This window comes from Micromonospora sp. HB375 (assembly GCF_017872985.1).
Classification (GTDB): Bacteria; Actinomycetota; Actinomycetes; order Mycobacteriales; family Micromonosporaceae; genus Micromonospora; species Micromonospora chalcea.
In genome coordinates this window covers 6,130,344-6,356,025 of the sequence record NZ_JAGGJO010000001.1, presented here as the reverse complement: position 1 = coordinate 6,356,025, position 225,682 = coordinate 6,130,344, and the positions used below count along the sequence as shown (strand labels likewise).

General features: G+C 72.1%; 222 protein-coding genes, 4 tRNA genes, 3 pseudogenes and 1 riboswitch (2 of these 230 only partly in view). Of the genes and pseudogenes, 170 read left to right on the top strand and 59 right to left on the bottom strand.

The window, feature by feature from the left end; genetic code table 11:
- Together J3R08_RS28265 and J3R08_RS28260 are read left to right on the top strand one after the other, a co-directional pair.
- Positions 1-1,391: the 3' portion of an amino acid permease gene (locus tag J3R08_RS28265; protein WP_043328110.1), read on the top strand. 103 nt of this gene lie to the left of the window's left edge; the window shows 1,391 of its 1,494 coding nt (coding positions 104-1,494); the start codon falls outside the window, past its left edge; it ends in the stop codon at positions 1,389-1,391.
- Positions 1,392-1,546: 155 nt separating this feature from the next.
- Entirely contained in the window at positions 1,547-2,551 is a 1,005-nt protein-coding gene (locus J3R08_RS28260) for a LacI family DNA-binding transcriptional regulator (protein ID WP_209963360.1), read from the top strand.
- Positions 2,552-2,759: 208 nt separating this feature from the next.
- Here J3R08_RS28260 and J3R08_RS28255 read toward each other — a convergent pair whose 3' ends face one another.
- The 3 genes from J3R08_RS28255 to J3R08_RS28245 form a co-directional block, all read right to left on the bottom strand.
- The gene (locus J3R08_RS28255; protein WP_043328114.1) at positions 2,760-3,485 is read right to left on the bottom strand and encodes a methyltransferase domain-containing protein; all 726 of its coding nucleotides are present in this window, start codon (positions 3,483-3,485) and stop codon (positions 2,760-2,762) included.
- 559 nt (positions 3,486-4,044) lie between these two features.
- The gene (locus tag J3R08_RS28250) at positions 4,045-4,362 is read right to left on the bottom strand and encodes a hypothetical protein (RefSeq protein WP_043328117.1); all 318 of its coding nucleotides are present in this window, start codon (positions 4,360-4,362) and stop codon (positions 4,045-4,047) included.
- Positions 4,363-4,400: 38 nt separating this feature from the next.
- Entirely contained in the window at positions 4,401-6,038 is a 1,638-nt protein-coding gene (locus tag J3R08_RS28245; RefSeq protein WP_069087765.1) for an ABC-F family ATP-binding cassette domain-containing protein, read from the bottom strand.
- An 85-nt stretch (positions 6,039-6,123) separates the two neighbouring features.
- On the opposite strand from J3R08_RS28245, the gene J3R08_RS28240 reads away from it, so the two are divergent.
- The 3 genes from J3R08_RS28240 (at position 6,124) to J3R08_RS28230 (ending at position 7,660) form a co-directional block, all read left to right on the top strand.
- A complete protein-coding gene (locus tag J3R08_RS28240; protein WP_069087764.1) occupies positions 6,124-6,894 on the top strand; it encodes an ROK family protein in 771 nt (256 codons plus the stop codon).
- 89 nt (positions 6,895-6,983) lie between these two features.
- Positions 6,984-7,346, top strand: a complete 363-nt coding sequence (locus J3R08_RS28235) for a M48 family metallopeptidase (RefSeq protein ID WP_018787684.1) — start codon at positions 6,984-6,986, stop codon at positions 7,344-7,346.
- Between the two features lie 59 nt (positions 7,347-7,405).
- Positions 7,406-7,660 (top strand): Smr/MutS family protein, encoded by a 255-nt coding sequence (locus tag J3R08_RS28230; RefSeq protein WP_064446661.1) that lies wholly within the window; start codon positions 7,406-7,408, stop codon positions 7,658-7,660.
- A gap of 99 nt (positions 7,661-7,759) precedes the next feature.
- Here the strand turns inward: J3R08_RS28230 and J3R08_RS28225 are convergent, their stop codons facing one another.
- Positions 7,760-7,999, bottom strand: coding sequence for a hypothetical protein (locus J3R08_RS28225; protein ID WP_147265155.1), 240 nt, complete (start codon positions 7,997-7,999; stop codon positions 7,760-7,762).
- A gap of 553 nt (positions 8,000-8,552) precedes the next feature.
- The gene (locus J3R08_RS28220; protein ID WP_209963356.1) at positions 8,553-10,931 is read right to left on the bottom strand and encodes a M28 family peptidase; all 2,379 of its coding nucleotides are present in this window, start codon (positions 10,929-10,931) and stop codon (positions 8,553-8,555) included.
- Between the two features lie 311 nt (positions 10,932-11,242).
- Between J3R08_RS28220 and J3R08_RS28215 the strand changes: the two genes are divergently transcribed.
- From J3R08_RS28215 to J3R08_RS28185, 7 genes are all read left to right on the top strand, one after another.
- Complete coding sequence (locus J3R08_RS28215) at positions 11,243-12,436, top strand: PP2C family protein-serine/threonine phosphatase (RefSeq protein WP_064446658.1); 1,194 nt, start codon at positions 11,243-11,245, stop codon at positions 12,434-12,436.
- A 32-nt stretch (positions 12,437-12,468) separates the two neighbouring features.
- On the top strand, positions 12,469-14,196 hold the full coding sequence (locus tag J3R08_RS28210) for an ATP-binding protein (RefSeq protein WP_064446848.1): 1,728 nt from the start codon (positions 12,469-12,471) through the stop codon (positions 14,194-14,196).
- Complete coding sequence (locus J3R08_RS28205; protein WP_043328130.1) at positions 14,193-14,645, top strand: response regulator; 453 nt, start codon at positions 14,193-14,195, stop codon at positions 14,643-14,645. Before J3R08_RS28210 ends, J3R08_RS28205 begins: the two co-directional genes overlap by 4 nt.
- Positions 14,638-15,447, top strand: a complete 810-nt coding sequence (locus J3R08_RS28200; RefSeq protein ID WP_113973484.1) for an inositol monophosphatase family protein — start codon at positions 14,638-14,640, stop codon at positions 15,445-15,447. Before J3R08_RS28205 ends, J3R08_RS28200 begins: the two co-directional genes overlap by 8 nt.
- A gap of 184 nt (positions 15,448-15,631) precedes the next feature.
- Entirely contained in the window at positions 15,632-16,669 is a 1,038-nt protein-coding gene (locus tag J3R08_RS28195; protein WP_064446656.1) for a hypothetical protein, read from the top strand.
- Between the two features lie 60 nt (positions 16,670-16,729).
- Complete coding sequence (locus tag J3R08_RS28190) at positions 16,730-18,262, top strand: fused MFS/spermidine synthase (protein WP_199496069.1); 1,533 nt, start codon at positions 16,730-16,732, stop codon at positions 18,260-18,262.
- A 71-nt stretch (positions 18,263-18,333) separates the two neighbouring features.
- Positions 18,334-19,956 carry a serine/threonine-protein kinase gene (locus J3R08_RS28185; protein ID WP_064446654.1) on the top strand — a complete coding sequence of 541 codons (1,623 nt, stop codon included), beginning with the start codon at positions 18,334-18,336 and terminating at the stop codon, positions 19,954-19,956.
- A 62-nt stretch (positions 19,957-20,018) separates the two neighbouring features.
- On the opposite strand, the gene J3R08_RS28180 is transcribed toward J3R08_RS28185, so the two are convergent.
- A complete protein-coding gene (locus J3R08_RS28180; protein WP_113973482.1) occupies positions 20,019-20,687 on the bottom strand; it encodes a TrkA family potassium uptake protein in 669 nt (222 codons plus the stop codon).
- A complete protein-coding gene (locus J3R08_RS28175) occupies positions 20,677-22,011 on the bottom strand; it encodes a TrkH family potassium uptake protein (protein WP_113973481.1) in 1,335 nt (444 codons plus the stop codon). Before J3R08_RS28175 ends, J3R08_RS28180 begins: the two co-directional genes overlap by 11 nt.
- A 106-nt stretch (positions 22,012-22,117) precedes the next feature.
- Here J3R08_RS28175 and J3R08_RS28170 point away from each other — a divergent pair, with 106 nt between their 5' ends.
- Positions 22,118-23,236, top strand: coding sequence for a glycerophosphodiester phosphodiesterase (locus J3R08_RS28170; protein WP_209963353.1), 1,119 nt, complete (start codon positions 22,118-22,120; stop codon positions 23,234-23,236).
- A 264-nt stretch (positions 23,237-23,500) separates the two neighbouring features.
- Here the strand turns inward: J3R08_RS28170 and J3R08_RS28165 are convergent, their stop codons facing one another.
- Positions 23,501-23,728: a GntR family transcriptional regulator gene (locus J3R08_RS28165; protein WP_069088015.1), complete on the bottom strand. Its 228-nt coding sequence runs from the start codon at positions 23,726-23,728 to the stop codon at positions 23,501-23,503.
- A 283-nt stretch (positions 23,729-24,011) separates the two neighbouring features.
- On the opposite strand from J3R08_RS28165, the gene J3R08_RS28160 reads away from it, so the two are divergent.
- The 11 genes from J3R08_RS28160 to J3R08_RS28110 all read left to right on the top strand — a co-directional run bounded on the left by J3R08_RS28160 (position 24,012) and on the right by J3R08_RS28110 (position 33,881).
- The gene (locus J3R08_RS28160; RefSeq protein ID WP_064446650.1) at positions 24,012-24,314 is read left to right on the top strand and encodes a DivIVA domain-containing protein; all 303 of its coding nucleotides are present in this window, start codon (positions 24,012-24,014) and stop codon (positions 24,312-24,314) included.
- A complete protein-coding gene (locus J3R08_RS28155; RefSeq protein ID WP_069088016.1) occupies positions 24,311-24,556 on the top strand; it encodes a hypothetical protein in 246 nt (81 codons plus the stop codon). Before J3R08_RS28160 ends, J3R08_RS28155 begins: the two co-directional genes overlap by 4 nt.
- A gap of 214 nt (positions 24,557-24,770) precedes the next feature.
- Positions 24,771-25,976, top strand: a complete 1,206-nt coding sequence (locus tag J3R08_RS28150; RefSeq protein ID WP_166457657.1) for a substrate-binding domain-containing protein — start codon at positions 24,771-24,773, stop codon at positions 25,974-25,976.
- A 3-nt stretch (positions 25,977-25,979) separates the two neighbouring features.
- Positions 25,980-26,723, top strand: coding sequence for an ABC transporter ATP-binding protein (locus J3R08_RS28145; RefSeq protein ID WP_043328151.1), 744 nt, complete (start codon positions 25,980-25,982; stop codon positions 26,721-26,723).
- On the top strand, positions 26,723-27,457 hold the full coding sequence (locus tag J3R08_RS28140) for an ABC transporter ATP-binding protein (protein WP_069088018.1): 735 nt from the start codon (positions 26,723-26,725) through the stop codon (positions 27,455-27,457). The genes J3R08_RS28145 and J3R08_RS28140 overlap by 1 nt, the downstream gene beginning before the upstream one ends.
- Positions 27,454-28,344 carry a branched-chain amino acid ABC transporter permease gene (locus tag J3R08_RS28135; protein WP_043328154.1) on the top strand — a complete coding sequence of 297 codons (891 nt, stop codon included), beginning with the start codon at positions 27,454-27,456 and terminating at the stop codon, positions 28,342-28,344. The genes J3R08_RS28140 and J3R08_RS28135 overlap by 4 nt, the downstream gene beginning before the upstream one ends.
- On the top strand, positions 28,341-29,450 hold the full coding sequence (locus J3R08_RS28130) for a branched-chain amino acid ABC transporter permease (RefSeq protein WP_209963351.1): 1,110 nt from the start codon (positions 28,341-28,343) through the stop codon (positions 29,448-29,450). The genes J3R08_RS28135 and J3R08_RS28130 overlap by 4 nt, the downstream gene beginning before the upstream one ends.
- A 118-nt stretch (positions 29,451-29,568) precedes the next feature.
- Positions 29,569-30,318, top strand: coding sequence for an SDR family NAD(P)-dependent oxidoreductase (locus tag J3R08_RS28125; RefSeq protein WP_043328158.1), 750 nt, complete (start codon positions 29,569-29,571; stop codon positions 30,316-30,318).
- Positions 30,319-30,379: 61 nt separating this feature from the next.
- The gene (locus J3R08_RS28120) at positions 30,380-32,500 is read left to right on the top strand and encodes a RecQ family ATP-dependent DNA helicase (protein WP_209963349.1); all 2,121 of its coding nucleotides are present in this window, start codon (positions 30,380-30,382) and stop codon (positions 32,498-32,500) included.
- A gap of 123 nt (positions 32,501-32,623) precedes the next feature.
- Positions 32,624-32,854 carry a heavy-metal-associated domain-containing protein gene (locus J3R08_RS28115; protein WP_043328162.1) on the top strand — a complete coding sequence of 77 codons (231 nt, stop codon included), beginning with the start codon at positions 32,624-32,626 and terminating at the stop codon, positions 32,852-32,854.
- A complete protein-coding gene (locus J3R08_RS28110) occupies positions 32,847-33,881 on the top strand; it encodes a hypothetical protein (RefSeq protein WP_069088023.1) in 1,035 nt (344 codons plus the stop codon). Before J3R08_RS28115 ends, J3R08_RS28110 begins: the two co-directional genes overlap by 8 nt.
- Positions 33,882-33,889: 8 nt before the next feature.
- Here the strand turns inward: J3R08_RS28110 and J3R08_RS28105 are convergent, their stop codons facing one another.
- Positions 33,890-34,309: a helix-turn-helix domain-containing protein gene (locus tag J3R08_RS28105; protein WP_043328166.1), complete on the bottom strand. Its 420-nt coding sequence runs from the start codon at positions 34,307-34,309 to the stop codon at positions 33,890-33,892.
- Positions 34,310-34,501: 192 nt separating this feature from the next.
- Here J3R08_RS28105 and J3R08_RS28100 point away from each other — a divergent pair, with 192 nt between their 5' ends.
- Positions 34,502-34,930 (top strand): hypothetical protein, encoded by a 429-nt coding sequence (locus tag J3R08_RS28100; protein ID WP_069088024.1) that lies wholly within the window; start codon positions 34,502-34,504, stop codon positions 34,928-34,930.
- An 8-nt stretch (positions 34,931-34,938) separates the two neighbouring features.
- Here J3R08_RS28100 and J3R08_RS28095 read toward each other — a convergent pair whose 3' ends face one another.
- Both J3R08_RS28095 and J3R08_RS28090 read right to left on the bottom strand, forming a co-directional pair.
- The gene (locus tag J3R08_RS28095) at positions 34,939-36,087 is read right to left on the bottom strand and encodes an SAM-dependent methyltransferase (RefSeq protein WP_209963347.1); all 1,149 of its coding nucleotides are present in this window, start codon (positions 36,085-36,087) and stop codon (positions 34,939-34,941) included.
- Positions 36,088-36,266: 179 nt separating this feature from the next.
- On the bottom strand, positions 36,267-37,925 hold the full coding sequence (locus J3R08_RS28090; RefSeq protein ID WP_209963345.1) for a DEAD/DEAH box helicase: 1,659 nt from the start codon (positions 37,923-37,925) through the stop codon (positions 36,267-36,269).
- A 285-nt stretch (positions 37,926-38,210) separates the two neighbouring features.
- Between J3R08_RS28090 and J3R08_RS28085 the strand changes: the two genes are divergently transcribed.
- Positions 38,211-38,897: a ferritin-like fold-containing protein gene (locus tag J3R08_RS28085; RefSeq protein WP_043328173.1), complete on the top strand. Its 687-nt coding sequence runs from the start codon at positions 38,211-38,213 to the stop codon at positions 38,895-38,897.
- A gap of 45 nt (positions 38,898-38,942) precedes the next feature.
- Here J3R08_RS28085 and J3R08_RS28080 read toward each other — a convergent pair whose 3' ends face one another.
- Positions 38,943-39,170, bottom strand: a complete 228-nt coding sequence (locus J3R08_RS28080; RefSeq protein WP_030502928.1) for a DUF3107 domain-containing protein — start codon at positions 39,168-39,170, stop codon at positions 38,943-38,945.
- 65 nt (positions 39,171-39,235) lie between these two features.
- The gene (locus J3R08_RS28075; protein WP_030502929.1) at positions 39,236-39,874 is read right to left on the bottom strand and encodes a TetR/AcrR family transcriptional regulator; all 639 of its coding nucleotides are present in this window, start codon (positions 39,872-39,874) and stop codon (positions 39,236-39,238) included.
- A 149-nt stretch (positions 39,875-40,023) separates the two neighbouring features.
- Here J3R08_RS28075 and J3R08_RS32785 point away from each other — a divergent pair, with 149 nt between their 5' ends.
- The 6 genes and pseudogenes from J3R08_RS32785 to J3R08_RS32780 all read left to right on the top strand — a co-directional run.
- Positions 40,024-43,134: a hypothetical protein gene (locus J3R08_RS32785; RefSeq protein WP_209963343.1), complete on the top strand. Its 3,111-nt coding sequence runs from the start codon at positions 40,024-40,026 to the stop codon at positions 43,132-43,134.
- A 39-nt stretch (positions 43,135-43,173) separates the two neighbouring features.
- Positions 43,174-44,169, top strand: coding sequence for an alpha/beta fold hydrolase (locus J3R08_RS28065; RefSeq protein ID WP_209963341.1), 996 nt, complete (start codon positions 43,174-43,176; stop codon positions 44,167-44,169).
- A gap of 5 nt (positions 44,170-44,174) precedes the next feature.
- Entirely contained in the window at positions 44,175-45,032 is an 858-nt protein-coding gene (locus tag J3R08_RS28060; RefSeq protein WP_209963339.1) for a DUF3152 domain-containing protein, read from the top strand.
- A 78-nt stretch (positions 45,033-45,110) separates the two neighbouring features.
- Positions 45,111-45,956 carry a DUF3152 domain-containing protein gene (locus tag J3R08_RS28055; protein WP_043328182.1) on the top strand — a complete coding sequence of 282 codons (846 nt, stop codon included), beginning with the start codon at positions 45,111-45,113 and terminating at the stop codon, positions 45,954-45,956.
- A 41-nt stretch (positions 45,957-45,997) separates the two neighbouring features.
- Positions 45,998-47,245, top strand: coding sequence for an adenylyltransferase/sulfurtransferase MoeZ (gene moeZ / locus J3R08_RS28050; RefSeq protein WP_176722780.1), 1,248 nt, complete (start codon positions 45,998-46,000; stop codon positions 47,243-47,245).
- 130 nt (positions 47,246-47,375) lie between these two features.
- Positions 47,376-48,245 (top strand): annotated as a pseudogene (locus tag J3R08_RS32780) (hypothetical protein); the annotation flags it as partial.
- Between the two features lie 882 nt (positions 48,246-49,127).
- Here J3R08_RS32780 and J3R08_RS28040 read toward each other — a convergent pair.
- Together J3R08_RS28040 and proB are read right to left on the bottom strand one after the other, a co-directional pair.
- Complete coding sequence (locus J3R08_RS28040; RefSeq protein WP_113973469.1) at positions 49,128-50,369, bottom strand: glutamate-5-semialdehyde dehydrogenase; 1,242 nt, start codon at positions 50,367-50,369, stop codon at positions 49,128-49,130.
- 74 nt (positions 50,370-50,443) lie between these two features.
- Complete coding sequence (gene proB / locus J3R08_RS28035) at positions 50,444-51,601, bottom strand: glutamate 5-kinase (RefSeq protein WP_051611346.1); 1,158 nt, start codon at positions 51,599-51,601, stop codon at positions 50,444-50,446.
- A 13-nt stretch (positions 51,602-51,614) separates the two neighbouring features.
- Here proB and J3R08_RS28030 point away from each other — a divergent pair, with 13 nt between their 5' ends.
- Positions 51,615-51,926, top strand: a complete 312-nt coding sequence (locus J3R08_RS28030; protein ID WP_043328189.1) for an MGMT family protein — start codon at positions 51,615-51,617, stop codon at positions 51,924-51,926.
- Positions 51,927-51,984: 58 nt separating this feature from the next.
- Here the strand turns inward: J3R08_RS28030 and J3R08_RS28025 are convergent, their stop codons facing one another.
- Both J3R08_RS28025 and J3R08_RS28020 read right to left on the bottom strand, forming a co-directional pair.
- The gene (locus J3R08_RS28025; RefSeq protein WP_245254825.1) at positions 51,985-52,641 is read right to left on the bottom strand and encodes a nucleotidyl transferase AbiEii/AbiGii toxin family protein; all 657 of its coding nucleotides are present in this window, start codon (positions 52,639-52,641) and stop codon (positions 51,985-51,987) included.
- Positions 52,641-52,997: a hypothetical protein gene (locus tag J3R08_RS28020; protein ID WP_043328193.1), complete on the bottom strand. Its 357-nt coding sequence runs from the start codon at positions 52,995-52,997 to the stop codon at positions 52,641-52,643. The genes J3R08_RS28025 and J3R08_RS28020 overlap by 1 nt, the downstream gene beginning before the upstream one ends.
- Before the next feature lie 123 nt (positions 52,998-53,120).
- Between J3R08_RS28020 and J3R08_RS28015 the strand changes: the two genes are divergently transcribed.
- Together J3R08_RS28015 and J3R08_RS28010 are read left to right on the top strand one after the other, a co-directional pair.
- Positions 53,121-54,488 carry an MFS transporter gene (locus J3R08_RS28015; RefSeq protein ID WP_113973468.1) on the top strand — a complete coding sequence of 456 codons (1,368 nt, stop codon included), beginning with the start codon at positions 53,121-53,123 and terminating at the stop codon, positions 54,486-54,488.
- A gap of 28 nt (positions 54,489-54,516) precedes the next feature.
- Positions 54,517-55,995, top strand: coding sequence for an aminotransferase class V-fold PLP-dependent enzyme (locus J3R08_RS28010; protein ID WP_209963335.1), 1,479 nt, complete (start codon positions 54,517-54,519; stop codon positions 55,993-55,995).
- Between the two features lie 73 nt (positions 55,996-56,068).
- On the opposite strand, the gene J3R08_RS28005 is transcribed toward J3R08_RS28010, so the two are convergent.
- Complete coding sequence (locus J3R08_RS28005; RefSeq protein WP_209963332.1) at positions 56,069-56,998, bottom strand: hypothetical protein; 930 nt, start codon at positions 56,996-56,998, stop codon at positions 56,069-56,071.
- Positions 56,999-57,167: 169 nt separating this feature from the next.
- Between J3R08_RS28005 and J3R08_RS28000 the strand changes: the two genes are divergently transcribed.
- Both J3R08_RS28000 and J3R08_RS27995 read left to right on the top strand, forming a co-directional pair.
- Positions 57,168-57,728: an NADH-quinone oxidoreductase subunit B gene (locus J3R08_RS28000; RefSeq protein WP_043328197.1), complete on the top strand. Its 561-nt coding sequence runs from the start codon at positions 57,168-57,170 to the stop codon at positions 57,726-57,728.
- Between the two features lie 36 nt (positions 57,729-57,764).
- The gene (locus J3R08_RS27995; RefSeq protein ID WP_043328199.1) at positions 57,765-59,081 is read left to right on the top strand and encodes a DUF2252 domain-containing protein; all 1,317 of its coding nucleotides are present in this window, start codon (positions 57,765-57,767) and stop codon (positions 59,079-59,081) included.
- 31 nt (positions 59,082-59,112) lie between these two features.
- Here J3R08_RS27995 and J3R08_RS27990 read toward each other — a convergent pair whose 3' ends face one another.
- Positions 59,113-60,159 (bottom strand): glucose 1-dehydrogenase, encoded by a 1,047-nt coding sequence (locus J3R08_RS27990; protein WP_176722782.1) that lies wholly within the window; start codon positions 60,157-60,159, stop codon positions 59,113-59,115.
- Positions 60,160-60,261: 102 nt separating this feature from the next.
- On the opposite strand from J3R08_RS27990, the gene J3R08_RS32900 reads away from it, so the two are divergent.
- Together J3R08_RS32900 and nuoH are read left to right on the top strand one after the other, a co-directional pair.
- On the top strand, positions 60,262-61,143 hold the full coding sequence (locus J3R08_RS32900; protein ID WP_209963329.1) for an NADH-quinone oxidoreductase subunit C: 882 nt from the start codon (positions 60,262-60,264) through the stop codon (positions 61,141-61,143).
- The gene (nuoH, locus tag J3R08_RS27980; RefSeq protein ID WP_064446633.1) at positions 61,143-62,105 is read left to right on the top strand and encodes an NADH-quinone oxidoreductase subunit NuoH; all 963 of its coding nucleotides are present in this window, start codon (positions 61,143-61,145) and stop codon (positions 62,103-62,105) included. The genes J3R08_RS32900 and nuoH overlap by 1 nt, the downstream gene beginning before the upstream one ends.
- A 169-nt stretch (positions 62,106-62,274) precedes the next feature.
- Here the strand turns inward: nuoH and J3R08_RS27975 are convergent, their stop codons facing one another.
- Positions 62,275-63,321 (bottom strand): glutathione S-transferase family protein, encoded by a 1,047-nt coding sequence (locus J3R08_RS27975; RefSeq protein ID WP_209963327.1) that lies wholly within the window; start codon positions 63,319-63,321, stop codon positions 62,275-62,277.
- A gap of 95 nt (positions 63,322-63,416) precedes the next feature.
- Here J3R08_RS27975 and J3R08_RS27970 point away from each other — a divergent pair, with 95 nt between their 5' ends.
- The 9 genes from J3R08_RS27970 to J3R08_RS27930 all read left to right on the top strand — a co-directional run bounded on the left by J3R08_RS27970 (position 63,417) and on the right by J3R08_RS27930 (position 72,684).
- The gene (locus J3R08_RS27970) at positions 63,417-63,839 is read left to right on the top strand and encodes an ester cyclase (RefSeq protein WP_209963323.1); all 423 of its coding nucleotides are present in this window, start codon (positions 63,417-63,419) and stop codon (positions 63,837-63,839) included.
- 73 nt (positions 63,840-63,912) lie between these two features.
- Positions 63,913-64,503: an NADH-quinone oxidoreductase subunit I gene (locus J3R08_RS27965; RefSeq protein ID WP_051611348.1), complete on the top strand. Its 591-nt coding sequence runs from the start codon at positions 63,913-63,915 to the stop codon at positions 64,501-64,503.
- A complete protein-coding gene (locus tag J3R08_RS27960) occupies positions 64,500-65,024 on the top strand; it encodes an NADH-quinone oxidoreductase subunit J (protein WP_043328208.1) in 525 nt (174 codons plus the stop codon). Before J3R08_RS27965 ends, J3R08_RS27960 begins: the two co-directional genes overlap by 4 nt.
- Entirely contained in the window at positions 65,021-65,374 is a 354-nt protein-coding gene (gene nuoK, locus J3R08_RS27955; protein WP_166456991.1) for an NADH-quinone oxidoreductase subunit NuoK, read from the top strand. The genes J3R08_RS27960 and nuoK overlap by 4 nt, the downstream gene beginning before the upstream one ends.
- A complete protein-coding gene (locus tag J3R08_RS27950; RefSeq protein WP_209963320.1) occupies positions 65,371-67,293 on the top strand; it encodes an NADH-quinone oxidoreductase subunit L in 1,923 nt (640 codons plus the stop codon). Before nuoK ends, J3R08_RS27950 begins: the two co-directional genes overlap by 4 nt.
- A complete protein-coding gene (locus J3R08_RS27945; RefSeq protein ID WP_209963315.1) occupies positions 67,290-68,795 on the top strand; it encodes a NuoM family protein in 1,506 nt (501 codons plus the stop codon). The genes J3R08_RS27950 and J3R08_RS27945 overlap by 4 nt, the downstream gene beginning before the upstream one ends.
- Positions 68,792-70,258, top strand: coding sequence for an NADH-quinone oxidoreductase subunit N (locus J3R08_RS27940; protein WP_209963312.1), 1,467 nt, complete (start codon positions 68,792-68,794; stop codon positions 70,256-70,258). The genes J3R08_RS27945 and J3R08_RS27940 overlap by 4 nt, the downstream gene beginning before the upstream one ends.
- A gap of 149 nt (positions 70,259-70,407) precedes the next feature.
- Positions 70,408-71,286, top strand: a complete 879-nt coding sequence (htpX, locus tag J3R08_RS27935; protein ID WP_064446626.1) for a zinc metalloprotease HtpX — start codon at positions 70,408-70,410, stop codon at positions 71,284-71,286.
- Positions 71,287-71,424: 138 nt separating this feature from the next.
- Complete coding sequence (locus tag J3R08_RS27930) at positions 71,425-72,684, top strand: MFS transporter (protein WP_069088041.1); 1,260 nt, start codon at positions 71,425-71,427, stop codon at positions 72,682-72,684.
- Between the two features lie 65 nt (positions 72,685-72,749).
- Here J3R08_RS27930 and J3R08_RS27925 read toward each other — a convergent pair.
- A pseudogene (locus tag J3R08_RS27925) lies at positions 72,750-73,997 on the bottom strand (MFS transporter); the annotation flags it as partial.
- Between the two features lie 125 nt (positions 73,998-74,122).
- On the opposite strand from J3R08_RS27925, the gene J3R08_RS27920 reads away from it, so the two are divergent.
- On the top strand, positions 74,123-74,647 hold the full coding sequence (locus J3R08_RS27920) for an RNA polymerase sigma factor (protein WP_166456987.1): 525 nt from the start codon (positions 74,123-74,125) through the stop codon (positions 74,645-74,647).
- Positions 74,634-75,443 (top strand): hypothetical protein, encoded by an 810-nt coding sequence (locus J3R08_RS27915; RefSeq protein ID WP_209963309.1) that lies wholly within the window; start codon positions 74,634-74,636, stop codon positions 75,441-75,443. Before J3R08_RS27920 ends, J3R08_RS27915 begins: the two co-directional genes overlap by 14 nt.
- Before the next feature lie 287 nt (positions 75,444-75,730).
- On the opposite strand, the gene J3R08_RS27910 is transcribed toward J3R08_RS27915, so the two are convergent.
- Positions 75,731-76,225, bottom strand: coding sequence for a YajQ family cyclic di-GMP-binding protein (locus J3R08_RS27910; protein WP_064446624.1), 495 nt, complete (start codon positions 76,223-76,225; stop codon positions 75,731-75,733).
- A 147-nt stretch (positions 76,226-76,372) separates the two neighbouring features.
- Between J3R08_RS27910 and J3R08_RS27905 the strand changes: the two genes are divergently transcribed.
- From J3R08_RS27905 to J3R08_RS27895, 3 genes are all read left to right on the top strand, one after another.
- Positions 76,373-76,456: transfer RNA gene (locus J3R08_RS27905), tRNA-Tyr, on the top strand.
- 705 nt (positions 76,457-77,161) lie between these two features.
- On the top strand, positions 77,162-78,697 hold the full coding sequence (locus J3R08_RS27900) for a hypothetical protein (protein WP_209963307.1): 1,536 nt from the start codon (positions 77,162-77,164) through the stop codon (positions 78,695-78,697).
- Positions 78,698-78,700: 3 nt separating this feature from the next.
- Positions 78,701-79,615, top strand: coding sequence for a DNA adenine methylase (locus J3R08_RS27895; protein ID WP_209963305.1), 915 nt, complete (start codon positions 78,701-78,703; stop codon positions 79,613-79,615).
- 147 nt (positions 79,616-79,762) lie between these two features.
- Here the strand turns inward: J3R08_RS27895 and J3R08_RS27890 are convergent, their stop codons facing one another.
- Entirely contained in the window at positions 79,763-80,200 is a 438-nt protein-coding gene (locus tag J3R08_RS27890; protein WP_209963302.1) for a GntR family transcriptional regulator, read from the bottom strand.
- 534 nt (positions 80,201-80,734) lie between these two features.
- Between J3R08_RS27890 and J3R08_RS32290 the strand changes: the two genes are divergently transcribed.
- The 4 genes from J3R08_RS32290 to J3R08_RS27870 all read left to right on the top strand — a co-directional run bounded on the left by J3R08_RS32290 (position 80,735) and on the right by J3R08_RS27870 (position 83,120).
- On the top strand, positions 80,735-81,073 hold the full coding sequence (locus tag J3R08_RS32290) for a hypothetical protein (RefSeq protein WP_245254823.1): 339 nt from the start codon (positions 80,735-80,737) through the stop codon (positions 81,071-81,073).
- On the top strand, positions 81,066-81,398 hold the full coding sequence (locus tag J3R08_RS27880) for a hypothetical protein (RefSeq protein WP_245254822.1): 333 nt from the start codon (positions 81,066-81,068) through the stop codon (positions 81,396-81,398). The genes J3R08_RS32290 and J3R08_RS27880 overlap by 8 nt, the downstream gene beginning before the upstream one ends.
- Positions 81,399-81,531: 133 nt before the next feature.
- The gene (locus J3R08_RS27875) at positions 81,532-82,353 is read left to right on the top strand and encodes a GntR family transcriptional regulator (RefSeq protein ID WP_209963299.1); all 822 of its coding nucleotides are present in this window, start codon (positions 81,532-81,534) and stop codon (positions 82,351-82,353) included.
- Positions 82,341-83,120 carry a glycosyltransferase gene (locus tag J3R08_RS27870; RefSeq protein ID WP_280841819.1) on the top strand — a complete coding sequence of 260 codons (780 nt, stop codon included), beginning with the start codon at positions 82,341-82,343 and terminating at the stop codon, positions 83,118-83,120. The genes J3R08_RS27875 and J3R08_RS27870 overlap by 13 nt, the downstream gene beginning before the upstream one ends.
- On the opposite strand, the pseudogene J3R08_RS27865 reads toward J3R08_RS27870, so the two are convergent.
- Positions 83,101-83,552 (bottom strand): annotated as a pseudogene (locus tag J3R08_RS27865) (hypothetical protein). The gene J3R08_RS27870 and the pseudogene J3R08_RS27865 overlap by 20 nt on opposite strands.
- Before the next feature lie 40 nt (positions 83,553-83,592).
- The gene (locus J3R08_RS27860) at positions 83,593-84,786 is read right to left on the bottom strand and encodes a pentapeptide repeat-containing protein (RefSeq protein WP_209963294.1); all 1,194 of its coding nucleotides are present in this window, start codon (positions 84,784-84,786) and stop codon (positions 83,593-83,595) included.
- Between the two features lie 172 nt (positions 84,787-84,958).
- Between J3R08_RS27860 and J3R08_RS27855 the strand changes: the two genes are divergently transcribed.
- From J3R08_RS27855 to J3R08_RS27820, 8 genes are all read left to right on the top strand, one after another.
- The gene (locus J3R08_RS27855; protein WP_209963292.1) at positions 84,959-85,354 is read left to right on the top strand and encodes a transcriptional regulator; all 396 of its coding nucleotides are present in this window, start codon (positions 84,959-84,961) and stop codon (positions 85,352-85,354) included.
- A 180-nt stretch (positions 85,355-85,534) separates the two neighbouring features.
- Positions 85,535-87,130 (top strand): FtsK/SpoIIIE domain-containing protein, encoded by a 1,596-nt coding sequence (locus J3R08_RS27850; protein ID WP_209963288.1) that lies wholly within the window; start codon positions 85,535-85,537, stop codon positions 87,128-87,130.
- Complete coding sequence (locus J3R08_RS27845; RefSeq protein WP_091664385.1) at positions 87,127-87,381, top strand: hypothetical protein; 255 nt, start codon at positions 87,127-87,129, stop codon at positions 87,379-87,381. The genes J3R08_RS27850 and J3R08_RS27845 overlap by 4 nt, the downstream gene beginning before the upstream one ends.
- Positions 87,382-87,384: 3 nt before the next feature.
- Positions 87,385-87,573: a hypothetical protein gene (locus J3R08_RS27840; RefSeq protein ID WP_091664383.1), complete on the top strand. Its 189-nt coding sequence runs from the start codon at positions 87,385-87,387 to the stop codon at positions 87,571-87,573.
- On the top strand, positions 87,570-88,112 hold the full coding sequence (locus tag J3R08_RS27835; protein ID WP_091664380.1) for a DUF2637 domain-containing protein: 543 nt from the start codon (positions 87,570-87,572) through the stop codon (positions 88,110-88,112). Before J3R08_RS27840 ends, J3R08_RS27835 begins: the two co-directional genes overlap by 4 nt.
- Positions 88,109-89,875 carry a replication initiator gene (locus J3R08_RS27830; protein WP_209963283.1) on the top strand — a complete coding sequence of 589 codons (1,767 nt, stop codon included), beginning with the start codon at positions 88,109-88,111 and terminating at the stop codon, positions 89,873-89,875. The genes J3R08_RS27835 and J3R08_RS27830 overlap by 4 nt, the downstream gene beginning before the upstream one ends.
- Positions 89,872-90,057: an AlpA family transcriptional regulator gene (locus tag J3R08_RS27825; protein WP_018784531.1), complete on the top strand. Its 186-nt coding sequence runs from the start codon at positions 89,872-89,874 to the stop codon at positions 90,055-90,057. The genes J3R08_RS27830 and J3R08_RS27825 overlap by 4 nt, the downstream gene beginning before the upstream one ends.
- On the top strand, positions 90,054-91,490 hold the full coding sequence (locus tag J3R08_RS27820; protein WP_209963280.1) for a site-specific integrase: 1,437 nt from the start codon (positions 90,054-90,056) through the stop codon (positions 91,488-91,490). The genes J3R08_RS27825 and J3R08_RS27820 overlap by 4 nt, the downstream gene beginning before the upstream one ends.
- 8 nt (positions 91,491-91,498) lie before the next feature.
- Here J3R08_RS27820 and J3R08_RS27815 read toward each other — a convergent pair whose 3' ends face one another.
- Together J3R08_RS27815 and J3R08_RS27810 are read right to left on the bottom strand one after the other, a co-directional pair.
- Complete coding sequence (locus J3R08_RS27815; RefSeq protein WP_245254820.1) at positions 91,499-92,446, bottom strand: pentapeptide repeat-containing protein; 948 nt, start codon at positions 92,444-92,446, stop codon at positions 91,499-91,501.
- 507 nt (positions 92,447-92,953) lie between these two features.
- Positions 92,954-93,556 carry a hypothetical protein gene (locus J3R08_RS27810; RefSeq protein ID WP_124778886.1) on the bottom strand — a complete coding sequence of 201 codons (603 nt, stop codon included), beginning with the start codon at positions 93,554-93,556 and terminating at the stop codon, positions 92,954-92,956.
- 197 nt (positions 93,557-93,753) lie between these two features.
- Here J3R08_RS27810 and J3R08_RS27805 point away from each other — a divergent pair, with 197 nt between their 5' ends.
- The 59 genes from J3R08_RS27805 to truA all read left to right on the top strand — a co-directional run bounded on the left by J3R08_RS27805 (position 93,754) and on the right by truA (position 139,153).
- Positions 93,754-93,912 carry a hypothetical protein gene (locus tag J3R08_RS27805; RefSeq protein ID WP_209963278.1) on the top strand — a complete coding sequence of 53 codons (159 nt, stop codon included), beginning with the start codon at positions 93,754-93,756 and terminating at the stop codon, positions 93,910-93,912.
- A 144-nt stretch (positions 93,913-94,056) separates the two neighbouring features.
- A complete protein-coding gene (locus tag J3R08_RS27800) occupies positions 94,057-94,236 on the top strand; it encodes a hypothetical protein (protein ID WP_124778887.1) in 180 nt (59 codons plus the stop codon).
- A complete protein-coding gene (locus J3R08_RS27795; protein WP_069088045.1) occupies positions 94,233-95,477 on the top strand; it encodes a DNA methyltransferase in 1,245 nt (414 codons plus the stop codon). Before J3R08_RS27800 ends, J3R08_RS27795 begins: the two co-directional genes overlap by 4 nt.
- A 715-nt stretch (positions 95,478-96,192) precedes the next feature.
- Positions 96,193-98,721, top strand: a complete 2,529-nt coding sequence (locus J3R08_RS27790; protein ID WP_030501622.1) for a bifunctional diguanylate cyclase/phosphodiesterase — start codon at positions 96,193-96,195, stop codon at positions 98,719-98,721.
- 96 nt (positions 98,722-98,817) lie between these two features.
- Positions 98,818-98,890, top strand: a tRNA-Thr gene (locus tag J3R08_RS27785).
- Between the two features lie 25 nt (positions 98,891-98,915).
- Positions 98,916-98,988, top strand: a tRNA-Met gene (locus tag J3R08_RS27780).
- 129 nt (positions 98,989-99,117) lie between these two features.
- Positions 99,118-99,285: a 50S ribosomal protein L33 gene (rpmG, locus tag J3R08_RS27775; protein WP_013288652.1), complete on the top strand. Its 168-nt coding sequence runs from the start codon at positions 99,118-99,120 to the stop codon at positions 99,283-99,285.
- A gap of 119 nt (positions 99,286-99,404) precedes the next feature.
- Positions 99,405-99,851, top strand: coding sequence for a MaoC family dehydratase N-terminal domain-containing protein (locus J3R08_RS27770; protein ID WP_030501621.1), 447 nt, complete (start codon positions 99,405-99,407; stop codon positions 99,849-99,851).
- Between the two features lie 4 nt (positions 99,852-99,855).
- Entirely contained in the window at positions 99,856-100,248 is a 393-nt protein-coding gene (locus tag J3R08_RS27765; protein WP_030501620.1) for a MaoC family dehydratase, read from the top strand.
- A 127-nt stretch (positions 100,249-100,375) separates the two neighbouring features.
- Positions 100,376-100,448 (top strand) — tRNA-Trp (locus J3R08_RS27760).
- A gap of 214 nt (positions 100,449-100,662) precedes the next feature.
- Positions 100,663-101,070, top strand: coding sequence for a preprotein translocase subunit SecE (gene secE / locus J3R08_RS27755; protein ID WP_030501619.1), 408 nt, complete (start codon positions 100,663-100,665; stop codon positions 101,068-101,070).
- Between the two features lie 35 nt (positions 101,071-101,105).
- Positions 101,106-101,828: a transcription termination/antitermination protein NusG gene (gene nusG / locus J3R08_RS27750; RefSeq protein WP_030501618.1), complete on the top strand. Its 723-nt coding sequence runs from the start codon at positions 101,106-101,108 to the stop codon at positions 101,826-101,828.
- Positions 101,829-102,015: 187 nt separating this feature from the next.
- A complete protein-coding gene (rplK, locus tag J3R08_RS27745) occupies positions 102,016-102,447 on the top strand; it encodes a 50S ribosomal protein L11 (RefSeq protein ID WP_013288647.1) in 432 nt (143 codons plus the stop codon).
- An 88-nt stretch (positions 102,448-102,535) separates the two neighbouring features.
- Positions 102,536-103,252, top strand: coding sequence for a 50S ribosomal protein L1 (gene rplA, locus J3R08_RS27740; RefSeq protein ID WP_030501617.1), 717 nt, complete (start codon positions 102,536-102,538; stop codon positions 103,250-103,252).
- An 83-nt stretch (positions 103,253-103,335) separates the two neighbouring features.
- Positions 103,336-104,226: an ATP-binding cassette domain-containing protein gene (locus J3R08_RS27735; protein ID WP_209963275.1), complete on the top strand. Its 891-nt coding sequence runs from the start codon at positions 103,336-103,338 to the stop codon at positions 104,224-104,226.
- Positions 104,223-104,912 (top strand): hypothetical protein, encoded by a 690-nt coding sequence (locus J3R08_RS27730; protein ID WP_209963271.1) that lies wholly within the window; start codon positions 104,223-104,225, stop codon positions 104,910-104,912. The genes J3R08_RS27735 and J3R08_RS27730 overlap by 4 nt, the downstream gene beginning before the upstream one ends.
- 317 nt (positions 104,913-105,229) lie before the next feature.
- The gene (gene rplJ / locus J3R08_RS27725; RefSeq protein WP_013288643.1) at positions 105,230-105,778 is read left to right on the top strand and encodes a 50S ribosomal protein L10; all 549 of its coding nucleotides are present in this window, start codon (positions 105,230-105,232) and stop codon (positions 105,776-105,778) included.
- Positions 105,779-105,832: 54 nt separating this feature from the next.
- Positions 105,833-106,222 (top strand): 50S ribosomal protein L7/L12, encoded by a 390-nt coding sequence (rplL, locus tag J3R08_RS27720; protein WP_043328232.1) that lies wholly within the window; start codon positions 105,833-105,835, stop codon positions 106,220-106,222.
- A 572-nt stretch (positions 106,223-106,794) separates the two neighbouring features.
- Positions 106,795-110,226, top strand: a complete 3,432-nt coding sequence (locus tag J3R08_RS27715) for a DNA-directed RNA polymerase subunit beta (RefSeq protein ID WP_030501613.1) — start codon at positions 106,795-106,797, stop codon at positions 110,224-110,226.
- A gap of 120 nt (positions 110,227-110,346) precedes the next feature.
- Positions 110,347-114,234 (top strand): DNA-directed RNA polymerase subunit beta', encoded by a 3,888-nt coding sequence (locus J3R08_RS27710; protein WP_043328234.1) that lies wholly within the window; start codon positions 110,347-110,349, stop codon positions 114,232-114,234.
- A gap of 102 nt (positions 114,235-114,336) precedes the next feature.
- Positions 114,337-114,705: a hypothetical protein gene (locus J3R08_RS27705; RefSeq protein ID WP_064446843.1), complete on the top strand. Its 369-nt coding sequence runs from the start codon at positions 114,337-114,339 to the stop codon at positions 114,703-114,705.
- A 331-nt stretch (positions 114,706-115,036) separates the two neighbouring features.
- Positions 115,037-115,408, top strand: coding sequence for a hypothetical protein (locus J3R08_RS27700; protein WP_176722859.1), 372 nt, complete (start codon positions 115,037-115,039; stop codon positions 115,406-115,408).
- A gap of 502 nt (positions 115,409-115,910) precedes the next feature.
- Positions 115,911-116,285, top strand: coding sequence for a 30S ribosomal protein S12 (rpsL, locus tag J3R08_RS27695; RefSeq protein ID WP_007465318.1), 375 nt, complete (start codon positions 115,911-115,913; stop codon positions 116,283-116,285).
- A gap of 1 nt (position 116,286) precedes the next feature.
- The gene (rpsG, locus tag J3R08_RS27690; protein WP_013288637.1) at positions 116,287-116,757 is read left to right on the top strand and encodes a 30S ribosomal protein S7; all 471 of its coding nucleotides are present in this window, start codon (positions 116,287-116,289) and stop codon (positions 116,755-116,757) included.
- Positions 116,758-116,832: 75 nt separating this feature from the next.
- Positions 116,833-118,929 carry an elongation factor G gene (gene fusA / locus J3R08_RS27685; RefSeq protein WP_030501610.1) on the top strand — a complete coding sequence of 699 codons (2,097 nt, stop codon included), beginning with the start codon at positions 116,833-116,835 and terminating at the stop codon, positions 118,927-118,929.
- A 223-nt stretch (positions 118,930-119,152) separates the two neighbouring features.
- Complete coding sequence (tuf, locus tag J3R08_RS27680) at positions 119,153-120,346, top strand: elongation factor Tu (RefSeq protein ID WP_013288635.1); 1,194 nt, start codon at positions 119,153-119,155, stop codon at positions 120,344-120,346.
- Positions 120,347-120,701: 355 nt separating this feature from the next.
- A complete protein-coding gene (rpsJ, locus tag J3R08_RS27675) occupies positions 120,702-121,010 on the top strand; it encodes a 30S ribosomal protein S10 (RefSeq protein ID WP_007073037.1) in 309 nt (102 codons plus the stop codon).
- 11 nt (positions 121,011-121,021) lie between these two features.
- On the top strand, positions 121,022-121,687 hold the full coding sequence (gene rplC / locus J3R08_RS27670; RefSeq protein ID WP_030501609.1) for a 50S ribosomal protein L3: 666 nt from the start codon (positions 121,022-121,024) through the stop codon (positions 121,685-121,687).
- Positions 121,684-122,349, top strand: a complete 666-nt coding sequence (rplD, locus tag J3R08_RS27665) for a 50S ribosomal protein L4 (RefSeq protein ID WP_013288633.1) — start codon at positions 121,684-121,686, stop codon at positions 122,347-122,349. The genes rplC and rplD overlap by 4 nt, the downstream gene beginning before the upstream one ends.
- The gene (rplW, locus tag J3R08_RS27660) at positions 122,346-122,648 is read left to right on the top strand and encodes a 50S ribosomal protein L23 (protein ID WP_013288632.1); all 303 of its coding nucleotides are present in this window, start codon (positions 122,346-122,348) and stop codon (positions 122,646-122,648) included. Before rplD ends, rplW begins: the two co-directional genes overlap by 4 nt.
- A gap of 12 nt (positions 122,649-122,660) precedes the next feature.
- On the top strand, positions 122,661-123,500 hold the full coding sequence (rplB, locus tag J3R08_RS27655) for a 50S ribosomal protein L2 (protein ID WP_013288631.1): 840 nt from the start codon (positions 122,661-122,663) through the stop codon (positions 123,498-123,500).
- A 12-nt stretch (positions 123,501-123,512) separates the two neighbouring features.
- On the top strand, positions 123,513-123,794 hold the full coding sequence (gene rpsS, locus J3R08_RS27650; RefSeq protein ID WP_007073032.1) for a 30S ribosomal protein S19: 282 nt from the start codon (positions 123,513-123,515) through the stop codon (positions 123,792-123,794).
- A gap of 40 nt (positions 123,795-123,834) precedes the next feature.
- Entirely contained in the window at positions 123,835-124,284 is a 450-nt protein-coding gene (gene rplV / locus J3R08_RS27645; RefSeq protein WP_018784552.1) for a 50S ribosomal protein L22, read from the top strand.
- Complete coding sequence (gene rpsC / locus J3R08_RS27640; protein WP_013473694.1) at positions 124,284-125,171, top strand: 30S ribosomal protein S3; 888 nt, start codon at positions 124,284-124,286, stop codon at positions 125,169-125,171. The genes rplV and rpsC overlap by 1 nt, the downstream gene beginning before the upstream one ends.
- Before the next feature lie 3 nt (positions 125,172-125,174).
- Positions 125,175-125,600: a 50S ribosomal protein L16 gene (gene rplP / locus J3R08_RS27635; RefSeq protein ID WP_007465292.1), complete on the top strand. Its 426-nt coding sequence runs from the start codon at positions 125,175-125,177 to the stop codon at positions 125,598-125,600.
- The gene (rpmC, locus tag J3R08_RS27630) at positions 125,600-125,836 is read left to right on the top strand and encodes a 50S ribosomal protein L29 (protein ID WP_013288628.1); all 237 of its coding nucleotides are present in this window, start codon (positions 125,600-125,602) and stop codon (positions 125,834-125,836) included. Before rplP ends, rpmC begins: the two co-directional genes overlap by 1 nt.
- Entirely contained in the window at positions 125,833-126,108 is a 276-nt protein-coding gene (rpsQ, locus tag J3R08_RS27625) for a 30S ribosomal protein S17 (RefSeq protein WP_030501606.1), read from the top strand. The genes rpmC and rpsQ overlap by 4 nt, the downstream gene beginning before the upstream one ends.
- 98 nt (positions 126,109-126,206) lie before the next feature.
- Positions 126,207-126,575 carry a 50S ribosomal protein L14 gene (gene rplN / locus J3R08_RS27620; RefSeq protein WP_007073026.1) on the top strand — a complete coding sequence of 123 codons (369 nt, stop codon included), beginning with the start codon at positions 126,207-126,209 and terminating at the stop codon, positions 126,573-126,575.
- Positions 126,572-126,892, top strand: coding sequence for a 50S ribosomal protein L24 (gene rplX, locus J3R08_RS27615; RefSeq protein WP_013288626.1), 321 nt, complete (start codon positions 126,572-126,574; stop codon positions 126,890-126,892). Before rplN ends, rplX begins: the two co-directional genes overlap by 4 nt.
- Positions 126,892-127,461 (top strand): 50S ribosomal protein L5, encoded by a 570-nt coding sequence (gene rplE, locus J3R08_RS27610; RefSeq protein ID WP_018784556.1) that lies wholly within the window; start codon positions 126,892-126,894, stop codon positions 127,459-127,461. The genes rplX and rplE overlap by 1 nt, the downstream gene beginning before the upstream one ends.
- Position 127,462: 1 nt before the next feature.
- On the top strand, positions 127,463-127,648 hold the full coding sequence (locus J3R08_RS27605) for a type Z 30S ribosomal protein S14 (RefSeq protein WP_007073023.1): 186 nt from the start codon (positions 127,463-127,465) through the stop codon (positions 127,646-127,648).
- A 98-nt stretch (positions 127,649-127,746) separates the two neighbouring features.
- Positions 127,747-128,154 carry a 30S ribosomal protein S8 gene (rpsH, locus tag J3R08_RS27600; RefSeq protein ID WP_013288624.1) on the top strand — a complete coding sequence of 136 codons (408 nt, stop codon included), beginning with the start codon at positions 127,747-127,749 and terminating at the stop codon, positions 128,152-128,154.
- 16 nt (positions 128,155-128,170) lie between these two features.
- Entirely contained in the window at positions 128,171-128,713 is a 543-nt protein-coding gene (gene rplF / locus J3R08_RS27595; RefSeq protein ID WP_013288623.1) for a 50S ribosomal protein L6, read from the top strand.
- Positions 128,714-128,780: 67 nt separating this feature from the next.
- The gene (rplR, locus tag J3R08_RS27590) at positions 128,781-129,170 is read left to right on the top strand and encodes a 50S ribosomal protein L18 (RefSeq protein ID WP_030501605.1); all 390 of its coding nucleotides are present in this window, start codon (positions 128,781-128,783) and stop codon (positions 129,168-129,170) included.
- 33 nt (positions 129,171-129,203) lie between these two features.
- Entirely contained in the window at positions 129,204-129,818 is a 615-nt protein-coding gene (rpsE, locus tag J3R08_RS27585; RefSeq protein WP_013288621.1) for a 30S ribosomal protein S5, read from the top strand.
- Positions 129,818-130,000, top strand: coding sequence for a 50S ribosomal protein L30 (rpmD, locus tag J3R08_RS27580; RefSeq protein ID WP_013473693.1), 183 nt, complete (start codon positions 129,818-129,820; stop codon positions 129,998-130,000). The genes rpsE and rpmD overlap by 1 nt, the downstream gene beginning before the upstream one ends.
- On the top strand, positions 130,000-130,443 hold the full coding sequence (gene rplO / locus J3R08_RS27575; protein ID WP_018784561.1) for a 50S ribosomal protein L15: 444 nt from the start codon (positions 130,000-130,002) through the stop codon (positions 130,441-130,443). The genes rpmD and rplO overlap by 1 nt, the downstream gene beginning before the upstream one ends.
- 238 nt (positions 130,444-130,681) lie before the next feature.
- Positions 130,682-132,010, top strand: coding sequence for a preprotein translocase subunit SecY (secY, locus tag J3R08_RS27570; protein WP_043328244.1), 1,329 nt, complete (start codon positions 130,682-130,684; stop codon positions 132,008-132,010).
- Complete coding sequence (locus J3R08_RS27565) at positions 132,011-132,664, top strand: adenylate kinase (protein WP_030501603.1); 654 nt, start codon at positions 132,011-132,013, stop codon at positions 132,662-132,664.
- Between the two features lie 97 nt (positions 132,665-132,761).
- Positions 132,762-133,616, top strand: coding sequence for a type I methionyl aminopeptidase (map, locus tag J3R08_RS27560; protein ID WP_030501602.1), 855 nt, complete (start codon positions 132,762-132,764; stop codon positions 133,614-133,616).
- Positions 133,617-133,699: 83 nt separating this feature from the next.
- On the top strand, positions 133,700-134,218 hold the full coding sequence (locus J3R08_RS27555; RefSeq protein ID WP_113973624.1) for a DUF1707 domain-containing protein: 519 nt from the start codon (positions 133,700-133,702) through the stop codon (positions 134,216-134,218).
- A gap of 232 nt (positions 134,219-134,450) precedes the next feature.
- The gene (gene infA, locus J3R08_RS27550) at positions 134,451-134,672 is read left to right on the top strand and encodes a translation initiation factor IF-1 (RefSeq protein ID WP_007073013.1); all 222 of its coding nucleotides are present in this window, start codon (positions 134,451-134,453) and stop codon (positions 134,670-134,672) included.
- Positions 134,673-134,764: 92 nt separating this feature from the next.
- Positions 134,765-134,878, top strand: a complete 114-nt coding sequence (gene rpmJ / locus J3R08_RS27545; protein ID WP_012184307.1) for a 50S ribosomal protein L36 — start codon at positions 134,765-134,767, stop codon at positions 134,876-134,878.
- 210 nt (positions 134,879-135,088) lie between these two features.
- Complete coding sequence (rpsM, locus tag J3R08_RS27540) at positions 135,089-135,469, top strand: 30S ribosomal protein S13 (protein WP_013288614.1); 381 nt, start codon at positions 135,089-135,091, stop codon at positions 135,467-135,469.
- Between the two features lie 18 nt (positions 135,470-135,487).
- Complete coding sequence (rpsK, locus tag J3R08_RS27535) at positions 135,488-135,895, top strand: 30S ribosomal protein S11 (protein ID WP_013288613.1); 408 nt, start codon at positions 135,488-135,490, stop codon at positions 135,893-135,895.
- A 14-nt stretch (positions 135,896-135,909) separates the two neighbouring features.
- Entirely contained in the window at positions 135,910-136,536 is a 627-nt protein-coding gene (gene rpsD, locus J3R08_RS27530) for a 30S ribosomal protein S4 (RefSeq protein WP_018784565.1), read from the top strand.
- Between the two features lie 95 nt (positions 136,537-136,631).
- Positions 136,632-137,654: a DNA-directed RNA polymerase subunit alpha gene (locus tag J3R08_RS27525; protein ID WP_007073009.1), complete on the top strand. Its 1,023-nt coding sequence runs from the start codon at positions 136,632-136,634 to the stop codon at positions 137,652-137,654.
- A 34-nt stretch (positions 137,655-137,688) separates the two neighbouring features.
- Entirely contained in the window at positions 137,689-138,249 is a 561-nt protein-coding gene (rplQ, locus tag J3R08_RS27520; RefSeq protein ID WP_030501600.1) for a 50S ribosomal protein L17, read from the top strand.
- Positions 138,250-138,319: 70 nt separating this feature from the next.
- Positions 138,320-139,153 carry a tRNA pseudouridine(38-40) synthase TruA gene (truA, locus tag J3R08_RS27515; RefSeq protein ID WP_043328248.1) on the top strand — a complete coding sequence of 278 codons (834 nt, stop codon included), beginning with the start codon at positions 138,320-138,322 and terminating at the stop codon, positions 139,151-139,153.
- Between the two features lie 7 nt (positions 139,154-139,160).
- Here the strand turns inward: truA and J3R08_RS27510 are convergent, their stop codons facing one another.
- On the bottom strand, positions 139,161-140,372 hold the full coding sequence (locus J3R08_RS27510; RefSeq protein WP_233514722.1) for a hypothetical protein: 1,212 nt from the start codon (positions 140,370-140,372) through the stop codon (positions 139,161-139,163).
- A gap of 125 nt (positions 140,373-140,497) precedes the next feature.
- On the opposite strand from J3R08_RS27510, the gene J3R08_RS27505 reads away from it, so the two are divergent.
- The 3 genes from J3R08_RS27505 to J3R08_RS27495 are packed head-to-tail and all read left to right on the top strand — an operon-like array spanning position 140,498 to position 143,824.
- Positions 140,498-141,103 carry a class I SAM-dependent methyltransferase gene (locus J3R08_RS27505; protein WP_064446615.1) on the top strand — a complete coding sequence of 202 codons (606 nt, stop codon included), beginning with the start codon at positions 140,498-140,500 and terminating at the stop codon, positions 141,101-141,103.
- Between the two features lie 41 nt (positions 141,104-141,144).
- Complete coding sequence (locus tag J3R08_RS27500) at positions 141,145-142,824, top strand: ABC-F family ATP-binding cassette domain-containing protein (protein ID WP_043328251.1); 1,680 nt, start codon at positions 141,145-141,147, stop codon at positions 142,822-142,824.
- Between the two features lie 37 nt (positions 142,825-142,861).
- Complete coding sequence (locus tag J3R08_RS27495; protein ID WP_176722774.1) at positions 142,862-143,824, top strand: aldo/keto reductase; 963 nt, start codon at positions 142,862-142,864, stop codon at positions 143,822-143,824.
- A gap of 638 nt (positions 143,825-144,462) precedes the next feature.
- Here J3R08_RS27495 and J3R08_RS27490 read toward each other — a convergent pair.
- Entirely contained in the window at positions 144,463-145,374 is a 912-nt protein-coding gene (locus tag J3R08_RS27490; protein ID WP_209963267.1) for a DUF559 domain-containing protein, read from the bottom strand.
- A 118-nt stretch (positions 145,375-145,492) separates the two neighbouring features.
- A riboswitch (TPP riboswitch) is annotated at positions 145,493-145,604 on the top strand.
- Between J3R08_RS27490 and thiE the strand changes: the two genes are divergently transcribed.
- The 7 genes from thiE (at position 145,599) to thiC (ending at position 151,541) form a co-directional block, all read left to right on the top strand.
- A complete protein-coding gene (gene thiE / locus J3R08_RS27485; protein ID WP_209963264.1) occupies positions 145,599-146,225 on the top strand; it encodes a thiamine phosphate synthase in 627 nt (208 codons plus the stop codon). (Overlaps the previous riboswitch by 6 nt.)
- The gene (gene thiO / locus J3R08_RS27480) at positions 146,219-147,349 is read left to right on the top strand and encodes a glycine oxidase ThiO (RefSeq protein ID WP_209963261.1); all 1,131 of its coding nucleotides are present in this window, start codon (positions 146,219-146,221) and stop codon (positions 147,347-147,349) included. The genes thiE and thiO overlap by 7 nt, the downstream gene beginning before the upstream one ends.
- Positions 147,340-147,540, top strand: a complete 201-nt coding sequence (gene thiS / locus J3R08_RS27475) for a sulfur carrier protein ThiS (RefSeq protein ID WP_013288601.1) — start codon at positions 147,340-147,342, stop codon at positions 147,538-147,540. Before thiO ends, thiS begins: the two co-directional genes overlap by 10 nt.
- Before the next feature lie 5 nt (positions 147,541-147,545).
- Complete coding sequence (locus tag J3R08_RS27470) at positions 147,546-148,319, top strand: thiazole synthase (RefSeq protein ID WP_166456958.1); 774 nt, start codon at positions 147,546-147,548, stop codon at positions 148,317-148,319.
- Between the two features lie 62 nt (positions 148,320-148,381).
- Positions 148,382-149,155, top strand: a complete 774-nt coding sequence (locus J3R08_RS27465; RefSeq protein ID WP_209964462.1) for a thiamine phosphate synthase — start codon at positions 148,382-148,384, stop codon at positions 149,153-149,155.
- On the top strand, positions 149,152-149,940 hold the full coding sequence (thiD, locus tag J3R08_RS27460) for a bifunctional hydroxymethylpyrimidine kinase/phosphomethylpyrimidine kinase (RefSeq protein ID WP_209963258.1): 789 nt from the start codon (positions 149,152-149,154) through the stop codon (positions 149,938-149,940). Before J3R08_RS27465 ends, thiD begins: the two co-directional genes overlap by 4 nt.
- 17 nt (positions 149,941-149,957) lie before the next feature.
- Positions 149,958-151,541 (top strand): phosphomethylpyrimidine synthase ThiC, encoded by a 1,584-nt coding sequence (gene thiC / locus J3R08_RS27455; RefSeq protein ID WP_209963256.1) that lies wholly within the window; start codon positions 149,958-149,960, stop codon positions 151,539-151,541.
- A 46-nt stretch (positions 151,542-151,587) separates the two neighbouring features.
- Here thiC and J3R08_RS27450 read toward each other — a convergent pair whose 3' ends face one another.
- The 4 genes from J3R08_RS27450 to J3R08_RS27435 all read right to left on the bottom strand — a co-directional run bounded on the left by J3R08_RS27450 (position 151,588) and on the right by J3R08_RS27435 (position 156,309).
- On the bottom strand, positions 151,588-154,194 hold the full coding sequence (locus J3R08_RS27450) for a hypothetical protein (RefSeq protein ID WP_209963253.1): 2,607 nt from the start codon (positions 154,192-154,194) through the stop codon (positions 151,588-151,590).
- 74 nt (positions 154,195-154,268) lie between these two features.
- Positions 154,269-154,577 (bottom strand): cupin, encoded by a 309-nt coding sequence (locus tag J3R08_RS27445; RefSeq protein WP_069087953.1) that lies wholly within the window; start codon positions 154,575-154,577, stop codon positions 154,269-154,271.
- Positions 154,574-155,524 carry an LLM class F420-dependent oxidoreductase gene (locus J3R08_RS27440; RefSeq protein WP_113974776.1) on the bottom strand — a complete coding sequence of 317 codons (951 nt, stop codon included), beginning with the start codon at positions 155,522-155,524 and terminating at the stop codon, positions 154,574-154,576. Before J3R08_RS27440 ends, J3R08_RS27445 begins: the two co-directional genes overlap by 4 nt.
- A gap of 2 nt (positions 155,525-155,526) precedes the next feature.
- A complete protein-coding gene (locus J3R08_RS27435; RefSeq protein WP_064446604.1) occupies positions 155,527-156,309 on the bottom strand; it encodes an ABC transporter ATP-binding protein in 783 nt (260 codons plus the stop codon).
- A gap of 284 nt (positions 156,310-156,593) precedes the next feature.
- On the opposite strand from J3R08_RS27435, the gene J3R08_RS27430 reads away from it, so the two are divergent.
- Together J3R08_RS27430 and J3R08_RS27425 are read left to right on the top strand one after the other, a co-directional pair.
- Positions 156,594-157,622 carry an ABC transporter substrate-binding protein gene (locus tag J3R08_RS27430; protein ID WP_043328275.1) on the top strand — a complete coding sequence of 343 codons (1,029 nt, stop codon included), beginning with the start codon at positions 156,594-156,596 and terminating at the stop codon, positions 157,620-157,622.
- Between the two features lie 132 nt (positions 157,623-157,754).
- A complete protein-coding gene (locus J3R08_RS27425) occupies positions 157,755-158,558 on the top strand; it encodes an ABC transporter permease (RefSeq protein ID WP_280841742.1) in 804 nt (267 codons plus the stop codon).
- A gap of 158 nt (positions 158,559-158,716) precedes the next feature.
- Here J3R08_RS27425 and J3R08_RS27420 read toward each other — a convergent pair whose 3' ends face one another.
- The gene (locus J3R08_RS27420) at positions 158,717-159,898 is read right to left on the bottom strand and encodes an ABC transporter substrate-binding protein (protein WP_043328278.1); all 1,182 of its coding nucleotides are present in this window, start codon (positions 159,896-159,898) and stop codon (positions 158,717-158,719) included.
- Between the two features lie 447 nt (positions 159,899-160,345).
- Here J3R08_RS27420 and J3R08_RS27415 point away from each other — a divergent pair, with 447 nt between their 5' ends.
- From J3R08_RS27415 to J3R08_RS27400, 4 genes are read left to right on the top strand one after another with little or no spacing between them, the layout of a single operon-like run.
- A complete protein-coding gene (locus J3R08_RS27415) occupies positions 160,346-163,414 on the top strand; it encodes a nitrate- and nitrite sensing domain-containing protein (RefSeq protein WP_064446601.1) in 3,069 nt (1,022 codons plus the stop codon).
- Positions 163,411-163,818: a roadblock/LC7 domain-containing protein gene (locus J3R08_RS27410; protein WP_013288588.1), complete on the top strand. Its 408-nt coding sequence runs from the start codon at positions 163,411-163,413 to the stop codon at positions 163,816-163,818. The genes J3R08_RS27415 and J3R08_RS27410 overlap by 4 nt, the downstream gene beginning before the upstream one ends.
- Before the next feature lie 60 nt (positions 163,819-163,878).
- The gene (locus J3R08_RS27405; RefSeq protein ID WP_030501578.1) at positions 163,879-164,241 is read left to right on the top strand and encodes a DUF742 domain-containing protein; all 363 of its coding nucleotides are present in this window, start codon (positions 163,879-163,881) and stop codon (positions 164,239-164,241) included.
- Entirely contained in the window at positions 164,222-164,839 is a 618-nt protein-coding gene (locus J3R08_RS27400) for an ATP/GTP-binding protein (protein WP_030501577.1), read from the top strand. Before J3R08_RS27405 ends, J3R08_RS27400 begins: the two co-directional genes overlap by 20 nt.
- A gap of 11 nt (positions 164,840-164,850) precedes the next feature.
- On the opposite strand, the gene J3R08_RS27395 is transcribed toward J3R08_RS27400, so the two are convergent.
- The 5 genes from J3R08_RS27395 to J3R08_RS27375 are packed head-to-tail and all read right to left on the bottom strand — an operon-like array spanning position 164,851 to position 172,364.
- Positions 164,851-165,939, bottom strand: a complete 1,089-nt coding sequence (locus J3R08_RS27395; protein ID WP_064446600.1) for a uroporphyrinogen-III synthase — start codon at positions 165,937-165,939, stop codon at positions 164,851-164,853.
- On the bottom strand, positions 165,939-166,286 hold the full coding sequence (gene nirD / locus J3R08_RS27390; RefSeq protein WP_064446599.1) for a nitrite reductase small subunit NirD: 348 nt from the start codon (positions 166,284-166,286) through the stop codon (positions 165,939-165,941). Before nirD ends, J3R08_RS27395 begins: the two co-directional genes overlap by 1 nt.
- The gene (nirB, locus tag J3R08_RS27385) at positions 166,283-168,790 is read right to left on the bottom strand and encodes a nitrite reductase large subunit NirB (RefSeq protein WP_209963250.1); all 2,508 of its coding nucleotides are present in this window, start codon (positions 168,788-168,790) and stop codon (positions 166,283-166,285) included. The genes nirD and nirB overlap by 4 nt, the downstream gene beginning before the upstream one ends.
- Positions 168,787-170,259, bottom strand: a complete 1,473-nt coding sequence (locus J3R08_RS27380) for an FAD-dependent oxidoreductase (protein ID WP_209963247.1) — start codon at positions 170,257-170,259, stop codon at positions 168,787-168,789. The genes nirB and J3R08_RS27380 overlap by 4 nt, the downstream gene beginning before the upstream one ends.
- The gene (locus J3R08_RS27375; RefSeq protein WP_209963244.1) at positions 170,256-172,364 is read right to left on the bottom strand and encodes a molybdopterin oxidoreductase family protein; all 2,109 of its coding nucleotides are present in this window, start codon (positions 172,362-172,364) and stop codon (positions 170,256-170,258) included. Before J3R08_RS27375 ends, J3R08_RS27380 begins: the two co-directional genes overlap by 4 nt.
- Positions 172,365-172,511: 147 nt before the next feature.
- Here J3R08_RS27375 and J3R08_RS27370 point away from each other — a divergent pair, with 147 nt between their 5' ends.
- The 7 genes from J3R08_RS27370 (at position 172,512) to glmM (ending at position 177,918) form a co-directional block, all read left to right on the top strand.
- Positions 172,512-173,207, top strand: a complete 696-nt coding sequence (locus tag J3R08_RS27370; protein WP_104113839.1) for a class I SAM-dependent methyltransferase — start codon at positions 172,512-172,514, stop codon at positions 173,205-173,207.
- A 71-nt stretch (positions 173,208-173,278) separates the two neighbouring features.
- Positions 173,279-173,536, top strand: a complete 258-nt coding sequence (locus J3R08_RS27365) for a DUF6364 family protein (RefSeq protein ID WP_030501570.1) — start codon at positions 173,279-173,281, stop codon at positions 173,534-173,536.
- Positions 173,526-173,819 (top strand): type II toxin-antitoxin system PemK/MazF family toxin, encoded by a 294-nt coding sequence (locus J3R08_RS27360; RefSeq protein WP_043328292.1) that lies wholly within the window; start codon positions 173,526-173,528, stop codon positions 173,817-173,819. Before J3R08_RS27365 ends, J3R08_RS27360 begins: the two co-directional genes overlap by 11 nt.
- 121 nt (positions 173,820-173,940) lie before the next feature.
- The gene (locus J3R08_RS27355) at positions 173,941-175,308 is read left to right on the top strand and encodes an MFS transporter (RefSeq protein WP_209963241.1); all 1,368 of its coding nucleotides are present in this window, start codon (positions 173,941-173,943) and stop codon (positions 175,306-175,308) included.
- 209 nt (positions 175,309-175,517) lie between these two features.
- Positions 175,518-175,961: a 50S ribosomal protein L13 gene (rplM, locus tag J3R08_RS27350; protein WP_013288574.1), complete on the top strand. Its 444-nt coding sequence runs from the start codon at positions 175,518-175,520 to the stop codon at positions 175,959-175,961.
- A 20-nt stretch (positions 175,962-175,981) separates the two neighbouring features.
- Positions 175,982-176,446: a 30S ribosomal protein S9 gene (gene rpsI, locus J3R08_RS27345; RefSeq protein WP_030501567.1), complete on the top strand. Its 465-nt coding sequence runs from the start codon at positions 175,982-175,984 to the stop codon at positions 176,444-176,446.
- A 116-nt stretch (positions 176,447-176,562) separates the two neighbouring features.
- On the top strand, positions 176,563-177,918 hold the full coding sequence (gene glmM / locus J3R08_RS27340; protein WP_209963238.1) for a phosphoglucosamine mutase: 1,356 nt from the start codon (positions 176,563-176,565) through the stop codon (positions 177,916-177,918).
- Between the two features lie 43 nt (positions 177,919-177,961).
- Here the strand turns inward: glmM and J3R08_RS27335 are convergent, their stop codons facing one another.
- Both J3R08_RS27335 and J3R08_RS32545 read right to left on the bottom strand, forming a co-directional pair.
- Complete coding sequence (locus tag J3R08_RS27335) at positions 177,962-179,146, bottom strand: pyridoxal phosphate-dependent aminotransferase (protein ID WP_209963234.1); 1,185 nt, start codon at positions 179,144-179,146, stop codon at positions 177,962-177,964.
- Between the two features lie 31 nt (positions 179,147-179,177).
- Positions 179,178-180,158, bottom strand: a complete 981-nt coding sequence (locus J3R08_RS32545) for an MmpS family transport accessory protein (RefSeq protein WP_166456944.1) — start codon at positions 180,156-180,158, stop codon at positions 179,178-179,180.
- A 271-nt stretch (positions 180,159-180,429) separates the two neighbouring features.
- On the opposite strand from J3R08_RS32545, the gene glmS reads away from it, so the two are divergent.
- The gene (glmS, locus tag J3R08_RS27325) at positions 180,430-182,343 is read left to right on the top strand and encodes a glutamine--fructose-6-phosphate transaminase (isomerizing) (protein ID WP_064446591.1); all 1,914 of its coding nucleotides are present in this window, start codon (positions 180,430-180,432) and stop codon (positions 182,341-182,343) included.
- A 119-nt stretch (positions 182,344-182,462) separates the two neighbouring features.
- On the opposite strand, the gene J3R08_RS32775 is transcribed toward glmS, so the two are convergent.
- Both J3R08_RS32775 and J3R08_RS27315 read right to left on the bottom strand, forming a co-directional pair.
- A complete protein-coding gene (locus tag J3R08_RS32775; protein WP_064446590.1) occupies positions 182,463-184,115 on the bottom strand; it encodes an alpha/beta hydrolase in 1,653 nt (550 codons plus the stop codon).
- On the bottom strand, positions 184,112-184,414 hold the full coding sequence (locus J3R08_RS27315) for a type VII secretion target (RefSeq protein ID WP_069087943.1): 303 nt from the start codon (positions 184,412-184,414) through the stop codon (positions 184,112-184,114). Before J3R08_RS27315 ends, J3R08_RS32775 begins: the two co-directional genes overlap by 4 nt.
- A 220-nt stretch (positions 184,415-184,634) precedes the next feature.
- On the opposite strand from J3R08_RS27315, the gene J3R08_RS27310 reads away from it, so the two are divergent.
- The 4 genes from J3R08_RS27310 (at position 184,635) to tsaE (ending at position 188,869) form a co-directional block, all read left to right on the top strand.
- Complete coding sequence (locus J3R08_RS27310) at positions 184,635-186,104, top strand: NAD(P)H-hydrate dehydratase (RefSeq protein WP_209963232.1); 1,470 nt, start codon at positions 184,635-184,637, stop codon at positions 186,102-186,104.
- 85 nt (positions 186,105-186,189) lie between these two features.
- Positions 186,190-187,308, top strand: a complete 1,119-nt coding sequence (gene alr / locus J3R08_RS27305; protein WP_043328305.1) for an alanine racemase — start codon at positions 186,190-186,192, stop codon at positions 187,306-187,308.
- Positions 187,305-188,390, top strand: coding sequence for an alpha/beta fold hydrolase (locus tag J3R08_RS27300; RefSeq protein ID WP_043328307.1), 1,086 nt, complete (start codon positions 187,305-187,307; stop codon positions 188,388-188,390). Before alr ends, J3R08_RS27300 begins: the two co-directional genes overlap by 4 nt.
- On the top strand, positions 188,387-188,869 hold the full coding sequence (gene tsaE / locus J3R08_RS27295; RefSeq protein WP_043328309.1) for a tRNA (adenosine(37)-N6)-threonylcarbamoyltransferase complex ATPase subunit type 1 TsaE: 483 nt from the start codon (positions 188,387-188,389) through the stop codon (positions 188,867-188,869). Before J3R08_RS27300 ends, tsaE begins: the two co-directional genes overlap by 4 nt.
- A 1-nt stretch (position 188,870) precedes the next feature.
- Here tsaE and J3R08_RS27290 read toward each other — a convergent pair whose 3' ends face one another.
- Positions 188,871-190,241, bottom strand: a complete 1,371-nt coding sequence (locus tag J3R08_RS27290; protein WP_209963229.1) for a lipase family protein — start codon at positions 190,239-190,241, stop codon at positions 188,871-188,873.
- 181 nt (positions 190,242-190,422) lie between these two features.
- On the opposite strand from J3R08_RS27290, the gene ung reads away from it, so the two are divergent.
- Positions 190,423-191,121 (top strand): uracil-DNA glycosylase, encoded by a 699-nt coding sequence (gene ung, locus J3R08_RS27285; protein ID WP_043328313.1) that lies wholly within the window; start codon positions 190,423-190,425, stop codon positions 191,119-191,121.
- Here ung and J3R08_RS27280 read toward each other — a convergent pair.
- Positions 191,110-191,835, bottom strand: coding sequence for a helix-turn-helix domain-containing protein (locus J3R08_RS27280; protein ID WP_043328314.1), 726 nt, complete (start codon positions 191,833-191,835; stop codon positions 191,110-191,112). The genes ung and J3R08_RS27280 overlap by 12 nt on opposite strands.
- A gap of 171 nt (positions 191,836-192,006) precedes the next feature.
- Between J3R08_RS27280 and tsaB the strand changes: the two genes are divergently transcribed.
- The 4 genes from tsaB to J3R08_RS27260 are packed head-to-tail and all read left to right on the top strand — an operon-like array spanning position 192,007 to position 194,448.
- Positions 192,007-192,684: a tRNA (adenosine(37)-N6)-threonylcarbamoyltransferase complex dimerization subunit type 1 TsaB gene (tsaB, locus tag J3R08_RS27275; RefSeq protein ID WP_069087940.1), complete on the top strand. Its 678-nt coding sequence runs from the start codon at positions 192,007-192,009 to the stop codon at positions 192,682-192,684.
- The gene (gene rimI, locus J3R08_RS27270; RefSeq protein ID WP_064446583.1) at positions 192,681-193,124 is read left to right on the top strand and encodes a ribosomal protein S18-alanine N-acetyltransferase; all 444 of its coding nucleotides are present in this window, start codon (positions 192,681-192,683) and stop codon (positions 193,122-193,124) included. The genes tsaB and rimI overlap by 4 nt, the downstream gene beginning before the upstream one ends.
- A 5-nt stretch (positions 193,125-193,129) precedes the next feature.
- On the top strand, positions 193,130-194,176 hold the full coding sequence (gene tsaD / locus J3R08_RS27265) for a tRNA (adenosine(37)-N6)-threonylcarbamoyltransferase complex transferase subunit TsaD (protein WP_030501550.1): 1,047 nt from the start codon (positions 193,130-193,132) through the stop codon (positions 194,174-194,176).
- A gap of 17 nt (positions 194,177-194,193) precedes the next feature.
- The gene (locus tag J3R08_RS27260; protein ID WP_030501549.1) at positions 194,194-194,448 is read left to right on the top strand and encodes a hypothetical protein; all 255 of its coding nucleotides are present in this window, start codon (positions 194,194-194,196) and stop codon (positions 194,446-194,448) included.
- 13 nt (positions 194,449-194,461) lie between these two features.
- Here the strand turns inward: J3R08_RS27260 and J3R08_RS27255 are convergent, their stop codons facing one another.
- The 7 genes from J3R08_RS27255 to J3R08_RS27225 form a co-directional block, all read right to left on the bottom strand.
- A complete protein-coding gene (locus J3R08_RS27255; protein ID WP_043328319.1) occupies positions 194,462-195,199 on the bottom strand; it encodes a DUF4142 domain-containing protein in 738 nt (245 codons plus the stop codon).
- A 98-nt stretch (positions 195,200-195,297) separates the two neighbouring features.
- Entirely contained in the window at positions 195,298-196,473 is a 1,176-nt protein-coding gene (locus J3R08_RS27250) for an ROK family protein (protein ID WP_030501547.1), read from the bottom strand.
- A 31-nt stretch (positions 196,474-196,504) separates the two neighbouring features.
- A complete protein-coding gene (locus J3R08_RS27245; RefSeq protein WP_043328321.1) occupies positions 196,505-197,764 on the bottom strand; it encodes a sugar ABC transporter permease in 1,260 nt (419 codons plus the stop codon).
- On the bottom strand, positions 197,761-198,573 hold the full coding sequence (locus tag J3R08_RS27240; RefSeq protein WP_043328323.1) for an ATP-binding cassette domain-containing protein: 813 nt from the start codon (positions 198,571-198,573) through the stop codon (positions 197,761-197,763). Before J3R08_RS27240 ends, J3R08_RS27245 begins: the two co-directional genes overlap by 4 nt.
- 103 nt (positions 198,574-198,676) lie before the next feature.
- Positions 198,677-199,780: a sugar ABC transporter substrate-binding protein gene (locus J3R08_RS27235; RefSeq protein WP_043328325.1), complete on the bottom strand. Its 1,104-nt coding sequence runs from the start codon at positions 199,778-199,780 to the stop codon at positions 198,677-198,679.
- Positions 199,781-199,984: 204 nt separating this feature from the next.
- On the bottom strand, positions 199,985-200,464 hold the full coding sequence (gene ybaK, locus J3R08_RS27230; protein ID WP_043328327.1) for a Cys-tRNA(Pro) deacylase: 480 nt from the start codon (positions 200,462-200,464) through the stop codon (positions 199,985-199,987).
- Between the two features lie 54 nt (positions 200,465-200,518).
- Positions 200,519-201,751, bottom strand: a complete 1,233-nt coding sequence (locus J3R08_RS27225; RefSeq protein ID WP_166456940.1) for a methyltransferase domain-containing protein — start codon at positions 201,749-201,751, stop codon at positions 200,519-200,521.
- A gap of 256 nt (positions 201,752-202,007) precedes the next feature.
- Between J3R08_RS27225 and groES the strand changes: the two genes are divergently transcribed.
- The 3 genes from groES to J3R08_RS27210 all read left to right on the top strand — a co-directional run bounded on the left by groES (position 202,008) and on the right by J3R08_RS27210 (position 205,878).
- Positions 202,008-202,322, top strand: coding sequence for a co-chaperone GroES (gene groES / locus J3R08_RS27220; RefSeq protein ID WP_018222648.1), 315 nt, complete (start codon positions 202,008-202,010; stop codon positions 202,320-202,322).
- A gap of 70 nt (positions 202,323-202,392) precedes the next feature.
- Complete coding sequence (gene groL, locus J3R08_RS27215; RefSeq protein WP_209963226.1) at positions 202,393-204,036, top strand: chaperonin GroEL; 1,644 nt, start codon at positions 202,393-202,395, stop codon at positions 204,034-204,036.
- A 60-nt stretch (positions 204,037-204,096) separates the two neighbouring features.
- Positions 204,097-205,878 (top strand): sulfite oxidase, encoded by a 1,782-nt coding sequence (locus J3R08_RS27210; RefSeq protein ID WP_245254818.1) that lies wholly within the window; start codon positions 204,097-204,099, stop codon positions 205,876-205,878.
- Positions 205,879-206,225: 347 nt separating this feature from the next.
- Here J3R08_RS27210 and J3R08_RS27205 read toward each other — a convergent pair whose 3' ends face one another.
- A complete protein-coding gene (locus J3R08_RS27205; protein WP_013288543.1) occupies positions 206,226-206,609 on the bottom strand; it encodes a WhiB family transcriptional regulator in 384 nt (127 codons plus the stop codon).
- Between the two features lie 252 nt (positions 206,610-206,861).
- Here J3R08_RS27205 and J3R08_RS27200 point away from each other — a divergent pair, with 252 nt between their 5' ends.
- The gene (locus tag J3R08_RS27200) at positions 206,862-207,674 is read left to right on the top strand and encodes a response regulator transcription factor (RefSeq protein WP_166456937.1); all 813 of its coding nucleotides are present in this window, start codon (positions 206,862-206,864) and stop codon (positions 207,672-207,674) included.
- A gap of 12 nt (positions 207,675-207,686) precedes the next feature.
- Here the strand turns inward: J3R08_RS27200 and J3R08_RS27195 are convergent, their stop codons facing one another.
- Positions 207,687-208,091 carry a DUF5319 domain-containing protein gene (locus J3R08_RS27195; protein ID WP_043328334.1) on the bottom strand — a complete coding sequence of 135 codons (405 nt, stop codon included), beginning with the start codon at positions 208,089-208,091 and terminating at the stop codon, positions 207,687-207,689.
- 197 nt (positions 208,092-208,288) lie between these two features.
- Here J3R08_RS27195 and guaB point away from each other — a divergent pair, with 197 nt between their 5' ends.
- From guaB to J3R08_RS27175, 4 genes are all read left to right on the top strand, one after another.
- Positions 208,289-209,851: an IMP dehydrogenase gene (gene guaB / locus J3R08_RS27190; protein ID WP_064446576.1), complete on the top strand. Its 1,563-nt coding sequence runs from the start codon at positions 208,289-208,291 to the stop codon at positions 209,849-209,851.
- Between the two features lie 30 nt (positions 209,852-209,881).
- On the top strand, positions 209,882-211,000 hold the full coding sequence (locus J3R08_RS27185) for a GuaB3 family IMP dehydrogenase-related protein (protein WP_043328337.1): 1,119 nt from the start codon (positions 209,882-209,884) through the stop codon (positions 210,998-211,000).
- A 98-nt stretch (positions 211,001-211,098) separates the two neighbouring features.
- Positions 211,099-212,493, top strand: a complete 1,395-nt coding sequence (locus J3R08_RS27180; protein ID WP_209963219.1) for a M1 family metallopeptidase — start codon at positions 211,099-211,101, stop codon at positions 212,491-212,493.
- 89 nt (positions 212,494-212,582) lie between these two features.
- Positions 212,583-214,040, top strand: coding sequence for a M1 family metallopeptidase (locus J3R08_RS27175; RefSeq protein ID WP_209963217.1), 1,458 nt, complete (start codon positions 212,583-212,585; stop codon positions 214,038-214,040).
- 4 nt (positions 214,041-214,044) lie between these two features.
- Here the strand turns inward: J3R08_RS27175 and J3R08_RS27170 are convergent, their stop codons facing one another.
- The gene (locus J3R08_RS27170) at positions 214,045-215,145 is read right to left on the bottom strand and encodes an LCP family protein (RefSeq protein ID WP_209963212.1); all 1,101 of its coding nucleotides are present in this window, start codon (positions 215,143-215,145) and stop codon (positions 214,045-214,047) included.
- 140 nt (positions 215,146-215,285) lie between these two features.
- Between J3R08_RS27170 and J3R08_RS27165 the strand changes: the two genes are divergently transcribed.
- A complete protein-coding gene (locus J3R08_RS27165; RefSeq protein WP_209963209.1) occupies positions 215,286-216,968 on the top strand; it encodes an FAD-dependent oxidoreductase in 1,683 nt (560 codons plus the stop codon).
- 119 nt (positions 216,969-217,087) lie between these two features.
- The gene (guaA, locus tag J3R08_RS27160; RefSeq protein WP_064446570.1) at positions 217,088-218,644 is read left to right on the top strand and encodes a glutamine-hydrolyzing GMP synthase; all 1,557 of its coding nucleotides are present in this window, start codon (positions 217,088-217,090) and stop codon (positions 218,642-218,644) included.
- A gap of 6 nt (positions 218,645-218,650) precedes the next feature.
- Here guaA and J3R08_RS27155 read toward each other — a convergent pair whose 3' ends face one another.
- Entirely contained in the window at positions 218,651-218,962 is a 312-nt protein-coding gene (locus J3R08_RS27155; RefSeq protein ID WP_043328343.1) for a PspC domain-containing protein, read from the bottom strand.
- Positions 218,963-219,106: 144 nt separating this feature from the next.
- On the opposite strand from J3R08_RS27155, the gene J3R08_RS27150 reads away from it, so the two are divergent.
- The 3 genes from J3R08_RS27150 to J3R08_RS27140 all read left to right on the top strand — a co-directional run bounded on the left by J3R08_RS27150 (position 219,107) and on the right by J3R08_RS27140 (position 222,358).
- Entirely contained in the window at positions 219,107-220,054 is a 948-nt protein-coding gene (locus J3R08_RS27150) for an NUDIX domain-containing protein (RefSeq protein WP_043328344.1), read from the top strand.
- Between the two features lie 131 nt (positions 220,055-220,185).
- On the top strand, positions 220,186-221,097 hold the full coding sequence (locus J3R08_RS27145; protein ID WP_209963205.1) for an NUDIX hydrolase: 912 nt from the start codon (positions 220,186-220,188) through the stop codon (positions 221,095-221,097).
- 346 nt (positions 221,098-221,443) lie between these two features.
- Positions 221,444-222,358 (top strand): phosphatidylcholine/phosphatidylserine synthase, encoded by a 915-nt coding sequence (locus J3R08_RS27140; protein WP_209963202.1) that lies wholly within the window; start codon positions 221,444-221,446, stop codon positions 222,356-222,358.
- A gap of 57 nt (positions 222,359-222,415) precedes the next feature.
- Here the strand turns inward: J3R08_RS27140 and J3R08_RS27135 are convergent, their stop codons facing one another.
- From J3R08_RS27135 to J3R08_RS27125, 3 genes are all read right to left on the bottom strand, one after another.
- The gene (locus tag J3R08_RS27135; protein ID WP_043330939.1) at positions 222,416-223,663 is read right to left on the bottom strand and encodes a phosphatidylserine decarboxylase; all 1,248 of its coding nucleotides are present in this window, start codon (positions 223,661-223,663) and stop codon (positions 222,416-222,418) included.
- A 159-nt stretch (positions 223,664-223,822) separates the two neighbouring features.
- On the bottom strand, positions 223,823-224,224 hold the full coding sequence (locus J3R08_RS27130; RefSeq protein WP_043328346.1) for a hypothetical protein: 402 nt from the start codon (positions 224,222-224,224) through the stop codon (positions 223,823-223,825).
- On the bottom strand, positions 224,221-225,682 hold the 3' portion of the coding sequence (locus tag J3R08_RS27125) for a PspC domain-containing protein (protein ID WP_209963201.1). The gene runs 380 nt beyond the window's last position; the window shows 1,462 of its 1,842 coding nt (coding positions 381-1,842); its start codon lies beyond the right edge, outside the window — the gene reads right to left on this strand; its stop codon occupies positions 224,221-224,223. The genes J3R08_RS27130 and J3R08_RS27125 overlap by 4 nt, the downstream gene beginning before the upstream one ends.

Genomic DNA, 225,682 nt, shown 5'->3' with positions numbered 1-225,682 from the left:
ACCTGATGGGCTTCGGCATCGGCATCGTGATCGGCACCGGCATCTTCACGCTCACCGGTGTCGAGGCGCGCAACAGCGCCGGGCCGGGCGTGGTGATCTCGTTCGGCATCGCCGGCCTGGTCGCGCTGCTCGCCGCGCTCTGCTACGCCGAACTGGCCAGCAGCGTGCCGACCGCCGGCAGCGCCTACACCTACGCGTACGCGACGATGGGCGAGATCGTCGCCTGGATCATCGGCTGGGACCTGCTGCTGGAGTTCGCGCTCGGCGCGGCGGTGGTGGCCCGCGGCTGGTCCGGCTACCTCGCCGACCTGTTCGGCCTGCCCAGCGCCTGGTTCGCCGAGGAGGGCAGCGTCGTCAACCTCGGCGCGATCGGCATCGTGCTGGTGCTCGGCGTGGTCGCCATCGTCGGCATCCGGGAGTCCGCCCGGGTCACCAACCTGCTGGTGCTGGTCAAGGTGGCGATCTGCGCCTTCGTGATCATCGCCGGGCTGTTCTTCGTCAAGGCGGCCAACCTCAGCCCGTTCATCCCGGCCGCCGAGCCGGCCGGCGCCGGGGACGACGGCATCAAGCAGCCGGTCACCCAGGTCATCTTCGGGCTGGAGCCCTCCGTCTTCGGTTTCGTCGGGGTGCTCACCGCCGCCGCAGTGGTGTTCTTCGCGTACACCGGGTTCGAGGCCGTGGCGAACCTGGGTGAGGAGACCCGCAAGCCCAAGCGGGACCTGCCGCTGGGTCTGCTCGGCACGCTGCTCATCTCCACGGTGCTCTACATCGGCGTCTCGCTGGTCGTGGTCGGCATGGTCAAGTACACCGAGATCGACGAGGGCGCGCCGATCGCGTCCGCGTTCCGGGCGGTCGGCGCCGGCTGGGCCGCGGTGCTCGTCTCCATCGCCGCCGTCGCCGGGCTCACCAGCGTGATCCTGGTCGACCTGGTGGCCATGGGCCGGATCGGCTTCGCCATCGCCCGGGACGGGCTCATCCCGCCCGCCATCGCCAAGGTGCACCCGCGCTGGGGTACCCCGTACCGGATCGCCGGGATCATGACCGTCGCGGTGGCGCTGCTCGCCGGTTTCCTTCCGCTGTCGGCGCTGGCCGACCTGGTCAGCATCGGCGCGCTCTGCGCGTTCACGCTGGTCGCGATCGCGGTGCCGATCCTGCGCAAGCGCCGGCCCGACCTGGAGCGGCCGTTCAAGGTGCCGTTCTCGCCGGTGTTGCCGATCCTCACCGCCGTGGCGTGCCTCTACCTGAGCCTGAACCTGTCGGTGGAGACCTGGCTGCGGTTCCTCGCCTGGATGCTGATCGGCGCGGTCATCTACTTCGGGTACGGCCACCGCAAGAACCGGCTCGCCCGGCGCGAGCACTCGGACACCCCCGAGCCCGCCCCCACCCCCTGAGGCGGGCACCGCGGAGCCCTCCCGACGCGCGGGCCGGGAGGGCTCCGCCCTGATCGACCGTGAATTCTGCAACGTTGTAACTCTCCGTGTGAAGAGGTCGTCACGTCGTCGTGAGGCGGTACAGTGCGGCCAGCGTTCACCGGGAGGACAGTTCAGTGCGGCACAGGCTCAAGGACGTCGCGGAGCGGGCCGGAGTGTCGGTGAAGACCGTTTCCAACGTCGTCAACGGCTACCAGCACGTGCGCGCCGACACCCGGGCCCGGGTCGAGGAGGCCATCGCCGCGCTCAACTACCGGCCCAACCTGTCGGCCCGCAACCTGCGCAAAGGGCGTACCGGGGTGATCGCCCTGGCCGTGCCCGAGCTCGACATCCCCTACTTCGCCGAGCTGGCCCGGCACGTCGTCACCGCCGCCGCCGAGCACGACTGGACGGTGCTCATCCACCAGACCGGCGGCGGCTCCGAGCAGGAGCGCAAGGCCGCCAGCGGCATCGGCGACCACATGATCGACGGCCTGATCCTGAGCCCGCTCGCGCTCACCTCCGACGACCTCGCCGCCCTGCACGGCCTGCCCGTGGTGCTGCTCGGCGAACGGGTCGACAACGGCCCCGCCGACCACATCATGATCGACAACGTGGCCGCCGCCCGGGAGATCACCGCCCACCTGATCGGGCTCGGCCGCCGCCGGATCGCCGCGATCGGCTCCCAGCGCACCCCCGAGGGCGCCAGCGCCCGGCTCCGCCTGGCCGGCTACACCGCCGCGCTGGCCGAGGCCGGCATCGCGTACGACGACCGCCTGGTGGCGCCCGCGCCGGCCTGGCACCGCGCGGACGGCGCCGCCGCCATGCGGCACCTGCTCGCCACCGGGGTACGCCCCGACGCCGTCTTCTGCTTCAACGACACGCTCGCGCTCGGCGCGCTGCGCGCCCTGCACGAGGCGGGCCTGCGCGTGCCCGAGGACGTCGCGGTGGCCGGCTTCGACGACATCGAGGACGGCCGCTTCTCGATCCCGACGCTGACCACAGTCGCCCCCGACAAGGAACGCATCGCCCGCCTGGCGGTCGAGCTCCTGGCCGGACGTCTCGGCCCCGACCGCGACTCCCCACCCCGCGAGTTGGTAACCCCTCACCACCTAGCCCTGCGAGAGTCCGCCCCCCTCTAGCCCCGCGTCTCAGCCGCGTCTCAGCCGCGTCTCAGCCGCGTCCCAGCCGCGTCCCGGCCGCGTCTCAGCCGCGTCGATCATGAAGTTGGCGGCGATGTCGATCTCCTTGAGTGCCGCCAACTTCATGATCGACGGGGTGGGTTCGGGTCCGGGGTGGGTCCGGGTCCGGGTCCGGGGTGGGGCCGGGGTGGGTCCGGCTCGGCCGGGGTCAGTCGAAGAAGCGGGCCAGGTGGGATGCGGGTGGGGGCGGCGCGTCCGGGGGCAGGGGAGTGAGGTCGGCGAAGACCGACGCGCCGTCGCAGCCGACGTGCAGCGGATACCAGCGCGGCGTACCCGGCGGGCGCTGACCGCAGATGCCCTTGAACGTCTGCACGTCCAGCAGGCGTACGTGGGTCGGGTCGGCCACCGCGTTGACGTGCCGCCACCAGGGGCTCATCACGTGGAGCACACCGCCGGGCCGCAGCACCCGGTGGCACTCGTCGAACAGTGGCAGGAAGTCGATCAGGTGCTCGACGATGTGCACCGCGAAGAACACGTCCACCGAGGCGTCGCGCAGCGGCAGCGAGCCGGCGAGATTGGCGACCGCGTTCACCCCCGGCGCCGGATAGATGTCCAGCCCCAGGTTGCCCGGCCACTGCTTGGTCGCGCCGCAGCCCAGGTCGACCACCACCGGCGCCCGCCCGCCCACGGCGACCCGGCACCAGACCCCGAGTACGCCCGACAGCCGGCCGATCAACTCCCGTACCAGCCGCAACTGCGCCGGGTCGGCGACCGCGCCGGTCAGGTGCGCCACCCCCCGATCGAAGCGCACCTCGACGGTCGTCCCGCGTAGCCGCTCGTCGTGCCGGACCAGGTCGGCCCACGCCTCGGCGAGAAACTCGTCGGTCTGCCGGAGTCGCTCACCCGAGAGCGCGGTCTGCCCCATCGCCACCATGCACCACCTCCGGCGGCCCGTTACCCCCATTTCACCCCAATATGCCCCGACCCGTCCGCCGTCCTCCTCCACCCCGTCCCGCCGTCCGCCCCGCCCCACCCCGTTGATCAAGGAGTTTGTGTCACCAGAAGACGCCCGCGAGGACACAAACTCCTTGGTCACCGGGGCGCGCCCGAGATTTTGGAAGATTTCGGCCGTCATGGGGGCACTTTCCTTCCAAGATCTCCCGCGACTCGGGGATCAAGGAGTTCGTGCTGGCGTCGGCGTGGATGGACCCGAACTCCTCGATCGCGAGAGGCCACCCCCCACCCCGTTGATCAAGGAGTTCGTGTCCTTTTTCGAGGGCGACGTCCACACGAACTCCTTGATCACCGCCGGTTTCGGGCCGGGGTGCACGCTCCGACGGTGAGGCTTGGGGGTGGGCGCTGTCGATCGTGGAGTTGTGGCCCGGGCCAAGCTCGCAAAAGGGGCAGACGGGGGCCGCAACTGCAAGATCGACGCGCTGAGGGGCGGGGGGGGTGTGGCGGGAGGGAGGGAGAGAGGGAAGGAGGAAGGAGGGTCAGGGGGAGAGGGTTCGGCGGATGGTGCGGGAGCTGCGCATCCGCTGGCGCGGCTGGGCGGCCGCTGCCTTCGGGCGCTTGAGGTGGTAGCGGTGCAGCTCGTTGTTGCCGGGCAGCGACGGGTCCTCGCTCATCGCGACCAGTTCCCAGCCCTGGTCACCGGCCCGGTTCAGGTGGGCCAGCGCGGTGTCGCCGTACGGTGTCACGTCGATCATGGAGCCGTCCGGGCCGTACCAGATGAAGACGACCTCGAACCCGAGGTCGGTCGACGCGGGTTGACGACGACGGACCAGCAGCGCGTACTCCCACTTGAGCATGCGCTCATTGTGGACCCGCACGCGCGACTCGGCATGGATCAGTGTTCGGCGATCCGTCCGTCCGCCACGCGCAGCCGCCGGTTGACGCTCACCGCGTCGAGCATCCGCCGGTCGTGGGTCACCAGCAGCAGCGTGCCCGGGTAGCTCGCCAGCGCCGATTCGAGCTGCTCGATCGCGGCCAGGTCGAGGTGGTTGGTCGGCTCGTCGAGCACCAGCAGGTTCACGCCGCGCCCCTGCAGCAGCGCCAGCGCGGCCCGGGTCCGCTCGCCGGGGGACAGCGTCGCCGCCGGCCGCAGCACGTGGTCGGCGCGCAGCCCGAACTTCGCCAGCAGCGTCCGCACGTCCGCCGGGGCGAGATCGGGTACGGCGGCGCCGAACGCGTCGAGCAGCGGCTGGTCGCCGAGGAACAGTCCCCGGGCCTGGTCGACCTCGCCGACCACCACGCCGGGGCCGAGCGCGGCGTGCCCCTCGTCCAGTGGCAGCCGGCCGAGCAGCGCGGCGAGCAGGGTGCTCTTGCCGGAGCCGTTCGCCCCGGTGATCGCCACCCGGTCGGCCCAGTCGATCTGCAGGTCCACCGGGCCGAGCGTGAAGCCGCCACGGCGTACCACTGCTCCTCGCAGCGAGGCCACGACGGCGCCGGCGCGGGGCGCGGCGGCGATCTCCATCCGCAACTCCCACTCCTTGCGCGGCTCCTCGACCACCTCCAGCCGCTCGATCAGCCGGGCGGTCTGCTTGGCCTTCGCGGCCTGCTTCTCGGTCGACTCGGTGCGGAACTTGCGGCCGATCTTGTCGTTGTCGGTGGCCTTGCGGCGGGCGTTCTTGACGCCCTTTTCCATCCACGCCCGCTGGGTGCGGGCGCGCGCCTCCAGGCCGGCCTTCGTGTCGGCGTACTCCTCGTACTCCTCGCGGGCGTGCCGGCGCGCCACCTCCCGCTCCTCCAGATAGGCCGCGTAGCCACCGCCGAAGTGGTTGACCTGCCGCTGATGCAGGTCCAGCTCGACGATCCGGGTGACGGTGCGGGTGAGGAACTCGCGGTCGTGGCTGACCACCACGGTCCCGGCGCGCAGCCCGGTGACGAAGCGTTCCAGCCGGTCCAGCCCGGCCAGGTCGAGGTCGTTCGTGGGCTCGTCGAGCAGGAAGACGTCGTACCTGCTGAGCAGCAGCGACGCGAGCCCGGCGCGGGCGGCCTGCCCGCCGGACAGGCCGGTCATCGGGTGGTCCAGGCCGACGTCGAGACCCAGCTCCGCGGCCACCTGCGCGGCCCGCTCGTCCAGGTCCGCGCCGCCGAGGTCGAGCCAGCGTTCCAGAGCATTCGCGTACGCGTCGTCGGCGCCCGCCGCCCCGGCGGTGAGCGCCTCGGTGGCGGCGTCGAGCGCGGCCTGCGCGGCGCTGACCCCGGTGCGCCGGGCCAGGAACTCGCGGACCGTCTCGCCGGGCCGGCGCTCCGGCTCCTGCGGCAGGTAGCCGACCGTTGCCGTGGGCGGGCTGAGCGAGACCGTGCCCTGCTCGCGTGGGACCAGCCCGGCGAGGGTACGCAGCAGCGTGGACTTCCCCGCGCCGTTGACCCCGACCAGCCCCACCACGTCGCCGGGCGCGACGACCAGGTCGAGGTCTTCGAAGAGGAGGCGGTCACCGTGGCCGGCGGTGAGGTCCTTGGCGATCAACGTGGCGCTCATCAGGGCACCGAGCCTACCGGCGTGCGCATCCGGATTACCGCGACCCACGCTCGCGGCGGCACCGATCTGAGGGAGACTCACAGCCGTGGTGACCACACTGGCGATCGACTGCGGTGGCGGCGGGATCAAGGCCTCCGTGCTGGATGCCGCCGGGACCATGCGCGCCCGGCCGCTGCGCGTGCCCACGCCGTACCCGCTGCCGCCTGCCTTGTTCGTCAAGACGCTGCTGGATCTCGGCGCCCGCCTGCCCACGGCGGACCGGCTCACCGTCGGCATGCCCGGCATGATCCGGCACGGCGTCGTGGTGGCCACGCCGCACTATGTGACGCGGTCCGGGCCGCGCAGCCGCGTCGACCCGGACCTGCTGGCCGAGTGGTCCGGGTACGACGCGCGTACCGCGCTGGCCGAGGCCTTCGGCGTGCCGGCGCTGGTGTTGAACGACGCCGAGGTGCACGGCGCGGGCGTGGTCGCCGGGACCGGCTGCGAGCTGGTGCTGACGCTCGGTACCGGGCTGGGCAGCGCGTTGTTCGACGGCGGGGTGCTGGCGCCGCACCTGGAGCTGTCGCACGCGCCGGTGCGGTGGAACACCACCTATGACACGTACGTGGGGGAGCCGGAACGGCGGCGCCTCGGCGACGCGTTCTGGTCCCGGCGGATCCGGCAGGTGGTGGACGGCCTGCGGCCGGTGTTCCGCTGGGACCGGCTGTACCTCGGCGGCGGCAACTCCCGGCTCATCCGGCCCGAGCAGGTGGCCCGGATGGGCGATGACGTGGTGATCGTCCCGAACACTGCCGGAATCGTCGGCGGTGTCCGGGCCTGGGACCTGGTCGGCGGCCGGTACGACCCCACAACCTGATCTTTCGCCCCGCAGGAACACTCGCGCTCCCGCCGGTGTTGTGCCAGCGTCGGACCAAGGGCCTGGCGCGACACGAGGAGGTGGGTCGAGTGGATCTTCTGGCGGAGTACCGGCGGGCGACCATGTTCTTCGAAGCGGGTGACCCGACCGGAGCGGCCCGGCTGCTCGAACCGATCATCGAGGCCGAGCCGGACAACTCGTCGGTCCGGCAGCTGCTGGCCCGCGCCTACTTCCAGTCGGCCCAGCTCAACCGGGCCGAGGAGCAGTTGCGCGAGCTGGTCGACCGGGACCCGAGCGACCACTACGCGCACCACGTGCTCGGCCGCACGCTGGAGCGGATGAACCGGCCCGTGGACGCGCTGCGGCACCTGCGCATCGCGGCCGCGATGTACTCGACGAACACCGACTACGCCACCGCGCTGCGCCGGGTGGAGGGCAAGGTCGGCCGTTGACTGATCACGCGGAAGGGCAGCCCGCCCGGGCTGCCCTTCCGCGTACCTAGGATGGGACCGTGAAGCTCAAGCTCGACCTCCACGACATCTACAACAAGGGCCACGACATCGATCGTGCACTGCGCGGGATCATCGACGAGGCGGTGGCGAAGAAGGCCACGCTCGTGGAGATCATCCCGGGTAAGGGGTCGGGCGCGCTGAAGAAGAAGGTGCTGCGGTTCCTCGACCAGAAGGACGTGAAGCAGCTCTACCACCGGGTCGAGAAGGACTCGAAGAACTTCGGCCGTTTGTTCGTGCATTTCCGCTGGAAGTAGAACCGGCATGCCCCCTGACCTGCGTCCTGGGTCGTTCAGAGGGGGCCGAAAGCAAGATCATGCCGTTTCCGGGTGCTCCGGCACGTGCCGCCGTCCGTGTCAGAACTTGGGGTTTATGTAGCTACCCCAGGTCCAATTCTGGTCTTCATCGCTCATGCCGCGGATATCAATATCGAGCGGTTCGAGGTGGGCCGCCGGAAGGGGGTCCGAGTCTACGATAACTTGCAGGGAGCCGGTGAGAGTGTAGTATCCGGAACGCGGATCAATGCACTCTTTCCAGTTGTAGTTCGCGGCAGTAAGATAGATACTTCTTTCCTGATAGCCTTCCTGGTTGAGCATGACGTGACCCCACGAGTAGGTACCCGAGGCGAGCTGGATCTGCCTGGAGATGCACGCAGTGGCCATGCCCTCCGCCGGGATCCGCGCAAGCTTCGTCGACTTGGTCAGGTAAGCGGTTGCGGCGGCATTCGCAGGAGACGCGACTCCAACCAGACCTGCGGCTATGAGAATCGACGCAACAGCGGACCGCAATTTAATCAGACGCAAGGAATCCCCCGATAGTTGGGCCACACACCTTCCGTGAGCGGCCGGTGCCCGTTGCTCGTAGCAAGCTATCGAGGAAGATGAGCGGGCGCAAGGGCATGATGTCTGTCACGAAGCGCTACCGCTCGTAAGCATTTCCTGGTTGTTGCGCTCAGGCACTCCTGGATGGCTAATGGCGCAGTCGGGGGAGAGTGCCGTTCAACATCAGGCCGTTTACCGGCCGCCCCATCGCTGTCAGCACGATCGGGCGCGGCTTGCTCTAGTCTTGATCCACTCCAGTACGCCGAAGTGGCGGTATCCCGGCGCGGGGATACCGCCACTTCGGCGAGGTGGTGCAAGTAAGTGGCGGTCAGAGCGGGTACGTGCGCGCCACCGCCAGCATCTCCGAGCTGTGCGAGCCGACCACGCCCACACCCTCCGGCCGCTCCCGGAACCCGGGCACCCCGGAGAGCCCGTCACTGGCGTCCATCGCGCGCACCGAAACGGCCCCGGCGCCGGGCACGAGCGTCAGCGTCACCTCGACACCGTCCGGCGGCGGGGCGTGGAACACGATCCCGAACCCCCACCTGCCGTCGCCCGGCTCGACCGGCACGTCCCGCCCGGCCACCGAGGCGGACCGCACGGTGGCGGTGCTGGTGTCGACGTGCAGCGTGAGCAGGCGTACCTGCCGCTGCGGCGTCACGCGCAGGCGCAGCACGCGCTGGTCACCGGTGCGGGTGTCGGAGAGCAGGTCCAGCTTCGGGGCGGGCAGGGGCGCCGCGGCGGCCGGTCCGGCGCGCATCTCACCGTTGCCCAGCCCGGGGAAGTCGTCGGCCACCGCGATGCTCCGGTCGACGTAGCCGTCGGTCCAGGGCTGCGGCTTCTCCTCGCGCGTGAGCCAAGCCGCCTTCCCGGTGCCCGCGTCCAGCGCGTACATCAGGTGGGTCGGCACGGGATGCGCGGCGTCGAAGCGGTCCACGGCGAGGCCGACCCCGGCGAGCACCACCGCCGCCAGCGCGGCGGCCGCGGCGGGCAGCGCGCCGAGCCGGCGTGCGCGCAGCGCGAGCAGGCCGCGCTGGCCGCTGGCCCGGGGGTGCAGCAGGTCCACCACCGGGAGTACGGCGAGGCCGAGCAGCACCGCGACGAGCGCGGCTACCGCGCCCATGCCCATGCCGAGCGCCGGGAACAGCAGCACCACCGGCGGCAGCAGGATCACCACCGCCACCGCGGCGGCGAGTGTCACCGCGACCACCGGCCACGGTCCGTCGCGCCGGGTGGCGAGCGCGGCGAAACCGGCGAGCGCGCCGGCCAGGGCGGGCAGTGTCGTCAGGTACGCCCCACCGGGCACCGCCACCGCCAGCAGCACGCCGAACACGGCGAGCCAGGCCAGCCCGCCGAACGCCAGCGCGGCCGGGCCGACCCGTCGGCGCAGCAGCGCGTACCAGCAGAACAGCACCGCGGCGGAGAGCGCCACCACGGCGAGCCGATACCAGACCGGGCGGTACGGGTCGAGCAGCTCGGCGTACCCGGGGCGGATCGTGGTGATCGCGGCCCAGAGCAGCCACGCGCCGAGCGGCGCCACGACGACCGGCAGCAGGGTGAGGCCGAAGCCGGCGGCGAGCGTGCCGGCGGTGGCGCGGCCCCGGCGGCGCAGGAGCCAGCCGAGCGCGCCGACGGCGAGCAGCGCGGCGACGGCGAGCGGCAGTGTCAGCCAGCCGGGGTAGCTCACCAGGCCGCCGAGCACCGGGAAGTAGGTGTCGTCGTGGCCGGCGCGCAGGTCGCCCAGGTCGGTGCGGCCGAATTCGCGGGCCAGGCCGAGCGCGTTGTCGCCGTGCATCTGGAGGCTGCCCCGGTCCACCCGGGCCGGCACGTCCAGCGGGGTGTGGTAGATCGCGCCGCCGTCGATGTACGCCGAGTTCAGGCCCACGAATTTGCGGTCGAGGAACGCGGTGAAGTCGGTGTCGTTCGGCAGCGCGCGGTAGATCTCCACCGCGAACGAGGTGCCCACCGGGTGCGGCGCGGCCTTGCCGAACACCTCGACCAGCTTCGCGTTGTTCCGGGACGTCTCGAACATGATCACCGGGCCGGTGGAGCCGCGCGCCTCCAGGTTGAGCACCACCCCGCCCTCACGGGCGAGCGGGTGGTCGCCGGCGAACCCGGCGGCCCCGCACAGGCACGCCTCCTCCGCGTCGGTGAGCACGAAGACGATGTCGTTGCGGGGGCGCGGGCCGGTGGTGAGCGCCCGTGCCACCTCCAGGATCGTGGCGGTGCCGGCGGCGTCGTCGTTGCCGCCCGGCCCGGTCTGCACCGAGTCGTAGTGGGAGACCAGGAACACCTTCCCGGTCGGGTCGGTGCCGGGGAGCCGGGCCACCACGTTGCGGACCCGGGCCAGCGTGGCCCCGCCGGCCGCGCCGGACAGCTGCCCGGCCTCGGGCGCGACCGCGTCCTGCACCTCGGTCTGCAGGCCCAGCCCGCGCAGCGTCGCCACCAGGTGCTCGCGTACCCGGTCGTTCGCGGCGCTGCCCGCCACGTGCGGCTCGGCGGCGATCACCTCGACGTTCCGGTACGCCCGGGCGGCGCTGAATTCGCGCTCGGGCGCGTCCGCCGGGGCCGGCGCCGGGGTGGAGAGGCCGACCAGGACGCCCGCCCCGACGGCGAGCAGCGCGATCAGCGCGGCGACGGCGCTGGTCAGCCGGCGGCGGGGCTTGGTGAGCGCCCGGTCGGCGGGACGGGTGGGGGGTGCGCCCACGGGGACTCCTCGGGGTGGATCAACGGGGTGGGCATCATCCTGCACCCCCGGGGGCTGCGGCGGCAGTCCTCGGACGGTGCGCTGCGGGCGTGACAGCGCTCCCGGCGTAACATCGTCTGTCGACCGTGCCGCTGTGGAGGTGGACCGGTCACCCGCTCCGCCGCGCCGGTGTCGGCCGCGTTGTGTATGACTGTGGTCTGAGTCAGGATCAGCAGGGCATTCGGAAGGAGCCCGACATCACCAGCGAACTCCCGCGACTCGCGGCGGTTACCCGACCGCAGCGGGGTTCCGGCGCGTCGGGCGCCGTCCACGTGCCGTCGGCCGGGGCAGGGCTGCACGGCGGCGTACCGCCGGGCGAGCGGCTACGGGTGCTGCTGGTCGAGGACGACGAGGGCGACGCCTTCCTGGTCGGCGAGCTGCTCGCCGAGACCAACTCGATGATCGACCTGCTGGTGGCGACCAGTCTCAGCGAGGCCCGGCAGCGGGTGATGGGCGTGGACTGCGTCCTGCTCGACCTGGGCCTGCCGGACGCGCAGGGCCTGGACGGGCTGCGCCGGGTGCTGGAGATGGCCAGCGGCGCGGCGGTCTGCGTGCTGACCGGCCGGTCCGACGAGCACCTGGGCATCGTCGCGGTCGCCGAGGGCGCGCAGGACTACCTGGTCAAGGGCCAGGTCGACGGGGTCCTGCTGACCCGGGCGCTGCGGTACGCGGTGGAGCGCAAGCGGGCCGACGAGAACGCCCGCCGGCTGCGTGAGGTGGAGCTGCGCCAGGCCGAGTCCGCCCGCCTGGAGCGCGGCCTGCTGCCGCAGCCGTTGATGACCACCGACGAGGTGTCGGTGCACACGTTCTACCGGCCCGGCCGGCACGCCGCGCTGATCGGCGGCGACTTCTACGACGTGGTGCAGACCCGGCCGGACCGGATCGACCTGATCGTCGGCGACGTCTGCGGGCACGGTGTGGACGAGGCGGCGCTCGGCGTCGAGCTGCGCGTGGCCTGGCGGGCGCTGGTGCTGGCCGGGGTGCCGGACGACGAGGTGCTGCCCGCGCTGGAGCAGGTGCTGATGAGCGAGCGCCGCCTCCAGGAGATCTTCGCGACGGTGGCCACCACCCGGCTCGACCTGGCGTCGGCGCGGGCCACCGTACGCCTCGCGGGTCACCCGCCGCCGCTGCTGCTCAGCGGCGGCACTGTCGCGCCGGTGCCGGCCAGGGGTGGGCTGCTGCTGGGCGTACGGCCGCGCCGCCCGATCGCCTTCGACCTGGAGTTCGACACCGACGACTGGTCTCTGCTGATGTACACCGACGGCCTCATCGAGGGCCGGGTGGACGGCGGTGACGAACGGCTCGACGTGCCCGGTCTGACCGATCTGCTCGCCGACCCGGCCAACCGGGCGGTGCCGCTGTCCGAGCTGCCCGCCTGGCTGGTGGGGCGCGCCGAGCAGATAAACGGTGGCCCGCTGGCCGACGACGTGGCGATGTTGCTGGTCACGCGGGGCAGCGGCCGGTGAGCGCGAGCGCGAAGGGCGACGGGGAGGAACCGGTGAAGGCGTACCAGCAGGGGTGGACCCTGCGGCGGCGGGTGGCCGCGCTGCTCGGCGTGGTGGTGGTGCTGCTGCTCGGGTTGGCCGGCGCGGAGGCGGCGGTCGCCGCGCAGAACCGCCAGAACATCGACGCGGTGCTGCTCAAGACCGGTCCGCTGCGGGTGCAGGCGCAGGAGCTGATGAGCGCGCTGCTCGACCAGGAGACCTCGGTGCGCGGGTACGCGGTGAACGGCGACCGTACCGACCTGGAGCCGTACCAGGAGGGCGTGAAGCGCGAGCAGAGCCTGGCCGCCTCGATCCGCGATCTCTCCGCCGACTACCCGGACGTGCGCCGGTCGCTGGACGTGGTGGAGCAGAAGACCGCGCAGTGGCGGAGCCAGGTGGCCGAGCCGGTGATCAGCACGGTCGAGCGGGACGGCGCGGCGGCGGGCCAGGCGCTGATCACCGACGCGACGCGGCAGCAGTTCGACGGCATCCGTTCGTCGGTGAACACGCTCCAGGACGAGATCCTCACCGTCCGGCAGGAGACCGCCGACCGCGTCAACGCGACGAGCAACACGCTTGTCGTGCTGCTGATCATCGCCGCGCTGGTGGTCACGACGGCCGGCGTGGTCATGCTGCTCTCGCTGGACCGGATCCTGATCCGCCCGCTGGCCGCCCTGGTCGGCCAGGTGCGTGAGGTGGCCGACGGCGACTACCGGCACCGCATCGAGGGGTCCGGGCCGCCGGAGTTCCGCCGCCTCGCCGAGGACATCGACCAGATGCGGATGAAGATCGCCCGCGAGCTGGACGAGGTACGCGAGGCGCGGGAGCGCATCGAGTGGGTCAACAGCCAGTTGCAGAAGCAGGCCGAGGAGCTGACCCGCTCCAACCGTGACCTGGAGCAGTTCGCGTACGTCGCGTCGCACGACCTGCAGGAGCCGCTGCGCAAGGTGGCCAGCTTCTGCCAGCTCCTGCAGCGGCGGTACGCCGGGCAGCTCGACGAGCGCGCCGACCAGTACATCGCGTTCGCGGTGGACGGCGCGCAGCGCATGCAGCGGCTGATCAACGACCTGCTGGCGTTCTCCCGGATCGGCCGGCTGACCACCGGTTTCACCGAGGTCGACCTGAACAAGGTGATGGGCGACGTGGCGGGGCAGACCGAGGCGGCCGTGCAGTACGCCGACGCGGAGCTGACCTGGGGCGAGATGCCGACCATCCGCGGCGAGGAGCCGTTGTTGACCAACCTGCTGGTCAACCTGGTCAGCAACTCGGTGAAGTTCCGCCGCCCGGATGTGCCGCCGAAGGTGCACGTGTCGGCGCGGCTGGTCGACGGCGAGTGGGAGATCAGCTGCCGGGACAACGGCATCGGGATCGAGCCGGAGTTCGCCGACAAGATCTTCGTGATCTTCCAGCGGCTGCACTCGAAGGACGCGTACCCGGGCACCGGCATCGGGCTGGCGATCGTCAAGAAGATCGTGGAGTATCACGGCGGCCGGGTCTGGGTGGACACCGACGCCGACGAGGGCACCACGATCCGGTTCACGCTGCCCGCGCTGGAGGCCGACATCGAGGCCGCCAAGGCGGCGGAGGCGGCGGAGGTGGCCGAGGCCGGGGAGCAGGCCGAGGCCGCCGAGGGTGACCCGGCGGCCGTCGGGCGTCAGCCGGACGGCGAAGCACGCGAAGAGCCGCCCGCGGAGGCGGACGGACACGGTACAAACGGTGGCATGAAGGAGACGGTGGGATGACCGCGCCCGCGGACGGCAAGAGCCCGATCGAGGTCCTGCTCGTCGAGGACGATCCGGGCGACGTGCTGATGACCCAGGAGGCGTTCGAGGAGCACAAGCTCCGCAACCGCCTCACCGTCGTCTCCGACGGCGCCGAGGCGCTCGCGTACCTGCGCCGTGAGGGCCAGTACGCGGACGCGGTGACGCCCGACCTGATCCTGCTCGACCTGAACCTGCCCCGGCGCGACGGCCGGGAGGTGCTGGAAGAGATCAAGAAGGACGGGGAACTGCGCCGCATCCCGGTCGTGGTGCTCACCACCTCGCAGGCCGACGAGGACATCCTGCGTAGCTACCAGCTGCACGCCAACGCCTACGTGACCAAGCCGGTGGACTTCGAACGCTTCATCTCGGTGGTCCGCCAGATCGACGAGTTCTTCGTCAGCGTGGTCAAGCTGCCTCCGCGTGGCTGACCCGCTGCTGGACGACGTCGGCGCGCTGCTGCGGGAGGCGGCGGCGAAGGTCGTCGTGCCGTTGTTCCGCCGGCTCGACGAGGCAGACATCTCCGAGAAGGCGCCCGGCGAGGTGGTGACTGTCGCCGACCGGGAGGCCGAGGCGCTGATCTCCGAGGGTCTGCGTCAGTTGCTGCCCGGTTCGGTGGTGGTCGGCGAGGAGGCCGTCGCCGAGGACCCGGACCTGCTGCGGCACCTGCGCGGCAGCGGTGACGTATGGCTCGTCGACCCGGTCGACGGCACCTCCAACTTCGCCGCCGGGCGGCGGCCGTTCGCGCTGATGGCGGCGCTGCTCACGGACGGCGTACCGGTGGCTTCCTGGGTGTACGACCCGCTGGACGGCACGATGGCGGCGGGCCGGCTCGGCGCGGGCACCCGGCTGGACGGAGCGACGCTGCGGACGCCGCCGGCGGAGCCGCGGGTGGGCGCGCTGCGGGGCACCGCGGCGACGAAGTTCCTGCCGCCGGACTTCCGCCGCCGGGTGGAGGAGGGCGGGCGCCGCATCGGTGAGTTGCTGCCCGGCCAGCACTGCGCCGGCCGGGAGTACCTGGACATCCTCACCGGCGCGCAGCAGTTCGTGTTGTTCTGGCGCACCCTGCCGTGGGATCACACGCCGGGCACCCTGCTGGTGCGCGAGGCCGGCGGTGTGGCCCGCCGCTTCGACGGCGCCGACTACCACCCGGCCGACGACGGCACGGGACTGCTCGTGGCGGCCAGCCCGGACGTCTGGGACGAGGTGAGCGCCGCCCTGCTGGGTGGTTGAGCGGCGCTGCGCGACGGCCACGGCACGCTGCGTCGACGCCAGCCGCCGTACGCCGTCTCCGGCCTGGCGTGTCGCGCGTGTTCCGGTATCGTGACCGGCGGTCTCCGCCAGCAGGCCGCCGACCGGCGCCGGCGGAGACGCCGCTCGGTGTACGGGGGCCGGCGGTCGACGGAAGGACCATCACGTGCCCAGGACCAGCTCTACCGGCCGGCGCGCCCGGCGGTCGCTGCTCGCCGCGTTCGCCGCGCTGGCCGTGCTTCTCGGCTCCGGCGTGGCCGCCGGGCCGGCCGCCGCCGTACCCAGCCCGAACGCCCCGAACGAGGGCGGCAGCAAGCAGCTGCGGGCGGCGCTGGAGGCGGCGGCGAAGGGCCACATCGAGGCCCAGAACAAGCTGGAGAACTCCAAGCGCCGGCAGAAGGCGCTCGACACCCAGCTCAAGGACATCGAGGTACGCCTCGTCGGGCTCAGCGCGCAGGCCGGTGAGGTGGCCGCGCAGTCGTACCGGATGGGCCGGCTGACCGCGACGTCGATGCTGCTGGCCAGCGCCGACCCGAACGACTTCCTCAAGCGCGCCGCCGAGCTGGACGTGATGGCCCAGCGGGACAGCAAACGGCTGCGGGAGCTGGCCGACGCGAAGGCGCAGGCGGCCGAGGCGAAGCTCGCCATCGACGCCGAGGTGCGCGAGCAGGCCAAGCAGGTCGCGGTGCAGGCCCGCAAGAAGAAGGACGCCGAGGTGGCGCTGGCGAAGGTCAGCTCCGGCGCCGGGTCCGGGTTCAACGGCACCTCCTCGTCGGCGAAGCCCGCGCCGCGCAACTCGGACGGTTCGTGGCCGTCGGAGTCGTGCTCGGTGGACGACCCGACGCCCGCGTCCGGCTGCATCACGCCGCGCACGCTGCACATGCTCCAGCAGGCCAAGGCGGCCGGTTACAAGCGCTACGCCTCGTGTCACCGCAGCGGCGGCGGCGGCGAGCACCCCAAGGGCCGGGCCTGCGACTTCTCCGCCGCCAGCGGCGGGTTCGAGGACAAGACGGCCACCGGCGGCGACAAGGCGTACGGCGACAGCCTCGCCGCCTGGGCGAAGAACAACGCGAACCGGCTCGGCATCATGTACGTCATCTGGTATCGGCAGATCTGGATGCCGAACACCGGCTGGCGCGCGTACAGCGGTGGCGGCAGCCCGGCTGCGGACCACACAAACCATGTTCACATCTCGATGTATTGACGCGGCCCGCCGGCGGCGCTGCGTACCATCGCCACGGTGAGCAGCACATCGTCCGACGTCATGGCGGAACCGGCGGCCGACGCCCCGGTTCCGCCGCGGGCCCTTCCGAACGGGCTCGCCGCGTTCCTCGTCTTCTTCTCCAGCGGCGCGGTGCTGGTGCTGGAGACCGTCTCGTTGCGCCTGGTCGGCCCGTACGTCGGGGTGACGCTCCAGGTGACCAGCTCGGTCATCGGCATGGCGCTGGCCGCCATCGCCTACGGGGCGTGGTTCGGCGGGTGGCTCGCCGACCGGCGTGACCCGCGTACCCTGCTCGCCCCGGCGCTGGTGCTGGCCGGCATCGCCACCGCCGTCACGCTGCCGATCGTCAGGTACGCCGGTGAGGTGCTGCGCGGTGGCGCGGCGAGCGCGGTGCTCCTGCTGACCGCGCTCACCGTGGTGCTGCCGGCGGCGCTGCTGGCCGGGATCACCCCGCTCGTGGTGAAGCTTCAGCTCGCCGACCTGCGCCGTACCGGCCAGGTGGTGGGCAAGCTGTCCAGCATCGGCACGCTCGGCGGCATCACCGCCACGCTGGGCACCGGCTTCGTGCTGGTGGCCGCGCTGTCCAGCTCCGTCATCGTGCTGGGACTCGCTGCCGCGCTCGGGGTGACCGGGCTGGGGCTCGGCGTGTGGCTGCGACGGCAGGCCGGGGCCGGCGGGCCGTCCACGCCGGGCCGGGTCAAGGCCGCGCTGGCGTTGCTCGGTCTCGCCGCGGCGGGGCTCACCGCTGCCGCGCCGAACCCGTGCGACGTGGAGACCGCGTACCACTGCGCCCGGGTCGAGGTGGACCCGTCGTGGCCGCAGGGACGCACGCTCTACCTCAACTCGGCCGAGCACTCCTACGTCGACCTGAACGAGCCGAACCACCTGAAGTACGCGTACACGCAGTGGATCGGCCTGGTCGCGGACGTGGCACGGCCGGCGAAGCAGCCGATGGACGCGCTGCACCTGGGCGGCGGCGGCTTCACCGTGCCGAACTACCTGGCCGCGACCCGGCCCGGCACCGACAACCTGGTGTTCGAGCTGGACGGCGGGCTGGTCGAGCTGGACCGGCGGGAGCTGGGCCTGCGCACCGGCCCGAAGATGCGCGCCGAGGTGGGCGACGCGCGGGTGCTGCTGCGCGGCGAGCCGACCGACAGCCGCGACTTCATCGTCGGCGACGCGTTCGGGCACCTGGTGGTGCCGTGGCACCTGGCGACCCGGGAGATGGCCGCCGACATCCGGCGGGTGCTGCGCCCGGACGGGATCTACGTGCAGAACGTCATCGACTACCCGCCGGGCCGGTTCATCCGGGCCGAGCTGGCCACGGTGAAGGCCGAGTTCGCGCACGTCGCGCTGATCGCGCCGCCCGGCGCGATCGACGGGGAGCAGGGCGCCAACTTCGTGATCGTCGCCTCGGACGCGCCGCTGCCGCTGGCCGCGATCCCGCCCGGTCTGAAGCTGCTGCCGGAGCGGGCCGAGCTGATGGACGAGGCGGCGGTGACCGGATGGGTGGGCGACGCGATGGTGCTCACCGACGACTACGCGCCGGTGGACCAACTCCTCGCGACCGCCTGAACGGGTGACTTTCCTGACCGATTCCGACCGCTGAGGTGTACCGGGGCCCACTTCGGGCAACAGGACCGACCATGGGTGGACCGGTCAGGAACGGCGTGCAACTGCTCGGCGAGCGCTATCGGCTCGTCGAGCAGTTGGGTGCGGGCGGCATGTCGGTCGTCTGGCGCGGCTACGACGAGGTGCTGGGCCGCCAGGTGGCGGTCAAGGTGCTGGCCTCACGGCTGGCCAGCGACAAGGCGTTCCGGCACCGGATCCGGGTGGAGGCGCAGGCCGCCGCGCGGCTGTGCCACCCCAACATCACAAACGTGTACGACTACGGCGAGTCGGTCCAGGTCGGCCTGACCGTGCCGTACGTGGTCATGGAACTTGTCGACGGCGGTCCGCTCAGCGGGCGGCTCGGCCGCGACGGGCAGCTTCCCTGGCGGGAGGCGATGACCATCGGCGCGGAGGTCGCCTCGGCGCTGGCCGCCGCGCACGCCCGTGGCGTGGTGCACCGGGACGTGACCCCGGGCAACGTCATGCTGACCCCGACCGGCGTGAAGGTCGTCGACTTCGGCATCTCGGCGCTGGTGGGGGAGAGCGACAAGGGGCCGGACGGCGCGCTGCTCGGCACGCCGGCCTACCTCGCGCCGGAACGGCTGGACAACGGGCACGTCTCGCCCGCCACCGACGTGTACGCGGTCGGGCTGCTGCTCTACCGGATGCTGACCGGCCGCCTGCCGTGGCAGGCCAGCACCACCACCGAGATGCTGCGCGCGCACATGTACCGCGACCCGGACCCGATGCCGCCGGTGCCGGGCCTGCCCGAGCCGGTCGCCGCGCTGGTGCAGCGGTGCCTGGCCAAGCGCCCCGAGGACCGCCCGGCGACCGCCGAGGTGGCCCGTACGCTCGCCGAGGCCGCAGGGATCGCGGCGATCGTGCCGGTGTCACCGGCGTTCGGCCGGATGGACCCGGCGCTCGCCGAGAACGCGGGCACCACGATCCTGCCGTGGTCGGCGGAGACCGACGCGCTGCCGTTCTCGGCGGTGCGTACCCGCACGCGGCGGGCGGTGGCGCGGCGGCGCAAGGTGGAGGCCGGTGTCGCCGCCGTCGGCCTGATCGCGGTGACCGCCACGATGTGGGGACTGACGTCGCGGAGCCCGGCCAGCGGCGGTGTCGAGCCGACCGAGGCGCGGATGAGCCTGCCCGAGCCGACGCCCTGCGCCGTCGACTACTCGCTGCGCCGCGACACCGGCAAGGACTTCTCCGCCGAGTTGACGCTCACCAACACCGGTGACCGGGAACTGCGCGGCTGGACCATGAACTTCACGTTCCCCGGCAAGCAGACGGTCACCACGGCCCAGCCGCCGGCCCGGCAGGAGGGGCGTACCGTGTCGATTCCCGCGCCCACCGCGACCCCGGCGCTGGCGCCCGGCGCCTCGGCGAAGCTCACGCTGGCCGGCCGCTACACCGGGAGCAACACGCTGCCGGTGGAGTTCACCGTCGGCGGCAAGAGTTGCGGCGTGCAGGTGTCCGGGATCGCCGGGTCGGCGCCCACCACCGCGCCGCCGGTGAAGACGCCGGTCAAGTCGCCCACCAAGACCACCGCGAAGACCACCACCAAGAGCGGGCCGGCGAAGCCCAAACCGGCGAAGCCCAAGGCCGCACCGAAGCCCGGCAAGGGCAAGGAGGGCCCCAAGGGAAAAGCACAGTAGACCAGTCGAAGGGGGGTGGGCCGGGCAAGGGCAAGGTCAAGGGCCCGAAGAAGGACTGACGGTCAGGCCAGCGCGGAGAAGCGTTGCACCTGGGTGATGCCGCCCTCCACGATGAGCACGCTGTCCGCCTCCAGCACCGTGTCCGGTCCGACGTACCGGAACCGTTCCCCGGCCTGCTTCTCACCCACCACCATCACGCCGTACCGGTCCTGCGGCGCGATGTCGCGCAGCGACCGCCCGACCAGCGGCGCCGGAACCTTGACCTTGGCGATGGCGAAGTCGTCGTCGAACTCGATGAAGTCGAGCATCCGGCTGACGATCAGATGCGCCACCCGCTCACCGGTCTCCGCCTCGGGAAAGACCACGTGGTGCGCGCCGACCGAGTGCAGGATCTTGGCGTGCTTCTCCGAGGTGGCCCGCGCCCAGATCTGCTCGATCCCCAGCTCGGCCAGGGCCAGTACGGTGAGCACGCTCGCCTCCAGCGACGCCCCGATCGCGACCACCACCCGGCCGAAGTCCGCCAGCCCGAGCTGGCGCAGCACCACCTCCTCGGTGGTGTCCGCCTGCACCACCCGGTCGAGGTCGGCCGACCAGTGCTGGACCCGCGCCGGGTCGTGGTCGATCGCCAGCACCTCGTAACCGAGCCGGGACAGCGAGTCCGCGAGGCGCGAGCCGAACCGGCCCAGGCCGATCACCGCGATGCCGGTCTCCTCCGGGCGTCTAGCCGACAATGGGTTGCTCCTCCGGGTAGCGGTACAGCCGTCGACGGGTGTTCAACGCGATGGCCGAGCCGAGCGTGAGCGGCCCGACCCGGCCGATGTACATGAGCGCGATCAGCACGTACTGACCGGGTGGGGAGAGCTGCCCGGACACCCCGACGGTCAGGCCGGTGGTGCTGAACGCGGAGGTGACCTCGAACAACGCGGCCGAGAACGACACGTGCGAGGTCAAACCGATCAGGCCGACCGTCCCGCCCGCCACGAGCGCCACGCTCAGCAGCGCCACGGTCAGCGCCTGCCGCTGGCTGGCCGCCGCCACCCGGCGGCGACCGACAGTGGTGTCCGGCTCGCCCCGCAACTCGGCCCAGATGGCGAAGCCGAGCAGGAAGAACGTGGAGACCTTGATGCCGCCGGCCGTGCTGGCGCTGCCGCCGCCGATGAACATCAGGCCGATCAGCATGGGATAGCTCTCGTCGGTGAGCCGCCCGACGTTTATGACGTCGAAGCCGCCGGTACGGCTCAACGCGATCTGGGTGAACGACGCCAGCAGCTTGCCCGGCACGTCGTAGGTGCCGATCGTGAACGGGTTGCCCCACTCGGCCATCAGCAGGTATGCGACGCCGAAGACGGTCAGCACCACGCTGCCCCAGACGGTCAGCTTCGTGGCGACCGCCCAGCGCGCCGGCTGCCGCCACTCGCGTACCGCCTCGAACAGCGCCGGAAAACCGAGCCCGCCGATGATCGCGCCGATGCTGAGCGGCAGCGCCACCCAGCCGTCGCGGGAGAACGCGATCAGACCGTCCGAGTAGAGCGCGAAGCCGCCGTTGTTGAACGCCTGCACCGAGTGGAACACCGCCGACCACAGCGCCCGGCCCGGCCGGTAGTCGTACGCCAGGAACAGGCGCGCGGCGACCACCGCCGTCATCAGGGCCTCGGTGACGAAGACGGTCGCCGCGATGCGCAACAGCAGCCGGCGTACGTCGCCGAGGCCGAACTCGGCGGTCTCCGCCTGCACGAGCAGCCGGTTGCGCAGGCCGAGCTGGCGGGAGACCGCCAGGATCACCAGCGACGCCCCGGTCAGGATGCCCAGGCCGCCGAGCTGCGTCAGCACGGTGATCATCACGAGCCCGAAGCCGTTCCAGTAGTTCGGCGTGTCGGTCACCGCCATCCCGGTCACCGACACCGCCGACGTGGACGTGAACAGCGCGGTGACGAACGGGGTGTACCGCTCCTCGCTGGTGGCCCAGGGCAGCATGAGCAGACCGGTGCCGACCAGGATCACCGCCAGGAACCCCAACGGCACCAGCCGCACGGGCTTCCGGAGCAGGCGGCGCATCCCGTCATCTTCCGTCCGGAGATTCACCGGCAGGTCAGGAACCGACCAACTGGCGGTCAACCGCGCCCGGTCTGCTGTGCGTACCCATCGACGACAGGAGACGGCGTTGCGACGTACCCTTTCCGCCCTCGGCGTGGCCGGCGCGCTGCTCGCGGCGGCTGTGGTGGTGCCGGCCGTGGCCGCCCAGGCCGGCCCGGACCACCGCGCCGCCGAGCAGACCCGCGCGACCCAGCGGCCGATCGTGATCGGCCACCGCGGCGCGAGCGGCTACCGCCCGGAGCACACCCTGGAGGCCTACCGGCTCGCCATCCGGCAGGGCGCCGACTTCATCGAACCGGACCTGGTCGCGACCAGGGACGGCGTCCTGGTCGCGCGGCACGAGAACGAGATCTCCGGTACGACAGACGTGGCCGCCCGCCCCGAGTTCGCCGCTCGCAAGGCGACGAAGACCATCGACGGGGTCACAGTCACCGGCTGGTTCACCGAGGACTTCACGCTGGCCGAGCTGAAGACGCTGCGGGCCAAGGAGCGGCTGCCGCAGGTGCGGGTCGCGAACACCGCGTTCGACGGCAGGTTCGAGATCCCGACGTTCCAGGAGGTCATCGACCTGGCGCGGGCCGAGTCGAAGGCCCGCGGCCGGACCATCGGCGTCTACCCGGAGACCAAGCACCCCACCTACTTCGCCTCGATCGGCCGCCCGCTGGAGGAGCCGCTGGTGGCGGTGCTGCGCCGCAACCGGCTCACCCACCGCGCCGACCCGGTGTTCGTGCAGAGCTTCGAGACCGCCAACCTGCGCAAACTCGACAAGATGATCGACGTACGGCTGGTGCAGCTCATGGACGCCAGCGGCGCGCCCTACGACTTCGTCGCGGGCGGCGACAAGCGGACCTACGCGGACCTGGCCACGCCCGCCGGACTGGCCTGGATCTCCCGGTACGCCGACGGCGTCGGCCTGAACAAGAACCTGATCGTGCCCCGCGACTCCGCCGGACGGCTGCTCGCGCCGACCCCGGTGATCCGTGACGCGCACCGGCAGAAGCTGGTGGTGCACGCGTGGACGTTCCGGGCCGAGAACCAGTTCCTGCCGGTGGACTTCCGCATCGGTGCCGACCCGAACGCGCGTGGTGACATCACGTCCGAGTACGAGCTGTTCTTCGACCTGGGCCTGGACGGCGTGTTCAGCGACCACCCCGACACGGCGGTCGCCGCCCGAGCCGGCCGCTGACCCCTGCTCCTGTTCACGGGGTGCTCGCCGTTCCGGCGGGCACCCCGTTAGCGTGCCGGGGTCCGTCGCGCTCGCCCGCTCCCGAGATCTTGGTACGAAACGGCCCTCCGAGGGGCCATCCCGTACCAAGATCTCGGGCCGCTCCATCGATCTTGGACTTGTGGTGCCTCGCGTAAGCGGTGAACCGGGCATCTGAGGCGCCACAACTCCAAGATCGGCGGGGCGGGGCGGGGTGATGCCGCCACCTCGGCGTAGTGGAGTTGATCAGGCCGGGGGTTCGGCTACGTAGGTGCCTCGGCCGGGCTGGCCGGTGATCAGCTCGCGATCGTGCAGCAACGACATCGCCCGGTAGGCCGTGTTCATGTGGACGCCGTAGGACTCGGCCAACTCGCGGGTTGAGGGCAGCCGGTCGCCCGGCTTCAGCTCGCCACTCTTGATCTTTGCGGCGATGTCGTTGGCGATACGGCGGAACGGTGCTTCTGCTGTGGGCATGGTGGGGACTCCGGTTGGTTCGGCGAATCCGATCCTGCCCTACCTGCACAAGTAACTGCAACAAGTTGCCCAGCGCGTCGAGGGTGGAGGCTCGCGCATAACCAGATACTGGTGTAGGTTGAGTCGCGTCCGGCTCCGGTTGGTTCGGCAAACCTCGGGAGTCGGACCCGGATTGGGCTCCGGGGTCGTACCGCCGAACGGGCTGCGGTCTCGGGGTCGGCGGCCCGCCCGCGTCCCCTGTCTGCGGGCGGGCCGCCTCCACGGCTCGGTGAGGAGGATCGGCGTGCGAAACGTGCTCAACCTGTTCAAGTCGGCGCGGCGTAACCGGACCCGGAGGCCGCCGAACCAGGGCTGGTACCGCTCGGAGTCGTGCCGGCCGCTGAGCGTCGGGCAGATCCGCGAGCGGAAGTTCCGCACCGTGCGGCACGGACTCGACCCGGCGGAGGTGCACGCCTTCCTCTACCGGGTGGCCGGTGACCTGGCGCTGGCCCGGCGCGACGCGTCCCGGTACGCCGAGGAGAACACCCGCATCAAGGCGGCGCTCAAGAGCTGGCAGTCCCGGTTCACGCCGGGCGCGCAGCGGTGAGCCGGGAGCGGTTCGTCGTACACCTGCCGGTTCTCGCGGCCGACCTCGACGGCGCGCGCGGGTTCGCGCGGGCCATCTGCCGGGCGCTCGGGTTCCTGGCCGACGTGGAGCGCGCCGGGACGACCGTGTCGCGGGAGGACGATCAGTCGGTACGCCACTGGGTCTGGTGCGACCGGCCGCGTGACGGTGGCCGGCGATGCGCACGGGCGGCCGACCATGACGGGGAATGCGGCGGGCGGTGACCGGCGCGATGGCGTGGGCCGACATTCCCGGCGAGGTGCGCGTGGTGGGTGCGGCCATCCCGGGTCGGCGCGGTTACGTGCCGATGTCCGGCGTTGTAACGAGCGGCCATCCCGTCCCGGGCACTTGTGTGCGCCGACCACATAGCCCGTGGGTGACGTCACTTCTAGCGTGAGCCGACAACTGACATTCCCCCTGTCCTCACCTGGAGTCGCAATGACGATCCGGCACACGCGACGGGTGTTCCTTACCGCCGCCACCTCGGTGGCGGTCGTTCTGGCCGCCACGGCCTGTGGCAGCCCGCAGGACACCGCATCCGGCGGCGGCGACGCCGCCGCCCCGGTCAAGGTCGGTCTGGTCTACTCCCAGTCCGGGCCGCTCGCCAGCTACGGCAAGCAGTACATCGAGGGCTTCAAGGCCGGCCTCGACTTCGCCACCAAGGGCACCGGCAAGGTCGGTGACCGCACGATCGAGGTGACCGAGGCCGACGACGCGGGCGACCCGGCCAAGGCCGTGTCCGCCGCGAAGGACCTGATCGGCAAGGGTACGAAGATCATCGCCGGGTCCACCTCCTCCGGGGTGGCGCTCCAGGTCGCGCCGATCGCCGCGCAGAACAAGGTGCTGTTCATCTCCGGCCCGGCCGCCACCGACGCGGTGACCGGCGCGAACAAGTACACGTTCCGCTCCGGCCGGCAGTCGTGGCAGGACGTGGTGACCGCCCGGTCGTTCATCGGCGACGCGGGCGGCAAGAAGGTAGTGGTGTTCGCGCAGGACGGCGCGTTCGGCGACGCGAACGAGGCCGCCGTCAAGGCCGTCATCGGGGGCGCGGGCGCGAACGTGAGCAGCGTGCGGGCCCCGGCCAGCGCCACCGAGTTCACGCCGTTCGCCAGCCAGATCAAGGCCGCCAAGCCGGACCTGCTCTTCGTCGCCTGGGCCGGCACCACCGCCGGCGCCATGTGGCAGACGCTCGACCAGCAGGGCGTCCTCGCCTCCACCACCGTCGTCACCGGCCTGGACATCCGCGCCTCGTGGCCGACGTTCGGCGCGGCCGGCAGCAAGATCTCGTTCCTGTCGCACTACTTCGACGGCGCCAGCGACACCGAGGCCGCCAAGGCCGCGAAGGCGAAGGTGCCGGGCGGCACGCTCGACCTGTTCCACCCGGACGGGTTCGCCGCCGCGCAGATGGTCGTCCGGGCCGTGCAGGAAGGCGGCGACGACGTGGAGAAGATGGTCACCGCGCTGGAGGGCTGGGAGTTCGAGGGCGTCAAGGGCACCATGAAGATCCGCGCCGAGGACCACGCCCTGCTCCAGCCGATGTACCAGGCGAAGCTCTCCGGCAGCGGCACCACCTTCACGGCGACCGCGCAGAAGTCGCTCACCGGTGACGAGAGCGCGCCGCCGGTCGCGCAGATGAAGGGCTGACCGATGCTCGCCACCCGCGGTCTGACCTGGCGGATCGGTGAGGTCGCCATCGTCGACTCCGTCTACCTCGATCTGGCGCCGGGGGAGTTCCTCGGCGTGATCGGGCCCAACGGCGCCGGCAAGACCTCCCTGTTCAACCTGATCACCGGCCTGCGCCGGCCCACCGAGGGCACGGTCCTGCTGGACGGCGCGGACATCACCGCGCTTGCGCCGCACCGGCGTGCCCGGCTCGGACTGGGGCGTACCTTCCAGGCGTCCTCGGTCTTCGGCTCGCTGAGCGTGCGGGAGAACGTCCGGCTCGCCGTACAGGCACACCGGGGTGGCTCGATGAAGCTGTGGCGGCGGGCGGCGGCCGACCGGGAGGTGGCCGCCGCCGCCGACGCGGCGCTCGACCGGGTCGGCCTGCACCACAGGGGTACGGCGCTCGCCGGCACCCTGGCCCACGGCGAGAAGCGCAAGCTGGAGATCGCGCTGCTGCTCGCCGGGGAGCCCCGGGTGATGCTGCTGGACGAGCCGATGGCCGGGGTGAGCGCCGAGGACGTGCCCGAGCTGGTCAGCGTGATCAAGTCGCTGACCGGGGACAGCGGCCGGGCGGTGCTCATGGTGGAACACCACATGGACGTGATCCTGGAACTGGCCGACCGGATCGCCGTGATGCACCACGGCGCGCTGCTGGCGTGCGACACCCCGGAGACGGTGATGGCGAACGCCACAGTGCAGGAGGCGTACCTGGGGGAGGCGCTCTGATGACCGAACCTGTCCTGTCCGTGGCGGACCTGTCCGTGCGGATCGCCGGACTGCACATCCTCCAGGGCGTGTCGTTCGAGGTCGCGCCGACCGGCGTGACGGTGCTGCTCGGGCGCAACGGCGTCGGCAAGACCACCACGCTGCGCGCGATCGTCGGGCTGACGCCGCGCGGCGGCGAGGTGCGCGGCAGCGTACGCATGGGGGCGCGCAGCCTGCTCGCCCGCCCCACCCACCGGCTGGTCCGCGACGGCCTCGGCTACGTGCCGGAGGACCGCTGCGTCTTCGCCGGGCTCACCGTCGCGGAGAATCTGCGGCTCGCGGAACGGCGCGGTGTCGCGCCCGCGTACGACAAGGTCTTCTCGCTCTTCCCGGAGCTGGAGCGGCGCGGACGGCAACGGGCCGGCTCGCTGTCCGGCGGGCAGCAGCAGATGCTCGCGATCGGCCGGGTGCTGCTCAACGACAACCGGCTGCTGCTCGTCGACGAGCCGACGAAAGGGCTGGCGCCGAAGGTGGTGACCGAAGTGGCCGAGGTGCTGGAACGGGTCGCGGAATCCGTGCCGGTGCTGCTGGTCGAGCAGAACCTGGCGGTGGTACGGCGGCTGGCGACCGACGCGGTGGTGCTCTCCGCCGGCAAGGTCGCCTGGACCGGTGACGCCCAGGAGTTGCTGCTGGAGACCGCGTTGACGAAGTCGTTGCTCGGTGTGGGTTCTGGCTCCGGGGAGGTGCACGCGTGAACACCGTGGTCCTGCTGACGCTGACCGGGCTGGGCCTGGCGGCGCTCTACTTCCTCGTCGCCTCCGGCCTGTCGCTGGTGTTCGGCCTCGCCGACGTGCTCAACTTCGCGCACGGGCTGTTCCTCGGCGTGGGCGCGTACGCGACGTGGTGGGCCTCGGGCAACCTGCCCGGCGCCGGACCGGACGGGTTCGGCTTCGTGCTCGCCGTCGTCTTCGGCGTGCTGGCCGGTTCGCTCGTCGCCGTGCTGGTGGAGCTGGTGCTGATCCGGCCGCTCTACTCCCGCACCATCGAGCAGGTGCTCGTCACCGTCGGCCTGTCGCTCGCCGGGGTGGCGCTGCTCCAGGCCACCTGGGGCGCCGACCCGCGACCGTTCCCGCGCCCGGAGTGGAGCCGGAACGTGACGTCGGTGCTCGGCGCGCAGGTGCCGAACGCCGGGCTGCTGCTGATCGTCGCCGCCGCTGTGGTGCTCGGCGCGTTGCTGGCGTTCCTGCGCTGGACCCGGTACGGCCTGATCATCCGGGCCGGCGTGGAGAACCGGGAGATGGTGACGGCGCTCGGCATCGACGTGCGCAAGGCGTTCACGCTGGTCTTCGCGATCGGCGGGGCCGCCGCCGCGCTGGCCGGCGCGCTCGGCGGCGTCTACTTCGGCACCGTCTCGCCGGGGCAGGGCGGCTCGCTGCTGATCTTCGCGTTCATCGTGGTGGTGATCGGCGGGATGGGCTCGGTGGTCGGGTCCGCGTACGCGGCGGTCGCGGTGGGGCTGCTGCAACAGTTCGTCAACTACTACGGCACGTCCGGGCTGGGCGACCTGTGCGTGGTCGGTCTGCTCGCCGTGGTGCTGCTGCTGCGTCCGCAGGGCCTGGCCGGAAAGGTGGCTCACGCATGACCAACTCGGTGGTCGACGCGCCTCCGGCGCAGGTGCCCGACGAACTGACCCCCGGGCGTTCCCGCTGGCACGGCCTGCGTCCGTACCTGCCGTTGGTGGCCCTGGTGGTGGCGGCGATCCTGCCGTACTCGACGCTGAACCTGCCCGGGATCTTCGAGGGGCCGCTGAACTCGCCGGGCACGCTGCAACTGCTCGCCATCTGCCTGGTCTTCGGCGGGCTCGCGGCCGGATACGACCTGCTGTTCGGGCGTACCGGAATGCTCTCCTTCGGCCACGCCCTCTACTTCGCCGCCGGCGTGTACGGCACCGACATCCTGGTCACCAAGGCCGGGCTGCCGCTGTGGCAGGCCGCCGTGCTCACGGTGATCGGCGGAACCACGCTCGCCGCGCTGCTCGGCGCGGTGGCGCTGCGCACCGTCGGCATCGCGTTCGCCATGGTGACGCTGGCGTTCGCGCAGGTCGGGGCGATCCTGGTGGCCCGCGACTTCGGCGGCCTCACCGGCGGCGAGGAGGGCCTGCCGCTCGACGTGTCCGGGCTGCCGTCGGCGCTCGTGGGCGTCACCAACACGGTGAACCTGTACTGGCTGGCGCTGGCGTACCTGGCCATAGTGGTCCTAGTCGTGCACCGGGTCAGCGCCTCGCCGACCGGGCGGGTGCTGGCTGGTCTGCGCGACGACGAGCGGCGGATCGGCGTGCTCGGGCTCGACCCGTACCGGTTCAAGCTCGTCGCGTTCACGCTCGCCGGTGGGCTCGCGTCGGCCGGTGGGGTGGTCTACGTGCTGATCGTCGGCGGCGCCAGCCCGCACATCACCTCGTCGGAGCTGACGCTGTCGCTGCTGGTCATGGTGGTGCTCGGCGGTCCCGGTACGCGGTGGGGGCCGGTGCTGGGCGGCGTCCTCTACATGTACCTGGACCACCGGCTCACCGCGTTCGGCAGCAGCGACGCGGTGAACAGCCTGCCCGCGTTCCTCAGTCACCCGCTGAGCCAGCCCCTGTTCGTCCTGGGCACCGTGTTCATCCTGGCCGTCTACTTCTTCCCCGGCGGCCTGGCCAGCCTGCGCTCCCGCGTGACCCCCCTCCTGAAGGCCCTCCACCGCCCCCGCTGACCTCCGGCCCCCTCCCTCCACCCCGTTGATCAAGGAGTTTGTGTCCTGATTTCGCGGTTAGGATGACGCAAACTCCTTGATCAACGGGGAGAGCGGGGAGCGGGGAAGGGGAGCGGTCATGGGGGAGCGGCGGCTGGCTGTGGTCAGTGGGGGTGGGACCGGGATCGGGGCTGCCGTGGCGCGGGGGCTCGTCGGGGACGGGTTCGACGTTCTCGTGGTGGGGCGGCGGGGGGACGTGCTCGACGCCGCCGCACGCCGGATCGGTGCCGAGAGCGGGCGGGACGGGGCGGTCACGGCCGTCGTCGCCGACCTGACCGATCCGGGGCAGGTCGGCGCGGTCGTGGACGCCGTGGGTGAGCGCGCCGTGGACGCCGTCGTCAACAACGCCGGTGGATTCCTGGGCGGGTCCACCGATTCGCTCGGCGGGGTGGCGGACTGGTGGCGGGCCAACCTGGACGCCAACGTGCTCACCGCCGTACTGCTCACCGAGGCGCTGCTGCCCGCCCTGCGCCGCCCCGGCGGCCGGGTTGTCCTGCTCAGCTCGATCGCCGCGCAGCGCGGCGGCGGCGGGCCGTACTCGGCCGCGAAGGCCGCGCTGCACGGCTGGGCGTACGACCTGGCCGCCCAACTCGGCCCGGACCAGATCACCGTGAACGTGGTCAGCCCTGGCTACGTGGCCGAGACCGAGTTCTTCGGCGACCGGATGACGCCCGAGGGGCACGCCAAGCGCGTCGCCGCCACGCTCGTCGGCCGGGCCGGTGTGCCGGACGACATCGCGGCGGCGGTCAGCTACCTGGTCGGCCCGTCCGCCGGGTACGTCACCGGGCAGGTGCTCGGCGTCAACGGCGGTTCCGTCCTCGGCCGCTGACAAGAGGTCACCCGCCGCCCGGTCCGCTCCTGGTGTCTGCCACCCCTGGTAGAAATGCCGGATGAGCCAGGATCGGACGGCCGTACGGGAACGCGCCGAAGCGGTGCTGCGGCGGCTGGCGGGTGACCACGCCCGGCTGCGCGAGGACCAGTGGCGGGCCATCGAGGCCCTGGTGGTCGACCGGCGGCGGGTGCTCTGCGTGCAGCGCACCGGCTGGGGCAAGTCGGCCGTCTACTTCGTGGCGACCGCGCTGCTGCGCGAGGGCAACCGGCACGGGCCGACGGTGATCGTCTCGCCGCTGCTGGCGCTGATGCGCAACCAGGTCGAGTCGGCGGCCCGCGCCGGCATCCGGGCCCGCACCATCAACTCGGCGAACCTGGACGAGTGGGACGAGATCACCGCCGAGATCCACGCCGGGGCGGTCGACGTGCTGTTGATCAGCCCGGAGCGGCTGAACAACCCGGATTTCCGCGACGGCGTACTGCCGAAGCTCGCCGCCACCACCGGGCTGCTGGTGGTGGACGAGGCGCACTGCGTCTCCGACTGGGGGCACGACTTCCGCCCCGACTACCGGCGGCTGCGCACGTTCCTGGCCAACCTGCCCGAGCGCACGCCGGTGCTGGCCACCACCGCCACCGCCAACGCCCGGGTCACGCAGGACGTGGCCGAGCAACTCGGTGACGCGCTGGTGCTGCGGGGCACGCTCGACCGGGAGTCGCTGCGCCTGGGCGTACTCGATCTGCCGAGCCCGGCCCACCGCCTGGCCTGGCTGGCCGACCACCTGGACCGGCTCCCCGGCTCGGGGATCATTTACACGCTCACTGTCGCGGCGGCCACCGAGACGGCCGACTTCCTGCGTGGCCGGGGCTGGTCGGTCGCCTCCTACACCGGGCAGGCCGAGGACGCCGACCGGCGGGCCGCCGAACAGGACCTGCTGGACAACAAGATCAAGGCGCTGGTCGCCACCAGCGCGCTCGGCATGGGCTTCGACAAGCCCGACCTCGGCTTCGTGGTGCACCTGGGCGCGCCGCCGTCGCCGATCGCCTACTACCAGCAGGTCGGCCGCGCGGGCCGGGCCGTCGAGCACGCCGAGGTGCTGCTCCTGCCCGGCGTGGAGGACGCGGCCATCTGGCGGTACTTCGCCTCGCTCGCCTTCCCGCCCGAGGAACAGGTCCGCGCCGTGCTCGCCGCGCTGGACACCGAGCGGCCGATCTCCACCCAGGCCCTCGAACCGGTGGTCGACCTGCGCCGGGCCCGGCTGGAGCTGATGCTCAAGGTGCTCGACGTGGACGGCGCGGTCCGCCGGGTGCGCGGCGGCTGGCTCGCCACCGGCGAGCCGTGGGTCTACGACGAGGCCCGGTTGCGGCGCGTCGCCGACGCGCGCGCCGCCGAGCAGCGGGCCATGCGGGAGTACGCGTCGACGTCCGGCTGCCGCATGCGCTACCTGCGGGAAGGGCTGGACGACACCGGGGCGGCCGACTGCGGGCGGTGCGACAACTGCGCCGGCCCGCTGTTCGAGGCAGCCGTCTCCGACGAGGCGCTGACCGCCGCGCAGACGTTCCTCGGGCGCCCCGGCGTGCCGATCCCGCCGAAGAAGCTCTGGCCGACCGGGTTGGACGCGGTCGGCGTACCCCTGAAGGGCCGCATCGCCCCGGCGGAGCAGGCGCTGCCCGGCCGGGCCGTGGGACGCCTCTCCGACCTGGGGTGGGGCGGGCGGCTGCGCGGGCTGGTCGGGCCGGAGGCGCCCGACGGCCCGGTGCCCGACGACGTGGTGGCGGCCGTGGTCGAGGTGCTGAAGGCGTGGGCGCACGGCGACGACCCGTGGCCCCGGCGGCCGGTGGGCGTGGTGGCGGTCGGCTCGCGGACGCGACCGCTGCTGGTGGGCTCGCTGGCCGAGCGGATCGCCGCCGTGGGCCGGCTGCCGCTGCTCGGCCACGTCGTCCCGGCCGGTCCGACCGCCGCCGGCGGGCCGCGCGGCAACAGCGCCCAGCGGGTACGCACGCTGCACGACGCCTTCCGCCTGCCGGACGAGCTGGCCGACGCGCTGCCGGGGCTGGACGGGCCGGTGCTGCTGGTGGACGACCTGGTCGACTCGGGCTGGACCATGGCCATGGTGGCGCGGCTGCTGCGCCGGGCCGGCGCGCCGGACGTGCTGCCGCTGGCGCTCGCGGTGGCCGCCTGACCCGTCGCGTCCGCGTGACAGGTCCCGGCCGTCGAAAAGTTCCCGGCGCGGCCGGAATGCGAGCGTCGCCACCGTCGGCGGACCGTCGGCGGAGCCGCAGGTGACCGGCGGTACCGTGGGGTCATGACCGAGCAGCTACCCGTCGTCCAGACGTATGCCGTGACCGGGATGACCTGCGAACACTGCGTCCGGGCGGTGACCGAGGAGCTGTCCGCGCTGCCCGGCGTCGAGGAGGTCCGGATCGATCTGGCCGGTGGCACCGCCACCGTCACCAGTGACGCCCCGCTGGCGGTCGAGTCGGTCCGTGCCGCCGTGGACGAGGCGGGTTACGAGCTGGTCGGCGGCGGTGCCTGAGTCGTCGTCCGGCACGTCCGGCACCGGCGTCGTCCCCGACGACGCCGTGGCCGGCGCGACACCGCCCCGCGCCGGGGTGGCCGCGGGCGGCCCGGTCGCGGTGGATCGGGAGACGCTGCGGTTGGCCCTGGTGGTGGGCGGGCTCGTGCTCGCGGTGCTGCTCGGGTTCGGGCTCGGCCGGATGAACGCGCCCGCCGACCCGGCGCGGCCCGCAGCCACGGCGAGCGGGGCCACCACGGGCGACGGCGGCATGCACGCCCACGCGCCCGGCACCGGCGCGCACTCCCACGACGGCGCCACCGTCACCCAGGGCGGCGGCGACGGCGCGGCCGGGCTGTCGATCACCTCGGCCGGTTACACGCTGGTCCCGTCGAACGCCGAGCTGACCGCCGGCCGCGCCGGTGAGCTGCGCTTCCAGATCCGCGACGACAAGCGCCGCGCGGTCACCCGGTTCGCCGTGGTGCACGACAAGCCGATGCATGTGATCGTGGTGCGCCGTGACCTGAGCGGTTACCTGCACCTGCACCCCACGATGGCCGCCGACGGCACCTGGTCGGTGCCGCTCGGGCCGATCGAGGCGGGCTCCTGGCGGATGTACGCGGACTTCACCGCCGTCGCCGACGACGGTGGACAGGTCGCCGTGGTGCTCGGCGCCGACCTGGCCGCGCCCGGCGCGTACCGGCCCCGGCCGTTGCCCGCCGCCGCGACGTCGGCCACCGTCGACGGGTTCACCGCCGCGTACACGGGCACCCCGGAGGTGGGACGCTCGGTGCCGCTGCGGTTCCGGATCACCGGCGCGGACGGCGCGGCAGCGCCGCTTCAGCCGTACCTCGGCGCGTTCGGGCACCTGGTCGCGCTGCGCGAGGGCGACCTCGGTTACCTGCACGTACACCCGGAGCCGGTGCGCGACGGCGACGAGGTGACGTTCTGGCTGACCGCGCCGGGGCCGGGCAACTACCGGATGTTCCTGGACTTCCAGGTCGGCGGCGTGGTGCGGACCGCCGAGTTCACGCTGACAGTGGCCTGAGCCCTCGGTCAGCCGGCGCGGCGGACCGGGCGGCGGGCCAGGTAGCGGAGCAGATCGCGGATGTGGTGCTTCTCCTCGGCGGGCACGCTCGGGTCGGCCAGCCGGTCCAGGATCACCCGCACGTCGGCCTCCACCGGACCCTCCTCGGCACCTCGGCGGCGCGGCACCGGACCGGCGTCGGGCAGGCCCAGCGCGCGGAACGCGGCCGCCACGGGCAGGTCGAGAGCGGCGCAGAAGCCGCGCACCTTGGCGAGTTCGGGGTAGTCCTGCCAGTCGCCGGCCAGCCAGCGGAACACCGTCGAGCGGCCGACTCCGGTGTGGGTGGCCAGATCGGTGACCGTCCAGCCGCGTTCCTCGCGCGCGTCGTCGATGGCCCGGCGTACGAAGCGCGCGAAGGCCATCTGCGGCGAAACGTCTGCCGAACCCATCCCTGTCGGATCTGCCCCTCCCGCCGGTGGCCCGGCTCTGCCGATCGAGCCTAGTACGCCGGGGCGCAGAAGTAACTGACTGATCGGTCCGGAGATCTCGTCGGCGGGACTCGGTGAATGCGGAAGCTTGCTTCGGGTAATGCGCTTCGGGTAATAGGCTGAGTGAACCCTGAGAATCGATGGAGGAGAAGCATGGCCGAGCCGGACCGTCCCGTACCGCATCGCCCCGGCGCGGTGAGCCTCTTCTTCGTGGCCAAGGCCGCGTTGTTCGCTCTCGGCTTCTGGATCTGGCTGCTGGTGCTGGCGGTACGCGGTGGCGAGGCGACCGGCGTACACCTGATCGCCGCGACCGGCGCGATCTGCACCACGCTGGCCTCGGTCGTGTTGGGAGCGCGGATGGCGTTGCAGCGCAACGCCGCCCTCCGGCATGCCGAGCTGAAGCGGATGCTCGTGGACATCTCGTGGAACGCCTTCGCCGCCGCCGGCAACGCCGAGCAGCTCGGCGGGAAGGTGGTGCCGTTCCCGACCGCGGCCGAGGACGGCGAGCGGCCCGCCAACCGTGGTGAGCGCGTGTCTGTGCTGGACCGGGGCGATCGCAACCGGGGCGACCGGGGGCGGTAGCGCGCCCCTCAGGCCCGCTCCGCCAGCAGCGTCTCCAGCCGGGGCGTCACGCCCCACTGGCCGACCAGCTCGCGATACTCGGCGCGCTGCCCGTCGGTCGGCGCTCCGGCCGTCCGGCGTGCCCGGATGAGCAGGTTGCGCGGCGTGTGCTGGGAGTCGACGAACTCCACCACCTCGGCGCGGTACCCGTGCAGGCGCAGCAGACCGGCCCGCAGCGCGTCGGTCAGCACGTCGGCGAACCGCTCCCGGAGGATGCCCTGCCGGGTCAGCAGCTCGTACGGCCCCGGCGCCGGGCGCGCCCGGAGCTGGGCGGCCAGGTCGTGGTGGCAGCAGGGCGCGGCGAGCACCCAGCGGGCGTCCCAGCGCACCGCCCGGGCCAGCGCCTCGTCGGTGGCGGTGTCGCAGGCGTGCAGCGCGAGCACCAGGTCCGGCGCCGGTTCGACGGGCGCCTCGGCGATGGTGCCGGCCACGAAGCTGACCCGGTCGGCCCAGCCCAGCCGCTCGGCCAGCTCGGTGTTGCGGCGGCGCTGGTCCTCGCGTACGTCCACGCCGACGAGTGTCACGTCCAGGCCGCGCCGCAGCAGGTAGCGGTAGGCGGCGAAGGTCAGGTACGCGTTGCCGCAGCCCAGGTCCACCACCCGCAGCGGGCCGGTGAGGTCGTCGGGCAGCGTCGCGGCCAGCGCGCGCAGGAACGCGTCGACCTGCCGGCGTTTGGCCGCCGAGCCGCCGATCTCCTTGAAGAGGGGATCACCCGGGTCGAGCAGCCACTCCTTGGCCCGGTCGTGCCGCTCCGGCTCGCCGGCGGTACGGCTGGCCGCCGCGCGGTGCACCTGCGCCTCACCGGACTTCGTCACCCGGAGCTGGATCGTGGCGTCGGCGGTCTCGACGTGCCAGTTGCCGAACGGCTCGGCGAGCAGTTCGTCCACCGCGGCGTCGGCCTCGGCGCCCGGCGCCACGTTGCGGGTGTGCGGCCGTGACCCGTCGGAAGTGGCGATCTGCAACCGGGGGCCGCTCTTGAGCGCGACCGGGCGCAGTTCCGCGCGTACCACCGAGGGACGCTGCCCACGACGCCGCCCGGCGGCCACCGCCCGGGTCAGCCCCGGCGCGAGCAGCAGCGCCCGTACCTCGGCGAGCGCCGATTCCAGCGCTTCCGGCATCCCTACCTACCTCTCCAGTTCTCCACCCACCCCGCCGACCTGGTCGATCATGAGGTTGGCCGTACGTGAGCACGGCGTGTCGCGCCGTCAACTTCATGATCACCGCGTGGGTCCGGCGGTCGTGGGACGGGGACGGCCTCCGGGACCGGGGTCCGGGAGGCCGTTTCCGTTGGTGTTCGTCAGTCGGCGTTGCTGGCTTCGGCGGGCGCGCCGGTGCTGCCGCTGCGGCGGCGACGACGGCGACGCGGCTTGCTCGCCGTCTCACCCTCCGCGGCCTGCGGTGCGGCGGGGGCCTCGGTCGAGCCCTCGGTGCTGATCACCGCGGTCGGCTCGCCGGCCACCGTCTCGCCGGCCCGGCGACGCCGCCGCCGACGCGGCGTACGGGTCGCCTCGCCGTCCCCGGCCTCGGCCTGCCCGGCGGGCGCGTCCCCGCCGTCGCTGGTACGGCCCCGACCGCGGTCACCACGGTCACGGTCGCCGCGCTCGCGGCCCCGGCTGTCACCCCGACGCGCGCCCCGGCGTGCCCGGCCGCCGCCACCCAGGTCCTCCTCGACCTCGGCGGACAGCCCGGCGCGGGTGCGCTCGGCGGTCGGCAGCGTGCCGCTGACGTCGGTGGGGATGGCCAGGTCGGTGTAGAGGTGCGCGGAGGTGTGGTACGTCTCCGGCGGCTCGGGCATGTCCAGCCCGAGCGTCTTGTCGATGATCCGCCAGCGGGGCATGTCGTCCCAGTCGACGAACGTCACCGCGACACCCGTGGCCCCGGCCCGGCCGGTACGGCCGATGCGGTGGGTGTAGGTGTCCTGGTCCTCGGGGCAGTCGTAGTTGATCACGTGCGTGACGCCGGTGACGTCGATGCCCCGGGCCGCCACGTCGGTCGCGACCAGCGTGTCGATCTTGCCGGCGCGGAACGCCCGCAGCGCCCGCTCCCGCGCGCCCTGGCCGAGATCGCCGTGCACGGCGGCCACGGCGAAACCACGGAAGTCGAGATCCTCGGCGACCCGGTCGGCGGCCCGCTTCGTACGGGTGAAGATCATGGTCAGGCCACGGCCCTCCGCCTGGAGGATGCGCGCCACGATCTCGACCTTGTTCAGCGAGTGCGTGCGGTACGCGAGCTGCGTGGTCTGCGGGGACGGGCCGGTCTCGGCGGTGTGCCCGGCGTGGATCGTCACCGGCCGGCGCAGGAACCGCCGCGACAGCGCGACGATCGGGTCCGGCATGGTGGCCGAGAACAGCATGGTCTGCCGGTCCTCCGGCAGCATCGCCAGGATCTTCTCGACGTCGTCCAGGAAGCCCAGGTCGAGCATGCGGTCGGCCTCGTCGAGGACGAGCGCGCGGACCCGGTCGAGCCGCAGGTGCTTCTGCTTCTGCAGGTCCAGCAGGCGGCCGGGGGTGCCGACCAGGATCTCGACGCCCTTGCGCAGCGCCTCGATCTGCGGCTCGTACGCCACGCCGCCGTAGATCGGCAGCACCCGGACGCCCCGGGTGCGACCGGCGGCGTCGAGGTCCTTGGCGACCTGGATGCCCAGCTCACGGGTGGGTACGACGACGAGCGCCTGCGGGACGCCGTCGCTGCCCTCGGACGGGGCGAACACGCGCTCCAGCAGCGGGATGCCGAAGCCGAGCGTCTTGCCGGTGCCGGTCGGGGCCTGCCCGATCAGGTCGACGCCGCGCAGCGCGATCGGCAGCGCGTACTCCTGGATGGCGAAGGCGCGGGTGATGCCGGCGGCGGCCAGCGCCTCGACGGTTTCCTGCCGCGCGCCGAGCGCGGCGAACGTGGGTGCCTCCGGCGGGACCGGAGCGGTGGGGGCCAGTGGCTGGCCGGAAATCTGGTCGCTCATGTGGATGTGGGGGTGCCCTCTCGTGGTGCGCCCCTCATGTCCTCAGGGCGCGTTCGGTGTGTGGCGCGGGCCACGCGGTCGGGGGCGAATCGCCGAGCCGGACCGGGCCGCACGCGCGTCGGGGACCGGTCTTGATCAGCGAAGCTGACCGAATCGGTGCCCACGGCAACTGTCTCATCCTACCTGAACGGCCCCTGAGTCGTCCCGATTCCCAGGTGGTGGCCGTGCGCGCGGGGCGGCTCACTGTGACTTGAGTCACAGCGTTGGCGCCGGTAGCCTGCGCTCGTGGCCGCCCCCGACCCCGCCGCGACCGGCTCTGCCGCCGCCGGTCCCACCGCCCCCGATCCCGCCGCGATCGACCTGTTCGGGCTCGTCGCGTACGGCGAACTGCTCGCCTTCGACCGCCTCGCCGCCGACGCCCGCCTCGCGCCCGACCTGGGCCGCCGCGCCGCGCTCAGCGAGATGGCCGCCGCGGAGATCGCCCACTATCGCTGGCTGACCGACCGCCTCGCCGCGTGGGGCGTCACCCCGGAGGAGGCGATGGTCCCCTACGTCGAGGCGCTGCGGGCGTACCACGACTCGACCGAGCCGCGGGACTGGGCGGAGGCGGTGACGAAGGCGTACGTGGGCGACGCGATCACCGACGACTTCCTGCGCGGGATCGCCGACGGCCTGGACGGGCCGGAGCGGACGCTGCTGCTCGACGTGCTGCACGACTCCCGGTACGCCGAGTTCGCCGCGGCCGAGATCCGGGCCGCGATCGAGGCCGATCCCCGGGCCGCGGGCCGGCTCTCCATGTGGGCCCGGCGGCTGCTCGGGGAGGCGCTGTCCCAGGCCGGCCGGGTCGCCGCCGCCGACCGGGGCGCGCTCAGCGCGTTGATCGGCCGGACCGGCGGGGACGTGCCGGGGCTGCTGCGCCGGCTGACCGAGGCGCACACCGCGCGGATGACGGCGGTCGGGCTGAACAACTGAGCCGCCGTGGCGGGAGGCCCGCCACGGCGGCCGGCGCCGCGGGAATCAGCGAACGGTGAACCCGACCGCGCGAGGCGACGCCTCGGCGATCTCGACGTAGGCGACCTTGCCGACCGGCACGATCACGCGCCGGCCCTTCTCGTCGGTCAGGGAGAGCGTGCCCTCGCTCCTGGCGAAGGCGTCGGTCACGATCTGCTCGATCTCGGCCGGCGACTGCGCGCTTTCCAGGACCAGCTCCCGCGGCGCGTACTGCACGCCGATCTTGACCTCCACTGTGCCTCCTCAACTGGGGCGAAAAAGCCACCGTGGGAAGGCTATCCGATCCGGCGGCCCGATGTTCAGGCTGACTCACCTTGCAGCGGGAAGCTGGCGATGCCCCGCCAGGACAGGGCCGCGACCAGCGCCTCGGCCTCCGCCTTGGGCACCTGACGGCCGCCGGCGAGCCAGAACTGGGCGGCCGTCTCGGCGGCGCCGACCAGGCCCGATGCGAGCAGCTCGGCATGCGACCGGCTGACGCCGGTGTCCGAGATGATCGTGTCGGTGATGGCCGCGATGCAGCCCTGCTCGACCCGCTCCACCCGCTGCCGCACCGCCGGGTCGTTGCGCAGGTCGGACTCGAAGACCAGCCGGAACGCCTCGCTCTCGTGGTCGACGAAGTCGAAGTACGCGCGGACCGCGGCGCTGACCCGTTCCTTGTTGTCGCTGGTGCTGCTCATGGCGCCCTGCACGTTTGCCACTATCGCGTCACAGTGCGTGTCCAGCAGCGCCAGGTAGAGCTCCATCTTCCCGGGGAAGTGTTGGTAGAGCACCGGCTTGGAGACCCCGGCCCGCTCGGCGATGTCGTCCATCGCGGCGGCGTGGTAGCCCTGCGCGACGAACACCTCCTGAGCAGCGGCGAGCAGCTGCTTACGGCGTGCCGAGCGGGGCAGGCGGGTGGGCCGACCGGCGGTCTGTGCACCGTTCCCCACTGCGGTCATGGGAACCTCCGAGTATCTGCGTACGAGCCGGCACGTATCACCCGAACCGGTGCGGGTTCGTGAACCCGTCGCGGAATTGGCCCGCCGCTGTAACTTATCGCCACTGTCACCACACGGTAGCCTCAGCGGGGGCGACCAAGGAGCGCGCGGTGAGTGAAACAGGGCAACCCGGAGCCGCCACCCCGGGAGAGCACGGCGACGGGACGGGCCGGCAGGACGAACCAGCCCGTACCGGCGGCGGTTGGGCGCCCCCGCCGAACGGCTGGTCCCGTGGTGCTCCGGCGCCCGGCGGCTGGCCCTACGGCGATCTCGGCGGCTGGGCCGCCTCCTCGCCCCGGCACGGTGACCTGCCGGCTCCGCTACCCGGCCGACCGGAGCCGGGACCGGTGAACGGCCGCCACGTCAACGGCGTGCACCACGCCGGGGAGGAGTCGCGCGTGACCCGCCAGGCGCCGGTCAGTGCCCCGCCGGCGGACGAACCGCCCCGGCAGAGCGACGGCGAGCGGCTGGCCGTACCGGCCCCGCGACCGGCGCCCCCGGCCGAGCAGCAGGTGAACCCGGCCGACGCCGCCGGCTCCCGGCACGCCGCCGACGACCCGGCCGCCGCGCCCCGCTGGGCCGAGAGCGGCCCCGCCTCCGCGCCCCCGGCCCTGCAGGTGCCGCCGGTCGGCGCCGCCGCCTCCGGCTTCGAGGTGCCACCGGGCTTCCACGCGCCGAACACCGAGTCCACCCCGTCGCTCTCCCGTGGCTGGGCCGACCGGGCGCCCGGCGAGCCGTCCGCCGACCCGGCCGGCCGTTCCGCGCAGCCCGTGGGCGACGTCCGCCCGCCGGACGGACCGGCGGGCGCCGCCGGGCCCCGGGCCGCCGCCGACTCCCGGGAGCCCGCCGCGGACGACCCGGGCGCCGGTGAACCCGACTGGTCCGGACCGTCCTGGAACCGCCCGAGCTGGGGCGACGGCTGGGCCCCGCCGTGGGCCCGCACCGACGAGCCGGCGGCGCGCCGCGCCGCGGAGCCCGCCGACCGGCGCGAGCGGGAGGACGACACCGCCGGCCGCCGCGCCGCCCGCGACGACCGCTCGGCCCATGACGACCGTGCCAGCCACGACGACTGTGTCAGCCACGACGACCGCGCGGCCCACGACGACCGTGCCGGCCATGACGACCGCGCGGGCTGGGACGACCGGGCGGGCTGGGACGACCGGCCGGCCCGCGATGAGCGCGCGGCCGAGTGGGCGCCCGAGCCGGTGCGGCCGTACATGCCGGCCCGCGTCGAGCCGCCGTCCGGCTACGAGCCGCCCCGGCCCGAGCCGGTACGGCCGTACGAGCCGCTGCGCGCCGAGCCGGCCGCCGGACCGGAACCGACCCGGCCGTACGAGCCGGAACCGCCGCGCCAGTACGAGTCCGAGCCGGGCGCCGGTCCGGAGCCGGCGCGTGAGGCGACCCGGCCGTTCCGGCTGGCCCGGGGCGACGGCGAGCCGCCGCACGGGTACGAGCGACCCTCGTGGGCCGGGCCGCCGGTGCCGGTCCCGCCGGTGAACCCGGCCACCGGTCCCGAGCCGGCGAGCGCCCCACCCGCCCCGGCCGGCGGGTACACGCCGACGTTCCCCGGCTACCCCTCCGCGCCCGCCGGGCCGCCGCCTGCCGCCGCGCCCGTCGCCAACCCCGCGACCCGGGCCACCGGTGAGACCGCCGACGATCCCCGGCAGCCGCCGGCCGCCCCTGCCCGGCCGATCTCCGGAGTCCCGGCGCAGCCGGCCTCCGGCCTCCCGGCACAGCCGATCTCGGGCGTGCCGGCCCGGCCGACGTCCGGCGTCCCGGCCGGGCCGATCTCCGGTGTGCCGGCGCGGCCGATCTCCGGTGTCCCCGCCACGAGCGGTGCGGCGCACACCGACCGCACCTCCGCGCCCCAGCCGGCGAGCGCGCCCCCCTACGCCGCCCGCCGGTCCGCGCCGGAACCCGTGCCGGCCGCCGACGCGGCCACCGAGCCCCGACCGGAGGAACCGGCCCCAGTGGTGCTGCCGCAGCGCGTCCCCGCCGAGCCGGACGTGCCAGTCGTGCCGGAGCCGCCCGCAGTGGAACCGTCCGCCGAGACCCCCGAACTCGCCCGCATCGCCACCCACCTGCGCCGGGACGACGAACCCGCGCCGCTGCGTGAGCGCCCGGAGGGCTTCGACGTCAACGCGATCCTGGACGCGGTCCGCGAGGTGGCCGGCGTACGGGACGCGGCGCTGCGCCGTACCCCGGCCGGCGCGCACAGCCTCCGGCTCGACCTGGCCGACGGCGCGGACCCGGCAGAGGTCAGCCGCCTGGTGGCCCGGCTGCTCCAGGAGCGGATGGGCCTGGCGGCGGCGCCGCAGAACCTGCCCGGCGCGCCGGTCGTGCCGCCGCCGGCCCCACTGCGCCGCCGATCGGCCCGGCTGGACCGGGCCGGTGAGGCACGGGCGGGCGAGGGCCGTTCACCCGGGCCGATTCACGCCCGCGCCCTGCCGGACGAGACGCGGACGGCGGTGCCCGCGCCCCGCAACGGTGACGAGCCCGGACCGGCCGGGGACGAGACGCCGACGCGTACCGGTGTGGTGCGCCCGGCCGCGAACCGCTCCGGTGAGGGACGGTTCGGCGGCACGGACCGCGCGGCGCGTCCGGCCGACGCCCCGGCCGAGGGCGACGAGCCGCCGCGCCGCCGCCGGCAGGCCACCCACCGGGGCCGGGCCGCTGTCGACGAGACGTCGCTGGCCGCCGCGCCGACCGGCATGTCCACCGGCAGCCCGGTGACGCTCGGCACCTCGTACTCCGGTGGGCAGATGACCACGACGGAGACCGCGCCGTCGCGACCGCTCGACACCGGCGGCGCGCCCGGGCCCCGGGTGGTCATCGAGCACGTCCTGGTGAGCACGTTCGGTCTGGACGCCACCACTGAGGTCCGCCTGATCGCGGGCGACCGGACCGCCGAGGGCCACGCGACCGGGCCGGCCGTCGACGGGTACGTGCTGCGGCTGTGCGCGGTGGCGGCGGCCGCGGCGGTGGACGAGTTGCTCGGCCGGGGCGTCCCGGCCGGTGAGCACGGCCGTTGCTTCGTGGAGCACGCCGCGGTGGTGCCGTTCGGCAACTGCGAGGTGGCGACCGTTGTCGTGCTGCTGGTCTGCGACGGCTGGGTGGAGCAACTGGCCGGGTCGGCCCTGGTCGCCGGGGATCCCCGGCAGGCGGTCGTGCGGGCCACGCTGGCGGCGGTGAACCGGCGGCTGGAGGCGCTGCTCGCCTGAACGGTGTGCGGTACGGCGCGCGCGGGGAAGACTGGAGACATGAAACGCGCCGCACTTTGGCCGGAGCACAGCCTCCCCGCGCACGAGGTCCCGCCGCCCTGGCCCGGCCGGCACGTCCGGCTCGACGGCACGCTCGTGCACGTCCGGGAGACCCCGGCGACCGGGCCCGGCGCGGAACCGGCGCTGTACGTGCACGGACTCGGCGGGTCCGCGCAGAACTGGACCGACCTGGCCGGCCTGCTCGCCGGCCGGCTCGACGGCCAGGCGATCGACCTGCCCGGCTTCGGGCGCAGCGAGCCCGGACCGCGCTACACCATCCCGGCCTTCGCCGACCGGGTGATCCGCTGGATCGAGCACACCGACCGGGGGCCGGTGCACCTGTTCGGCAACTCGCTCGGCGGCGCGATCTCGGTCCGGGTGGCGGCGCTGCGGCCGGACCTGGTCCGCACGCTCACCCTGATCTCGCCGGCCCTGCCGTTCCTGGACTTCCGGCGTTCGTTGCAGGGGCGGATGCTTCCGCTGCTGGCGATCCCCCGTGGTGAGCGGCTGGCCGCCTGGCGGCTGGCCCAGTTCACGCCCGAGGTGGCGGCGCAGCAGGTGATGGAGGCGTGCGTCGCGGATCTGACCCGGATCAGCGAGCAGCGCCGGCAGGAGGCGATCGACGAGATCCGGGTCCGGTACGAGGCAGCGCACCACGCCGCCGCGTACGTGCGTACCTTCCGGGGACTGGTCGGCAGTTTCCTGCGCTCGTACCTGCCGGGGGAGGGCGCGCTGTGGCGGCAGGCGGCGGCGGTGCGGGCGCCCACGCTGGTGGTGGGCGGAAGGCAGGACCGCCTGGTCGACGTCCGGGTGGCGCCGCAGGCGGCCCGCGTGATCCAGGACAGCCGGCTGCTGATGCTCGACGGCGTCGGGCACGTGGCGCAGTTGGAGGTCCCGCGGACGGTGGCGCGGGCGGTGCTGGGGCTGCTCGGCGAGCCGTCGTCGCCGGACGCCGGTGCGGGGGAGAGCGGAACGGGGCGCGACATGGCAGGCTGAGCCGGATGCCCAGCTCACGCCCTCCCCGCACCGCCCGGTCCCGGGCCTCCGCTCGTCCCTGGCGCTCCGCCCTCGTGGTGTGCGCCTTCCTCGCCGTCGCCGCGGTCGGCGTCGGCGCGGCGCTGCAACTTCCGTCGGCGGGGGCGGGGACGCGGGTCACCGACGGGTTCGTGGCCCAGCCTCCGGCGCCGACGCGGACGCCGCCGAGCGTGTCCCCGTCGCCGGTGGTGACGCCCAGCTCCTCGCCGCCGCCGGTGCTGACGCTGTCCGACCCGGGGCCGGCGAAGGGGCGGGGCAGCTTCGGCTACGACGACCGGCCCGGCGGGGTGCTGGGCCGATCCGGGCCGCTGCAGCGGTACCGGGTGGCGGTCGAGAACGGCTCGGGCGAGCAGGTCCGCGACTTCGGCGAGGCGGTGCAGCGGGCGCTGGCCGGCCCGGGCAGCTGGGTGGACGGGGGCCGGCTGCGGTTGCAGCGGGTCGGGCCGGGCAGCGGGTACGACTTCACGATCTACCTGGCCACCCGGGAGACGGCGCGGCGGTTGTGCGGCGCGGGCGGGATCGACATCCGCGTGGGCGGCGTGCCGTACACGTCCTGCCGGGTTCCGGGCAAGGTGGTGATCAACCTGGACCGGTGGCGGACCTCCGCGCCGCACCTGGTCGCCGCCGGGATGACGCTCGACGACTACCGGCTCTACGTGATCAATCACGAGGTGGGCCACCAGCTCGGGCACCGGCACGAGGGGTGTCCGCGGGCGGGGCGGGCCGCGCCGGTGATGCAGCAGCAGACGCTCTTCCTCAACGGCTGCCGCCCGAACCCGTGGCCCTACGTGGGCGGGAAGCGGTATGCCGGGCCGAGCCTGTGACCGCCGGTTCGTGAAGAACATTCGCGGCATAGGCGGCAAAAGCAGCTAAATGCCCGAATTGCATGGCACGCTGGTGTCATGACCTCGTCGTCCCCTTACGACATGCCTGCCGAGCCGCGCCGCCGACCGCCGCCCCGTCACCCGGCCGAGCGTCCCACGGTGCGCCGCATGCGCCGTCGTCGCCGCCGCTCGGTGCTGCTGCTGGCGATGCTGCTGGCCGCCGGCAGCGGAGCGGTCGGCGTCACCCGGCTGAACGCCCCCGGGCCCGGCGGGACGTCGCTCGCGGCCGAGCCGTCGCTCGCCCGCGGGGCCGCCGAGGCCGACGTCCCGGCCGCGCCGCCGACCGGCTACCCCACCGCCGGCCCCGGCACGTTCGCCGTGGCCCAGGGCCGATCCCCGGTACGCGGACACGCCGGGCCGCTGCGCCGCTACCGGGTCGAGGTCGAGCACGGTACGGGGCAGGACGCCGACGGTTTCGCCGCCACCGTGGACGCGGTGCTCGGTGACCCGCGCAGCTGGATCGCGTCGGGAGAACTGCGGGTGCAGCGGGTGCCCGAGGCTGCCGCCGCCGACTTCACCGTCTACCTCGCCACCCCCGTCACCTCGGAGCGGATGTGCGCCGAGGGCGGACTGCGCACCGACCGGTACACCTCCTGCCGGCTGCCCGGCCGGGTCGTGCTCAACCTGGCCCGCTGGATGACGGCGGTGCCCGACTACGGCGCCCCGCTGGACGTCTACCGGACCTACGTGATCAACCACGAGGTCGGACACGAGTTCGGCGAGCTGCACCAGGCGTGCCCCGCGCCCGGCGCGCCCGCCCCGGTGATGCAGCAGCAGACGTACGGGCTGGACGGCTGCCTGCCGAACGCCTGGCCGTACGTCGACGGGGCCCGATACTCCGGCGAGCCCACCGACGGGGTCTGAGTTATTCCCGGTCCCGCAGTTCGGGCCGAGTGTCCCTCATCATGGCCGATCCCCGTCCGGGCGAGCGACAATGGCGCGGTCACACCGCCGATCCCGGGGAGTCCACCGTGTCGTTGCCCCCGCTCGTCGAACCCGCCGCCGAGCTGACCGTAGACGAGATCCGCCGATACTCGCGCCACCTGATCATCCCGGACGTCGGGGTCGAGGGGCAGAAGCGGCTGAAGAACGCCCGGGTGCTCTGTGTCGGCGCCGGCGGCCTCGGCTCGCCGGCCCTGCTCTACCTGGCCGCGGCCGGTGTCGGCACGCTCGGCATCATCGACTTCGACACCGTCGACGAGTCGAACCTGCAGCGCCAGGTCATCCACGGCGTCTCCGACGTGGGCCGCTCCAAGGCCGAGTCCGCCGCCGCGTCGATCCGCGAGATCAACCCGCTGGTCAACGTGGAGATCCACAACACCGCGCTGGACCGGGAGAACGTCCGGGACATCTTCTCCCGGTACGACCTGATCGTGGACGGCACCGACAACTTCGCCACCCGGTACATGGTCAACGACGCCGCGGTGCTGCTCGGCAAGCCGTACGTCTGGGGTTCGATCTACCGCTTCGACGGCCAGGCGTCGGTGTTCTGGGCCGAGCACGGGCCCTGCTACCGCTGCCTCTACCCGGAGCCCCCGCCGCCCGGCATGGTCCCCTCCTGCGCCGAGGGTGGCGTGCTCGGCGTGCTCTGCGCGTCCATCGGGTCGATCCAGGTCAACGAGGCGATCAAGCTGCTCGCCGGCATCGGTGAGCCGCTCGTCGGCCGGCTGATGGTCTACGACGCCCTGGAGATGAGCTACCGCAAGATCAAGGTCCGCAAGGATCCCAACTGCGTGCTCTGCGGTGAGAACCCGACCCTCACCGACCTGATGGAGGACTACGAGGACTTCTGCGGCGCGGTCTCCGACGAGGCGCAGGAGGCGGTGGTCGACTCGACCATCACCGCGCTGGAGCTGAAGGACTGGCAGGACTCCGGCAAGGACATCTTCCTGGTCGACGTGCGCGAGCCCGCCGAGTACGAGATCGTCCGCATCCCCGGCTCGACGCTCATCCCCAAGGGCGAGATCCTCTCCGGCGAGGCGCTGGCGAAGTTCCCGCAGGACCGGCAGATCGTGCTGCACTGCAAGTCCGGCGTCCGCTCGGCCGAGGCGCTCGCCGCGCTGAAGGCGGCCGGCTTCAACGACGCCGTGCACGTCCAGGGCGGTGTGCTGTCCTGGGTCAAGCAGATCGACCCGTCCCTGCCGTCGTACTGAGTCACGTCGATGGGCCCGCCCGGTTCCCCGGGCGGGCCCGTCGTGCTTTCCGTACCCCGTGGCGTGGACAAACGCCTGGTCGCCCGACCCGCAGGTGGATGCGTTCGGCGACCGGTGGGCGGTACCGGCCCTGACCGAGCTACCGAGGCGTAACCCCGGCCGCGCCAGTACCGTCAGGGCCGTGGTGGACTTGGACGCGGCGATCGGATTCGTCGTCGCTCACGGAGACGCGGTGGACCGCGCCCGTCTCTCCCGGCTGCGCACCGGCGCTCCGGTGCCGTCCGACGTGCTCGACGCCGCCGAGTCCGGGCCGGCGCCGGGCGGCGGCTGGCCCGCCGTACTCGACGGCGAAGTCGCCTCGATCGACGCGACCTGCTTCCGCCTGGCCGAGCTGGACGACCTCGGCGCGCTCGGCCGCCCGGCGGCCCGGCACGCGCTGGACTGGCTGGCCGCCCGGCAACTACCAGACGGCGGCTGGGACGAGGATCCGTCGCTGGCCGGGCTCGCCCCCGAATGGGCCACCCCCGGCGATCCGGAGGCCCGGCTCTACCAGACCGCCAACGCCGGATTCTGGCTCACGGTGGCCGGGCTGGACGCCCGGGCCGCCGGGCCGCTGGACCACCGGGTCGGCGGCGCGTACGCCGGTGTGGTGCAGGCGGCGGCCCAGGCGCTCGCCGCCCAGCTCGCCCCGGACGGAAGCTGGCCGTCCTTCCTGCCCGCCGGCTGGCTCGCCGCGGCGGTGCTGCACCGCCAGCAGATGTACTACGAGTCGGCGCGCATCCAGGCGGTGCTGGCCGACCGGATCCCCCGGATGTCCCCGGCCGACGTGGCCTGGCTCGCCGCCACGCTGCGCCGGGTCGACGTCGGCGAGGAGCAGTGGCTGCTGGTGTCCGCGCGCAGGCGGCTCGCCGAGACCCAGCGCAGCGACGGCGGCTGGGACAGCGACGACGGCCACCAGTTCGACGTGCACACCACGCTGCGGGCGATCCGGGCGTGCCGTCCGAACACGCCCGAGGCCCCGGTAGCCGGCGCGCCGTTCGTGGCGCCGCGCCCCGCCGAGCTGCCCCCGCCGCCCGCGGTGCCGGCCCCGCGCCCGCGCCGGCTCCCCGCATCGACGTCTCCGCCGCCCGCGCCCGACTCTGGGCCGCCCGCCTCCACGCCCGCGTCGCCTGCGCCCGTGTCTCCGCTGCCCGCCCCGGCTCGCCCGTTGACCGGCCCGGCTCGCCCGTTGACCGGCCCGGCCGAGGCATCGGTCGCATCGGCGGGTCCCGTTTCCGACCCTTCGGCGGGCTTCGGCTCCGACCTGTCGTCCAGTTTCGGCACCGACCCGTCGGCCGGGATCGCGCCCGCGCTGTCGGACGGCGCGCCGGAGCTGTTTCCGGCCCGGGGTCTCGGGCCGGATACCTGGTTCCGTCCGGACACCGGGCCGGATGCGACGCCCGGATCGGGAGCAGGGCCTGATCCGTCGGCCGGTGCTGAGGTGTCGGCCGGTGCGGACAGCGGGCCGGGGCCGTGGTCCGCCTGGATCGTCACGCCCGATCTGCTTCCCGACGAGAGCGCCGGGCCTGCCGCGCAGCTGGTGTCGGAGCTGCTGCCCGGCCCGGTGCCGCCCGCTCTGCCTCCGGCGGTTGCGGTGCCACCGGCCGCCCCGGTGTCCCCGGGTTTGCCTCCGCTGGTCACGCCGCCATCGGAGCCCACCGCCCAGGTGATCGCCGCACCGCCGCAGCCCGGCACAGTTCCGCCGGTCGACCCCGCCGCACCGGCCGACGGAGATCCACTCCAGATCGCCTAGCCCGGCCAGCTGATGATCAACACCAGTTCGGGGAAGTGGCGGCATCAAAGTGCGGGGGTGGCGCCGGCGCGCCACAACGGGCAAGGTGGGTCAGCGCAGGTGACCGTCGCCGGTCACCACGTACTTGGTGCTGGTCAGCTCCGGCAGGCCCATCGGGCCGCGCGCGTGCAGCTTCTGCGTCGAGATGCCGATCTCCGCGCCGAATCCGAACTCGCCGCCGTCGGTGAACCGGGTGGACGCGTTGACCATGACCGCGGCCGAGTCCACCCGGGCCACGAACTCCCGGGCCGCCCGCTGCGAGTCGGTGACGATCGCCTCGGTGTGACCGGTGCCGTACCGGCGGATGTGCGCGACCGCCGCGTCGAGCGAGTCGACCACGGCGACGGAGATGTCGGCGGAGAGGTACTCGGTGCCGAAGTCCTCCTCGGTGGCCGGCACCACGGCGTCGGAGTGGGCGGCCACCTCGGGCGTGCCGTGCACGGTCACCCCGGCCTCGGCGAACGCGGCGAGCACGGCCGGCAGGAACGCGTCGGCGACGTCGCGGTGCACCAGCAGCGACTCGGCGGTGTTGCAGGTGGACAGGCGCTGGGTCTTGGCGTTCAACGTGACCGCCAGCGCCTTGTCGAGGTCGGCGGCGGCATCGACGTACACGTGGCAGTTGCCCACGCCGGTCTCGATCACCGGCACCGTCGACTCCTCGACCACGGCGCGGATCAGCGACGCGCCGCCGCGCGGGATCAGCACGTCGACCAGGCCGCGGGCGCGCATCAGTTCCTTGACCGAGTCACGGGTGCTGGAGTCGAGCAGCTGCACCGCGTCGGCCGGCAGTCCGGCGCCGGCGACCGCGTCGCGCAGCACCGCGACCAGCGCCGCGTTCGAGTGCGCGGCCGACGAGGAGCCGCGCAGCAGCGCCGCGTTGCCGGACTTCAGGCAGATCCCGGCCGCGTCGACTGTCACGTTCGGCCGGCCCTCGTAGACGATGCCGACGACCCCGAACGGCACCCGGATCTGGCGCAGCTCCAGGCCGTTCGGCAGCGTCGAGCCGCGTACCACCTCACCGACCGGATCGGGCAGCGCGGCCATCTGGCGCAGCGCGTCGGCGATCGCCGCCACCCGGCCCTCGTCGAGCGCGAGCCGGTCCAGCACGGCCGCGGACAGCCCGGCCTCGCGCCCGGCCGCCAGGTCCGCGGCGTTCGCCGCCAACACCTCGGGGGTACGCGCCACGAGCGCGTCGGCCATCGCGTGCAGCGCGGCGTCCTTGACGGTACGGGTGGCCGTGGCCAGGGCTTCCGCCGCGTCCCGGGCTCGCCGGGCCTGCTCGACGACGCTCATCGTGCGTACTCCTTCGGAGGTGTTTTAAGGAGGGGCCCCTTATTAACAGACGTCTGTTAATAAGGGGCCCTTGCTTACAGCAGGACGAGGTCGTCGCGGTGGACGACCTCACGTTCGTACGCCGGGCCGAGCGCCGCGGCGAGTTCGGAGGTGGAACGGCCGAGCAGGCCGGGCAGTTCCACCGCGTCGTAGTTGACCAGCCCGCGGGCCACCGGCGCGCCGGCGGTGTCGACCAGGTCGACCGGGTCCCCGGCGGTGAACGCGCCGTCGACGGCGGTGATGCCGGCGGGCAGCAGCGACTTGCGGCGGCCCACCACCGCCTGCACCGCGCCCGGGTCGAGGTGCAGGCGGCCCCGGGGCGCGGTGGCGTGCGCCAGCCAGAAGAGGCGCGCGGCGGGACGGCGGCTGCTCGGGTGGAAGTACGTGCCGACGGGCTCCCCGGCCAGCGCCGGCGCGGCCAGCGGCGCGGCGGTCAGCACCACCGGGATGCCGAAGCCGGTCGCGATGCGGGCCGCCTCGACCTTCGTCACCATGCCCCCGGTGCCCACCCCGGCCCGGCCGGCCCCGCCGATGTCCACGCCCGCGAGGTCACCCTCGCCGTGCACCTCGGTGATGCGGGTGCTGCCCGGGCGGGCCGGGTTGCCGGTCCAGAGCGCGTCGACGTCGGAGAGCAGCACCAGCAGGTCGGCGTCGACGAGCGCGGCGACGAGCGCGGCGAGGCGGTCGTTGTCGCCGAACCGGATCTCCTCGGTGGCCACCGTGTCGTTCTCGTTGACGATCGGCACGGCCCGCAGGTCGAGCAGTTTCCGCAGCGTCCGGTACGCGTTGCGGTAGTGCGCGCGCCGGGTCACGTCGTCCACGGTGAGCAGCACCTGCCCGACGGTGCGGCCGTGCCGGGCGAACGCGGCAGCGTACCGTCCGATCAGCAGGCCCTGCCCGACGCTGGCGGCGGCCTGCTGGGTGGCCAGGTCGCGCGGGCGCCGGGGCAGGCGCAGCGGGGCGAGGCCGGCGGCGATCGCGCCGGAGGAGACCAGCACCACCTCGCGTCCGGCGGCGGCCAGCCCGCCGAGCGTGTCGACGAGCGCGTCGACCCGGGCGTCGTCCAGGCCGCCGGTCGCGGTGGTCAGCGAGGACGAACCGATCTTGACGACGATCCGGCGGGCCGAGGTGACTGCTTCGCGCACCCGACCATTCTGCGCGCTGCGGTCTGTGACGCCGCGGCGCGTTCCCATATCGTGGCAGCTCGTGACACCTGACGAGTACGTCGAGGCGGTGCTGGCACTTGTCGAGCGGATCCCGCCGGGCCGCGTGATGTCGTACGGGGCGGTGGCCGACGCGCTCGCCGACCGCTCCGGGCGGGCGTCGCCGCGGCTGGTCGGCTCGATCATGGCGCGTCACGGGGGCGGCGTGCCGTGGCACCGGGTGGTGAACTCGGCCGGCCGGCTGCCGCCGGGTCACGAGCGCAAGGCCCGGGAACGGCTGCTCGCCGAGGGGTGCCCGCTGCGCGGCGACCGGGTGGACCTGGCGGCGGCGTCCTGGTCGCCGGACGAGGGGTGACCCGACCGCGTCGGAGGCGGCCGGTCGATCGATCGCGACTCCGCTCAACGGGGCCGAGTCATCGCGGCCACTCGGAGAACGCGTGCCGGAGGTCGTGGATCTCAGCCGGGGTGAGGCGGTAGAGCGCGAAGACGGTGTCGGGGAGGCGGTCGAGGCGCTGCAGCGCGTCCTGGAACTCTTCGTCGGTGAGCGCCGGGTCGGCACGCCGTGCGAGGTCCACCAGGTCGTTCCTGCTGTACCGGCGGAGCGCGGCGGCTACGTCGATGTAGTCGCGGGGTTGAGCACGGGTCACCATGGCGGCGACTTTGGTGCCGATCACGTCGTCCAGGTGCAGCACCGGCCCGACGTCGAGCACGATCGGGCTGGCGCTGCGCGCGAAGCGCACGAGTTGCAGTCGTACGGTCCGGTCGTCGCGGCGAACCTCGAACTCGGTCATGTCGTGTTCGAAGCCGTAGAAGGCATCGTCCAGCTCGGTGGGCTCGGCGATGGTCTCGACCTGGAACCCGGCATCGAGCAGGGTGGCGTGCACCAGCTCGGCGGCTGCGGTGACCCCGCCGTCGAGATCGGTGAACAGGTCCACGTCCTCGGTGGGACGGGCGCCGATGCCGTGGGCGATGAGGGCCTGGCCGCCGGCGAGGGCGAAGCCGTGTCGGCCGGCCACGGCGAGCGCGATACGGGCGACCTCGTGCTGGAACGGGTCCGGCGCGGGTGACATCAGGCGGCGACGTCCCGGGCGCGCAGCACCGGGTGGCTCTCTTCCCAGGCGCGGCGGACACCGCGGGGCACGTAAAGCTCGGGCCACAGCCGGACGAGGGTGGGTCCGTGCAGCCAGGTGCGCAGCTCGTCGGGATGAACGGCTTCGGTGAGCACCGTCTCGTACATCCAGGCGAGCAGCCCCGGAACGTCGAGGTCGACGTGCCGGTCGGGTTGCCAGAACAGCCGGTGGGGCAACTCGACGATGCCGGTGACCGGGCCCTGCAATTCGCTCAGGGCGGGGACCACGACCGCACGGCGGCCGGGGCGGGCCTCGTACGGTGCCCGCGAGCTGCGAACGGATCGGGCCGGGTCCATGCCCTACAGGGTAACGGTGCCGACCTGCGGCTTGTTGCGACTCGCGAGCGCCTGGCGGCATCGAACAAGCAGCGTCCGGGAGGGGATGTGACGCGAGCCATAACGTGAGTAGCATTCGGCTCCATGACAGCTTCGGGCCTGCCCCGCCGGGTGCACCTCGGATACGCGCTCGGTTCCCTGGTCACCGGCGCGTTCGGCACCGTGCCCGGGCTGCTCCTGCTGCCGTACCTCACCGACACGCTCGGCGTCGCCGCCGGGCTGGCCGCGCTGCTGGTGCTCCTGCCGAAGGCGTGGGACGTGCTGGTCAACCCGGTCGCCGGGCGGATCTCCGACCGGACCCGCTCCCGCTGGGGCGCCCGCCGCCCGTACCTGCTGGTCGGCGGGCTGGCGCTCGCCGTGCTGTTCGCCTCGATCTTCGCGGCGCCGTTCGCGAACGGTCCGGCCGCCGCCGCGTACGTGGCGCTGGCGTTCCTGGCGACAGCCACCGCGTTCGCGTTCTTCCAGGTGCCGTACGTGGCCATGCCGGCCGAGCTGACCGCCGACCCGGCGGAGCGTACCCGGCTGATGACCTGGCGGATCGCGGTGCTGGCGCTGGCCATCCTGGTCTCCGGCGCGGTGGCCCCGGCCGTGGTGAGCGCGGGCGGCGACGGCGTGCCCGGTCACCGGTGGATGGGCCTGTTCGTCGCCGCGCTGATCGTCGCCGGCACCGTCGGCGTGTTCCTGGGCACCCGGTCCGCGCCGACCGGCACGGTGGGGGAGAGCGAGCCGAGCCTGCGCGCCCAGCTCGCTGTCGCCACCGGCAACCGGCCGTTCCGGGTGCTGCTGATCTGCTTCGTGATCCAGTCCGCCGGGGTGGCCACCGTGCTGGCCGGGGTGAAGTACTTCGCCGGCCAGGTGCTGCGCGAGCCGGACAGCGGCCCGACGCTGCTGTTCGCCTGCTTCGTGGCACCCGCGCTGCTGGTCATGCCGCTGTGGTCGCGGGCCGGCGCCCGGCTGGGCAAGCGGGCGTCGCTGGTCGCCGCGTCGCTGATCTTCGCGGTGGGCGCGCTGGCCCTGGTCGCCGCGCCCGCGCTGCCCGCCGCCGCGGCCTACGCGGTGGTCGCGGTGATCGGCGTCGGGTACGCGGGCCAGCAGGTGTTCGCGCTGGCCATGCTGCCGGACTGCATCGCGTACGACACGGCGCGCACCGGGCGGCGGCAGGCCGGGGTGTTCACCGGGCTGTGGACCGCCGGGGAGACGTTCGGGCTGGCGCTGGGGCCGGGCATCTACGGGCTGGTGCTCCAGCTGTCCGGCTATGTCTCCTCGTCCACCGGTACCGCCGCCGTCCAGTCCGACACGGCCCGTCTCGGTGTGCTGCTCGGCTTCACCGTGCTGCCCGCGCTGCTGGTGGCGATCCCGCTGGTGCTGCTGCGCGGCTACACCCTGACCCCGGCCCAGCTGACCGCCGCCGCACCCGAGGCCGATGACGCCGCGCCGGCCGCGCGCGCGTGAGCGCCCCGTCCACGAGAGGAACCACCCGATGACCGACACGGCAGGCGCCGGTGCGCTGCCCGCCCAGGGGATGCCCGCGGCGGACGTACTCGGCGAGATCCGCGCGCTGCGGGACGCCGACCGGCCCACGCACGGCGGGCGGCTGTTCGCGTACGTCTACGACCCCGGCGTGGCCGGTCTGGACGAGCTGGCGCACGCCGCGTACGCGCAGAGCGCCCACGTCAACGGCCTCGACCCGACCGCGTTCCCGTCGCTGCTGGCGATGGAGAACGCGCTCGTCGGCGCCGCCGCCCGGCTGCTCGGCGGCGGCCCCGGCACCGGCGCGCCGGACGTGGTGGGCAGCGTCACCAGTGGCGGCACCGAGTCGCTGCTGCTCGCCGTCAAGGCGGCCCGGGACGCCCGCCCCGACCTGACCGAGCCGCGGATCGTGGCGCCTGCGAGCGCGCACGCGGCGTTCGCCAAGGCGGCGCACTACCTGCGGGTCGCGCTGGACACGGTGCCCGTCGACCCGGTGACGCTGCGCCCGGACGTGGCAGCGGTGGCCGCCGCGATCCGCCCGGAGACCGTGCTGGTGGTGGCGTCCGCGCCGTCGTACGCGCACGGGGTGGTCGACCCGGTCGCGGAGATCGCCGCCGTCGCGGAGGCGGCCGGGGTGCGCTGCCACGTGGACGCCTGCTTCGGCGGCTGGGCGCTGCCCTGGCTGCGGCGGCTCGGCGCGCCGGTGCCGCCGTTCGACTTCGCCGTGCCGGGGGTCACCTCGATCTCGGTGGACCTGCACAAGTACGCGTACGCGCCGAAGGGCGTCTCGGTGCTGCTGCACCGCGATCCGGCGCTGCGCGCCCCGCAGTTCTTCGCGTACGCGGACTGGCCGGGGTACACGATGGTCAACCCGGTGATCGCCTCCACCCGCTCCGGCGGGCCGATCGCCGCCGCGTACGCCACGCTGCGGCACCTCGGCGAGGACGGGTACCTGCGGCTTGCCGCCGCGACCCGGGACGCGGTCGCCGGGCTCGCCGACGCGATCCGGGCCACCGACGGGCTGCGGCTGATGGCCGAACCGGAGACCACTGTCGTCTGCTTCACCAGCGACGATCCGGGGCTCGACCTGTTCGTGCTGGTCGACGAGCTGACCGCGCGCGGCTGGCACACCCAGCCCCAGCTCACGTACGCCGATCTGCCGGCCAGCGTGCACCTGACGGTGACCGCGGCGGTGGCGCCCCGGGTGGCCGAGTTCGGCCCGGCGCTGGCCGAGGCGGTCGCGGCGGCCCGCGCCGCCGGGCCGGTGGTGCTGCCGCCGGAGCTGCTGGCGCTGGCCGGCAGCCTCACCCCGGAGGCGCTCACCCCCGATCTGGTGGCCGGGCTGGCGGGCGGGCTCGGCCTGGCCGCCGACGCCGGTGCGCCGGAGCGGATGGCGGTGGTCAACACGCTGCTCGACGCCGCGCCGGCCCGGCTGCGGGAGCGGCTGCTCGCCGAGTTCGTCGGGTTGCTCCAGCGCCCGGCCTGGTGACGCGGACGGGGCCCGGCCTGGTCACGTGGACGCGGCCCGCCCGGAGACCGGGCGGGCCGCGTCGTGCGGTGTCTCAGCCGGCCGCGCCGACGCTGAACGTGGTGGTGTCGTCCGCCGGGTCGACGTCCCCGACCGGCTCGTTCACGTAGCGGGCCTCGACGGTGAACGTGCCGTTGCCCAGCACGCCGGCCGGCGTTCCGGCCGGTGCCCGCAGGACGACGTCGAACGTGCGCTCCTCGCCGGGCATGAACCGGCCGCCCGGGACGTCGAACGAGTCCGGGAAGCTGGGCAGGTCCTGCGGATCGGTGCTCCAGACCTCGACCCCGGCGGGCAGGGCCGCCCGCGCGGCGAGCCGGAACGACGGCGCGTCGTTGCCGTAGCGCACCGTCACCGGCATCCGGCCCAGCAGGCTTCCGTCGGCCTGGCGGGTCAGCGTCACGTCACGACCGTTTACGGTCAGGTCCGTCTCGGTGGCCTGCCGGTAGACGCGCGGCGCGCGGACGCTGCCCGAGGTGGACCGGAACACGGTCGGGAAGAAGTCGCGGTCCGCGACCCGGGTGCCGCCGCCCGGCACCACCGCGATCGAGCCGCCCGGCGCGACCATCGGGTAGGCGCGTGCTGTCGTCCAGACCTGGAAGTTGAGCCGCAGGGCCCGGCTGTCGCCCGCCGCGACCCGGCCGCCGAAGCTGCCGATGACCCGGCGGTTGTCCACCAGGTCCTCGGTGAACCACGGCGTGCCGTCGTCGAGGCCGATGAACGAGGCGCCGGCCGGCTCGGTGATGCGCAGGTCGGCGACGCCGTCGGCCCGGCCCCGGTTGCTGATCGTCGCGGTCAGCGTGCCGACGTACCCCCGGTCGGTGGGCGTCAGCACCAGCGGCCCGGTGTCGACGGTCAGCCGTGCCGCCGCGGTGCCGCTCGTGGCGGCGGCGGGCGTGGCCAGCGCGAACAGCGCTGCCGCCCCGGCCAGCAGCGCGGTGGCGACTCGTGCCGTACGTGTGGTCATGACAGGTCCTCCGTGATCCCCGTGGTGGGCGGCGGTGGTTCCGTCCGCCCGACAGTGAAGACACCCGCCGGCCCCGGGGACAGTTGCCCGGGTTCCCTGTCGTGGGTACGACACCGGACCGCTGTGGTTGACTGTCTGCTCGGGGTTCACGGACAGCGGGAGGTCGGAGATGCAGCTGCCGGGCGTGCTCGGCGAGCCGATCCGGTTCGTGCTGAACTGGGGCCGCCGCTACTCGCTCTGGGTGTTCAACTTCGGCCTGGCCTGCTGCGCCATCGAGTTCATCGCGACCAGCATGGGCCGGCACGACTTCATGCGGCTCGGCGTGATCCCGTTCGCCCACGGCCCCCGGCAGGCCGACCTGATGGTGGTCAGCGGCACCGTCACCGACAAGATGGCCCCGGCGGTCAAGCGGCTCTACGACCAGATGCCCGAACCGAAGTACGTGATCTCGTTCGGCGCCTGCTCCAACTGCGGCGGCCCGTACTGGGACTCCTACTCGGTCACCAAGGGCGTCGACCAGCTCATCCCGGTCGACGTGTACGTGCCCGGCTGCCCGCCGCGCCCGGAGGCGCTGCTGCACGGCATCCTGCGCCTCCAGGAGAAGATCGCCGCCGAGCAGTCCGGCGTCGGCGGCGTGGCCCGCCCCGACGCGCTCGCCTCTCCGGCGGACGCTGTGGCGCGGCCGGTCGAGGCGCTGACCGCGCCGCCGGTCCGTCCGCCGCTCGGCTGAGCCGTCGGGTGGCGCCGCCGGTCTAGCCTGCGGCTCATGACCGACTTCGCGGAGAAGCGCTCCGCATTCATCATCGACGTGCTGACCGAGGAGTTCGGCGCGTCCATGGCGATCGACCCGGCGGCGTTCCGCCGTAAGTTCCGCAAGATGGCCGCGTCACCGTTCGCGTTCTACCGGGGCAGCGCGGCGCTGTTCTACGCCGACCAGCGCGGCGACTTCGGCAGCGACCGGTTCCTCGACGGCCGGACCAGCCGGGTGTGGATCCACGGCGACCTGCACGCCGAGAACTTCGGCACCTACATGAACGCCTCCGGGCAGCTCGTGTTCAACGTCAACGACTTCGACGAGGCGTACGTCGGGCCGTTCACCTGGGACCTGAAGCGCCTCGCGGCGAGCGTGGCGCTGATCGGCTACGCGAAGGCCCTCTCCGACCGGGTGATCGGCGAACTGGTCACCGGCTTCGCCCGGTCGTACCTGGCCGAGCTGCGGGCCATCGCGGCCGGCGGGGACGACGCGATCGGCTCGATCACGCTGGACAACGCCGACGGCGTGCTGCGCCGGGTGCTCCAGCAGGCGCGGCTGAACACCCGGGTGGACCTGCTCGCCGCGCAGACCACCGTCGACAACTACGAGCGCCGGTTCTCCCTCGGCGACGGCGTGCACGAGATCGACGACGCGACCCGGGAGAAGGTCTGCGCCGCGTTCGCCGACTACCTGCACACGCTGCCGGACTCGGCCGCCCGGCTGCGCCCGGTGGCCACCGGCATCAAGGACGTGGTGCTGCGCAAGGGCGTCGGCATCGGGTCGGCCGGGCTGCCGTCGTACAACCTGCTGCTGGAGGGGCACACCCAGGCGCTGGAGAACGACGTCGTCATCTACATGAAGCAGGCGCAGGTGCCGGCCGTGGCGCGGTACGTCGACGACGAGCGGGTCCGGTCGTACTTCCGGCACCAGGGGCACCGCACCGCCGAGTCGCAGCGCGCGTTGCAGGCGCACGCCGACCCGTGGCTGGGCTTCACCGAGCTGGACGGCGTCGGCCAGCTCGTCGCGGAGGTCTCCCCGTACGCGGCGGACCTCGACTGGGCCGACGTGAACGAGCCGGAGGAACTGGCCGGGGTGCTCGCCGACCTGGGCCGCGCGGTGGCCCGGATGCACTCGGTGGCCGACGACGAGTCCAGCCACGACCTGGTCGACTACTCCACCGAGGAGGCGATCGTCGCTGCCGTCGACTCCGACCCGGACGGGTTCGTCGACTACCTGGTCGACTTCGCGCACCGGTACGGGATCCGGGCCCGCGAGGACCACCAGCTCTTCGTGGACCTGTTCCGCAACGGCCGGCTGCCCGGCATCTGAGGGCGCGGGGCGCCGACCGCGGCGCCCCGCCTCACTGCGTGAAGTCCAGCACCGCCTTGATGTCCTCGCCGGTGCGGGCGTACGCCTCCCGGTAGTTCGAGACCGGTACGCGGCGGGTGATCAGCGACGTCAGCCAGGACTGGTCCGCCTGGGCGAGCGCCTCGGCGGCCAGGTCCCAGTGACGCCGGCCGGCGTTCACCGAGCCGAACACCACGTTGTTCTCCAGCACCAGCTCCCGGTTGAGCGCCCCGGCGTCGAAGTTGATGGTCCGCCCGCCGCTGGACACACCGGTCAGGCAGACGATCCCGGTGGGCGCGGCCTTGCACATGGCGTCCAGCACCACCGTCGGCGCGCCGGTGCACTCGATCACCACGTCGGGTTTCACGTCCAGCTCGGTCACCGACGACGTGTGGTACGTGGCGCCCAGCGCCCGGACCAGGTCCGGCTTCGGACCGGTGGTGTTGCGGTCCAGCACGTGCACCGACAGTTCACGCTGGCTGCCGAGCAGCGCCGCCAGCAGGCCGATCGGCCCGGCCCCGGTGATCAGCACGCTCTTCGGCGTCCACTCGGCCCGGCGCCCGATCCGCTCGATGTGGTCCCACGCCTTCGCCACCACGCTGGCCGGCTCCAGCAGCATGCCCACCGACGCGAGGGCCGGGTCCAGGCCGACCGCGAACTTGGGCTGCAGCCGCCAGCGTTCCCGGGCGAAACCGGGCAGCCCCTTGATGCCGTGCTCGGTGTACAGCCCGTTGCGGCACATGTCCCACTCGTCCACCGCGCAGTTCGCGCAGGGCACCGGATCGGGGTGGCGGACCACGCCCGCCACCAGGTCGCCGGGCTGCAACGTGCCGGTCGGATCCTCCAGCACCCGGCCCAGCGACTCGTGCCCGAGCACCAGCCGCTCCTGGCCCGGCGGCGCCTCGCCGTACTCGCCGGCGACGATCTCGTGGTCGGTGCCGCAGACGCCCACCGCCAGCGCCTCCACCAGGATCGCACCCTCCTCGGGCGCCGGCTCGGGCCAGTCCTCGACCAGCCGCAGCGAGTCCGGGACACCGGGGGTCACAGTCACAGCGCGCACGTCCCTCATCCTCCCGCGCGCTCCCGCCGTCCGCCCGGCAAAGCGACGATCCGGCACGGGCGGCCCGACCCGGTCCGCAGCCGTCGGCCATAGGATCAGCGCATGACTCCGGAAGAGGTCGGCCGGCGGGTGGTCGAGCTGCTCGCGCCCGTGGAGGCCACCGCGTCGGTCTCCGGCGGTCAGGGGTACGCCCGCGCCACCGTTGACGTACCCCCGGCGAGCTGGGCGGACGCGGTGCGTGCGGCGCGCGACGACGCCGAGCTGGGTCTCGACTTCCTCGACTGGCTGTCGGCGGTGGACGAGCTGGCCGACGGCTTCGACGTGGTGCTGCACCTCTGGTCGGTCGCGCACCGGCACGGGCTGCTGCTGCGCACCCGGGTGCCCCGCGACGCGCCCGTCGTCGCCTCGGTGGTCGACCTGTTCCCCGGCGCGGCCTGGCACGAGCGGGAGACCCACGAGATGTTCGGCATCGACTTCGCCGGCCACGGCGAGCTGCGGCCGCTGCTGCTGCCGCCGGAGTTCGAGGGGCACCCGCTGCGCAAGGAGTTCGTCCTCGCCTCCCGGGTCGCCAAGCCGTGGCCCGGCGCGAAGGAGCCGGGCGAGTCGGAGGCGGGCGGCGGCCGCCGGCCGGTCCGGCCGCCGGGCGTGCCCGCGCCGGGTGAGTGGGGCACGACGCCCACGCCGGCGGGTGCGGCGGGCGCCGGTGAGGGCCCCCGCGGGGGTACGCCGGCCCGCCCGGCCCGGGAGCGTCCGGCGCGGCCCGCTCCTGGTGAGCGTCCGGCTCGGCCGGCTGCCGCTGAGCGTCCGGCGCGGCCGACTGCCGGGGATGCTCCGGAGCAGCCTGCTTCCGGGGAGGCCGGGCCGGGGTCCGGCGCTGCTCCGGCGGCCGATGAGGCGGGTCCGCTCGGGCGGCCGCTGCCCGGGGAACCGCCGACCGGTCCGCCCCGGCAGCAGCCGGACCCCGACGCGGCGGGGGAGAGCTGATGCCGGACTGGTTGGAGCTGGTCCTGCGCGTGGCGGGCGTGCTCGTCGCGTTCCTCACGCTGCCGCTGATCGTGGGCCAGGCCGAGCACAAGGTGATGGCGCACATGCAGGGCCGGCTGGGCCCGATGTACGCGGGCGGCTTCCACGGCTGGGCGCAACTGGTGGCCGACGGCATCAAGTTCGTGCAGAAGGAGGACGTCACCCCGCGCGACGCGGACCGGCAGGTGTTCCGGCTGGCGCCCGCGGTGGCGCTGGTGCCGTACCTGCTCGTGCTGCTCGTGATCCCGCTCGGGCCGGGTGACCTGGTCGCCCAGCCGCTGGACATCGGCCTGTTCTTCGTGCTCGCCGTGGTGGGCGTCGGGGTGCTGGCGGTGCTCATGTCCGCGTGGGCGTCGGCCAACAAGTACAGCCTGCTCGGTGGGCTGCGCGGCGCGGCCCAGCTGCTCGGGTACGAGCTGCCGCTCGTGCTGGCCGCCGCTTCGGTGGCGATGGCGGCCGGCACGCTCAGCCTCTCCGGCATCGTGGAGGCGTGGCAGCCGTGGTGGCTGCTCTGGCAGGCGCCGGCCATGGTGATCTTCTTCGTGGCGGGACTGGCCGAGATCCGCCGCCCGCCGTTCGACATGCCGGTGGCCGACTCCGAGCTGGTCTTCGGCTACATGACCGAGTACACCGGTCTGCGGTTCGCGTTCTTCCTGCTCGCCGAGTACGTCGGCATCGTGGTGATCGCGGCGCTGACGACTGTGCTGTTCCTCGGCGGCTGGCAGGGCCCGTTCGCCGACGCGCAGCTCGGCTGGCTGTGGACGCTGCTGAAGGTGTTCGCCGTCGCCTTCGTGATCATCTGGTTGCGGGTGAGCTACCCGAGGCTGCGCGAGGACCAGCTCCAGCGCCTCTGCTGGCTGGTCCTGGTCCCCCTGGCCCTGGCCCAGCTCGTCCTCACCGCCGCAGTCCGCCTGGCCCTGTAACCCACCCTCCCACCCTCCCACCCACCCTCCCTCCCTCCCCACCCCCACCTCCCCGGCGATCTTGCACTTTCTGCCCCGGCGAAAGGGGCAAAGCTCGCAGGTTCCGGGCTCAATGTGCAAGATCGACGAGGCGGGGGCGGGCGGGCGGGGCGGGGCGGAAGAGAGCGGGTCAGCGCAACGGCGTGTGGGCGGGGTCCACCTGCTCGGACGGGGGTGGGGGAGGGGGTGGGGTGCCGTCGCCGAAGGGGCGACCGCCCAGTTCCTCCCGGCCGTGCGGGGTGAGCCAGTTGCTCAGGTCGGGGCCGAGCGGCACGATCCCGGTCGGGTTGATGTCCCGGTGGACCTCGTAGTAGTGCCGCTTGATGTGGTCGAAGTCGATGGTGTCGCCGAACCCGGGCGTGGTGAACAGGTCCCGGGCGTACGCCCACAGCACCGGCATCTCGCTGAGCTTCTGCCGGTTGCACTTGAAGTGCCCGTGGTAGACCGGGTCGAAGCGGACGAGCGTGGTGAACAGCCGTACGTCCGCCTCGGTGATCGTGTCGCCGACCAGGTACCGCTGCCCGGCCAGCCGTTCGCTCAGCCAGTCGAGCCGGTCGAAGAGCCGGTGGTACGCCTTGTCGTACGCCTCCTGGCTGCCGGCGAAGCCGCACCGGTAGACGCCGTTGTTGACGTCCGCGAAGACGACCGCGTTCACCTCGTCGATCTCGGCGCGCAGCGGCTCCGGGTAGAGGTCCGGCGCGCCCGGCCGGTGGTACGCCGTCCACTCGGTCGTGAGGTCCAGGCTCATCTGGGCGTAGTCGTTCGTCACCACCTGACCGGTGGGCACGTCGACGAGCGCCGGGACGGTGATGCCGCGCTCGTAGCCGGGGAAGCGGGCGAAGTAGGCGTCGGCGAGCCGCTCGATGCCGAGTACCGGGTCCTTGCCGTCCGGGTCCAGGTCGAACGTCCAGCTGCGCTTGTCGTGGGTGGGCCCGGCCACTGCCATCGAGATGGCGTCCTCCAGCCCGAGCAGGCGCCGGACGATGATCAGCCGGTTGGCCCAGGGGCAGGCCCGGCTGACCGCCAGCCGGTAGCGCCCCGGCTCCACCGGCCAGCCGTCCCGCCCGTCGGCGGTGATCCGGGTGGCGATGTAGCGCTGGTCGCGGGTGAACTCGCCACCCGGCTCCACGTACTTGCCGCCGGTTCGTTCCAGGACCTCGTCGTCGCTGCCGCCCACGCTCTACCTCCGAGTTCGCTTTTCGCTCCCATCATGGTCGCTCGGGCGGCTCCCGGCAGGTCGAGCGCGTCACAAAGAGGCATAGGCTGCCCGCCGTGACCGATGTGGAGACGGCGGCCCGGCGTTTCGTCGCCGACGTGTGGAACGCCGGGCGCGAGGAGAGCGCGTACGAGCTGGTGGCGGCGGGGTGCCCGGGCCTGGGCGGCGCCGGCCCGGCGGCGATGCTGGCGTGGCACCGGGACCGGCGGGCGTCGTTCCCCGACCTGCGCTACAAGATCGTCGACGTGGTGGCGGCCGGTACGCGGGTCGCGGTGCGGTGGCGGGCCGCCGGCACCCAGGCGGGCCAGTTCGGTCCGGTGCCGCCGACCGGCCGGGTGGTCAGCTATTCGGGCGCGACGTTCCTGCGCTTCGACGACGACGGGCGGATCGTGGACGTGTGGAGCGTCAACGAGCTGTTCCAGGTGCTCCAGCAGCTCGGCGTGGAGATGCTGCCCCCACTCACACCCGGCGAGGCGTGATCCGGCCGCACGCCCGGGCCAAAGCGCCGGGTGGTGGTCGCGCGCGCCCGGGTCACAGGGCAGGATGGGCGGCATGAGCGAGCACGGTGGAGTGCCCGGCGGCGGTCTGGTGAAGGGCCTGGCGGTCACGTTGAAGACGATGACCCGCCGCTCGACCACCCAGCAGTACCCGGATGTGGCGCCCGAGCTGCCGCCGCGCTCCCGTGGCGTGATCGCGCTGCTGGAGGAGAACTGCACGGTCTGCATGCTCTGCGCGCGCGAGTGCCCGGACTGGTGCATCTACATCGACTCGCACAAGGAGGAGGTGGCGGTGCCCGGCGCCGCCCGCCCCCGCCAGCGCAACGTGCTCGACAAGTTCGACATCGACTTCTCGCTCTGCATGTACTGCGGCATCTGCGTCGAGGTCTGCCCGTTCGACGCGCTCTACTGGTCGCCCGAGTTCGAGTACGCCGAGTACGACATCAAGGACCTGCTGCACGACAAGGACCACCTGGGCGAGTGGATGGCCACCGTCCCGCCGCCGCCGGCGCACGACCCGCTCGGCGACCCCTCCAAGGAGGAGACCACCGCCGCCCGGAAGGCGGCGGGTCCGTCGGCCCGTCCGGCTCCTTCCCGGGTACGCCCCGACGCCGCCACCGATCCGGGCGGAGGCACTGCCTCATGACCGGTGCGGACGTGCTGCTGCTCGCGCTGGGCGCGGTGGCGGTGGGCGCGGGCGCGCTGGTGGTCGCGACCCGGCACCTGGTCCGGGCCGGGTTGTGGCTGGTGGTGTGCCTGGGCGCGCTCGCCGGTGACTACCTGGTGCTGACCGCCGAGCTGGTGGCCTGGGTGCAGGTGCTCATCTACGTGGGCGCGGTCGTGGTGCTGCTGTTGTTCGCGGTGATGCTGACCCGCGCGCCGATCGGCCCGTCGGACGACCTGGACCGGCCCGGCTGGGCCGCCGCGCTGGTCGGCGGCGGCAGCGGCCTCGGCCTGGCGGTGCTGCTGATCGACGCCTTCCGCTGGTCCCGGGTGGACCTGCCCGCCGCCGGCACCGCCGAGCGCCTCGGCGAGCAGATCTTCCGCTCCTGGGTGCTGCCGTTCGAGGTGCTGTCGGTGCTGCTGCTGGCCGCGCTGGTCGGCGCGATCGTGCTCTCCCGCCCCGACATCGGCCGCCGGCCCGCCGACGAGGGCGGGCGCCCGTGAGGCCGGTCATCCCGTACGTCACCGCCGCGCTGCTGTTCGGCCTCGGCGTGTACGGCGTGCTGCGCCGCCGCAACGCCGTCCTGGTGCTGATGGCGGTGGAGTTGATGCTCAACGCGGTGAACCTGGTGCTGGTCACCGCCGACACCACTGTGAAGGCCGTGCTGCCGCACTCCGGCCAGGTGTTCGCGCTGTTCGTGATCGTGCTCGCCGCCGCCGAGATCGGTGTCGGGCTGGCCATCGTGCTCCAGCTCTACCGGCTGCGCGCCAGCGTCACGGTCGACGACGTCCCGCTGGCCGAGCCGGCGCCCGCGGTGACCCCGGCCGAGCGCCCGGAAGGAGCGGTCCGGTGAGCACGCCGACGCTGTGGCTCGCGGCGGTGCTGCCGGGCGCCCCGCTCGTCGCCGGGCTGCTCGGCCTGCTGCTGCCGCCCGCCCCGAGCCACGACCGCGCGTCGGCCCGGCGGCTGGCGGTCGCGCTGGGCGTGGCCGGGGCGGCCGTGTCGCTGCTGGCCGCGCTGGCGCTGCTGATCCGCGTGGACGCGCCGGTCGAGGCGTCCACCACCTGGGTCGACCTGGGCGGACTGCGGGTCACGCTCGGCCTGCGGCTGGACGGCGTGGCAGTGCTCGTCGCCACCGCCGTCGCCGCTGTCGCGCTGGCCGTGCAGGTCTACTCGATCGGCTACCTGCGCCGGGGTCCACACGACGACGTGGACGTCGACCACCGCTACCCGCCGTACGCGGCGCAGTTGAGCCTCTTCACCGCCGCCATGCTCACCGTGGTGGTGTCCGGCGACCTGATCATGCTGCTGGTCGGCTGGGAGGTGATGGGCGTCTGCTCGTACCTGCTCATCGCCCACGACCGGCGGCTACCCGAAGCGCCCGGCGCGGCGGTGAAGGCGTTCCTTGTCACCCGCGTGGGTGACGTCGGCTTCCTGCTCGGCATCGCGCTGCTCGGCGTGGGCGCGGGCAGCTTCCGGATCGCCGACGTGCTGGCGCACGACTACGGCACCGGTACGCTCACCGCCGCCTGCCTGCTGCTGCTCGCCGGGGTGGCGGGCAAGAGCGCCCAGTTCCCGCTGCACACCTGGCTGCCCGACGCGATGGCCGGCCCGACGCCGGTGTCCGCGCTGATCCACGCCGCCACCATGGTCGCCGCCGGCGTGTACGCGGTGGCCCGCCTGTTCCCGCTGTTCGAACGCGCCCCGGCCGCGCTCGCCGTGCTGGGCGTGATGGCCGCGATCACGATGCTGCTCGGCGCGTTCGCCGCCACCGCGCAGGACGACATCAAGCGCGTGCTCGCCTGGTCGACCGTGTCGCAGATCGGCTACATGACCGGCGCGCTGGCGGTCGGCGCACCGGCTGCCGCGCTGTTCCACCTGCTCACCCACGCCGCGTTCAAGGCGCTGCTGTTCCTCGCCGCCGGTGCGGTGATCCACGCCGTCGGCACCACGCTGATGTCCCGGATGGGCGGCCTGCGTACCGCCATGCCGGTGACGTTCTGGTGCACTGTGGTCGGCCTCGGCGCGCTCGCCGGCGTACCCCCGCTCTCGGGTTTCTGGAGCAAGGACGGCGTGCTCGCCGCCGCCGAGGCGGCCGCGCTCGACGGCGCCGGGCCGAGCGCGGCCTGGGTCGGCTGGCTGGTCTGGCTGGCCGGGCTGGTCGGCGTCGCGGTGACCGCCTGGTACGCGACCCGGCTGCTGCTGCGCACGTTCCTCGGCGCGACCCGCACGCCGCTGCTGCGCCCGCACGACCCGCCCGCGCTGCTGCGCTGGCCGGTGCTGCTGCTCACGGTCCCGGCCGCGTTGCTCGGCCTAGCCGCGTTCGCGCCGTGGTTCGCCGACCGGCTGCGCGTGCCGGGCGAAGACACCGGCGAGGCGGTCGCGCTGGTGCACCTAGCGCCGAACCTGGTCCTGCCGTTCCTGCTGCTGCTCGTCGGCGCGGGCGTCGCCTGGGCGGGCTGGCGCCGCGACCCCGCCGATCCGGCCCGCTTCCTGGGTCCGCTGCGGCCGGTGTTCGCCCGGGCGTTCCGGCTCGACGACGTCCAGCACACAGTCGTCGTACGCCCGGTGGGCGCGCTCGCGCGGGTCGTGCGTACCGGTGACGAACTGGGCGTGGACGGGCTGGTCGAGGGCAGTGGCCGGACGGCGGTCGAGGTGGGCGGTGGCCTGGCCGCGCTGCACCGGGCGGCGCTGCCGCGGGCGGCGGCCGGGGTGCTGGCGGGCGCGCTGCTGATCGGCCTCGCGGTCGCCCTGATCGGAGTCACGTCATGACGTTCGGGCAGGTCCTGCTGGTCGCCGTGGTGGCGGTCCCGGCGCTCGGCGCGCTGGCCACCGCGGTCGTGCCCGGTGACCGGGCCGGCCGGGTGGTCGGCACCGTCGCCGCCGCGTTGACGCTGCTGGCGACGCTGCCGCTGGTCGGCGGCGACCACGGCTGGTTCGGGTACGGGCCCCGCCCGGCGGTGCAGCCCTGGCACCAGGTCGACGTGGCGTGGGTGCCCGGGCTCGACCTGCGCTTCCACCTGGGCGTGGACGGCATCTCCTGGCCGCTGGTGGTGCTGACCGCGCTGCTCACGCTGCTGTGCTGCGCGTACACGCTGTGGCGGGTACCGACCGGCGGCGGCAGCGGACGGGCGCTGGTGGCGTTGCTGCTGGTGGTCGAGGTCGGCATCCTCGGCACGTTCCTCGCGCTCGACCTGGTGTTGTTCTTCCTGTTCTTCGAGGTCGTCCTGCTGCCGATGTACGCGGTGATCGCCGGCTGGGGCGGCGCGGACCGTCGTCGCGCGGCCCGCAAGTTCGCGCTCTACACGCTGTTCGGCTCGGTGCTGCTGCTGGTCGGCGTCTACGTGGTGGTGGCCGCCGCGGGCACCGCCGACCTGGTCGCGCTCACCGGCGGCGCCGGGCTGTCCCGGGGCACCCAGCTCGCCGCGTTCACGCTGCTGGCGCTCGCGTTCGCGGTGAAGAGCCCGCTCTGGCCGCTGCACTCGTGGCTGCCCGACGCGCACACCCAGGCGCCGACGGTCGGCAGCGTGATCCTCGCCGGGGTGCTGCTCAAGATGGGCACGTACGGCATGATCCGGGTCGCCGTGGGGGTGGCTCCGGAGGGTGCCCGCTGGGCCGCGCCGGTGCTCGGCGTGCTCGCCGTCGCCGCCATTCTGATCGGTGGCCTGGTCTGCCTGGCGCAGGACGACCTGAAGCGGCTGATCGCGTACTCCAGCGTCGGCCACATGGGCTTCGTGCTGCTCGGGATCGCCACGCTCACCGCCACCGGGCTCCAGGCCGCGCTGATCGGCAACATCGCCCACGGCGTCATCACCGCCCTGCTGTTCTTCCTGGCCGGCGCGGTCAAGGACCGCGCGCACACCGGCTCGCTGGCCGACCTGTCCGGGCTGCGGGAGACCGCGCCCCGGCTGGCCGGGCTGCTCGGCTTCGCGGCTGTCGCCTCGCTGGGGCTGCCCGGCCTGGCCGGGTTCTGGGGCGAGGCGTTCGCCGTGGTCGCCGCCGTGCAGCGGGGCGGCCCGCTCTGGCTGACCCTCGCCGTGCTGGCCGCCCTGGGCGGGGCGCTCACCGCCGCGTACTTCCTGCGGCTGCTGCGCCGGGTTTCGCACGGGCGGCCCAGCCCGGCGGTGGCGGGGCTCGCACCCGGGCTGGCCGGTGCGGAACTGACCGCCTGGGCGCCGCTGGTGCTGCTCGCGCTCGCGGTCGGCCTGGCCCCGGCGCTGGTCCTGTCCTACGCCTCCGGTCCGGTGGAGGCGCTGCTGGGGGTCGTCCCATGAGCCTGGTGCAGAGCGTCGACAACGTGGCGATGCTGCCCGCGTACCTGGCCGCCGGCACCGCAGTGCTGGTGCTGCTGGTCGACCTGCTGGTGGCGCGGCCCGCCGTCACGGTCGCGGTGGCGGCGCTCGGCGCGGCCGGTACGGCTGCCGGCGCGGCGCTCGTCGGCACGGCCGGGACCCGGCCCACGTTCTGCGTCGGCGACGACTGCTCCTGGGTGTGGGGCGGGCGAGCGGCGCTGGTCGGGGCCGTGATCGCCCTGCTCACGCTCGGCGTGCTGGCGCTGTCCGGCCCGCTGCTGCGCGCCGGGCGTACCCCGGTCGGCGAGTACTGCTTCCTGCTCGCCTGCGCGATGACCGGCGGCGTGGTGCTCGGCGCCGCCGGTGACCTGATCACGCTGATCGTGGCGCTGGAGACGCTGACGCTCCCGCTGTACGTGCTGGTCGGCCTGCGCCGGGGCAGCCTCGCCGGCGCCGAGGCGGCGGTGACGTTCTTCGTGGTCAGCGTGGTCGCCACCACTGTGACGCTGCTCGGCGCGGCGCTGCTCTACGCGGTCGCCGGCACGCTGCACCTGGACCGGCTCGGCGCCACGCTGGCCGACCGCGCCGACCTGACCGATCTGCCGCTGACCGGCGTCGCGGCGGCGCTCGTGGTGGCCGGGCTGGCGTTCAAGGTCGCCGCCGTGCCGTTCCACGCCTGGGCCCCCGCCACGTACGACGGCGCGCCGCTGCCGGTGGCCGCGTACCTGTCGACCGCCTCCAAGCTCGGTGGCGTGGTGGCGCTGCTGGCGGTGGTGCAGCGCGCGCTGCCGGGAGACATGACCGGCCCGGTGCTGGCGGCGCTGGCGGTGCTGACCATGACCGTCGGCAATCTGGTGGCGCTGCGTCAGCGGCGTACCGTGCGGTTGCTCGCCTGGTCGTCGGTGGCCCAGGCGGGGTACATCCTCGCCCCGCTGGGCGCGCTGGCGCTGGCCGCGGGCCGCACCGGCGACGCGCGCACGGCCGCGTACGCGGCAGCCGTCGCGTACGCGATCTTCTTCGTGCTGTTGGAGCTTGCCGCGTTCGCGGCGGTGGTGGCGTTGCGCCCGGCGGGCGGCGACGGCGGCATGCTGGCCGACCTGCGCGGCGCGGCGCGGCGGCACCCGTGGGTGGGCGGCGCGTTCGCGCTGGCGCTGATCGGGCTGGCCGGGTTGCCGCCGGGCCTGGCCGGGCTGTTCGCCAAGGTGACAGTGGTACGCGCGCTGCTGGCCGGGCACGCGGGCTGGCTGGCGCTGGTGGTGGCGTTGAACGCGGTGATCGGCCTGGCCTACTACCTGCGGGTCACCGCCTCGCTTTACGCGACGCCCACGGGCGCGGCGGCGGTCCGGCCGGCGCGGACCGTGGCGCTGGCGCTCGGCGTGGCCACCGTGGCGGCGGTGGTGATCGGTTTCGCACCGCAGCTGGTGCTGGACGTGGCGGCGCGCTGACCGGTTCGTGCCCCGGTGGGCGACCGCTTCAGCGTGTGCACAGCAACATCCAGCCAACTTTCAGCCATGAGCCGGATGGTTGACGGGTACCGGTGTGTTGAACCGGTCAGCGGGCCTCCCGCAAGGGCCCGCGCACCGAAGGAGAGATCGTGCATCACAACCGTCTCAAGACCGCAGCGCTGCTCGGCCTGTTGACCTCGCTGATCCTCGCGATCGGCTACTGGTTCGGCGGTAGCGGCGGTCTCGTCATCGCCGTCGTCGTCTCGTTGCTGATGAACGGCGTCACCTACTTCTTCTCCGACAAGCTCGCACTGCGCTCGATGAAGGCGCAACCGGTCAGCGAGGCACAGTTCCCCGAGCTCTACCAGATGGTGCGGGAGCTGTCGACGCTCGCCGGCAAGCCGATGCCCCGGCTCTACGTGAGCCCGACCTCGCAGCCCAACGCGTTCGCCACCGGCCGTAACCCGGAGAACGCGGCGGTCTGCGTGACCCAGGGGATCGTGGAGATCCTGGACTACCGGGAGCTGCGTGGCGTGATCGGCCACGAGCTGTCGCACGTCTACAACCGGGACATCCTGATCTCCAGCGTGGCGGCCGGCCTGGCCGGCATCATCACCATGCTGGCGAACCTCGCCTGGTTCATCCCGCTGGGCTCGTCCGACGACGAGGACGGCCCGAACCCGGCCGTGCTGCTGCTCACGCTGATCCTCGGCCCGATCGCCGCCACGGTGATCCAGCTCGCGATCAGCCGGAGCCGGGAGTTCCAGGCCGACCAGTCCGGCGCTGAGCTGAGCCGCGACCCGCTGGCCCTGGCCAGCGCTCTTCGCAAGATCCACATGGGTACGCAGGCGCGTCCGTTGGCGCCGCAGGGCCAGCTCGCCAGCACCGCGCACCTGATGATCGACAACCCGTTCAAGCGGGGCGGCGGCATCGCCGCGATGTTCGCCACCCACCCGCCGATGGAGCAGCGGGTGGCCCGCCTGGAGCAGATGGCCCGCAACTCCGGGCCGGTGCAGTTCCAGCGCTGACCCGCCGTACTACCCACCGCGCCCGCGTCCCCAGGACGCGGGCGCGGTGGTGTGTCCGGGCACAATGCGTTTCCCCCGATCAGGCCGCGCCGTTAGGGTCGAAACGTCTCCCACCCATTACTCCCTCGGAGGTCGACCGTGGCCGCACTGCGCCAGTACCAGGGCGTCTGGCGGATCCCCGGCGCGCCGATGCTGCTGATCCTCGGCATCATCGGGCGGCTCGGGATCGGCATGACCCCGCTGGCGCTGCTGCTCGTCGTCGAGCAGGTCACCGGCCGCTACTCCCTGGCCGCCGTCGCCGGCGGCATCTACGCGCTCTCCGGCGCCGCGCTCAGCCCGGTCGCCGGACGCATCGCCGACCGGGTCGGCCCCACCCCCGTCCTGGTGGCCACCGCGCTGGCCCACCCGCTCGCCCTGATCGGGCTGCTCGTCGCCACCCGCTCCGGCACCGGCAACCTCCCGCTGATCTACCTGGCGGCGGGCCTGGCCGGCGCCACGTACCCGCCGCTCACCGCAGCGATCCGGGGCGCCTGGAACGACCTCACCGCCCCCGCCACCGGCCGGGCGCACCTGCGCAACACCGCGCTCGCCGCCGAGACCACCCTCTTCGAGGTCGTCTTCGTGATCGGCCCGCTGCTGGTGGCCGGGTTCGTGCTGTTCGCCGACGCCTCCGCCGCGCTCGTCGGCGCCGCCGTGGTCACCCTGGTCGGCACCGGCGCCGTCGCGTTCGGCCGGGTCATGCGCGGCTGGCGCCCGCACCCGCGCGAGCATCACGCCCGGGGCCTCGGCCCGCTGCGGATCGGCGGCTTCCCCGCGCTGCTGCTCTGCGTGGCCAGCCTCGGCATCGCCTTCGGCGCCTCCGGCGTCATCGTCCCGGCCTTCGCCGGGAACTCCGGCGCCGACGACCCGGAAAGCCTGGCCGGCGTGCTGCTCGCGGTCTGGGGCATCGGCAGCGCCATCGGTGGTTTCTGGTTCGGCGTACGCAAGCCCGCCGCCAACATGACCCGCCAGTTCGCCTGGCTGCTCGGCACCGTCGCGGCCAGCTTCGCCGTCTTCGCGGTGATGCCCGGCCCGGCCGCGCTCGGCGTCGCGCTGGTGCTCGGCGGCGCGGCCATCGCCCCCGCGCTCACTCTGGAGAACACACTGGTCGGGCGGATCGCCCCGGCCGGCATGCTGAACGAGGCGTACACCTGGGTGGTGACCATGTCGGTCGCGGCGAGCGCCGCCGGCGGCTCGATCGCCGGCCTGATCATCGACCACGCCGGCGGCGTGTCCTGGGCGTTCGTCTTCGCCGGGGTGGCGGTCGCCGTCGGGGCCGCGGTCGCCGCGCTGCCCGCCGGCCCGATCTCCCGGGCCGAGGCCACAGCGGTACGCGCCGAGCAGTCACTGGCCGCCTGACCGGTGGCGTCCGGGTGGGCCGGCCGGCGGCCCGGTCCCCTCCCGGCGCCTCCCCGGCCGGGGCGCCCGGCCACGAGCAGGCCCAGCACGAGGATCGCCACCGCGCACGCCAGCAGGGTGGGCCGCGCCCCGAGCAACGCGGTCGCCGGACCGCCGAGCATGGTGCCCAGCGGCACCGACAGCACCAGGAGAGCCCCGTTCGCCGCCAGTACGCGAGGCAGGTCGGCGGCCCCGGCCCGGCGCTGGAACAACACCGTCACGGTCGGCTGGTAGGGGGCCCAGACCAGCCCGGCGAGCGCGAACGCGGACAGTGACAGCACCACCGGTGCGCCCAGGCCGAGCGGCAGCAGCGCGGTGCCGAACAACGCCACGATGCCGGCGAGCGTGGTCCGCGGCGGCCAGCCGCGCAGGTGCCCGGTGAGCAGCCCGCCGAGCAGCGAGCCGACGCCGAACGCGGTGTAGTAGGCCGCGAGCGTCCCGGCGGAGGCGTGCAGGTCGTCGGTGACGTGCACCGGCATGGCCACGTAGAACGGGCCGAAGAGGAAGAAGAACGCGAAGGACAGCGACAGCAGACCGAGCAGCGACCGGTCCCGCGCGATGATCCGGAATCCGGAGGCCGGTCGTTCTGCGCGGTTGCCCGTGCCCGCGTTGCTCGCGTGGCGGTCTGTGCCCGCGCTGCCTGTGTGGCGGGCTGTTCCCACGTGGCGGGTGGTCGGGATGACGAGGCGGTAGCTGACGGCCAGCACGGCGAAGCTGACCGCGTCGATCGCGATCACCCACACCGGGCCCACCCCGGCGATGAGCAGACCGGCCAGCGGCGGCCCCACGATCGTCGCCGCCTGGCCGAGGGTCCCGAGCAGCGCGTTCGCGGCCAGGTGGTGCCGCTGCGGCAGCAGCTCGGCCACGAGCGTGAACCGACCGGCCGACCCCCACGGGTGCAACAGCGAGGACACCGCCAGCAGGACGACGTAGAGACCGGCGTCCAGCACCCCGACGAGGTGTGCGGCCGGGATCGCGCCCAGCGCGGCCGCCCGTACCGTGGCGTCCCAGCCCGCGAGCTGAGCCCCGCTCCGCCCACCCAGCCAGCGACCGAGCAGCACCGCACCGGCCGCCCCCGGCAGCGTGTACGCCGCCACCGCCAACGCGGTCCAGGTGCCGCGCTGCCCCTCCGGGGCGAGTTGCAGCGCCAGCCACGTCACCGCGACCAGGGCCAGCCCGTCACCGAGCGCGGACGTGGCGAGGCCCGGCAGCAGCCGGCGCAGCACGGGATGGCCGAGCACCGGACGGTAGGGGAGGAGCAGCGCGGAGGTCATGGCTACCACCCGACCCCACGCCCGCCCTCCGGAACAACGAAGTTGCCTGTGGGCAGAAGCCGGCCGGAAACGACGGAACCTTTCCGCCCCGCCGTGAGTGGAACAAGCTGAGCAGGGAGGTGAGGGTGTCCGACGACGACGTGATCGCGGATGTCTATGCCGGGTGTTTCCGGCGGCTGGTCGTTCAGCTCTACGCGGTGACCGGTGACCTGAGCGAGGCGCAGGAGGCGGTACAGGAGGCGTTCACCCGGGCGCTCGCCGCGCCCCGCCGGTTCGCCGGCCTCGACAACCCGGAGGCGTGGCTGCGCCGGGTGGCGGTCAATGTCGCCCGCAGCCGGCATCGGCGTCGGCGGGTGCTCGACGGGCTGCTGCGACGGACGTGGTCGCCGCCGGTGGTCGCCGACAGCGCGCCGGAGCATCTGGCGCTGCTGGCCGCGCTGCGGCGCCTGCCGGACGGGCAGAGGCACGCGCTGGCCCTGCACTACCTCGTGGACCTGCCGGTCGAGGAGGTGGCGCGAACCCTGGGCGTCTCCGTCGGCACGGTCAAGTCCCGGCTGTCCCGGGGGCGTCAGGCGCTCGCCCTGCTGCTCTCCCCAGCCGACACCGTCGATGCCGTAGCCAGTCGTAGGAGGGTCGATGTCCGATCGTGAGTTCAGCGGGTTCGACGTGGACACCATCACCGACGCCGTTCGTCAGCCACCGCTCGACGATCTCCGGGCCGCCGTCGACTCGCGTCGTCGGCACCGCAGAAGCGGGATGGCGTTGGCCGCTGTGGCGGTCCTAGTGGTGGCCATCGGGGCCACCGCGCTCGTCCGCGCACCCCGCCAAACCGACCCGGTGCCACCGGCTGGGCCGTCGCCCACCCCGACCGTGACCACCGCCGCCGGCACACCCGAGGACTGGGCCCGGATCGACGCGGCCGTCATCCCGGCGCTGCTTCGACAGGCGCCCGAGCTGAGCGGCCCGGCCCCGCACGACCTGCTCAGCAACTGGAACAAGCAAGGCGGGACGGAGGGAGAGACGACTCTCACCGGCTACTGGGGTCAGGGCACCCTCGGCGCCGGGAACGGCAACGCTCACCTGTCGGTCCAGCTCACGCGAAACGCCGGTACCTCCCTCGCGTCGATGATCACCACTGCCTGCCCCTCCCGCACGGCGAGCGGCACCTGTGTGCAGCAGTTGGGCCCCGCGGGCGAGAAGATCAAAGTACGAACCTCGCTCCGGGAGCACCGGCTTCCGGCGGAGCGCGGCGCCGGGGTCGTGCGGTACGAGACGCTCAGCGTGGACCTGCTCCGGCCCGACGGGTCCGCAGCGTCCCTCCGCCTCACCGCGAGGAACGGATCTCTGCCACTGACACCGGACCAGGCAATCGGCGTGGTGCTCGATCCGCACCTGGTCCTCGGCCCCGCGACGTCCGCCACGCCTGCTGTCGAGGCGACGGACTAGGAGATATCCCTTCGCGGGTGCGACCGGCCGGCCGGTCGCACCCGCCTTCGGCATGACGGAGGCCCGCCGACGGCTCACGGTCCATGGTGGTTGCGGTAGGCCGCCGTGGGTGTTCGAGGAGTCTGCAACACGTTCCGATCATGCGTCCGGCCGAAGGGGTCGTGTCCCATCAGCGGTCCTTGCCCGCGAGGGGTCGGAGCGCGCGCCGGGTCGAGGAGAGGCCGACCGACATCCGCGCGGATGGCAAGGCCAGGCCGGCCCGATGACCAGGCCGGCCAGAGTCCCCCTTACCGGTAGTTGGTGAACTGAAGAGCCAGACCGAAGTCCTCGCCCTTGAGCAGCGTGATGACGGCCTGGAGGTCGTCCTTCTTCTTGCCGGTGACGCGGAGCTGGTCGCCCTGGATCTGCGCCTGCACGCCCTTCGGGCCCTCGTCGCGGATCTTCTTGCTGATCGCCTTGGCCTTGTCCGAGTCGATGCCCTGCACCACCTTGGCATCGATCTTGAAGATCTTGCCCGACTGCTTGGGCTCGCCGGCATCGAGTGACTTCAGCGAGATGTTCCGCTTGATCAGCTTCTCCTTGAAGACCTCCAGCGCGGCCCGTACGCGCTCCTCGGTCTCCGCCTGGATGCTGATCGCCTCCTCGCCCGACCAGGAGATCTCGGCACCCGTGCCCCGGAAGTCGAACCGCGTCGAGAGCTCCTTCTCCGACTGGCGGAGAGCGTTGTCGACCTCCTGCCGGTCGACCTTGCTCACGATGTCGAACGAGGGGTTCGCTGCCATGCTCATGCTCCTGCTGTCCGGCGGTCTGTCCTGGTCCGTCCCGCGCTGACCAGCGTGGGACCTCCTGACGGTACCCGGTTGCGGCGGTACCGGGGGCAACCGCTATCCTTGCTTCCGCCGCCGCGTTGCGACGCGGTGGTGTGCCCTGGCGGGTTGCCCGAGCGGCCAATGGGAGCGGACTGTAAATCCGTCGCGAAAGCTACAGAGGTTCGAATCCTCTACCCGCCACCAGGTGCAGATGCGGCCCCTGACCAGCAGAGATGCTGATCAGGGGCCGTTCTCGTCTGTCCGGCCTGGTCCGGCTGAGTCCAGCCGTCTACGACTGGTTGTGGGCAGATGGTGGGCAGGTCGATCTTGCCCGCTGAGGGCTCTTCTGGGGCTGCGAACGCTGGGGTTGGTGTCTGGTCCTCGCTTGGCGGAGTCCGTGCGTGTGGTGATCGGCTGATGGGTCCGCGGCGAGGTATCGCCGGCTGCGGGAGAGGGCCGGGGGCAAGCCAGTCCCGGGGTTGGACTGGCGCGGCAGCCGGAAGCCCTGATTGTCGACGACGCCGACCGGTTCGGCTTCCGTACCGCCTGGCCGTGATCGTGCAGCCGACCGGATCAGCAGACTCGGGGGCGGCGGTCCGGCGGCAGTCGGTGGCTCTCCGCCCCGGCGCCGGAGGCGGCCGGGGCGGCTTGCCGCCGGCCGGGTTACCGCCCCGCGCCGCGCGGAGCGCGGCGCCTTGATCCAGAACAGGGAGAATCGGCAACGGGGCAAGGGACGTATGTCCGGGCAACACAGCGCGTGACACGTCTCTTTCCGCGGACGTGCCATCCACGTTCCTCCTGGCCACGAGTACAGTGCTGCCCCGGTGACTTAAATCGACACTCGAAATCGGACGCTGAGCACGTTAGAGTTTCATACCGTGCATCGGGCGTACGAGGGGGTGAAAGTCTGTGGCGCACAAGCTTCAGCTGGTGTCGGTTACGCGACTTCTCCTTGACCAATCGAACGCCAGGCTAGGTGACGAGCAGACAACGCAGCAGGCTACCCAGCTTGCACTGGCCCAGCTGCTTGGTCCTCAGCTTCTAGAGATCGCGGAAGACATCGTAAAAAACGGCCTTGATCCAACGGCATTACTGGCAGTTACTCCTGACGGCGCCCCACGCTCGAAGTTCAGGGTGATTGAGGGCAACCGCAGATTGCTGGCCCTGAAGGTACTAGACACACCCGCCATTATCGACGGCGTCTTCAGCGCTGCCCGTCGAAAGCGTCTCGTTGCCCTCTCGGAGACGTTCCGTGCCCGCCCCATCTCATCTGTCCAATGCGCCATCTTTGAAGTAGAAGAGGACGCGCGCCATTGGATCGAACTGCGGCACACGGGTGCCAACGGCGGGGTGGGACTCGTCGAATGGGACAGCAATGAACAGGACAGGTATCGCACCCGTCACGGTCAACCGGATGAGCGAAAGCCCGCGGGCCAGATCATCGACTTCGTGAGTCAGTTTTACCCAGCCAAACCCGGAGACAAGCGCATCTTCACTACACTCGAACGTGTCGTAGCGACGCCGGCAGTTCGAGAGAAGCTAGGAATCGAAGTCGACGGCGGAAAGGTGTATTCAAACTTTCCGGTCGAAGAGGTACTTAAGGGCCTGAGTAGGCTGGTAGCTGATCTCCGCTCTGGTGATGTCAAGGTCACGGATGTCTATTACGAAGAGGATCGTCTGCGGTACCTGGACACGCTCACACCGGAGGAATTGCCGGACCTGTCTACCCGGATGCCAACCAGGCAGTTGCTGGTATCCCTGAACGTGAGCGAAGCGGACGACCCTGTTCCCGCCGCATCGCCACCGAAGCAGCGCGTTCCAGAGGGGCGGCCACAGGCGGATTTCGACCCGACTTCAAGCCAGCCGGTGGGCGGATCTGGCTCGGCAGGTGCGAACAACGCTGGGCATGCGCGCGATTCCTCCGCTGGGACTCCTGGTGAGGGGCCACAGCAACCTCAGGAGGCGGCGACCAAGACCCTGCGGCCTAGTCGGTTGAGGCCTCTTAAGAAGCGCACTACTACGATCCCGAAGAACTGCGTCCTCTACATTGCTGATCGCCGGATAAATCCCATATATCATGAGCTGTGTCGACTTGACGTCGACCAGTTCTCCAATGCCTGCGCGGTACTGCTCCGCGTCTTCGTTGAACTAAGCGCGGACGCCTATATTGAGAAGCACAATCTCATTGCCGAATCTGAGCGACGCAACACTAAGCTTAAGAAGAAGCTTGTAGACGTAGCTAGTCACTTGAAGCAACTCGGCAAGATAGACACGCAACTTCAGAGGACTGTAGACAAATTTTCTAATAGCGACGGCATGTTCAATTCATCTATTGTTACCTTGCATCAGTACGTTCACAACCCGAAGACTTACCCGGTGCCGAGTGAGATTCGTACGGCCTGGGACGAAATTGAGCCGTTTATGACTGCGCTCTGGGCCAAGTGAAGCATGGAGACTGTTGGTTCTGCGGCGCGCTATCCTTCCCCTCTCCGGTATCCAGGAGGCAAGGGAAAGGTTGCGAACTTTCTCAAGCTCTTAATTGTCGGCAATGACCTGACAGGCATCGATTACGTTGAGCCTTACGCGGGCGGTGCTAGCGTTGCGCTGACGTTGCTGTTTGAGGATTACGTCAGCAATGCTCAGATCAATGACTTGAATCAGGGTGTGTACCAGTTCTGGCGCCTGGCTGTCAATGACCCGGATGCTTTGTGTCGTAGAATCAGGGCCGCCAGACTTGATCTAGATGAATGGCAGCGGCAGAAGCGTATTTATGCCGCCGCCGACACTGCGCCCGAAGATCTCGCCTTCGCGACTTTCTATCTTAATCGAACAAACAGGTCTGGAATTATTTCCCGTGGGGGTGTCATTGGCGGCAACGACCAGAGCGGAAATTGGAAGATTGACGCCCGCTTCAACAAAGACTCGCTATGTTCTCGCATTCTGAAGATCGCGCGATTTGCGCCTCGTTTGACAGTTACTAATCATGACGCGGTCGAATTGCTTGAGGCTAGCGCTAATCGTAGCGATCCGGCACTCCACTATCTAGACCCGCCGTACTACCTCAAAGGTTCGCGACTGTACGACAACTTCTACAGCCACGACGACCATCTTGCAGTTAGCAGCACGGTGCGCAGCATGAAGGGTCCTTGGGTCGTATCTTACGACGCGGATCCAGAAATTCTCGCTATGTATTCCGGCAGCGAAAGTATGCGATACATCCTCGGGTATAGCGCATCGAAGTCACCCAACGGTACCGAGGTGATGTTCTTTTCTGACGACCTCGTCATTCCCGACGTCTCGTCGCCGGCAGGAATTTCGTCTTCTGCCGTAGATGCGGCCAGGGCTCCGGCTACCTTATTCTGAGCTTCGGCGCGGGTGCCGTTTGGCTACCTGCGTTCCGAGGGGGCGGGTCGTCGTAATGCGGCTGTCGGCATTCCGCCACGCGGCTTGTGCTGCCCCTTGTGGGTGCGTATAGGTGGCCTGGCTTCGGCTGAGCTAGGTGCGACGAATCTAGTGCCTTACGCGGGGAAGTGTGTAAGTCCTGACGACGGTTCCGACGGCGCCGTCTTCTCGGGTAACAGTTTGTTGCTCGATTAGAACGGTGTTCACCTCCACGCCGAAAAGGTCTGCAAGTTCTTGATCAGCTGATACCTCGCGCTCCCGAATATCCATCTCGGAGAACTTGCTCATGTCGGCGATGCGCCGACCAGGATTAGCGTAGGTGCCGCGCCCGTGTTCGGTGGCGACCAAGCGGTCATCCCGCAAGACTGCTATCGCTTGGCGGATCGTGCCACGGCTGGCTCGGAACTCAGCAGTAAGGGCGCTCTCGGTAGGCAGCAGCGCCCCTGGGGGAATTGAGCCGCTCTCGATGCGCTCTCTTAGTTCGTCCGCGATCAGGCGGTAGCGGGGCTGGCCGTAGCGAGGCGGTCCGTGGTGCGGGGTGGGCACCTGCTCACCGTACCTGGCACTTGTCTTACCAAGTGCCAACCATGCGACCCGTTTCGGCATCTAGACAACTCATCCACTTGTAGATACGTTTCCTTGTGTGCGGCCGGGGTGACGGCTCGTATCAGGGGTGGTGTCGCGCCGGCCCTGGCTGCACCTGATGCGCGGCGTCCTGTCGGACCGGTTGCGGTAGCCGCGCGGAAGTTGGCTCGGCGATATCCGACCCCGTCTGCGTCGGACGGTGCGCCGTGCCTTCATACGGGCCGGTGGCCGGTTGCATTCCCCCGTGGCTGGCCGCCTGCTCCCGTCTACCCGTGGAGGTGCGATGTCTGGATCTCATCGTCGGCGCGGATGGTTCTCCTTGTGGTGGTGCCGGAAGCGCCCGCCAGCGGGGGCCGATAGCCGCATCCCGGTTCCGCGCTCGGAGGTCAGCCCGCCTACGCCCTGGTGGTCCGTTGCGCCGACCCGCGAGATGCCCGCATTGCCTCATGCGCCGTTGATGACGCTGGCGCAGACCTACCGGGGCAACGGTGGGCGGTGGCCGCGGTGACGCGTACGAGCAAGCCGACCGTCGCCGTCACGCATCCGGACTGGTGCGACCCCGCCCGCTGCGGCCACCTGGTGCCGCCTCTGATGACGCACATGGCCCGCCAGCACCGGGGTGAGATGTTCCGCGTCGGCGAGACCCGGGGAAGCGGCACGGTCGTCACGTACCTCATCGGTGCGGACACCCGGCCGCCCATGATTGCCGTGCACGCCACGTCGCGGGCGGGGAACGGCTGGGCGGAGTTGTCGGTGAGTCAGGCTGCCCAGTTGGTTGAGCGACTTGGCGCTCTGGTGGTGCAGGCCGGCGATGCCGGGAGTGACGATGACTGAACATGCAACCGAGGTCGAGATCGACGGGCCGTCGAGCGCATGCCCGAAGTGGTGCCGGGGCTGTGGGCCGAACGATCCGATGCACCGGGGTTTCCTCGCCACCGTCGGGCGGGAGGACACGGGCTGGATCAGCACCCAACTGCTGCTCGACCGCTTCGAGCGGCGCGGCCTGACGGTCAAGCTCGATGCCACCCGTAGCGGCGCCACTCAAGCTGTCCTGCTTTCCCTGGCCCAACTGGATCGGCTCATCTACGAACTGACCTACGCCCGGCTGATGATGATGTCCAAAGGCCGGCCCGTGGAGGGGCGCGATGAGCGCCACTGACCCCCGACTTTCCAGGCGCACACCAGGACCTGCCGAGCAGCGGACGAAAAGACCGCCGGCGACCGTCGCTCCGATACCTGAGCGGCCCGCTGGCGGGACCACCTGGCAGACGTTGGAACGTCTAGGGGGTACGGTGGCCGGTGTGCAAGCCCGGGACTGGCGCCCTCGCTACCTGCAACTCGCAGAGGAGTTGCGGGCGAAGATCACGCGCGGCGAACTGGCCCCCGGCACGCTGATGCCTAGCGAAACCGAGTTGGCCGACACGTCGGGCCTGTCGCGCACCAGCGTCCGCAACGCCATCCGGCAGCTCCGTGAATGGGGCCTGGTCCGCGCAGAGCAGGGGCGCGGCACCTACGTGCGAGCACCCCGCCAGCGCGTACGCCGGCGCAACACCGAGCGGTACCAGTGGGAGAAGGATCGGGTCCTGCTCGACGAGGCCGAGCGGTTGAAGACCGGGGCCATCGAACACGACACCGGCCTGACGGTCGACGACCTCAAGTTCCACGCCGAGTACACCCGCGTGGAAGCGGATGAGGACATGGCGGCGGCCCTTCGGGTCGAGCCGGGCACTCCGCTGCTGCGCCGGGTCTACTGGACGTCCTCGCGGCATGAGAACGCGCCGCTGACTATGTCGTACTCGTACCTGCCCTACGACCTGGTGGCGGCGAACCCGGACCTGCTCGACGCGGGCAAGGAGCCCTGGCCGGGCGGCACTCAGCACCAGCTTTACACGCTCGGCGTCGAGGTGGACCAGATCGACGACGTGATCCGTGCCCGCCCGCCGTCGCCGGACGAGGCCGAGCTGTTGGACATCGACCCGGGCGTCTCGGTGCTCACCGTCCGCAAAACCTCGATCGACACCCAGGGTCGCGTCGTCGAGGTCGCCGACGTGGTGATGCCGGGTGACCGGACCGAGCTTGTCTACTCCCACAAACTCCAGCGGTGGGAAACTTGACGCAGATCGTCTCGGTCATCACGCCCGTCCACGCGCCCAGCATCGAGCACCTCGCTGGCGCTTACGCCTCGTTGGCCAAGCAGGAGATGCCCGACGGGTGGGACTGGCAGTGGCTGGTCCAGGAGGACGGCCAGAGCGGCGCGCTGGTCGACGCGCTGCCCGACGATCCTCGGATCAGCCTCGGCACTGGTCGATCGGGTGGGCCTGGCGTCGCTCGTACCCTGGCGTTGTCACGAGTCTCTGGGGACCTGATCAAGGTCCTGGACGCCGACGACCAGTTGACGCCCGGCGCGCTCGCCCGGGACGTCGCCGCGTTCGACGCGCACCCGCAGATCGGCTGGACGACCTCGCGGGTGCTCGATCTGCTACCCGACGGGTCTACCGCCGGCTGGGACAAGGACCCGGCCGGCGGCGTCGTCGCCCGCGGCTCCGTCCTGTCCTTCTGGCAGGCCAACGGCTACCGGGCGTCCGTGCACCCCGCAACGCTCTGCCTGCGGCGCGACCTCGTCTTTGCCCTGGGTGGCTGGATGGCGTTGCCTGCCTCCGAGGACACCGGGCTCCTCCTCGCCGCCAACGCGGTCAGCGACGGGTACTTCACCCGCGAATACGGCTTGCTGTACCGGAAGTGGCCCGGCCAAGTGACCAGCCAGGCCGCGCACCGCGAGCCCACCGAGTACCAGGGACGCATGAAAATCATCGAGGCCAGAGCCGAAGCCCTGACCTCGATGCTGCCCGACGGACTGCCACTCACCCCTCCGCCGGCGTAGCTTCATGCCCCGGCATGCCGTGGGTGCGGCGCTGCTGCTTCATCTCGGCCTCGTAGATGTGCCGCCGACCGCCGGCTAGCTTCTCCCGGGCATCGCGCTCGATCTCCTGGAAGGCGGCGTAGTAGCCGTCATCGAACTCCTCCATGATCTGGAAGGTCCAGCGGCCAGGGAGCACGTTTCGTCCCAACAATTCGTGCTCGACTCGGTCCGCGATTTCGACGTGTCCTGCCGTCCGTAGGAGTTTGACTACTCGGTCAAGCGTAAGGTCTGCGCCCCGACTAGCTGGTGAGCTGAATACAGATGACCCCTTACCCGGTGGATGGTCTCCAAAGCCTTACTCAGTTCGCCAAGTCCCTCGACCGTGGTGTCATCCAACCCGGCTGGCCTCTCGTGCTTGGAGTCTGAGCCGATGACGCCTTGTTCCTTCTTCATGAGACGCCCATACCCACGTCTCGGTTGCACACACATACCTCTAGTCCTCTGGGTGGGGAGGGTTCTCATCGGCCTCATCGGCATGACTGATGACCGCATTCTGCATTCGAGCACTTTGAAGGTTTGCTCCGTTAAGGTCCGCGCCTATTAAGGTTGCGTGATTGAGGCTGGCGCTCGATAGTTGAGCGGAAACGAGTTGCGCGCCCGTCAACCTTGCAAAGCTTAGGTTAGCGCGTGAAAGATTGGCGTAGCTGAAGTTCGCCCCAACAAGCTGAGTGCGGCGAAGATCGGCTCCACGAAGGTTCGCTGAGTGCAGGTTCGCTTGATATAGGTTTGCATCCTCCATATTGGCCTCAACCAAATGTGAATTCACTAGCTCGGCCTCGCTCATGCGGGATTTCGCCAAGCGAGCTTGGGCTAGGCTTGCCCGCCCCAGCCGCACCTGTGAGAGCTCTGCACTCCTTAGGTTTGCGCCGTCGAATAGTGCACCCCGTGCGCTTGCCCCCGACAGATTGCACTCTTGCAGGTCGGCACCCCTAAAGTCTGCGTCGTCCAACTGGGCATCTGCCAGATTAACTGCCCGTAAGTGCAAGTCATGGAAATCTAAGAGGTGGCGGTCGGACTGATGTTTCTTGGGGCGATGAGCTAGCGCGGTAAAGGCGGCTTGAACGTCCGCTTCCGGCTCGTTCGGAAGCTGGCGATGCGGGTAAATCGAGGGCGCCGTATCGTTGAAGTCCCCGGCCCTCGGGGCGCGAGCGCGTATGAAGGCAGCCAGCACCTCCACGCAGTCAAGATAATGGTCTGGAGAGTCTTGCATAACATGACCGAGTGCCCGGATGCCACCGATGCGGATATAAAGCTCATTGGAGCCGAGGCGCTCTAACGATTTTGCAAATCGGTCCGTTACTTGGCCCCGGTGGGCTAAGCGATAATTACGCGCCGTATACAGGAGACCCGCGCCGACAACGAGCGCACTCACGACTGAGATCACCAAAAGTCGTGCATTATGGGCTGCGGTAAGCCTGGCCTCTGGGCTTGCCGCCGACAGGTCCAGGGTCAGGATATCTGGAGCTTTCCAAAGGGCAACGACGTACAGCCCGAGCGCGACCGTCGCTAGGGGTGCCATCCAAGCAATGGGGTGGACGGCAAATTTGCCCCTCCTCTCACGGAAAGCATTTATCTTTATCTGCTTCCATATCTTTAGTCGCCAGTAGAGGCTTCGCAGTCTCTGCACCTCTACATGATGCTTGCCGAGCGACAATCCCGCAGGCGACAAAAACGGCGAAGACATTAAAGCGCGCAACACGGGCATGAGCCGGGTGGGCTAACTTGTTGACTTGTCTGCCAAGTGCCGTCTACCTTGGACCGCAACTTGGCAGACAAGTTAACGACCTGGAGGTTGAGCGATGGCTCTGCGAGGCGGAACCCGGTTCGCCGTGCGGTTCGAAGACGTGTTCCCGGCGGGGTGCGCGTTAGTGCCCGAGTCGATGGGTGAGGTCGAGGACTACGACGAGAAGACCGGCCGTCGCAGCCCGGCTAAGGACAAGGTGACCGGCCAGCGGGTGTGGCAGGTCCGGGTGATGGACCTCGATCCCGAGCTGGGGAAGCGGTCCCGGGAGACGACGGTGAAGATCTCCGCCGACTACCAGCCGGTGCCGCCGACGGGTGCGCCGTTCGAGGCGGTGGAGTTCGACGGGATGACGGTCACGCCGTACGTGAGCAACAACGGCCGAATGGCGTACTCGCTGCGTGCGACCGGGCTGCGGGCCCCGGCGGGCGTGACCAAGAAGGCGGCGGCGTAGCCGCATCAGGTGGGGCGGGGCTGTCAGGTCTTGGCGGACGGCAGCCCCGCCCTCTGTCTCTTCCCCCTGCTCAGGCGAGAGAGGTAGTGACATGTCCAAGGGTATGCCTGCCGTCGGGTGGGTGCTGGTGGCGGCCGTGCGGGGTGCGCGATGATCCGCCGGCCGCGTGGTGAGGTCGTGATGACCACGGCCGGGGATCTGATGGTGATCCGGCCGCGCCGGCTGGAGCTGCCGGTCTGGCTGATAGCGCTGGGCCTGGTGCTGCGGTGGCTGTGGCGCGGTCTGTGGTGGTGCCTTCGCCACCCGGTCTCCGTCGGCCTGGTGGTGGCCGCGGTGCTGCTCTATCGGGAGTTCGGTCGCTCGGGACTGATCGTGCCGCTGGTCCTGGCGGGCTTCGTGTCGGCGGTTTGGCGGTGGAAGCACGAGGCGTCCTGGTGGGCCTGGTGCGCCGGCCCGGTGCTGGGCCGCATCCGTCAGGTGTTCGTCTACCGGCGGGCGTGGCGGGAGGCCATGACGCTGTGCGGGCTGACCCGCACGTATGACCATCGGGCCGTCCTGCCGCAGTTGTTGCGGGTGCGGTCGGATCAGGCGCTCGACGTGCTGACCATCCGCATGGTGCGGGGCCAGACACCGGAGGAGTTCCAACGGGTCACCGCGAACCTTTCGTACGCCTTTGGCCGCCGGCATGCTCGGGTCTACTCGGAGCGTCCGGGGGAGCCGCCCGTCCGTTCCGGCTACTGGTCGCTCGTGCTGTCGGCGGTCGACCGACTTCGGTACCGCGACCGGCCCTCGCTGGTCTACCTGGCGGTGGTCCGTACCGATGCGCTGCGGACCGTGGTGAAGCCGTTCGACGTGCCCTCGGTACCGGACTTCACCGCGCTGCCGCTGGCTCGACGCGAGGATCTGCGGCACTGGCGCCTGCACCTGCTCGCCACCCACGTACTCATCGGTGGCGCCACCCGCTCCGGCAAGGGCTCGGTGCTGTGGTCGCTGGTGCGGGCCCTCGCCGGCGGGATCACCTCCGGTCTGGTGCGGCTGTGGGTGATCGATCCCAAGGGCGGGATGGAGTTCGCAATGGGGCGGCCGTTGTTCGCCCGGTTCGCCTGCAAGTCCTTCGAGGCCATGGCGGACCTGCTCGACGAGGCCGTCACGGTGATGCGGGAGCGACAGGCCCGGTTGGCCGGCGCGGTGCGGGTCCACACCCCGACTGAGGCTGACCCCCTGGTCGTGGTCGTCATCGACGAGATGGCGGCGCTGACCGCGTACCTCCAGGACGTCGACCTGCGCAAGCGCATCGCGTCCTCGCTGGGGCTGCTGCTGTCGCAGGGTGCCGGCGTTGGCGTCCTGGTGGTGGCCGCGTTGCAGGATCCCCGCAAGGAGGTGCTGCCGTTCCGGGACCTGTTCCCGACCCGGATCGCGCTGGGCCTGACCGAGGCAGCACAGGTCGACCTCGTATTGGGTGACGGCGCCCGCAACCGAGGTGCCCTGGCCGACCAGATGCCCAGGTGGGCCAAGGGCGTCGGGTACGTGATCCTCGACGGCACCCCGGAGCCGGCACGGGTCCGCTTCTCGTACATCTCCGACGACCACATCCGCGAGCTGGCCACCGAGTACGCGGCTCCGGCCGACGCGGCGGACATCCTCGCCCAGGTCGGCCGGGAGACCGCCGACGAACCGACCCGACCGTCGCTGCCTCGGCCCCGTCGCGGGCCACTGCTGCCGGACTCGCTGCTGACCTTCCTCGACCGCGACGCCGACGGGGGAGAGCCGCGGTGACTGCCCCCGCTTTCTACCGGCTGCGCGCCCCGAACCCCGACGGCGCGACCAGCACCGCCGTATCCGTCCGCGTCGACCCGCAACGGCCCGACCCGTACCCGATCTGTCTCGCCGTCGGCGGCGGCCGGCGCCGGATGCACCTGACTCCCGACGAGGCGTGGGCGCTGTGGCGCTGCCTCTCCGAAGCGGTCGCCTCCCTCGGCGAGCCGCCCGAGCACATCCGTACCCGCGTCGCCCCTGCCCGGAGGTAACCGATGTCCCTCAAGCGCTTCTTCCTCGGCACCCACCGCATCAAGCCCCTGAACGTCGACCTCGACGGCTCCCCGGACCGACTCGCCGCCGCCCTGCACGGCCTGGCGCACATGGTCCGCTACCGCGACGACCTCGACGGGCAGCGCATCCGCATCACCATCGTCATCCGCAACCCCGGGAGCGGCCAGTGATCCGCGCTCGCGCCGAGTCCGGCGCGCGGCTGCTGATCCTGCTCGCCGTCGGCACCATGGCCGGCGCCGCCGCCTTCACCCACGTCCACGATCTGACCGTCGCGCACGGGCAGCCGGACTGGATCGGCTGGGCCAACGCGGTGGCCGTCGAGCTGATGGCGATCTACCTCGGGCTGGAGATCCGCGCGCGGCGTCGCGCCGGCCGCCCGGTCGGCATGGTCGGCGTACTCCTGGTCGCCTTCGCCCTGCTGTCCCTCGCCGCCCAGGTCGCGGAAGCCGAACCGTCCGTGTGGGGCTGGATCGTCGCCGCCGTGCCGTCGCTGGCCTTTCTCGCCCTGGTCAAGGTTGTCCTGTCCAGCGCGCCGGCCGTACCGCCGGCCCCTGAGCCGGAGCAGCCGCGGGCCGACTGGTACGACGAGCCGCAGCAGGTCGAGCCCGCCCCGCCGGCTCCGGTGATGCCGCCGGCATCGGCCGCGGTGCTGCCTCCGGTCGGCGTCGTCCCGCCCAACCGGCCACAGGTCGTCGGGATCATTCGATGACCGCTCCCACCCTGCCCGGCCTCGCTCCTGCCGCCCCGAACCCGGTTGCTCCTCGGCAGGGGTCGCGGGCGGCCCGCATGGCGCTGCCCCGCTCGGTCGACGTACTCAAGGAGATCGCCGCCGAGTACGGCGTCTGCGTGCGCCCCCTCGCCATGCGCCGAACCGACCTCGACACCGGCCTGACCGAAGTCATCGACCTGCCCTGCGGCGCGACCCGCGAGGACAAGTGCGCGCCCTGCGCCAAGAAGAACCGACGGCTGCGGCAGGCCCAGATCCGCGAGGGCTGGCACCGCGACGACGAACCGCTACCCGGCCCGGAACCGGCGACGGAGGCGCAGAAGTCCCTGATCCTGTTCCGCGCACACCTGGAGTTCTCCCGCGACGAGGCAGTACGCGCCGCCCAGTGGGACCAGGTCACCGACCTCGACGAGGCAATTCGCGAGGTAGAAGAGGCCATCGCGGCGGAGGGCCTGCGCGGGCGGGTCGGCCCACCCCATGCAGGCGTCGACGAGGACCAGGACGAGGAGCCCGGCCGCCGGCGCAAGCGCTCGACCAGGCGGCGCCAGGACGCACCCGAGCTGCCCCGCCGCAAGGTCGAGCGGCGCACGGTCGGCAAGACCTACACCGGCCGGGACGGCTCGACCTTCCGCCCGTCGATGTGGCTCACGCTCACCCTCGACTCGTACGGTCCGGTCCGCCCCGACGGCACTCCGGTCAACCCCGACCGGTACGACTACCGCCGCGCCGCCTGGGACGCCGTCCACTTCCCTCGACTGCTCGACCGGTTCTGGCAGAACCTGCGCCGCTGTGAGGGCTGGAACGTTCAGTACGCCGGCTGCGTCGAGCCGCAACGGCGACTCGCCCCACACGCTCACTTCGCCATCCGGGGCACCATCCCCCGAGACGTCCTCCGCACCGTCGCGGCGGCAACCTATCACCAGGTGTGGTGGCCGGCGGTCGACGTCCAGCGGTACACCCTCGACCGGCTCCCCGTCTGGGACGAGCAGGCGGCGGCGTGGGTCGACCCCGACACCCGGGAGCCGCTGACCACCTGGACGGAAGCCCTCGACTCCATCGACTACGACCCGGACTCCGAACCGGTGCACGTCGTCCGCTTCGGCACCCAGGTCGACGCCCGCGGCGTCATGCCCGGCACCGAGGACGCCGAGCGGACTATCCGGTACGTCACGAAGTACATCACCAAGCACACCGGCGACTGCCACAAGATCACCACCGATCGGCAACGCGCCCACCTCGATCGGCTCTGGCAGGAACTCCAGCTCACGCCGTGCACCGACCGGTGTGCCAACTGGCTGCTCTACGGCGTCCAGCCGAAGAAGGCACACGCCAAGCTCAAGCCCGGCCGCTGCAAGGGCAAGGTCCACCAACGCGACACCCTCGGCATCGGCGGCCGGCGCATCCTCATCTCCCGCGACTGGTCCGGCAAGACCCTCGCCGACCACAAGCACGACGTACGCGCCTGGGTCCGGGCACTGCTCGGCGCCACCACCGACAGCGCCACCGCCGGGCAGCTCGTCAACGACCAGGGCGCCACCGCCGAACGGATCCGGCACGCCTGGGAACTCGCCCGACCCGACGACCCCGACGTGGGACCGCTGGCCCACCGGCTCATGCGCTCCATCAGCGAACGCGCCCGCTGGCGGTCCGAACTGCTCGCCGCCAAGGACCGGGCCGCGCAGGGGTCCACAGATCTTTCGGCAACTCAGCACAGCGCACAGCACGAAGGGGAGGGGACACAGTGAACGAGGAGTTGTTGACCGTGCCGGAAGTGCTCGCCGAGCTGCGCGTGCCGCGCTCGACCTGGTTCTACTGGCGGCAGACCGGTAAGGGGCCACGGGTCATCAAGCTCCCGAACGGGCAGCTTCGGGTCCGCCGGTCGGCGCTCGGTCGGTGGCTCGGTGAGCTGGAGCAGGACGCGGCATGAAGAGCTACGAGGTCCAGATCTGGGAGATCGGCAAGCGCGCCGACCGGAAGGCTCGGCCCTGGCGGGTCCGTTGGGCGGTGAGCGGCCAGCGCTTCGAGGACATGTTCCGTACCAAAGCCCTGGCGCACTCGTTCCGCGCCGAGCTGGTCCAGGCGGCCAACGCGGGGGAGCCCTTCGACCCGGCCACCGGCCGCCCGGTCTCCGAGGCCAGAACCAAGAACCCCACCACCTGGTACGCGCACAGCCGCGCGTACGTCGAGATGAAGTGGCCGCGGGCGGCGGCCAAGACCCGGCGGTCGATCGTCGAGGCGCTGACCTCCATCACGGTCACCCTGACCCGACCGGCCAAGCGGGGCAGACCGGCTGACGCACTGCTCCGCGAGGCGCTGTACCTCTACGGCCTCAACCCCCGCCGCTGGTCCGACGAGATCCCCACCGAGCACGCGGCGGCCCTCGCCTGGCTGGAAACCGCCTCCCTGCCGGTCGTCGAGCTGGACTCACCCGCGATGGTCCGCCGGGTCCTCGACAGCCTCTGCGTACGCCTCGACGGCAAGCCCGCGGCTGCCTCCACCGTCCAGCGGAAGCGGGCCACCTTTTACAACGTGCTCGGGTACGCCGTCGAGCTGGAGCTGATCGAATCCAACCCGGTCGACAAGGTCCAATGGACGGCTCCCGAGGTGGCGCAGTCCATCGACCGGCGGGTGGTGGCGAACCCTGCCCAGGTCGCCACGCTGCTGGAGGCGGTGAAATCTCTCGGCAAACGCGCCGACAAGGTCACGGCGTTCTTCGGCTGCCTCTACTACGCGGGCATGCGGCCCTCGGAAGCGGCCGACCTGCGGCGGGAGGACTGCGACCTTTCGGGCCGGTGCGCCGACTGCGGCGCGGACTTCGACGACCTGGCGGCGGTCAAGCCTTCCCGGTCCTGCGACCACGAGAAGATCGAATACCGCTGGGGCCGCCTGATGCTCGCCGGCACCTCGCCGCGCGCCGGGTCGCACTGGACCGATGACGGCGGTTCCCACGAACGGCGCGGACTCAAGCACCGGGGGAGAGCAGAGACCCGGACGGTCCCGATCCCGCCCCGGCTCGTCGAGCTGCTGTGCGCGCACGTCGAGAATCACGGGGTAGGTCCGGACGGTCGGTTCTTTAGGGGCCTGCACGGCGGCCCGCTCTCCGAGTCGGTCTACGACCGGTGGTGGAAGCGCGCCCGCGAGAAGGCGCTGACCGAAGCACAGGTCGCCTCGCCGCTCGTCCGCCGGCCCTACGATCTCCGGCACGCGGCGGCCTCGCTCTGGCTGAATGCTGGCGTCCCGCCGACCGAGGTCGCCCGGCGCTTGGGCCACGGTGTCGCCGTCCTCCTCCGGGTCTACGCCAACTGCATCGACGGCGGAGACGACACCATGAACGACCGCATCGGTGGGGCGCTCGGTTGAGCCAAAGGTTAACTGAACCGACAAAACTCCAGCTCTAGGTCGTTAAGAGGTGCCGGCCGAGTGATTCCATCCGGTAGACGAATCAGATCGTCTACCTTGGCGCAACGGACACCGTCCTTCGTGAGATTCACTGCACCTCGCAGGTCCGCGCCAGTCAAATCTGCCATCGCCAGCGCCGCGCCAAGCATGTCGGCGCCTCTCAAATCGGCGCCTCGAAGATCCGCCCAAGTGAGATCGGTGGCATGCATCTTGGCGTACCTGAGATCGGCGCCGACCAGGAAGGCTTTGCTCAGATTGGCGACGCTGACAGTTGAGCCGTACAGGTTCGCCCCTCCCATGAAAGCACCCTTGAGCTGCGTCTTACTCATGAAGGCACCGCGGAGATCAGCGTTGTCGAGGTTTGCACCGTCTAGCTGGGAATCGGCGAGGTTGGCCCCGCCCAAGTTCGTGCCAGCGAGGTTCAGGCCGTGGGGTAAGTAATCATGATCTCGGTTGCGACGACCAAGAACTGTCAGTGCAGCCTGAATGTCAACGGACGTCGTGGGGACTCTGAAATTTTGTGGGCTTGCGGTTGGCGCGATGGGATTTGCCGCAGACGCAGGGGCATGCACCCTAATGAAGGCGGCCACAACCTCTACAACCGCTGGTTGGTCGATGGCGGAGTCGCGCATGATGCGTTCGAGGGAGTAGAGCGCCCCAAGTCGTACATCGATCTTGTCTGCGCCTGCTTGTCCGAGTTGATCAATGGCTTGAGCGAACCGGTCTGCGATCTGTCCTGCTGCCGCGAGGTCCTGCTGTCGGCGGGTGGCCTCCTGCTGGTGCCGGTTGGCTGCGTTGGTGATGAACAAGCCGACGCCGAGGACGATCACCGAGAGGATGCTGCCGATGGCGAGCAGGCGCTGCCAGGGATCGGGTTTCAGCTCAAGAGGTGCGACCGACGCAAGTTCGAGTCGCAAGGACTGTCCTTGGCTGGCAAGCCTTCGGTGGGTAACCCCGGTCGTCGGGCGGTTGGGGGTCCTTGCCCTGCGGGAGGTCGGGCTGGCGGGGCGGACGCTGCCAGCGCGCCAGCCGCTGTGGGCAGCAAGGAAGCGGTCTCTGATCGATGGCACGCCCTCTATTGGACGCCACGCGCTCAAGTTCCGGCGTCAGGCGCGGAGGCTTGTCGTGGGCGGATCGTGGGCGGTCCGCTGATCAGATGGCTCTCAGGATGGAGAAGGCGCAGGTCAGGGGTCGGATGAGGAGCAAGACCGCAGACGCTCTGTAAATCCGTCGCGAAAGCTACAGAGGTTCGAATCCTCTACCCGCCACCAGGTGCAGATACGGCCCCTGAACAGCAGAGATGCTGATCGGGGGCCGTTCTCGTTCGTCTGGCCGAGTCCGGCTGAGTCCAGCCGTCTGCGACTGATTGCGGGCGGGCCACGGAAAGGACGTCCACGACAAGATCGGGGATGATCCGTGGTGGCTCAACCCTGGTCCCTGCCGGCGCCGCTGTCGCCGACCAGTCGTCGAGCTTCGGCGATGACCTCCGCGTCGAGATCCTCGGGCTTGGTGCTGACCAGCATGTGTACCTCGTTGGCGGCCTCGACGTACTCGTAGGCGCTCTCCAGGTTGATCAGTTCGCCTGCCAGGGGAGTCCCGGCGTAGGTGATGAACTGTGAGACCCAGGACGTGAGTTCGCGAGGCGCGATCTTCCTGGCGAGCAGTCGTCGCGCCATGATGCGGAGGACTTCCTCTTCGGCCTTCCGGCTCTCTTCCCCGTAGTAGGTCAGGGAGAGTTCCGCGAACGCATCAGCCAGCCAGCGGCGCAGATCGTCGTCCTCGCTGCCCTTCACGGGGGAGACGCCGGCCAGGATCCGGAGGGTCGGACTGTCGACGCCTGCCACCAGGCAGTCGCAGGCGGCCATGACCACGTCAACCGAGGTGGCGGAGCCGATGCTCCAGAAGACGACGGTGTCGTGAAGGTTGGCAAGAGCCTCTTCCCTGGTCATCGACACATGATCGGTCGGCAAGCTGGTGGTGTCGCGGAAGTTATTGGGCGCCGGGAACGGTGGCAGGGGTGGATCCATGGGCGTTGGGCAAATGGTGGGCCGTGGACCGGCAAGCCCTGGCCGGCCGGCAGGAAAGCAGCAGCTGCCTCGGCCCATCTCGCCGCTGAAGTGCGCTCGTGACGAGCAGAGCGCCGGATCTGCGCCAAATGGGACTGAACTGCTTGATTGGTGTGGGTGCGAGGGGGTGTCTGAGCTTTGCCGTAAGCTGCCGTCCCATGGCGTCGAGCACTGAGGAGCGGGACCGGCTCTACCGAGAGATCCTGCTCGCGCCGCTCCGCATGTCGGCGGATTGCCTTCCCGAGATGGGAGGGGCCGACGAGGTCGACCTTGCCGGCTTCGCCGCGCTGTACGGCGCTGACCCGCTCTGTCACTGAATGGGCGTCGCCTCGCCCCTGATGTTCGCCGCGCAGAGCCGCGGGCGGCATGACGTCGATCCACAGGCAGTTCGGCGTCGGCTGCGAGCGCATCTTCCGCCAGGTCCTCAAGGCGGAGTTCGGACTGTCCGAGAACCAGGTCACATGGTCTGCTCGCGATACCTGACCGGCAACTGGAGTGTCTTCCCCGCCGTGGGCGGGCATGACCCCCTGTCCAGTACTTTCGGCTTCCTGCGGGACGTTGTCGGCTACCTCCGGCGGGACACCACCGACCTGCGCGCCAGGGTGGAGCACGTCCTGCGGCGACTCCTGGAGGCGGCATGACGGAGCTCGTCGAGCGCGCGGCGCACAGCCGCAACGAGCACATGACGTTCCGCGCCAACATGGGTGTGGGGAGGCACGGCTGGTTGCGCCTCACGCCCGCCTACGGCGTACGCCTCGTCCGCGATCGCATGTCGCACATGCCGAACGGCAGCATCATCACCGACCCCTTCTCGGGCACGGGCACGACGCCGCTCGCGGCTGCCGAGCTCGGTCACCGGGGGCAGTCGGTGGACATCAACCCGTTCCTGGTCTGGCTCGGCACGGTCAAGACGACGAACTACCCGGAGGACACGCTCGTCGCGCTCGCTGACGCCGTGACGAGTGTGCTCGACGGGGCGCGGGCGCACGACGAGGACGCCGATCTCTGGCAGCCGAGCCTGTTCAGGATCGAGAAGTGGTGGTCGCCGGGCGCGCTCCACGCCCTCAAGGCGCTTCGGAACGAGATCGACCGTTTCGACGGGCAGATCCGCGACCTGCTGGAGATCGGTCTCTGCCGGTCGCTGATCTCCTGCTCCAACGCGGCTTTCAACCATCAGTCGATGTCCTTCAAGGAAGCGCCGGCCGAGCAGGCGCTCTTCGTGGTCGACGACCTCGACAAGGCGCTCGACACGTACGCCACGGAAATGGCGACGATCATCGAGTCCGCCCGTTTCGACCTCGCCGGCACGGCGGTTGTCCGGCAGGGCGATTCGCGGACGGGTCTGGACGGCCTGGAGCCTGCGGACTTCGTACTGACCTCACCGCCGTACGTGAATCGGATGAGCTACATCCGCGAGCTTCGCCCGTACATGTACTGGCTCCGCTACCTGGACGTGGCCGGCGACGCCGGCGAGCTCGACTGGCGCGCCATCGGTGGCACGTGGGGCACCGCCACGAGCAAGCTGAACACGTGGAAGCCGGACGTCGGGACGCCTGTCGACGGGGCGATGAAGGTGGTCTGCGAGAAGATCGCGGCGGACGGCGGCAAGAACGGTCCGCTGCTTGCCAGCTACGTTCACAAGTACCACCACGACATGTGGCTGCACTTCCAGAGCGTCACGAAGCACTTGAAGCCGGGCGGCAGCGTCTCCTACATCGTCGGAAACTCCACCTTCTACAAGCACGAGGTGCCAGCGCACACCTGGTATGCCGTGATGCTGCGCGAACTCGGCTATTCGGACGTCAAGGTGGAGACCATCCGCAAGCGGAACTCCAACAAGGCGCTGTTCGAGTACGACGTCACCGGCACGAAGCCCGCGTGAACGGGCAGAGGCGGTAGCCGACCGTCAGGGTGCTGCCACCGGCTGTTGCCCGCCTCGTCGGCGGTGAAGCAGTCAGGCGGGTGGGTGTCGCACCTGGCGACGCCGTCGGGGCAACCGCCACCGGCCGGCTGATGATTCACTCGGTTCTCCTGGCGTGAAACCTTGCCTCAGGCATCGATGATGGTAGAGGCTGTCCGAGGGCGGCCGACGGGAGCGCCGACGCCATCTACTGTGGCCGCGGCCGGGTGCCGACCGGCTGACGGGTGAATCAGGCGCTAAGCGTGGTTTACGCGCGAAGTCGTTGTGCGCGCCTTCCGTAGCGGCTGCGGGGCTGATCGTGACGGTATGCTGGGCCGGAGGGTGAGCCGCGCCTGTCGAACGGATGATTTCCCTGCCACTGCCCCTGCGCGAGGGCTCGCGCAGCTTTTGCCCGTGAGCGGGGTGTGGCACGATCGTGGAACCTTCACGATGGTTGTAACTCTCCCGACAGGAGCAATCATGTCTGGTCGTAGGCTGGGCCGGCTGTTTGGCTCGCTCCTCCTCGTTTCCGCCGCCTTGGGCGTTTCGGTAATCAGTGCAATGTCCGGCCTGGGCGACCTCCGCCTCCTCGACTACGTCTGGGTCTGACAGCGACCCGGGCTGACCTCCACGGGGGCGGAAGCCGGTGGGTCCTGCCCGCCGGACCGGGAGTGGGACCCACCGGACAGGGAGTGGGATGAGCGGGCGAGACAACCCGAGGCGCAGACCCTCCGAGGACGCCTGGATAATCACCGCGCCGCTCGCCCTGGTAGCGGTGGCTTGTTCGACGGTCACCGGATTGATCGCGAAGCCACCCATCGGCGGGTGGCTTCCGGCGGTGCTGCTCCTGGCGCTGATGATCGTCGCCAGCGGGCCCGTCGTCGGCGTGGTCATCCGCCGGCAGTCACTCGGTATGACGCTCACCGAGCTGCCGCTGGTGCTCGCCTTCTACTTCCTGCCGCCGCTCACCGTCGTCCTGATCTACACGCTGTCCTCGCTCGTGACGCACCTGCGTCACCGGTTGTCGGCGCCGAAGCTCTGGTTCAACGTCGCGCGTGCGGCGGCGGGCACCTCGGTCGGCGCCCTGGTGCTGACCATCCTGCCGCCGACCGAAGGCGTGGGCCCCGCCACCTGGCTGGGCCTCTGCCTCGCGGTGGCGATGGTGATCCTGGTGAGCCTCACCTCGATCGCCGCGGTCCAGACCCTGCTCATCGGGTGGCACGCCGGCCGGGAGACGTTCCGGGCGCTGCGTTCGGGCGTGCTGACCAACGGCATCAACGTGTCGGCCGGCCTGATCGTGCTGATGCTGCTGGAGCAGTCCTGGTGGTCCCTGGTGCCGTTGGCCGCGCTGGCCGCGGGGCTGGTGGCGGTCTACCGGTCGTACACCGAGTTCTTCCAGCAGCACCGCACGCTCAGCGGCATGTACGAGCTGAGCCGGGCGATCTCGGCCAGCGGCCAGGACGGCACGCTCGCGGACGCCCTGCTGGGCCGCGTCCGGGGTCTGATGCAGGCGGAGTACGCGACGTTGTGGCTGCCCGCCCAGGGCCGGCACCCGGAGACTCTGCTCACCGCGCGGGTCGATGACCCCGGCCTGCTGGACACCGCCCCGACCGGGGTGGAGCTGCGCCAGCGGGCGATGCAGAAGGCCCGCCCGGTCACCGTCGGCCGGGGCGTGTGCAGCGATCCGGAGTTCCGGGCCAGCCTGGCGGAACAGGGCGTCAAGGACACGATCATCGTCCCGTTGCGCTCGGGCCGGGTGGTGATCGGGACGCTCGAGGTGACCAACCGGCTGGTCGACCCCTCGCACTTCACCGCGCGCGACGTCGCGGTCCTGGAGACGGTGGCGGCGCACGCCGCTGTCGCCCTGGAGAACTCTCGCCTGGTCGACCGGCTGCGGCACGACGCCGACCACGACACGCTCACCAAGCTGCCCAACCGGCGCCGGCTGACCGCGGCGGTGGCCGAGGCGGTGAAGATCGGCGCGCCGGGCGAGGTGGTCGCGTTGCTCCTCTTCGACGTCGACCGGCTCCGCCAGGTCAACGAGTCGCTCGGCCACGCCGCCGGGGACAAGGTGCTCGTCGAGGTGGCCGAGCGGCTGCGCGCCTGCGCGCCCTCCTCGGCGCTGGTCGGCCGCGCCGGTGGGGACGAGTTCCTGGTGACGCTCCGGCTGGAGAGCACCGAGGCGGCCCTGGAACTGGCGGCCCAGCTCCGGGAGCAGATCCGCGACGAGATGGTTTTCGACGCGCTCACCGTGGACGTGGACACGGTGGTCGGCGTGGCGGTCCACCCCGACCACGGCAGCGACGCGGTGGCGCTGTTGCAGCGCGTCGACCTGGCGGCCAGCGCCGCCAAGTCGGTCCCGGGCAGCGTGCAGCTCTACAGCCCGGCGCTGGAGTCGCGGTCGCTGCGCCGGCTCGGCCTCGCCGGCGACCTGCAACGGGCGCTGGACGAGGGCAAGCTGGAGGTCTACTTCCAGCCCAAGGTCACGCTGCGGGACCGCCGCCTGGTGGGCGTGGAGTGTCTGGCCCGGTGGGAGCACCCGGCGCACGGCACGGTCTCGCCGGACGACTTCGTGGCGGTGGCCGAGCACACCGGCCAGCTCGGCCGGCTCACCGAGTTCGTGCTCCGGGAGAGCCTGCGGCGCAGCCGCGACTGGAGCCACGGCGAGCAGCCGCTCTCCGTCGCGGTCAACCTCGCCGCGCGTACGCTCACCGACCAGCACTTCCCGGCGCTGGTACGCGATCTGCTGGCCGAGTACGGCGTGCCGCCGCAGCGGCTGACACTGGAGGTCACCGAGGCCGGTGTGCTGGACGGAGCGGAACGTCCCATCCCGACCCTGCGCAGCCTCCGTGACCTCGGTGTCCGGCTCTCGGTGGACGACTTCGGCACCGGCAACTCGTCCCTGGCCCAGCTGCGCCGGCTGCCGGTGCACGAGGTGAAGGTGGACCGGTCGTTCGTGCAGGGCATGGCGACCGATCCGGGTGATCTGGCGATCGTGAACGCGGTGGTGACGCTCTCCCAGCAGTTCGGCCTGGCGGTGGTGGCCGAGGGCGTGGAGAGCGAGCTGATGCTGGAACTCCTGCAGGACATCGGCTGCGAGATCGGCCAGGGCTTCCTGTTCAGCCGCCCCCTGCCGTACGAGCGTCTGGAGGCCTGGTTCGGTGCCCAGGTCGACCCGGAGACGGTGGCCACGGGTGAGCTGCCGCGGCTGCGTGTGGTGCCCTGAGCAGGGCCGACACGTACCTGGGGGATCCGATTTCACCTCGGCGACGCGGTCGTGTACTGTTTCCCCTGCGCGACACCCCCCGGGGTGATCGGGCAGGCCCCCTTAGCTCAGTCGGCAGAGCGTCTCCATGGTAAGGAGAAGGTCTACGGTTCGATTCCGTAAGGGGGCTCAGAGGGTCCGGCTGGACCCGCCACGGCGGTGTAGCTCAGATGGCAGAGCAAGCGGCTCATAATCGCTGTGTCGCCGGTTCAAGTCCGGCCACCGCTACTCTCGTCCTCCGGGTACACCCGGTGGTCGGTGGGACGGGCGCCACAGGCGCCCACTTTGCATGTCCGCGTTGTCAGCGCGTAGGCTGACACGCCGTAGTTGTTCCGTGAGCGAGGAAGGCACTCCGCCGTGGCGAAGGCGACCGATGTTCGGCCGAAGATCACTTTGGCGTGTGTGGAGTGCAAGGAGCGCAACTACATCACGCGCAAGAACCGCCGTAACGACCCGGACCGCATCGAGCTGAAGAAGTTCTGCCCCCGGGACGGCAAGCACACCGTTCACCGCGAGACCCGCTGATCGCTACCGGCGCAGCCGGTCGGCACCAGCTTCGCGTACGCCGATCCACCTGACGGGTGGCCTCCGGGCCGCCCGACCGGGCGGATCGGCGTTCGTGTTTTCCGTGTAGGTTCGGCGGCATGTCCCTGGACCCGTCCTTCGTCGGCCGGACGTACCCGCCGACCGCCCCCTACCAGGTGGGCCGAGAAAAGATCCGCGAGTTCGCCACCGCCATCGGCGCGACCGACCCGGCCCACCACGATCCGGAGGCGGCCCGCTCGCTCGGCCACGCCGACGTGGTGGCCCCGCCGACGTTCCCGGTGCTCGTCACGATGGCGGCGAGCCGGCAGATCGTCGAGGATCCGGCGCTCGGCGTCGACTACAGCCGCGTGGTGCACGGCGACCAGCGGTTCGCGTACACCCGGCCGGTGGTGGCCGGCGACGAGCTGGTGTGCGTGAGCACCATCGAGGAGGTCACCACCCGGGGCGGGCACGGCTTCCTGACCACCCGCACCGATGTGAGCACTGTGGACGGTGAGCCGGTGGTCGCCGTCTGGTCCAAGATCGTCGTACGCGGGGAGGCCTGAGGACATGGAGCTGCCCACCCAGACGTACCGGGTGACCCGCGCGGACCTGGTCCGCTACGCGGGCGCCTCGGGCGACTTCAACCGGATCCACTGGAGCGACCGCGTCGCCACCGACGTGGGGCTGCCGGGCGTCATCGCCCACGGCATGTTCACCATGGCCCTGGTCGGCCGCGCGGTGACCGGCTGGGCCGGCGCGCCGGACGCGGTGGTCGACTTCGGCGTCCGGTTCACCCGGCCGGTGGTCGTCCCGGACACCGACGAGGGCACCGAGATCGAGGTGTCGGCGGTGGTCAAGGAGGTCACCGAAGACGGTCTGACCAGGCTCGACATCACCGCCACCTGCCAGGGCGAGAAGGTGCTGTCGCAGGCCCGGGCACTGATCCGCACGACGCGCTGAGGGTCCGCCCGACGCGCGAGGGGCAGACCGGTTGGGAAAGTCGCACGACTACCCGTACACTGGTCCGCCGTGGGGCAAGTGACCCCCGCTCGGCACAGCGTGTCCGGGTGGAGGTGAGTTGCCGCACAGGGGTGTAGCTCAATTGGCAGAGCAGCGGTCTCCAAAACCGCAGGCTGCAGGTTCAAGTCCTGTCACCCCTGCGCCTCAGGCCTGACCGTTCCGTGGGTCGCGTCGCCCTCACCGGCGGCGTCCGGCCCGTGGTGGTGGCACCGGTGGGGTGGTTCCGAGGCGCTCGGGCCCTCCCGGCCGGTCCGCCGGCCGCGGCCCGTCGCGGGACGGTTGGTCCGGCCGGCGTGACCAACACGCCGCGCACGCCGCCCGGCGTGCGACCCCATATCCCGCACGGAGGGCGAAGTGGCCAAGAGCAAGCGCCGCGGCGAGGACGACGGCGACGAGCGTCTGAACGACGACGCGACCGTCGACGGCGTGGCCGACGACGACGTGGCCGACGACGACGCCACCGACGCGGACGAGCCGGTCTCCCGGGGCGGCACCGCGACCCGTAAGCGGGCGCAGGCCGAGCCGGCCGAGGGCCGGAAGACCCGCAAGGACACCGAGCGGATCGGGCTGTTCGCCCGCATCGCGCGGTTCTTCCGCGAGGTCGTGGCAGAGCTGCGTAAGGTCATCTGGCCGACCCGCAAGGAGCTGCTGACCTACACGGCCGTGGTGGTCACCTTCGTCGCGGTGATGCTGGCGATCGTGGCCGGCCTGGACTACGGCTTCGCCAAGGCGGTGCTGTGGGTCTTCGGCGAGCCGAGCTGACCTGCGGACAGCGATACTGACGGAAGTGAGCGAGCGTGCCTGAGTACGACGAGACCGCCGGAACCCCGGACGACCAGTCCACGGTGGCGACGGCGGCCAACAACGAGTCGGTCGAGGCCGCCAGCGAGCCGGAGTTCCCGACCACCGAGCCGGCCCCGGACGAGGACTTCGACCCGGTCGCCGAGCTGCGCCAGAAGCTGCGCTACGCGCCCGGCGACTGGTACGTGGTGCACTCGTACGCCGGCTACGAGAACAAGGTCAAGACCAACCTCGAGACCCGGATCACCTCCCTCGACATGGAGGACTTCATCTACCAGGTCGAGGTGCCGACCCGGGAAGAGGTCGAGGTCAAGAACGGCAAGCGGTCGCAGGTCCAGGCGAAGGTCTTCCCGGGCTACATCCTGGTCCGGATGGAGCTGACCGCCGAGTCCTACTCCTGCGTCCGGAACACCCCGGGGGTCACCGGCTTCGTCGGCGCGACCGACCGGGCCGACCGGCCGGCGCCGCTGAGCCTCGACGAGGTGCTCAAGTGGCTGGCCCCGGCGGTCGAGACCGAGCAGAAGAAGGCCAAGCCCGAGGTCAAGGTCCTCGACTTCGAGGTCGGCGACTCGGTCACCGTCACCGACGGCGCGTTCGCGTCGCTGCCGGCGACGATCAGCGAGATCAACGCCGACCAGCAGAAGCTCAAGGTGCTGGTGTCGATCTTCGGCCGGGAGACGCCGGTCGAGCTGAACTTCAACCAGGTCGCCAAGATCTGACGTACGTCGGCACCGGCGGCCCGCCCCTTCCGGGGTGGCCGCCGGTGCGCCGTTTCGCCACCCACCGACCTCGGCGCGGAGGGTGGCCGGCGGCTGCGCTACCCTAGAACGTCGGCTGTCCGCACCGCGCTGACCGTGCGCGCCCGCGGACCGGCGAGAATCCCAGTTTCAAGCCCCAGGAAGAGACATGCCTCCGAAGAAGAAGCTCGTCAAGACGTTCACGCTTCAGCTGCCGGCGGGCCAGGCCACCCCGGCGCCGCCGGTCGGCCCCGCGCTCGGCCAGCACGGCGTGAACATCATGGAGTTCTGCAAGTCCTACAACGCGCAGACCGAGTCCCAGCGGGGCGACATCGTCCCCGCCGAGATCAGCGTCTACGAGGACCGCACGTTCACCTTCGTGCTGAAGACCCCGCCCGCCGCCCGGCTGCTGATCAAGGCCGCCGGTGTGCAGAAGGGCTCGGGCGTCCCGCACAAGGAGAAGGTCGGCTCGGTCACCCGCGCCCAGCTGCGCGAGATCGCCGAGAAGAAGATGGCGGACCTCAACGCCAACGACATCGACCAGGCCGAGAAGATCATCGCCGGCACCGCCCGGTCGATGGGCCTGACCGTCGCCGACTGATCTCGCTCCACCGCTCCACCCGATCTTTCTGTTCGTGGGAGGGCCGCGCACGCCGCGCGCCCGCCAGAGACCACAGGAGTCACCAGAAATGCAGCGCAGCAAGAGCTACCGCAAGGCCGCCGAGGTCATCGACCGGTCGAAGCTCTACACCCCGGTCGAGGCCGTCAAGCTGGCCAAGGACACCACCAACACCAAGTTCGACGCCACGGTCGAGGTCGCGATGCGCCTCGGCGTCGACCCCCGCAAGGCGGACCAGATGGTCCGCGGCACGGTCAACCTGCCGCACGGCACCGGTAAGACCGCCCGCGTGATCGTCTTCGCCGCCGGCGCGAAGGCCGAGGAGGCCGTCGCCGCAGGTGCTGACGAGGTGGGCACCGACGAGCTGGTCGCCCGCATCCAGGGCGGTTGGCTGGACTTCGACGCGGCGATCGCCACGCCCGACCAGATGGCCAAGATCGGCCGGATCGCGCGGATCCTGGGCCCGCGCGGTCTGATGCCGAACCCGAAGACCGGCACCGTGACCATGGACGTCACCAAGGCCGTCTCGGACATCAAGGGCGGTAAGATCACCTTCCGGGTGGACAAGCACTCCAACCTGCACCTGATCATCGGCAAGGCCTCCTTCTCCGAGGCCCAGCTGGTCGACAACTACGCCGCGGTGCTGGACGAGGTGCTGCGCGCCAAGCCGTCCGCGGCCAAGGGCACGTACCTCAAGAAGATCACCCTCACCACCACCATGGGCCCGGGCGTCCCGGTCGACCCGAAGGTCGTGAAGAACCTGCAGGAGGCCTCGACCGAGGCCTGAGCAACCAGCACGTCCCGGACGGGGCTCCGCCACCAGGTCGTGGCGGGGCCCCGTTCGTCTGTCCGGTGTGGCAGTCTCGGCGCATGCGGCTCGACGGCGTGTGGTTCCGCTACCACCGGCACGGCCCCTGGGTCCTGCGGCAGGTCGACGTCGCCGTCGGCCCGGGTGAGGTCGCCGTGGTGCTCGGCCGCAACGGGGCCGGAAAGTCCACGTTGCTGCAGCTCACCGCCGGGGTGCTGCGTCCGTCCCGGGGCCGCGTCGCCGACCGGCCGCCGGTGGCCGGCTGGGTGCCGGAGCGCTTCCCCGCCGACCAGCCGTTCACCGTCGGGGCCTACCTGACCGCCATGGGCCGCGTCGCCGGCCTGCCCGGTCCCGCCGCCGACCGGGCGGTGCGCCACTGGGTCGAGCGCCTCGGCCTGGCCCGGTTCCACGACGTCCGTCTGCCCCGGCTGTCCAAGGGCACCGCGCAGAAGGTCGGCCTGGCGCAGGCGCTGCTGCGCCCGCCCGGCCTGCTGGTGCTCGACGAGCCCTGGGAGGGGCTGGACGCCGCCGCCCGCGAGGCGGTCCCCGAGATCATCGGCGAGGTGCTGGCCGCCGGTGGCGCCGTACTCGTGAGCGACCACCGGGGCGAGACCGTCCGGCTGCCCGGTGCCCGGCACTGGTCGGTCACCGACGGCACGGTGACCGAGCAGGCCCCGTCGGGCGGCGCTGCCGTCGCCGTGGTCGAGCTGGCGGTGCCGGCCGCCGGGCTGGCCGCCGCCGTCGCCCGCCTGCGCGCCGACGGCCACCAGATCCTTCGGGTACGCGACCACGCCGTCCCGCCTCCGGCCACGCACCCGGTGCCGGCCTCCGTCGGCCCGTCCGCCGATGACGACTGCCCGGATGCGGACGCGCTATCCGGCCCGGTGGGCCACGTTGACGCCGGGGCCGGGGACTCGGGCCGCCCCGGGCCGGCGCCGGAGGTGGCCCGGTGATCGCGCTGGTCCGGCTGCGGCTGGCCGGCTTCCTGCGTACCGGACGGGCGCTGGCGCCGGTGCTGGCCGGCCTGCTCGCCCTGGGCGTCCTCCACGGCGGCGGCCGGGCCCGCCCGGCGGAGGCCTACGGCGTCTCCGCCGTGGTCCTGTTCCCGGTGCTGGCCTGGCAGACCAAGATCCTGCTGGACGTCGAGCCCGACGTGCAGCGCCGGCTGGCCCGGGTGGTGGTCGGGCCGGGCCGGGAGTGGGCGGCCGGGCTGCTCGCCGCGCTGGTGGCCGGGCTCGCCGTGGTGGTGGTCGCGCTGGCGCTGCCGTGGCCGCTCGGCGGGGTGACCGCGGCCGTCGCGCCGGGGGAGCGGCCGGTGCTCGTGGGGGTGGCGCTCGGGCTCTGGGCGCACCTGCTCGCCCTGCCCGCGGCGGTGGCGCTCGGCGCGCTGGCCAGCCGGGCCGTGACCCGCAGCGCCGGCTACGGGGTGGCGGTGCTGGTGACCGGCGCGGTCGGGGTGGTGGTTCTGGGGCTCTCCGGCTCGGTCGCGCCGTGGCTGGCCCCACCGGTCATGGCGACCGCGCGGGAGGTCACCGGGCCGGTCGCCACCGGTGCCGGCCTGCTGCTCACCGGCTGGGCGGCGCTCTGGGCGGCGGTGGCGCTCACCGGCTACGCCCGGGCCCGCCGCACCCGGGCCTGAGGCGCGGTGACCGGGAGCACCGGGGCGCGATTTGGCGCTGCGGTCCCGGTCGCGTAACCTGGTGCGGTAGTTCCACCCAAAGACCGCTGGTCACCGTGCCCCGGCACGGTCGAAGGTCCCGCGACGACGGGCGACCCGCGCAGGGCGGTAAGCGAAAATCGGTGTCATGCATGGTCCGCCGACTGTGCCCGTGCCGCCGGCCCTCGCCCCGTGCGCCCTGCGCCGGGGCTTTTTCGTTGTCGTGATGCCTCCGCCGCCGCCGTCGAGCCTTGGCTCGTCGCCGGCGTACCAGCTCCGAGCAACGAGAGAGGAGGGACATGGCGGACAAGCCGATCCGGGCCGACAAGGCCACGGCCGTCGCCGAGCTGACCGAGAGCTTCCGCAACGCGGGGGCGACCGTGCTCACCGAGTACCGCGGGCTCACGGTTTCGCAGCTCACCCAGCTGCGGCGCTCGCTCGGCAAGGAGACCAGCTACACGGTCGCGAAGAACACGCTTGCCAAGCGTGCCGCGGCCGATGCGGGCATCTCCGGCCTCGACGAGCTGTTCTCCGGTCCTACCGCGCTGACTTTCGTTTCGGGCGACGTCGTCGAGGCGGCGAAGGGGCTTCGCGACTTCGCGAAGGCCAACCCGAAGCTCGTCATCAAGGGCGGTGTCTTCGAGGGCAAGGCCATTTCCGCGGCCGAGGTCACGAAGCTCGCCGACCTGGAGTCCCGCGAGGTGCTGCTGGCCAAGCTGGCCGGCGCGATGAAGGGCAACCTGAGCAAGGCCGCGGCCCTGTTCCAGGCGCCGCTCTCCAAGGCCGCCCGCGCGGCGGCCGCCCTGGCGGACAAGAAGCGCGAGCAGGAGGGCGCCGAGGCGGCCTGAGGCCCTCCCGGCGCACCACGTTCTTAGTTTTCATTGCGAGAAAGGACGCCAGACATGGCGAAGCTCAGCACCGACGAGCTGCTCGACGCGTTCAAGGAGATGACGCTGATCGAGCTCTCCGAGTTCGTGAAGCAGTTCGAGGAGACCTTCGAGGTCACCGCCGCCGCTCCGGTCGCCGTGGCCGCGGGCGCCCCGGCCGCCGGCGGCGCTGCCGCCCCGGCCGAGGAGGAGAAGGACGAGTTCGACGTCATCCTCGACGCCGACGGTGGCAAGAAGATCCAGGTCATCAAGGTCGTGCGTGAGCTGACCGGCCTGGGCCTCAAGGAGGCCAAGGACCTGGTCGAGGCCGCGCCGAAGGCCGTCCTGGAGAAGGTCAACAAGGAGACCGCCGAGAAGGCCAAGGCCAAGCTCGAGGGCGAGGGCGCCAAGGTCACCATGAAGTGACCTTGCTCCACCTGACGCGCGTCCGGCTCACGTGAGCCGGGGCACACCGCGTCGCGGCGGGCGGTGATCCGGAATCGGATCGCCGCCCGCCGTGTTGGTGGTCCCGGACGGCAGCGGTGTGAGCAGGGCGTACGACGGCCCGTGTGCCGGCTGGTCAGTGGCGTCTGTCGGTAGCCCGTCGGTGGGAAAGACACCCCGACCGGTAACCGGCCCTTGACGCGGCACCGGCCTGCCAGGCACGCTGACATCAGCAAGACTTTCCGCGCTTGCAACGGCCGCCACTCGGGTAATGGCAACGGCAGCACCGCCGCCGCGGCACCCGAGCGGACCGGCAGGAGCGTCGCGTTCCGAGCGGCCCGGACGACCCGGTTTTCCGAGGTCCCAGGGCTTGTTCCGCGACGACCTGCGGGGTGGGCTGGACAGCGGTTAGCCTCTCGGCTACACTGCTAGTTTGCGCTGCCTTCCGACTTGACCCCTGCTCGGAAATGTCCGTTTACGGATAATTCTGGTGGGGTCATTGGAGTGCACGCGTACCAGCCGTTCTGCAGCACCGGTCCTCGGAAGGACGCATCTTGGCAGCTTCCCGCCCTGCGAAGACCAGTCGTACGTCGAGCGCATTCGCGCCCCGCCGAGTTTCTTTCGGTCGGATCACCGAACACCTCGAGGTCCCCAACCTCCTCGCCATCCAGAACGAGTCCTTCGACTGGCTCGTCGGCAACGAGGCTTGGCAGGGCCGGTCGGCGGACGACCCGCACGCACGCTCGGGTCTCGCGGAGATCCTCGACGAGATCAGTCCCATTGAGGACTTCTCCGGCACCATGTCGCTCTCCTTCTCGGCTCCGCGCTTCGACGAGGTCAAGGCCTCGATCGAGGAGTGCAAGGAGAAGGACCTCACCTACTGCGCGCCGCTGTTCGTGACCGCGGAGTTCACCAACAACACCACTGGCGAGATCAAGAGCCAGACCGTGTTCATGGGTGACTTCCCGATGATGACGCCGAAGGGCACCTTCATCATCAACGGCACCGAGCGCGTCGTGGTCAGCCAGCTCGTCCGCTCGCCGGGCGTGTACTTCGACAAGCAGCCGGACAAGACCTCCGACCGCGACCTCTCCAGCGTCAAGGTCATCCCGAGCCGGGGTGCCTGGCTGGAGTTCGACATCGACAAGCGCGACACGGTCGGCGTTCGCATCGACCGCAAGCGCCGCCAGGCCGTCACCGTCCTGCTCAAGGCCATCGGGTGGTCCGCCGAGCGCATCCGTGAGAAGTTCGGCTGGTCCGAGCTCATGATGACCACGCTCGAGAAGGACCACATCGCCGGCCAGGACGAGGCCCTGCTCGACATCTACCGGAAGCTCCGCCCCGGCGAGCCGCCGACCCGTGAGAACGCCCAGACCCTGCTCGACAACCTCTTCTTCAACCCGAAGCGGTACGACGTCGCCAAGGTCGGGCGCTACAAGTTCAACAAGAAGCTCGAGCTGGACGTGCCGATCACCACCGGCACGCTCACCGAGGACGACATCGTCGCCACCGTGGAATACCTCTGCCGGCTGCACGCCGGTGAGGAGGGCTACGAGGCCGACGACATCGACCACTTCGGCAACCGTCGCCTGCGTACCGTGGGCGAGCTGATCCAGAACCAGGTCCGGGTGGGTCTCTCCCGGATGGAGCGGGTCGTCCGCGAGCGGATGACCACCCAGGACGTCGAGGCGATCACGCCGCAGACCCTGATCAACATCCGCCCGGTGGTGGCGGCGATCAAGGAGTTCTTCGGCACGTCGCAGCTGTCCCAGTTCATGGACCAGACCAACCCGCTGGCGGGCCTGACCCACCGGCGCCGGCTGAGCGCGCTCGGCCCTGGTGGTCTGTCCCGTGAGCGGGCCGGCTTCGAGGTCCGGGACGTGCACCCGTCCCACTACGGCCGGATGTGCCCGATCGAGACGCCGGAAGGCCCGAACATCGGCCTGATCGGCGCGCTCTCCACGTTCGCCCGGGTCAACCCGTTCGGCTTCATCGAGACGCCGTACCGGAAGGTCATCGACGGCCGGGTCACCGACCAGATCGACTACCTGACCGCGGACGAGGAGGACCGGTTCGTCAAGGCGCAGGCCAACGCCCCGCTGAAGTCGGACGGCACCTTCGCCGAGGACCGCGTCCTGGTCCGCCGTAAGGGCGGCGAGACCGAGGACGTCGCGCCGGGCGCCGTGGACTACATGGACGTGTCGCCGCGGCAGATGACCTCGGTCGCCACCGCGATGATCCCGTTCCTGGAGCACGACGACGCCAACCGCGCGCTCATGGGCGCGAACATGCAGCGTCAGGCGGTGCCGCTGGTCAAGGCCGAGGCCCCGCTCGTCGGTACGGGCATGGAGTACCGTGCCGCGGTCGACGCCGGTGACGTGGTCGTCGCCGAGGTCGGCGGTGTGGTCGAGGACCTCTGCGCGGACTACATCACGGTCCACCAGGACGACGGCCACCGCCGGACGTACCTGCTGCACAAGTTCCGCCGCTCCAACGCCGGCTCCTGCGTCAACCAGAAGCCGGTCGTCTTCGAGGGCGACCGCGTCGAGGCCGGTCAGGTCATCGCCGACGGTCCGTGCACCGACGAGGGCGAGATGGCGCTCGGACGCAACCTGCTGGTGGCGTTCATGTGCTGGGAGGGCCACAACTACGAGGACGCGATCATCCTGTCGCAGCGCCTCGTGCAGCAGGACGTGCTCACCTCGATCCACATCGAGGAGCACGAGGTCGACGCCCGGGACACCAAGCTCGGCCCGGAGGAGATCACCCGCGACATCCCGAACGTCAGCGAGGAGATGCTCGCCGACCTCGACGAGCGCGGCATCATCCGGATCGGCGCCGAGGTCGTCCCCGGCGACATCCTGGTCGGCAAGGTCACCCCGAAGGGTGAGACCGAGCTGACCCCCGAGGAGCGGCTGCTCCGCGCGATCTTCGGCGAGAAGGCGCGCGAGGTCCGGGACACCTCGCTGAAGGTGCCGCACGGCGAGACCGGCACGGTCATCGGTGTGCGTACCTTCTCCCGCGAGGACGGCGACGAGCTGCCCCCGGGCGTGAACGAGCTGGTCCGGGTCTACGTGGCCCAGAAGCGCAAGATCCAGGACGGTGACAAGCTCGCGGGCCGCCACGGCAACAAGGGCGTCATCTCCAAGATCCTGCCGATCGAGGACATGCCGTTCCTGGAGGACGGGACCCCGGTCGACATCGTGCTGAACCCGCTCGGTGTGCCGTCCCGGATGAACATCGGCCAGGTCCTGGAGACCCACCTCGGGTGGGTGGCCAAGACCGGCTGGAGCGTGGACGGCGACGACGAGGAGTGGAAGCGCCAGCTCCGCTCGATCAACGCGCACGAGTCCGAGCCGGACACCAACGTGGCCACGCCGGTCTTCGACGGTGCCCGCGAGGAGGAGATCTCCGGTCTGCTGGCGTCGACCCTGCCCAACCGGGACGGCAACCAGCTCATCGGGGGCAGCGGCAAGGCGCAGCTGTTCGACGGTCGTTCCGGCGAGCCGCTGCCCGACCCGATCGCGGTCGGCTACGTCTACATCCTGAAGCTCAACCACCTGGTCGACGACAAGATCCACGCCCGGTCGACCGGTCCGTACTCGATGATCACGCAGCAGCCGCTGGGTGGTAAGGCGCAGTTCGGTGGCCAGCGCTTCGGTGAGATGGAGTGCTGGGCCATGCAGGCGTACGGCGCCGCCTACGCCCTGCAGGAGCTGCTGACCATCAAGTCCGACGACGTCCTGGGCCGGGTCAAGGTCTACGAGGCGATCGTCAAGGGCGAGAACATCCCCGAGCCGGGCATCCCGGAGTCGTTCAAGGTGCTGCTCAAGGAGCTGCAGTCGCTGTGCCTCAACGTCGAGGTGCTCTCCAGCGACGGTGTGGCCCTGGAGATGCGCGAGACCGACGACGAGGTGTTCCGGGCGGCGGAGGAGCTGGGCATCGACCTGTCCCGGCGCGAGCCGAGCTCGGTCGAAGAGGTGTAAGTGGTGAGGTCGGGGGCCGACCGGCCCGCTCTGGGCGGTCAGTCTTGATCCCGACGCGGGCCGGCCGGCCCCCGACCCCGCCCATGATCTAGCTGTAAAGACGACGACATAGGGGACATAGTGCTCGACGTCAACTTCTTCGACGAGCTGCGCATCGGCCTCGCCACCGCTGACGACATCCGTCAGTGGTCCCACGGCGAGGTCAAGAAGCCCGAGACCATCAACTACCGCACCCTCAAGCCGGAGAAGGACGGGCTCTTCTGCGAGAAGATCTTCGGTCCTCAGCGGGACTGGGAGTGCTACTGCGGTAAGTACAAGCGGGTCCGCTTCAAGGGCATCATCTGCGAGCGCTGCGGCGTCGAGGTGACCCGCTCCAAGGTTCGCCGGGAGCGGATGGGTCACATCGAGCTGGCCGCTCCGGTGACCCACATCTGGTACTTCAAGGGCGTGCCGAGCCGGCTGGGCTACCTGCTGGACCTCGCCCCGAAGGACCTCGAAAAGATCATCTACTTCGCCTCGTACGTCGTGACGAGCGTGGACGCCGAAGCGCGTCACCGCGACCTCTCGACCATCGAGAACGAGATCCTGGCCGAGAAGCGGCAGGCGGAGAACAGCCGCGACTCGGAGATCGAGAAGCGGGCCGCCAAGCTGGAGGCCGACCTGGCCGAGCTGGAGGCCGAGGGCGCGAAGGCGGACGTCCGGCGCAAGGTCAAGGAGGGCGGAGAGCGCGAGATGCGCCAGATCCGCGACCGGGCCCAGCGCGAGATCGACCGCCTCGACGAGGTCCTCGACACCTTCCGCAAGCTGGAGCCGAAGCAGCTGGTCACCGACGAGCTGCTCTACCGCGAGCTGCGCGACCGCTTCGGTGAGTACTTCACCGGCAGCATGGGCGCCGAGGCGATCAAGGCCCTGGTCCAGAACATGGACCTGGAGGCCGAGGCGGAGAACCTGCGCGAGACCATCCGCTCCGGCAAGGGCCAGCGGAAGATCCGGGCGCTCAAGCGGCTCAAGGTCGTCGCGGCGTTCCAGAACACCCGGAACTCGCCGCTCGGCATGGTGCTGGACTGCGTCCCGGTCATCCCGCCGGACCTGCGCCCGATGGTGCAGCTCGACGGTGGCCGTTTCGCGACCTCCGACCTGAACGACCTGTACCGGCGTGTGATCAACCGGAACAACCGCCTCAAGCGGCTGATCGACCTCGGCGCGCCCGAGATCATCGTCAACAACGAGAAGCGGATGCTCCAGGAGGCCGTCGACGCGCTGTTCGACAACGGCCGTCGTGGTCGTCCGGTCACCGGCCCCGGTAACCGGCCCCTGAAGTCGCTGTCCGACATGCTCAAGGGCAAGCAGGGCCGGTTCCGCCAGAACCTGCTCGGCAAGCGCGTCGACTACTCCGGCCGTTCGGTCATCGTGGTCGGCCCGAAGCTCAAGCTGCACCAGTGCGGCCTGCCCAAGCAGATGGCGCTGGAGCTGTTCAAGCCGTTCGTGATGAAGCGGCTGGTCGACCTCAACCACGCGCAGAACATCAAGTCCGCCAAGCGGATGGTCGAGCGGCAGCGGCCGGTCGTGTGGGACGTGCTGGAAGAGGTCATCGGCGAGCACCCGGTGCTGCTGAACCGCGCGCCGACCCTGCACCGTCTGGGCATCCAGGCCTTCGAGCCGCAGCTGGTCGAGGGCAAGGCCATCCAGATCCACCCGCTGGTCTGCACCGCGTTCAACGCCGACTTCGACGGTGACCAGATGGCGGTCCACGTGCCGCTGTCCGCCGAGGCCCAGGCCGAGGCGCGGATCCTGATGCTGTCGTCGAACAACATCCTCAAGCCGGCCGACGGCAAGCCGGTCACCATGCCCACCCAGGACATGGTCATCGGTCTCTACCACCTCACCCACCTCACTCCGGGTGGCAAGGGCGAGGGCCGGGCGTTCAGCTCGGACGCCGAGGCGCGGATGGCGTACGACAACGGCGAGCTGCACCTGCAGGCGCCGGTCCGGATCCGGCTGCGCGACGTCGTCGGTGTGGACAACGGCGCCGGCGCCGAGCCGTGGACCGCCCCCGAGGGCTGGACCGAGGGCGAGCCGGTGACCGTGGAGACCACGCTGGGCCGGGTCCTGTTCAACGAGACGCTGCCCCCGGGCTACCGCTTCGTGAACTACGAGATCCGCAAGGGCCAGCTCTCCGCGATCGTCAACGACCTCGCCGAGCGCTTCCCGAAGGTGGCCCTGGCGGCCACCCTGGACGGGCTCAAGGAGGCCGGTTTCCACTGGGCCACCTGGTCCGGCGTCACCATCGGCATGGAGGACGTCATCGCTCCGCCGCGCAAGCGGGAGATCCTGGAGCGGTACGAGAAGGAAGCCGACCGGATCGACAAGCAGTACCAGCGTGGTCTGATGACCGCCGAGGAGCGTCGCGGCGAGCTCATCGAGATCTGGACCAAGGCGACCAACGAGGTCGCCAAGGAGATGGACACCGCGCTGCCGCAGGAGAACCCGCTGTGGAAGATGATCAACTCGGGCGCCCGCGGTAACCTGCTCCAGCTCCGGCAGATCGCGGCGATCCGTGGTCTGGTGGCCAACCCGAAGGGTGAGATCATCCCGCGGCCGATCAAGGCCAGCTACCGGGAGGGTCTGTCCGTGCTGGAGTACTTCATCTCCACGCACGGTGCCCGTAAGGGTCTCGCGGACACCGCCCTGCGTACCGCCGACTCGGGTTACCTGACCCGGCGTCTGGTGGACGTCTCGCAGGACGTCATCATCCGCGAGGAGGACTGCGGCACCGACCGCGCCATCCCGATGCAGGTCGGCGAGCGCATCGACGGCAAGCTGGTCGTGCACGAGCACGCCGAGACCAGCGTGCACGCCCGGACGCTGGCCGACGACATCAAGGGGCCGGACGGCACCGTGGTGGCCCACCGCGGCCAGGACATCAACTCGATCCTGGTGGACGCGATCGTCGCCGCCGGTACCGAGACGGTGCGGGTGCGCAGCGTGCTCACCTGCGAGTCGAAGCTGGGCGTCTGCGGTGCGTGCTACGGCCGCTCGCTGCCGACCGGCAAGACCGTGGACGTCGGCGAGGCGGTCGGCATCATCGCCGCCCAGTCGATCGGTGAGCCGGGTACGCAGCTGACGATGCGTACCTTCCACACCGGTGGTGTCGCGGGTGAGGACATCACCCAGGGTCTGCCCCGTGTCCAGGAGATCTTCGAGGCCCGGGTGCCGAAGGGTAAGGCGCCCATCGCCGACACCCCCGGTCGCATCCGGATCGAGGACGGCGAGCGGTCCCGCAAGATCGTGGTCATCCCGGACGACGGCAGCGACGAGATCGTCTACGACAAGATCTCGAAGCGGGTCCGGCTCCGGGCGCACGACGGCGACCACGTCGAGGTCGGCGAGAAGCTCACCGAGGGCACCATCGACCCGCACGAGCTGCTGCGCATCCTCGGCCCGCGCGCGGTCCAGGTCCACCTGACCCAGGAGGTCCAGGAGGTCTACCGCTCGCAGGGTGTGCTCATCCACGACAAGCACATCGAGATCATCATCCGCCAGATGCTCAAGCGGGTGACGGTCATCGACTCCGGCTCGACCGAGTTCCTGCCGGGTGTGCTGGTCGACCGGGCGCTGTTCGAGTCGGAGAACCGCCGGCTCGTCGGCGAGGGTGGCGAGCCCGCCGCCGGTCGCCCGGTGCTGATGGGTATCACCAAGGCCTCGCTGGCCACCGACTCCTGGCTGTCGGCGGCCTCCTTCCAGGAGACCACCCGGGTGCTGACGGACGCGGCGATCCACGCCCGCAGCGACTCGCTGATCGGCCTCAAGGAGAACGTGATCATCGGTAAGCTCATCCCGGCCGGTACGGGCATCAGCAAGTACCGCAACGTCCGGGTCGAGCCGACCGAGGAGGCGAAGGCCAAGGTCTACTCGATGACCGGCTACCCGGAGACCGACTACGGCTTCGGGCCGGCCAGCGGCCAGGCGGTTCCGCTGGACGACTTCGACTTCGGGTCGTACCGCTAAGCACCAGGAAACGACGAGGCCCCCGGCAGCAGCCGGGGGCCTCGTCGCGTCCGGGCCGGCTTGCCGGGACCGGGGAACCGGATCCGGGGCATGATGGAGGGCATGACGACAGTGCCCGGGCCGGCGCCCGTCGTGCCGCAGGCGCACCGCCATCCGCACGACCCGGAGCCGGTCCGCTCCACCAAGGCGCGGGCGGTCTTCGCGCTCGGCCTGATCGGCGCGCTCACCGGTCTGTTCGTCGGCGGCGCGGTGCCGGCCACGATCGCGCTCACGCTGGCCCGGCAGGCGCGCCGCGAGGCGTACACATCTGGTGGTTATCTCACCGGCGGCGACTGGCTGCGGCGCGGCGAGCAGATGGCGCGGACCGGTCTGGTGCTGACCGCGGCGGCGGTGGTGGCGGCGGTGGTGATCGGCGTGGTCCGGTACGCCGACGGCTCGTTCGGCCACGACTTCGCGCCGAACTTCGACTGACCGGGCGGGGGAGCGGAGCCGCGCCCGCCCACCCGGCCGTGACCGGCGACGGTAGCCTGGCCGGTGTCCGCCGGGTGGCGGGCGGGTGTGGACAGGAGGAACCGTGACGGAACCGGCCGCGCCGGGAGGCGACCCGAACCGCCCGGGGCCGTATCCGCCGGGTTCCGCGTCCGCGCCGGCGCATCACCCGCACGGGGCGTACCCGGGGAACGCGCCGGGTCACGGCGGCGGGTGGCCGGCGCCGGGAAGCGCGCCCGGCCACGGGGGCTGGGGGTCGGCGTTCCCGCCGCCGCCGGCCGAGGCGCCGCGGCCGCCGAAGCGGGTCGACGCGGTGCCGGGTACGCCGTTCGGGGTGGTCCACCTGGACGTGCCGCCGGTCACCTCGGGGCTCGCCATCGGCTCGTTGATCGCGGGGATCGCCGCGATTCTGGTTTCTCTTCTGGTCTTCTGCTTCGGTATCGCCGGGCCGGACTACGGTGGCGCCTGGGCGGCCGGCGCGTTCACCGTGCTCGGCGCGCTGATCGGGGTCGGCGCGGTGGTCGCCGGGCTGCTGGCCCGGCGGCAGATCCGGCGGCCGGCGCCGCCGCCGGCGGTGCGGTTCACCGGCGCCGGCCTGGCCGTGGCCGGGCTCTCCTGCGGCGGGGTGGGGCTGCTGTTCAGCCTGGTCGGGCTCGGGCTGGCCCTCGTGGTGCAGATCACCTGAGGCCCCGGGTGGGGCCGGCGCGGCCGGTGACCTGCCGCGACCGGTATGTCCGGGTGCCCGGGGGGTGGGCTGTGTCGGGGCCGCCGGGCCGCGCGGCGGACGAGCCGGTACACTTGTCACTGTAGGTGCCCATCATGGGCGCGTCGGCGATCCGGAGACCGGCCCGGCGGACCGCGGCAGCGGTCCTCCCGACCCATCCGTTTTGACCGGCGCGGCTGTGGTAGGTACTCTTTCCCCTTGTGCCCGGGCTCGCCCGGGCAATGCGTGCGTGCGCTGGAACCGGTCAGCCGGTGAATCGCGCGGTCGCACCATCAAGACCAAACAACCCGGTACGACGCGCCAGCGGCTGGCACCGGGACCGTGACTTGGGCGACACGCCCGACCGCGGGTGCTGGGACGCCGTCAGGCGGCCCCGGTTGGAATGTAGGAGAGCCGCCCATCCGGACGGCTGGAGCAGACGGCGCGGTCGCCTCGCAGCGGCCGAAGGGAGCGGAGAAACCCGGTGCCCACCATTCAGCAGTTGGTCCGAAAGGGCCGTCAGGCCAAGACGACCAAGACCAAGACCCCGGCGCTCAAGGGGTCTCCCCAGCGGCGCGGCGTGTGCACCCGCGTGTACACCACCACCCCGAAGAAGCCGAACTCGGCGCTGCGCAAGGTCGCTCGTGTCAAGCTCAGCAGCCAGATCGAGGTGACCGCCTACATCCCGGGCGTCGGCCACAACCTTCAGGAGCACTCGATCGTGCTCGTGCGCGGCGGTCGTGTGAAGGACCTCCCCGGCGTGCGGTACAAGATCGTGCGCGGCTCGCTGGACACCCAGGGTGTCCGCAACCGCAAGCAGGCTCGCAGCCGCTACGGCGCGAAGAAGGAGAAGAGCTGACATGCCGCGTAAGGGACCCGCTCCGCGGAAGCCGCTGGTCGCTGACCCGGTGTACAACTCGCCCCTGGTCACCCAGCTGGTGAACAAGATCCTGCTGCGCGGCAAGCGTCAGCTCGCCGAGCGCATCGTGTACGCCGCCCTGGAGGGCTGCCGCGAGAAGTCCGGCACCGACCCCGTCGTCACGCTCAAGCGCGCGATGGACAACGTCAAGCCGACCCTCGAGGTGCGCAGCCGCCGTGTCGGTGGCGCCACCTACCAGGTTCCGGTCGAGGTCCGGCCGTCCCGCGCGACCACGCTCGGTCTGCGCTGGCTGGTGACCTACTCCCGGGCCCGGCGCGAGAAGACCATGGTCGAGCGGCTGATGAACGAGCTGCTGGACGCGAGCAACGGCCTCGGCGCCGCCGTCAAGCGGCGTGAGGACACGCACAAGATGGCCGAGTCCAACAAGGCCTTCGCGCACTACCGCTGGTAACACCTGAGGTTCCGGCGCCGGCAGGCGCCGGAACCGCCACCAGTTGTGTCGAGACGACGATAAGTAGGGATTGAAGTGGCCGCCGCAGACGCGCTCGCCAACGTACGCAACATCGGCATCATGGCCCACATCGATGCCGGTAAGACCACTACCACCGAGCGAATCCTGTTCTACACCGGCATCACGTACAAGATCGGTGAGGTCCACGAGGGCGCCGCCGTCATGGACTGGATGGAGCAGGAGCAGGAGCGCGGTATCACCATCACTTCCGCCGCCACCAAGTGCGAGTGGAAGGGCCACACGATCCAGATCATCGACACGCCCGGCCACGTCGACTTCACGGTCGAGGTCGAGCGGTCGCTGCGGGTTCTGGACGGTGCGGTCGCGGTCTACGACGGCGTGGCCGGCGTGGAGCCCCAGACGGAGAACGTCTGGCGGCAGGCGGACAAGTACAACGTCCCCCGGATGTGCTTCGTCAACAAGCTCGACCGGACCGGCGCCGACTTCTTCCGCTGCGTGCAGATGATGATCGACCGGCTCAACGCCACCCCGCTGGTGCTCCAGATCCCGATCGGCGCCGAGTCCGACTTCATCGGCGTGGTCGACCTGGTCGAGATGCGTGCGCTCACCTGGCGCGGCGAGACCCAGAAGGGTGAGGACTACGCGGTCGAGGAGATCCCGGCCGACCTCGCCGACTCCGCCGCGGAGTGGCGCGAGAAGCTGATGGAGACCCTCGCCGACGTCGACGACTCGGTGATGGAGAAGTACCTCGAGGGCGAGGAGATCTCGGCCGACGAGATCAAGGCCGCCATCCGCCGGGCCACCATCGCCGGCAAGGCCAACCCGGTCCTCACCGGTACCGCCTTCAAGAACAAGGGCATCCAGCCGATGCTGGACGCGGTCGTCGCGTACCTGCCCTCGCCGCTGGACATCCCGGCGATCGAGGGTACGGCCACCGACGGCGAGACCCCGCTGCAGCGGAAGCCCTCGGTCTCCGAGCCGTTCTCCGGCCTGGCCTTCAAGATCCAGACCGACAAGCACCTCGGCAAGCTGACGTACGTCCGGATCTACTCCGGCACGCTCGAGTCCGGTTCTCAGGTGATCAACTCCACCAAGGACCGCAAGGAGCGGATCGGCAAGATCTACCAGATGCACGCCAACAAGCGGGAGGAGCGCAGCTCCGCCCAGGCCGGCGACATCATCGCGGTGCAGGGTCTGAAGCAGACCACCACCGGTGACACGCTGTGCGACCCGGCGAACCCGGTCATCCTGGAGTCGATGACCTTCCCGGAGCCGGTCATCGAGGTGGCCATCGAGCCGAAGACCAAGGCCGACCAGGAGAAGCTCAGCACCGCCATCCAGCGGCTGGCCGAGGAGGACCCGACCTTCCGCGTCAAGCTGGACGACCAGACCGGTCAGACGGTCATCTCCGGCATGGGCGAGCTGCACCTGGACATCCTGGTCGACCGGATGCGCCGCGAGTTCAACGTCGAGGCGAACATCGGTAAGCCGCAGGTGGCGTACCGCGAGACCATCCGCCGCGCGGTGGAGAAGGTCGAGTACACCCACAAGAAGCAGACCGGTGGCTCCGGCCAGTACGCCCGCGTGATCATCAGCGTGGAGCCGCTGCCGCTCGGCAACGAGGCCCCGACCTACGAGTTCGCCAACGCCGTGACCGGTGGCCGCATCCCCCGGGAGTTCATCCCCTCGGTGGACGCGGGCGCGCAGGACGCCATGCAGTACGGCATCCTCGCCGGCTTCCCCCTGGTGGGCGTCAAGCTCACCCTGGTGGACGGCCAGTACCACGAGGTCGACTCGTCGGAAATGGCGTTCAAGATCGCCGGCTCGATGGCGATGAAGGAGGCGGCCCGCAAGGCCGACCCCGCTCTCCTCGAGCCGATGATGGCCGTTGAAGTCACCACTCCTGAGGAGAACATGGGTGACGTCATCGGCGACCTCAACTCCCGGCGTGGCATCATCCAGGCGATGGAGGAGCGCAGCGGCGCTCGCGTCGTCCGGGCCCTGGTGCCGCTGTCGGAGATGTTCGGCTACGTCGGCGACCTGCGGTCGAAGACCCAGGGCCGGGCTAGCTACAGCATGCAGTTCGACTCCTACGCCGAGGTTCCGAACTCGGTGGCCAAGGAGATCATCGCCAAGGCGACGGGTGAGTGACACTCACCCTCGGCTGATCCGATGACACGAGGGCGGTCGCGGGAGGGTTCTCCCGCCCGCGGCCACCTCGATCGGATTGCGTGAGACCGGGCCTGTAGGCTTCATCGCCGCAGAACCCACAAAAGCTCTCCGGCCTTCCGGCCGGAAAGGCTGTCGACAGAGTCCTAAGCGCCGAACGGCGCGCCGGGGCGAACGAACCAAGAAAGTCCACAGGAGGACACCAGTGGCGAAGGCGAAGTTCGAGCGGACTAAGCCGCACGTCAACATCGGCACCATTGGTCACATCGACCACGGTAAGACGACGCTGACGGCGGCCATCACCAAGGTCCTGCACGACCAGTACCCGGACCTGAACCCGTACACGCCGTTCGACGAGATCGACAAGGCGCCGGAGGAGAAGGCCCGCGGCATCACGATCTCCATCGCGCACGTCGAGTACCAGACCGAGGCGCGTCACTACGCGCACGTCGACTGCCCCGGTCACGCCGACTACATCAAGAACATGATCACCGGTGCCGCGCAGATGGACGGCGCGATCCTGGTGGTGGCGGCGACCGACGGCCCGATGCCGCAGACCCGCGAGCACGTGCTGCTGGCCCGTCAGGTCGGTGTGCCGTACATCGTCGTGGCGCTCAACAAGAGCGACATGGTCGACGACGAGGAGCTCCTGGAGCTCGTCGAGCTCGAGGTCCGTGAGCTGCTCTCCTCGCAGGAGTACCCGGGTGACGACCTGCCGGTCGTCCGGGTCTCGGCGCTGAAGGCCCTGGAGGGTGACCCGGAGTGGACCGGGAAGCTCCTGGACCTGATGAACGCCGTGGACACCGCGATCCCGCAGCCGGAGCGCGAGACCGAGAAGCCGTTCCTCATGCCCATCGAGGACGTCTTCACGATCACCGGTCGCGGCACCGTGGTGACCGGTCGCGCCGAGCGCGGCATCCTCAAGCCGAACGAGGAGGTGGAGATCGTCGGCATCCGTGAGAAGTCGATGAAGACCACCTGCACCGGCATCGAGATGTTCCGCAAGCTGCTCGACGAGGCCCGCGCGGGTGAGAACGTCGGTCTGCTGCTGCGCGGCATCAAGCGCGAGGACGTCGAGCGCGGCATGGTCGTCATCAAGCCGGGCACCACGACCCCGCACACGGAGTTCGAGGCGACGGTCTACATCCTCTCCAAGGAGGAGGGCGGCCGGCACACCCCGTTCTTCCAGAACTACCGCCCGCAGTTCTACTTCCGGACCACGGACGTCACCGGCGTCGTCACGCTGCCCGAGGGCACCGAGATGGTCATGCCGGGCGACAACACCTCGATGACGGTGAAGCTGATCCAGCCCATCGCCATGGAGGAGAACCTGAAGTTCGCGATCCGCGAGGGTGGTCGTACGGTCGGCGCGGGTCGCGTCACCAAGATCATCAAGTGAGCTGGGTAACCCCGATTAGCGTCGCCGCCGGTCGTGCGGCATACTAGTCAGGTTGCGTAACGACAGTCGGTCGCCTGCGTCCGGTTAACGCTGGACCTCCGGGAGTCAGACTGTCTCGCGTAGGGTGGTTGATCGCCATCGGCGGTCAACCACCCTCGCGCGGCGTCCAGGTCGCGGCCCCCGCGATCGGCGCCATGACCCACCGCGTGGTCAGAGAATCGCTCCGGAGTCCCGGGGCGGAGCCTGGCCCACGGGCGCGACACGCCCGACCGCGGGGGTCGGCGGAAGTGGGCCTGTGCCAGCCGGTACAGGCGCCCGCAACACAGCGGCATCGAGAGAAGGAACAGAAGCCACCATGGCGGGACAGAAGATCCGCATCCGGCTCAAGGCCTATGACCACGAGGTCGTCGACTCCTCGGCTCGGAAGATCGTCGAGACGGTGACGCGTACCGGGGCGCAGGTCGCTGGCCCGGTGCCGCTGCCCACGGAGATCAACCGTTTCTGCGTCATCCGCTCGCCGCACAAGTACAAGGACTCGCGCGAGCACTTCGAGATGCGTACGCACAAGCGTCTGATCGACATCATCGACCCGACCCCGAAGACGGTCGACTCGCTCATGCGCCTCGACCTGCCGGCTGGCGTCGACATCGAGATCAAGCTGTAGGGACCGGACAAATGGACAGGCAAGTCAAGGGGATCCTGGGCGCCAAGCTCGGCATGACCCAGGTCTGGGACAACAACAAGGTTGTGCCCGTGACCGTGGTTCAGGCCGGCCCGTGCGTCGTGAGCCAGGTTCGTAGCGCCGACAAGGACGGCTACTCCGCGGTCCAGCTGGCGTACGGGGTCATCGACCCGCGCAAGGTCAAGAAGCCGATCGCCGGGCACTACGCCAAGGCGGACGTCGCGCCGCGCCGGCACATCGTCGAGCTGCGCACCTCCGACGCCGCGGACTACGCGCCCGGCCAGGAGGTCACGGTCGAGGAGTTCCCGGCCGGCGCCGTGATCGACGTGACCGGCAAGACCAAGGGCAAGGGCTACGCCGGCCCGATGAAGCGGCACGGCTTCCACGGTCTGCGCGCCAGCCACGGTGTCGAGCGCAAGCACCGCTCGCCCGGCTCGATCGGCGCCTGCGCGACCCCGGGTCGCGTCTTCAAGGGCACCCGGATGGCGGGCCGGATGGGTGGCGTGCGCTACACCGTCCAGAACCTGACCGTCCAGGCGGTCGACACCGAGAACAACCTCCTGCTCGTCCGCGGCGCCATCCCTGGCCCGAAGGGCGCGCTGGTCCTGGTCCGCACCGCGGCCAAGGCGAAGGTGAAGAAGGGCGGTGCGGCCAAGTGACCACCGTTGACGTGATCAACGTCGAAGGCGCCAAGAGCGGCTCCGTGGAGCTGCCGGCCGACATCTTCGACGCGCAGGCCAACATCGCCCTGATGCACCAGGTCGTGGTGGCCCAGCTCGCGGCGGCCCGCCAGGGCACGCACAAGACGAAGACCCGCGGCGAGGTCTCCGGTGGAGGCAAGAAGCCGTACAAGCAGAAGGGCACCGGTCGTGCCCGCCAGGGCTCGACCCGCGCGCCGCAGTTCGCCGGCGGTGGCGTGGTCCACGGCCCGGTGCCGCGCGACTACAGCCAGCGCACCCCGAAGAAGATGAAGGCCGCCGCCCTGCGTGGCGCCCTCTCCGACCGGGCCCGCGCCGGCCAGGTGCACGTCGTCGAGGCGTTCGTCTCGGGCGAGAAGCCGTCCACCAAGGCGGCCCTGGCCACGCTGACCAAGCTGACCCAGGCCCGTCGGGTCCTGGTCGTGCTGAGCAGCACCGACGAGCTGAACTGGGTGTCGCTGCGGAACCTGCGCAACGCGCGGGACAGCCGGGTGCACCTGATCGAGGCCGGCCAGCTCAACACCTACGACGTGCTGGTGGCCGACGACGTGGTCTTCACCAAGGAGGCCCTGGACGAGTTCCTGGGCGTTCCCGCCGAGACCACCGAGGAGGATGGCAAGTGAGCACGATCGCCGATCCGCGTGACGTCATCGTCGCGCCGGTCGTCTCGGAGAAGAGCTACAGCGAGCTGAACCGCAACTGGTACACCTTCCTGGTGCACCCGGACGCCAACAAGACCGAGATCAAGATCGCTATCCAGCAGATCTTCAACGTCCGCGTCCTGACGGTCAACACGCTCAACCGCGAGGGCAAGCGCAAGCGGACCCGTACCGGGTTCGGCAAGCGCAAGGACACCAAGCGCGCGATGGTGAAGCTGGCTGACGGTGACCGTATCGAGGCCTTCGGCGGCCCGGTCAGCTGAGGGGTGTAGACAATGGCTATCCGTAAGTACAAGCCGACGACGCCGGGCCGGCGTGGCTCGAGCGTTGCCGACTTCGCCGAGATCACCCGGTCGACGCCCGAGAAGTCGCTGCTGGCTCCGCTGCCGAAGAAGGGCGGACGCAACGCCCACGGCCGGATCACCACGCGGCACCACGGCGGCGGTCACAAGCGCCAGTACCGTCTGATCGACTTCAAGCGGGTCGACAAGGACGGCGTGCCGGCGAAGGTCGCCCACATCGAGTACGACCCGAACCGCACCGCGCGCATCGCGCTGCTGCACTACGCCGACGGCGAGAAGCGCTACATCATCGCGCCGAAGGACCTGAAGCAGGGCGACCGCGTCGAGTCCGGTCCGGGCGCCGACATCAAGCCGGGCAACAACCTGCCGCTGCGCAACATCCCGGTCGGTACCACCATCCACAACGTGGAGCTGCGTCCGGGCGGCGGCGCCAAGCTGGCCCGGTCGGCCGGCGTCGGCATCCAGCTGCTCGGCCGTGAGGGCGCGTACGCGACCCTGCGTATGCCGTCCGGTGAGATCCGGCGTGTGGACGTGCGCTGCCGCGCCAGCATCGGCGAGATCGGCAACGCCGACCAGTCGAACATCAACTGGGGTAAGGCCGGCCGTATGCGGTGGAAGGGCAAGCGCCCGACCGTCCGTGGTGTCGCGATGAACCCGGTCGACCACCCGCACGGTGGTGGTGAGGGTAAGACCTCCGGTGGTCGCCACCCGGTCAACCCGCAGGGTAAGCCCGAGGGCCGCACCCGTCGTAAGGGCCAGCCGAGCGACCGGCTGATCGTCCGCCGCCGCTACGCCACGCGTAAGCGCGGCTGAGGGAGATAAGACATGCCTCGCAGCCTGAAGAAGGGCCCGTTCGTCGACGACCACCTGCTCAAGAAGGTGGAGACGCAGAACGACAAGGGCTCGAAGAACGTGATCAAGACCTGGTCGCGCCGCTCGACGATCATCCCGGAGATGCTGGGTCACACGATCGCCGTGCACGACGGACGCAAGCACGTCCCGGTCTTCGTGACCGAGGCCATGGTCGGGCACAAGCTCGGCGAGTTCGCGCTGACCCGCACGTTCAAGGGTCACGAGAAGGACGACCGGAAGAGCCGCCGGCGCTGACGCCGCGGGCATACGGATAGAGGAACAAGGGGTTACAGCGATGCCAGGAAAGGGCGACGCTCCGGTGCTTCCGGGCGCGCGGGCGGTTGCGCGGCACGTGCGCATCTCGCCGATGAAGGCGCGCCGGGTGGTCAACCTCGTCCGCGGCCTGCCCGCGAAGGAGGCGCTCACGGTGCTGCAGTTCGCGCCGCAGGCTGCGAGCGAGCAGGTGTACAAGGTGCTCGCGAGCGCGATCGCCAACGCGGAGAACAACGAGCGGCTGGACCCCGACGCGCTGCTCGTCAGTGAGGCGTTCGTCGACGAGGGCCCGACCATGAAGCGGTTCCGGCCGCGTGCGCAGGGCCGGGCGTACCGGATCCGCAAGCGCACCTGCCACATCACCGTGGCGGTCGAGGCGGTCGCGCCGGCCGCGCCGAAGAAGTCGGCGAAGAAGGCCGCTCCGGCCAAGCCGGCCGCCGAGGAGCAGAGCACGACGGAGGGTGCCGAGTAATGGGTCAGAAGGTTCACCCGACCGGGTTCCGGCTCGGCATCTCGACCGACTGGAAGTCCCGCTGGTTCGCGGACAAGCTCTACAAGGACTACATCGGCGAGGACGTCAAGATCCGCCGCATGATGTCCAAGGGCCTCGAGCGCGCCGGCATCTCCAAGGTCGACATCGAGCGCACCCGGGACCGGGTCCGCGTCGACATCCACACCGCCCGGCCGGGCATCGTCATCGGCCGTAAGGGTGCGGAGGCCGACCGGATCCGCGGCGAGCTGGAGAAGCTCACCGGCAAGCAGGTCCAGCTGAACATCATCGAGGTCAAGAACCCCGAGTCGGACGCGCAGCTGGTCGCCCAGGGCGTTGCCGAGCAGCTGTCCAGCCGGGTCAGCTTCCGTCGGGCCATGCGCAAGGCGATGCAGTCCGCGATGAAGAACCCCGCCTGCAAGGGCATCCGGGTTCAGGTCTCGGGCCGTCTCGGCGGCGCCGAGATGAGCCGGACCGAGTTCTACCGCGAGGGCCGGGTTCCGCTGCACACGCTGCGGGCCAACATCGAGTACGGCTTCTTCGAGGCCCGTACCACCTTCGGCCGGATCGGCGTGAAGGTCTGGATCTACAAGGGCGACGCCGTCCCGGGCCGCGAGGCCCCGGCCGAGGCCGCCCCGTCGCGCGGCCCGCGCCGCGACCGTGGCGACCGGCCGGACCGGCCGCGCCGTGGCCGCTCGGGCTCGTCCGGTACGACCGCCGGTGGCACCGAGGCCGGCCGGGCTGCCGCGACCACCATCGCGCAGCAGGCGGAGACGCCGGCCGGTGAGCCGGTCGACAGCAGCGCTGTCGCCGCAGCCGCCTCGGCTCCGGTCGGTAACCAGCCGGCAGAAACGCAGCAGGAGGGCTGACAGATGCTGATGCCGCGCAAGCCCCCGAAGGGCTTCCGCAAGCCGCACCACCCGGACCGCAGCGGCGCGTCCAAGGGTGGTAACCGGGTGGTGTTCGGCGAGTTCGGGATCCAGGCTCTCGAGCCGGCGTACGTGACCAACCGCCAGATCGAGTCGGCGCGTATCGCGATGACCCGTCACATCAAGCGTGGCGGCAAGGTCTGGATCACGATCTTCCCGGACCAGGCCCTCACCAAGAAGCCGGCCGAGACCCGGATGGGTTCCGGTAAGGGTTCGCCCGAGTGGTGGGTCGCCAACGTGAAGCCGGGGCGGGTCCTCTTCGAGATGTCCTTCCCCAACGAGCAGATCGCGCGAGAGGCGATGCGTCGCGCGATCCACAAGCTCCCGATGAAGTGCCGCATTGTTACGCGCGAAGTGGGTGAATCCTGATGGCAGCGGGCGTCAAGCCCTCCGAGCTGCGTGAGCTCTCCGAGGAGGAGCTGGTCACGAAGTTGCGCGAGGCTAAGGCGGAGCTGTTCAACCTCCGCGTGCAGGCCGCAACCGGGCAGCTGGACAACAACCGGCGGCTGCAGGTCATCCGTCGGGAGATCGCCCGGATCTACACGATCATGCGTGAGCGTGAGCTGGGTCTCTCGGCCGCGCCGACTGAGGTGACTGCATCATGAGTGAGAACACCACCGCCCCCGCGCGGGCCCGCCGCAAGGTTCGCGAGGGCCTCGTGGTCAGCGACAAGATGGACAAGACCGTCGTGGTCGAGGTCGAGGACCGCGTCAAGCACGCGCTGTACGGCAAGATCATGCGCCGTACGAGCAAGCTGAAGGTGCACGACGAGCAGAACTCGGCCGGCATCGGCGACCGGGTCCTGATCATGGAGACCCGGCCGCTGTCCGCCACCAAGCGCTGGCGGCTCGTGGAGATCCTCGAGAAGGCCAAGTAGCGAAGGCTCGAGCTCGGCCGGGTCTCGGTCGGGCGCAGGTTCCGCCAGGCTCCGGCCGCCCTGAGCGGCCGGAGAACCGGCAGACATAGGAGATAGACGTGATTCAGCAGGAGTCGCGACTGCGCGTCGCCGACAACACGGGTGCCCGGGAGATCCTGTGCATCCGGGTGCTCGGCGGCTCCGGTCGGCGCTACGCGAGCATCGGCGACGTCATCGTGGCGACCGTCAAGGACGCGATCCCCGGTGCCGGTGTGAAGAAGGGCGACGTCGTCAAGGCTGTCGTCGTTCGGACCGCCAAGGAGAAGCGGCGGCCGGACGGGTCGTACATCCGCTTCGACGAGAACGCCGCCGTCATCATCAAGGACGGTGGGGACCCGCGCGGTACCCGTATCTTCGGCCCGGTCGGCCGGGAGCTGCGGGACAAGCGGTTCATGAAGATCATCTCTCTCGCGCCGGAGGTGTTGTGACCGTGAAGGTCAAGAAGGGCGACACGGTCGTCGTCATCGCCGGCAAGGACAAGGGTGCCAAGGGCAAGGTCATCGCGGCCTACCCGCGGCAGGACAAGGTCCTGGTCGAGGGCGTGAACCGGGTCAAGAAGCACACCCGTATCAGCACCACCCAGCGTGGCGCCAAGACCGGTGGCATCGTCACCCAGGAGGCCCCGATCCACGTCTCGAACGTGATGGTCCTGGACTCCGACGGCAAGCCGACCCGCGTCGGCTACCGGATCGACGACAACGGCCAGAAGGTCCGCATCGCGCGTAGCACCGGTAAGGACCTCTGATGACCACGGCTACCGAAACCAAGACCCTGCCGCGCCTCAAGGAGCGGTACCGCAACGAGGTGGTGGCCGAGCTGCAGAAGCAGTTCGAGTTCGCCAACCCGATGCAGGTGCCGCGGCTGGTCAAGATCGTCGTCAACATGGGTGTCGGCGAGGCTGCTCGCGACGCCAAGCTGATCGACGGGGCCGTTCGCGATCTGGCCACCATCACCGGCCAGAAGCCGCAGGTCCGGCGGGCCACCAAGTCCATCGCGCAGTTCAAGCTCCGCGAGGGCATGCCGATCGGCGCGAAGGTCACCCTCCGCGGCGACCGGATGTGGGAGTTCCTGGACCGGCTGCTCTCGATCGCGCTGCCGCGTATCCGCGACTTCCGCGGCCTGGACGGGCGCAAGCTCGACGGGCACGGCAACTACACGTTCGGCCTGACCGAGCAGTCGGTGTTCCACGAGATCGATCAGGACAAGATCGATCGCCAGCGGGGCATGGACATCACGGTGGTCACGACCGCCACGACCGACGACGAGGGCCGGGCGCTGCTCAAGCTCCTGGGCTTCCCGTTCAAGGAGAACTGAGATGGCCAAGAAGGCGCTGATCCTCAAGGCGGCCGCGAAGCCGAAGTTCTCGGTTCGCGCGTACACCCGCTGCCAGCGGTGCGGGCGTCCGAAGGCGGTCTACCGCAAGTTCGGTCTCTGCCGGGTGTGCATCCGGGAGATGGCCCACCGCGGTGAGCTGCCCGGCGTGTCCAAGGCTTCCTGGTAATAGCCCGGCGCGCTCCGGCGCGTCAGCTGAACTGTCTCTTCGCCGTAGGCCCCGGGCCTGGCCCGGGGAACCCCGGCGAGAAAGGTTGACGAGTTTTCATGACGATGACCGACCCGATCGCAGACATGCTCACGCGTCTGCGTAACGCCAACCAGGCGTACCACGACCGGGTGACGATGCCCTACTCGAAGATCAAGGCGAACATCGCCGAGGTCCTCAAGGCCGAGGGTTACATCGCCACCTGGTCGGTCGAGGAGCCCGAGGAGGGCGCCGTCGGCAAGCGACTGGTCGTCGAGCTGAAGTACGGCCAGAACCGCGAGCGGAGCCTGGCCGGCATCAAGCGCGTGTCCAAGCCCGGTCTCCGGGTGTACGCCAAGTCGGACGGGCTCCCGCGGGTGCTCGGCGGGCTGGGCGTGGCGATCATTTCGACGTCCCAGGGGCTGCTCACCGACCGGCAGGCCCGCAAGCGGAGCGTTGGCGGGGAAGTCCTCGCCTTCGTCTGGTAACGGGAGACAGGTAGAAATGTCGCGTATTGGACGTAAGTCGATCCCGGTGCCTGCCGGCGTCGACATCACGATCGACGGCCGGACCGTCAAGGTCAAGGGCCCCAAGGGCGAACTGAGCCACGTGCTGGCCGAGCCGATCACGGCGGAGCGGGGCGAGGACGGCGAGCTGCACGTCAACCGGCCCAACGACGAGCGCAAGGCCAAGGAGCTGCACGGCCTGAGCCGGACGCTGGTGGCCAACATGATCGTCGGCGTGACCGAGGGCTACCGCAAGAGCCTGGAGATCGCCGGCACCGGTTACCGCGTGACCGCCAAGGGCAAGGACCTGGAGTTCGCGCTCGGGTTCTCGCACCCGGTCCTCGTGCCGGCGCCGGAGGGCATCACCTTCACGGTCGAGAAGCCGACGCTGTTCCACGTGGCCGGCATCGACAAGCAGCAGGTCGGTGAGGTCGCCGCCAACATCCGGAAGATCCGCCCGCCGGAGCCCTACAAGGGCAAGGGCGTGAAGTACCAGGGCGAGGTCATCCGCCGCAAGGCTGGTAAGGCGGGCAAGAAGTGACCGCGGCCATCAACACCCGGGCGAGGTCGTCCGCCGGCCGTGAGGCCGTGAGAAAGGCAGGTAAGAAGTGAGCGCCACGCTGCTCAAGCGCCGCCGCGGCGTCGCCGCCAAGCGTGCCGTCGGGCGTGCGCGTCGGCACTTCCGGGTCCGCAAGAACGTCAGCGGCACCGCCGAGCGTCCCCGCCTCGTCGTCACCCGCTCCCTGCGGCACATGGTGGCCCAGGTCGTGGACGACACCAAGGGTCACACCCTGGCGTCGGCCTCGACCATGGACGCCTCGCTGCGCGGCGCCGAGGGCGACAAGAGCGCCCTGGCCGGCAAGGTCGGTGCCCTGCTCGCCGAGCGCGCCAAGGCCGCCGGCGTCTCGAAGGTCGTCTTCGACCGCGGTGGCAACCGGTACGCGGGGCGTGTCGCCGCGCTTGCCGACGCCGCCCGCGAAGCCGGGCTCGAGTTCTAGAAACCCCGTCACGAGAGAGAAGGAAGGCTGCTGATGCCAGGTCAACAGCGCCGTGGCGGCGGGTCCGGTGGCAACGAGGGTGGTCGCCGCGACAACCGCCGTGAGGGCGGCCGCGGAAACGCGCCCGTCGAGAAGACCCCGCACCTCGAGCGGGTCGTCGCGATCAACCGCGTCGCCAAGGTCGTGAAGGGTGGTCGTCGCTTCAGCTTCACCGCCCTGGTGATCGTGGGCGACGGCGACGGCACCGTCGGTGTGGGCTACGGAAAGGCCAAGGAGGTGCCCGCGGCGATCGCCAAGGGTGTCGAGGAGGCCAAGAAGCACTTCTTCAAGGTGCCGCGGATCGGTCAGTCGATCCCGCACCCGGTCACGGGCGAGGACGCGGCCGGTGTCGTGCTGCTCAAGCCGGCCTCCGCCGGTACGGGTGTCATCGCCGGTGGTCCGGTGCGTGCCGTGCTGGAGTGCGCGGGCATCCACGACGTGCTCTCCAAGAGCCTCGGCTCGTCCAACCCGATCAACATCGTGCACGCCACGGTGGCGGCCCTGAAGGGGCTCGAGTCCCCGGAGCAGGTCGCGGCCCGTCGTGGTCTGCCGGTCGAGGACGTCGCGCCGGCCGCCATGCTGGCGTCGCGGGCGGGGGTGGCGTCCTGATGGCACGCCTGAAGGTCACCCAGGTCCGGTCCGAGATCGGGACCAAGAAGAACCAGCGTGACTCGCTGCGTTCGCTCGGTCTCAAGCGGATCAACGACGTGGTGGTCAAGGAGGACCGGCCGGAGATCCGCGGCATGATCTTCACGGTCAACCACCTCGTGAAGGTCGAGGAGGTCGAGTAATGACGATCAAGGTGCACCACCTGCGTCCGGCTCCGGGTGCCAAGACCGACAAGACCCGCGTGGGTCGCGGTGAGGGCTCGAAGGGCAAGACCGCCGGTCGCGGTACCAAGGGTTCGAAGGCCCGGAAGAACATCTCGCCGGCGTTCGAGGGTGGGCAGATGCCCATCCACATGCGCCTGCCGAAGATGAAGGGCTTCAAGAACAAGTTCAAGGTCGTGTTCCAGGTGGTCAACCTGGACCGGCTGGCCGAGCTGTTCCCGAACGGCGGCCAGGTCGGCCCGGTCGAGCTGGTCGAGGCCGGCGCGGTCCGCAAGGGTCACCCGGTCAAGGTGCTCGGCACCGGCGACCTCGGTGGCGTGTCTCTCCAGGTCTCGGCGCACGCGTTCAGCGCGTCGGCCAAGGAGAAGATCACCGCCGCCGGTGGCTCGGTCACCGAGCTGTAAGGCGATGTTCATGGCGCCCGCTCAGTTGTTCGCAACTGGGCGGGCGCCATGGTCTACCGGCCACGTGTGCGCCGGGTAACATCGGATTCGTTTTATGTAGCCGGGCACATCTGCCCGGAGGGGGATCGGACTGTTAGAGTCCGTTCCCAGCCATGGAATCCGGGCACGCCGCCCGGCCACACCACCCCGCCCCGCCAGGATTCGTCACCGGCGGCCCGCGTCGCGCAGGAGGAAGAAGTTGCTGTCCGCCTTTCTCAGTGCGTTCCGTACGCCTGACCTGCGCAAGAAGCTGCTGTTCACAGTAGGCATCATCGCGGTCTACCGGCTGGGCGCCACGATGCCCAGCCCAGGCGTCTCGTACGGCAACGTGCAGAAGTGTCTCGACACCATCCAGGGTGGCAGCACCGGCGTGCTCAACCTGCTGGATCTCTTCTCCGGTGGCGCGCTGCTCCAGCTCTCGGTCTTCGCGCTGGGCATCATGCCCTACATCACCGCGTCGATCATCCTGCAGCTGCTGACGGTGGTGATCCCGCGCCTGGAGCAGCTCCGCAAGGAGGGCCAGGCCGGGCAGGCCAAGATCACGCAGTACACCCGCTACCTGACGCTGGGTCTGGGCGTTCTGCAGGCCTCGGCGTTCGTGGCGCTGGCCCGCTCCGGGCAGCTGTTCAACAACCAGTGCGACCAGTTCCCGATCGTGCCCCGCGGCACCGGCATCCCGGACTGGCTGACGCTGACGATCCTGGTCATGACCATGACCGCCGGCACCGGCGTGGTGATGTGGCTCGGCGAGCTGATCACCGACCGGGGCGTCGGCAACGGCATGTCCGTGCTGATCTTCACCTCGATCGCGGCCCGGCTCCCCAGTGAGGGCTGGAAGATCAAGACCACCAAGGGCTGGGGGATGTTCCTCCTCGTCATCGCCCTGGTGCTGGTGGTCATCACCGCTGTCACGTTCATCGAGCAGGCGCAGCGCCGCATCCCGGTGCAGTACGCCAAGCGCATGATCGGCCGGCGGATGTACGGCGGCACGTCGACCTACATCCCGCTGAAGGTGAACCAGGCCGGCGTCATCCCGGTCATCTTCGCCTCGTCGCTGCTCTACCTGCCGCAGCTCGCGCTCCAGTTCTTCGATCAGAACGACCCGGGCAAGGTCCAGGCGTGGATCCAGAACCACATCGTGAAGGCGAGCGCGCCGGAGCACATCGCGATCTACTTCCTGCTGATCATCTTCTTCACGTACTTCTACGTGTCGATCACGTTCAACCCGACCGAGGTCGCGGACAACATGAAGAAGTACGGCGGCTTCGTGCCGGGTATCCGCCCCGGCAAGCCGACCGCCGAGTACCTCGACTTCATCCTCAGCCGGATCACCCTGCCGGGCGCGCTCTACCTGGGCATCGTCGCGATCCTGCCGAACTTCTTCTTCATCTGGCTGGACAACCAGCAGTTCCAGAACTTCCCGTTCGGCGGCACCGCTGTGCTGATCATGGTTGGCGTCGGTCTGGAGACCGTGAAGCAGATCGAAAGCCAACTCATGCAGCGGAACTACGAAGGGTTCCTGCGGTAGATGCGACTCGTTCTGGTTGGCCCGCCGGGCGCGGGCAAAGGCACACAGGCGGAGTTCATCGCCGCTCACCTCTCGGTGCCGAAGATCTCGACCGGTGACATCTTCCGGGCGAACGTCTCCCAGGGCACGCCCCTGGGAGTCGAGGCCAAGCGGTACATGGACGCCGGCAAGCTGGTCCCGGACGAGGTCACCATCAACATGGTGCGTGACCGGCTCGCCGAGCCGGACGCGAGCGAGGGCTTCCTGCTCGACGGCTTCCCGCGGACCACGCCGCAGGCCGCCGCGCTGGACAAGCTCCTCGCCGACCTCGGCACCGCGCTGGACCTGGTCCTGGAACTGGTCGTCGACGACGACGAGGTGATCCGGCGGCTGTCCGGCCGGCGCACCTGCCGGGGCTGCGGCAAGATCTGGCACGTCGAGTTCGACGCGACCAGCCGGGAGGGCATCTGCGACCGCTGCGGCGCGGAGCTGTTCCAGCGGGACGACGACAAGCCGGAGACCATCGCCGCCCGGCTGCGCGAGTACGCCGAGAAGACCGCGCCGCTGGTCGACTACTACGGCGCCCAGGGCAAGCTGGTCGGCATCGACGCGACCGGTCCGGTGGAGGACGTCACCGTCCGCGCCATCGACGCGCTGCGCTCGTACGGCGGCTGAGGTCCCACCCGCCACCCGGCGGATAGAGTGCGAACAGCGGGGTACGTGCGACGTGCCCCGCTGCTCCGCGTACGCGCGACGAAAGGTAACCACCACCATGCGCCGTCACCAGCTGGACATCCAGCTGAAGACCCCCGAGCAGATCGAGCTGATGCGGGCCGCCGGTCTGGTCGTCGCCCGTGCCCTGCGCCGGATGCGGGAAGCGGTGGCGCCGGGCGTGTCGACGGCAGACCTGGACGCGATCGCCGAGTCGACGATCCGCGAGGCCGGCGCGGTGCCGTCCTTCAAGGGCTACCACGGCTTCCCGGCGTCGATCTGCTCCTCGGTCAACCAGCAGGTGGTGCACGCCATCCCGTCGCCGCAGCAGGTGCTGCGCGAGGGTGACCTGATCTCGATCGACTGCGGCGCGGTGCTGGACGGCTGGCACGGCGACGCGGCCGTCACGGTGCCGGTCGGCGAGGTCGACCCGGCGCTGCTGAGGATGACGGCGGTGGCCGAGGACGCGATGTGGGCCGGGATCGCGGCGGCGGCGCGCGGGGCGGCCTCGGGCAAGGGCCGGCTCACCGACATCTCCCACGCGGTCGAGAGCGCGGTCCGCAAGGGCGGCCGGTACGGCATCGTCGACGGCTACGGCGGTCACGGCATCGGCACCGAGATGCACCAGGACCCGCACGTGCTCAACCACGGGCGCCCCGGCAAGGGGCCGCGTCTGGTGCCGGGCCTGGCGCTCGCCATCGAGCCGATGATCACCATGGGTTCGCCGCGTACGGTCGAGCTGGCCGACGGCTGGACCGTGGTGACCCGGGACGGCTCCATGGCGGTGCACGTGGAGCACTCGATGGCGCTGCTGGACGACGGCGTGTGGGTGCTGACCGCCGAGGACGGCGGACGGGGGCGCCTGGGCGACCTGGTGACCGCCCGGCAGACGTCTGTCGACTCTCCGGCGGTCTGAGCGGACGCACGCCCGTCCCGGGCGCCGTGCTGCGGGCCTGGCGGCCGGATGACATGCTTGCTCCCATGGATGAGCGCAACCGGATGCGGGCGGCCGACGCGGACCGGGAGGCCACCGCGGATCGTCTCCGGGCGGCGCTGAACGAGGGCCGGCTCGACCTGAACGAGTACGACGAGCGGCTGCGCCGGGCGTACGGGGCGAAGACCTACGGCGAGCTGGACGAGCTGCTGACCGACCTGCCCGGTTCCCGGCCGGCGGAGACTTCGCTGCCGGCTCCGCGCACGGCCGGGAAGAGCCCGGCGGTTGATCGGGACCAGGCGGCCGAGAGCACGCGCAGCGTCTGGCTGCTGGGGGTGTGGGGGCCCTGGCTGAAGGTGGCCCTGATCCTCACCGCGATCTGGTTCGTCTCCCAGCTGGGTGAGGGCGAGTTCGACGACTACTGGCCGATCTGGGTGCTCGGCCCGTGGGGCGCCGTGGTGCTCTACCAGACGATCCAGGGGCTGGCGCACGGCGCGCCGGAGAAGGACGCGGAGCGCCGGCGGCGCAAGCAAGTCGAGCGGGAGGCGCGCCGCCGGGCGAAGCGGGAGCTGCCGGAGACGTGAGCTGCGTCATATTCACGCCCTGCGGGTGACGGTCCCGCCGGTCGGTTTGGCGAGCGCGCGCGGGTCGGCGTACACTTTCAGATCGGCGCACAGCGTCCACTCCGCCATGCCCACCCTGCGCTTCGGTGGGAGTCGGAGCCGCGGCTGGCGCGGGTTTCCTGATCTTGGTCAGTTCTCCCGTGTAAGACGTTGTGGGCCGTCCGGAGTAACCGACGTCAGGACAGCGGAGGACATGCCGAAAAAAGACGGAGCCATCGAGATCGAGGGTCGGGTCATCGAGCCCCTGCCGAACGCCATGTTCCGGGTGGAGCTCGCGAACGGTCACAAGGTGCTGGCTCACATCAGCGGCAAGATGCGGCAGCACTACATCCGCATCCTGCCGGAGGACCGGGTCGTCGTCGAACTCTCGCCGTACGACCTGACCCGCGGGCGCATCGTCTACCGCTACAAGTAAGCCTGACGGCGGCCGGGACGTTCCCGTGTCCGTCTTCGACGTCCGGGTCGCGCTGCGTCGCGCCTCCGGGCCAGATGGGAAGTAAGGCAACCGTGAAGGTCAAGCCGAGCGTCAAGAGGATCTGCAACAAGTGCCGGGTGATCCGCCGGCACGGCCGGGTCATGGTCATCTGCACCGACCCGCGCCACAAGCAGCGCCAGGGCTGACGCCCCACACATCACCAACTCGTCCCAGCCGCGGTCGGGCGCGCAGCGCGTACCCCCTCGTGGTTGACCCCCGGTCGGAGGCCGGGGCCCGCTCGGGCAGCGACCCGTCCCGGTCGCCGGCGTTCGTCGCCGGAAGGACAGGGAGGGTCGGGTAGCGGGGTGGGACGGGTCCACACCTCCGCCACAACATCACGAGGAGTACGCCCGCACATGGCACGTCTAGTCGGCGTGGATCTCCCCCGCGAGAAGCGGATGGAGATCGCGCTCACCTACATCTTCGGGGTCGGTCGCACCCGCGCCCTGGAGACGCTCGCCGCGACCGGCATCTCGCCGGACAAGCGCGTTCGGGACCTCACGGACGAGGAGCTCGTCGAGCTCCGGAACCACATCGAGGGCAACTACAAGGTTGAAGGCGACCTGCGCCGCGAGGTCGCCGCTGACATCCGCCGCAAGGTCGAGATCGGCTGCTACGCCGGTATCCGGCACCGCCGCGGTCTGCCCGTGCGTGGCCAGCGCACCAAGACCAACGCGCGGACCCGGAAGGGCCCGAAGCGGACCGTGGCCGGCAAGAAGAAGCCCGGCAAGAAGTAACTAGGAGCGCACAGACTTATGCCACCGAAGGCTCGTGCCGGAGCCGCCGTCAAGAAGGTCCGGCGCAAGGAACGCAAGAACGTCGCCCACGGGCAGGCGCACATCAAGAGCACCTTCAACAACACCATCGTGTCCATCACGGACCCGACCGGTGCGGTCATCTCCTGGGCCTCCTCCGGCCAGGTCGGCTTCAAGGGCTCCCGCAAGTCGACTCCGTTCGCCGCGCAGCTCGCCGCCGAGGCCGCCGCGCGCCGCGCGATGGAGCACGGCATGCGCAAGGTCGACGTGTTCGTCAAGGGCCCCGGCTCCGGCCGGGAGACCGCCATCCGTTCGCTGCAGGCAGTGGGCCTCGAGGTCGGGCAGATCTCCGACGTCACGCCGCAGCCGCACAACGGGTGCCGTCCGCCGAAGCGTCGCCGGGTCTGAGAGGTTAGAGAGAGATGGCTCGTTACACCGGTGCTGACTGCCGCCGTTGCCGGCGGGAGAAGATGAAGCTGTTCCTCAAGGGCAGCAAGTGCGATGGCCCGAAGTGCCCGTTCGAGTCCCGGCCGTTCCCGCCCGGGCAGCACGGCCGCGGCCGCACGAAGGAGACGGAGTACCTGCTCCAGCTTCGTGAGAAGCAGAAGGCCCGTCGTGTCTACGGCGTGCTGGAGAAGCAGTTCCGCGGCTACTACGAAGAGGCCGTGAGCAAGGAGGCCAAGACCGGCGAGGTCCTGCTGCAGATCCTCGAGTCGCGGCTGGACAACGTGGTCTACCGGGCCGGCTACGCCAAGTCCCGGGACATGGCCCGCCAGCTGGTCAAGCACGGCCACTTCACGGTGAACGGCAAGAAGGTCGACATCCCGTCGTACCGCGTCAAGGAGCACGACATCGTCGAGGTGCGTGCCAAGAGCAAGGAGCTCACCCCGTTCCTCGTGGCGCAGGGTGAGGCCGGCTCGCGGACCGTTCCGGCGTGGCTGGAGGCGATCCCGAGCCAGCTGAAGATCCTCGTGCACTCGCTCCCGGCCCGCCAGGTGATCGACACCCAGGTCCAGGAGCAGCTGATCGTCGAGCTCTACTCCAAGTAAGGGCTCGTTGCGGTGGCCCGTCCTCCGGGGCGGGCCACCGGAACAGTTGTGTCGTGGGCGTCAAATAGCGGGCGCCCCGGAAGAGAAGAGAAAAGATGCTCATCAGCCAGCGACCGTCTCTCTCCGAAGAGTCGATCAACGAGACCCGCTCCCGGTTCACCATCGAGCCGCTGGAGCCCGGCTTCGGCTACACGCTGGGCAACTCGCTGCGGCGTACGCTGCTGTCCTCCATCCCCGGTGCGGCGGTCACCTCGATCAAGATCGACGGTGTGCTGCACGAGTTCACCACGATCCCCGGGGTCAAGGAGGACGTGGTCGAGCTCGTCATGAACATCAAGGAGCTGTGCGTCAGCTCCGAGCACGACGAGCCGGTCAGCATGTACCTGCGCAAGCAGGGCCCGGGCGACGTGACCGCCGGTGACATCCAGCCCCCGGCCGGTGTCTCGGTGCACAACCCGGACCTGAAGCTCGCCACCCTCAACGGCAAGGGCCGGCTCGACATGGAGCTGACCGTCGAGCGGGGTCGCGGCTACGTCACCGCGGCGCAGAACAAGCAGGCGGGCGCCGAGATCGGCCGGATCCCGGTCGACTCGATCTACTCGCCGGTGCTCAAGGTGACGTACCGGGTCGAGGCGACCCGTGTCGAGCAGCGGACCGACTTCGACCGGCTGATCATCGACGTCGAGACCAAGCCGTCGATGGGCCCGCGTACCGCGCTGGCCTCGGCCGGCTCGACGCTGGTGGAGCTGTTCGGGCTCGCCCGTGAGCTGGATGAGACCGCTGAGGGCATCGACATCGGGCCGTCCCCGCAGGACGCCCAGCTGGCGGCCGACCTGGCCCTGCCGATCGAGGAGCTGGACCTGACCGTCCGCTCCTACAACTGCCTCAAGCGCGAGGGCATCAACTCCGTTGGTGAGCTCATCGGGCGTACCGAGGCCGACCTCCTCGACATCCGCAACTTCGGCCAGAAGTCGATCGACGAGGTCAAGATGAAGCTCGCCGGGATGGGCCTGGGGCTGAAGGACTCGGCTCCGAACTTCGACCCGGCGCACGTCGTGGACGCCTTCGGTGAGGCGGACTACGACACCGACGACTACCGCGAGACCGAGCAGCTCTAGTCCGCGCTGCCGCCACACCTGAGGAGCACCAAGCATGCCCACGCCCACCAAGGGCCCCCGCCTCGGCGGCAGCCCCGCGCACGAGCGGCTGATGCTGGCCAACCTGGCCACCGCGCTGTTCCAGCACGGCAAGATCCAGACCACCGAGACGAAGGCCCGGCGGCTGCGTCCGCTGGCCGAGCAGCTCATCACCAAGGCCAAGCGCGGCGACCTCGCCTCGCGTCGCCGGGTGCTGGGCGTCGTCAAGGACAAGGACGTGGTCTACGCCCTGTTCGACCAGATCGCGCCCCGGTACGCCAACCGCAACGGTGGCTACACCCGGATCGTGAAGACCGGTCCGCGCAAGGGTGACGCCGCTCCGATGGCGATCATCGAGCTGGTGGAGGAGCTTCAGGTCGCCGAGCCGAAGGCGAACAAGAAGACCGCCGCCCGCAAGGCCGCGCAGCAGGACAAGGTCGAGGCCCTGGCCCCGGCCGAGGAGAAGCCGCGCTCCAGCGAGGGCGACCAGGACGCCGAGGCCCCGGTCTCCGCGTCGGGTGACACCGCCGCCGCCCGTGAGGACAGCGACGAGGCCACCGAGAACGACAAGGCCTGAGATCAGGCTCGACCGGGCCCGGCATCCCCTCGGGGGTGCCGGGCCCGTCGCCGTCGACAGGAGGTACGAGGTGGACGAGCGGATCCGGCTTCGGCTGGACGTCTCGTACGACGGCACGGACTTCTCCGGCTGGGCGCCCCAGCCGACCCGGCGCACCGTGGCCGGCGTGCTCATGCAGACGCTGGACCTGGTGCTCGGCGCGGGCACGGCGACCGGCCTGACGGTGGCCGGGCGTACCGACGCCGGGGTGCACGCCACCGGGCAGGTCTGCCACCTCGACCTGCCCGCCGCGGTGTGGCGGGAGCACGAGGGGCGGCTGCTGCGCCGGCTGGCCCGGCTCCTCCCGCCGGATGTGCGGGTACGCGCCATGACCGAGGTGCCGGCCGACTTCGACGCCCGCTTCTCGGCCACGTTCCGGCGTTACGAGTACCGGGTCACCGACGCCCCGTGGGGCGCCGAGCCGCTGCGCCGCCGGGACACCCTGGCCTGGCCGAAGCCGCTGGACCTCGCGGCGCTGAACGCCGCCGCGGCCGGGCTGGTGGGCGAGCACGACTTCGCCGCGTACTGCCGGCGCAAGGAGAACGCCACCACGCTGCGCGAGGTGACCCGGCTGGACTGGCGGCGCGACCCGGACGGGATCCTGGTCGCCACCGTGCAGGCCGACGCGTTCTGCCAGAACATGGTGCGCAGCCTGGTCGGGGCGATGCTGGTGGCCGGTGACGGGCGGCGGCCGGTGCAGTGGCCGGCCGGCCTGCTGACCCGGCGTGAGCGCTCCAGCGAGGTGACTGTGGCGCCCGCGCACGGCCTCGCCCTGGTCGCTGTGGGCTACCCGGCCGACCCGGCCGAGTACGCCCGCCGCGCCGATCTGACCCGCCGGTTGCGGGTGCCGGTGGCCGAGGGCTGACCGGAGGTCAGTCGGTGCCCCGCTGACCGGCGCTGTCCCCGGCCGACTCCGCGTCGGGCTGCCCGGCCGTTCCGGCCGCCGCACGACGGTCCAGCACAGCCCGGTTGAGGTGCAGTTCGACCATGTCGTACATGATCTCGCGGGCGGCTGCGTCGTCGCTGGGGATGCGTTCCCCGTCGGCGCGCGTGACCAGGCAGTAGGCGACGTAGTGTCCGCGTACCTGCCAGGCGACCCGGGCCGCGGCCTTCTCCACCACCTCGGTGTCGTCGCCCGCCGCCATGCCACGGAACCGTCCCTGGCGCGCGTCGAGCAGCGGCCGGATGCGGTCGCGTACCCGCTGGGCGGTGGCCACGTCGGTGAGGTTGAACAGACCGGCGGTGATCAGGTGGTCGCCGTCGGGGGAGCGGAGCGTGCCCCGCACGACCTGGTTGCAGCCGAGCCGGACCAGCAGGTCGGCGATCTCGCCGGTGGCCGCGACCTGACACTTCGTACTGGCCTGGGTCTTGAGCACCCGGTACGCCGGCTTTCCGTCGGTGAGCACCAGGTCCTTGGTCGGGAAGACCTCCTTGGCGGTGAGCGTCGCCTGGTCGGTGTCCCGGGAGTCCAGGTCGGTGCCGCCGGCCGGGGTGCTCGACTCGCTCGGCTGCGGGGTCGGCTGGCCGGCGGACGGCGTGGCCGTCCGCTCGTCCAGCAGCGCCGCGACGGCGAGCCCGGTGAGCGAGAGCAGCAGCAGTACGGCGGCGCCACCGACGAGCGCCTGCCAGAACCGGCTGCCGCCGTTGCGGCGGTCGGCGCGCCGGGCCCGGGGCAGTTCGGAGACGTCGCCGGCGCGGGCGGTCGGGTTGGCGGGGATCGGCACCGTCGGCCGGTTCGTCGCCGCCGGTACGGGCGCGGGCATGGGTGGCGCGGGCTGCGGCACCGGGGACGGCTCCCGTGGTGGCGCGGGCCGTCCCGGTGTCGGCGCCGGGGCCGGTGGCGCCGGAGCGGGTGCGCGGGTGTCGTCCGCCACCGCCTGCCCGTCGGGGTCGTCCTGCCCGGCCGCGCCGGCCGGCGGCAGCGCCGGTTGCGGGCGCGGCGGCGGGGGCAGCGACGGCGTGGGGAACCGGGAGCGTGACGGACCCGCGGGCGGCGGCGTCGTGGCTGCGGGCCCGTGCGGGGCCGACCCGGGCTTCGGGTACTCCAGGAAGGCGTCCTCATCGGACTCGTACCGGTACACCATGTGGCATAGAGTAGGACTGATTGTCCCTTTCAGGGGTAATATCGGGAAAATCTGGCGGAGTGGCGTCCGGCTCCGCCTCTGACACCGTTGCCGGAACCGCCCCGGCCCGGTGCGAGAATGCCTGCGTGACCGGCGACCACTACTTCACCGCTGAGCCCTCGGGCCCGGCCCGCCCGCGCGAGGTCGAGTTCACAGTCGCCGGGCGCGACTACACGCTCGGCTCGGCCGGTGGCGTCTTCTCCGCCGACCGGCTCGACCCCGGCACCGCCGTGCTGCTGCGCAAGGCCGACCTGCCGGCCGCCGACGTCACCGGCGCGCTGCTCGACATCGGCTGCGGCTTCGGCCCGATCACCTGCGTCCTCGCCACTGTCGCGCCGGAGGCCACCGTCTGGGCCGTGGACGTCAACGAGCGGGCCCGCGCCCTCACCACCGCCAACGCGGCAAGGGTCGGCGCCGCCGACCGGGTACGCGCCGTCGCGCCCGACGAGCTGCCGGACGACGTCACCTTCACCCAGATCTGGTCCAACCCGCCCATCCACATCGGCAAACCGGAACTGCACGGCCTGCTGCTGCGCTGGCTGCCCCGGCTCGCCCCGGACGGCGTGGCCTGGCTCGTCGTCGCCCGGCACCTCGGCGGCGACTCGCTGCACCGCTGGCTGGTCGAGCAGGGCTGGTCCGTCGAGCGGCACGCCAGCCAGAAGGGCTACCGGGTGCTGCGCGTCACCCGGTAATCCGGTGTCGTCCAGCGGCCCGGCTCGGGCAGGATGCCCGCGTGGGATACGTGGACGTGGCAGCGGTCGGGCACATCCTCCCGGACGGGCGTGAGCTGTTCAGCGACGTCTCGTTCCGGGTCGGTGAGGGTGCCAAGGTGGCGCTGGTCGGCCCGAACGGCGCCGGCAAGACCACGCTGCTGCGGATGGTCGCCGGTGACCTGCCGGTGAAGACCGGCGCGATCGCGCGCTCCGGCGGGCTGGGCGTGATGCGGCAGTTCATCGGCATGATCGGCGACGAGTCCACGCTCGCCGACCTGGCGCTCTCCCTCGCCCCGCCCGCGCTGCGCGACGCCGGGCGGCGGCTCGCCGAGACCGAGGCGGCCATGCGGGCGGCCGAGGTCCGCGGCAAGTACAGCTCCGCCGCCGCCAAGGCCCAGCTCGCGTACGCCGAGGCGCTCGCCGCCTGGGGAGAGACCGGCGGTTACGACGCGGAGGTCCTCTTCGACACCGTCGCCACCATCGTGCTGGACCTGCCGTGGGACAGCGCCCGAGACCGGCCGGTGCGCACGCTCTCCGGCGGCCAGCAGAAACGCTTCGCGCTGGAACTGCTGCTGCGCGGCCCGGACGAGGTGCTGCTGCTCGACGAGCCGGACAACTTCCTCGACGTACCCGGCAAACGCTGGCTGGAGGGGCGGCTGCGCGAGTCGGCCAAGTCCGTGCTGTACGTCTCACACGACCGGGAACTGCTGGCCCAGACCGCCGACCGGGTCGTCGCGGTGGAGGGCGGCAGCGCCTGGGTGCACCCGGGCGGCTTCGCGAGCTGGCACGACGCCCGGGTCGCCCGGCACGCCCGCCTCGACGAGCTGCGCAAACGCTGGGACGAGGAGCACCAGAAGCTGCGCGAGCTGATGCTGATGTACAAGCAGAAGGCCGCGTACAACGACGGGATGGCGTCCCGCTACCAGGCCGCGCAGACCCGGCTGCGCAAGTTCGAGGAGGCCGGGCCGCCGCCCGTACCCCCGAAGGACCAGGACATCCGGATGCGCCTGACCGGCGGGCGGACCGGCAAGCGCGCGGTCATCGCCGAGCAGTTGGAGCTGGACGGCCTGACGTACCCGTTCGACCTGGAACTCTGGTACGGCGACCGGGTCGCGGTGCTCGGCGCGAACGGCACCGGCAAGTCGCACTTCCTGCGCCTGCTGGCCCGCGGCGGCACCGACCCGGAGCCCGGCAACACCCCGGTCGACGGCGCCGCCGCGCTCGCGCCGGTCGCGCACGGCGGCGTGGTCCGGCTCGGCGCGCGGGTGCGGCCCGGGCACTTCTCGCAGACCCACGACCGCCCCGAGCTGATGGCGAAGACGCTGGTCGAGGTGCTGTGGCGCGGCGACGAGCACCGGACCGGCATGGACCGGCACGCGGCCATGGCGGCGCTGTCCCGGTACGAGCTGGCCGGGCAGGGCGACCAGCGGTTCGGCACGCTCTCCGGCGGTCAGCAGGCCCGCTTCCTGGTGCTGCTGCTGGAACTGTCCGGGGCGACGCTGCTGCTGCTCGACGAACCCACCGACAACCTCGACCTGGCCTCGGCCGAGGCGCTGGAGGCCGGGCTGACCGCGTTCGAGGGAACTGTCGTCGCGGTCACCCACGACAGGTGGTTCACCCGTACCTTCGACCGGTTCGTGCTGTTCCGCGGCGACGGTGACGTGGTGGAGACGCCGGAGCCGGTCTGGGACGTGGCCTGAGCCGCTCCCCGGGTGGGCCCCGGGGAGCGGGCATAGGGTGGATCTCGTGAGTGAGATGACCTATCGCCGGCTGGGCGACTCCGGGCTCGTGGTGTCAGTGGTCGGCATCGGCTGCAACAACTTCGGCCGCAAACTCGACCTCGACGGCACCCGGGCGGTGGTCGACGCCGCCCTCGACGCCGGGATCAACTTCTTCGACACCGCCGACATCTACGGCGAGCCGCAGGGCGCCTCCGAGGAACTGCTCGGCCAGGCGCTCAAAGGCCGCCGCGACGACGTGGTGGTGGCCACCAAGTTCGGCATGGACATGCACGGCGCGAACGGGCCGGACCACGACGCCCGGGGCGCCCGCCGCTACATCGCCCGCGCCGTCGAGGCGTCGCTGCGCCGGCTCGGCACCGACCACATCGACCTGTACCAGATGCACGAGCCCGACCCGGGCACCCCGATCGACGAGACGCTCGCCGCGCTCGACGACCTGGTGACCGCCGGCAAGGTGCGCTACCTGGGCAACTCCAACTTCGCCGGCTGGCAGATCGCCGACGCCGACTGGACCGCGTCGTCGCAGGGGCGTACCCGGTTCATCTCCGCGCAGAACCACTACTCGCTGGTGGAACGCGGGGTGGAGGCCGAGGTGATCCCGGCGTGCGAGCGGTTCGGCCTCGGCATGCTGCCGTTCTTCCCGCTGGCCAACGGGCTGCTCACCGGCAAGTACAAGCGCGGCGAAGCACCACCGGCCGGTAGCCGGCTGGCCGGCGGCGGCCGGTACGCCGAGCGGCTGGCCGCCGCGCGCTGGGACGTCATCGAGGCGATCGATGCGTACGCGGCCGAGCGCGGCATCAGCATGCTGCACGTGGCCATCGGCGGCCTGGCGGCCCGTCCCGCGGTGACGTCCGTGATCGCCGGCGCCACCACTCCCGACCAGGTGAAGGCGAACGCCGAAGCCGGCACGTGGCAGCCGTCCGACGAGGACCTGGCCGCCTTGGACGCCATCCTCTGACTGTCCGCGCTCGCGCGCTCGGGCTTGCACGTCGGGCGTGTGCTGGCGCGCTCGGGCTTGCACGCCGGTGCCTGTGCTGGCGCGCTCGGGCCTGCACGTCGGGCGTGTGCTGGCGCGCTCGGGCCTGCACGTCGGGGCGTGTGCTCGTGTGTCGGGTGTGTGCGTCGGGGCGTGTGCTCACCCGTTTGGGCCTGCGCACACCGGGCTGCCCGCGCGCTCAGCTCACCCACGCGTTCGGCTCCGCCCGCACGTGGACTGTGCGCCCTCGGTTGGGGGCGCGCCCGCGCGGCCTGCGCCCCATCAAGGCTCGCCCACGCGTCAGGCACCCATAGCGTGCCACCCACAGGCAGCGCTCACGACGAGTGGAACACCATGGGTGTCATAAGGGCCTTGAGACACCCATGGCGTTCCACTCGGGGCTGGATCTGGCGACGAGTGGAACGCGATGGGTGTTTGCGGGCGGGCCTCTGACGCCCGTAAGTGTCTCGGGCGGCTCGACGGGTGGCGAGCCGGGGACCAACGGGTGGCGGGCGGCGAGCCGGGGGCCCGGTGGGTGGTAGGTGGCGAAATGGGGGCCAGCGGTGACGTGTGGCGGGCCGGGGGCGTAGCGGGGTGAGGCTCGTGGCGGCGGGCACGGATCAGTGGTTCGCCTCGGTGGCACGACGTTCTGCCAAGGCCTGGCGTACCAGGGCCACTGTGGCGTCGGGCCGGCGTAGCACGTCGTCGGCGGTGAAGCGGAGCACGAGCCACCCGGCCGCGCGCAGCGCGTTCAGGCGAGCCACGTCCCGGCGGAAGTGAGCCCGTTCGCGGTGGTGGTCGCGGTCGTACTCGACCGCGATGCGGAGCGCCGGCCAGGCCAGGTCCACCCGGGCCACGAAGCGTCCACCGGCGCGTACCTCGTGCTGGGCGGTGAGCGGGCCGAGGCCGGCGTCGAGCAGGAGCAGCCGCAGGCGAGTCTCCATCGGGGACTCGCTCAACGGCTCGGCCAGCGCCAGCACCTCGCGCAACAGCGGAGCGCCCGGCCAGCCCGGCCGGGCGGCGGCGTAGGCCCGCAGGGCGGGCAGCTTCACGGCCCGGCGACGCAGCAGCGCCTCGACGGCGACCAACGCCTCGGCGAGTGAGCCCTGCCGGCCCAGGTCGAACGCCGTGCGAAGGGGCGTGGTGACCGGCAGCCCGCCGACGAGGGTGCGGTCCCGCTCCGGCAGCGGTGACCGGACCAACCGCAACCGTGGGTGCGGTCGCAGCCGCGCAGCAGTCGGCAACAGTACTGTCACCGGCGCGTCGCGGGGGAGCACGTCCGCGCCGAACAACCACGCGGCGCTGCGCCCTGCCAGCACGACACCCGGCGGCAGGCGCAACGCCACCGCCTCGCACCACATCCGGTGGTCGTCGGCGCGGTACCCGTCCCGGTGCACGTACACGTCCGGCAGCAGGCGGATCCAGGTCTGCCCGCGCAGCATCGTCCAGGTGAGTAGCCCTTCGGAGACGGCACGGCTGCCCCGGAACGGCAGGATCTCCAGGCGGCGCGGAACACGGGCGGGAACGGACACCCAGGCAGCGTGTCGTGACGGGACGGTCACCCGCTGCCCCGATCCGGCGGACGGCTGGTTCCTGGGAAAAACCTCACCCGGGCTTCCGTACGGGCGGGAGGCGTCGTACGGTAGGCCGCAAGTGACCCACGGGAGCCCGGTGCGGACCGGGCTGAGAGGGGGGCTGGGAGCCCCCGACCGTCGAACCTGATCCGGGTAATGCCGGCGCAGGGAGGAGCGTTGCCGTGCTGTCCCTGGGACGACTGCATCTCATCACCGACACCCGGCCGGGGCGTGACCCGCTCGCCGTGTTGCGTGCCGCACTGCCCGTGGCGGGCGCAGACCTCGTCGTGCAGGTGCGCGTGGAGGACGACGCCACCGACCGGGAGGCGTACGAGCTGGCCCGGCTGGTGGTCGACGCCTGCCGGCCGTACGGCGCACAGTGCCTGGTCAACGACCGGCTGCACGTGGCGCTCGCGGTGGACGCCGCCGGTGGCCACGTCGGCGCGGACGACCTGCCGGTGCGTGCCGCGCGCCGGGTGCTCGGCCCGGACGCGGTGCTCGGCGCGACCGCCCGCGAACCGGTGACCGCCCGGGCCGCGGTGGACGCGGGCGCGAGCTACCTGGGCGTGGGCCCGTGCCACGTCACCACCACCAAGTCCGGCCTGCCGGAACCGATCGGCCCCGAGGGGATACGCGCGGTCGCGACGGCGGTGTCGGTGCCGGTGATCGCGATCGGCGGGGTGACCGCCGCGAGCGTGCCGGCGCTGCGGGCCGCCGGGGCGTACGGGGTGGCGGTGGTCGGCGCGCTCAGCGGGGCAGCCGACCCCGCGCACGCCACCGCCGAGCTGCTGCGGGCCCTGACGTGTTAACAGGGGGCCCTTCCTCCACCGGAGGCGTTAACAGGGGGCCCTTCCTTAACGACGTGGCGGTGGTGGGGGGCGGGCCTGTCGGGTGGGCGATCGCGTGGCGGTGCGCGCAGCGTGGACTGCGCGTGGTGGTGCACGACGACCGGCCTGGGTCGGGCGCGTCGTCGGTGGCCGCCGGGATGCTGTCGCCGGTCGCCGAGGCGTACTTCGGTGAGCACGAACTCACCGCGCTGCTCGTCGAGTCCGCCGCCCGCTGGCCCGGTTTCGCGGCCGAGCTGGCCGAGGCGAGCGGCGTCGACATCGGCTACCGCACCGAGGGCACGCTCGTCGTCGGGCTCACTGCCGACGACCTGGCCGAGGCGAGGCGGCTGTGGTCGTACCAGCAGGGCCTGGAACTGCCGATCACGCCGCTGCGTCCCTCGGAGCTGCGCGACCGCGAGCCGGCGTTGGCGCCGCGCGTGCGCGGCGGCGCTGTCGCGCCCGGCGACCACCAGGTCGACCCGCGGCGGCTGGTCGTCGCGCTGCGCACGGCCGCCGAGCGCGCCGGCGTGGAGCTGCGCCCGGCGCGCGTCGGCGCGCTGTCCGAGGTGGACGCGCGGGTCACTGTGGTCGCGGCCGGCTGCGGCGCGGCTGCGCTGACCGGCCTGCCGGTCCGGCCGGTGAAGGGCCAGGTGCTGCGGCTGCGCGCGCCGGGTGGCGGTCCGCCGGGCTTCCGGCACGTGATCCGGGGGTACGCGGACAGCGAGCCGGTCTACCTGGTGCCCCGGGACAGCGGCGAGGTCGTGGTCGGGGCGACGGTCGAGGAGCGCGCGGACACCGCTGTCACCGCCGGTGGCGTGCTGACACTGCTGCGCGCCGCCACGGAGCTGGTGCCGGAACTCGTCGAGTACGAGCTGGTGGAGGCAGTCGCCGGGCTGCGCCCCGGTACGCCGGACAACGCGCCGATCATCGGGCCGCTGCCCGGGCAGCCGGGTGTGCTCGCCGCGACCGGACATCACCGGCACGGCATCGTGCTCACCCCGGTCACCGCCGACCTGGTCACCGAGCTGATCGTCACCGGCGAGCCGGATCCCGCGCTCGCCCCCTTCACCCCGGACCGCTTCGGGAAGGAGCGCACGTGGAACTGATCGTCAACGGCACCGGCCGGACGCTGCCCGAGGGCGTCACCGTCGCCGAGGTGGTCCGCACCGTCACCGACCGGGAGCGCGGGCTCGCCGTGGCGGTGAACGGCGAGGTGGTGCCGCGCGGCGGCTGGTCGGCGAGCGTCCTGCGCGACGGCGACCGGGTCGAGGTGCTCAGCGCCACCCAGGGCGGGTGAGCAGGATGTCCACGCTTGAGATCGGCGGGGTCGGGTTCGGCTCCCGGCTCATCCTGGGCACCGGTGGCGCGGCGAACCTGCACGTGCTGGAGGCGGCGATCCGTGCCTCCGGCACCGAGCTGGTGACGTTGGCGCTGCGCCGGGTGGACACCACACCCGGCGGGTCGGGTGGCCTGCTCGACCTGGTGGAGCGGTGCGGCGTACGGCTGCTGCCGAACACGGCCGGCTGCCGTACCGCTGTGGAGGCGGTGAAGACGGCGCACCTGGCCCGGGAGGCGTTCGACACCGACTGGGTGAAGCTTGAGGTGATCGGCGACGAGCGCACGCTCCTGCCCGACGGGGTGGAGCTGCTGCGCGCCGCCGAGGAGCTGGTCGCGGACGGGTTCACCGTGCTGCCGTACACGTCGGACGATCCGGTGCTCGCGCGGCGGCTGGCCGACGTGGGCTGCGCGGCGGTGATGCCGGCCGGGTCGCCGATCGGCTCCGGGCTGGGCATCGGCAACCCGCACCACATCCGGCTGATCCGACAGGCGGTCGACGTGCCGGTGGTGCTCGACGCGGGCATCGGCACCGCCTCCGACGCCGCCCTCGCCATGGAGCTGGGCTGCGACGCGGTGCTGCTCGCCAGCGCCGTGACCCGGGCCGCCGACCCGGTCGCGATGGCCACGGCGATGCGCCAGGCGGTCGAGGCCGGCCGCCTGGCGTACGGCGCCGGCCGCATCACCCGCCGCTTCCACGCCCTGCCGTCCACCCCCGACGAGGGACGGCCCGACCTGTGACCGCCTCACGCGTAGCGGATCTTGGTACGGAGGCGCCCCCCGAGGGGCGGCCGCGTACCAAGATCCAGGGCGGGCCGAGCGGGGTCGTGCTGCTGACCGATCGGCGGGTGGCCCGGGGGGCGCTCGTCGACGTGGTGGCGGCTGCCGTGGGTGGGGGAGTGCGGTGGGTGGTGCTGCGGGAAAAGGACCTGCCGCGCGCCGAACGCCTCGCGCTCGCCGTCGACCTGCGCGCGATCCTCGCCGACGCGGGCGGCACGCTCGTCGTCGCCGGACCCGACCCGCTCGACGGGGACGCGGTGCACCTACCGGCTGCCGGCCCGTACCCGCCGCCCGCCGTCGGCCTGGTCGGCCGCTCCTGCCACGACACCGCCGAGCTGGCCCGCCTCACCACCGAGCACTACGCCACCCTGTCCCCGCTCTACGAGACAAAGACAAAACCCGGCTACGGCCCTGTGTTGGGACCGGGCGGATTGAGCGAGCTGATCGCGGTCAGCCCCGTGCCCGTCCTCGCGCTGGGCGGCATCGAGAACCCGGACCAGGTCCACGCATGCGTCGAGGCGGGCGCCGCCGGAGTAGCCGTGCTGGGCGCGATCATGCGCGCGGACGACCCGAGAGAAACCGCCACCACGCTGGGCAGAGCCTTCCAGGAGGCAGCAACCCGTCTGGCACGCACCCACCCGGCAGGCCCAAGCGGAGGCCCCCACGCGACAGGGCTGCGGCCGACCGTGCCCACGGAGGGATCAAGCCTGACCGCCCGGAGTGGGCACGGTCGGCCGCAGCCCCGAACCGCAACCACTGTCGGCCGCAGCCGTCAAACCACCGGAGAAGACCAGTGACGCCGAAAACAGTTCTCAGCATCGCCGGATCCGACTCCGGAGCAGGCGCCGGCATCCAGGCCGACCTCAAGACGTTCGCCGCGCTCGGCGCGTACGGCACGAGCGTGCTCACCGCTGTCACCGCGCAGAGCACCAGGGGCGTGGACGCCGTCCTGCCGCTGCCCCCGCAGACGGTGCGCGACCAGATGGACAGCGTGCTCGGCGACTTCGACGTGCGCGCTGTGAAGACAGGGATGCTCGGCACCCCGGCGGTCGCCGACGCGGTGGCCGAGGCGGCCCGGGCCGGGCGGCTGCCGCACCTGGTCGTCGACCCGGTGCTGGTCGCCACCAGTGGGCACCGGCTCGGCGTGGTGGAGGCGGTCGAGCGGCTCCTGCCGTACGCGGAAGTGGCGACGCCGAACTGCGCGGAGGCCGCGGCCCTCACCGGAGGCCCGGTGGGCACGGTCGAGGAAATGGTGGCGGCGGCCGAGGCGCTGGCGGCGCGCGGACCGGCGTTCGTGGTGGTGACCGGCGGTGACGTGGACGCCGACGGCGAGTCGGTGGACGTGCTGTCGGGCGGCGGAACCACTCGGCTGCTGCGCGCGCCCCGGGTGGACACCCGGCACAACCACGGCACCGGCTGTTCGTTCTCGGCCGCCGTCGCGGTCCGGCTCGCCGCGGGTGACGCGGTGCCGGTCGCGGTGGCGGCCGCCAAGGAGTACGTCACCCGCGCGCTGACCGGCGCGCGGACCTGGGAGCTGGGCGCGGGACGCGGCCCGCTGGACCACTTCGGCTGGTCCGCATGAGCGACAGGGAGGCTGTCATGCAGGCACGTCGCAAGGTGTACGTGGAAGGGTCACGCCCGGACATCCGGGTGCCGTTCGCCGAGGTGCCGCTGACCGGGGACAACCCACCGGTACGGCTCTACGACACCTCCGGTCCCGGCTCCGACCCGGAGGTGGGGCTGCCCGCGCTGCGCGGGCCGTGGATCGCCGAGCGCGGCGACGTCGCCCCGGTACGCGGCGCCGGTACGCCGCTGGCCGGAACCCGTCCGACTCAGCTCGCGTACGCGCGGGCCGGGATCGTCACGCCGGAGATGGAGTTCGTGGCGATCCGGGAGTCGGTGTCGCCGGAGTTCGTGCGGGACGAGATCGCGGCCGGTCGGGCCGTGCTGCCGCTGAACGTGAACCACCCGGAGTGCGAGCCGGCGATCATCGGCAAGGCGTTCCTGGTGAAGGTCAACGCGAACATCGGCACCTCGGCTGTCACCTCGTCGGTGGCCGAGGAGGTGGAGAAGCTGACCTGGGCCACGCGGTGGGGCGCGGACACCGTGATGGACCTGTCCACCGGCAAGCGTATTCACGAGACGCGCGAGGCGATCGTGCGGAACGCGCCGGTGCCGATCGGCACGGTGCCGGTCTACCAGGCGCTGGAGAAGGTCGGCGGTGACCCGGTGAAGCTGAGCTGGGAGGTGTTCCGCGAGACCGTCATCGAGCAGGCGGAGCAGGGCGTCGACTACATGACCGTGCACGCCGGGGTGCTGCTGCCGTACGTGCCGCTGGCCGTGAACCGGGTGACCGGCATCGTCTCCCGGGGCGGCTCGATCATGGCCGCCTGGTGCCTGGCGCACCACGAGGAGAACTTCCTCTACACCAACTTCCGGGAGCTGTGTTCGCTGCTCGCGAAGTACGACGTGACGTTCTCCCTCGGTGACGGGCTGCGCCCCGGTTCCATCGCGGACGCCAACGACGAGGCGCAGTTCGCCGAGCTGCGCACGCTCGGCGAACTGACGAAGATCGCCTGGGAGCACGACGTCCAGGTGATGATCGAGGGCCCCGGGCACGTGCCGATGCACAAGATCAAGGAGAACGTGGACCTCCAGCAGGAGTGGTGCCACGAGGCGCCGTTCTACACGCTCGGGCCGCTGACCACCGACATCGCGCCCGCGTACGACCACATCACCTCGGCGATCGGCGCGGCGATGATCGGCATGTTCGGCACCGCCATGCTCTGCTACGTCACCCCGAAGGAGCACCTCGGGCTGCCCGACCGCGACGACGTGAAGGCGGGCGTGATCGCGTACAAGATCGCCGCGCACGCGGCCGACCTGGCCAAGGGGCACCCCGGCGCGCAGGCGTGGGACGACGCGCTCTCCAAGGCCCGGTTCGAGTTCCGCTGGGAAGACCAGTTCAACCTGGCGCTCGACCCGGAGACCGCACGGGCGTACCACGACGCGACGCTGCCCGCCGAGCCCGCCAAGACCGCGCACTTCTGCTCGATGTGCGGCCCGAAGTTCTGCTCCATGAAGATCACGCAGGAGTTGAAGGAGTACGCCGCGCGGGGCATGCGCGACAAGTCGGAGGAGTTCGTCGCCGGCGGGTCACGGGTCTATCTGCCACTGGCGTGACCGGAGCCGGGGCGGGCCTGGTGTCCCGGCCCGCCCCGGTGCTCGTTCAGTCGCGGTGGTGCCGCCCGGTACGCAGCGAGCGGGCGTCGTCGGCGTTGTCGTCCGAGGCGAGACCGGCGACCCAGTCCACGTACTCGTCGTCGGCCGCGGTGGTCGGCTCGGCCGTACGCTCGGCCGGCTCCGGCTCATCCTTGGCCCGGTTGCGCCGGAACAGGCCGCGCCGGGCCTTCGACTTCCCGGCGGGCGCGTCGGCGTCGTCCGGTCCGGAGTGCCGCCCGCGCCGGGAGTCCGCCTCCGTCTCCGTGGCCTCCGACGGCGCGGCACCCGCCTCGCCCGGTACGGCAGTCGCCGCCTCGGGCCGGGCGAGCGGCATCCCCGCCTCCGGCCGGGCGAGCGGCCCCGCCGGGCGGGCGTTCGTGGCGAGCGCGTCCCAACCGGTGCTCGCACCCGGCTCGGGCAGACCACGGTGCCGGGGACGCGGCGCCGGCTCGCCCGGGGCGACCGCGTCCGCGGCGTCCCGGGCCGGCGTGTCCGGTTCGGCGGTCGCGCGGTGCGGCCGGCCCGCCGGGGTGATCGGCCAGGCCGGGCGCACCTCGCCGGGCTGCCCGGTCACGTCCTCGAACATCGCGAACCGCGGCCGGGTCGACGGGGCGGGCGCCGGGTCGTCGAAGAAGAAGTCGCGTCCGGTACGCCCGGTCGGCGCCACCACGTTCGAGTCGGTGCTCGTGTCGTCCCGGTCCGGGTTCGTGGCCTGGGGGGTCGGCTCGGCGTCGGCTCCCCCGCTCGGCGCAGCTTCGGTTCGGCCGCCCGGTGTCGTCGGCGCGGTCTCAGCCGGGCCGGGGGAGGCCGGACCGGTGGCGCGCGGCGCCTTCGGAGTGCGGGTACGCCGGGGGCGTGCGGCGCGGCCGGCCGCGCCGGTGTCTCCGGGGGCTTCGGCCGGTGGCGCGGCGGGGGTGTCACTGCCCGCGTCGGCCGTGACCGGCCCGGCGAGGGCGCCGCTGTCCGTACGCGGGCCGGGAACGTGGCTGTCGGCGGTGGCCGGTGATGCGTCCTTCGCGGTGGTGCCCGCGCCGGCGCTGGGAGTGGTGACGTCTCCGGGGCGGGGTGCTGTGCCGTCGGCGGATGACACCGGCCCGTCGGTAGTCCCGCTGGACCGGCCCGCGCGGGTGCGGCGCGGCCGGGTCACCCGTGGCGTGGTCGTCGCCGCTTCCGGCGCCGGTGCGGCATCGTCGGTGCCGGTGCCGGTGGCGGTCTCGCTGTCGGCCGGAATGCCGGTGGCCTGCCCGGACGCTCGATCGGCGGCTTCGGAACCGGCGGCCGGGTCGGGAGCGGCCGGACGGTCCGTGGTGGCCGCCTCGCCGGTGCTGTCCGCGTGGCCCGTGCCCGTGCCCGGACCCGTGCCCGTGCCCGTGCCCGGACCCGCGACCGTGTCGGGGCGGCCCGCGGCGAGGACGTCGATGGCCGAGGTCCGGCGCCCCGGGGGCAGCAGACCCGGCATGGGCTGGCCGTGGCTCGTGTCGGCGACGGCCGGGCGCTCACCCGCCGGCCGTTCCGCAGCGGTCGGCAGATCGGCGGCGGGCAGATCCGCGAGGGCCGGCCGGCCGGCGGCGGGAAGATCGGTACCGGCCGGAGCCGTCGCCGTGGCCGAGCCGCCGGGCTCCGGCCAGTTCCAGTGCGCGGGCGCGGCGGCGCCGCTCGTCACCGGCGGCGCGGGCGGGGCGGCCGGGACGCCCGGAGCGGCCGAGTGCGGCAGCGGCGCGAGGAGTTCGGTGGCCTCGACCGCGTCGGGATCGCCGTCGGCGGTGACCGGCCGGGGCAGCATCGTGGTGGCGGTCGAGCCGAGCGCACCGGCGACGACAGCGATCAGCGCGCCGTAGTAGGGCGCGATCTGGTACCTGTCGGTCGCCGCGCCCGGGCCGGCAGTCAGATAGGCGAACGCGACGAGCACCGGACCGGCCGCGCCGGCCGCGCCACCGACCAGCGGCGGCCATCCGGCGCGGCGTGCCAGCACGCCGACCGCGCCACCGGCGAGCAGGGCCAGCGTGGGCAGCAGCAGCATGGACAGGCGCTGCGCGGCCGCCGGGTCCAGCCAGGACGGTTCGAGGACGCCGAGCCGGACGGATGCCAGCGGGCGGTCCGAGACGATGGTGGGCGCGACGGACAGCAGCGCCAGCAGCCAGACGATCCCGGCGGTGATCGCCACACCCCAGCCGAACGGCGGCTTCAGCAGTACGGCGATCGCCGCGCCCGCGCCGACCACCGCGCCGAGCGCGGCGCAGACACCGGCGGCCCAGACCGGGTCGACGGATCCGGCCAGCTCGGCCGCGCGGGCCGGTTGCATGCACAGCGGGGCGACCACCGTCGCGCCCAGCGCGCTGACGCCCGCGATGGAGAGCAGTTCGGTGGTGCCGCCGGGGAGGTCGTCGCGGCGGGCGAAGCGCTCGGTGAGGACGGCTCCGGCGACCGTGGCGACCACGGCGAACCAGCCCACCCAGACGAGCTGGGCGGGCCACCTGTTCACCGAGGCGTCGACGAACGCGCCGTCGAGGCGGACGACTCCGAAGCCGTACGCGATGCCCAACTGGCCGGCCCCGGCCAGTACGCTCACTCCGAGCGCCGTGAGCAGCAGCCTGCCCCACGTCCGAAAGGCCATGTCCGGCACGTTACGGCCCGGTGCCCCCGATCGCCACCTTGCCGCCGCGCGGCGCGGCGAACCTGCCGGCGTGGCTACTTCAGCTCGACCAGGCGGGCGAGGTAGGTGGTGTCGCCGACGTTGGTCAGCATGTGCACCGCGCCCGGATCCCGGTAGACGACGCCGCCGGTCGGCTCGTCGGCGTCGATGGTGGTGCCGTCGATCGTCTGCACCACGTTCTTCGCGCCCTGGACCGCCACCACCAGGTACGGGTGGTCGTGGCGGTGCAGCGGCTGCCGCTCACCCGGCTCCAGCCGGATGTGCCAGACCCGTACCCGGTCGTTCTCGTACACGATCTCCTGGCCCACCGGGCCGAGTTCGAGGTCGGCGGAGAGTTCGGTCATCGTGGTCCGTCCAGTCGGGGGAGCACCTCGGCGGCGATGAGCTCCACGTGGTCGAGGTCGTCGAAGTCGATCAGGCGCAGGTGCACCCGGGTGGCCCCGATCGCGGCGAACTCGCCGATCCGGTCCACGAGCTGGGCGGGGGAGCCGACCACCGGGTCCTCCGGCGGCAGCGCGCTCGTGACGTGCAGCGGGGCGGCCCGGCGCTGCGCCTCGGCGTCGGTGCGCCCGATCGCCACGACGATGCCGGCGGAGAGCGTCAGCGGGGCCCGGCCGGAGGCGTCCCGGCCGGTGCGGTCGCACGCCTCCCGGACCCGGTCGTACGCGGTGGCGGTCTCGGCCACGCTCTTGAACGGCATGTTGAACTCGTCGGCGTAGCGGGCGGCCAGCTCGGGGGTGCGCTTCGGTCCACGGCCGCCGACGATCACCGGCGGGCCGGGCTGCTGCACCGGTTTGGGCAGCGTCGGCGCGTCGACCAGGCGGTAGTGCTCGCCGGTGAAGCTGTACGTCTCGTCGGCCGGGGTGCGCCACAGCCCGGTGACGATCTCCAGCTGCTCGGCGAGCCGGTCGAAGCGTTCGCTGACCGGCGGGAACGGGATGCCGAACGCGGTGTGCTCGCGCTCGTACCAGCCGGCGCCGATGCCCAGCTCGACCCGGCCGCCGCTCATCCGGTCGACCTGGGCGACCATGACGGCGAGCGGCCCGGGGAGCCGGAACGTGGCGGACGTGACGAGCGTGCCGAGCCGGATCCGGGAGGTCTCCCGGGCCAGCGCGGCGAGCGTCAGCCAGGCGTCGGTGGGGCCGGGCAGCGCCGGCTCGTCCCCCATCGCCCGGTAGTGGTCGGCCCGGAAGAAGCCCTCGAAGCCGGTCTCCTCGACCAGCCGGGCGAACCGGAGCTGGTCGTCGTAGTCCGCTCCGCGGTGGGGTTCGGTGAAGACCGAGACCCGCATGGTCACCGTCCTCCCACGGGTACGCCGGGGGCGTCCCGCTCCATCAGCAGTTCGTGCAGCTCGGCGCTGATCCGCGCGACGTCGGCCAGGTGTTCGTGCCGGCCGAGCGTGCGGGGCCGGGGGACGTTCACCTCGACCACCTCGCGGATCCGGCCGGGGCGCGGGCTGAGCACGACGACCCGGTCGGCGAGCAGCACCGCCTCGTCGATCGAGTGGGTGACGAAGACGATCGTGGCCTTCGTCTCCATGTGCACCCGCTGGAGTTCGCCGGAAAGTTCCTCGCGGGTGAGCGCGTCGAGCGCGGAGAACGGCTCGTCCATGAGCATCACCCGGGGTGAGCCGATGAGCGACCGGCAGAGCGAGACGCGCTGCTGCATGCCACCGGACAGCTCGTGCGGGAGCCGCTTCTCGAAGCCGCCCAGCCCGGCCATCTCCAGCAGCTGGCGGGCGCGGTCGCGGTGCTCGGCCCGGCGCCAGCCGAAGATCTCCACCGGCAGCAGCACGTTGTCCAGCACCGTGCGCCAGGGCAGCAGGGCCGGCCGCTGGAACAGCATGGCCACGTCGCGGCGGGGCTTCGTGATCGGCGTACCGGCCACGGTGATCTCGCCGCCGCTGACCGGGAGCAGGCCGGCGATCATGCGCAGGAGCGTGGACTTGCCACAGCCGGACCGGCCGAGTACGGCGACGAACTCGCCTTCGGCGACGTCGAGGTCGATGCCGCGCAGCGCCTCCACCTGCCCGGATCGGCCGTCGAAGGTGCGGGACACCCCGGACAGTCGGATCATCTTCCGCCGGCTCCCTTCCACGTCGTCCGAATGCGAGCCGGGCTAGCGTAGCGGACGGTGCTTATAGCACTGTCCGGGGTGGACGTCAGTCCGCTTTCCGTCACGCAACTTCGTTTCCGTTCCGCAACCGGGACGGAGGGGGCACGCCATCCGCCTTCTCGTACGCTGTTGCGCGCGAAGAGTCCCCTCACGACGGTCCAGTCGGCCCAACCCTCCTGCCGGCCCCGTCGGACCCACGACCCGACCGGCGAGAAAGTCCTGGTCGGAAAGGACATGGTGCACTGATGAGAAGGCTGACCCGTACGGTCGCCGCCGCGGCTCTGGCTACCGCCCTCGCCCTCGTGGGCGGCTGCAGCAGCGACTCGGACAAGTCCGAGAGCGGCGGCGGAAACGGCGGCGCGCTGGAAAAGGTGACGTACCTCACCTCGTTCGGCAACTTCGGCCGTGACTCCTACGCCTGGGTGGCGAAGGACAAGGGCTTCTTCAAGGAGGCCGGTTTCGACGTCGACATCAAGCCCGGCCAGGGCACCGGCTCCGTCATCCAGACCATCACCGGCGGGCAGGCCCAGTTCGGCCCGATCGACCTGACCGGTGGCATCCTCCAGCTCGGCAACGGCCTGGCGAAGGACTTCGTGGCGGTGGCCGCGATCCAGCAGCGCACCATGGCCGCGATCGTCACGGTCGAGGGCAAGAACATCGCCACCCCGAAGGACCTCGAGGGCAAGAAGCTCGCGGACACCCCCTCCTCCGTCGTGCGCAACCTCTTCCCCACGTACGCGCGGCTCGCCGGCATCGACGGCAGCAAGGTGACCTGGGTCAACGGTGAGGCGCAGAGCCTGATGCCGATGCTCGGCTCCGGCTCGGTGGACGGCATCGGCCAGTTCGTCGTCGGCCAGCCGACGGTGGAGACGGTGACCAAGAAGAAGCCGGTCATCCTGCCGTACAGCAACGTGATGCAGGACCTCTACGGCAACGCGCTGATCACTTCCACGAAGCTCGCCAAGGAGAAGCCGGAGATGGTGAAGAAGTTCACCGCCGCGCTGCTCAAGGGCCTGGAGTACTCGCTGGCGAACCCGGACGAGGCCGCCGAGATCCTGAAGAAGAACGTGCCGGCCGCCGTCCCGGCCGCGGCCTCCGCCGAGCTTCAGCTGATGGCCGCGTACGTCCGGTCGAGCAACTCCGGCACCGCGATCGGCACGCTGGACAGCGGCCGGGTGGCCAAGAGCATCGCCCTGCTGAAGGGCGCGGGCGCGCTCAAGCAGGACCTCACCCCGGACCAGATCATCGACTTCGACCTCGCGCCGAAGGCCTGACCGGTCCGCTCGGGCCAACGGGGGTGCGCCCCGCCGGACACCCGGCGGGGCGCACCCCCTTCCCGTGCCGGTCGCATCGACCGGCGCAGAGAGGAGGACACGTTGACACAGTTGACCGAGGCCCGGCCGGAGGTGCCACAGCCGCGCCCGGCGGTCCGGCGCGGGTTCGCCGTACGTCCGGCCGCGGTCGGGCTGCCGGCGCTCGGCCTGGTGATCGCGGTGGCCGGCTGGTGGCTGGTCACCTCGGGGCTGAACCTGGTGCACCCGGCCGCGCTGCCGCCGCCGCAGGCGGTGGGGGAGTCCCTCGCGAACGCCACCGACGTGCTGCTGCCCGCGTTGGGCATCACCACCTGGATGACAGTGCTCGGCTTCCTGCTCTCGTCGGCCGCCGGGGTGCTGATCGGGATGGCGCTGGCCGCGTCCCGCCGGGTCGAGCGGATGTTCGCGCCGTTGCTGGTGGCCGTGAACGCGGTCCCGAAGATCGCGTTCGGGCCGCTGCTGGTGGTGGCCGTCGGCTGGGGTCAGAAACCCATTCTGACCATGGTGTTCCTGCTCTGCTTCTTCCCGATCGTGCTCTCCACCGCCACCGGCCTGACCACCACGCCGGCGGACCTGGCGGAGCTGAGCCGGTCGCTGAACGCCTCGTGGTGGCAGTCGTTCCGCAAGGTGCGCTTCCCGTCCGCGCTGCCGCAGATCTTCGTCGGGCTCAAGGTGGCCATGCCGCTGGCCGCGATCGGCGCGGTGATCGGCGAGTTCTACTCGGACCGTCCCGGTCTGGGCTACCAGATCCTGCAGTACAACGGCGTCGGCGACACCGCCACCGCCTGGGCGGCGATCGTGCTGGTGGCCCTGATGAGCATCGCGCTCTACGCCGCCCTCAGCCTCGTCGAGCGCCTGGCCCTGCCCTGGGTGAAGGCCACCACCTCAGCCCGCTGACCACAACCAGGTAACCCGACGTCGGCCGAGAACCCAGAAGTAGACCTCAACCCACGGATGGCGGCCGACCACGACAGGCGTGGCCCCACCGCAACCGGCGCAGGGATCAAGCCTGACCGCCCGGAGCCGGTTGCGGTGGGGCCACGCCCCAACAGTGACTAACCGGCGAGCCGCCAGCGACCACCACGCGCCACGAGCGTCGTCAACGCCTGCGGCATCAACCCGGAGTGGTTGTCCGGCGTCATCCGGATCGGCCCGGACAGCCCGTCCAGCTGCGAGGTCTCCAGCACGTCGCGCAGCGCGTCCCGGTCGACAGTGCCCGGTTCGCCACCGGCGCGCTGCTCGGCGTCGACGATCAGCTGGACCGCGTCGGCCGCGAACGAGGAGAAGCCGTTGTAGCCGCCGAAGCGGGCGGTGTACTCCTGGAACCACTGCCGGCGCGCCGCCTTGGCCGGTGTGGTGGCGATCACGTCGTCGATCACCATGGTCTGCGTGAAGATCAGCGTGGCCTCTTCGGTGGAGCGGGCCGACGGGCCCAGGAAGAGGTCGCCGGCGGCCGCGGCGTCGAAGAACAGCGAGCCGCGGAACTTGCTCTGCCGGGCCGTGGTCGCGGCCAGCGTCGCCTGCTCCGGCGTGGTCCAGAGGATCAGGGCCTGCGGCTTGGCGGCGATCAATTCGTTGACCTGCGTGCCGACCTCGGTGTCGGTGAGCCGCACCGATTCGTTGCCGACCAGCCGCACCGTGGTCTTTTCCAGTTCCCGGCGCAGCGCGGTGAGCCCTTCCTGGCCGTAACCGTCGGCGCTGTGCAGCAGCGCGACCTTGCGGATGTCGCGCCGGTCCAGTTCGGTGGCGAGCGCGGCGGCGCTGTCGGCGGCGTTCGGGGCGAGCCTGAAGACATATCGCCGTTCGCCCACCGGTTCGGTGACCGCGCTCGAGGAGGCCAGTGCGATCGTCGGAATGCGCTTCTCGCCGATGGTGCGGGCCGCGCCCACCGCGCATTCGTTGCAGCCGCCCATGATGACGGCGCTCACCCGTGAGTCGCCGCTGAAATCATTGATGTTCCGCAAGGACTCCGCAGCGTCGGAGCGGTTGTCCTTGACCCGCAGATCGATCTTCCGGCCGCCCAGCGCGCCGGACGAGTTCAACTGCTCGACCTTCAGTTCCAGCGCCCGCTGGTACACCTTGCCAACCGGCGCGGACGCGCCGGAGAGTTCCAGGTCGGCGGCGATGACGATGGGGCTGGTGTCCTGCGGTTCCCCGCCGATCCCGCAGCCGGTGAGCGTGGTGGCCAGCACGGCCGATGCGAGCGCCGCGATGCTCGCGGAGCGGATGGGGCTCAACTCAGTCCTCCAGGTGCGGCGCGGGCCGACGCCCGATCACCGCCGCTAGTCCGTCCTCAGTGGAGGAACGGGATTGGTGTGCCGTACGGTGTGCGCGAAGCCTGCAAAACCTTGCCAATGCCGGGGCCTGTGGTCAAGCCGGGATCTCGAGTGCTGTTTCGGGACAGCCATCCCACATGCTGGGGACACGGAACATTAACTGACAATTACTGCACAGAAGCGTGTGACCACTCTGGAGTGACATCCCCTGATCAGGGGGTTGGAGAAAAGAAGGTATTAGGTGATCGGATCACGGGTTGCGCCGACCCCGACCGTTTCCTGCCTCCCTGCGGCTTCCCAAACACGATCTCGTCTGATGAAATCGCGGCCGTGCCGCGCGTGGCGCTGGCCGCTGCACCAGGCACGGGTCAGTGGGTCGCGCGTGGAAGAAACGACGGAGGCGATGTCGTGAGCACCGGACCTACGACCCTGCCCGGGAGCCCCAACGCCGAACAGCGGAACCGGCGACGGCGCCTGCCGAGGCTGCGCGACGCGCGGATCCGCTCGAAACTCGCCCTCATCCTGGTCGTTCCGGTCGCGGCTGTCATCGCACTGGCAACTATCCGACTCGTCTCGGTGGGGCAGGGCGCGTACGAGGCGGACCGGGTCCGGTCGCTGACGGCCGTGTCGGTCGACATCTCGGCGCTCACCCAGGACCTCCACAAGGAGCGGATGGCCGCGGCGGTCTTCCTGGCCAAGCCGGACGAGAAGCCGGACGCGTACAACCTGCGGGTGCGCCAGACCGACGAGCGGATCGCGGCGTACCAGGAGGAGCGGCGCCGCCTCGGCGACGTGCCGGGCGCTGTGAGCAGCCAGCTCAAGGTCATCGACGCCCACCTGTCCACGCTGAACGGCACGCGCCAGGAGGTGCTGGACCGGTCGCAGATGCCGGTGGCCGAGGCCAGCCTGCGCTACGGCATCGTCCTGGACGACCTGGTCGCGTACAGCGACGCGCTGGCCCAGCAGCCGGGCGCGGAGAGCCTGGCCGATGCCCGCCGCGCGGTGGCCGCGTTCGCCCACGCCAAGGCCGAGGTGGCCGAGGAGCAGGCGGTCGCCTTCACCGCGCTCGGCGCCGGCCGGATCGACGAGGAGCAGTTCTCCTCCTTCGTGGCCACCCTGACCGGTCAGCAGGAGGCGCTGCTCACGTTCTCCCGGTCCGCGACGCCGGCCCAGCGGGCCCTGGTGGACCGCACCGTGTCCGGTGACGCGGTCCAGCTCGCCGACCGGGTCGCCGCCGACCTGTCCCGCTCGGTCGGGCGTCCCGCGCTCGTCACCCGCCAGGAGGCGTCCGACGCCATCGGCGCGGTCGACGAGCTGATGCGGTGGGCGGAGATCCAGCTCCTGGACGACCTGCTCGCCGACGCCGACGAGGTACGCGCCGACGTGATCCAGCAGGCGGTCGTGGAGGGCCTGCTGGTGCTGATCACGCTGGCCGTCGCGGTGACGCTCGCCGTGGTGCTCGCCCGGTCGCTGAACGACTCGCTGCGCCGGCTGCGTGAGGGCGCGCTCGCGGTGGCGAACCACGACCTGCCGGACGCGGTGAGCCGGCTGCAGAACGTCAACGCCATCGGCGACGGCGGCGTGGACGAGATCGTCCAGCAGGTCCGGGACCCGATCAAGCTGACCAACCGCGACGAGGTCGGCCAGGTGGCCGTCGCCTTCAACGTGGTCCACCGGGAGGCGGTGCGGGTGGCGGCCGAGCAGGCCGCGCTGCGCACGAGCGTCTCGGCGATGTTCCTCAACCTGGCCCGCCGCTCGCAGAGCCTGGTCGACCGCATGATCGGCGAGCTGGACGCGATCGAGCGGTCCGAGGAGGACCCGAAGCGTCTCGCGCAGCTGTTCGAGCTGGACCACCTGGCCACCCGGATGCGCCGCAACGACGAGAACCTGCTGGTGCTCGCCGGCGCCGACTCGGCGGTGCCGCGTCGCGACGACGCGCTCCTGGTCGACGTGCTGCGCGCCGCGCAGTCCGAGGTGGAGCTCTACAACCGGATCGAGTTCGGCACGGTCGACACCGACATCTCGGTGGCCGCCCACGCCGTCAACGACGTCGTCCGGCTGGTCGCCGAGCTGCTCGACAACGCCACCCGGTTCTCGCCGCCGAACACCTCGGTGGTGGCCGACGGCCGCCGGATCCGCGACTACGTGCTGATCCAGATCGAGGACCGGGGGCTCGGCCTCAGCGACGAACAGCTCGACTCGCTCAACCGGCGCCTGGCCGCGCCGCCGACCGTCGACGTGGCAGCGTTCCGGCTGATGGGTCTGGCCGTGGTGAGCCGGCTTGCCTCCCGGTACGGGATCCGGGTCGAGCTGCGCCGCAACGTCGAGGGCGGCACTGTCGCCCAGGTCACGCTGCCGAACTCGACAGTGGTGCTGCCGGCCAACCGTGGTCAGGCCCCGCTGACCCGGCCGCGCCAGCCGCTGGCCGTCGAGCAGTCGCCGCTGAGCCAGGTCGGCGTCGCCGACGCGCTTGCCGGCGCCGGCCGGGGCGCCGCCACCGCGACGCTCGCCGACGGGTGGCGCGGGGCGACCACCGCCCCGCCCGCCAGGTGGCAGGCGCCCGCCGAGGCGCGGGACACCACTCCCGCCGTACAGCTGGGCGGGGCGACCGGCACGTTGCCGGCGGTCCCGGCGCCTCCGGCAACGCCGGCCCCGGTTTCCGGGGCGGGCTGGTCGGCCGGCGGGCCGACGGTGGCGTACCCGGCGCTGGACCCGCTGCCCAAGCGGTCGCCGGGCGTCGAGGCCGCCCAGCCGGTCGCACCTCCGGCCTACCAGCCGCTCGCCGCGGCGCCGGCGGTGGAGACCACCCCGGCGACGCCCGTGGTGGCCCGTCCCGAGCAGCGGGCCGAGGCCCCGATATTCCGGGAGATGGAGGCGGTCTGGTTCCGTTCGCACGGAGAGGACGAGACCACGATCTTCACTCGGCCCACCTTCGACGAGCCGCCCGCGCCGGCCCAGCCGGCCGTGCCGCCGCCCGCGGCGTCGGCTCGCCCGCCCCTGCCCACCCGTACCCCGGGCGCCCAGGCGTCGGGGCTGAGCACGCCGGCCGCGTACCACGCACCGGCCGTGCCGTCCGCGTCACCCGCGGACGCCGCCCCGTCGTCGCCCGCCGTCGCGTCGCCGCCCACGGCTGCCGCGGCACCGCCACCGGCCGCCCCGGCGCCGCCACCCGCCGCCGAGCCCGCACCCGCCATCGACCCGAGCGCCTGGCGTACGGCGGCCGACGAGGGCTGGACGCGGGCCAGCCGGGCCGCGGAGCCCACCACCGGCGGCACCACCCGTTCCGGCCTGCCCAAGCGGGTGCCGCAGGCCCAGCTCGTGCCTGGTGGGATAGAGCCGAAGAGCGGCCGGGACCGCAGCCGGCGCACGCCGGACGAGGTCCGGGGGCTGCTCTCCGCCTACCACCGTGGCGTCCAGCGGGGCCGTACGGCCGGCGCCGACCTGAACAGCACCTCGACCAAGGAGACGAACCGATGAACAGGCCGGCGGCCATGCAGGACATGGGTTGGCTTCTCACCAACTTCGCCGACAGCGTGGCGGGCATCGCCCACGTGGTGGCGGTCTCCGCGGACGGGCTGCTGCTCGCCTCCTCCCGGGATCTGCCGGGGGACCGGGCCGACCAGCTTGCCGCGATCACCTCCGGCGTGGTGAGCCTGACCGAGGGCGCGGCGCGCATGTTCAGCGCCGGCGGGGTGCTGCAGACCGTGATCGAGATGGACAGCGGCTACCTGTTCCTGATGTCCATCAGCGACGGCTCGTCGATGGCCGTGCTCGCGGCGCGCAGCTGCGACGTGGGCCAGGTCGGCTACGAGATGGCGTTGCTCGTGGAACGGGTCGGGCAGGCGCTGGTCCCGCTGCCGAGGGACGCCGTCCGGTCCTGACCGGGCCCGCCGACATGAGCCGGAGCCGCTGCGCTCCGTACGAGGGGAGGTGATCGCGAGATGGAACCGCGACGTGATCCGCGTGGCGCGCTGGTGCGACCGTACGCGGTCACCCGGGGCCGCACCGAGCCGTTGCAGAACATCGCGCTCGAGGCGGTGCTGTCCAGCACGCCCACGCAGTCGGCCGAGGCGCGGTTCGCCGGGCACGACAAGTACCGCATCTCCTCGGTCTGTGAAGGCCGGGCACAGTCGCTGGCGGAAATCGCCGCTTACACCCGGATGCCGCTGGGCGTCACCCGGGTGCTGGTCGCCGACATGGTGGCCGAGGGCCTGCTGACGCTACACACTGCCGCTCCCGCGACGGGTTTCGCGGCGCGGATGAACCTGCTTGGAAGGGTGCTAAGTGGACTTCGCGAACTATGACCCCGACGGGGTGAACCGCGGCCGGGAGATCATCTCCGCGAAGATCGTGGTCGCGGGCGGCTTCGGCGTGGGCAAGACCACGCTGGTCGGTGCGATCTCCGAGATCCAGCCGCTGACCACCGAGGCGCTGATGACCGCGGCCGGCGTGGGCATCGACGACCCGTCGAAGGTGCCGGGCAAGGAGACCACCACGGTCGCCATGGACTTCGGCCGTATCACCATGGCCGAGGACCTGATCCTCTACCTGTTCGGCACCCCGGGCCAGACCCGTTTCTGGTTCATGTGGGACGAGATCATCCGGGGCGCGGTGGGCGCGGCGGTGCTCGTGGACACCCGGCGGATCACCGACGCGTTCGCGCCGCTGGACTACTTCGAGAACCGCAAGCTGCCGTACGTCGTGGCGTTGAACCGCTTCGACGACGCGCCGCACTACGAGATGGAGGAGATCCGGGAGGCGCTCGCCATCTCCCCGGACGTGCCGATGGTCCTGTGCGACGCCCGTCGGCGCGACTCGGTCAAGCAGGTGCTGGTGACAGTGGTCGAGCACGCGATGCTCCGCCTCCAGGCCGAGCACGGCTACCCGGCCTCGGTGGGCTGACCGCCTGCGGGTCAGTCGACCCGCAGGCGGTACCCCCGCTTGACGACCGTCTGCACCACGCGGGGCGCCTTCAGGCCGACCCGCAGCCGGGCGACGGCCATCTCCACGGCGTGCTCGTCGGCGCCGCGCGGCAGCGTACGCAGCAGCGCGGTGCGGGAGAGCACCTTGCCGGGTGACGCGGCGAGCGCCCGCAGCACGGCCATCGGGGCCGGCGCGAGCTGGCGCAGTTCCCCGTCCACCACCGCGGCGTGGCCGCGCAGCGTCAGCACGTGCCCGGCCGCCTTCACCGAGACCGTGCGCCGGGGCAGCTCCTCGACGATGGTGCGGACCAGCGCGCCCAACCGGGCCCGGCTCGGCGCGCTCACCGGCACCCCACGCCGGACCAGCGGCTCGGCGGTGACGGTGCCCACGCACCCGGCCAGCACGTCGCCGCGCAGCGCCTCCAGCACCGTCTCGGTACGGTCCCCGGCCGCCCGCAGCAGGGCCTCGGCCGCCGGAGCCGAGGTGAACGTGACCGCGTCGACGAGCCGCCCGGCGACCAGGTCGATGAGCCGGTGCAGCGGCGCCGGATCGGCCGGCGGCGCCCACCGGTAGACCGGCACCTCGATCACCGTGGCCCCGGCCGCCACCAGCGCGTCGGTGCACTCGGGTTGCCGCTCACCGTGCAGTTGCATCGCCACCACGTGGCCGGCCACGCCGCGCGCGACCAGGTGCTCCACCACCTCGTCGCAGCTCTCCGAGCCCGGCGACCAGTGCTCGCGCAGTCCGGCGGCGCGGATCGCCCCGGTCGCCTTCGGGCCCCGGGACACCACGTACGCGCGGGCGAGCGTGGCGCGCAGCGGCTCGGCCAGCCCCCAGCCCTCGGCCGCCTCCAGCCAGCCCCGCATGCCGATGCCGGTGTTGGCCATCAGCACGTCCGGCGGATGTTCCAGGCAGGCCCGGGTGGCCTCACGCAGGTCGGTGTCGTCGGCGAGCGGGACGATCCGCAGCGCCGGGGCGAGCACCACCCGCGCGCCGCGCCGCTGGAGCAGCGCGGCCAGTTCGTCGCGCCGCCGGTCCGCGGTGACCCCGATGGTGAAGCCGGCCAGCTCGTCGCGCATCACTGCTCCTGCCGTAACCGCACCTCGACCTGGCCGTCCCGGCAGCGCACCCGGTGCCGCGTCAACGTCACGCCGGGCAGGTCCAGGCACCGCCCGGTGGTGAGGTCGTAGACCTGCTTGTGCAGCGGCGAGGCGAGCGTCGGCACGCCGCCCCGGCTGCCCACGAGACCGCGGGACATGACGTACGCGCCGCCGACCGGGTCGAGGTTGTCCACCGCGTACAGCCCGTGCGCGGTGCGGAACACCGCCACCTGCACGCCGTCGACGAGCGCGGCCACGCCCCGGTCGAGGTCGAGCCGGTCCAGCGGGCAGACCGGTGTCCAGTCCAGCGTGACGACGGGGCTCATCGGCGTACCTCCGGCAGTCCGAGCGCTACGGGTTGGCGGCGGTGCCCGGCGTCCCGCGCCGGCACCGGCTGGCCCCGCTCCCGGGTGAACGAGATGGACGGGTCGGGCACGCCGGGCGCGTTGACGAACGAGGTGAAGCGGCGCAGCCGGTCCGGATCCTCCAGCACGTCACGCCACTCGTCGGAGTAGCTCGTGACGTGCCGGGCCATCGCCGCGTCCAGGTCGGCGCAGAGGCCGAGCGAGTCGTCCACGAGCACCGACCGGAGGTGGTCCAGGCCGCCGTCCATCGCCTCGATCCAGGCGGCGGTGCGCTGCAACCGGTCGGCGGTGCGGATGTAGTACATGAGGAACCTGTCGATCAGCGTGACCAGCTCGGCGGTGCTCAGGTCGGTGGCGAACAGGTCGGCGTGCCGGGGCCGGAAGCCGCCGTTGCCGCCGACGTACAGGTTCCATCCGCCCTCGGTGGCGATGACGCCGAAGTCCTTGCTGCGGGCCTCGGCGCACTCGCGGGCGCAGCCGGAGACGGCGGACTTGAGCTTGTGCGGCGCGCGCAGCCCCCGGTAGCGCAGCTCCAGCGCGACGGCGAGCCCGACCGAGTCCTGCACGCCGTAGCGGCACCAGGTGTCGCCGACGCAGGACTTCACGGTACGCAGCGCCTTGCCGTATGCGTGGCCCGACTCGAAGCCCGCGTCGACGAGCCGGCGCCAGATCTGCGGCAACTGGTCGACCCGCGCGCCGAACAGGTCGATCCGCTGCCCGCCGGTGATCTTCGTGTAGAGCTGGAAGTCGCGGGCCACCTCGCCGATCGCGATCAGCTTCTCCGGGGTGATCTCCCCGCCGGGGATCCGGGGCACCACCGAATAGCTGCCGTCGCGTTGCAGGTTGGCCAGGAAGTGGTCGTTCGTGTCCTGCAGTGACGCCGCCTCGCCGTCGAGCACGTGACCGGCCCCGAGCGAGGCCAGGATGGAGGCCACCACCGGCTTGCAGATGTCGCAGCCGCTCCCGCGCCCGTGCTCGGCGACGAGCCGGGAGAACGTGCTGATGCCCCGCACCCGGATCAGGTCGAACAGCTCCTGCCGGCTCAGGTCGAAGTGCTCGCACAACGCGGTGGACTGGCGCACCCCGGCGGCGTCCAGCAGCTGCTTGAGCATCGGCACGCAGGAGCCGCAGCTCGTACCGGCGCGGGTGCACGCCTTCAACGCCGGCACGTCGGTCGCCCCGCCGGCGATCGCCGCGTCCAGGTCGGCCCGGGTCACCGCGTTGCAGGAGCAGACCTGGGCGGCGGCCGGCAGCGCCCCCGCGCCGGCGCCCGCGCCGCCGGCCGGCGCGAGCAACGCCAGCGGGGGAGCGGGCAGCGGCCCGCCGACACTGGCCCGCAACGCCGGGTACGCGCTCGCGTCCCCGACCAGCACGCCGCCCAGCAGCGTCCGCGCGTCGTCGGAGAGGACCAGCTTCGCGTACGCGCGGGTGGCCGGGTCGGTGAACGTCACGTCCAGGCAGCCCGGGGTGACGCCGTGCGCGTCGCCGAACGAGGCCACGTCCACACCGAGCAGCTTCAGCTTCGTCGCGGTGTCCGCGCCGGGGAACGTGGCCGCGCCGCCGAGCAGCCGGTCCGCCACCACCTCGGCGGTGGCGTACCCGGGCGCGACCAGCCCGTGGCAGACCCCGTCCACCGCGGCGCACTCACCGACCGCCCAGATCCGCTCGTCGGCGGTGCGGCAGGAGGCGTCCACCAGCACGCCGCCGCGCGGGCCGAGCGGCAGCCCGGCCGCCCGGGCCAGCTCGTCGCGCGGCCGGATCCCGGCGGCCACCACCACCAGCTCCGCGTCCAGAGTGCGCCCGTCTGCGAGGTCGAGCGCGGCCACGGTGCCGTCCGGCCCGGGACGCAGCGCCGTGGTGGCCACCCCGAGGTACGGCGTGACGCCCAGCTCCTCGACGTAGCGGCGCAGCATCGACCCGCCCGCCTCGTCCACCTGCACCGGCATCAGCCGGGGCGCGAACTCGACCACGCTCGTGGTGAGCCCGAGCAGCCGCAGCGCGTTCGCCGCCTCCAGCCCGAGCAGGCCGCCACCGATCACCACGCCGGTGCGGCGGCCCCGGGCGTGCTCCCGGATCGCGGCCAGGTCGTCCAGCGTCCGGTAGACGAAGACGCCTGGCAGATCGGTGCCGTCGACCGGCGGCACGAACGCGTACGAGCCGGTGGCGAGCACCAGCGCGTCGTACGGGTACCCGCCGGCCGCCGTGGTCACCACGCGCCGTGCCCGGTCGACGCCGGTGGCCGGTTCGCCCAGGCGCAGGTCCACTCCGGCGTCGGGGGTGTGCACAGTCAGCTCGTCGGCGTCCACCCCGTCGAAGACGGCCGAGAGCCGCACCCGGTCGTACGCCGGACGCCGCTCCTCGGCCAGCACCGTGACCCGCCACCGCCCGCCGGTGTCCCGGGCCCGCAGCGCCTCGACGAAGCGCTGCCCGACCATGCCGTTCCCGACGACAATCAGCTCACTCATGACGCCACCTCCACCGTCTCGCGTACCGCGTCGGTCGCCTGCGGGTCGGCCTCGGCGAGCCAGGCGGCGACGCCGGCCACCGCGTCCCGGCAACTGCCGCAGCCGGTGCCGGCCCGGGTCGACGCGGACAGCGCCGCCGCCGTCCGGGCGCCCGCCCGCCAGCACGCCACCAGCGCGCCCTTGCTCACGTCGTTGCACCGGCACACGGTCGCGGCGTCCGGCATCAGCGCCGGGGACGCGGCCGGCCCGGCCGGCGCCTCGCCGAACGCGCGGCCGAGCAGCAGCGAACGCCGGTCCGCCGGCACCGGCGCGCCCCTGTCGAACAGCTGCACCACAGTGCCGACCGCCGGGTTGTCGCCGAGCAGGATCGCGCCGGTCAGCCGCTCGTCCCGGATGCGCAGCCGGGCGTACGTGCCCCGGGCCGGGTCGGCGAAGGTCAGCTCCTCGACCGGCCCGCCCGGGTCGCCGGTCCCGGCCACGTCGCCCATCGCGGCCAGATCGATGCCGGCCGCCTTGAGCCGGGTCACCGCCGGGCGGGGCCGGTAGCGGGCCAGCGGGTCCGCGCCGGTCAGCACGTCGGCCACCACCCGGGCCTGCGCCCAGGCCGGCGCGACAAGCCCGGTCAGCGTGCCGTCGTGCTGCGCGCAGTCGCCGATCGCCGAGATCCGCCGGTCACTGGTCCGCATCCGGTCGTCCACCACCACGCCCCGCTCGACGGCGAGTCCGGCCGCCGCGGCCAGCGCGGTGTCGGGGCGTACCCCGCAGCAGAGCACCAGCAGGTCGGCGTCGAGCGTCCCGGCGTCGCCCAGGTGCAGGCGGACGCCGTCGGCGTCGGCGGTCACGGCGGTGGCCGCCGCGCCGAGCCGGGACCGGACGCCCAGGCCGGCGAGCGTGCCCGCGAGGACCGCGCCGGCCGGCGGGTCGAGCTGGCGTTCCATCAGGTGCCCGACCGGGTGGACCACTGTCACGTCGAGACCCCGCGCGGCCAGCCCGCGGGCCGCCTCCAGGCCCAGCAGCCCGCCGCCGAGCACGACGACGCGGCGCGCGCCCTCGGCGGCGGCGAGGATCCGCCGGCAGTCGCCGAGCGTGCGGAACGGGACGACCCGCTCGGGCATCGGCGCGAGGCCCGGTAGCGGCGGCACCACGGCCCGGCTGCCGGTGGCGAGCACCAGGTGGTCGTATCCGTGTCGCTCGCCGTCGTCGGTGACCACCTCGCCGGCGGCGCGGTCCACGGCGGTGACCGCCGCGCCGGTGTGCACCTCGACGCCCGGCCCCACCGCTTCGACCAGCTCCACGTCCGGCTCACCGATGCGTCCGGCGAGCAGCGTGGAGAGCATGATCCGGTTGTACGCGCGGTGCGGCTCCGCCCCGAGCACGGTGATCGAGTGGTCCCCGCCGCGTGCGTGCAGCTCGGCGGCGAGCCGGGCGCCGGCCATGCCGTGGCCGACGACGACGATGCGCTCGTTCATGCCGGCTCCACCCGGACCGCGCAGATCTTGAACTCGGGCATCCCGGAGACCGGGTCGAGCGCGTCGTTGGTGACCGAGTTGGCGCGTTGCGCGCCGGGCCAGTGGAACGGGGCGAAGACGGTGTCCGGCCGGATCGCGGTGCTGAGCCGGGCCGGCGCCCGTAGCTCACCCCGGCGGGAGACCACACGTACCGGCGCTCCCTCGGTCACGCCGAGCCGTGCCGCCAGGTCCGGGTGCAGCTCGACGAAGCCGCCCGGCGCGGCCCGGCGCAACGCGGCGACCCGCCGGGTCTGCGCGCCGGACTGGTACTGCGCGAGCACCCGGCCGGTGGTGAAGTGCAGCGGGTAGTCGGCGCACACCGGCTCGGCGGCCGGCCGGTGGGTCACGGCGTGGAACCGGGCCCGGCCGTCCGGGGTGGGGAAGCGGTCGGCGAACAGCCGGGGCGTGTCCGGGCCGTCCCGGTCCGGGCAGGGCCAGAACACGCCGGTGTCGGCGTCGATCCGGTCCCAGGTGATCCCGGCGTAGTCGGCCGGCCCGCCGGCCGAGGCCCGGCCCAGCTCCGCGAACACCTCGCGCGGGTCGCTCGGCAGTGGCGCGCCGTCGGTCAGCCGCCCGGCGAGCGCGGCGAGGATCTCCAGCTCGGTACGGACCCCGGCGGGTGGCTCACGAAGCGCCCGGCGGCGCAGCACCCGGCCCTCCAGATTGGTCATCGTGCCGTTCTCCTCGGCCCACTGGGCGACCGGCAGCACCACGTCGGCCAGCTCGGCCGTCTCGGAGCGGACGAAGTCCACCACCACGAGCAGGTCCAGGGCGCGCAGCCGGGACTCGACCCGCGCGGCGCGGGGCGCGGACACGACCGGGTTGGAGCCGAACACCAGCAGCGCCCGCGCGCCCGACGGCGTGCCCAGCGCGTCCAGGAGCTGGTACGCGGGCACCCCCGGCCCGGGCAGCGAGTCCGGGTCGACGCCCCACACCCCGGCGACGTGCGCGCGGGCCGCCGGGTCGTCGATACGCCGGTAGCCGGGGAGCTGGTCGGCCTTCTGCCCGTGTTCCCGGCCGCCCTGCCCGTTGCCCTGCCCGGTCAGGCAGCCGTAACCCGAGCCGGGGCGGCCGGGCAGGCCCAGAGCGAGCGCCAGGTTGATGAGGGCGGTGACCGTGTCCACGCCCTTGGCGTGCTGCTCGGCGCCCCGCGCGGTGAGAATGATCGCCCGGTCCACTGTGGCCAGCGCGCGGGCGGTCGCGTGCAGGTCGGCCACCGGCACGCCGGAGAGCCGCTCCACCTCCGCCGGCCAGTAGCCGGCCACCGTCCGCCGGACCTCGTCGAAGCCGGTGGTCCGCTCCGCCACGTACGCCCGGTCCAGCCAGCCCTCGGTGAGCGCGATGTGCAGCAGCGCGTTCGCCACCGCGAGGTCGGTGCCGGGCAGCGGTTGCAGGTGCAGGTCGGCTTGGCGGGCGGTGGCCGTGGCGCGCGGGTCGACCACGATCAGCCGGCCGCCGCGTTCCCGCAGGTCGGTGACGTGCCGCATCAGCGGCGGCATGGTCTCGGCCGGGTTCGCGCCGACCAGCAGCAGCGTGTCCGCGTGGCCGAGGTCCGCCAGCGGGAACGGCAGCCCCCTGTCGATCCCGAACGCCCGGTTGCCGGCCGCGGCGGCCGAGGACATGCACCAGCGTCCGTTGTAGTCGATGTGCCGGGTCCGCAGCGTCACCCGGGCGAAGCGGCCCAGCGCGTACGCCTTCTCGTTGGTGAGGCCGCCACCGCCGAAGACCGCTACCGCGTCCGGCCCGTGGCGCTGCTGCACGTCCCGCACCCCGGCGGCGATCCGGTGGAGCGCCTCGTCCCAGGTCGCCGGGCGCAGCTCGCTGCCGGGCCGGTCGCGCAGCAGCGGGGTGGTGAGCCGGTCCGGGTGGTCGAGCAGGTCGGCGGCGGTCCAGCCCTTCTGGCACAGCCCGCCCCGGTTGGTCGGGAAGTCCCGGGCGCCGACCTCGACGCCGTCGCCGGTGGCGCGCAGCACCATGCCGCACTGCAGGGCGCAGTACGGGCAGTGCGTGGCGGCCTGCGCGGGGCCTGAACCCGTTCGCGTCGCCGTGCGTGCACCGTCTGTCATGTCGGAAAAGCGTGCCGTCGGGCGGTTTCCGGTCCGGGTCTGCTCTGTTTCGGTCCTGTCACGAGCGCTTCACACCGCACGTAGGTGACGTCGTCCCCGGCGGGGTTTACAATGTGGGAAAGTTGTCTCAAATAACGGGAGGCTCTGATGGGCGTGGCGGACGCGTTCGACGCGGTGGCCGGCAGCTACGACCAGGCCCGACGCCGACTGGTGCCCTGCTTCGACGCCTTCTACGGCACCGCCGTCGAGGTGGCCGCGCCGCCGCTGCGTGCCGCGCTCGCCGCCGGGCGTACCCCCGAGGTGCTGGACCTGGGCGCGGGCACCGGCCTGCTGTCCCTGCTGCTGACCGCGGCCGTGCCCGGCGTCCGCCTGACGCTCGTGGACGGCGCCCCCGGCATGCTCGCGGTGGCCGCCGGACACCTGACAGAACGCGGCGTGGCGCACCGCACTGTGCACGCCGACCTGGCCGACCCGCTGCCCGCCGGCCGGTACGACGCGGTGGTCTCCGCGCTGGCCATCCACCACCTCGACGACGAGGGCAAACGGGCGCTGTACAAGCGGGCCGCGGGCGCGCTGGCGCCGGGCGGCGTGTTCGTCAACGCCGAGCAGGTGGCCGGGCCGACGCCGGCGCTGGACCGCCGCTACGACGAGGTGTGGACGGCGCGGATCACCGAGCTGGGCTCGGACGCCGAGGAGATCGCCGGTGCCCGGCAGCGGATGCGGCACGACCGGCCGGCCACGGTGGCAGACCAGTGCCGGTGGCTGACCGAGGCGGGTCTGGTGGACGTGGACTGCTTCTTCAAGGAATGGCGTTTCGCGGTCTTCGGCGGCCGGCGTCCCTGATCACTGTCCGTTTCCGCGATCGGCGGGAACGAGGATGACTGCTGGTCATACCGCTGGGTAGTCTTCCCGGCATGACCGCCAAGGTGACACTGTCGTTCTCCGACGAGACGATCGAGGAGGCGCGCCGGTTCGCCAAGCGGGAAGGGCTCTCCCTCTCCGCCTGGATGGACCAGGCCGCCCGGGAGAAGGCGCTGCGCGAGGTCTTCACCGCGCACGCCGACGCGGTCGGCCGTGCCGGCCTGGACCTGGAAGCCGCCGCCCTGGCCGACGCCCAGGAGGCCGCGCTCGTCGACGACGCCCTGTTCGGCGGGCGTCCGCGTGCTGCGTAGGGGCGAGGTCTGGCGCATCTCCGGCGCCCGGGAACGGTTCGGTCTGGTGATCAGCTCCGACGTCTACAACGCCACTGCGGTACCCATCGTGATCGTGGCCGAGGTGGTCGAGGAGTCGCTGCTGCGCGACTCGCCGCTGGCCGTGCCGATGGGCCCGTACGTGGTGATGCCCGACCGGATCTCCGCACCGATGAAGAAGTGGTTCGCCGAGTGCGTGGACGTGGCCGACACCGAGACCATGCAGCGGGTCGGCCGGGCCCTGCGGATCCTCCAGGAGCTGTGACCGCCTCACCGGCGCCCTCCGGCGGACGTGCGATCTCCGTTGCCGAGCCGACGCGCGCGGGGTACGCCGGGGAAACCACCGGCTGAGAGCGTCCCCTCGTCATCGACGAGGAGGAGTCGCCGTGAGCACGCTCGTTTCCGCACCGACCCGGCCGTCGGCCCGCACCGCCGGACGGCTCACCGAATGGCGGCCGGAGGACCCGGCGTTCTGGGCCGCCGGGGGCGCCCGGGTCGCCCGGCGCAACCTGTACGTCTCGATCTTCGCCGAGCACGTCGGCTTTTCCGTGTGGAGCCTCTGGTCGGTGACCGTGTTGTTCCTGGGTCCCGAGTACGGCATCGACCCGGCCGGGAAGTTCCTGCTCACCGCCGTACCGGCCGCGCTGGGGGCGGTGCTGCGGCTGCCGTACACGCTGGCGGTGGCCCGCTTCGGCGGCCGGAACTGGACCATCGTGAGCGCGTTGCTGCTGCTCGTGCCGGCGGTGCCGATGGCGGTGCTGATCGAGCCCGGGGTGTCGTACGCCACGTTGATGGTGCTGGCCTGCCTGTCCGGCGTAGGCGGGGGCAACTTCGCCTCCTCGATGGCGAACATCAACCTGTTCTTCCCGGAGCGGCTCAAGGGCCGGGCGCTGGGGCTCAACGCCGGTGGCGGCAACCTGGGCGTACCTGCCGTGCAACTGGTCGGGCTGGCGGTGCTGGCGACGGCCGGCGCCGCGTTCCCCCGGCTGGTGCCGGCGGTCTACCTGCCGCTGATCGTGCTGGCCGCGCTGGCCGCGGCCCGCTGGCTGGACAACGTTCCGGGGGCGCGTAACGAGCCGGGCGCGCTGCGCGCGGCGGCCCGCGATCCGCACACCTGGGTGATGTCGCTGCTCTACGTGGGCACGTTCGGCTCGTTCATCGGCTTCGGGTTCGCCTTCGGCCAGGTGCTCCAACTCCAGTTCCACGAGCGGTTCCCGACGCCCGTCGACGCCGCCTGGCTGACCTTTCTCGGGCCGCTGATCGGGTCGCTCATCCGGCCGGTGGGCGGCCAGCTCGCCGACCGGCTGGGCGGGGCCCGGGTCACGTTCTGGAACTTCGTGGCGATGGCCGCCGGGGCGGGGCTGGTCCTGTACGCGGCCCGGGAGCGCTCGTTCCCGCTCTACCTGGCCGGCTTCCTGGCGCTGTTCGTCTTCTCCGGCATCGGCAACGGCTCGACGTACAAGATGATCCCGGCGATCTTCCGGGCCCGGGCCGTCGCGGAGAGCGAGCTGACCGGCGACCCGGAGGCGGCGCAGCGGCGGGCCCGGCGCCTGTCCGGGGCGGTGATCGGCATCGCCGGGGCGGTCGGAGCCTCGGGCGGGGTGCTGGTGAACGTGGCGTTCCGGCAGTCGTTCCTGACCTCCGGCACGGCTGACGCCGCCTACCTGGCATTCATCGCCTGGTACGCGCTCTGCTTCCTGGTGACCTGGGTGGTCTACCTGCGTCCCGGGCCGCGTACGCTGGTCGGCGTGTGAGCTGCGCCATGGCGAACGCGCAGGCCACGCGGGGTACTACCCCGTTTTGACCTGCCGCCGGGCGGCCGGGTATCGTTGCCTGCTGTTGTACGACATTCTTAGGCGTGCCGCATCAGGTACGCTTGGTCGTTCGTGCGCGCTGGTCCGGCTGGGTATTCCCGGTCACCTCGGCGCGCGACCCCAGACCGACGACGAGACAAGGTAGACCTGTGCGTACGTACAGCCCGAAGCCGGGTGAGATCGAGCGTCAGTGGCACGTCATCGACGCCTCTGATGTCGTGCTGGGCCGCCTGGCGACCCACGCCGCCACGCTCCTGCGTGGCAAGCACAAGCCGACTTTCGCGCCGCACGTCGACACGGGCGACTTCGTCGTCATCGTGAACGCGGGCAAGGTCGCGCTGACCGGCAACAAGCGCCAGACCAAGGTCGCTTACCGCCACTCCGGTTACCCGGGTGGTCTGAAGCGGGTCGGCTACGACGAGCTGCTCACCAAGCGGCCCGAGCGGGCCATCGAGCTGGCCGTGAAGGGCATGCTCCCGCACAACAAGCTGGGCCGTCAGCTTCTCAAGAAGCTGAAGGTCTACGCCGGTGCCGAGCACCCGCACACCGCGCAGCAGCCGGTGCCGTTCGAGATCAAGCAGATCGCGCAGTGAGCGCGGGCGAAGGAAGCAGCATGACCGACATCACCGCCACCGAGGTCGCCCCCGAGGCCACCGAGGCGCCGGCGCCCGTCGCGCGCGCGCCCCGTGGTGACCGCCCGATCCAGACCGTGGGTCGGCGCAAGGAAGCCATCGTCCGGGTCCGGATCGTCCCGGGCAGCGGCAAGATCACCTGCAACGGCCGCGACCTCGAGGCCTACTTCCCGAGCAAGGTGCACCAGCAGCTCATCAAGGACCCGCTGGTCACCGCCGAGAAGGCCGAGGCGTTCGACGTGATCGCCAACCTGCGTGGCGGCGGCACCACCGGCCAGGCCGGCGCGCTGCGGCTCGCCATCGCCCGGGCGCTGATCGTCAGCGAGCCCGACGACCGCCCGGCCCTGAAGAAGGCCGGCTTCCTGACCCGTGACGCCCGGGTCAAGGAGAGCAAGAAGTACGGCCTCAAGAAGGCCCGCAAGGCTCCTCAGTACTCGAAGCGCTGATCACCACAAGCGCCTTGTACTTCTGACGGACGGCCGGTCCGCTTCCCCTTCCCGGGAGGCGGACCGGCCGTTCCGCGTTTCTCTCCTCATCGGCAGTTCCACGGAGGTTGGCGGGTATGGGCCGGTTGTTCGGCACGGACGGCGTACGCGGGCGGGCGAACGCGGATCTCACCCCGGAGTTGGCGCTTGCGGTCGCGGTGGCCGCGGCCCACACGCTGGCCGAGACCGACAAGAGCCATCCGCCGCTCGCGGTGGTCGGCCGGGACACCCGGGCCAGCGGCGAGATGCTGGAGGCGGCGGTGGTCGCCGGGCTCACCAGCGCCGGCGCCAACGTGGTCCGGGTCGGCGTGCTGCCCACCCCGGCCGTGGCGTTCCTCACCGCCGAGGCCAAGGCCGACCTGGGCGTGATGCTCTCCGCCTCGCACAACCCGATGCCGGACAACGGCATCAAGCTCTTCGCCGCCGGCGGGCACAAGCTGCCTGACGAGATCGAGATGCGGATCGAGGAGGCGGTGAAGGCGAACGCCACCACCGCCTGGAAGCGCCCCACCGGCGCCGGCGTCGGCCGCGTACACGACCTGCTCGACGGCGCCGACCACTACGTGCAGCACCTGGTCGGCACCGTGCCGCACCGCCTCGACGGGATCAAGGTCGTGGTCGACTGCGCCAACGGCGCGGCGGCCGACGTCGCCCCGGTCGCCTACCGCGAGGCAGGCGCCGAGGTCATCGCCATCCACGCCGAGCCGGACGGGCTCAACATCAACGACGAGTGCGGCTCCAACCACATCGACGCGCTGCGCGCCGCCGTGGTCGAGCACGGCGCGCACATCGGCATCGCCCACGACGGCGACGCCGACCGCTGCGTCGCGGTCACCGCCGACGGCGACGAGGTCGACGGCGACCAGGTCATGGCGATCCTCGCGCTGGCCATGCGGGACGCCGGCGAGCTGACCCAGGACACCCTGGTCGCCACCGTGATGAGCAACCTCGGTCTCCGGCTGGCCATGTCCGAGCACGGCATCCGGCTGGTCGAGACCAAGGTCGGCGACCGGTACGTGCTGGAGGAGCTGCGCGCCTCCGGCCTGGCGCTCGGTGGCGAGCAGAGCGGGCACATCGTGCTGCCCGCGTACGCGACCACCGGCGACGGCGTGCTGACCGGCCTGCACTTGATGGCGCGGATGGCCGCCACCGGCACCTCGCTGGCCGAGCTGGCCGCCGTGGTCACCAAGCTGCCCCAGGTGCTGATCAACGTGCCGGTCGGCGACCGTACCGTCGGCGCCGCCGCACCGGCCGTCCGGGCCGAGGTCGAGCGCGCCGAGGCGGAGCTGGGCGAGACCGGCCGGGTGCTGCTGCGCCCGTCGGGCACCGAACCGCTGGTGCGGGTCATGGTCGAGGCGGCCACCGAGGACACCGCGCGCGAGGTCGCCGAGCGCATCGCCGAACAGGTCCGCACCGCCAGCCCGGTCGCCTGAGCCGCGCCGCCCGCCCGCTGGGGATCTCCCTCCAGCGGGCGGTTCAGTTTCCGCGCAGACCGCGCAGCCGGGTCACCGCCTCGGCCAGCACCTCCGGCCGCTTGCAGAACGCGAACCGGACCAGCCGTCGGCCGGCCTCCACGTCGTCGTAGAACACCTGCGTCGGCACCGCCACCACGCCGCAGCGCTCCGGCAGCGCCCGGCAGAACTCCACCCCGTCCCGGCCACCGAGCGGCGTGACGTCGGCGGTGACGAAGTAGGTGCCCTCCGGCGCGAGCACGCCGAACCCGGCGTCGGCCAGCCCGGCGACGAGCTGGTCCCGGCGGCGTTGCATGTCGTCCCGGAACCCGGTGAAGTAGGCGTCCGGCAACCCGAGCGCCACCGCCACCGCCGGTTGCAGCGGCCCGGCGTTGACGAACGTGAGGAACTGCTTCACCCGCAGCACCGCCGCCACCAGCGGCGCCGGGCCGCTCACCCAGCCGACCTTCCAGCCGGTGCAGGAGAACGTCTTGCCGGCCGACGAGATGCGCAGCGTCCGCTCCCGCATGCCGGGCAGCGTGGCCAGCGGCACGTGCGGCGCGGCGGCGTCGGTGAACACCAGGTGCTCGTACACCTCGTCGGTGACCGCGTACACGTCGTGTTCCCGGCACAGCTCGGCGACCGTCGTCAGCTCGTCGGCGGTGAAGACCTTGCCGGTCGGGTTGTGCGGCGAGTTCAGCAGCACCAGCCGGGTACGCGGCCCGAACGCGGCGCGCAGCTCGCCCGGGTCGAACGCGTACCTGCCGTCGGCGCCGGGCCGCAGCGTCACCGGGCGGCGCACCGCTCCGGCGAGCGCGATCGAGGCGGCGTACGAGTCGTAGTACGGCTCGAAGCAGATCACCTCGTCACCCGGCTCGCACAGCGCGAGGATGCTCGCCGCGATCGCCTCGGTCGCGCCGGCCGTCACGACGATCTCGCCGTCCGGGTCGTACTCCAGGTCCCAGAACCGTCGCTGGTGCGCGGCGACGGCGACGCGCAGCGCGGGGATGCCCGGGCCGGGCGGGTACTGGTTGTGGCCGGTACGCAGCGCCTCGGCGGCGGCGGCGAGCATCTCCGGCGGGCCGTCGGTGTCCGGGAAGCCCTGCCCGAGGTTGACCGCCCCGGTACGCACGGCCAGCGCGGACATCTCGGCGAAGACGGTGGTGCCGAACGGCCGCATCCGGGCCACCAGGGGATCGGTCGTCGTCACGGCTGCGAGCCTACGGCCCGCCACCACGGGCTCACCAGCCGAAGCAGGTCACGCCCCACCTTCCCGACTTCTGGGAGACGACCTTGCCGTCGATGGTTATCCGGCAGGTCAACCCAGCAGCGCTTCCGGGCATGGTGACGATCTGGACCCGCTCACGGTTGTTCGTGGTGAACCTCAGCCGCCAGGACGAGTCCACCAGGTTGAGCTGGTGGAAGTCGCCGTTCGCGTCGTAGTACTGCACCTCCGCGTCGCCCTCGGAGCCGGTCACCTCGTACAGCACTGTGTACTTGCCGGGGCCGCCGGACGGGGTGGTCGCCGGCCTCGCCGGGGGCGCGCTCGGGTCGTCGGTCCAGTCGCCGGGCTCGCCGTAGATCGGCTCCTCGTACCCGGTGCCGGCTGCGGACCCGTCGTCCATGGTGCTGCCGAGGAAGGCCAGCCCGACGCAGCCGCAGACGATCAGCGCCAGGACGGTGACGATGCCGACCACCACCCCGACCGCCCAACCGCCGCCGCTGCGGCGCGGCGGCATCCCCGGGTACGCGTACGGCGGCGGGTAGGGCCCCGGCGGGTACGCGGTGGGCGGGTACGGCCCGGGCGGATACGTGCCGGGCTGGTAGGCGCTCGGCGGTGGGGACGAGCCAGGGGTGCCCGGCTGCGCCGGCCAGCCCGGTGCTCCCGGCTGGGCCGGCCACTGCGGTGCGTCCGGGTTGGCGGGCCCGCCCGGCGTCCCGGGCTGTCCCTGGTCGCCGGCGCCCGGTGAGTCGGCCGGAGCGGCCCGGCCCGGATCGCCCGCCGGCCGCCCCTCGGCGCCGCCCGCCGGACCGGGGTGACCGGCGCCGGGGGCGCTCCAGGGCGACGGCGACGACGGCGACCAGGGCTCGGGTGGCGTCCACGGCTGCGGAGCGGCCAGCGGGTCCGGCGGCGTCCAGGTGGAGGGTTGCGGGGGCACCGGCGCGGCGGTCGGGTCGACCGGTCCGGAGGTCGGCTCGGGGGTAGGGGTCGTCTCGGACATCGGCTCAGCTCACAGGGGTACGGCGCGGACGCCCGCGGAACGATGGGCCCGGGGGCGGAGCCCGGCCCCAATGTAGGCCGTGGCGGCCACCCGCGTGGACCCGGTCCGCCCGGTGCGCGGCACGTCCCGAACCGGTACGCAAACGGCAGATGAGCCCGGCTGGTGCGTTGTCCGACATAGCAACCCCGGTGTTCGGTTCGCTCAAATTCAGTGATCGTTAACCGGCCTTCCGAGCACGCGCGATGAGCGAAACTCGGTTAGGCTGCGGACCATGTGTGGAATCGTGGGTTACGCCGGTGCCCGCCCGGCGCTCGGCATCGTGCTTGACGGACTGCGGCGGCTCGAATACCGCGGCTACGACTCGGCCGGTGTCGCCGTGGTCTGCGAGGACGAGCTCCTGACCGAGAAGAAGGCCGGCAAGCTCGCGAACCTGGAGAAGGTCCTCTCCGAGCGGGCGGCCGACAACCCCGAGGACTGCGCCGCCAGCCCGATCGGCATCGGCGACGGCACCACCGGCATCGGCCACACCCGCTGGGCCACCCACGGCGGCCCGACCGACCGTAACGCCCACCCGCACCTCTCCCCGGACGGCCGCGTCGCGGTGATCCACAACGGCATCATCGAGAACTTCGCGAAGCTCCGCGCCGAGCTGGAGGACGAGGGCGTCGAGTTCGCCAGCGACACCGACACCGAGTGCGCCGCGCACCTGATCGCCCGCGCGCTGGCCGACCTGCGCGCGGCCGGCGAGACCGACAGCCCGCAGCTCCTCGCCGCCGCCATGCGCGTGGTCTGCGGGCGCCTGGAGGGCGCGTTCACGCTGCTCGCCGTCGACGCCGGCATCCCCGGCGCGGTGGTCGGCGCCCGGCGCAACTCGCCGCTGGTCGTCGGTCGGGGCGACGGCGAGAACTACCTGGCCAGCGACGTCGCCGCGTTCATCGAGCACACCCGGGACGCGGTCGAGCTGGGGCAGGACCAGATCGTCCTGATCACCCCGGACAGCATCGACATCACCGACTTCCACGGTCAGCCGGCCAGCGGCACCGACTTCCACATCGACTGGGACTCGTCGGCCGCCGAAAAGGGCGGCTACGACTGGTTCATGCTCAAGGAGATCGAGGAGCAGCCGCAGGCCATCGCCGACACGCTGCTGGGCCGGCTCACCGAGACCGGCGAGATCGCCCTCGACGAGGTCCGCCTCAGCGAGCAGGACCTGCGCGACGTCGACAAGATCTTCATCGTCGCCTGCGGCACCTCCTACCACGCCGGCCTGGTCGCCAAGTACGCCATCGAGCACTGGACCCGAATCCCCTGCGAGGTGGAGCTGGCCAGCGAGTTCCGCTACCGCGACCCGGTGCTGGACCGGTCCACGCTGATCGTGGTGATCTCGCAGTCCGGCGAGACGATGGACACGCTGATGGCGCTGCGCCACGCCAAGGAGCAGAAGGCCCGCGTGCTGGCCATCTGCAACACCAACGGCTCGACCATCCCGCGCGAGTCCGACGCCGTGCTCTACACCCACGGCGGCCCGGAGATCGCCGTCGCCTCCACCAAGGCGTTCCTCACCCAGGTCGTCGCCTGCTACCTGATCGGCCTGCACCTGGCCCAGGTGCGCGGCATCAAGTTCGCCGACGAGGTGGGCGCGGTGGTCGCCCAGCTCCAGGAAATGCCGGGCAAGCTGCGGGAGCTGCTGGACCGGATCGAGCCGGTCCGCGAGCTGGGCCGCGAGCTGAAGTCCGAGCCGACGGTGCTGTTCATCGGCCGGCACGTGGGCTACCCGGTGGCGCTGGAGGGCGCGCTGAAGCTCAAGGAGCTGGCGTACATGCACGCCGAGGGCTTCGCCGCCGGTGAGCTGAAGCACGGCCCGATCTCGCTGATCGACCAGGGCACCCCGGTGATCTGCATCGTGCCGTCGCCGGTCGGCCGGGGCATGTTGCACGACAAGGTCGTCTCCAACATCCAGGAGGTACGCGCCCGGGGCGCCCGCACGATCGTGATCGCGGAGGAGGGCGACCAGGCGGTGGTCCGCTACGCCGACCACCTGATCTACGTGCCGCGTACGCCGACACTGCTGGCGCCGCTGGTGACCACCGTGCCGTTGCAGGTGCTCGCCGCCGAGATCGCCGCCGCCCGCGGGCACGACGTGGACCAGCCCCGGAACCTGGCCAAGTCGGTCACTGTCGAGTAGTCCGCTTTTCGCCAGCGGTCCCTCCACCCGTCGGCCGGGGGGAGGGACCGCGCCGTCTCCGGCCCGCCCCGGGCGGCTCCCGGATCCTTTGGGACGGCCGCCGGACGGCATCGGGCGGCTCATCGGCCCAGCACGATCCGGGCCATCCCGTCCAGCGCCGGGTTGTCCGGGTCCCAGTAGCCGGTGTGACCGTGCGGGGCGCTCGGGAACCGCCGCCCGCCGAAACCCGGCGCGCTCGGGTCGGTGCCGAACCAGAGCCGCTCGGCGTGCGGGTCGAGCACGGCCAGCGCCGGGCCGAGCGGCGTGCCGGCGAGCAGGGCGCGGCGGGCCAGCTCGTCCGGCGGACGCGCCAGCCGGATCACGTCGTCCGGCGCGGTCGACGACCAGACCTCGCCGGCGCGCATCCGCAGCTCGGTGGCGTGGTCGACGCCGACGCCGGGCGAGCCGACGAATACCAGCGCGTCCGCGCTCAGCCCGTGGTCCCGGGCGGCGGCGCCGACCACCAGCGAGCCGTAGCTGTGCCCGAGCACCGTCTGCCGGGCCGGCGAACCCTCGTGTGCGGCGCGTAGCCCTTCCTGGAACCGGTGCAGAGCCGGCCCGGCGTCCTCGGCCTGCCGGGGGCCGGCCGCCTCGGTGAGGAAGTCGGGCGCGTCGTAGTCCAGCCAGAGCACCGCCGCCGCCTCCTCGCCCGGCCCCAGCGCCGCGCACCGCTGCAGCACCCGGGCGGCCCGGCCCAGCTCGTCCGGCGCGTCGGCGAGGTCCGAGGTCATGCCCGGGACGTAGGTCAGCACCGCGGCGGACCGGTCCGGGTTGCCGAGCGCCACCACCGCGCGCCCGTCGCCGCGCGGGTCCAGCCCCAGCAGGTACGCCCGCGGCAGCCCGGGCGCGGCGAGCCGCTCGCTCAGCCGGTTCAGCCCGCGCAGCGCCGCCTCGACGCCGGCGAGCCGGACCCGCCGGGACGCCTCCAACGGTCCGGCCGGCAGCGGCCGCAGCAGCGCGAGCCGCCGGACGAGCAACTGCTCCCGCCGGTCGCCGAGCAGCAGCCGGTTGGCCTGGTCCCGGGCGGCGGCCGGCACGCCGTCGAGGCGGCCGATCCGATCCGGTTCCCGCCCGACCAGCCAGCGCCGCTCGGCCGCGCTCAGCCCGGCCCACCAGCGGCTCACCTCGGCCGGCCCGGCGCCGGGGCCCGGACGCCACGCGGGCGGGACGCTGACCCAGCCGGTCACCGTGGCGGTGGTCAGCTCCGCCAGGCGGCGAGCAGCCTCCCGGTCGGCGGCGCCGGCGAGTGTCAGCGCGCCCCGGATCCCGGCCCGCGCGTCCACCACCGCCGGACCGGCCCGGGACACCGGGCGGGCCGGATCGGGCCGCACCGCGCCGGCACGGTCGACGAGCAGGCCGCCGGACTCGGCGCGGGCCACCTCCGCGCCGAGGCGGGCCTTCGCCGCCCCCAGCCGGGCGCCGAACTCGGCCAGCACCTGGTCGACCTCGAACAGGGCGGGCAGCACGTCGGTGAGGTCGGTGCGCAGGTCCCCGATCCGCTGCTGGGCCGCGACCGAGGCGGCGCCCGACCACCCGGGCCGGAGCGTTCCGATCCGGGCGGTCAGCGCGTCGGCGCGACGTCGCACCGGCCCGGCGAGCCCTCGCCAGGCCACCCCCGCCGTGGACCAGGCGCCCGGATCGGCCCGCCAGAGCTGCGCGTACCCGACGTCCGCCGGGCCCTCGCCGGGCCCTCCGGAGCTCGGATCGGGCCGCCCGGGAGCGCCGCCGGTCACCGGAGCACCCCGCTGAGGCGGCGCGCGGCGCGCTCGTCCACCGCCTCGTAGCCGTCCGCCCCGCGGCGCAACGCCCCGGCGGTGTCGGCCACCCGGGCGCCGAGCGCGCCGGACCAGCGCCGTACCGCGGACTCCAGGTCGGCCAGCGCCGCCCCGGCCCGCCAGCCGTCCGGCGCCGCCACCAGCAGCGCCTCCGGCGCCGCCCCCGGCCCTCGGGCCAGCCGGTACGCGTCGTCGGCCAGCTCCCGTGCGACCGCGCGCAGCAGCTCCGGGTCGACGTCGAACGGTTTCTCCACCACGTGACCTCCCCACGTCGCCCGACGCCACCCACCGGCCCCGGACACCGGGACGCTAGGCCGTCCGGCGACCCGGCCGCCGACCCCTGTGGACAACGGCCGGGGTTTTCCACAGGGCGTTTCCGTCGGCCGGTCCCGGGTTCGTACCGCCGGTAGGGTGAGGCCGTGACCGGGACAGCGGCGGGCGGGCGCTGAGCCGGCGCGACGAACGGGACGGGGTGGCATGAGACCGGTATGGCGCGTCGCGGACGTTCGCGCGGCGGAGGCGGGCCTGATGGCCACCCTTCCGCCCGGGGCGCTGATGCAGCGGGCCGCGGCCGGGCTGGCCCGGCGCTGCGCCCTGCTGCTCGGTGACCGGGGCGGGGTCTACGGCGCCCGGGTGGTGCTGCTGATCGGCTCCGGCGACAACGGCGGTGACGCGCTCTTCGCGGGCGCGCACCTGGCCCGCCGGGGCGCGGCGGTGGCCGCGCTGCTGCTGAGCCCCGGGCGGGCGCACGCGGAAGGGCTGGCGGCCCTGCGTGCCGCCGGCGGGCGCGTCGTCGACCGGCCGCCCGCCGGAGCCGACCTGGTGCTCGACGGGATCGTGGGCATCGGCGGCACCGGTGGGCTGCGGGAGACCGCCGAGCAGTTGGCCGCGAGCCTGACCGGGCAGCGCGGGCGCGACGGTGGGCCCGCTACGGTGGTCGCTGTCGATGTGCCGAGCGGCGTCGCCGTCGACACCGGCCACGTCCCGCTGACCGACGCCGGGCGGCCCCGCGCGGTCCGCGCCGACGTGACGGTGGCGTTCGGCGCGCTCAAACCGGCGCTGGTCGTCGGCCCGGCCGCCGAGCTGGCCGGCGAGGTCGAGCTGGTCGACATCGGGCTGACGCCGTGGCTGCGCGGCACCCCGGCGCTCCAGGTGATCGAGCAGACGGACGTGGTCGGCTGGTGGCCGGAGCTGGGCGCGTCGTCGGAGAAGTACACCAGGGGTGTGGTCGGCGTGGCCACCGGCTCGGCCACCTACCCCGGCGCCGCGGTGCTCTCGGTCGCCGGGGCGCTCGTCGGCCCGACCGGCCTGGTCCGCTACGCCGGGAGCGCCAAGGGCGAGGTGCTGCACCAGCACCCGTCGGTGATCGCCACCGGCCGGGTAGCGGACGCGGGCCGGGTGCAGGCGTGGGTGTGCGGCTCCGGCCTCGGTACGGGCGAGGAGTCCGCCGCCGAGCTGCGCGCGGTGCTTGCCGCGCCGGTGCCGGTGGTGCTCGACGCGGACGCGCTGACGCTGCTCGTCGACGGCAAGCTGGCCGACCGGCTGCGCGGCCGGGACGCGCCGATCGTGGTGACGCCGCACGACCGGGAGTACGCCCGGCTCTGCGGCGAGATGCCGGGGGAGGACCGGGTCGCCGCCGCGCTGCGGCTGGCCGCCTGGATGAACGCGGTGGTGCTGCTCAAGGGTGACCACACGATCATCGGCACGCCCGACGGCCGCGCGTACGTGAACCCGACCGGCACGCCGGTGCTCGCCACCGGTGGCACCGGCGACGTGCTGGCCGGGTTGCTCGGTTCGCTGCTCGCCGCCGGGCTGGCCCCGGAGCGGGCGGCCGCCGCGGCGGCGTACCTGCACGGGCTGGCCGGCCGGGAGGCGGCGCGCGGCGGTCCGGTCACCGCGCCCGACGTGGCGACGGCGTTGCGTCCGGTACTGGCCCGGCTGGGCTGATCCGGGCGGCGACGCCCGGGTGGCGACGGGCACCGCCCGCACGGCTCAGGGCGCTGATGATCACTGACGGAAGTAGGCTGGGGACATGTGGCAGTCGGAGGTGCGCGTCGACCTGGACGCGATCCGGGAGAACGTGACCCGGCTCAAGGCCGGCACCAGCGCCGAGCTGATGGCGGTGGTCAAGGGCGACGGCTACGGCCACGGCATGGTGCCCGCCGCCCGCGCGGCGCTCGACGCGGGGGCGGACCAGCTCGGCGTCTGCACGCTGGACGAGGCGCTGCGGCTGCGCCAGGACGGCATCACCGCGCCGGTGCTGGCCTGGCTGCTCACACCCGGGCTGCCGCTGCACGACGGGATCACCGTCGGCGTCGACCTCGGCTGCGCCAGCCTCACCCAGCTCGACGAGATGATCGAGGCGAGCCGCCGGGCGGACCGCCCGGCCCGGCTGCACCTCAAGATCGACACCGGGTTGGCGCGGGGCGGCGCCACCGTCGCCGACTGGCCGGCGCTGCTGGAGGCCGCCGCGAAGGCCCAGGCCGACGGCCTGGTCGAGGTGGTCGGCGTGTGGAGCCACTTCGTGTACGCGGACTCGCCCGGCCACCCCACCACCGACCGCCAGCTCGCCGTCTTCCACGAGGGGCTGGAGATGGTGACGCGCGCCGGTCTGCGCCCTCGGTACCGCCACCTGGCCAACTCGGCCGCCACGCTGACCCGGCCGGACACGCACTTCGACCTGGTCCGGCCCGGCATCGCGGTCTACGGTCTGTCGCCGGTCGCGGGCGAGCAGTTCGGCCTGCGCCCGGCGATGACCGCCCGCGCCCGGGTGATGCTGACCAAGCGGGTCGCGGCCGGCACCGGCGTCTCCTACGGGCACACCTACCTCACCGAGCAGGAGACCAACCTGGCGGTGGTGCCGCTCGGCTACGCCGACGGTGTGCCCCGGCACGCCTCCAACACCGGCCCGGTGCACCTCGCCGGCAAGCGCCGGAACATTTCCGGCCGGGTCTGCATGGACCAGTTCGTGGTCGACTGCGGCGACGACGAGGTGGCCGCCGGTGACATGGTGACGCTGTTCGGCGACGGCGCGGACGGCGGGCCCACAGCCGACGACTGGGCCGAGGCGGTCGGCACCATCAACTACGAGATCGTGACCCGTTTCGGCGGCGTGCGCGTGCCCCGGTTCTACGACGGCGAGCGCGCATGAGTCTCCGGTTGCCGCGTCCGCGTACCGCCGCCGGCAAGGTCGCCGGGCTGGTCGGCGCCGCCGTCGGGGTGGCCGCCGCCGGGCTCGCGGCGGGCGTGGTCAGCGAGCGGGTGCTGGTCCGCCGGCTCAAGAACGACCCCACCGACAGGTACGCCGACGAGGTCTTCGGCGAGCAGCGCTACGACCAGGCGTACCGGCTGGAGATGCCGGACGGCACCGACATCCACGTGGAGGTGGTCGAGCCGACCCGCCCGGTCGCCGGGCACCCGACTGTGGTGCTGGTGCACGGGTTCTGCCTGGACATGGGCACGTTCCACTTCCAGCGCAAGCGGCTCGCCGAGCGCGGCGACTACCGGGTGGTCGCGTACGACCAGCCGGGGCACGGCCGTTCCGGCCGGCTGGAGAGCGGCGAGTACGACCTGACCGCGCTGGGCCACACGCTGCGCCGGGTGCTCGACGAGGTGGCCCCGGAGGGCCCGCTGGTGCTGGTCGGGCACTCGATGGGCGGCATGACGATCATGGCGCTGGCCGAGCTGTACCCGGAGATGTTCGGTGACCGCGTGGTCGGCACCGTGCTGATGGCGACCTCGGGCGGTCTGGCGGCGGAGACGAAGCTGGTGGCGCCCGCGCTGCTCGGCCGCGTCGGCTCGCCGGTGCTCTACATGATGAGCAACGCCACCCGGTACGGCGGCACGGTGATCGACCGGGCGCGCCGGTCGACCTCGAACGTGGCCTGGCTGCTCACCCGCAAGTACGGCTTCGGCACCTCGGCGCCGAGCCCGGCCCTGGTGTCGTACGTCGAGATGATGAACTCGCGCACCTCGGCCGACACGGTCACCCGCTACCTGCGGACGATCGCCACCCACTCCCGGTTCCCGGCGCTGGCCGCGCTGGCCGGCACGCCGGTGCTGGTGATCGTGGGGGACAAGGACATGATCACGCCGGTGACGCACTCCGAGGAGATCGTCCGGCGGCTGCCGCACGCCGAGTTCGTGAAGATCGACGACAGTGGGCACGTGGTGATGCTGGAGCACGCCGACGAGGTGAACGCGGCGCTGGAGAGGTTCCTGGATTCGCTATGACAGTGGTCGTGGAGCTGAAGACGGTCGACGACACCCACGAGTTCGGGCGGCGGCTGGCCGGTGTGCTGCGCGCGGGTGACCTGCTGCTGCTCAGTGGCCCGCTCGGGGCCGGCAAGACCGCGCTGACCCAGGGCATCGGCGCCGGCCTGGGCGTACGCGGCGACATCACCTCGCCCACCTTCGTCATCGCCCGGGTGCACCGCCCCGACCCGGATCGGGGCGGCCGGGTGACGCTCGTGCACGCCGACGCGTACCGCCTGGGTGAGGCCGCCGACCCGCGGGCGGAGATCGACGACCTCGACCTGGACGCCTCGGTGGACGAGGCGGTGACAGTGGTGGAGTGGGGCGAGGGAATGGTCGAGCAGCTGGTCGACGCGCACCTGCGGGTACGCATCGACCGCCGCGACGACGACACCCGGGCGGTCACGCTGGAACCGGTCGGTGGCGACTGGGCCGCCCGGGTCGCCGAACTGTCCTGAGTCAGGGCTGAAGGGGCATCGTCCAGCAGTTGGAGTAGGCGGTCCGCCCGGCGAGCCGGTCGCTCATCCAGGCCACCGCGTCGCCCTGGTCGGTGATGAGCGGCACCAGGTGGTTGGTGAGGATCTTGTCGCCGAGGTTGGGCAGGCTGATCGCCTGGTAGGTCACGTTGCCGCCCTTGCGGCACCAGTCGACAGCCAGTTGACGGGCCTGCCGGTGGGGCACGATGTCGTCCTGGATGCCTGTTGCCACACGTACCGGGCCGGTGGGCTTGAGCGTGCCGATGCGCTGCCGGTCGAGGACGGCCTGGGCCTCGGGCGAGGCGGCGATGACGGCGGTGAGGGACCGGCCGCCGGTGATCCACTTGCTGCTCCTGGTGAACGCGTACCGGAGGATCGCGTCGCCGACGCACATGGTCGAGGTGTCCTTCAGCGCCGCCCGGCCGGTGTCGTTGACGGCGGCCTCGATGACGTCCCGCAGCGCCGGGTCGGACTGGGCGAAGCCGTTCAGCGACCATCCCAGCGCCCCCACCAGCGCGCTGCCGTCGATGCCGCCGATGACCGCGGTCAGGTCGGCGGGCGGCGCGCCGACGTAGGTGCCGGCGAGCGGCACGTCGGGCGCGTAGGTGGACTGGAGTTCGGCGGCCGCGGCGCTGGCGCCCCCGCCCTGGCTGTAGCCGTAGAGACCGACGCGGGACTGGGCGGTGACCGATGCTCCGGGTACGGCGCGGGCGGCGCGGGCCGCGTCGAGCAGGGCGTGGCCGCCGTCGAGGCGGTTGACGTAGGTGTGCAGCCGGTCGGTCGCGCCCAGGCCGACGTAGTCGGTGACGACGACCGCCGCGCCGGTGGCGAGGAGGCGATAGATCGCCAGGGCCTCGTAGCCGACGGACAGGGTGTCGCCGGTGAGCGTGAGCGGGTGTTGCAGCGAGAACGACGGCGCGCACTGGTCGCCCTGCCCCATGGTTCCGGAGGCGACGGCGACCAGCGGGCGCGGGCCGGCGCCCCGCCACGCCGCCGACGGTTCGATGTAGGCGCCGGTCACCGCGACGGGCCGTCCGTTGGAGTCGGTTGACCGGTACATCAGCCGGGTGGCGGTGCCGGGCATCGGGCGGCCGTCGAGCCCGGGGATGCTCAGGCCGAGCGGCAGGGGTTCGGTGCGGATCAGCGTGCCGTTGGTGGCGGGCAGGTCGGCGGGCGGGTGGTAGAAGGCGGGGATGGTCACGCCGCGGGAGACCACGGGCGTGGCGTCGTCGGCGGCTGCGGCTGCGCCGGATCCGGCCAGGTAGGTGGCTGCCGCCGCGGCGACGGCGAGGATCCGGAGGCCGATCGCGCGGCGGGCGGAGGGCGTGCGGGGACGGGTGTTCCTGCTGCTCACGGGCACTCCTAGCGAGCATCGATGGTGGTGGATGCAAGCTAGCAGTGGTGGTGTGGCGTAAGTAACTTGCCAGTAGGTTACGCTCCGGTAACTTTTCTCGTCCAGTACCCGGCCCGGCCGCTGCCCGGGAGTGTCGGTCGCGGCTGGTAGGAAGATGGCGACCGACTAGGAGAGGTTGCCGATGCCCGACGCCCCCACCCTGGACCTGCCGGCGCTGTTGCCGGAGGCCTGGCGTGCCGTGCTCACCCCCCACCTCGACCCGGCCCGCACCGCCGCGCTGGCCGAGTTCGTCACCCGGGAGTACGCGACCGCCACGGTCTTCCCGCCGCTGGAGGACCTGTTCTCCGCCTACCGGCACTGCGCGCCGGCCGACACGAGGGTGCTCATCCTCGGCCAGGACCCGTACCACAAGGCGGGCCAGGCGCACGGGCTGAGCTTCAGCGTGCGCGAGGGGGTGGCGGTGCCGCCGTCGCTGCGCAACGTCTTCAAGGAGCTGAGCGAGGACCTGGGCGTGCCCAAGCCGCGCAGCGGAAACCTCGACGGCTGGGCCGCGCAGGGCGTGCTGCTGCTCAACTCGGTGCTGACGGTCCGGCAGGCCACCCCCGGCTCGCACGCGAACAAGGGCTGGGAGGAGTTCACCGACGCCACGATCCGGGCGCTGGACGCGCTCGACCAGCGCGTGGTCTTCCTGCTCTGGGGCGGCTACGCCCGCAAGAAGGCGGCGCTGGTGACCAACCCGCGGCACGTGGTGCTGGAGGCCGGGCACCCGAGCCCGATGAACCCGCGCGGCTTCCTCGGCAGCCGTCCGTTCAGCGCGGCAAACAAGGCGCTCGCCGACGCGGGGCTGCCCACCGTCGACTGGGAACGCTCAGCCGGCTGACCCGTCCGGCGCCTCGCCCGCCGCGGCGAGGCGCCGGCGGTACCGGGACAGCAGCTCGGCCGTACGCTTGTCGGTCACCTCCACCTCGATCAGCGGCTCCACCGGGTACGTACGTTCACCGAGGCGGACCTCGATGGGCTCGGGCAGTTCGTCGCACATCCGGGCCCGCAGCTCGCCGAACCGGGTCCGCCAGCGGTGCTCGCCCGGTTCCTCGGGCTCCGGGTGGCCCCCGCCCCACTCCTGCCATCGGGCATCCCAGCGCTGCGCGCGGCCCCGCTCCAGGAACGCCGTGAACCGCGGGGAGTCCCGCCACCGCACCGCGATCTCGACCGCGTCCACCGGCAGTGGCGCGCCCTGCAACAGGGCCGCCGTGCCGCCCGCCAGCACGTACGGCAGGTCGCCCAGCGCGTCCATGATCGGGTCGAGCCGGAGATGATCGATCCGCTCGGTCAGCGCGGTCCCGGCCATTTCGTCAAGCGCCGCGTCCAGGTGACTGTCCAGCGGCTCGACCTCGATCCGCAGTTGCCGATCCAGCGCGGCGAGCAGACGTTCCGCGGTGGTCAGGCTGGGCAGCCGGTCGCCGCGCTCGATCCGGGCGACGGCGGCCTGGCTGATCCCGACCCGCGCGGCCAGGGCCTGCTGGGTGAGCCCGGCCAGTTCCCGTTCGTGGCGCAGGGCGCGGGCGATCTCCTGGGCCAGGCGACTCTCCGTCATCTCCGGAGGATGGCAACTCGCCGTCGAGCGATATACCTGTGAGTCATATTTATGACCGAGAGGTATATCGCTCCCAGGTCACCTCTTCCGTCGGGACACTACGCACCGTGACCGGGTCAGCGGCGAGGGCGTGCCGAGGGCGGACGGGGCGGACGGCTAGGCTGGCTTACCGTGCTCGTACTCGTGGTGGACTCCTCGACGCCCGCGGTGACCGCGGCGCTGGCCGAGGTCTCGGCGGACGGCGTCGCGGTTCGTGCGTCCCGGTGCACAGTCGACGCCCGCGCCCACGGCGAGCTGCTCGCGCCGCAGGTCGACGCCGTGCTGGCGGACGTCGGCGCGCGTCCCGCCGACCTGGCCGCGATCGTCGCCGGCCTCGGCCCGGGCCCGTTCACCGGGCTGCGCGTCGGGCTGGTCACCGCCGCCACCATGGGTCAGGTGCTCGGCGTCCCCACGTACGGTGTCTGCTCGCTGGACGGGCTCGGCCACCCGGCGGCCGCCGGCGAGCCGGTGCTGGCGGCGAGCGACGCGCGGCGGCGGGAGATCTACTGGGCCGTCTACGACGGCGCCGGTCAGCGCCTGGCCGGCCCGGAGGTGGCGGCCCCGGCGGTGGTCGCGCAGCGGGCGCGCGACCTGGCGGTCAGCGTCGCGGTCGGCGACGGCGCGCACCGGTACGCGGACGTGCTCGGCCTGCCGGTGCGGGACGAGCCGCGCTACCCGGACCCGCTGGCGCTGGCCGGTCTCGCCGCGCCGCGGATCCGCGCGGGCGCGCCCGGCGAGACGCTCACCCCGCTCTACCTGCGCCGCCCGGACGCGGTCGCCGCCACCGGCCACAAGCCGGTCCTGCCATGAGGCTGGGCCGGTTCCGCTGGTGGCACGTCGAGGAGGTGCTGCCCATCGAGGCGGACCTGTTCGGCGCCGAGCAGTGGTCGGCGGCGATGTTCTGGAACGAACTCGCCAACGGCCACTTCTATCTCGCCGCCACCGACGACGACGGCACCGTGCTCGGCTACGCCGGGCTGGCCGTCTACCCGCCCGACGAGGCGTGGGTGCAGAACGTCGCGGTCCGCCGGGACGCGCAGCGGCGGGGCATCGGCCGGCTGCTGCTGGAGGCGCTGCTCGCCGAGGCGGCCCGGCGCGGCGTCCGCAGCACGCTGCTGGAGGTCGCCGCGGACAACGCCCCGGCGCAGCGGCTCTACGCCGGCTACGGCTTCGAGCCGATCGGCGTACGACGCGGCTACTACCAACCGAGCAACACCGACGCGCTGGTCATGCAGCGCAACGAGGACTGACGCGCATGGCTGACGAACCACTGATCCTCGGCATCGAGACCTCCTGCGACGAGACCGGCGTGGGCATCGTGCGCGGGCACACGCTGCTCGCCGACGCGCTCGCCTCCAGCGTCGAGGAGCACGCCCGGTTCGGCGGCGTGGTGCCCGAGGTGGCCAGCCGCGCCCACCTGGAGGCGATCGTGCCGACCATGGACCGGGCGCTGCGCGAGGCCGGCGTCACCATCGCCGACATCGACGCCATCGCCGTGACCTCCGGGCCGGGCCTGGCCGGCGCGCTGCTCGTCGGGGTCGCCGCCGCCAAGGGGTACGCGGTCGCGGCGGAAAAGCCGGTGTACGGGGTGAACCACCTCGCCGCGCACGTCGCTGTGGACACGCTCGAACACGGCCCGCTGCCCGAGCCCGCCATCGCGCTGCTCGTCTCCGGCGGCCACTCCTCGCTGCTGCGCGTCGACGACCTGGCCCGCGACGTGGTACCGCTCGGCGCCACCATCGACGACGCGGCCGGCGAGGCGTTCGACAAGGTGGCCCGGCTGCTCGGGCTGCCGTTCCCGGGCGGACCGTACATCGACCGCGAAGCGCGTGCCGGTGACCCGGCGGCGATCGCCTTCCCGCGCGGGCTGACCGCCGCGAAGGACCTGGTCGGACACCGGTTCGACTTCTCCTTCTCCGGCCTGAAGACGGCGGTGGCCCGCTGGGTGGAGGCGCGGCAGCGGGCCGGTGAGCCGGTCCCGGTCGCCGACGTGGCGGCGTCCTTCCAGGAGGCGGTCTGCGACGTGCTGGTCGGCAAGGCGATCGACGCCTGCCGCACCAGCGGCATCGACACGCTGGTGATCGGCGGCGGAGTGGCAGCCAACTCCCGCCTGCGGGCGATGGCCGAGCAGCGGGCCGGCAAGTACGGCATCCGGGTGCGTACGCCCCGGCCGAAGCTCTGCACGGACAACGGCGCGATGGTGGCCGCGCTCGGCTCCCACCTGGTCGCCGCGGGCGTCGCGCCGAGCCGGCTGGACCTGCCGGCCGACTCGGCGATGCCGCTGACAGTGGTCAGTGTGTGAGCGGGGAGGAAACCGACATGATCGTCCGGATGTGGGAGGCCAAGGCCGAGTCGTACGGCTTCGCCGACCTGATCACCTGGGTCTGCGAGACCGCGCTGCCCGAGTTCGAGCACGACCCGATGCACGTCTCCAGCGAGGTGTTCTCCTCCACCGACCACCGGCTCGTGGTCATCTCCAAGTGGCGGAACAACCCCCGGGAACTGCCCGAGCCACCGGCGCGCCTGATCGCCCGCCCGCCGCACAGCTGGGACTTCGCCCAGGTCGACCGCTGACGCCGCCGCCCCGCTAGGAGCGGCGGGTCAGCCGCCAGGTCGCGTACCCGCCGGTGCCGAGCGCGATCAGGAACACCGCCCACACCAGGCCGGTGCCGACCTGGAGCCCACCGCCGCTGCCCACGTTGGCCTGGGCGGCGGCGACGAGCGAGTCGCTCTGCGCGGGCGGCAGCGCGGCCGGCGGCAACTGCTGCCAGCGCACCAGCCCGGTGCTCTCCAGCATGGTCATGTGGTCGTTGACGAACTTGTTGGCGTCCTCGGCCAGCTTCCGCACGATCGGGTCGCGGGTGCTGGCCCGGACCGCGCCGATCACCGGAAAGATCTTGCCGTGGGCGACCCGCAGCCGGGTGACGAAGATCTGGTCGAACCGGGCGCCGGTGGCGTTCCGCATCTCGGTCAGCCACCCCTGCTGCTCTGCCGTCGGATCCGTCGGCAGGGTGGCGCCGAGCTTGTTGGCCGCCTCGACCACCAGCTGGTCCAGCTCCGCGTGCTGCTTGGCGATCTCCGCGCCGACCTCGCGTACCCGGGCGGACTGGCCCTTCTCGGCCGCCATCTGCCCGGCCGGCATCTCCCACAGCCCGGCCAGCCGTACGCCGTTGAGCAGCGTCATGTCGGCGGCGTTCATCTGCACGCCGGGGTTGGGCGCGGCCTGCGCCGTCCCGGGAACGACGCCGATCCCCGCGCCCAGCGCGGCGAGCAGCAGTACCACCCGGTGCGCCAGCTTGCGGCGTGCGGATTCCAGCGATGCCATGGTTGCGGTGCCTCCTCGGTCCGGACCGGTACGCGGGGTCGTGGACGGCCGCGCAAGCCGGCCGCCCGTCCGCACACTGGTACGGATCACCGGGCCGATCAGTTCAGCGGATCGGCGAGGAGTCGTTCGAACGCCAGCTCGGCGGCGCCGATCAGCGCCGCGTCGTCGCCCAGCTTCGGGGTACGCAGCCGCACGTGCTCCAGGCACGCGGGCAGCCCGTTGGAGTTGAGCCGGCTGCGCACCTGCGCGGCGGAGGCCAGGTAGAGGTCACGCATGGTGCCGCCGAAGATGACCATCTCCGGGTTGAAGATGTTCACCAGGTTCGCGACGCCGAAGCCGAGCCAGTCGCCGGCTTGCCGTACCGCGGTCTGCGCGCGGGCGTCGCCCCGGTCGGCGGCGTCGAAGACGGCGAGCAGCGCGTCCCGGCCGCGTGCCTCGGACCGGCCGGCGGCGCGCAGCAGCCCGTGCTCGCCGATCTCGGTCTCCCAGCAGCCGCGCCGGCCGCAGTCGCAGCGCACCCCGTCGCGGACCACCACCATGTGGCCCACCTCGCCGCCGTAGCCGCCGTGCCCCCTCAGCCGCCGCCCTCCGGCGATGATGCCCGCGCCCACACCGACGTCGCCGTAGATGTAGATGACGTTGTCGCAGCCGACCGCCGCGCCCCGGGCGTGCTCGGCGTACGCGGCCACGTCGGCCACGTTGCCCACCGTGATCGGTACGTCTATCCCCAGTTCGACGGCGAGCGCCGCACCGATCGGCTCGTCCACCCAGCCGGTGGTGGGGCTGAGCCGGACCAGCCCGTCCTCGCGGCGGACCATGCCGCACACCGCCACGCCGGCGCCGACGCAGATCGCGTCCGGCGGCACCGACTGGTGCATCTCCTTGACCGCGCCGGCGAGCAGCGGGGCGGCCTCCCCGGCGACCAGGTTGCGCGGCCGGTCCATCTCCCGGCGGTCGAGCACCTCACCGCCGAGTCCGACCCGCGCGGCCCGCAGCCGGTCCACCTCGACGCTGTACGCGTACGCGTAGACCCGCCCCGACTCGGGCCGGACGACGAGTGACGGTCGTCCGGCCCGGCCGGTCTCCTTCGGCGTCCCCTCGCTGACCAGACCGGCGCCGGCCAGGTCCGCGGTCAGCGCGCCGATGGTGCTGCGGTTGAGGCCGAGCGCGGTGGTCAGCTCGGCGCGGGTGGTGGCCCCGTGGACGTGCACGTATCGGAGCAATGCGCCCAGGTTCTGCCGACGGATCTCGTCCTGACTGGGGCCCGCGCGCATTGCCACTGCCATGGTGTTTCCGTACCCCTGCTCAGCGGTTGCCGGTCGCGGCGGCCCGCCGACGCGAGAGCGCGTCGATGGTCGCCGCGGCGAGCAGCACCACGCCGGTGACCACGTACTTGACGCCCGAGCTGTATCCCATCAGTCCCATACCGTTGTCGATGACCGCGACCACCGCGCCTCCGAGCACGGCGTCGAGGACCCGGCCCTTGCCGCCGAAGAGGCTGGTGCCGCCGATCACCGCCGCGCCGACGGCGTAGAGCAGTACGTTACTGCCCCCGGTGTTGGGGTCGACCGAGTTGCCCCTGCTGGCGGCCACGATGCCACCGATGGCGGCCATCGAGGAGCAGATGACGAAGACGGAGATACGGATCCGGTCGACGTTGATGCCGGCCCGGCGGGCCGCCTCGGCGTTGCCGCCGACCGCGTAGATGTGCCGCCCGTAGCTGGTGCGCTGGAGCACGAACGTCCAGACGATCAGCAGCACCGCGATGATCGGCACCACGATCGGCACGCCCTTGAGCGAGGTGATCAGCACGTTGCGGCTGCGCTCCAGGTTGAGGACGTAGACCGCCACGCCGAGGATCACGGCCAGGCCGGCGATCCGCGCGCCGACCACCGTGAGCGGGTCGGTGAGCAGTCCACGGGCGGCCCGGTTGCGGTACCGGAGCAACTGCACTGCCGCGTACCCGGCGACGGCCACCGCGGCGAGCGCCCAGCCCAGCGCCGGGGAGAGGTTGCGGTTGGCGATCGCGACGAGCACGTCGTCGCGGATCGCGATGTTGGCGCCCTCGTCCATCAGCGTCAGCACGACACCCTGGAAGGCGAGGAACCCGGCGAGCGTCACCACGAAGGACGGGATGCCGACCTTGGCGACCAGCAGGCCCAGCACGGTGCCGATCACCAGACCGGTGACGACGGCGGCGAGCACCGCCACGTACCAGGGGTAGCCGAGCACGGTGACCACGTTGGCCAGGATCGCGGCGCAGACGCCGCTGGCGAAGCCGGCGGAGAGGTCGATCTCGCCGAGCAGCAGGACGAAGACCAGGCCCATGGCGATGAGCGTGACCGCCGCGCCCTGGGTGAACAGGTTCGCCAGGTTGCCGGCGGTGAAGAACGACGGGCGGGCGATCGAGAAGCCCACCGCCAGCGCCACGAGCATGACCACCGCGGGGAGCGCGCCGATGTCGCCGCCGCGTACCCGGCGCCAGTAGTTGTTCACGTGGCTGTTCAGGGTCGGTGTCGGCGCGACGCCGGCCGGGCCTTCCTTCTTCACGACGATGGCGGTCATCGGATGGCTCCTGGGGTGGTGTCGGCGGGCGCGGCGCCGTTGCCGCCCGGCTCGCCGGTGAGGCCGAGGCCGCCGGATCGGCCGGCGGTGATCAGCTCGACCACCTGCGAGTGGGTGATGTCGGTGGTCTTCACCTGGGCGACCATCTGGCCGAGGTAGAGCGCGGCGATCCGGTCGGAGACGGCGAAGACGTCGTTCATGTTGTGCGAGATGAGCACCACGGCCAGGCCGTTGTCGGCCAGCCGGCGCACCAGCTCCAGCACCTGGGCGGTCTGCGCGACGCCGAGCGCGGCGGTCGGCTCGTCCAGGATGACCAGCCGGCTGTTCCAGAGCACGGCCTTGGCGATGGCGACGGTCTGCCGCTGGCCGCCGGAGAGGCTGGCCACGTGCTGGCGCAGCGACTTCACGGTGCGCACGCTCAGGCCGGCGAGCGTCTCGGCGGCCATCTGCTCCATGGTCGGCTCGTCGAGCACGATGCCGCTGCGCTTCTCCCGGCCGAGGAACATGTTCTGCACGATGTCGAGGTTGTCGCAGAGCGCGAGATCCTGGTAGACGACCTCGATCCCGAGCGCGGCGGCGTCCCGGGGGCTGTTGATGGTCACCGGCCGGCCGTCGAAGAGGAACTCGCCGGCGTCGGTGGGGTGGATGCCGCTGATGCACTTGACCAGGGTCGACTTGCCGGCGCCGTTGTCACCGACGAGCGCGGTCACCTCGCCGGGGTGCGCGGCGAAGGCGACGTCGCGCAGCACCTGGACGGGACCGAAGCTCTTGTCGATCCCGCGTAGCTCCAGCAGGGGGGTTGCGGACACGGGGTTCTCCTTTGGGCGGAGGGAGGTCTCGGATCCCGTCCGGCGCGGGCGCCGCCCGGCACGGGAGAACCCGTGCCGGGCGGCGCCGCCTGAGGCGGGTGGGTCAGCTCACGCCGGCGTCGGTGCAGAGCTTCGCGAAGGCACCGGTGCAGAGTTCTTCCTTGGTGACGTAGCCGTCGGCCACGACGTCCTTGACGTTGTCCTTGAAGATGGCCTTGGGCTCCAGCAGCACGGCCGGCACGTCCCGGTTGCCCTCCGGGTCCTTGACCGTCTGGCCGGTGTCCTTCCGCTCACCCTTGGCGAGCGCGATGGCCAGCTCGGCGGCGGCGTCCGCCTCCTTCTTGACCGCCTTGTAGACGGTCATGCACTGGTCACCGGCGAGGATGTTCTGCAGGCCCTCCTTGGTGGCGTCCTGACCGGTCACCGGGACCTTGCCGTTGAGCTTGTTCTTCTTCAGCACCGAGATGGCCGCGTTGCCGAGACCGTCGTTGGCGGCGAGCACGCCGTCGATCTTGCCGCCGGCCTTGGTCATCTGCTGCTCGAAGATCGTGGCGGCCTGCGCGTTGTCCCAGGCCGGCACCGGGTCGTCGGCGACCTTGGTGTACTCCTTCGAGTCGAACTTCGGCTTGAGCACCGAGTCGTACCCGTTCTTGAACAGGGTGGCGTTGTTGTCGGTCGGCGAGCCGTTGAGGTACGCGATCGACGGGTTCTTGACGCCCTTGTCGGTCAGGCACTTGCTCAGGCCTTCGCCCTGGAGCTTGCCGACGGCCTCGTTGTCGAAGCTGACGTAGTACTGGGCGGAGCCGCCCAGGGTCAGCCGGTCGTAGTCGATGGTCGCGACGCCCTGCGACTTGGCCTTGTCGAGCACGGCCTTGCCGGTGCCGGAGTCCAGGTTGACGATCATCAGGACGTTGACGCCGCTGGTGATCATCTGGTCGGCGATGGTCTGGAACGCGGTCTTGTCGTTCTGCGCGTTCTGGATGTCGGAGTCGACGCCGGCCGCGTCGAACGCCGCCTTGAGGTACTTGCGGTCCGCGCCCTCCCAGCGGGCGGAGGACTTGCTGTCCGGCAGGATCACGCCGATCTTCGGCTTCTTGGCGTTGGAGCCGCCGGCCTCGTCGGAAGAACCGCCGTTGTCACCGCAGGCGGCCATGCTGCCGGTCGCGAGGAGACCGACGGCCGCGAAGGTGAGGAAGCCCTTGCGCATGTGCAGGGTCCTTTCGGAGGTGGGGGAGTGGTGATGTTTTGTTGTGTCCGGCAACGTATTCCCCGCCTCCCATGCGCCGCAAGACTGCCGAGGTCAGAAGTTTGTTGGCGGCGGTAACAATTCAGCAACGCGGTTGTCACCCGCGAGACACCGCCGGGAGAGCGTGCTCCGGGAACGCTCCCACACGTACCGTCACGAGCCCGCTCAGGTGGCGGCGATCGATGCCGTGGCCGCCCCGGTGAGCGCCACCAGATCCGTCGGCGTGAGCTGCACCTGCAATCCCCGGCGGCCCGCCGACACGTACACGGTCGGGTGCGCCAGCGCCGAGGAGTCGACGACTGTCGGTAGCCGCTTACGTTGGCCGAGCGGACTGATGCCGCCCCGCACGTACCCGGTCGCCCGCTCGGCCACCGCCCGGTCCGCCATCACCGCGCGCTTGCCGCCCACCGCGGCGGCCAGCGCCTTCAGGTCCAGCTCGCCGGTCACCGGCACCACCGCCACGGTCAGCCCGCCGTCGACCTCGGTGACCAGCGACTTGAACACCCGGTCCGGTGCCACCCCGAGCGCCGCGGCCACGAGCGCGCCGTAGTTCGGCGCGTCCGGCGAGACGTCGTACGGGTGGATGCTGTGGGCGATCTTCCGCTTGCTCAGCAACGCGATCGCCGGAGTGCCAGGGCCCGCCACGGGCTCAAGCTAACCCGCGCGCCGCGACACCGCGAGCTGGAAACGTGAGCCGGGTCAGCCGCCGACCGGAACCGGCCGGCACACGAGCACCGTGGGGTCGCCCGCCACCCGGGTCAGCACCAGGTCGGCCGCCGCCTCGCCGGACAGCCGCAGGTCACGGCGCAGCTTCTCCGGCTCCAGCGCCGACCCGCGCTTGCGGATCTCCACCCGGCCGACCCGGCGTTCCCGCAGCAGGGCGCGCAGCCGCTTCAGCGAGAACGGCAGCACGTCGGTGATCTCCAGGCAGCGGGCGAACGGGGTGGGCCGGGCCTCGTCGGCGTACAGGTAGGCGATCGACGGGTCGGCGAGCGTGGCGTCGAGGTCGGCAGCGAGTTCGGCGACCAGGTGCGCGCGGACGACCGCCGGGTCCGGGTCGTAGAGGAACCGCCGGACCGGCCCCACCTCCGCTTCCTGCGCGCCCGTGCCGGTGAGGTGATAGGAAGGGACCCTTTTACTACCGGAGGCGTTAAGAAGGGGCCCTTCCTTCTCGCGCAGCAGAGTGGCGCGGCGGGGGACCTCGGCCAGCTCGCCGCACCAGAGCGCGGCCTCGACCAGGTCGCCGTCCACGCTCACCCACTCCGCCTCGGCGCCCGCCGGGATCAGCGCGTGGTCCAGCCCCGGCGCGACCTTCACCACTGTGCGCGGCACCCGCGCGGCGAGACCGGTGACGAAGTCCCACGGCGGGGAGTAGGAGTTCGGGTCGAAGACGCGCCGCCCGGTGCCGGCCCGCCGCCGCGCCGGATCGCAGAACGCGCCGTCGACGCGGCTCACGTCGAACTCCGTGGCGTCGCCGCACTCGACTGTCACCAGATCGGCGAGCCCGGCCGCCTCGGCGTTCGCGGCGGCCATCGCGGCGGTCAGCGGGTCGGCCTCCACCGCGTACACCCGGATGCCGGCGCGGGCGGCGGCGAGCGCGTCGGCGCCCAGGCCGCAACCCAGGTCGGCCAGCGTGGTCACGCCCGCGGCGCGCAGCCGTGCGGCCCGCCGGCCGGCGACCACCCCGCGGGTGGCCTGCTCCAGCCCGGGTCGGGTGAGGAACATCCCGGCCGCCGCCGCGCCGAACTTGCCTGCTGCCCGGCGGCGCAGCTCGGCCTGGGTCAGCGCGGCGGCGGCGAGGTCGCCCGGAATCCCGGCCGAGCGCAGCGCGGCCGCCGCCGCCAGCGGGTCGCCGCCGGCCACCCGCCCGGCCGCGGCGAGCGCCGCCGACCCCTCGGGGGTACGCAGCACGGCGAGCAGGTCGAGATCCACGCGCCCATTCTCCCGGGCCGGTTCCGGCGCGACACGGAGGGCGACGCGCGTTGGCACTCTCCTTGACGGAGTGCTAGCCGAGGAATAACCTGCGATTAGCACTCTCACCCTGAGGGTGCCAACGCCCGAGCCTCGTGCCCGGGGGTTGAGCGCCAGGCGGACCGGCACCCGCGACGACGGCCCCGCCCGGTGGCATGTGGCAGATTGACGCTGGTCGGCACGCCGGCCGGCAACGACACCAAGTACCCGGGAGGGTATGCCCGTGACTACCGCGACCAAGGTTGCGATCAAGCCGCTCGAGGACCGCATCGTGGTCCAGGCGAACGAGGCCGAGACCACCACCGCCTCGGGCATCGTGATCCCCGACACCGCCAAGGAGAAGCCGCAGGAGGGCACCGTCCTCGCTGTCGGCCCGGGCCGGATCGACGACAAGGGCAACCGCGTGCCGATCGACGTGAAGGTCGGCGACACCGTCCTCTACTCGAAGTACGGCGGCACCGAGGTCAAGTACGCCGGCGAGGAGTACCTGGTGCTCTCCGCCCGCGACGTCCTCGCGGTCATCGAGAAGTAAGCAACCGATCAGTGTCGTTGCCCCGGTCCGGCTCGCCGGGCCGGGGCAACGTCGCTTCGAAGGGATACTGATGGCGAAGATCCTCAGCTTCTCGGACGACGCCCGGCACCTGCTCGAGCACGGTGTCAACGCCCTCGCGGACGCGGTCAAGGTCACCCTCGGCCCGCGCGGGCGCAACGTCGTCCTGGACAAGAAGTTCGGTGCGCCCACGATCACCAACGACGGCGTGACCATCGCCAAGGAGATCGAGCTCACCAACCCGTACGAGAACCTCGGCGCGCAGCTGGTCAAGGAGGTGGCGACCAAGACCAACGACGTCGCCGGCGACGGGACCACCACCGCCACCGTGCTGGCCCAGGCCATGGTCCGCGAGGGCCTGCGCAACGTGGCCGCCGGCACCAACCCGACCGGCCTGAAGCGGGGCATCGACGCGGCGGCCGCCAAGGTCTCCGAGGCGCTGCTCGGCAAGGCCGTCGAGGTCTCCAGCAAGGAGTCGATCGCGCACGTCGCGACCGTCTCCGCGCAGGACGCCGCGATCGGTGAGCTGATCGCCGAGGCGATGGAGAAGGTCGGCCGCGACGGCGTCATCACCGTCGAGGAGGGCTCCGCGCTCACCACCGAGCTGGAGGTGACCGAGGGTCTCCAGTTCGACAAGGGCTTCATCTCGCCGAACTTCGTCACCGACCTGGAGGCGCAGGAGGCGGTCCTGGAGGACCCGTACATCCTGATCACCACGCAGAAGATCTCGGCGATCGAGGAGCTGCTGCCGCTGCTGGAGAAGGTTCTCCAGAACAACAAGCCGCTGCTCATCGTCGCCGAGGACGTCGAGGGCCAGGCCCTGTCGACGCTCGTGGTCAACGCGCTGCGCAAGACCGTCAAGGTCTGCGCGGTCAAGGCCCCCGGCTTCGGCGACCGCCGCAAGGCGATGCTCCAGGACATGGCGATCCTGACCGGCGCCGAGCTGGTCGCCCCGGAGTTGGGCTACAAGCTCGACCAGGTCGGCCTGGAGGTGCTCGGCACCGCCCGCCGCGTCGTGGTCGACAAGGAGAACACCACTGTCGTCGACGGTGGCGGGCAGGCCTCCGAGGTCGCCGACCGGGTCGCCCAGATCCGCAAGGAGATCGAGGCCTCCGACTCGGAGTGGGACCGGGAGAAGCTGGCCGAGCGGCTGGCGAAGCTCTCCGGCGGCATCGCCGTGATCAAGGTCGGCGCGGCCACCGAGGTCGAGATGAAGGAGCGCAAGCACCGCATCGAGGACGCCATCGCCGCGACCAAGGCCGCGGTCGAGGAGGGCACGGTCCCGGGTGGCGGCGCCGCCCTGGCCCAGATCCTGCCGGCGCTCGACGACGACCTGGGCTTCACCGGTGACGAGAAGGTCGGCGTCTCGATCGTGCGCAAGTCGCTCGTCGAGCCGCTGCGCTGGATCGCCCAGAACGCCGGCCACGACGGCTACGTGGTGGTGCAGAAGGTCGTCGGCAAGGACTGGGGCCACGGCCTCGACGCCGCCACCGGCGAGTACGTCGACCTGGCCAAGTCCGGCATCATCGACCCGGTGAAGGTGACCCGCAACGCGGTCAGCAACGCCGCCTCGATCGCCGGCCTGCTGCTCACCACCGAGAGCCTCGTGGTGGAGAAGCCGGCCGAGCCGGAGCCGGCCGCCGGTGGCCACGGCCACTCGCACGGGCACGGCCACCAGCACGGCCCGGGCTTCTGACCCGAGGAGTACGCCCGACGTCAGGGCACACCGCCGACCCGGTGGTGTGCCCTGACGCATATGTCCTTACGGATCGCTGACGAGATTGGCAGCCGGGCCCGCGGGGCGACCAGACTGGAGCCCGTGAGCACCCTCTCCCCCCGCCGGGCGGCGTCGGCCGGTGTCGTCGCCGCCGTGGTGGCGCTCGGCGCCGCCGAACCCGTTGCGGTCCTGACCGGCCCCCGGTCCGCTCCACTCGTCGCCGTCGGCGGACTCGTCGTCGACCTGGTGCCCGAGCCGCTCAAGCAGCTCGCCATCGACGTCTTCGGCACGTACGACAAGATCGCGCTGCTGATCGGGACGGCGCTGCTGCTGGCCGTCTTCGGCGCGCTGCTGGGCCTGGCAGCGGCCCGGCGGCTGGTGATCGGCCTGGCCGGCATCGCCGCGTTCGCCGCGCTCGGTGCCGCCGCCGCGCTGACCCGGGCCGGCGCGGACGCCTTCGACGCGCTGCCCTCCCTGGTCGGCGGCGGACTGGGCGCGCTGACGCTGTGGGCGTTCGTGGCCGGCCCGCTGAGCCCCGACCTGGCGCACCGGAAGCGACCGGGGCGTGACCGGTCCGAAGCCGTGCGACGCGACCGGGCCGGGACCGGCCCGGCGGAGCGCGACGGGGCCGCTTCGGCGGACAGCGAGCCGCCGTCCGCGTCGCCCCCGCCATCCGCCCCGCCTCCGGCGGTCGCCGCGCTGGCCCGGGAGAGGGAGACGCCGGGCGGCTGGGAGCCGGTCCGGCACGACGACGCGGAGTCGCGGCGGCGGTTCCTGCGTGGCGCCGGGCTGCTCACCGGCGCGGCGGCGGTGGCCGGGCTGGGCGGGCACTGGCTGGCCGGCCGGCGCGGCGTATCGGCGGCCCGGGACGCGGTGACGCTGCCCGCCCCGGTCGCGCCCGCCCCACCGGTGCCGGCCGGAGCGGACCTGTCGCTGTCCCGGCTCGCGCCGTACGTCACGCCGAACCGGGAGTTCTACCGGATCGACACCGCGCTGGTGGTGCCGCAGGTGGACCCGGTCACCTGGCGGCTGCGCATCCACGGGCGGGTCCGCAACCCGATCGAGCTGAGCTTCGACGACCTGCTCGCCCGCCCTATGGTCGAGCGCTACGTGACGCTCGCCTGCGTCTCCAACGAGGTGGGCGGCGACCTGATCGGCAACGCGCGCTGGCTCGGCGTACCGATCAGGGACCTGCTGGACGAGGCCGACCCGGAGGACGGCGCGGACCAGGTGGTCGGGCGCGCCGTCGACGGCTGGACGTGCGGCACGCCCACCTCGGTGCTGCGCGACGGGCGGGACGCGCTGCTCGCGGTCGGCATGAACGGCGAGCCGCTGCCGATCCAGCACGGCTTCCCGGCGCGGATGGTGGTGCCCGGCCTCTACGGGTACGTCTCCGCGTGCAAGTGGATCACCGAGCTGGAGCTGACCAGCTTCGCCGACTTCGACGCGTACTGGGTGCCGCGCGGCTGGTCAGCGCAGGGCCCGGTCAAGACGCAGTCCCGGATCGACACGCCCCGGCCCCGCAGCCGTCCCGCCGCCGGTCCGGTGACCGTCGCCGGTGTGGCGTGGGCGCAGCACCGCGGCATCAGCCGTGTCGAGGTACGCGTGGACGGCGGCCCCTGGCAGGAGGCGACGCTGGCCCCGGCAGTGTCGGCGGACACGTGGGTGCAGTGGTCGTGGCGGTGGGACGCCACACCGGGCGAGCACACGCTCCAGGTCCGGGCGACCGACAGCACCGGCGAGACCCAGACGGAACAGCGCGCCCCGGTCGCCCCGGACGGCGCGACGGGATGGCACACGGTAAGGGTCACAGTCACCTGACCCGCACCGTCGCGAGGACCGCTCTCGGTGGGGAGATGGCCTGCCCGTGCCACTGGCGGGTGCCTGCCGATCGGGTGCGCGCCGCTTGGCTCCGGCCTGAGTCCAGACTCCCGAGCGCTCACGAAAGAGATCTTGGTATGAAACGGCCCCTATAAGGGCCGTTTCATACCAAGATCTATGTGGTGTCCTAGCCTCTGGAACGCCGATCCTGGTATTCGAAACGGTAGGCGAGTCGCCCAGCGGCGGCCTTCGCCGCGCCGGGGTGCGGGGGCCAGCGGATGCCCCGGGCCACGACACGACGCCGCGCCCCGGGATCCGGGGCGCGGCGTCGGGGGTCGTGAAGCCGGTCAGGCGACCTTGCGCTGGTCCGGCACGGCGGTGTTGTGCGGGCGGCCGAGGCGCGCCTCCAGCCGGGCGATGTCCACCTTGGTCTGGCGGCGGTCGGCCAGGTCCTCCCAGCCGAGCGCGAGCAGACGCAGCCGCTCGGACTCGCTGAACCCGCCCCAGACGCCGTACGGCTCGCGTACGGAGAGCGCGTGGGCGGCGCACTCGGCGCGTACCGGGCAGGCGCGGCAGACGGACTTGGCGCCCATCTCGCGGCGCAGCCGGGAGGAGCCGCGCTCGCCGTCCGGGTGGAAGAACTGCGCGCTGTCGCGGCCACGGCAGGCCCCGAGCCGCTGCCAGTCCCAGAGCTCGTCGATCGGTCCAGGCAGCCTACGTACGTTCGACATCAGCACCCCTCCTCCCGCGCGGCACCGCGGAGAATGTTCGTGGCCAGCTACCGGGCGGCGGTCCGCGCGGGATGCCGGTTCCGGATGAACCCCTCGGTACCCGAGCGGTCCGCGCCTCACACATCTGTGATCGAAAACCTCGGACAGTCGGTGGCATATGCCCCATCTGTCGGAAAAGTTCGGATGATTGCCCGGAACCCCCTCCCGAGCCCACCTCCGCATGGTCTGCTCTGAGTCGGAGAGGAGACCACTGTGCGTAGTGTTCTTGTGTGCGTTCGGACACCATTGGCGGCCCAGCATCTGACCTCCGCGGCGGCGCGGCTCGGGCTGTCCGGCGTCGTCCGGACGGCCGTCTCCGATCCGGAGGTGATGTTGCGGCTCGCGGAGCGCCCGGTGGACGTGGTGCTCGCCGACACCGCGCTGACCCGGCCGGACAGCGCCGGTTTCGTGCGCCGGGTGCTGGCCCGCGCGCCGCAGGCGGCGGTGCTGCTGCTCGGGGCCGAGGAGTCGGAGTCGGCGGCGGCCACCATCAGCGCCGGAGCGCGTGGCCTGATCCAGAACGCGGACCACGATCTGACCAGCGCGGTCGCCAAGGCGCTGCTGCTGCTGTCCGCTCCCGGCCGGAGCAACAGGCACCGGGTGGCGGACACCGCCCGGGACGCGGCAGCGGTCGGCGGTCCGGCCCGGTCGGCGGGGCGTACCCCGGGTGGGCCCGGCTGGCCGGCGGTGGCGCCGGTGGACGCGGCCGGCCTGCCCACGGTGGTGCCGGTGCAGCGGGGTGAGGACGCGGAGGATCCGGCGGCGGCCGACGCGGCGGAGGCGGCCCGCCCGGGCGCCGGTCAGCGGCCGGCCCGGACGCCGCGCGGCGCCATCGGGCTGACCGAGCGGGAGCTTCAGGTGCTGCTCGGCATGGCCGAGGGCAAGAGCAACGCGGAGATCGGGCGGGAGTTGTTCGTCTCCGAGGACACGGTCAAGACGCACGCCCGACGGTTGTTCCGCAAGCTCGGGGCGCGGGACCGGGCACACGCCGTGGCGGCCGGCTTCCGGGCCGGCCTGGTCGCCTGACCCGGGCCGGAGTCACTCCGACGCGGAGTCGTCGGTGCCCTCGGTGAGCGTGTCGTGCACGCCGTCGGCGTAGCCACGGGCGTAGTCCCAGCTCACGTAATGGTCCGGGTCCGGGTCGTAGGCCGGTTCGTGCACCCGGGGGCGCCCCGAGTTGAGCAGGTGGCGCAGGTTGCCGCGCAGCAGGTCCCAGTCGAAGTAGTGCGGCTCGCGGCAGTCCTCGCACTCGATCACCAGGCCGCGCACCCCGATCGGCTGGAGCAGCGCCTGGTAGATCTCCAGATCGGCGAGGTCCTCCAGCACGTCCTGGCGTTCGACGTCGGTCAGCGGGTCGAGCGCGTCGTCGTCGCCGGGATCGTGCAGACCGGCAGCCGGATCGGCAGGGTCGCCGTTGAACGGGTCGATGGGCTCGTCGTGCACCCCCTCACCGTAGTCCCCGGGCCGCCGGAAAGCCCGCCCCAGGCCGCGCTGTGGCCCGGCCTACCCCCGGGCCCGCCGCTGCCCGGACGGGAACGGGCCAGTGGGTACGATGAGGCGACGCGCCGTCACCAGGCGCCTGCCGGTGCCCCCGCGCGCCGCCTCGCTGCAGCCCGATCGACCAGCTCAGGGGAGCAATCGTGGAGAATTCGCCCAGCACCGAGATCCCGGCCGGCACCGACGGCGGGGAGCTGGGTGGCCATCTGCCCGAGCTGCCGGCCGGTTCGGCCCGGGTGGTACCGCTCGGGTTGACCTTCGACGACGTGCTCCTGCAGCCGGGCGAGTCGGACGTCGTACCCAGCCGGGTGAACACCCGTACCCGCCTGACCCGCAACATCGAGCTGACCGTGCCGCTGCTGTCCAGCGCGATGGACACGGTCACCGAGGGGCGGATGGCGATCGCCATGGCCCGCCAGGGCGGCATCGGCGTGCTGCACCGCAACCTGTCGGTGGAGGACCAGGCGCTCCAGGTCGACCTGGTGAAGCGCTCCGAGTCCGGCATGATCACCAACCCGGTGACCGCCAGCCCGGACGACACGCTGCGCGAGGTCGACGCGCTCTGCGGTCGCTACCGCATCTCCGGCGTGCCGGTGATCGACGGGCAGGGCCAGCTGGTCGGCATCGTCACCAACCGCGACATGCGCTTCGTCTCCGACCCGGCCACGCCGGTCCGCGAGATCATGACGCGCACCCCGCTGATCACCGCCCCGGTCGGCGTGAGCAAGGACGACGCGCTCGGCCTGCTGCGCCAGCACAAGATCGAGAAGCTGCCGATCGTGGACGCGGGCGGCAAGCTGCGCGGCCTGATCACGGTGAAGGACTTCACCAAGAGCGAGCAGTACCCGAACGCGACCAAGGACGACGCGGGCCGGCTCCGGGTCGCCGCCGCGGTGGGCGTGGGCGAGGACGGCTACAAGCGGGCCCGTGCCCTCGTCGACGCCGGCGTGGACGTGGTCATCGTGGACACCGCGCACGGGCACCAGCGGGCCGTGCTGGAGATGGTGGCCCGGCTCAAGCGGGACGTCAGCATCGACATCGTGGGCGGCAACATCGCCACGTACGCGGGCGCGAAGGCGCTCGTCGAGGCCGGCGCGGACGGCGTGAAGGTGGGCGTCGGCCCGGGCGCCATCTGCACCACCCGGATCGTGGCCGGGGTCGGCGTACCGCAGATCACCGCGATCATGGAGGCGGCCCGGGCCGCCCGCCCGGCCGGCGTGCCGGTGATCGGCGACGGCGGCATCCAGTACTCCGGCGACATCGCCAAGGCGCTCGTCGCGGGCGCCGACACGGTGATGCTCGGCAGCCTGCTGGCCGGCTGCGAGGAGAGCCCCGGCGAGCTGATCTTCATCAACGGCAAGCAGTACAAGGCGTACCGGGGAATGGGCTCGCTCGGCGCGATGCAGTCGCGTGGCCAGGGCAAGTCCTACTCCAAGGACCGTTACTTCCAGCAGGACGTGCTCGCCGAGGACAAGCTGGTCCCGGAGGGCGTCGAGGGCCAGGTGCCCTACCGGGGTCCGCTGTCCGCGGTCGCCCACCAGCTCATCGGCGGCCTCCGCGCCGCCATGGGGTACGTGGGCGCGGAGAGCATCCCGGAGCTGCACCGGCGTGGCCAGCTCATCCGGATCACCGCGGCCGGGCTCAAGGAGAGCCACCCGCACGACATCCAGATGACGGTCGAGGCGCCCAACTACCACTCCCGCTGACCCACCACCCCCAACCACCTGGAGTCCCTCATGCGTGACGTGGTCGAGATCGGGCTGGGCAAGACCGCGCAGCGCGGCTACCACCTGGACGACATCGCCATCGTGCCGAGCCGCCGCACCCGGGACGTCGACGACGTCTCCACGGCGTGGCAGCTCGACGCGTACCAGTTCGGCATCCCCTGCGTCGGCCACCCCTCGGACGCGACCATGAGCCCCGCCTCGGCGGTCCGGCTGGGCCAGCTCGGCGGCCTCGGCGTGCTCAACGTCGAGGGCCTCTGGACCCGGTACGAGAACCCGGCCAAGGTGCTGGAGGAACTGGCCGGTCTCGGCGAGGACGCGCGGGCGACCAAGCGCCTCCAGGAGGTCTACGCCGAGCCGATCCGGCCCGACCTGATCGCCGAGCGGGTACGCGAGCTGCGCGAGGGCGGCGGCACGGTGGCGGTGCGGGTATCGCCGCAGCACACCCTCGCGCTGGCCCCGGTGATCCTCGACGCCGGCGTGGACATCCTGGTCATCCAGGGCACGCTCGTCTCGGCCGAGCACGTCTCCACCACCGACGAGCCGCTGAACCTCAAGGAGTTCATCGCCGACCTCGACCTGCCGGTCATCGTCGGCGGCTGCACCGACTACAAGACCGCGCTGCACCTGATGCGTACCGGCGCGGCCGGTGTGATCGTGGGCATCGGCGGCGACGACTGGTCGACCACCGAGTCGGTGCTCGGCATCCGGGTGCCGATGGCCACCGCGATCGCCGACGCCGCCGCTGCCCGCCGCGACTACCTGGACGAGACCGGCGGCCGGTACGTGCACCTGATCGCCGACGGCGACATGCAGACCTCCGGCGACATCGCCAAGGCACTCGGCTGCGGCGCGGACGCGGTGATGCTCGGCGAGCCGCTGTCGCTCTGCGAGGAGGCGCCGGCCGGTGGCGCCTGGTGGCACTCCGCGGCCAGCCACCCGTCGCTGCCCCGGGGCGCGTTCGAGGTGGCCGGCGAGCCGCTCGGCTCGATGGAGAAGCTGCTGTTCGGCCCGGCCGACGAGCCGGATGGCCAGCTCAACCTCTTCGGCGGCCTGCGCCGCGCGATGGCCAAGTGCGGCTACCGCGACCTCAAGGAGTTCCAGAAGGTCGGGCTGGTCCTCGACCGCTGAGCACCGCTGAGCACCGGCTGAGCACCGCATGACGGCGCGGGCGGCGGCCCGGACGTGTTCCGGCCCCGCCCGCGCCGTCGCGCGTCTAGGCTCGCCGGGTGAGACGGGGGCGGATCTGGGCGGCAGGGCTGGTGGCGGCGGCGCTCGCGGTGAGCGGATGCACGGGCGGCGACGACAACGGGTTCCGGCCGGGCGCGGCGGACGCCGGTGACCCGTACGTGCCGGGGGCCGGCAACGGCGGCTACGACGTGGGCCACTACGCGCTCGACGTGCGCTACGACCCGGCCGGCGACAGGCTCGCCGGCACCGCCACGCTGACCGCCACCACCACCCGTGCGCTGTCCCGGTTCCAGCTCGACCTGGCCGGGCTGGACGTCGAGCGGGTCCGGGTGGACGGGGAGGCGGTGAAGCACCGCCACGACGGCGCCGAGCTGATCGTCACCCCGCCGCGCGGGCTGCCGCCGGGGAAGCGGCTCACCGTCGAGGTGACGTACGGCGGGGTGCCGCAACCGCTGCCGAACGCCGAACTCGGCGACGGCGGCTTCCACGCCACACCGGACGGCGCGATCGCGCTCGGCCAGCCGGAGTCGGCGAGCACCTGGTACCCGGTCAACGACCACCCGTCGGACAAGGCGACCTACGACTTCACGATCACCGTGCCGGACGGGCTCGCCGCGCTCGCGAACGGCGTGCCGGAGGGCAAGACGTCAAGCGGCGGCTGGACCACCTGGCGCTGGTCGGAGCGCGCGCCGATGGCCAGCTACCTGAGCACGCTGGTGATCGGCGACTACCGGGTCAGCACCGGCACGCACGCGGGCAAGCCGCTGGTCACCGCCGTCGCCGAGGCGCTGCCCGCGGACGGGCCGGCCGCCGCGTCGGTGGCCCGCACCGGTGAGATCGCCGACTTCCTGGCCGAGCGGTTCGGTCCGTACCCGTTCGAGGCGTACGGCGGGATCGTGGTGGCCGACGAGCGCATCCGGTACGCGCTGGAGACGCAGAGCCGGCCGGTCTACGGGCCGGGCTTCTTCCGGGGCGACCGCCCGAACACCGAGGTGGTCGCGCACGAGCTGGCCCACCAGTGGTTCGGCGACAGCGTCTCGGTGGCCCGGTGGAGCGACATCTGGCTCAACGAGGGCTTCGCCACGTACGCCGAATGGCTCTGGGCCGAGCACGACGGCGGCCGGACGGTGGCGCAGACGGTCGCCGAGCGGTACGCGGACACCGACTGGTCGAAGCCCACTGTCGACCCGGGCCGGTCCGGGATGTTCGGCGACGCGGTCTACCAGCGGGGCGCGCTCGCGGTGCACGCGCTGCGCCGCGCGGTCGGCGACGAGACGTTCTACCGGGTGCTGCGCGGCTGGCTGGCGCAGCACCGCAACGGCAACGTCACCACCGCCGACTTCGTCGGGTACGCCGAACGCACGTCGGGGCGGCCGTTGCGGACGCTGCTGGACGCCTGGCTGGTCGGCGCGACGCCACCGGGACTGCCGTGACGTGGGCGTGACCGCCGCTGGGTAGGCTGCCGCGGGCGGAGCGGCCCGTGGGCGGGGCCGCTGTTCGGGACCCCGGAGGGATCGAGGCGATGACGCGGCGCGGCGGACGACGACGGCTCGGGCTGCTGGCCTGCACGACGCTGCTGGTGGCCGGCTGCGGCTCGGCCGAGCCGGACCCGGGACCGGCGTCTCCCACCACCGCCGCCCCGGCGGCCACGCGCAGCTTCGCGGCGGGCGCGGCCGGCGCGGGCGACCCCTACTTCCCGAGCTACGGCAACGGTGGCTACGACGTCGCGCACTACACCGTGAAGGTGCGCTACGACCCGGAGACGGACAAGCTCAGCGGCACCACCACGATGCGGGCCACCGCGACCGCCGACCTGTCCGCGTTCAACCTGGACCTGGCCGGGCTGACCGTCCGCGCGGTGACTGTGGACGGCGCCGCCGCCCGGCACAGCCGTACCGGCAACGAACTGGTGGTCACCCCGGCCACCGGGCTGACCTCCGGCAACGGGTTCACCGCCGAGATCCGGTACGACGGGCGGCCGGAGCCGCTGCGTACCGAGTCGCTGGGCGAGGGCGGCTGGCTGCACACCACGGACGGGGCGATCGCGCTCGGTCAGCCGGAGTCGGCGAGCACCTGGTTCCCGGTGAACGACCACCCGTCGGACAAGGCGACCTACGACTTCGAGATCACCGTCCCGAAGGGACTGACGGCGGTCTCCAACGGCGTGCCGAAGGGGAAGTCGACAAGCGGCGACTGGACCACCTGGAAATGGTCGGAGGGCGCGCCGGCGGCCAGCTACCTGACCACCGTGGCGATCGGGAAGTTCCGGGTCACCACCGGCGAGCACAAGGGGCGGCCGGTGTACAGCGCGGTCACCACGCAGCTGCCCCAGGGCGCCCCGGACCGGTCGATCGCGCGTACCGTCGAGGTCGCCGACTACCTGGAGAGCGTCTTCGGGCCGTACCCGTTCGACTCGTACGGCGGCGTGGTGATCGACGACGACCGGATCCGGTACGCGCTGGAGACGCAGAGCCGTCCGGTCTACTCGGCCAGCTTCTTCCGGCAGGGCGACAACACCGGCGTGGTCGCGCACGAGCTGGCCCACCAGTGGTACGGCAACAGCGTGTCGATCCAGCGCTGGCAGGACATCTGGCTCAACGAGGGGCTGGCCACGTACGCCGAGTGGCTGTGGGCCGAGCACAGCGGCTCGACCACAGTGCAGCGCACGTTCGAGCAGAAGTACGCGAACGCCGGCTCGCAGGTGTGGCGGACGCCGCCGGGCAAGCCGGGGGTGGAGAACCTGTTCAGCCGCTCGGTCTACGACCGGGGCGGGATGACTGTGCACGCGCTGCGGGTGGCGGTGGGCGACACCGCGTTCTTCACCGTCCTGCGTACCTGGGCGGCGGAGCGGAAGAACGGCAACGCCACCACCGCCGACTTCGTCGCGCTGGCCGAGCGGGTCTCGGGCAAGAAGCTGGCGAAGGTCTTCGACCCGTGGCTGTACGGCACCGAGCGCCCGCCCGCCCCGAAACCGCTGTAGGTCCTCAGTTCTTGACGCGCAGCGACGGGTGGGCGGTCAGGAAGGCGTCGGCCCGCCCGTCGCGCAGCGCGGTGAGGAAGTCGCGGCCCAGCGGCTTGAGCTGCTCGCCCCGGTACGCGCCGCCGCTGCTCACCCCGGCGCCGGGCAGCACGACGAGCGTGAGCCGGTCGGCCGGCAGGCCACCGAGGGCGTACGCGAAGTCGACCAGGTCGCGGCCGCCTCCGGCGTACACCAGGGTCTTGCCGAGCGCGGCGACCACCTGCTCGACCCGCTGCGGGTCGCGCGCGGTGCCCTGGTCGACGATCTTGCGGGCCAGCGCCCGGAGCAGTTGCTGCTGGTGCCGCTGCCGGGTGTAGTCGCCGCCCGCGGTGTAGCGCTGCCGCGCGTAGTCCAGCGCCTGCCAGCCGGTCAGGTGGCGGGTGCCCGTCTCGTAGACCATCTGCGGCCCGGTGTAGCCGCCGCCGGTCAGCGTCCGCATGGTGCCGTCGGGGCGGCGGTGCCGGGAGGCGACCCGCTGGTCGACGTAGAGGTCCACCCCGCCGAGCGTGTCCACCAGCTTGTCGAAGCCGCCGAACGTGATCACCGCGCCGGCGTCGATGCGCAGCCCGGTGTAGCGGGAGACGGTGGTGCGCAGCAGCTCGTACCCCTGGGCGGTGCTGGGGTTGGCCTTGTCGCCCGGCACCCGGCTGCCGTAGCTCATCGCGTGGGTGAGCTTGGTCCGGCCGCCCGGGTAGCGCGCCTTCGGGTAGGCGGGGATGTCCACCACCAGGTCGCGGGGGAGCGAGAACAGGTACGCCCGGTCCAGCCCGGCGGGTACGTGCAGCAGCAGCACGGCGTCGGCGTGCGGCTCCCAGCCGGGGATGCTGACCCGGGTGTCGACGCCGACGAGCAGCAGGTTGAGCGGGCCTTTCAGGTCGGCGCCGGGCGGCGGCGTCGGGCTGGCGGTGGTCGGGGCGGGCGTCGGCGAGGCCGGTGGCGTGGTGCTCGGGCCGGCGGCCGGGGCGGCCGGACGGTTCGCCACCAGCCGGGTGGTCACCACCGCTCCGGTGGCGACCAGCAGCGCGGCCACCAGCGCGGCCAGGCCCAGCAGGCGTCGTCTCGTCACGTTCGTGCCTCCCCGTGTGATTCGACGCGCCAGGAGGGCCCAGAGGTTGCAGTGGTGGGAATCCCGGCGATCGAGCGCTCTGCATGATGTGCGAAAAGGTCTCGTTGGCGCTATAGCTACTCGTCGGTAATGATGCGTCCATGCGCTACGACGTGGTCGTCATCGGGTCCGGGTTCGGCGGCAGCGTCACCGCGCTGCGGCTGGCCGAGAAGGGTTACTCGGTCGGCGTCCTGGAGGCCGGGCGGCGCTTCGCCGACGACGAGTTCCCGCGTACGTCCTGGCGGGCGCGACGGTTCCTCTGGGCGCCCCGGCTCGGCTGCTTCGGGCTCCAGCGGATCACGCTGCTGCGCTCGGCCGACCGCAAGGCCGGCGGCGGCGTGCTCGTGCTCTCCGGCGCCGGGGTGGGCGGCGGCTCGCTCGTCTACGCGAACACGCTCTACGAGCCGCTCGACGCGTTCTACGCCGACCCGCAGTGGCGCGACATCACCGACTGGCACGACGAGCTGGCCCGCCACTACGACCAGGCGAAGCGGATGCTCGGCGTCACCACGTACCCGATCGACACCCGCGCGGACCGGGCCGTCCGCGCGGTGGCCGAGCGGATGGGGGTGGCGCACACCTACCACCCGACGCCGGTCGGCGTGCACATCGGGCGGCCGGGCGAGCGGGTGGCCGACCCGTACTTCGGCGGGGCCGGCCCGGACCGCACCGGGTGCAGCCACTGCGGGTCGTGCATGACCGGCTGCCGGCACGGCGCCAAGAACACGCTCGTGAAGAACTACCTCTGGCTGGCCGAGCGGCTCGGCGTGCAGGTGCACCCGCTGACCACCGTGACCGCCGTGCGCCCCGACCCGGCCGGCGGGTACGCGGTGCACACCGAACGCACCGGCGCCTGGCTGCGCAAGCGGCGCGAGGTGATCCACGCCGACCAGGTCGTCTTCGCGGCCGGCGCGCTCGGCACCCAGCGGCTGCTGCACGAGATGAAGGCGACCGGCGCGCTGCCGGCGCTCTCGCCCCGCCTCGGCGAGCTGACCCGCACCAACTCCGAGGCCATCCTCGGCGCCTCGGTGGCGCCCGGCGCGGCCCGGAAGCGCGGCCTCGACTTCACCGAGGGGGTGGCGATCACCAGCTCGTTCCACCCCGACCCGCAGACCCACATCGAGCCGGTCCGGTACGGCAAGGGCTCCAACGCGATGGGCCTGCTCCAGTCGCTGCTCGTCGACGGCGGTCCCCGCCGCGCCCGGCGCTGGCTGGGCAGCATCGTCCGGCAGCCCCTGCTGGCGGCGCGGATGCTGTCCGTACGCCGCTGGTCCGAGCGCACCGTGATCGCGCTCGTCATGCAGTCGGTCGACAACTCGCTGACCACCCGCTACCGCCGGGGCCGGCTGGTCTCCGGCCCCGGCCACGGCGCGCCCAACCCGACCTGGATCCCGGCCGGCAACACGGCGGCCCGGCTGCTCGCCGAGGAGATCGGCGGCACCCCGGGCGGGGCGGTCACCGAGCCGTTCAACATCCCGGTCACCGCGCACATCCTCGGCGGCGCGGTCATCGGCGCCTCCCCGGACGAGGGCGTCATCGACCCCTGGCACCGGGTGTACGGCCACCCGGGGCTGCACGTGGTGGACGGCGCGGCGGTCTCGGCGAACCTGGGCGTCAACCCGTCGCTGACGATCACCGCGCAGGCCGAGCGGGCCATGTCGTACTGGCCGAACAAGGACGAGGCGGACCCGCGCCCGGCGCTCGGGTCGCCGTACACCCGGGTCGCGCCGGTCCCGCCGCGGCGGCCCGCCGTCCCCGCGCACGCCCCCGCCGCCCTGCGGTGAAAGGAAGGGCCCCTTCTTAACGCCTCCGGTAGAGGAAGGGGCCCCTGTTAACACATTCACCCCGCCACACCGCCGGGGCGCGTCCGCGCGCCCGGTGACTGTCGGTAGGCTTTGCGCACATGAGCACGCCTCGCCCCGTCCTCGTGGTGGACTTCGGAGCCCAGTACGCCCAGCTCATCGCGCGCCGCGTCCGCGAGGCGAAGGTCTACTCGGAGATCGTCCCGCACTCCATGCCGGTGTCCGAGATGCTGGTGAAGAACCCCGCCGCGATCATCCTGTCCGGCGGTCCGGCCAGCGTGTACGCGCCGGACGCGCCGCAGATCGACGCCGGCGTGTTCACCGCCGACGTGCCGGTCTTCGGCATCTGCTACGGCTTCCAGGCCATGGCCCAGGCGCTCGGTGGCACCGTCGCGCGCACCGGCAACCGCGAGTACGGCGGCACCCCGCTGCGCCCGCGCCTGACCGAGCCCGGTGTGCTGCTGCGCGACCTCCCGGCCGACCTGCCGGTCTGGATGAGCCACGGCGACTGCGTCACCGAGGCGCCGGAGGGCTTCACCGTCACCGCCGAGTCGGCGGGCGCCCCGGTCGCCGCGTTCGAGGACCTGGCCGGCCGCCGCGCCGGCGTGCAGTTCCACCCGGAGGTCGGGCACACCGCGCACGGCCAGGAGATGCTCACCCGCTTCCTGTACGACATCGCCGGCATCGAACCGACGTGGACGCCGTCGAACATCATCGACGAGCAGGTCGCCCGGATCCGCGAGCAGATCGGCGACAAGGAGGTCATCTGCGGTCTCTCCGGCGGCGTCGACTCGGCGGTCGCCGCGGCGCTCGTGCACCGTGCCGTGGGCGACCAGCTCACCTGCGTGTTCGTGGACCACGGCCTGCTGCGGGCCGGTGAGGCCGAGCAGGTCGAGAAGGACTACGTCGCCGCCACCGGCATCAAGCTGAAGGTGGTCGACGCCCGGGAGCGGTTCCTCGGCGCGCTGGCCGGGGTGACCGACCCGGAGCAGAAGCGCAAGATCATCGGCCGGGAGTTCATCCGGGTCTTCGAGGCCGCCGCCCGGGAGATCGCGGCGCACGGCGACGTGGAATACCTGGTGCAGGGCACGCTCTACCCGGACGTGGTGGAGTCCGGCGGCGGCACCGGCACCGCCAACATCAAGAGCCACCACAACGTCGGCGGCCTCCCCGAGGACCTGAAGTTCTCACTGGTCGAGCCGCTGCGCACGCTGTTCAAGGACGAGGTTCGCACGATCGGCCTGGAGCTGGGCCTGCCCGAGGCGATGATCTGGCGGCACCCGTTCCCCGGCCCGGGCCTGGCCATCCGGATCATCGGCGCGGTCGACGAGGAGCGTCTCGCCGTGCTCCGCAAGGCCGACCTGATCGCCCGGCAGGAGCTGACCACTGCCGGCCTGGACCGGGGCGTCTGGCAGTTCCCGGTGGTGCTGCTGGCCGACGTCCGCAGCGTCGGGGTGCAGGGTGACGGGCGCACCTACGGTCACCCGGTGGTGCTACGCCCGGTCTCCAGCGAGGACGCGATGACCGCCGACTGGTCCCGGCTGCCCTACGACGTGGTGGCCCGGATCTCCACCCGGATCACGAACGAGGTCGCCGAGGTCAACCGCGTGGTCCTGGACGTGACGAGCAAGCCGCCGGGCACCATCGAGTGGGAGTGACGCCGCTCAGGCCGCGGGCGGCGGTCCGGCGTCCGGCCCGGTCGGCGGGACCGGCGGCCACCCGGGCGCGGTGCCCGGCGGGTGCGGCCAGGCGGGCGCGCCGGCCGGCTCCTCGGGCATCAGGAACCACATGATCGGGTACGCGAGCGCGGCGAGCCCGCCGGTGAGCACCGTGGCGGTCGCGAAGATCACCCGGATCAGTGTGGGGTCGGCGGCGAAGTAGCGGCCGAGGCCGCTCGCCACGCCGGCGATCATGCGGTCGCTGACCGGGCGGCGGAGCTGCTTGTACGGGGCGTGGGAGGGATTCGGAGAGGTCATGTCTCCACGGTCCCGCGCGCCGCGGCGGGCGACCTCGGTGACCGCCCGGAGCCCTACCCTGATGCGTCCCTGAGACGCCAGCGAAGAGTCAGGAATCTGACTCTTTTCGATCCCGGTAACCCGCTCCGGGGAGAATTTGATCCCGTGACCACCTCGCTGGAGCCGCTCCGCAGGATCGCGGCATACGCAGTTTGTGCTGATTCAAACGGCCGAGTGTTGCTGGTCCGCGCATCGGAGCGCTCCGGCACCCCCGGCACCTGGTCGCTCCCCGGAGGAGCGGTCGACCACGGTGAGGACCCCAAGCACACAGTCGTCCGGGAGACCGCGGCCGAGACCGGGCTCTCGGTCGCCGTCGCCGGCCTCCAGGACGTGCTCGCCGACATGCGGGCCCTGCCCGAGCGGCGCATCACGATCCACACCGACCGCCTCCTCTACACCGTCTCGGTACGCGGCGGGACGCTCACCGAGCGGATCGACCGCCCGACCGACCTGGCCCGCTGGTTCACCCTCGACGAGGCCCGGGAGCTGCCGCTGCGGTCGTTCACCGCGCGTGCGCTGGGCCTGCCCACCTCCACCGACGACATCGTGCCGGAGGAGGTGCCCGAGTTCCCCTCGTTCTACGCCGTGCCCGGCCCGGACGGGCTGCACCGGGCGCAGCGCTTCGCCGCGTACGCGGTGGTGACCGACCCGGAGGAGCGCGTGCTGCTGACCCGGGTGTCCGACGGCTACCCGGGCGCCGGTTGCTGGCACCTGCCCGGTGGCGGCACCGACTACGGCGAGCAGCCGGGCGCGGCGCTGATCCGGGAGCTGGTCGAGGAGACCGGGCAGACCGGCCGCCTGGTCGAGCTGCTCGGCGTGGCCAGCCACCGGGACGCCGCCTCGCTCGGCCCGGAGGGCTACCCGATCGACTGGCACGGCGTACGCGCCTTCTACCGGGTTGTGGTCGACCAGCCGGCGCCGCCCACGGTGGCCGACGTCGGCGGCTCCACCTGCGAAGCCCGCTGGTTCCGGCGCGAGGAACTCGGCGCCCTGCCCACCGACCGCCTCACCGAGGTGACTGCCGAGGCGGTCCAGGCCGCCCATCTCCTCTAGACCCACCCGACCCGCTCACACCCGCGCCCCACTCCGGCGATCATGAAGTTGACGGCGGGAAATGTCCGCCCCGGTACCGCTAACCTCATGATCGACGGAGTGGGGCGCTCGGGTGCGGGGGAGTGGTGCGGGTGGAGCAGCAGCGGCGGGTCGGGGCGTACGGGATGCTGCGGGACTCCGAGGGGCGGGTGCTGCTGGCGCGTGGCTCGGCGCAGTGCCCGTACCCGGGGGTGTGGCAGCTGCCCGGCGGCGGCGTCGAGCACGCGGAACACCCGGCCGACGCGGTGGTCCGCGAGTTCGCCGAGGAGACCGGGCTGACCGTCGCGCCCGGCGCGATCCGGGCCGCCGTCGCCGACGTGACCGCGTTCCGCGCCGAGAACGTCGCGATGCACACCGACCGGCTGATCTTCGACGTCGAGGCGCGCGGCGGGCGGCTGCGACCCGAGCCCGCCGGCGGCACCGACGAGGTGGGCTGGTTCACCCCGGAGGAGGCGGCGAGCCTCCCGCTGATGGTGTTCACCGCCGAGCTGCTCGGCCTGCCGGTGACTCCGCTGCCGGCCGACATGCCCCGCGGGCTGCCCGTCGACCCGGCCGGGCCGGCCGTCGACCGACGGCAGCGCTTCGCCGCGTACGGGCTGGTCACCGATCCGGCCGACCGGGTGCTGCTCACCATGATCGCCGACGGCTACCCGGGCGCGGGCCGCTGGCACCTGCCCGGCGGCGGCACCGACCACGGCGAGCAGCCGGCCACCGGGCTGCTGCGTGAGCTGGTCGAGGAGGCCGGACAGCTGGGCCGGGTGGTCGACCTGATGGCGGTGGACAACCTGCACAACCCGGCCGCGCTCGGCCCGGAGGGCCGGCCGCTGGACTGGCACGGCATCCGGGTGATCTACCGGGTACGCGTGGACGCGCCGACCGAGGCGGTGGTGACCGAGCTGGCCGGTGGCTCCACCGCCCGGGCGGCCTGGTTCGCGCCGGAGCAGGTCGGCGGCCTGTCGATGACCGACGTGGCGGCCCGCGCCACCGGGCAGCGGGTGAGGTGAATCGCTCGCCGAGCCGCCCTGGGTGACCTCCGGTACAGTCGGAAGGAAGGGTTGGCCGACAAAAACGGACGTTGAAGCCCGAGATGGGAATGATTGAGCGGTTCGTGCGGTTAAGGGAGATATAAGTACCGCCGGCAGCTATCGCCAAGCCCCTGTTCCCTGTGCAATGGTGTACTCCGCAAAAGGGCTGCCGGACCCGAAAGGTCCGGCACGAGACAGCCGGACACCCGCCCCGTCGAGGGCGGCCAGCCGATCCGGTGATGGAGGAAACGTGCCGAGAGCCCCATGGCGCCGGCGTCGTACGACTGACAGTCCGCGCCCCGCAGGGCGTCGCTGGGCGGGCCGGTTGCGCCGCAGCAGCACGTTCGCCCGCCAGGTGCTGCTGGTCCGGGTGGGCCGCCGGGACGGCGCGGCCGTTCCGGGGACCGACCTGGTCACCCCCGACCACCGTTACGCAGACCGCCAGCGTCTCCGCTACGGCCGGCTCGACACCGACATCGAGGTGGTACGCCCGGTCAGCCCGGCGCTCGCCCCGGCCGCCCCGGTCGACGACGAGTCATCGGCGATGTCGATCCCGCTCCTGCCGGGTGAGCGCACCGCCGCCCGCCGGGTCAAGTTCGCGCTCGTCAACGCGTGCACGCTGAGCAGCCTCATGCTCGGCATGCTGGCCATCTTCCTGGCCATGCGCGGTGACGTGCAGATCGCCGCGATCTGCCTGATCGCGTGCGTCGCGTTCGACGGCCTCGACGGCGCGCTGGCCCGCAAGCTCGGCGTGGCCAGCCCGTTCGGCGCGCAGATGGACTCGCTCGCCGACATGTGCTCCTTCGGCCTCGCCGCGCCGGTGGTGGTCTACGCCTCGCTGGCCGGTTCGGTGCCCCCGGCGGCCGCCGCGGTCTCCTGCGCGCTCGTCGCCGCCTGCGCGGCGATCCGGCTCGCCCGGTTCAACGTCTCGCCGAAGGACGGCCGCTTCTTCTGCGGTGTGCCGACCACCATGGCGGCGGCAGTGCTGGCCCTGACCGTGGCCATCGGCGTGCCGGTACCCGGCCTGGTGATGGTGGCCGGCGTGGCGCTGCTCGCCTTCGCCATGGTGTCGAGCTTCCCGTACGCCAAGCTCGCCCGGCTGCTGAAGCTGCCGCCGTGGCTCTGGCTGGCCCCGGTGATCGGCGCGCTCGTCGACATCCGGCTCACGTTCGCCCTCGTGGTGGTGGGCTACCTGGTCAGCGGGCCGCTGCTCTGGCTGCACCAGCGCCGTACCCCCTGATCCGAGAACGACAGAAGGGGCGCCGCCGCAGCGGCGCCCCTTCTTCGTGTCCGGCGTTCAGCGCCAGCGGGCGATCACCGTCGCGCCGCCGACCACCTTGTCGCCCGGACCGACCAGCGGGTCCGCCGCGTCGGCCGGCAGGTAGACGTCGGTACGCGAGCCGAACCGGATCAGGCCGAAGCGCTCACCCCGGGCCAGCAGCGAACCGACCGGCGCCCGCTGCACGATCCGGCGGGCGATCAGCCCGGTGCGCTGCGCCACGACCACGGTGCCGTGGTCGGTGTCCAGCACCGTGTACGCCGCCACGTTGTGCTCGGCATCAGGCTTCATGGCGTTGACGAACCCGCCGTCGGCGACGAAGTAGTCGACCACCTTGCCGGCCACCGGGGCGCGGTTGACGTGCACGTCCAGCACGGACAGGAACACCGCGATCCGCAGCCACTCACCGTCGCCGAAGCGCTCGTCCTGCAGGCGCTGCACGGAGAGCACCTGGCCGTCCGCCGAGGCGACCACTGCCGACGGGTCCTCCGGCACGTCCCGCTCCGGGTCCCGGAAGAACGCGGCCACCGGCGCGGCGGCCAGCGCCGGCAGCAGCCAGAGCTTCGACTTAGGGCGGGCGGCCCGGGCCAGGGCGGCCAGGCCGAGCGTGATGCCGGCGGCGGCCACCCCGTTCGAGTCGATGTGCATGCCCCGGGTCAGCGGCACGCTCGACGGCCGGTACGCCGGGGACAGCGAGGCCGCGAGCGCGACCGGCGCCGGGGTGAACCGCAGGTGGTGCACGCGTACCGGCGGGGTGTTGCGCAGCACCAGGTCGGTGCGGACGCCGTGCAGCACGCCCTGCCGGTCCAGTTCGCCGTCCGCGCCCTCGGTGCGGAACAGCGGCGCGGCGACGCTCAGCACCGCGCCGTCGGCCAGGTATTTCGTCAGCCCGTCCACAGCGGCACGCGCCTGCTCGGCGGTGCCGGTGAACGGCTCGGCGACGACCACCACGGCGGCGGCGTCCGCCTCGGCGAGGGTGTCGACCACCCGTACCCGGTCGGCGACCCAACGGCCCTGCGCGGTGACGTGCTCCCGCAGCGCGGCCGCCGCGGCGCCCTCCGCCGGCACCACTGTGAGCCGGTCGCCGGGTAGCAGCGCCTCGATCGCCGCGGCCAGCACCGCGGACTCCGGAGTCGCGCCGACCAGCAGGCCGGCCTTCGGGTCGTTACGCCGGGCGAACTCGCTGACGAGCGTGCGGGCGGCGCGCTCGCCGATGCGGACCGCACCGGAGGGACCGGTGACGCGCACGGCGGGGGACTGGGTCATGTCGGGCGGGCTCCTGACGAGGTAGCGGACGGACGGGCGGCGGCTCTCCGGCGACCCGACCGGCGGCTCCGGCGTGGTCGGGTGCGCGGGCCGGCCGGCGGAGGCGAGATCTCCGCCGACCAGCATAGGCCGCGTTCCGAGGGCCCCGCAGTGGCGCGGTCAGGCCGGGTCGCCCGGCGTACGCCGTTCCTCGCGTGTCTCGTCCGCCGGCGGGTCCACCGCCGGCATCTCGCGGGTGGCGGGCCCCGCGTCGTCGGTCGTCGCCTCGGTGGCCCACTCGTCGGCCACGTCGGACGTCGTCTCGCCGTCGCCGGCCGGGCTGTCGTCCCGGTACGGCGCGGAGACCGTCGCCTCCGGCGGGGCGGGCTGCTCCGCGGCCCGCCCCGAGCGCAGCGCGCCGATCAGCCCGAGCAACCCGATCAGGACCAGGCCGCCGGCCAGGAACCAGCCGACCGGAGGTACGGACAGCCCGAGGATGCGGGCCAGCAGCCACCAGACGGACAGGCCGAGGAAGACGAGTCCGAAAGCGAACGACACGATGTCGGTGCGGTGCGCCTTCATCGGGTCACCTCCAGCTTGCCGGCGTTCACGTGGATGTAGAGGCGCAGCTTGCCCCCGCCGGGGCCGTCGGCGCCGGTGTCGGTGCTCTCCCACTGGCGGTTGCCGAGCCCGCCGCTGCGCTTGCCGAAGACCGAGGCGTCACCGGCGTTCACCTCGGCGACGGTTGTCACGTCCACGTCCGGCGGTACGACCACTGTGGCGTTGCCGAGGTTCACGTCGAGGGTCACCTGCACGTCCTGCTTGTCGAAGTTGATCCCACGCAGGTCGAGCACGGCGTCACCGAGGTTGTTCTCGTACCGGTCGGCCAGGTCGCGCAGGTCGGTCGGCGCCCAGGTGACGTTGCCGTCGATGCCGCGCACCCGGTCGTAGGACTCGGCGACGGTGGCGATGCCGAGCGCCGCCGCGGTCACCAGGCCGAGGGCGATGAGCCAGCGGGCCCGGCCGAACCAGGTGCCCACGAGCAGGCCGAGGCCGATGGTGGCGAGCACCGCGGCGAAGTAGCCGGCGGCGCCGACCGGGAAGACGTCGAGCAGGTCGAGCATGGCCACCACGCCCAGCGCCAGGAAGATCAGCGAGAACGTGATCGCGCCGAGCGGGGACCGCTCCTTGGGCCGCTTCGGCGGTCGCGGCGGCCGGCCCGACGGTGGCGAGGGCGGCGACCCGGCGTACGGGCCGTGCGGGGCGAACGGCGGGCGGTATCCGCCGGGCGGCAGCGGCGAGCCCACCGGCGCGGGGGGCGGCACGGCGGCCGGCTCACCCAGCGGGGCGCCGGTGCCCGGCGCACCCGGCCAGGAGGGCGCCGCGCCGTAGGCCGGCCAGGTGGCGGTGTCCGCGACCGGACCGCTCACCGGGGGCATCGCGGCGGTCGTCGGCTCGGACCAGCCCGGCCGGGTGCCGGCCGCGGCGGGCCAGCCCGGCGCCGGGAGCGTCGGGTAGCTCGTCCCGGCCTCCGGGAGGCCCGGCTCGCGTCCCGGCGTCGCCGGGTGGCCCGGGCCGGACGGGGACGCCGGTTGGTAGCCGGGCTCGGAGGCGGGCGCCGGGGGATAGCCCGGCTCGGTGCGGCCGGCCGGCGGGTAGCCGGGCTCGGCGTGGGCGGCGTACGACGCTGCTTCGGGGCGTACCGGTGGCGTGGTACCGACCGGCGGCGCGGCGGTCCACGGCGGCCCGGCGGCCCCCGCGGTCCACGTGCCCGGGGCCGGCGGCGCGGGCCAGGCCACCGGCGGCACCGGACCCGGCACCGGGCCGGGCGGCGGTGCCGGCTGAGCCGGCCGCTGCCCCGGGCCGCGCTGCTCGCGGTTGAGCAGCAGCGCGCCGCCGATCAGGATCACCGCGCCCAGCAGGATGGCCCGGAACCCGTCGGTGACGACGTAGGCGAAGCCGAGCGCCACCACGATGCCGAGCACGATCACGGTGATCGGGGACATGCTGGACCGGCCGCGGCCGAGCATGGCCTCCACC

Excerpts from the sequence above, each read along its gene's own strand:
- nirD (WP_064446599.1), bottom strand. The coding sequence starts at position 166,286 with ATGAGCCCCGTCGTCACGCTGGACTGGACACCGGTCTGCCCGCTGGAC.
- J3R08_RS27445 (WP_069087953.1), bottom strand. The coding sequence starts at position 154,577 with ATGACCGAACTCTCCGCCGACCTCGAACTCGGCCCGGTGGGCCAGGAG.
- J3R08_RS28020 (WP_043328193.1), bottom strand. The coding sequence starts at position 52,997 with ATGGACCCGGCCCGATCCGTTCGCAGCTCGCGGGCACCGTACGAGGCC.
- moeZ (WP_176722780.1), top strand. The coding sequence starts at position 45,998 with ATGGCCGATCCCCGTCCGGGCGAGCGACAATGGCGCGGTCACACCGCC.
- J3R08_RS27430 (WP_043328275.1), top strand. The coding sequence starts at position 156,594 with ATGAGAAGGCTGACCCGTACGGTCGCCGCCGCGGCTCTGGCTACCGCC.
- J3R08_RS27855 (WP_209963292.1), top strand. The coding sequence starts at position 84,959 with ATGGCTCTGCGAGGCGGAACCCGGTTCGCCGTGCGGTTCGAAGACGTG.
- rplF (WP_013288623.1), top strand. The coding sequence starts at position 128,171 with ATGTCGCGTATTGGACGTAAGTCGATCCCGGTGCCTGCCGGCGTCGAC.
- J3R08_RS28000 (WP_043328197.1), top strand. The coding sequence starts at position 57,168 with ATGCAGCTGCCGGGCGTGCTCGGCGAGCCGATCCGGTTCGTGCTGAAC.
- J3R08_RS32900 (WP_209963329.1), top strand. The coding sequence starts at position 60,262 with ATGACTCCGGAAGAGGTCGGCCGGCGGGTGGTCGAGCTGCTCGCGCCC.
- J3R08_RS28175 (WP_113973481.1), bottom strand. The coding sequence starts at position 22,011 with ATGCGCCGCCTGCTCCGGAAGCCCGTGCGGCTGGTGCCGTTGGGGTTC.
- rplC (WP_030501609.1), top strand. The coding sequence starts at position 121,022 with ATGGACAGGCAAGTCAAGGGGATCCTGGGCGCCAAGCTCGGCATGACC.
- J3R08_RS27770 (WP_030501621.1), top strand. The coding sequence starts at position 99,405 with ATGTCCCTGGACCCGTCCTTCGTCGGCCGGACGTACCCGCCGACCGCC.
- J3R08_RS28065 (WP_209963341.1), top strand. The coding sequence starts at position 43,174 with ATGAAACGCGCCGCACTTTGGCCGGAGCACAGCCTCCCCGCGCACGAG.
- glmM (WP_209963238.1), top strand. The coding sequence starts at position 176,563 with ATGGGCCGGTTGTTCGGCACGGACGGCGTACGCGGGCGGGCGAACGCG.
- J3R08_RS27365 (WP_030501570.1), top strand. The coding sequence starts at position 173,279 with ATGACCGCCAAGGTGACACTGTCGTTCTCCGACGAGACGATCGAGGAG.
- rplL (WP_043328232.1), top strand. The coding sequence starts at position 105,833 with ATGGCGAAGCTCAGCACCGACGAGCTGCTCGACGCGTTCAAGGAGATG.
- J3R08_RS28010 (WP_209963335.1), top strand. The coding sequence starts at position 54,517 with ATGACCGACACGGCAGGCGCCGGTGCGCTGCCCGCCCAGGGGATGCCC.
- thiC (WP_209963256.1), top strand. The coding sequence starts at position 149,958 with ATGCAGGCACGTCGCAAGGTGTACGTGGAAGGGTCACGCCCGGACATC.
- J3R08_RS28060 (WP_209963339.1), top strand. The coding sequence starts at position 44,175 with ATGCCCAGCTCACGCCCTCCCCGCACCGCCCGGTCCCGGGCCTCCGCT.
- J3R08_RS27795 (WP_069088045.1), top strand. The coding sequence starts at position 94,233 with ATGACGGAGCTCGTCGAGCGCGCGGCGCACAGCCGCAACGAGCACATG.
- J3R08_RS27525 (WP_007073009.1), top strand. The coding sequence starts at position 136,632 with ATGCTCATCAGCCAGCGACCGTCTCTCTCCGAAGAGTCGATCAACGAG.
- J3R08_RS28105 (WP_043328166.1), bottom strand. The coding sequence starts at position 34,309 with ATGGGTTCGGCAGACGTTTCGCCGCAGATGGCCTTCGCGCGCTTCGTA.
- J3R08_RS28150 (WP_166457657.1), top strand. The coding sequence starts at position 24,771 with ATGACGATCCGGCACACGCGACGGGTGTTCCTTACCGCCGCCACCTCG.
- J3R08_RS28055 (WP_043328182.1), top strand. The coding sequence starts at position 45,111 with ATGACCTCGTCGTCCCCTTACGACATGCCTGCCGAGCCGCGCCGCCGA.
- J3R08_RS27840 (WP_091664383.1), top strand. The coding sequence starts at position 87,385 with ATGTCCCTCAAGCGCTTCTTCCTCGGCACCCACCGCATCAAGCCCCTG.
- J3R08_RS27895 (WP_209963305.1), top strand. The coding sequence starts at position 78,701 with ATGGAGACTGTTGGTTCTGCGGCGCGCTATCCTTCCCCTCTCCGGTAT.
- J3R08_RS27765 (WP_030501620.1), top strand. The coding sequence starts at position 99,856 with ATGGAGCTGCCCACCCAGACGTACCGGGTGACCCGCGCGGACCTGGTC.
- J3R08_RS28125 (WP_043328158.1), top strand. The coding sequence starts at position 29,569 with ATGGGGGAGCGGCGGCTGGCTGTGGTCAGTGGGGGTGGGACCGGGATC.
- J3R08_RS27395 (WP_064446600.1), bottom strand. The coding sequence starts at position 165,939 with ATGCGCGACGAGCTGGCCGGCTTCACCATCGGGGTCACCGCGGACCGG.
- J3R08_RS27435 (WP_064446604.1), bottom strand. The coding sequence starts at position 156,309 with ATGATCCGACTGTCCGGGGTGTCCCGCACCTTCGACGGCCGATCCGGG.
- J3R08_RS27155 (WP_043328343.1), bottom strand. The coding sequence starts at position 218,962 with ATGACCTCTCCGAATCCCTCCCACGCCCCGTACAAGCAGCTCCGCCGC.
- alr (WP_043328305.1), top strand. The coding sequence starts at position 186,190 with ATGTGGCAGTCGGAGGTGCGCGTCGACCTGGACGCGATCCGGGAGAAC.
- rpsK (WP_013288613.1), top strand. The coding sequence starts at position 135,488 with ATGCCACCGAAGGCTCGTGCCGGAGCCGCCGTCAAGAAGGTCCGGCGC.
- J3R08_RS27945 (WP_209963315.1), top strand. The coding sequence starts at position 67,290 with ATGACGTTCGGGCAGGTCCTGCTGGTCGCCGTGGTGGCGGTCCCGGCG.
- J3R08_RS27210 (WP_245254818.1), top strand. The coding sequence starts at position 204,097 with ATGTCCTTACGGATCGCTGACGAGATTGGCAGCCGGGCCCGCGGGGCG.
- J3R08_RS27880 (WP_245254822.1), top strand. The coding sequence starts at position 81,066 with ATGACTGAACATGCAACCGAGGTCGAGATCGACGGGCCGTCGAGCGCA.
- J3R08_RS28255 (WP_043328114.1), bottom strand. The coding sequence starts at position 3,485 with ATGGTGGCGATGGGGCAGACCGCGCTCTCGGGTGAGCGACTCCGGCAG.
- groES (WP_018222648.1), top strand. The coding sequence starts at position 202,008 with ATGCCCGTGACTACCGCGACCAAGGTTGCGATCAAGCCGCTCGAGGAC.
- J3R08_RS28140 (WP_069088018.1), top strand. The coding sequence starts at position 26,723 with ATGACCGAACCTGTCCTGTCCGTGGCGGACCTGTCCGTGCGGATCGCC.
- J3R08_RS27250 (WP_030501547.1), bottom strand. The coding sequence starts at position 196,473 with ATGCGCGCGGGCCCCAGTCAGGACGAGATCCGTCGGCAGAACCTGGGC.
- J3R08_RS27135 (WP_043330939.1), bottom strand. The coding sequence starts at position 223,663 with ATGACCCAGTCCCCCGCCGTGCGCGTCACCGGTCCCTCCGGTGCGGTC.
- J3R08_RS27450 (WP_209963253.1), bottom strand. The coding sequence starts at position 154,194 with ATGGCCTTTCGGACGTGGGGCAGGCTGCTGCTCACGGCGCTCGGAGTG.
- J3R08_RS27370 (WP_104113839.1), top strand. The coding sequence starts at position 172,512 with ATGGGCGTGGCGGACGCGTTCGACGCGGTGGCCGGCAGCTACGACCAG.
- proB (WP_051611346.1), bottom strand. The coding sequence starts at position 51,601 with ATGGGAACGCGCCGCGGCGTCACAGACCGCAGCGCGCAGAATGGTCGG.
- rplA (WP_030501617.1), top strand. The coding sequence starts at position 102,536 with ATGCAGCGCAGCAAGAGCTACCGCAAGGCCGCCGAGGTCATCGACCGG.
- J3R08_RS27165 (WP_209963209.1), top strand. The coding sequence starts at position 215,286 with ATGCGCTACGACGTGGTCGTCATCGGGTCCGGGTTCGGCGGCAGCGTC.
- J3R08_RS27995 (WP_043328199.1), top strand. The coding sequence starts at position 57,765 with ATGACCGACTTCGCGGAGAAGCGCTCCGCATTCATCATCGACGTGCTG.
- nirB (WP_209963250.1), bottom strand. The coding sequence starts at position 168,790 with ATGAGTGAGCTGATTGTCGTCGGGAACGGCATGGTCGGGCAGCGCTTC.
- J3R08_RS27260 (WP_030501549.1), top strand. The coding sequence starts at position 194,194 with ATGATCGTCCGGATGTGGGAGGCCAAGGCCGAGTCGTACGGCTTCGCC.
- J3R08_RS27910 (WP_064446624.1), bottom strand. The coding sequence starts at position 76,225 with ATGGCAGCGAACCCCTCGTTCGACATCGTGAGCAAGGTCGACCGGCAG.
- J3R08_RS27280 (WP_043328314.1), bottom strand. The coding sequence starts at position 191,835 with ATGACGGAGAGTCGCCTGGCCCAGGAGATCGCCCGCGCCCTGCGCCAC.
- J3R08_RS28115 (WP_043328162.1), top strand. The coding sequence starts at position 32,624 with ATGACCGAGCAGCTACCCGTCGTCCAGACGTATGCCGTGACCGGGATG.
- J3R08_RS27510 (WP_233514722.1), bottom strand. The coding sequence starts at position 140,372 with ATGGTGTACCGGTACGAGTCCGATGAGGACGCCTTCCTGGAGTACCCG.
- J3R08_RS27205 (WP_013288543.1), bottom strand. The coding sequence starts at position 206,609 with ATGTCGAACGTACGTAGGCTGCCTGGACCGATCGACGAGCTCTGGGAC.
- J3R08_RS27380 (WP_209963247.1), bottom strand. The coding sequence starts at position 170,259 with ATGAACGAGCGCATCGTCGTCGTCGGCCACGGCATGGCCGGCGCCCGG.
- J3R08_RS27915 (WP_209963309.1), top strand. The coding sequence starts at position 74,634 with ATGTCCGATCGTGAGTTCAGCGGGTTCGACGTGGACACCATCACCGAC.
- J3R08_RS27245 (WP_043328321.1), bottom strand. The coding sequence starts at position 197,764 with ATGACCGCCATCGTCGTGAAGAAGGAAGGCCCGGCCGGCGTCGCGCCG.
- rpsG (WP_013288637.1), top strand. The coding sequence starts at position 116,287 with ATGCCGCGTAAGGGACCCGCTCCGCGGAAGCCGCTGGTCGCTGACCCG.
- rpmD (WP_013473693.1), top strand. The coding sequence starts at position 129,818 with ATGGCACGCCTGAAGGTCACCCAGGTCCGGTCCGAGATCGGGACCAAG.
- J3R08_RS27800 (WP_124778887.1), top strand. The coding sequence starts at position 94,057 with ATGGTCTGCTCGCGATACCTGACCGGCAACTGGAGTGTCTTCCCCGCC.
- J3R08_RS28205 (WP_043328130.1), top strand. The coding sequence starts at position 14,193 with ATGACCGCGCCCGCGGACGGCAAGAGCCCGATCGAGGTCCTGCTCGTC.
- J3R08_RS27830 (WP_209963283.1), top strand. The coding sequence starts at position 88,109 with ATGACCGCTCCCACCCTGCCCGGCCTCGCTCCTGCCGCCCCGAACCCG.
- J3R08_RS28145 (WP_043328151.1), top strand. The coding sequence starts at position 25,980 with ATGCTCGCCACCCGCGGTCTGACCTGGCGGATCGGTGAGGTCGCCATC.
- J3R08_RS27255 (WP_043328319.1), bottom strand. The coding sequence starts at position 195,199 with ATGGCATCGCTGGAATCCGCACGCCGCAAGCTGGCGCACCGGGTGGTA.
- J3R08_RS28015 (WP_113973468.1), top strand. The coding sequence starts at position 53,121 with ATGACAGCTTCGGGCCTGCCCCGCCGGGTGCACCTCGGATACGCGCTC.
- rplK (WP_013288647.1), top strand. The coding sequence starts at position 102,016 with ATGCCTCCGAAGAAGAAGCTCGTCAAGACGTTCACGCTTCAGCTGCCG.
- tsaD (WP_030501550.1), top strand. The coding sequence starts at position 193,130 with ATGGCTGACGAACCACTGATCCTCGGCATCGAGACCTCCTGCGACGAG.
- J3R08_RS27440 (WP_113974776.1), bottom strand. The coding sequence starts at position 155,524 with ATGCGGGTCTCGGTCTTCACCGAACCCCACCGCGGAGCGGACTACGAC.
- J3R08_RS27820 (WP_209963280.1), top strand. The coding sequence starts at position 90,054 with ATGAAGAGCTACGAGGTCCAGATCTGGGAGATCGGCAAGCGCGCCGAC.
- guaA (WP_064446570.1), top strand. The coding sequence starts at position 217,088 with ATGAGCACGCCTCGCCCCGTCCTCGTGGTGGACTTCGGAGCCCAGTAC.
- J3R08_RS27805 (WP_209963278.1), top strand. The coding sequence starts at position 93,754 with ATGGCGTCGAGCACTGAGGAGCGGGACCGGCTCTACCGAGAGATCCTG.
- J3R08_RS27235 (WP_043328325.1), bottom strand. The coding sequence starts at position 199,780 with ATGCGCAAGGGCTTCCTCACCTTCGCGGCCGTCGGTCTCCTCGCGACC.
- J3R08_RS32545 (WP_166456944.1), bottom strand. The coding sequence starts at position 180,158 with ATGTCCGAGACGACCCCTACCCCCGAGCCGACCTCCGGACCGGTCGAC.
- J3R08_RS27940 (WP_209963312.1), top strand. The coding sequence starts at position 68,792 with ATGAGCCTGGTGCAGAGCGTCGACAACGTGGCGATGCTGCCCGCGTAC.
- J3R08_RS27605 (WP_007073023.1), top strand. The coding sequence starts at position 127,463 with ATGGCCAAGAAGGCGCTGATCCTCAAGGCGGCCGCGAAGCCGAAGTTC.
- rplO (WP_018784561.1), top strand. The coding sequence starts at position 130,000 with ATGACGATCAAGGTGCACCACCTGCGTCCGGCTCCGGGTGCCAAGACC.
- J3R08_RS28120 (WP_209963349.1), top strand. The coding sequence starts at position 30,380 with ATGAGCCAGGATCGGACGGCCGTACGGGAACGCGCCGAAGCGGTGCTG.
- J3R08_RS27850 (WP_209963288.1), top strand. The coding sequence starts at position 85,535 with ATGACCACGGCCGGGGATCTGATGGTGATCCGGCCGCGCCGGCTGGAG.
- J3R08_RS27175 (WP_209963217.1), top strand. The coding sequence starts at position 212,583 with ATGACGCGGCGCGGCGGACGACGACGGCTCGGGCTGCTGGCCTGCACG.
- rpsQ (WP_030501606.1), top strand. The coding sequence starts at position 125,833 with ATGAGTGAGAACACCACCGCCCCCGCGCGGGCCCGCCGCAAGGTTCGC.
- rplB (WP_013288631.1), top strand. The coding sequence starts at position 122,661 with ATGGCTATCCGTAAGTACAAGCCGACGACGCCGGGCCGGCGTGGCTCG.
- J3R08_RS28250 (WP_043328117.1), bottom strand. The coding sequence starts at position 4,362 with ATGCTCAAGTGGGAGTACGCGCTGCTGGTCCGTCGTCGTCAACCCGCG.
- J3R08_RS28100 (WP_069088024.1), top strand. The coding sequence starts at position 34,502 with ATGGCCGAGCCGGACCGTCCCGTACCGCATCGCCCCGGCGCGGTGAGC.
- rpsE (WP_013288621.1), top strand. The coding sequence starts at position 129,204 with ATGCCAGGTCAACAGCGCCGTGGCGGCGGGTCCGGTGGCAACGAGGGT.
- J3R08_RS28025 (WP_245254825.1), bottom strand. The coding sequence starts at position 52,641 with ATGTCACCCGCGCCGGACCCGTTCCAGCACGAGGTCGCCCGTATCGCG.
- J3R08_RS27300 (WP_043328307.1), top strand. The coding sequence starts at position 187,305 with ATGAGTCTCCGGTTGCCGCGTCCGCGTACCGCCGCCGGCAAGGTCGCC.
- J3R08_RS28190 (WP_199496069.1), top strand. The coding sequence starts at position 16,730 with ATGGCGGAACCGGCGGCCGACGCCCCGGTTCCGCCGCGGGCCCTTCCG.
- J3R08_RS27705 (WP_064446843.1), top strand. The coding sequence starts at position 114,337 with ATGACGACAGTGCCCGGGCCGGCGCCCGTCGTGCCGCAGGCGCACCGC.
- J3R08_RS27405 (WP_030501578.1), top strand. The coding sequence starts at position 163,879 with ATGGAACCGCGACGTGATCCGCGTGGCGCGCTGGTGCGACCGTACGCG.
- infA (WP_007073013.1), top strand. The coding sequence starts at position 134,451 with ATGCCGAAAAAAGACGGAGCCATCGAGATCGAGGGTCGGGTCATCGAG.
- rimI (WP_064446583.1), top strand. The coding sequence starts at position 192,681 with ATGAGGCTGGGCCGGTTCCGCTGGTGGCACGTCGAGGAGGTGCTGCCC.
- J3R08_RS28185 (WP_064446654.1), top strand. The coding sequence starts at position 18,334 with ATGGGTGGACCGGTCAGGAACGGCGTGCAACTGCTCGGCGAGCGCTAT.
- J3R08_RS28005 (WP_209963332.1), bottom strand. The coding sequence starts at position 56,998 with ATGACCACACGTACGGCACGAGTCGCCACCGCGCTGCTGGCCGGGGCG.
- rplV (WP_018784552.1), top strand. The coding sequence starts at position 123,835 with ATGCCAGGAAAGGGCGACGCTCCGGTGCTTCCGGGCGCGCGGGCGGTT.
- J3R08_RS27310 (WP_209963232.1), top strand. The coding sequence starts at position 184,635 with ATGAGACCGGTATGGCGCGTCGCGGACGTTCGCGCGGCGGAGGCGGGC.
- rplE (WP_018784556.1), top strand. The coding sequence starts at position 126,892 with ATGACCACGGCTACCGAAACCAAGACCCTGCCGCGCCTCAAGGAGCGG.
- J3R08_RS27965 (WP_051611348.1), top strand. The coding sequence starts at position 63,913 with ATGAGCGAGCACGGTGGAGTGCCCGGCGGCGGTCTGGTGAAGGGCCTG.
- J3R08_RS28040 (WP_113973469.1), bottom strand. The coding sequence starts at position 50,369 with ATGAGCGTCGTCGAGCAGGCCCGGCGAGCCCGGGACGCGGCGGAAGCC.
- rpsI (WP_030501567.1), top strand. The coding sequence starts at position 175,982 with ATGACCGACATCACCGCCACCGAGGTCGCCCCCGAGGCCACCGAGGCG.
- rpsS (WP_007073032.1), top strand. The coding sequence starts at position 123,513 with ATGCCTCGCAGCCTGAAGAAGGGCCCGTTCGTCGACGACCACCTGCTC.
- J3R08_RS28245 (WP_069087765.1), bottom strand. The coding sequence starts at position 6,038 with ATGAGCGCCACGTTGATCGCCAAGGACCTCACCGCCGGCCACGGTGAC.
- nuoH (WP_064446633.1), top strand. The coding sequence starts at position 61,143 with ATGCCGGACTGGTTGGAGCTGGTCCTGCGCGTGGCGGGCGTGCTCGTC.
- rplQ (WP_030501600.1), top strand. The coding sequence starts at position 137,689 with ATGCCCACGCCCACCAAGGGCCCCCGCCTCGGCGGCAGCCCCGCGCAC.
- J3R08_RS28225 (WP_147265155.1), bottom strand. The coding sequence starts at position 7,999 with ATGCTCAACCAGGAAGGCTATCAGGAAAGAAGTATCTATCTTACTGCC.
- J3R08_RS27375 (WP_209963244.1), bottom strand. The coding sequence starts at position 172,364 with ATGACAGACGGTGCACGCACGGCGACGCGAACGGGTTCAGGCCCCGCG.
- J3R08_RS28130 (WP_209963351.1), top strand. The coding sequence starts at position 28,341 with ATGACCAACTCGGTGGTCGACGCGCCTCCGGCGCAGGTGCCCGACGAA.
- rpsJ (WP_007073037.1), top strand. The coding sequence starts at position 120,702 with ATGGCGGGACAGAAGATCCGCATCCGGCTCAAGGCCTATGACCACGAG.
- ung (WP_043328313.1), top strand. The coding sequence starts at position 190,423 with ATGCCCGACGCCCCCACCCTGGACCTGCCGGCGCTGTTGCCGGAGGCC.
- glmS (WP_064446591.1), top strand. The coding sequence starts at position 180,430 with ATGTGTGGAATCGTGGGTTACGCCGGTGCCCGCCCGGCGCTCGGCATC.
- J3R08_RS27810 (WP_124778886.1), bottom strand. The coding sequence starts at position 93,556 with ATGGATCCACCCCTGCCACCGTTCCCGGCGCCCAATAACTTCCGCGAC.
- rpsH (WP_013288624.1), top strand. The coding sequence starts at position 127,747 with ATGACGATGACCGACCCGATCGCAGACATGCTCACGCGTCTGCGTAAC.
- rpsD (WP_018784565.1), top strand. The coding sequence starts at position 135,910 with ATGGCTCGTTACACCGGTGCTGACTGCCGCCGTTGCCGGCGGGAGAAG.
- J3R08_RS27790 (WP_030501622.1), top strand. The coding sequence starts at position 96,193 with ATGAGCGGGCGAGACAACCCGAGGCGCAGACCCTCCGAGGACGCCTGG.
- rpsC (WP_013473694.1), top strand. The coding sequence starts at position 124,284 with ATGGGTCAGAAGGTTCACCCGACCGGGTTCCGGCTCGGCATCTCGACC.
- J3R08_RS28075 (WP_030502929.1), bottom strand. The coding sequence starts at position 39,874 with ATGACCGCAGTGGGGAACGGTGCACAGACCGCCGGTCGGCCCACCCGC.
- J3R08_RS27555 (WP_113973624.1), top strand. The coding sequence starts at position 133,700 with ATGCGGGCGGCCGACGCGGACCGGGAGGCCACCGCGGATCGTCTCCGG.
- J3R08_RS27735 (WP_209963275.1), top strand. The coding sequence starts at position 103,336 with ATGCGGCTCGACGGCGTGTGGTTCCGCTACCACCGGCACGGCCCCTGG.
- J3R08_RS27410 (WP_013288588.1), top strand. The coding sequence starts at position 163,411 with ATGAACAGGCCGGCGGCCATGCAGGACATGGGTTGGCTTCTCACCAAC.
- groL (WP_209963226.1), top strand. The coding sequence starts at position 202,393 with ATGGCGAAGATCCTCAGCTTCTCGGACGACGCCCGGCACCTGCTCGAG.
- J3R08_RS27130 (WP_043328346.1), bottom strand. The coding sequence starts at position 224,224 with ATGAAGGCGCACCGCACCGACATCGTGTCGTTCGCTTTCGGACTCGTC.
- J3R08_RS28090 (WP_209963345.1), bottom strand. The coding sequence starts at position 37,925 with ATGAGCGACCAGATTTCCGGCCAGCCACTGGCCCCCACCGCTCCGGTC.
- J3R08_RS27565 (WP_030501603.1), top strand. The coding sequence starts at position 132,011 with ATGCGACTCGTTCTGGTTGGCCCGCCGGGCGCGGGCAAAGGCACACAG.
- J3R08_RS27960 (WP_043328208.1), top strand. The coding sequence starts at position 64,500 with ATGACCGGTGCGGACGTGCTGCTGCTCGCGCTGGGCGCGGTGGCGGTG.
- J3R08_RS27185 (WP_043328337.1), top strand. The coding sequence starts at position 209,882 with ATGCGTGACGTGGTCGAGATCGGGCTGGGCAAGACCGCGCAGCGCGGC.
- map (WP_030501602.1), top strand. The coding sequence starts at position 132,762 with ATGCGCCGTCACCAGCTGGACATCCAGCTGAAGACCCCCGAGCAGATC.
- J3R08_RS27470 (WP_166456958.1), top strand. The coding sequence starts at position 147,546 with ATGTCCACGCTTGAGATCGGCGGGGTCGGGTTCGGCTCCCGGCTCATC.
- rpmC (WP_013288628.1), top strand. The coding sequence starts at position 125,600 with ATGGCAGCGGGCGTCAAGCCCTCCGAGCTGCGTGAGCTCTCCGAGGAG.
- rpsM (WP_013288614.1), top strand. The coding sequence starts at position 135,089 with ATGGCACGTCTAGTCGGCGTGGATCTCCCCCGCGAGAAGCGGATGGAG.
- rplP (WP_007465292.1), top strand. The coding sequence starts at position 125,175 with ATGCTGATGCCGCGCAAGCCCCCGAAGGGCTTCCGCAAGCCGCACCAC.
- tsaE (WP_043328309.1), top strand. The coding sequence starts at position 188,387 with ATGACAGTGGTCGTGGAGCTGAAGACGGTCGACGACACCCACGAGTTC.
- J3R08_RS28165 (WP_069088015.1), bottom strand. The coding sequence starts at position 23,728 with ATGCCCACAGCAGAAGCACCGTTCCGCCGTATCGCCAACGACATCGCC.
- rplJ (WP_013288643.1), top strand. The coding sequence starts at position 105,230 with ATGGCGGACAAGCCGATCCGGGCCGACAAGGCCACGGCCGTCGCCGAG.
- J3R08_RS28095 (WP_209963347.1), bottom strand. The coding sequence starts at position 36,087 with ATGCCGGAAGCGCTGGAATCGGCGCTCGCCGAGGTACGGGCGCTGCTG.